This is a genomic window from Staphylococcus xylosus, assembly GCF_002732165.1.
GTDB lineage: Bacteria > Bacillota > Bacilli > Staphylococcales > Staphylococcaceae > Staphylococcus > Staphylococcus xylosus.
Window position 1 is genome coordinate 1 of sequence record NZ_MRZO01000005.1, and the last position, 216,441, is coordinate 216,441.

The window sequence follows — 216,441 nt, forward strand, 5'->3', positions numbered from 1 at the left end:
CAAATAAAGCAGAAGCAGAAAAAGCAGAAGAAGCTCCAAATAAAGCAGAAGCAGAAAAAGTAGAAGAAGCTCCAAATAAAGCAGAAGCAGAAAAAGTAGAAAAAGCCTCGAATAAAGCAGAAGCAGAAAAAGCAAAAGAAGCTCCAAATAAAGCAGAAGCAGAAAAAGTAGAAGAAGCTCCAAATAAAGCAGAAGCAGAAAAAGCAGAAGAAACTCCGAATAAAACAGAAACAGCTCAAACAGACATTGAAAATAAAAATGAAGAAAACAGCAATGAACAAAAGGTAAAAAATTTAAAAACAAAAAATGGTTTTAATCCAAATAAAAATGAAGTGAAACAAGAATCTAAAAATAATCCGACAAAAGTAAAAGATTTAGAAGGCAATAAACAAGCTACAACACGTAATCGTTCTAAAGTGCAACAAACTGAGGTCGAAACTTTATTAAATACAGCTAAAAAAGCAGAACAAGGTGTACATGTAAATAAATATCCAATTATATTGGTACATGGTTTCTTAGGGTTAATGGATGGTAATAAACCAGATTTGTATCCAACTTATTGGGGTGGAAAGAAATATAAAGTGAAGGAAGCATTAGAAAAAGCAGGTTATGAAGTATACGAAGCGAGCATAAGTGCAGTTGGTAGTAATTATGGTCGTGCTGTAGAGTTATATCACTTCATTAAAGGTGGTCAGGTAGATTATGGTGCGGCACATGCTGCAAAATACGGGCACAATAGATATGGTAAAACATATAAAGGCGTGATGCCTAATTGGGAACCAGGTCAGAAAGTACATTTAATTGGTCACAGTATGGGCGGACAAACAATTCGTTTACTTGAGCAATTTTTAAGATTTGGGAATCCAGAAGAAATTAAATATCATGAACAACATGGTGGTACAATATCTCCATTATTCGAAGGACAAAAAGATAACATGATTTCATCAATTACGACATTGGCAACGCCCCATAAAGGTTCTCAGGCTGCTGACAATTTAGCAAATAAAGATTTTATAAAAAATATATTAAACAATGTAGCAAAATTAGGTAATAATAAAATAACCAAAATTGATTTTGGACTTTCACAATGGGGTTTCGAACAACAGCCTAATGAAACGTATATAGAATATGTAAAGCGATTGAGAGATAGTCCAATTTGGAATACAGAAGATAACGCAGCTAGAGATTTAACAACATTTGGTGCTGAGGATTTGAACTTAAAGACATCAGTTAACCCTAATATTGTCTACACATCTTTTGCAGGACAAGCTACTCATAAAAATAGTTTAGGTCATCACGCACCTAACATTGGTTTGTTTGGACTGTTGAATTTAACAAGTAACTTGATAGGCAAAGATTCTAGAGAGGATTGGCAAGAAAATGATGGTGTGGTAGCAGTAACTTCTGCTTTAAGTCCAACTGGACAACCCGCTAAAAAAGTACAAGATTTAACGCAAGCTACTGAAAAAGGAGTTTGGCAGGTTATGCCAATTAAAAATGATTGGGACCATGTCGATTTCTTGGGGTTAGATAATCTCGATAGAAAACGTACAGGACAAGAACTTGAAGCATTTTATACTGGAATTATTGATCATTTGATGCGCATAGAGTCACGTGAAAAACAAGTAGTTGCCGTATAAAAAAGAAAATTGACGTTCAAATTTTAATTAAAGCTTTCTTTACTTGTAATGATGGTAATCATTATGACGAGTAGAGGGAGCTTTTTTATGCTCAAAATTTATTAGGGGATTCTTTTAGCTAAATAGGTAAATCCCTAATGTTTAGACTTTGTGAAAAAATGTACAATGATTATAAGAATTAAAGAAATACAAAATTTGTGAATGCTATATAAATTATACATGAATGATGTGAGAGGATGTATAAAATGAAAAAATTTGGATTGCAATTCTTTAAACCAACAGAAAAATTTAATGGTGATTGGTCAATCTTAGAAAGTAAAAGTCGTGAATGGGAAAAAATGTATAGAGAACGTTGGAGTCATGACAAAGTAATAAGAACGACACATGGTGTGAACTGTACAGGATCTTGTTCTTGGAAAGTATTTGTGAAAAATGGTGTGATCACTTGGGAAAACCAACAAACAGATTACCCTAGTTGTGGACCAGACTTACCTGAATTTGAGCCACGTGGGTGTCCTCGAGGCGCGTCGTTTTCTTGGTATGAATACAGTCCTTTACGCATCCGATATCCTTATATTCGTGGTAAGTTATGGGAGTTGTGGACAGAAGCATTAGAAACGCATCAAAACAATACGATAGCTGCTTGGGCGTCGATTGTTGAAAATGATGAAAAAGCTAAAATATATAAACAAGCAAGAGGTAAGGGTGGATTAGTAAGAACGAATTGGAAAGATGTTTCAAAACTCATTTCAGCTCAAATTATATATACAATTAAGAAATATGGTCCAGACAGATTGGCTGGTTTTACGCCGATCCCAGCTATGTCGATGCTAAGTTATGCTTCTGGTGCACGTTTTATGAGTTTATTAGGTGGAGAAATGTTGAGCTTTTATGATTGGTATGCTGATTTACCACCTGCTTCTCCACAAATATGGGGTGAACAAACTGATGTACCAGAATCTAGTGATTGGTACAACGCATCTTATATTATGATGTGGGGATCTAATGTTCCATTAACAAGGACACCAGATGCGCATTTTATGACAGAAGTTCGCTATAAAGGCACAAAGGTAGTATCAGTTGCCCCTGATTATGCAGAAAATGTTAAATTTGCTGATAATTGGTTAGCTCCGCATCCAGGCACAGATGCTGCAGTCGCACAGGCGATGACGCATGTTATTTTACAAGAACATTATGTAAATCAACCAAATGACTATTTTATTAATTATGCAAAACAATATACTGACATGCCATTTGTCCTAATGTTAGATGAAGATAATAACGGCTTGAAAGCTGGGCGTTTCTTACGTGCGCAGGATTTAGGTCAACACACTGAAAATGGCGACTGGAAACCTGTGATTTTTGATAAATTAGCAAAACAATTAACAGTTCCAAATGGCACGATGGGTCAGCGTTGGGAAGATGGCAAACAATGGAACCTAAAATTAGAAAATGAAGAAGGTCAGCAAATTGACCCAGCAATGAGTTTTGCGGAAGATGACTATGAATTAAAGCATATACAATTTCCATTCTTTAACAATGAAGGTAACGGTATATTTGAGCGTCCTATTGCTGTACAAAAGGTTAAATTAGCAAATGGTGAAGAGAAATATATTACCACTGTATTTGACCTAATGACGAGCCAGTATGGTGTGAAACGTTTCAATCATGAACTTGAGGCATCAGGATATGATGATGCAGCATCATATTACACACCGGCATGGCAAGAAAAAATAACTGGAGTTAAACAAAATGTTGTGACCCAAGTTGGTAGAGAGTTTGCGCAAAATGCAATTGATACCAATGGTCGTTCAATGATTATCATGGGAGCTGGTATTAATCATTGGTTTAATTCCGACACGATTTATCGCTCTATTTTGAATCTAGTATTATTATGTGGATGTCAAGGTGTAAACGGCGGTGGATGGGCACACTATGTTGGACAAGAAAAATGTCGCCCTATCGAAGGATGGAATACGATTGCCTTTGCTAAAGACTGGCAAGCACCACCTCGATTACAAAATGGAACAAGTTGGTTTTACTTCGCAACAGACCAATGGAAATATGAAGAATCAAATATCGATAGCTTGAAATCTCCATTGGCAGAAAATATTAAACATCAACATCCTGCTGATTACAATGTCTTAGCTGCTAGATGTGGTTGGTTACCATCTTATCCTCAATTTGATAGAAACAGTTTATCTTTTGGTGAAGAAGCCAAAGACGCTGGAGAATTTAATAATGAAGCAATCATGAAACGTGCGATTGAGTCCGTGAAGTCTAGAGAAACGAAATTTGCAATTGAAGATCCAGATTCAAAACAGAATCATCCAAAAACATTATTCCTTTGGCGCTCTAATTTAATATCAAGTTCTGCTAAAGGACAAGAATACTTTATGAAACACTTACTTGGTGCTAAATCAGGGTTATTAGCTGAGCCAAACGAAGAGGTGAAGCCAGAGGAAATTAAATGGAGAGAAGATACAGAAGGTAAACTGGATTTACTTGTATCCCTAGATTTTAGAATGACATCCACACCATTGTATTCAGATATTGTTTTACCTGCTGCAACTTGGTATGAAAAGCACGATTTGTCATCGACAGATATGCACCCATTTGTACATCCGTTTAATCCGGCGATAGATCCATTATGGGAATCACGTTCAGATTGGGATATTTTTAAAACATTGAGTAAAGAAATATCAGAAATGGCAAAAATACATCTAAAAGGTGTTTATAAAGATGTTGTTACAGCACCACTTGCACACGATTCAAAACAAGAAATCTCTAATGTTAATGGCATAATTAAAGACTGGACGAAAGGTGAAATTGAAGCAATACCTGGGAAAACAATGCCAGGTTTTGCAGTAGTCGATAGAGATTATACTAAAATATTTGATAAATACGTTACGGTAGGACCTTTATTAGAAAAAGCTAAAATAGGGGCTCATGGCGTAAGTTTCTCAGTAGCAGAACAATATGAAGAGTTAAAAAGCATGGTTGGAACATGGAATGAAGAGGTCGAGGATTCCATAAAAAATGATAGACCGAGATTAGATACTGCAAGACGAGCTGCAGACGTTGTATTAAATCTGTCTTCAGCTACAAATGGTAAGTTATCGCAAAAATCTTATGAAGATTTAGAACAACAAACAGGTATGCCGTTGAAAGATATTTCAAGTGAACGCGCATCAGAAAAAATTTCATTTTTAAATATAACTGCTCAACCCCGAGAAGTCATTCCAACAGCTGTGTTCCCGGGATCAAATAAGAATGGTAAACGTTATTCACCATTTACTACTAATATAGAACGTTTAGTTCCATTTAGAACATTAACGGGACGACAAAGTTATTATGTTGACCATGAAGTGTTCCAACAATTCGGTGAAAGTTTACCCGTGTATAAACCAACTTTACCGCCAATGGTATTCGGTACGAGAGACAAGAAGGTAACAGGAGATGAAAGTACGCTTGTCTTGCGCTATTTAACACCACATGGCAAATGGAATATCCACTCAACTTATCAAGATAATCAACACATGTTGACTTTATTTAGAGGTGGTCCAACTGTATGGCTTTCCAATGAGGATGCAGAGAGACACGAAATCAAAGATAATGACTGGTTAGAAATATATAACCGCAATGGTGTTGTAACAGCAAGAGCAGTAGTATCTCATAGAATGCCAAGAGGAACGATGTTTATGTATCACGCTCAAGATAAACATATTGAAACACCAGGATCACAAATTACAGACACAAGAGGTGGTTCACATAATGCGCCAACACGTATTCATTTAAAACCAACACAACTTGTTGGAGGTTATGCACAAATTAGTTATCACTTTAACTACTATGGTCCAATAGGGAATCAAAGAGATGTTTATGTAGCAGTGAGAAAGCTGAAGGAGGTTGACTGGCTTGAAGATTAAAGCGCAAATTGCAATGGTGTTAAATTTAGACAAATGTATAGGTTGCCACACATGTAGTGTTACTTGTAAGAGTACGTGGACTAACCGTCCTGGTGCAGAATATATGTGGTTTAACAACGTAGAAACAAAGCCTGGTATTGGTTATCCGAAACAATGGGAAGATCAAGAGCAATATAAGGGCGGTTGGTATTTAAATAAAAAAGGTAAATTAGAACTGAAATCAGGCAGTAAGTTATCGAAAATTGCTTTAGGGAAAATATTTTACAATCCTAATATGCCAGTGATTAAAGATTACTATGAGCCGTGGACATATAATTATGAAAATCTTACAACTGCTAAAGCGGGGAATCATTCCCCGGTAGCTACAGCACATTCATTGATTTCAGGTGATAAATTAAATTTAGAATGGGGACCAAACTGGGAAGATGATTTGGCAGGTGGTCATGTTACTGGACCAGAAGATCCAAATATTAAACGTATTGAAGAAGATATTAAATTTCAATTTGATCAAACATTTATGATGTATTTACCAAGATTATGTGAACATTGTTTGAATCCAAGTTGTGTAGCATCATGTCCATCTGGAGCAATGTATAAACGTGACGAAGATGGTATTGTACTTGTAGACCAGGAGGCTTGTCGTGGTTGGAGATATTGTATGACAGGTTGCCCTTACAAAAAAGTTTATTTTAACTGGAAAACAAATAAAGCAGAGAAATGTACATTCTGCTTCCCTCGTATTGAGGCGGGGATGCCGACAGTATGTTCAGAAACGTGCACGGGCAGAATGCGTTATTTAGGCGTATTACTTTATGACGCTGATAGAGTAGAAGAAGCTGCTACAGCTGAAAATGAGCAAGAATTATATGAAAAACAATTGAATTTATTTTTGAATCCTTATGATGAAGCTATTATAGAGCAAGCGCAAAAAGATGGCGTCTCATTAGAATGGATAGAAGCTGCTCAAAATTCTCCAGTTTATAAATTAGCCATTGAATATAAATTGGCATTCCCTTTACATCCAGAATATCGCACGATGCCAATGGTATGGTATTGTCCACCACTCAGTCCAATTATGAGTTATTTTGAAGGGCAAACTGCAGCAAAGGCGAATAGAAATCCTGATATGATTTTTCCAGCAATCGAAGAAATGAGGTTACCAATTCAATATTTGGCTAACTTATTCACAGCAGGTGATACTGAACCAGTGAAATCTGCATTACAACGCATGGCAATGATGAGAAGTTACATGCGCTCACAAGTAACAAATAAAGCATTTGATGTAGATAGATTATCAAGACTTGGGTTATCAGAAAGACAAACTAAAGATATGTATCGATTATTGGCAATTGCTAAACATGAGGACCGTTTTGTAATACCTACATCACACAAAGAAGTATATATGGACACATATCGTGCACAAGGTAGCGAAGGATATGGAGGAGAATACTTCGGCTCAAATTGTGAAGGATGCGGTGTACCTGTAACTACTTCTTCTGGAAAATCAGGACAAGAAATCTATAATGATAATTTCTATGGAGGGATTTTCCGTGATTAATTTAGTGCAGTTTAATAAACATCAAGAGGTACTTGGATACTTTGCCCAGCAATTATTATTTCCAGATAAGCTGACATTGCACCCTAAAACGTTTGAAGAAGTTATTCATATGGAACACCCGGCGTACCAAGATTTAATTCAGTACCGTGAACAAATGTATGAATTAAGTTTATTGCAAATAAAGCAATTGTATTCCGATACATTTGATTTTAATAAAACTGCGCCACTCTATATGACATATAATAAGTTTGATACTCAAAAGGAACGAGGGCAATTATTAGCTAAATTAAAAGTATTATACGAAATGTTTGGATTGAAAATGGCAGATAATGAACTATCTGATTTTCTTCCATTAATGCTTGAATTTTTATATATTGCACAGTGGAAAAACGATCCACGAGCAAAAGGGAACATTGAATTTGTTATTATGATTATTGAAGATGGTACGTATGCGATGGCAAATCAATTGGCAGAGCAAAATAGTCCTTATTATTTCTTGATAAAAGGGCTAAGAGAGACATTAAAAGCTTGTATAGAGCCTGTAAATGAGGTGAAGCAACATGTTTAATCAATTCTTATGGGTGATTATGCCCTATTTATGTATAGCTATATTTTTTCTTGGACATCTTGTTAGATTTAAGTTTGATGAATTTTCTTGGACTGCAAAATCTAGTGAATTTATAGAAAAGAAACAACTTAAATGGGGCAGTTTGATGTTTCATTTGGGTATTATACCTGTAGCGATGGGACATATAGTAGGCTTGCTTATTCCTGCTTCTTGGCTAACAGCAGTAGGTGTAAGTGATCATTTATACCACATTGGCGCTGTTTATATTGGAAGTGTTTTTGGTATAATAACACTGATTGGTATGTTGTTATTAACTGCACGACGAGTAACTAAAAAAAATATTAGAAGACTAAGTTCAGCATCTGATATTATTGTTAATTTCTTATTATTAGCAATTGTTTTTATGGGATGCTATGCAACGCTTGTAACTAACGCAATGACACCATCATTTGATTACAGAGAGACAATATCAGTTTGGTTTAGACAATTATTTATATTTTCTCCAGATGCTAATTTGATGTTACAAGTGCCACTAGCTTTTAAAACACATATACTTTTAGGTTTTATTATTATGGCATTCTGGCCGTTTACTAGACTCGTTCATGTATGGAGTGTACCACTCACATATGCAAGTCGCAGTTATATTATTTATCGTAAACATAAAGTTTGAATGGAGGCGGTAAGTTGAATGCATTATCGTTAAGAGAAAGTATTAATTACCAATCAATATTAGACTCAATTCGAATCGAAGAAGGATTTGATTTTGCTGCAATAGCATTTTATGAGCAAGAAAGTGATATTTCACCAATTAAATGGTGTTATGCCTCTGGAAATTTGAATAATCGTTATAAATTGATCGTACTTCGCAAAGGAAAAGGATTAGCAGGTAATGTAATGAAGACGGGGAAACGTATGGTGATAGAAAATGTAGCACAATTATTATCCTCACAGGAACAACACAAATATCCTATAGTTCTTTGTGAGTTATTAACGGCGATGGTTGCAATACCATTATGGTATGAAAAGAAAGTTTATGGTGTTTTACTATTAGGTCAGCGCAATCAACAACCCTTGCCCAAAACATATAAAAACATATCACTTAAAAATAAATTGGGCATATTTAATGAAGAAGACTAGGTGATTATAATGGAAAGCAATCAACAACTAGATATGGAATCATTGTTAATGCAATATTTTAATAAAACGAGTGAAAAAATTGTATTTGTTGATAATCATGGTCAAGTGATTGCAATGAACCAAGCAGCAAGTGATATTATCTCATTGGATAATGATTATGAGGTCATGACTAATGTCATATGTAACCATTGCGATGGTTATACTAATGAATTTGATTTACAATCTTGTAGACATTGCTTTTTAGAAGTAGAAAATGTTGGGAATACAAGCTTTCAGGTGTTTATGAAAACGACACGTGGTACAGTTGAGCCTTTTGCAGCTACTTATCAAACAATCGATGAATCCAAAGGAATTAAAGCGTTCACGTTACAAAATGTGTCGCCTCAAATAGAAAGACATGACAAGATGTATCAACGAAAAATGATGCAAAAAACAATCTCTGCTCAAGAAAACGAAAGAAAACGGATATCTAGAGAATTACATGACAGTGTAGTACAAGAAATGTTAAATATAGATGTTGAATTAAGACTTTTAAAATATCAACAAGACATAGAGCAGTTAGTTAATGGTTCTAAGCGCATAGAAGGATTGATGTCTAAATTAATTGATGATATACGTAATTTATCTGTAGAACTCAGACCATCTTCATTAGATGACTTAGGATTAGATGCAGCCTTTAAGACATATTTTAAACAGGTAGAAGTGAATTATGGTATCAATATAATCTATCAATCTAATTTAACGATGCGTAGGTTTGATAATGAAATTGAAACGGTAGTCTATAGAATAGTACAAGAAGCTTTGTTTAACGCTATTAAATATGCGAACGTAGATACAATTGAAGTTGAAGTACAAGTTAGCCACGGTAAACTAATTGCAGAAATTATAGACAGAGGCAATGGATTTATAAAGACAGACCAGCCAAAGGGAACTGGCTTGGGACTTTATGGTATGAACGAGCGTGCAGAACTTGTAAATGCTGAGATAAATATAGATACTCAAATTGGTAGAGGCACAATTGTTACATTAGAAGTTCCAATATAGGGGATAAGGAGACATTAATTTTGAGAATAGTTATCGCGGATGATCATGCAGTTGTGCGTACTGGATTTACAATGATATTAAATTATCAAGAAGATATGGAAGTCGTCGGGACTGCAGCCGATGGTGTGGAAGCGTATCAAAAAGTGATGAAATACAAGCCAGATGTACTTATTATGGACTTAAGTATGCCGCCTGGTGAGTCAGGGCTTATAGCAACAAGTAAAATTACAGAAAGTTTTCCAGATACCAAAATACTAATACTAACAATGTATGATGACGAAGAATATTTATTTCACGTATTAAGAAATGGTGCTAAAGGATATATTTTGAAAAATGCCCCAGATGAACAATTGATACTGGCAATTAGAACAGTATTTAAAGGTGAAACATATGTTGATATGAAATTGACGACATCGCTAGTCAATGAATTCGTGAATAATTCAGGTAATGATAAGCAAACCACAACGGATCCTTATAAAATTTTATCAAAGCGTGAAATAGAGATATTACCTTTAATAGCAAAAGGTTATGGGAATAAAGATATCGCTGAGAAATTATTTGTTTCTGTAAAAACAGTAGAGGCACATAAAACACATATCATGCAAAAATTAGAATTAAAATCAAAGCCGGAATTAGTAGAATATGCCATGAAGAAAAAATTGATTGATTTTTAAAGTAGTACTTATACAAAAGAGCTAACTTAATTGCCTAAAATGAGCAGGCTTAAGTTAGCTCTTTTTTTGTTGTTTAGAATTTATTAAATTAAAGGTGAAACTGGAGAAGAGCTAAACTTCAAATTATGTTTCTTGTGTAAGCTTCATTAAATGAAGTAGGGAAATTCCACTATTTGTTAAGGGATAATCCTTATGTTCATTTTTTCACAAAGATTTTATAATTAGATTGTGGCCGGTATTCTGCTAATAGAAACGTTTATACTTACTCATACTACACTGGTGCTGATGTTTATGATTACTACATAGAAATACAGCACTTCAACTATATGCAAATACTGGCCTGAATTATCAAAATAATTATAAAATTGAAGGTGAAATGAATGAACAAAGCAAGTGGTAGTTTTCAACTAACATTGCAGTCTTTAAGCCTTGTTGTAGGGTTCATGGCATGGAGCATTATTGCGCCGCTAATGCCTTTTATCTCTCAGGATGTACATATAACAAGCAGTCAACTTTCTATTATTTTAGCTATTCCTGTTATATTAGGTTCTATTTTAAGAGTACCGTTTGGTTATTTAACAAATATTATTGGTGCGAAATGGGTATTCTTTTGTAGTTTTATTATATTATTATTTCCGATTTATTTTTTAAGTCATGCACAATCACCTAAGATGTTAATGATATCAGGTTTCTTTCTTGGCGTAGGTGGTGCTGTATTTTCAGTAGGTGTAACATCTATTCCTAAGTATTTTCCAAAAGATCGCGTAGGATTAGCAAACGGTATATATGGGATGGGGAATATAGGAACTGCAATTTCTTCATTCTTAGCACCTCCGATAGCTGGTATCATAGGTTGGCAATCAACAGTTAGAGGTTATCTAATCGTCATAGTACTTTTTGCAATTTTTATGTTTTTGTTAGGGGACAGTAAAGAACCTAAAATTAAAGTACCATTAGTAAAACAATATAAAATATTGATAAAAGATTTAAGGTTATATTATTTATCACTTTGGTATTTTATTACATTTGGTTCATTCGTAGCTTTTGGATTATTTTTGCCTAATTTCTTAGTACAAAATTTCGGTATTAATGAAGTTGATGCGGGTATAAGAGCAGGGGTGTTTATCGCATTAGCTACTTTCCTAAGACCGTTAGGTGGTGTATTAGGAGATAAGTTTAATGCTGTAACTTTACTAATCTGTGATTTTTTATTAATGATTACAGGTGCGATTACGTTAGGTCTATCAAGTCATATTTTATTATTTACAATAGGATGTTTACTAATTAGCATGTGCGCTGGCCTCGGTAATGGTTTAATATTTAAGCTTGTACCAACTTATTTTGGAAAAGAGGCTGGATCAGCTAACGGCATTGTTTCGATGATGGGCGGCTTAGGTGGTTTCTTCCCTCCATTAGTCATAGCATTTATAACGAGTCTTACTGGAACAAGCCATTTCTCTTTTATCTTATTAGCTATATTTGGCGTGATTGCTTTAATTACTATGATTCATATTATGAAACGTGAAAAATTAAATCCGACATTATAAAAAAAACTGTAGTTAGATAACCAATCTAACTACAGCTTTTTTTAATTTATCTTATAAAGATTATCAGTAGTCAATAAAGTGACTATATTAATCTATTTGAATATTTGATGCTGAGTGTTCTTCTTGTTCTTTTTTAGGTAGTGTTACGTTTAACACACCATTTTCAAACGATGCTTTAATAGCAGTTTCATCTATATTATCAAAAGGATATTGACGTTTAACATCGCTATAAGTTCGTTCTTGATGAAGGATGCGACCATCTTCATCTTGTTCTTTAGTGTCGTTTGATTGCTTACCTTCAATTGTTAGAGTGTCGTTTTCAAATTGTAAACTAATATTTTCTTTTTTTAAACCAGGGAGTTCAGCTTCAATTATGAAGGCATGATCGAACTCTCTTACATCTGATTTAATGCTTGAAGTTTCAGGAAAATTTCCAAAAAATTGACGTCCAAAATCTCTGAACAACTCAGTTGGATCACCTTCAAAAAATGGATTGTTATACGGTTTTTTATCAAAAGCCATTATACATCTCTCCTTAAATTTTCAAATTTAGTCGATTGAAATTTGTGTTTTTGTTTGCTTGATTGGTAATTTTATCGTTAAGATGCCGTCATTCATAGTTGCTTTTATTTTATTTGTATCTATATGTTTAAAGATAAACTGTCTGCTTTGCTGATTAGAATTGCGTTCATTAATTAAATAAGAACCTTGTTGTTCTAAATTAGATGCACGTTTTGCTAGTATAGTTAATGTTTTATGTTCAAAATTAATAGTAATATCATCTTTTTGATAACCAGGAAGTTCAGCTTCAACTGTATAACTATCTTGTGCTTGGTATACAGTTACTTTGAAATCGTGATGGTCTGAGACTAAACTTTCTAATAAATCTTTAGTAAGATTGTTAGTACTTTGTATCATCTCTATTCACCTCTCCTTGTATCTTACAAATATAGTATAATATATTAGTCAAAGAAAGTCAAAGTCAAACTAAATAGAAATAAAAAGTCTAACCATTAGTTTAATTGAGTTAGTGTCATTGGTGGGGTGGGGACATAGTGAAAAAAAGATTTAAGTAAGAGGAAAGTAAAGTCAAAAATTAAAACATGAAAACTAGAACTTCTAACTTTAACTTTACCTCTAACAGATTAAATATCTTTAGAAAAATGTTTGTTAACGAAGTGTTGTAATGTTTCTTTTAGATTAATAGCTTCATCCATATCCATATCGAATTCGCTAAATACACGTTTTGATACTTTAGAGAGTGGCTCTTTAACATTTGCACCTTTTTCAGTAAGTGCAATTTGTAGATTACGCTCATCATCAATTTCACGTGTTCTAGTTACATAGCCTTTTTTCTCAAGTTTTTTAAGTAAAGGTGTAAGTGTCCCTGAATCTAAATAAACACGTTCGCCAAGTGTTTTAATATTGAGTTTTTCATCTACTTTAATCGCTAGTAGCACAATATAGCCTGTGTATGTTAAATCAAATTCTTTTAAGTAAGACGTATACTTCTTAATGATCTCTTTAGAAGACACATAAAAAAGAAAGCATAGTTGTCTTTCTAAGTAGCTGTCTTTTTCCTCCATTTAATCACCCCTTTTGAAATTTAACCTTATTATGAACTATGGTTGTTGTCAAGGAACAGTTGTGCACCTCTTTCTACTATGGAAATAATATTTGTCGATGTTTAGTTAACTAGAAACTATATAGTGAAAAAGTACTGTAATTTATAGTGCCTTTTAAACTAATGAAGTGTGCTTTTAGAAAATGGAAAATGATGTTATATGAGAAATTAATTTAAGGAGATTTTGTTACAAAAAGTCTATATGACTTTATAAATTATTTGTAATCAGTCATACTAATAATATTATGTATTTTATTATATGATAACAGTGTAATAAAGGGTTAATGAGCGGCATAACAACACATCTATCAGTTAGAAAGTTATCGTTTTAACTAAAGGAGATTAATGATGAAAACATTTTTGAAAATCATGGGTCTATTAGTGTTGTCTCTGATTATTGCTATTGTATTTTTCTTTGGCATGAGAACATATCAGGGGCACAAAAATTTAGAATTAGTAGATCATTATATGGATGAACAAAATTTAACTGAAAAAATTGAATCTGAGAAAACATTGTATAGTGCTAAAAAAGGTTTATATTATAAGCAAGTTAAATTTAAAGATGATTCAGAACATACGTATACAGTGCAACCAATTAGTACATTTAAAGGTATTTTAGTACAAGGTTTTGATAGTGAAACTAATAAAAATATCAAAGATGCTAAACATAACGAATTTAAGCAAGATTATAAGCCAAAAGAGAAGTAGGCATACTTTATTAATAAATGAGGAGAGGCTAAGACAATTAATTTGTCCTTGCCTCTCCTCATTTTTATATTATATATTATCATGTAATTAGAGAAGTGCATGTTTGAGTTTTTGCATAGTGACTATTGTACAAATATTACATACCTTTCATTTCGCCCATGTCGTGGATTTTCATCATTAAACCATGAGGAATATCATCATGATCAACAACTTCCATTTTACTAAAGGAACCATCGCCTTCAGCTTTAATCAACTTAACAAAATCTCCTTTTTTAGGTGAAAACCCTGATTCAGCCGGTAACTTAACATCTTTTTCTATTTTATGATCTTTTTCACTGATAATTTTATCGGCAGTTGTTTCATTTTTCATATAGCCATAATAAGTTTCTTTTTGACCACTAGACAACATCATAATAATCAATACAATAGCAACAATTAACATTATTGCACTTATAGTAATTGCGAACGCTTTACTGTTTTTCAAAGTATCATACTCCTTTATATCTATTTTCTTCTGTTATATCTAAAATATTTAATTTATGCAATTGAAAGTACCAATCATCATTTAGTTAAAGTATCTTAATACAATTTAAAACTTGTTAAGTTTGTCGCAATTGCAATTTTAAATTATGAAGATTTAAGACGGTAATATTCGAATATATTTTAGTTCATCATGATGCAATATAAAGTCTAAGCTATTTTTAAATTGCGTAAACTGTCTAATTTCTGCTTTTGGTATAGTGGATTGTTCAATATATCGTAATAAGGATCTTTCAATATATATGTCGTTGAATGAAGGTGGTAAAGCATAGTCAATAAATCCGTGTTCTCGGTTCAATGTCTGTATAAACAATGTGATTTTTGAATTTAATATAGGTTGTTTTAATGAAAGATTAAGTACTTCTTTTGGAGAAGTACGATGATTTACAGAATTAAATAAGAGTAAATGAATTTCTTCTTTTTCTTTTAGCATAATAAAGTTTTTATGAATAGAAATTGGCTTGCCAATAAAAGGTCTAATGAATTGATATATATACATTAAGGGTTCATAAATTCCATGGCTATTCATCAGAGCTACATCAGCTTTCTCTTTACGTATTAATTCGTAGCCAACACCACAACCTCTCTCTAACAAGATAAGAATATGACACATTAAATCAGATATTTCCAAAGGATGGCTTTCTTCATAAAACTTGAAGCAGTGCTTAGTAAGTTTTGTATATACAAACTTTGATGTATCAATATGTGATGCTTTGATTACTTTATTAAAGTAATCATAATAACTCATCGAATTATTAAAACCTTCACCTTTTTTATTTAATAGATTTCGGACTTGTACTTGTTCTATATCAATAAAATGATAATTAAAATTAAACCTTTGGAGTAATGTAAAAGCATTTTTTAAAGAATTAACCTGATTAATTACACCTTCGATGGTAATAGCCATTTTTATATTAAAGTTCAGATTTTTTATTTTAATATATAAACGATTAACATCGTTTAATGATAAATGAGATGTATCAAAGAGAATTAGGAAATTATAATTGTGTTGATGTTTTACATACTTTGGTTTGAATTTTAAAAATTGTAAGATCAAGCTTTCAATAAAATCAAACTGTGATATAGACTTTATTCTGATTGCAATGCCGATATAATCAGAGAATAGCGAATCAATAAAATCAATCATACCAGTAAGACTTAAATTTTCTAAAGAGAGATTCCTAAGATTATTAATCAATACGTAGGCATCAGTTAAATCTTTAAAACTAAATTTAGAATTAAAGTCAGACTGAATAATATCCATTAGATTATCTATGTGAATAAAGATAGTAGTGGGTTTTGCCAAATCCTTAAAATCTAATTGCTTGGCATCAATTCGTAATTGATTCGATGAAACAGGCTTTTCTTTAGTTATCAGATCAATTTGAGGTTTGAATCGATTCAAATTATTATTGATAAGTACGATGTTGTTTTGTTGTGAAGCATGTACTGATTTTCTGAATTCATTAGGTGTCATATTTAAGAAATATTTAAACTGATGAATATAATTTGAATAATGATTGAATCCATAATACTCGGATATATGGTAAATAGCGTGTTTCGTTTGAATAAGATCAGCGAGTGACAAAGCGATTTTTAGACTGGTGATATAATGTTTAAAACTAATACCTAAATATTTCTTAAACAATATAGAAATATAAGGCGCAGAAATATAAAATGTACTCGAAACATCTTTGGATGAAAGTGGTTGAGTAACATGAGCTTTTATAAACTCAGTTATATCATTTAGTAAGGTGTTTTCTGTGCATATAGATGGGATATAAGTATAGTCATGTACTATTTTTGCTTCCTTATTAATTATCGTTATAATTTCATCAAGTAAAGGTGATTCAATAGGTCCGCATTTGCTCAACTGTTGAATCATCGTTAAAATTTGAAATTTAAGATATTCATTTGAATTTAACAATTTATAATTATAGTAAAAATTGAAGAAACTTTTGATTGTTTTTGTGAATTGTTGAATGGGGATACTCAATTCTACTACTTGTTCAGCATCTGAAATATGATATAAATCATTGTGGTTTATGATAATAATATGATTTTCTGCAGATAATTGATATCCATTTAGGGTAACATCTAGCTTATTATTTAATGAAAATAAAAGTATGACTTGATGTATACACCGTTGTGTATGAGTATTTAGAAATTCATGAATACACAAAGTTGTACTTTTCATAGTAAAGGCAACTCCTGATAATAATTTAAAGTGGTATATTGTTTAAAATACATTATATTACAAAAAGTTATGAATTTTAATGCTTTAAATATAAATAATTTTTAATATTATAAAGAGGTTAGGTGTTAAAAATTAAATTTTGGGCAATGTATTTTGAGTAAAAGATAATTTTTTCTGAGAAATCAACTTAAAATTTCATATTGTTCGGTTTGTCGCGGAGGTTTTAAAATGCAACATATTTATTCTGAATTTTACAATCAAGAATCTAAAATCACGAAATTAAAACCAGAAGTATTAGGTATCGTGTTACATGACGATGCAGAAAATAATAGTGCAGAGGATTATATTGTCTGGCTACAGCAAAGGATAGATAATAATGAATTGGAAAAAGGATGGGCGTGTGTGTATGTTAATAAGCAAACATGTTATTGGTTTCATCCATCTCAATATGTAGAATGGCACTGTGGTAATGCTTTTGCGAATGATCATTATATTGGTATAGAACGTTGCCAATCAAAAATTAACGGGATATTGACTGATGAACAATTTGGGGAGAATGAAGAAGCAAGTTATTGGATTGCAGCCTTACTATTGAAAAAGTACCAGTTACCTGTAAATAGAGAGACAGTGAAACTACATAAAATGTTTTTTGATACGGAATGTCCTGCAAGGGCGTGGTCAATTCATTTGAATAATGCACCTACAAATGAAGAAAATATAAAAATGTTACAAGACTATTTTATCGACAAGATTAAGTATCATTACTTCAATATAAAAGAAAGTGATATGTTAGCAGTTGACTAAATCTTAAAACTTTAAATATAGTCACAAAGAATATACAAAAAGAGGATTGCGTTATTTATTGGAACCGATTACAATATGATTATAGAGTTTTTGGTACCGGTTCCATTAATTGAAGGAGGTTATATAATGAATTATAAAAAGTCTGCAGAAAATATATTGCAAGCGCTTGGTGGGGAAGATAATGTTGAAGCAATGACACATTGTGCAACGCGCTTGAGACTTGTATTAAAGGATGAAGGCTTGGTTGATGAAAAAGCGTTAGGGGACATGGATGTTGTAAAAGGAACGTTTTCAACTGGGGGACAATACCAGGTTATCATTGGTTCTGGTACGGTAAATAAAGTATTTAGTGAATTAGAAAATATTACCGGCAAAGAAGCATCTTCGGTGTCAGAGGTGAAAACGCAAGGCACTAAAAACATGAATCCTTTTCAAAGGTTTGTGAAAATGCTCTCAGATATTTTTGTTCCAATCATACCAGCAATTGTAGCTGGTGGTTTGCTCATGGGTATCAATAATATATTAACTGCACCAGGTATTTTTTATGATAATCAATCATTAATAGAAGTACAAAATCAGTTTAGTGGCTTAGCTGAAATGATTAATATTTTTGCTAATGCCCCATTTACATTATTGCCTATACTAATTGGTTTTAGTGCTGCAAAACGATTTGGAGGCAATGCATACCTTGGAGCGGCGCTTGGAATGATATTGGTTCATCCAGAATTGATGAGTGCTTATGATTATCCTAAAGCATTAGAAGCGGGAAAAGAGATTCCTCATTGGAACTTATTCGGTCTCGAAATTAATCAAGTAGGGTACCAAGGTCAAGTCTTACCAATGCTAGTAGCTACATATATTCTTGCAACAATTGAAAAAGGACTAAGGAAAGTTATACCAACAGTATTAGATAATTTATTAACACCTTTATTAGCAATATTATCAACTGGCTTTATAACATTTTCATTTGTTGGTCCATTAACACGTACTTTAGGGTATTGGCTATCAGACGGTTTAACGTGGCTATATGAATTTGGTGGTGCTATCGGTGGGCTTATATTTGGTTTGTTATATGCGCCAATCGTTATTACAGGTATGCATCATAGTTTTATTGCTATTGAAACGCAACTTATCGCTGACAGTTCATCAACGGGTGGTTCATTTATATTCCCTATTGCAACAATGTCTAATATTGCACAAGGAGCGGCTGCCCTTGCAGCGTTCTTTATTATAAAAGAAAATAAAAAATTAAAAGGCGTAGCCTCTGCTGCAGGTGTATCAGCTCTATTAGGTATTACAGAACCAGCAATGTTTGGCGTGAACTTGAAGCTAAGATATCCATTTATAGGGGCAATCGTAGGTTCAGGTATTGGTTCTGCCTATATAGCATTCTTTAAGGTTAAAGCTATTGCATTAGGTACTGCAGGTATACCAGGATTTATATCTATTAGTGGTCAAAATAATGGTTGGTTACATTATGGTATAGCAATGATTATTGCATTTATCGTAGCTTTTGGCGTAACATACGCTTTGTCATATAGAAAGAAATATAGAAGCATAGTAGTATAAAAGTATATTAAGGTTGAGGGTATTACAAAATTTATATTCTCAAAATAAAAGACTAATCCTTATGAGAATGGATTAGTCTTTTTTATATTTATGCATACTTCTAGTGAGATAAGTCGATCCTATAGTCTTTCATTCACACTATTTTCACGAGTTTAAGTACGTTTTTAAAAAATTATAGAGATTTTGTACGAGTTAATAAGCGTTTTTAATCTAATTCACAACTTTTGTTTGCGCCATAAAAATGCGCCTACGATGGTCACGATAATTAGAGAAATGCCAATCACAATGAGCCATGAAATATAACTATGGTCATCAATAGGTAAGGGGACATTCATACCGAAAAAACTAAATACTAACGTTGGCAAAGTTAAAAATACAGTGAAAAGCGTTAATGTTTTCATCGTATTATTCATCTCATTTGATAGTAATGATGCGTATGAAGTAGTAATACTTTCTAATATATCTGTATAAAGTCTCGTCGTTTCTAAGGCTTGATTATTTTCGATTAATAAGTCCTCTAAAATGTCTTCATCTTCATCAAAGCGTTTCATAGCAGGTAAACGGAATAATTTTTTTACTATGCTTTCATTACCTTTAAGTGCAGCTAAAAAATAAACTAAACTTTTTTCTACTTCCATTAAATTATAAAGTTGTTTATTTGTGACGTTATTCTTTAAGTCACGTTCAATACGTACACGTGTTTTATTCAGCAATCTCAAATTTCTGTTGTAATGATTTGTAATTGTTAACAATATGTTTAATGCAAAACGACTATGAAAGCGTAAGTTTATATTCTGACGCGCAAAGTTTTCTAAGAATTCATTTTCAACATTACATATAGTAATGATTTTTTTATTTCCAATAATAATTCCTAAAGGAATAGTAATAAATGACAATACTTTTGAATTAGTGTCATTAATAATAGGCAAATCTAATATAATTAATGAATAATGCGAATCTTCATCATATTCAACACGCGCACTTTCTTCTCTATCTAGTGGATCGCGTATGAAATCTTCAGGAACGTCATAGCGATCTATAAGCATTTCGATTTCCTCCCAGTTGGGATCAACGACATTAACCCATGAAGCTGTGTGATCCAGTTCAGATTCGATTACTTTATCTGTTTGTGAATGTTTATATGCAGTTATCATGATAATTTGGGGTCCTTTCTTCAGAAGTGTTATTTATATTGTTCTTTTGCCATTAGACGTAATGGACCGTTAAATATAATTTTGAATAAATGATCGGCAACAATATTGGGTTCCATTCTATTATTATCTTGTACCCAATGTTTGATAAAAGAAATCGTCGCACCTGAAACATAACTATGAAAATAATCTATTGGAATGCCTGAAATTTTTTGCTTATTGCTAATAATTTTAACCATATTAGCGTACATAAGCTCTGAAATTTTATCTTCAAGCTGACTCTTTCTATCTAACTTAAAAATAACTAAGTAAAAATCGATATCTTTTTGTATATGAAGAATGATATTTTTAAGAATTTTTTTCGAAAAATTTTTAGCGAAATCTTCTAAATTTGAGTCTTGCATAACTAATTTAGAAGTACCTATTTCATCAGCTAAACTAGCGAGAATCTCATCTTCCAGGTCTGAAAGTAAAATATATTTATCTTCGTAGTGTAAATAGAAAGTCCCTCGGTTAACATCTGCAAGCGTTGTTATATCTTGTATCGTTATCCGTTCTAGTTCTTTTTCTGCTAATAATTTTATAAAAGCTTGTTTTATTGCATTTTTAGTTTTTCTGACACGACGATCTTCTACCATTTTGTTCAACTCCTTAATCTTTAATAGACAAACCATGTTTATTTGTTGATAAACAAACAAAATGAGGTTTATTGCATATTGCTTATTGAATTATGCTTATTATAATAAACAAAGTGGTTATTAATCAACACGGTGTTCAAAAAGAGGGTCAATCATATGAATATATTTAAAAATAAATTACTTTGGATAGCACCCATAGTAATTCTAATCATCTTGGCCATATTTTCAATAGCATTTTATCCAGCTTATAATCCTAAACCAAAAGCTTTACCAATTGCTATAGTTAATCAAGATGAAGGTACATCTATTCAAAATAATGACATTAACATTGGTGAAAAATTAGAAGATAAACTATTAAACAGTGATTCTGATACTATAAAATGGGGTGAAGTAGATAATGAAAAAGATGCTCGAAAAGGATTAGATGAGCAAAAATATTTTGGTGCAGCTATTTTTGAAAAAGATTTTTCAAAACATGCAATGAGTAAAACTCAAAAAGTAGTAATGGATAGTAAAAAGCAAGAAATGCAAGAGAAAATACAATCAGGTGAAATACCGCCAGATCAGGCTAAAAAAATGCAAAGTCAAATGGCTAAGTCTGGTGCTTCACAAGACATAACTGCCAGTCGAGCAGAATTTAAAACATTGACTAATAGTGGTGCGAATATGCAAGCATCACAAATTTCTTCAAATGTATTAAAAGGTATCGGTGATAATTTAAATGAACAAATAACACAACAAGGTTTAGATACTTTAGAAAAACAGGATGTTAAAGTTAACCCTAGTGATATTCAAGGACTTACAAATCCTGTAAAGGTATCAGATCAAAAGCTTCATAAAGTTAAAGGTCACCAAGGTAATGGAAATGCATCATTCTTAATGTTTATGCCAGTGTGGATTAGTTCAATCGTTGCATCTATTTTGCTATTCTTTGCATTTAGAACTTCAGATAACATTATAATTTCTCACCGTATTATTGCGTCGTTAGGTCAATTGGCTATTGCAGTTGTTACTGCCTTTGTAGGTGGATTTGGTTATGTATACTTTATGTCTAGTGTTCAAGGATTTGACTTCCCTGACATTAATAAAATAGGCCTTTTTGTTTCTATTGCATTATTAGGCTTTATTGGACTTATTTTAGGCGTTATGAGTTGGTTAGGTATGAAATCTATTCCAATATTCTTTATAGCAATGTTCTTTAGTATGCAACTTGTAATGTTCCCTAAACAAATGCTTCCTCAATTTTATCAAGATTATGTTGTGAGTTGGAATCCATTTACTCACTATGGTGAATATTTGAGAGAATTACTTTATATGAATCAACCACTAGAAATGAATACGACTATGTGGATGTTTGTCGGTTTTATTATTTTTGGAGTTATTTCTTCAATAAGTGCCGCAATCATTAGAAAACATAGTGAAAAACGTACAGAAGTTCCTTCATAAGCATATAAAATATAGCACTATTTCTTGTATTGTTATTGATTAAAAGAAAAGATTTTTATTAGCGGGGTTAGCTATCAATTTGATAGCTAACCCCTTTTAATATAAGAAATTTATTAAAATGCTTATATTAAAAGGGGCGTATAAATCATAAATAGTCATTTGTTTGAAAGTTAATTGTTATAAAATAGAATGCTTTTGTTTTTATTAAACTCTGTCATTGCACTGTTTATAAGCATATTGAAAACTAAATGAAATATGATTACATAATTGTTTAGCACATTTTCTATAATTTTAATAAAGAATTAACATTTGCTTAACAAAAATAAGTTATAATTCACATAGTTTACAAATAATTTAAAGAGGTGTGACGATGGATTCTTCTGTAATGGAGATAATTTTCACTTTTATCGGTGGTTTAGGTATATTCTTATACGGAATTAAACAGATGGGCGATGGTTTACAAGCAACTGCTGGCGATCGACTGAGAAGTATATTAAATAAATTTACGAGTAATCCAATCATGGGTGTTTTGGCAGGTATGATTGTTACAATTTTAATTCAAAGTAGTTCAGGGACTACTGTCATTACGATTGGTCTTGTAAGTGCAGGATTTATGACAATGCGACAAGCAATCGGAGTTGTTATGGGAGCGAATATAGGTACCACGGTTACAGCATTTATAATAGGTATTGATATTGGTGCTTATTCACTACCCATCCTAGCTATTGGCGCGTTTTTAATTTTCTTTATTCAGAAAAGAAAAGTTAAAAATATAGGTATGATTTTATTTGGGTTTGGTTCTCTTTTTTATGGTTTAGAGTTGATGAGTGGTGCAGTGAAGCCACTCGCTAATTTAGATGGGTTTAAACAAATCATGTTAGATATGTCATCAAATCCAATATATGGTGTTTTAGCTGGTACATTCTTAACAGTTATCATCCAAAGCTCAAGTGCAACTATTGGTATCTTACAAGGGTTCTTTGCTAATGATTTAATCAGTTTACATGGCGCGCTACCAGTATTACTAGGTGATAATATCGGTACAACGATTACTGCAATACTTGCAAGTTTAGCAGGGTCTCTCGCAGCAAAACGTGTTGCAGCAGTTCATGTCATGTTTAACGTGATAGGTGCAGCAATATTCTTGCTCATCTTACCGTTGTATCAATTAGTTATTGAGTGGATGCAAGGCGCATTGAATTTAAAGCCAGAAATGGTTATTGCATTTGCACACGGTACATTTAATGTAACAAATACTTTAATTCAATTACCATTTATTTTTGTACTGGCTTGGATAGTTACAAAAATTATTCCAGGTGAAGATATCAATGAAAAATACAAACCAAGACATCTTGATAAGAACTTAATTAATAGAGCACCTAACATTGCTCTACAAGAAGCTCAAGATGAAATTCAAAACATTGGTAGAATGACGTTATCCATGTTACAAAAAGTCAATCACTATGATGAAAAAACCGAAAAGGATATTATTCAGAAACATGCAGCAATTGACAATATGTATGATAATGTTAGGCAGTATCTTACTAAAATTTCTGAGAAGAAGTTGTCACAAGATGATGCCGAAAGGATGTCCGTGTTATTCGACGTTAATCGCACGATGTTGAAAGTAGCTGGCTTATCAGAAGCTTATTTATTAGATTTGAAGAAAAAAGATACAGATCCTATCAAAATATCTGATAAAGCTGAACAAAGTATTGAAAAGCTTTACAATCATGTTAATATGTCATTTGAAAAGACAGTTGAAATGTTCAACGTTTATGACAGAGTTAAACGTGATGAAATTGTTAAAATAAGTAATGACTCTTACAAACTAGAACATGATTTAAGGAAGAAACATATTAAGCGTTTAAGTTCAGGTGAGTGTTCACCAGAAGGCGGCTTATTATATCTAGATATGATTGCAATATTAGAGCGAATTGGTTACCATTCTAGAAATATATCAGAATCAATGGTTGATATTGATGAAATAGAATTAGAAGAACATGTGGAAAATCCATTAGGTTGGTCTTACTAAATAATATGTAATCGTAAAAATTAGCATTTAAGTAATTATAAAATGGCGACAGCGACATTAGACGAGACAGAAATCGAATTTTGATTTCTGTCTCGTCTTTTATATATAAATTATTAAAATAACTATTACTGATGTTAGTTACAGATTTATTAAGTTATGCAGTTTTTTATATTTTAAAGATTACTTTAGTAGCAATGCTAAAGCAGATGCCAAAGTTCATATATACTATTTAGTAATTGAATTGTTTAGAGTGAATATACAGGAATTATATTCAGAATTAAATATAGAAAACGAATTCAGTAAGCGTTTACACTATCTTTGAATATCAATTTATTTTACAATTATAAATAATAGACGAAATAAATGGAGGCTACATATATGAGTGTTTTAGACAAATTTAAATTAGATGGTCAAGTCGCAATCGTGACAGGAGGTGCTTCAGGACTAGGAAAAGCAATGGGGAAAGGATTGGCTGAAGCTGGTGCAAACTTAGTTATTGCCGATATTAATTTAGATTTAGCAAAAGAAACAGCAAATGAATTTGAAACTGAAACAGGAAATCAAGCTTTGGCATGTAAAGTAGATGTAACAAATGTGTCAGACGTTGAGCAAATGGTTTCAGATGTAATGGATAAGTTTGGACGTATTGATATTCTATTCAACAATGCTGGAATCAATGAACATGTTAAATTTGAAGATATGCCTTACGATCGTTGGGTTAAAAATATGGATGTCAATATTAACAGTATGGTTTTAGTGTCACAAGCTGTAGGTAAAGTGATGATCGAACAACAAAAAGGTACTATTGTAAATACTTCTTCTATGTCAGGTATCATTGTAAATACGCCACAACCACAGGCGGCATATAATACTTCTAAAGGTGCAGTAATTATGTTTACTAAAAGCTTAGCAAATGAATGGGCAGAACATGGTATACGTGTAAATACGATTGCTCCAGGTTATATGGAAACAGAACTAACTAGAGACTATTTTGCTCAAGGTGGAGAAATGATTGATACATGGATGAATTTCACACCATTAGGTCGACCTGGTGTACCAGAAGAATTACAAGGTGCAGCATTATATTTAGCTTCTGATGCGTCATCATTTGTTACTGGTAGTGTTGTTACAATTGATGGGGGATATACAGCATTATAAATAATTAGTGCTTAACTCTGATAATAGTGTACAACTCTTGGAATTTAAGCGCGCGGCTTAAATTATGTTTCACAACTTTCAAAGCAACAAACGATGATAAAAAGCTTTTCATAACAGATTGTGACTATTTTAAAATTATATAAGAATATTGAAATAGGGGTTGAGGCAAAATAATACTCAATCCCTATTTTTTATGATGGTTTTTAAATTTCTTATATTAAATGACTCTTAGGTGTCTAATATTATTTAATCCTTACTAAAACGATAAGAATACTTGACAAAAATGTTTGAGGAGCATAATATTACTAGTAATCTAATATTCAGAAAACTGATTTGGGGGGATTACATATGACATCTATGAGTATTCTAGATCAAAGTCCAATTGATATTAATGAAACTGTAAATGATGGTATACAACGAACTGTTGAATTAGCACAACTAGCAGATAAATTAAAATATACGAGATATTTTGTTTCAGAGCACCATAATATTCCAGAAGTTGCGGGTACAAGCCCAGAAATATTAGTGACACATCTACTCAACAAGACTAACGAAATTCGTATTGGCTCAGGAGGAGTCATGTTACAGCACTATAGTCCTTTTAAAGTAATAGAACAATTCCATTTTATTAGCCACCTTGCACCAGGTAGAGTAGATTTAGGTATTGGTAAAGCACCTGGTGGATTTCCATTATCTACTCAAGCATTGCAGTCAGAATTCAAATCGCCACAAGTTACATTCAATGATAAATTCCAACTGTTAAACAATTTCAATAATCGCAGTTTTAAAGAAGATGACGCATATAATCAATTACAAACTTCTATAAGAGATGGTGATATCCCAGCACCTGAGCTCTTTTTATTAGGAGGTAGCGACCATTCCGCACAATTTGCAGCAAAAGAAAATGTCGGCTTTGTATATGCTTTCTTTATAAATTCTAACGTCGATATATTACGAAGTGCAGTAAAATCTTATAAACAACAATACCCAGAAGGACGTTTTATTGTTGCTGTAGCAGCAGTAGTAACAGAAAATGAAGATGAAAAAGCATTAGTTGAAGAGGGTCGTACAAATTATGCTTTGCATTTTAAAGATGGTAGAAAAATTACTGTAAATACTAAGGAGCAATTAGAAGAATTTAGTAAACAAAGCGCAGAACATTTTGAAGTAGAAGAAAAGCAAATAGACGTTTTAGAAGGATCAGCTGCTGAAGTTCAACATCAATTATCTCAGTTGAACAATGAAGGGCTCATCGATGAGTTTATGTTGCATATGCCAATACAGAATCACAAATTAAGAGTGAAAACAGTGGAGCAACTTGCTCCATCATATACAATTGCTAACCAGAAAGAAGGGGTATTATGAGTCAGAAAAAAATAGATTTCGGTATTATGTTAAATGGTCCGGGTAGTCATATGCATGCTTGGAAATCTAATGAGGTTCCTAGTGATGCAAGTACTAACTTTGAATACCAACTAGATATTGCTAAGAGAGCAGAGCGAGCAGGTTTTAGTTTTGTTTTTGTAGCAGATGGACTTTATATTCATGAGAAATCTATTCCTCATTTCTTAGACAGGCATGAACCTTTAACACTACTTGCTGCACTTGCGCCGATTACTCAAAAAATTGGTTTAGTTGGTACAATTTCAACTTCCTATAGTGAACCTTTCACTGTTGCGAGACAGCTAGCTACGATCGATAATATCAGTCATGGACGTGCAGGTTGGAACGTTGTTACATCACCACTTGAGGGTAGTGCTGATAACTATAGCAAAGGTGCTCATCCAGAGCATGATACGAGATATGATATCGCTGAAGAGCATATTCAAGTTGTACAAGGACTTTGGGATTCATATGAAGATGATGCCTTTAAATTTGATAGTGACAAAGGCGAATATTTAGACAAAAACAAAATGCACACATTAGATTATAAAGGTGAATATTTCCAAGTAAAAGGGCCGTTAAATGCAAGTCGTTCTGAACAAGGTCAACCAGTTATTTTTCAGGCAGGCGCTTCACCTAAAGGACAAGACTATGCTGCCAAATATGCAGATGCAGTTTTCACATTAGGAGAATCAAAAGAAAGTGCACAACGGAATTATGAAAGTATTAAAGATCAAGCCAAGGCTTATGGACGTAACCCCGATGAGGTAAGAGTATACCCGATTTTAGCACCAGTCATAGCTAAGACTGAATGTGAAGTAGAAGCACGTTTTGAAAATATTAAGACTTTAGCAAATATTGATGAAGCGTTAGATTATTTAGGGCGTTATTATGATCATCATGATTTTAGTCAATATGACTTAGATGCACCTTTTCCAGATTTAGGCGAAGTTGGTCAAAATAGTTTTCGAGCTACAGCAGATGCAATAGCTGATCGTGCAAAAACAAATCACTTAACGTTAAGAGAAGTCGCGCTAGAAGAAACAGTCAGACGCTCTCCATTTATGGGAACATACGAAGATGTAGCAGATTTAATTATTGAATGGGTAGAAGACGGCGCAGCAGATGGTTTTATTTTTGGTCCTCATATATACGGCGCGGTTTATGATGAATTCTTAGAAAATGTATTACCTATTTTAGAGGAAAAAGGCTATTATGATAAAGCGTTTCATGGTGAAACATTAAGAGATCATCTTGGTCTTCCTTTTAAAGAAAATAGATATACACAATCTAAACAATCTCGTGTTACAAATTAAAGCTTTGCAAGCATTGAAATTGATGGGCACAACTAAAATATAAAAGTTGTGCCTGTTTTTATTATAAGGAGTGAACGACTATGTCAGAATCTAGTACAACATCTTATCAAAATACTGTTAATCAAACAGCAAATAAAAACACTATAAAGACAAAAAGTAAATTAGAGTTACCACATGTGTTATTAATGATGTTAATAATGATGATGTTTGCTTGTTTTTTGACATATATCATTCCTGCTGGCGCGTTTAGTACCGAGAAAGATGGGTCGATGATACAAGGGACTTACCACGCAATTGCTCAACATCCTGTGAATCCATTTTATGCAATAACTCTGATTCTAAATGGGGGTATACAATCTGCTCAAACAGTCACTTTACTATTATTTATAGGTGGTTCGATGGGGGGCATTCTGCAGTTGAATTCAGTTACGAAAATAACCAATTTCATGATTTATCGGTTTGAACATGCAGGTGCATTACCTTTAATCATAGGTTTATTCTCATTGATGGCATTTATCGGATTCTTTGTTGGTGGGGACCAAATGATTGTGTTTGTAACCTTGGGCGTCATTTTAGTAAGACGTTTAAAATTGGATCCCATTATGGCTTTAGCGATTACATTTTTACCTTTGTATATGGCATTTTCAGTTTCACCATCAGGCATGGCTAAAATCGGACAAATTGTATATCCTGATGTCGCACTTTATTCAGGTTACGGTGGTAGGGCAATTATGTATCTTGTATTTTTAGTTGTGACCTTATTATATGTAATTTGGTATGCGCGAAGAGTAATTAAAAATCCAGATAATAGTATGATGACAACAAAAGTTTGGCAACAGCAAAATGATTCTCCATCAAATAGTGAAGTGAATTTGGAAGGTAGCACAGTAAGTTGGAGAGATATTATTGTCGTTAGTTTAGTTGTCGTGACACCAATCATTTTAGCTTTAGGGAATGGTTTGCTCAATTGGACTGAACGGTATGGTAATGGTGTTTTTATTACAGTATTTGGTTTGAGTTTTGTGTTAGCCTATGTTGTTAAAGGGCAACGGCCATCTGAAATGGTGGATGGATTTTTAGAAGGAGCGAAACCAATGCTTGTAGTTGCTTTTGCAATCATTATGGCAAATACTATTAGTGTGATATTGGAAAAAGGTCAAATATTAAGTACTATAGTGCATGGACTGACGACGCAACTTGATGGTGCCTCATCGGGTGTTGTTTCAGTGTTAGTGTTTTTCATAGCTACAATATTTAATTTCTTAGTGCCTTCTGGTTCTGGATTGATGAGCGTGATGGTGCCTATATTACAGCCTGTTACCACAGCATTAGGAGTTAATGATCAAATATTATTAACTTCATTATCTTTTGGTGGTGGATTAGGTAATCTCATCACTCCGACACTAGGTGCTACAATTGGTGCTATAGCTATAGCTAAAGCTAATTTTGGTTCATGGTTTAAATTTATGGCACCGCTATTTGTCATATGGATGATAATTGGTGGTGTGATACTTTATATATTTACGGCAATTGGCTGGAGCGGTGGTATATAATTGATATTCAAAATAAAAGGAACAATGATGACTTTATCTAAAAGTAATTTTACGTTTAGAACATTAAAGTCCATCATTGTTCCTTTTTTTGTTTTTTATTTTTTCATGGTGCTACTGTTAATGAAAATGGTACATTCTGTTTCCATTTATTTGATGGTGTTTCATCAGTTATAACTTCTGTAATGTCACTGATTTTTGCAAATGAAAGTGTAGAGGAGATATCGAATTTACTTTTATCAATAAGCGCAATGACATTTTCACTCTCTTTTACCATTTGTTTTTTTAATTGAACTTCAGGTAAAGAGAAATCAGTCAAGCCATTTTCAAGTGTAAAGCCGTTCGCAGATAAAAAGAAATAATCTATGTGATACATTTCAAGTATTTGTGAATCGATATTACCTGTAATCGCATTTGAATCTTGTGAAACAAAACCTCCAACTACAAGAACTGTTAAGTGTGGATTCTCTTTTAGTAATACTGCGTTTTCTAACCCGTTTGTGATAATAGTTAGTTCCATTGTTGTTTCCGTTAATAGTTTAGCCAATTCATAAGTTGTAGAACTTGCATCAATCATAATACATTGTTGTGGTTGAATTTTTTTCAAAGCATGTCTACTAATTTTATGTTTTTCTGAATGTTTTTGAGTTAAGCGATAAGAAAAATTCAAATTAGAACCAAGATTATCAATTATTTTTGCACCGCCGTGCGTACGGATTAGTTTATTTTCACCTTCAAGACGTCTTAAATCACTTCTTACAGTTGCTTCTGTAACATTTAAGTAATCAGAGAGCTGTTTTACCGTTGCGCGTTTATGAGATTTTATATAAGTATAAATATGTTCTCGGCGCTCATCAGCATACATTTTCATATGAATCACATCCTCCTTTATATCATTATACATTTTAACATAAATAGTGCACAAGAAAACTAAAACAAATCGAAATGAAAATAAACGAAAGAATATTTGAAAGAAACGAAAAAATATATTAAAATGATAATTGTTAATGAAAACGTTTTCTAAAAAGAAAAAGGGGAGCTTTTAATTATGACTAAGAAAAATTATCCAGAACAAATGAATGCTGTTGTAGCTTATGCACCTGGTGAATATAAATATGAAACAGTTGAAACTCCGAAAATAGAAAATTCAAAAGAAATTATCGTAAAGGTAGAAGCATGTGGCATCTGCGCAGGTGATATTAAAGCGTATGATGGTGCGCCAAGCTTTTGGGGTGATGAAACACAGCCATCATACATTAAATCACCGATGATTCCAGGGCATGAATTTATTGCTCGTATTGTTGAAAAGGGCAATGATGTTATAGATTTTGAAATTGGTGATCGTGTAATTTCTGAACAAATCGTACCTTGTTGGGAATGTAGATTCTGTAATCGTGGAGAATATTGGATGTGTGAAAAACATGACTTATATGGCTTCCAAAACAATGTGAACGGTGGTATGGCAGAGTATATGAAATTCACAAAAGAAGCAATCAATTACAAAGTGCCTGAGGATATGCCCATAGAAAAAGCAATTTTAATTGAACCATACGCCTGTAGTTTACATGCGGTACAACGTGCCAACATTAAATTAGGAGATTTTGTTGTACTTTCAGGTGCCGGAACATTAGGTTTAGGCATGGTAGGTGCAGCTAAAAAAGCAGGTGCTGAGACATTGGTTGTCTTAGACATGAAAGATGAAAGATTAGAACTAGCTAAGGAATTTGGTGCTGATATCGTAATGAATCCAGCTAAAGTTGATGTTGTGAAAGAAATCAAGTCAATGACGGAAGGATATGGCTGTGACACATATATTGAAGCTACGGGTCATCCTAAATCCGTTGAGCAAGGTTTGAGTGCAATCAGAAAGTTAGGTCGTTTTGTAGAATTCTCTGTATTTGCTGATCCAGTAACAGTAGATTGGAGTATTATTTCGGATCGTAAAGAATTAGATTTGATGGGTAGCCACTTAGGACCTTATTGCTATCCACTAGTCATTGATGGAATTCAAAAAGATGACTTTCCAACTGATGGTGTAGTCACACATCAATTATCTTTAAAAGATTTTGAACAAGGATTTGATTTGATGAAAAAAGGAGACAAATCATTAAAAATTGTTCTTGTACCTTAAAGCCAATGGCTAAAGAATTTATGTTATAAAAGGAGCGCATTGAAATGAAAAAAATGGTTAATAATCCAGACCATGTTATTGATGAATTAATGACTGGTTATTTAGCGGCTTACCCTGAATACTTAAGACGTTCAGAACTTCATAAAAGGGCTTTAATAGGTAACAAAAGAAATCAAAAACGCAAAGTAAGTGTCTTGATTGGTGGAGGATCTGGTCATGAACCAGGGTTTTTAGGATATGTAGGTCAAGGTATGGCGGATGGCGTGGCTGTCGGTAATATATTTGCCTCACCTTCACCGATACCAATTCAAGCTGTAACAAAAGAAATTAATCAGGATCACGGCGTGTTGTATATATACGGTAATTACGCTGGTGACTTAATGAACTTTGAGATGGCTAGCGAAATGACAGAAATAGAAGATGATATCCAAACGGCTGCTGTTATCGGTAACGACGATGTCGCTTCATCTAAAGATATTGACGACCGTAGAGGTATAGCCGGTGAATTACTTGTGTATAAAGCTGCTGGAGCGGCGGCAGATTTTGGATATAATTTGGAAGAAGTAAGACGTATTGCTCAATTTGCTAATGATCAAACACGTTCTATGGGGATTGGTTTAAGCCCATGTTATCTACCTCAAACTGGAAAACCAAGTTTTGATTTAGAAGATAATGAAATGGAAATAGGGTTAGGACATCACGGCGAGCCAGGCATAGAAAAAACAACGGTAAGAACAGCTAAAGAAACAGTAAACGTGATTATGCAGAACATTTTAAAAGAAGCAATTTACCATGAAGGTGATGAAGTGGTTGTCTTAGTTAATGGTCTGGGCGCTACATCTCAAATGGAACTTTATATAATTAATAAAGAAGTAAGTGAAATATTAGAAGATAAAAATATTAGTGTTTATAAAACATTTGTCGGTAATTTTATTACTTCGATGGAGATGGGTGGTTTTTCAGTGACATTAATGAAAGTAGATGAAACGCTGAAAGCATGTGTAGATCATCCAGTAGATTGTCCGAACTTCAAGGTAGTTTAGGGGGGCGTGAATATGGTATTAACAAGTCAAGCATTTAAAGATTATATATTAGCGTTAACAACGTTATTTGAACAGAAAAAAGATGAGCTTTGTGAGCTAGACAGAAAAATTGGTGATGGTGACCACGGCGTCACAATGGATATTGGTTATCAAGCTGTAAAGGAAACGATTCATAATGAGTTAGCATCACAAAGTGATATTGCGAAAATTAGTGTAGCTGTGGGGAAAAGTTTTTTAGATGCTGTGGGTTCATCAGTTGGTCCATTATATGCGTCTGGTTATTTAAAAGGCGCAGTAGCAATTAAAAATCAAACAGAGCTTGATGATGAAGGGTTATATCAATTTTGGATTGCATTTAGTAAAGGAATTAAAGATAGAGGCAAAGCCGAAATTGGTGATAAAACAATGATAGATACTTTAGAGCCGTTTTATAAATCATTAATAGAATCGATGGACCAAGATGTGGCTTTTACAGAAGGTTATAATAAAGCATTAAAAGAAGCACATTTAGGCATGGAAAGTACAAAAGATATTATTTCCAATAAAGGGCGCTCTAAGAGATTAGGATATAGATCACAGGGACATGTGGATCCTGGTGCGATGTCTGCTTATCTAATGCTACAGACATTTGGAAGTTTTATAGAGGATTAATAGACAATATTAAGGAGGAAATGAAATGAAAATAGCAATTGGTGCAGATCATAACGGATACGATTTAAAAGAAGCGGTAAAAGAACATGTTGAAACATTAGGTCATGAAGTTGAAGATTTTGGTTGTCATCAATGTGCAGAAACAGATTATCCAGATGTGGCAGCTGAAGTTGGTAAAAGCATACAACAAGGGCAAAATGCCCGTGGTATTTTAATATGCGGTACAGGTATCGGTGTAGCTATAACAGCTAATAAATTAACAGGGATACGTGCTGCGTTAGCACATGATTATTATTCTGCAGAGCGCGCTCAACTTAGTAATAATGCACAAATTTTAACAATGGGTGCACAAATAATTGGTATAGAAGTCGCTAAAAAAAATGTAGAAGCCTATCTCAATGTGAGTTGGGAAGGTGGCTCTCAACGAAAAGTTGATAAAATTGATGAAGTTGAAAGAAACGAGTCTAACTAAATAATAAAAATAATAGCTATAAAGAAATTTATCTTCATGAATTCTTTATAGCTATTTTTATTGTTTTGATATCTATGTCTAAAATAAATACGCCTAATCCTTTTTAAGAAGTTTGTAGAATTGTCACTGTAATTTTTAAAATATTATCCTATAATATGCTTAAGGAGGATTATCTATGCGTAGAGTACTGTATGCTTTTTTAGTTTATACAATATTAGGTTTATTAAGTGGATTTTATTATCGTGAATTAACGCTCGCTCATAACTTTACTGGAGATACACAACTCGTAGTTGTACATACACACACGTTAATATTAGGTATGTTTATGCACCTTATTTTATTACCTGTTGTGAAAATATTTAAATTAGATAGTTATTATTTATTTAACTGGTTCTTTATTATTTATAATGTTGGTGTACTGACTACGATAGGTATGATGTTTACGAAGGGAACTTATCAAGTTATTGGGCTTACTGTTCCAGATTCGTTTGCTGGCTTTGCGGGTATGGGTCATACTATTTTAACTGCAGGCTTTATATTGCTGTTTTTCGTATTAAGAAACGCAATTATTAAAGATCCTAGAGATTAATAAAAATAGTGGATAGCAATTTATAATAATGTTAAATCGCTGTCCAGTTGTAGAGAGAAATAAGAAATTCCAAAATTTTGGATTTCCTATTTCTCTTTTTTAATTACAGATTTTATCTTAAATTATATTTTCTTAATTATGATTCTTACATGTTATATCAATATAATGATAATTAAATAGAGTAATCTAAGATGATAAGTAAATGTATAAAAATGGAAGTTATAAAGGCTTTTCATTGATAATGGTTATCAATTATAGCATAATGTATGTAAGATACATGTTAAATTTGGGAGGAAGCTTTATGGATGACGTTATAATAATTGGTGGCGGACCAGCAGGATTGTTTGCTAGTTTCTATTCAGGATTACGAGGGATGAACGCTCGAATCATAGATATTCAAGATAAACTTGGGGGCAAAATGCATGTCTATCCAGAAAAAATTATATGGGATATTGGCGGATTAGCGCCGAAACCATGTTTTGAAGTTATTCAAGATACAGTTAGACAAGGCCTGCATTTTAATCCCGCAGTAAATTTAGAAGAACGTGTAATTGATATTAGAAAAATTGCGGAACAACATTTTGAGGTTGAAACGGATAAAGGGAAAATATTTTCAGGGAAGTCGGTAATTATAGCGATTGGTGGAGGTATCATTAATCCTAAACAACTAGACATTAAAGACGCAGAAAGATATAAATTGACTAACTTACATTATGTCGTACAGTCTTTGAAGAAATTTAAAGATAAAAATGTATTAATTTCTGGTGCAGGTAATTCAGCTCTGGATTGGGCTAACGATTTAAGTGGTTACGCTAAAAGTGTTACGCTCATTTATAGAAAAGCTGATATTAAAGGTTACGAAGCAATGAGAGAGAAAATGGAACAATTGAATGTTGAAAAAATACCGAATACACATATATATCAACTTATAGGTGACCAAGGACAAAATCAAATTGAAAAAGTGATATTAGAGCATATTGAAACAGGAGAACAAACGGTTAAAGCATTTGATGATGTGATTATCAGCCATGGTTTTGATAGAGAAAATACATTGCTAGAGGCTTCTTCAACTCAAGTAGACATGTTTAACGAGTACAGTATTAAAGGCTTTGGCAATACTGCTACGAGTATTGATGGGCTGTATGCATGTGGTGATATTATATATCATGAAGCAAAGGCACATCTTATTGCAAGTGCTTTTAGTGACGCGGCTAATGCTGCAAATTTGGCTAAGCTTTATATTGAGCCCAAAGCAGATGCAGAAGGGTATGTATCAAGTCATAATGATGTCTTTAAGGAATCAAATAAAGTAGTTATGAAAAAATATTTATAATATGATTTTTAGGAGAAAATAATAAATGATTGAGTTAAAGCATGAACCACCAACCGTTGAAGACTATAGAAATTTACGTAAAGTAGCTGGACTGAGTGAAAAATCTCGAAAAGCTGCAGAAAAAGGTATACCTAATGCATGTTTTAATGTCACAATCTATGATCAACAGGCATTAATAGGTATGGGAAGAGTGATTGGCGATGGTGGAACGGCATTTCAAATCATTGATATAGCAGTTAATCCAGCATATCAAGGCCATGGCTATGGAAAAGAAATAATGACAAATATTATGGAATATATTGACACTAAGTCCGAATCAGGAACCTATGTCAGTTTAATAGCTGATTATCCTGCAGATCAGTTGTATGCACAATTTGGATTTATTACTACAGAACCTAACTCGTGTGGTATGTATTTCAAATATTAATAGTTAAGCATTAATTTATAGTTTGTAATCTGAATATAACAAATGAGGAGGCTGGGACAAATTAATTGTCTCAGCCTCCTAGCTAATTGCTATTTAGTTTCTTCTATATTTGCATTTGCAGCGTTTGTTCTAGAACGTAAGTCTGCTTCAATTTCTTCTAAACTACGACCACGTGTTTCTGGTAAGTATTTGATTACAAAGATTAAGGCACAAATACCAATCGCAGCAAAGATTAAGAATACTTGTTCAACCGGCAATACATCCGTCAAAATCGGGAAGAATTGCGCAACTAGTAAGCTACCGATTGATAGCACAAGTGCTGCGACACCAGTTGCCGCACCACGTGCACGCATTGGGAATAATTCAGGTAACATAACCCAAAGTACTGGTCCCCATGTAAAGCCAAAGAATATAATGAATAAAGTTAAACAAGCTACGATAATCCATGCGGATGATTGAATACCGATTGTCCAAATTAAGACAGCCATAATCAGTAGTGAAGCTACCATACCAATGTTACCAATGACTAATAGACGCTTACGATCTACTTTATCAATAATCATGATAGCAACAATTGTAATTAAGACATTCACGGTACCAATTCCTACTGTACCTAAAATAGAAGTAGCATTACCTAAACCAGCTTTATTGAAAATAGTAGGTGCGTAATAAATGATTGCATTAATTCCTATTATTTGTTGAAGTAATGCAAAGATACTTCCGATAATCAGTGTTGGTCGTAACCATGGTGATTTTAAAACATTCCATGTGCTTTCAGAAATGCTATTAATTTCTTTCATATCCGCAATTTCTTTGTCTATTTCACTATCTTTAAATGTTAATTTCATCACATCACGAGCTGCTTTTTCACTTCTGTGCTCAAGTAACCATCTTGGACTTTCAGGCATAAATGCCACACCTATTAATAAGATAACTGAAGGTACTATTGCAAGTCCAAGCATCCATCTCCAACCCTCGATTGGTGTGAATGCATAGTTGATTAAGTATGATGATAAAATACCAATTGTAATCATTAATTGGTTTAAAGAACTTAATGAACCACGTTGTTCTGTAGGTGCCATTTCTGATAAATAAACTGGTACGATAGCAGTAGAACCACCTACAGCTAAACCAATGATTAGACGACCGAGAACTAGTATAGGCATGGAAGGTGCTAAGGCTAATATTAAAGCACCTACTATGTAAATAATTGCTATAATAAATACAACACGTCTGCGGCCTAACCTATCAGACATCGGTCCACTAGCACCTGAACCAAATATTGCCCCAACTAACATAGACGAAACTACAAGACCTTCAGTAAAACTATTTAAAGGTATATCATCTCTTATAAATAATAAGGCGCCAGATATTACTCCCATGTCATAACCATAGAGTAAACCTCCCAATGCACCAAGGAAAAAGATGAGCTTTTTATTTACTTTTATTCCCATAAAAACCCTCCTGAATGTTTTCGATAAAGATAAGTATACGCTTTCATATTTTGCTTGTAAATATTAAAGTATAAGATTTTTATTTATTCATATCTATTTATATGATATGTAATTTTTATTCATATGCATAAAAATGTGGGTTTATATTAATAGAAATGAATCGAAAAAGAGCGTAAATATGAAAACAAATTTTAAAGTTTGCTTTCATATTTACGCTCTATTCAAGAGTGACAATTTATGAATTGTTTATAATTTGAAACATTATTTTGTATTCATTTTATGCTTCAAAGTCGATGACAATACGGCCAGAATTTTCATGTTCAAGTACTTGTTTAATACTTGCTTCAATATCATCAAATTTAATAACTTGTTTTATGTCATGTAATTGATCTGGTTTTAAGTCTTTTGCTAAACGACGCCATATATGTTTGCGCTGTTTCATTTCAGTATAAACTGAATCGATACCTATAATACTAGTACCTCTTAATATAAATGGAAATACAGAACTATCAAAGTTTGTTCCACCGGTCATACCTATTAAAGCAACGCTGCCATCATAATCTAATTGTTTAATGATTTGTGATAAACTCTCGCCACCGACTGGATCAATAGCGCCTTGCCAAGTACGTTTACCAAGTGGTTTGTTTTCACTTTCAGAAATACGAGGTATTACTTCTTTCGCACCTAAAGATTTAAGCTTAGCTTCAGCGTTTTGTTTACCGGTACTTGCAACAACATCAAAGCCGATAGAGTCCAACATCATTACTGCAAGGGTACCTACACCGCCTGTTGCACCACGTACAAGTACATCTTCTTTTTCTACAGATAAACCATTATGTTCTAACTTTTCGATAGCTAAACCTGCTGTATAGCCAGCTGTTCCATAAATCATAGCTTCTTCAAGGGTTAAATCTTTTGGTAAAGGCACAATCCATTCTTCTCTAACACGTGCGTATTCACTAAAACCACCAAAGTGGCTGATACCTAAGTCATAACCAGTAACAATAACTTCGTCACCAGCTTCAAAAGCATGAGTATCAGAATGTTCTACTACGCCAGCTAAATCAATACCTGGAACCATTGGGTAGGATTTTACGATTTTTGAATTTTTCACTGTTGCCAGTGCATCTTTATAATTGATACCAGAATACTTAACTTTTATAAGTACTTCGCCCTCTGGTAAATCATTTATTGATAAATCTTTATATTGGTTAATTACTTTGCCGTCTTGTTCATCGACTACAAAAGCTTTAAATGTTTCAGTCATTGCCAAATGGCACTCCCTTATGTATATATTTAAGAACAATTAAAAAACTAGAACTACTTTATCATGTAATTGAATATTACACAATAAGGCTAAACTATACGTTTTTTAGGTAAGCGCTTTAAATTAAAAACAATTTGATTTTTGTAAAGAAAAGTAAATAATTATAAAAGTATTATTGTTCAATAGTAAGATAAGCAGTGTTTTAGTATAATTGATTTTAAAGAGAGAACAAAGTAGGGGGGAGTAATATGACGACTCATATTGAATTGGTAAAATCTAATGAGCTAGAACAATTGCGTCAACTTAGTATCACTACATTTAAGACAACATTTGAAGACGGTGGTTACACTGATGAAGATTTCGAGAAATACTTTAATGAAGCTTATAATTTAGAACAACTAAATAAAGAGTTAGAAAATAAATCATCCTTCACTTATTTTTATAAAGAAAATAAAGAGATAGTAGGATATTTTAAATTAAATATTAATCAAGCCCAATCGGAAGAAAAAGGCAATGAATACCTCGAAATACAACGTATTTATTTTTTACCAAAGGCTCAAGGGGGCGGACGAGGAAAACACGTTTTTGAATTCGCAATTGAAAAAGCGCGAGAATTAAAGAAAACTAAAATTTGGTTAGGTGTTTGGGAGCATAATAAGCAAGCGCTTAATTTTTACGAAAAACAAGGACTGCGTGTTACAGGAGAACATCACTTTTATACTGGTAATGTAGTCGATATAGATTTAATTATGGAAAAAGAAATTTAGCAACAAAGTTTCGTTGAATGATTTGTGACATAATTTAAATATGTTATGGAACTGTAATAAAGTTGAGAAATATTTTGACTTTGTTAAATTTATATAATTTTTTTAAGGATTTTTCATTAAAGATGTTTAGTGTTAATTTTATAGTGAATAATAAACTAATTCTCATTCAACCTCTTGGGGAATGATATACATAGATACTGACCATTAGGTTGTGAGTATTAAAAAATAAGGAGGTTTTTCTATATGAAAAAACTATTAGCAGGTTTTCTTACTTTATCTTTAGCACTCGCGGCTTGTTCAAATGGTAGCGATGAAGACAGTAGCAAAAAGGACGATAATTCAAAAGACAGTCAATCATCTGATGACAAATCAAAAGATTCTAAAAATGATGACAAGAAGAGCAATGATAGCTCTGACAAAGATTCAGACAAAAACAAAGATTCAGATAGTAAATCTAACAAAGATGGTTCTTCAAATGATGATGCTAACAGTAATGGAAATAATTCTGACAGTACATCAAATGATAGTAACAGTTCTTCTGATGACAATGGTAATACCACAGGTAATAGTTCTGATTCAGATGGTAACAACGGATCTAGTGATGCGAATAGTGGAAATAGCGCATCAAATTCAGAAAATGGTGACAATACAAATAACAACAATGCGAATAGTGATAATACAAATGGTAGTAACAGTGCTAGCAATAATGCCAATTCAAATAATAATGCATCAAACTCAAGCACATCACAATATGTAGTTCCTTATCAAGGACAAAATGCTGTACCAGTAGCGCAAAATATTACATCTGGTAACGTAGATCCACAAACTGCATTACAAAGTTTACCTAATTTCCAAAATTCATTGGACAACGCCACTGCTGAAGTTAACTCATTAAATGGTCAATCTAATCCATTCAATGATTATGCTATTGAAGGTAGCGAAGGGAACTATAGTTATATCTTTAGTTTCCAAAATCAAGCACAACCAGGGACTTATACAATCGCTACAGTAGACCAACAAGGTACAGTTAGAGTAGTAGACCCAGCGTATCAACAATAAAAATAATATTATGAAGTAAGTAACAGGGGAATAAGGGCCAATTATTCAAAATAAGAGAGCTAATCGATTTAGATTAGTTCTCTTTTATATTTAAAGTGCTAGGATTTTTGAACATGTAAAATTTAAGGACTATAAGAATATATGGTGCAAGCCTGTTGCCTCTCACTCATATTATTCTCTTGAATATCACCACATAACAAAATTAAATAAAACAACGAAAACGTCAATTTCTATTGAAATTGACGTTTATTTTTAAGTTAGAAAGCTTTATGACTGATACATTTTGAACATGTATTAATAATTGTACACGTAATTAAAAAGCTGAATATTATATTTTACTTAGACTTAGTGCATTTATGAATGACGTGAGAAATAGTTTCAAAAGCATGGTTATCTTTATTTACAAAAGAATTATCGTGTATATCTTTCATTTGATGACTTATTAGATCGTTGAGTAATGCTTTAGCATCACTGTAGCGTACTGTAGATAGCGCGTGCATTACTTCTTCATAAACACCACGTTCAGAAACATATTTTTCGTGATTTGGCGTGTATTGACAGACCGTTTTATCAATAGTTAGTGCATCAAAAATAATCGATGAATAGTCAGTTAAGACTATATCTGAAATCAATAGTAAATCTTGAACTTCTATATGTGAAGGCGCAATAATTGCGTTCTCCGGAACATAGTTAGAATTATCTTCAACATGTCCTTTGAAAATAACATTGTATTTATTTAGAAGGCCATCGCTTATTGGTAATAAATCAGACTCATCATAATCGGTGCGCCAAGTAGGTGCATAAAGTAATGTCTCTTTTTCTGGATTTAATTTCAATTCTTTTTTGATAAATGAAATATAGTGATGATCAGATTGTTTATCTAATAAGTACCGAACTCTTGGATAACCACAATTTAATATATGTGTTTGTTGTTGTGGGAAAGCAGTTTTAAAATAATCAATGATCGCTGAACAATCACTGACGAAATAGTCTTGTTGCAACCATTTGTTATATTTGCGTGCACGATAATTATAAATATTAAGGTTTTGAGTTGGTTCAGGACTATCTAAAAATAATTTTTTTATAGGGGTGCCATGCCAAAGTTGTATAATGGTTCCGTTTGGTTTTAGTGAGTCTGGTATATAACTTTCTAATATAACAACTTGTGCAGTTTCGATAAGTAATTTAGCTTTTGGATCATCTGGTTTAATAAAATTAGGGCCGTTTACATCGTTAGTAATAAAATAAATAGGTAATTTAGTAAAATGTTTTGCAAAGTGATTAAATAAGTAACGAGAATTACCACGGAAACCATAATCAAAACCTAAGAAAACGATGTGATTTTTAACTTTAGATTTGTCTTTTTCATAAATATAACTTGCTTCACGATGTTTTTTGTCAAAATGTTGTTGAAGCATATGATAAAACCAATGAGGCAATTTAAAACCGGTATTTTTTAAGCATTTATCTGTAAAGCGCAATTGCTCTGGTGCGAGTGTTTCACTATTTTTAAATGGCACAGCATGTTTATGTTCATAAGCCAATTTATTCAGGCTAAATTTAGTCGTGTTTAATGGCGTTAATTTATAAATTTCATTCCAAATATGGTCGCTTGTAATAAATGTAGATTCAAAATTAAAGACCACATGGCTATCTGTACAAACATCATCTTGTAATAGTGAAACTAGCGATAAGTCAAAAATATTGTTGACTTCAAAATTTTTTAAGTTATTTTGTGTTGTTTCTATATGGAAAATAACATTTGGAAAGTGGTTAATATTTTCAATCCAATCATTAAAAGTTATTTCTGATTTTCCAAAATAGCGACAGTCGTTGACGTATTGTTGCTGAACTGTATAGTCTGCTACAATCGGGCATGGTTTTAATTCAACCGCTTCAAGCATATTTTGATATATTTCAATATGGTCATTAATTAATACAAAGTGTGAATAACCCTCTAATATTGCTTTTTCCAATTCAGACTCTAAAAGGTGCAACGCTGTAATTTCAATTTGTTTTATCATTTGTATACCTCTACTTAATAGTTGTTTATACTATTTTATCATGTAAAGAACCTATGACAAAAGGTTCCCTTGTAAACTTAAATGCATCAAACTAATTATTTTTTAAGCTTTAAATTATTGGAAAATGACTTTTAAAATTTATAAAATAGGGGAAACATTAACGGGGGGAAATTAATTCTCAAAAATTTATTGTAATTAGAAAGAAAAATGTTATAATTTAATTGTGAAAAAAATCACAATGTTAGGTTCTTCAATATCAAATAAAAATAGAAAATGGAAGTGAGTCAAAATGTTTGTAGAATCTTTTAACCCCTTTGGTAACATTTTTTTATCAACATTAGTAGCAGCAATACCTATAGTTTTGTTTCTTTTATGTCTAACTCTTTTTAAGATGAAAGGTATTTATGCTTCATTAACAACTGTAGTTGTTACACTTATTATAGCAATGCTATTCTTCAAACTACCTGTGATGATAGCATCAGGAGCAGTGGTTGAAGGATTTTTCCAAGGTATTATACCAATTGGATATATTGTAGTTATGGCAGTTTTACTTTATAAGATTACGAATGAAACTGGCCAGTTTAATACAATACAAGATAGTATTTCTAGTATTTCACAAGATCAGCGTATCCAATTATTGTTAATTGGTTTTGCTTTTAATGGCTTTTTAGAAGGTGCAGCAGGTTTTGGCGTACCAATTGCGATTTGTGCATTATTACTAACACAGTTAGGGTTTGGGCCGTTACAAGCAGCGATGCTTTGTTTAATAGCTAATGCGTCTGCAGGTGCATTTGGGGCAATTGGTCTACCTGTCACTGTTATTGATACATTAGGTTTGCCAGATAATATTTCAGGGATGGCAGTCTCACAAATGTCAGCATTAACTTTAGTATTTATGAATCTGTTAATACCATTTTTATTAATATGGATTATTGATGGTTTTAAAGGTATTAAAGAAACGTTACCAGCTATTTTAATTGTCGGTGGGACTTTCGCAGTCTTACAAGGTTTAATTACTGTATTTATTGGACCTGAATTGGCGGACATTATACCACCATTAGTTTCAATGTTAGCTTTAGCTTTATTCTCGAAAAAATTCCAACCGAAAAATATTTTTAGATTGAATAAAGATGAAAAGCCACAAATAATTACAAAACATAAACCTAAAGAAATTATTTATGCTTGGAGCCCATTTGTGATTTTAACTGTGATTGTAATGATTTGGAGTGCGCAAAGCTTTAAATCACTTTTCGCTCCAGATGGTGCATTATCTGCACTTGTCTTTAACATAACGTTACCAGGAACTTATAGTGACATTGCAAATAAAGCAATCACGTTACCACTGAATATAGTAGGCCAAACAGGAACAGCTATTTTACTTGTAATTATTATCACAATTTTAATGTCAAAAAATGTAGAATTTAAGGATGGCGTACGACTATTTAAAGAGGCATTTAAAGAATTGTGGTTACCAATTATAACGATTTGTTTTATCTTGGTAATTTCTAAATTAATGACATACGCTGGTCTAAGTAGCGCAGTAGGTGAGGGTATTGCGAAAACAGGAAGTATCTTCCCATTGTTATCTCCAATATTGGGTTGGATTGGGGTATTCTTAACAGGTTCTGTTACAAATAACAACTCATTATTTGCACCAATTCAAGCAGCAGTAGCAAATAATATTGGTGCTAGTGGCGCTTTACTAGTATCAGCAAATACTGTTGGTGGTGTGGCGGCTAAGTTGATATCACCACAATCTATTGCAATTGCGACAGCTTCTGTACAACAAGTCGGAAAAGAATCTGAATTGTTGAAAATGACATTACGTTATAGCATTGCTTTACTTATATTTGTATGTGTTTGGACATTCTTATTACATTTATTCTTGTAATAATCAAATTTGTTAAACTATAAATAAAAAGTCGTCTTAATTAAGTAAATGCATCTTATTTATGAAGAAAAATTAAAAACACGCTCGTATAAATTCATTTTGCTATGAATTAAACGAGCGTGTTTTTTATGCATTATTATATTGGATGCGCCTTAAGTACATATCTTGATTCTTGAATTTGTTAATAAGGTATTTAGCAAATTTTATACTAATTCGTTTTTGCAATTATTCAACATTAATCTAATCAAGCGTTTAGCATAGTTAAAAAGTCTTGATAAATCGCTTTTGGTGCATAAGATGCAACGGTTTTATAACCATTTTGAATGACAACCTCGTCTTTAAACTCTTGGTTTATGAGACGGCGTAATTGATCAGATAATGCATCTACGTTTTCATGTTCAATTAAATAGCCATTTATATTGTTTTGGATGATTGCATCAGGTCCAGCATTGCCATCAAAACTGACTACTACGCTACTTTGGTTCATAGCTTCTAATATCACCATACCGAAACCTTCATTACGCGAAGGGATAACCGTAATTTCACTTATTGCTAGTTTTTCGTTTAATTGCTGCGTGGAGCCATATAATTTTATAATGTCTGATAGATTATATTGATTAATCAGTTGTTGTAAATTCGCTTGTTCTTTGCCTTCACCATATATATGGACTTGATAATTAAATTTCCTAACAGCTTGTTGAATATGATTAATACTTTCAATTAATAAATCAAACCCTTTTTCATATTCTAAACGACCAGCCGCACAGATGATTTTTTCTTTCGGCTCGTGGAGACGAACTTCATTGATAATATTAGGAACTACGAATATAGGTGTATCGATATGTGATTGGTATTTATGTTTATCTGCAGTAGTTAATGTTGTTACTTTATCTAAATCTTTGTAGCTTTTAATAATTTCTTGTTGATATGGTTCAGAATGTGCGTCAAAGTTCATATGCTCCATACCAATTTTTTCAATTTGAGTACTACCGTATTTAGCAATTAATATATTAAAACTTGCACGTGTACCTACAATCACATCTGTAGAAACATTGCTTATAGCTTTAATCATTTTCTTCTCTATATAGTGAGAAAATTGATCAATGCCTGGTTCAAATTGCGAAATATATTTTGGTCTGGAAAATGATGTGAATTTAGCGATTCTATTTATAACAATATCTTTTAGATTAAGTGGATGAAATTGATAGTTAATTAAAGGTTTAATTTTAATGGATTCATGAATATCAAAGTAAGGCGAATCAGCCCCTTTAAAAATAGTTATGATTTCTACATGATGTCCTTTTTCAGCTAATATATTTGCCATTTGAGAAATAGATTTGACGGTGCCTCCCATTGCATAAACATTATGCATGAAAAATGTTATTGATTTCATTAAAAAAACCTCCAAAAGAACTTTACTTAAATTGAAACTCATTATAGCATGAAATGAATTTTGTATAGGTATAATAGCTAAATAATTTTAAACTAGCAATTAATATAGCGTTATATTAGCCTTTTCACTAAGAAAGTGTAAGAATTTCTGTGTGAGCTAGTTAACACATATTAACAAAATTTGTGTAGAATTTCTGAAAGCCCTTTTTTCATGAGCTGATTATGTATATAATTAGAGAGGTATGGAAATATATTGTGTTGTTGCTTAATTACATAGCGATAATACGTGCTTTATTATTTTAATCTATAGAAAACGCTTTATTTTTATTGATGTGATTAATAACATTAAAGACAACGTTTCTATTTAACACATATAAAAGGGGGACTGTATTTGTTATGAGCACACAACATAGCAAAACAGATGTCATCTTAATTGGTGGCGGTATCATGAGCGCAACGTTAGGAACATTATTAAAAGAACTCGCACCTGAGAAAGAAATTAAGATGTTTGAAAGGTTAGCTACACCTGCGGAAGAAAGTTCCAATGCATGGAATAATGCAGGTACAGGTCATTCTGCGTTATGTGAATTAAACTATACTAGTGAAAATAAAGATGGAACAATAGATATCAATAAAGCAGTTAAAATTAATGAACAATTCCAAGTTTCAAAACAATTTTGGAGTTATCTGATTAAAAAAGGACAACTTGAAAATCCAGAGAAATTTATCAAACCAGTACCACATATGAGCTTTGTTCAAGGTGTTAAAAATGTTGATTTCTTGAAAAGACGTGTAGACAGACTAAACAAAAACATTTTATTTAGTAATATGGAAATCACAGATGATAAAGATAAAATCGCTGAATGGACACCACTTATTATGGAGGGCCGTACGTCCAATATACCAATGGCGATTAGTTATGATAAAACAGGAACAGACGTTAACTTCAGTGGATTAACTAGAAAGTTATTCGAAAATTTAGAAGATAAGCAAGTAGAGTTGAATTATGAACATGAAGTAAGAGATATTCAGCAACGTAAAGATGGCGTGTGGGAAGTGAAAGTTAAAGACTTGCAAACGAACGATGAGACGATTGTTGAAAGTGACTTTGTATTTATTGGCGCTGGTGGTGCTAGTTTACAGTTGTTGCAAAAAACAGGAATTAAAGAGTCTAAACATATTGGTGGTTTCCCAGTAAGTGGATTGTTCTTAGTATGTAAAGATGAAGCTATTGCCCAAAAGCATTTAGCTAAAGTTTATGGTAAAGCTCCAGTAGGTGCTCCACCAATGTCAGTACCACATTTAGATACACGCTATATAGATGGCAAACGAACTATTTTATTTGGTCCATTTGCAGGTTTTTCACCAAAATTCTTAAAAACGGGTTCTAATATGGATTTAATCAAGTCTGTTAAGCCAAACAACCTTATTACGATGTTATCTGCAGGAATTAAAGAGATGAATTTAACGAAATATCTTATCTCGCAATTAACGTTATCAAATGAAGAACGTATGGAAGATTTACGTCAATTTGTACCTAATGCTAAAAGTGAAGATTGGGAAATTGTCGTTGCTGGTCAACGTGTGCAAGTAATCAAGGATACGGATCAAGGTAAAGGAACATTACAATTTGGTACGGAAGTTATTACGTCAGAAGATGGTTCATTATCTGCACTTTTAGGTGCTTCTCCAGGGGCGTCTACGGCAGTCGACATTATGCTTGATTTGCTCAAGCGTTGTTACAAAGACGAATTCGTTACTTGGGAAGATAAAGTCAAAGAAATCATACCTTCGTATGGCATGAAACTATCAGAAAATGAAGCGTTATATACTCAATTAAATAAAGAAATAACGGAAAATTTAAAAATTAATTAATCACTTAATACACTAAAGCTTGATTATATATCTAAGTCTATTGTTTATATTAATAGAGACAAACTAATCGCTCTTATAGCGTGCAGTTTGTCTTTTTATATTGTTTTTTAATTATAAAGAAAATGCTGAGAGAGCACGTAAATATATGTGCAACTCCCAGCATTTTGTACTGTCACTAGAAATATTTATCTTAGTCTCAATGAACAAGACTCACTTTTTTAATCTGAATTATAAAGGTAGTGCCTTCATTCTTTTTACTTTGGACTGAGATAGTGCCGTCATGTAGTTCAAATATTGTTTTTGCTATAGCTAGACCTAAGCCATTACTATTATCATGACTACTTGCTTTATAAAAACGTTCGAATAAACGTGCTTGTGTTTCTTTAGACATACCTTCTCCGTCATCTGTGATTTTACAAGTGATTGTCTCGAAATCTTGATTAAGCGTGATATCGATGATACCGCCTTGTTGCGAATATTTTATGGCATTGGTAATTATGTTTTGGAAAGCTTGATGTAAAAGGCGCTCATTACCAACAATAGTAATTTCAGCTAAGTCAGACATGATAATTAAATCTTTTTCATTAGCAGAAAATTGTTCGTGACGAATGATTTGTTTGAGCAATTGGTTTAATTCAATATGGTCTTCAAAGACTAAATGTTCTCCGTTATCAATTTCTGATAATAATAACAATGCTTTAGTTAAATCACTTAGTTGACTTGTAATTTGGTATATATCATCAATATATTGTGTGCGTGCTTCAGCATTTTCAGCAAATTTTAACTGGTCCAATAAATGGTGAATATGTGTTAATGGTGTTTTAATTTCATGTGATACGTTTTGAACAAAATGTTGTCGCATATCGTCTAATTGTTTAAGTGAAAGACGCATACGATCGAAGCGAAATTGCAATGTCCCAAACTCATCTTTTCTGGTAACATGAATTGGCGTATCGAAATTACCTTTCATAAGTCTTTCAGTTGCATGTTTTAATTGTTGAATAGGTTTGATAATAGTATAGGTTGATAAAATGACTAATATAATAGAAAACAAAAGTAATAATGAGATTAATATAACTAAAAATACTCTGAATTCACTAAATGTTTTCCCGATATCAGGTCTCATGAATACTGCGTACTTTTTGCCTTTATCTTCAAAGGACATACCTACAGTATTTTGCGTAGTATTTTCAAAGAAACCAGTAACAATTGGATTATATGGTAGGTTTCGAATACCATGGTAGTCTTTGCCCTTTAATACGGTTTGGATGACATTGTTATCTACGTTATCTTTTCTAAATTTAGCACCATAAAAAGAACGTTGACCATTTTCAGAAACTGTCATTACTTGGTAATTCATTTCACCTAAATGGTTGAAAAAAGGATCTAAAGATTTAATATTTGTTTGTTTTTGATAACTGATAGCATCTTCTAAAGTACGCATGATTTTTGCATCGTTATTTGCTTTTAAATGGTTATGATAAATGATATTTGTGCATAAAAAACTTACAATAGCACTAAATAACATGACGGCAATTGTGTATATCGCAATTCTTGAATATAGTGATTTAAACATGGTCATCCACCTTATAACCTAATCCGCGTACTGTAAAAATCGTCACGTTAGCATTTAATTTTTCAAGGCGTTTCCTTAGGCGTTTGATATGGACATCGACTGTACGTTCGTCGCCTTCATAATCAAATCCCCATATTTTTTCTATTAATACATCACGATTAAATACCTGCCTAGGGTGAGATGCGAGTAAAAAAAGTAATTGAAATTCTTTATTAGGTAAATTCATTGATTTTGTATCAGATTGAAGTTCTAAATATGCTTGATTTAAAGTAATATTACCGATAGTGATTTCATTATATGCATTAATATTATAACGTTTAAGTACTGCTTTGATCCTAAACATTAACTCTTTAACTTCGAAGGGTTTCGTCACATAATCATCAGTACCAGTTAAATAGGCTTGCTCTTTATCACTTAATGCATCACGAGCAGTTAGCATAATGACAGGAAGTTCATAATCATCTTTTAATATTTTGCAAAGTTCAAAACCACTCATGCCTCCCATCATGACATCAATAATTACAATATCCACTTGATTTGTTTCAAGGTAAGTTAAGGCATCTTCAGCGCTAGATTGCGTAATTGTATTTAAACCTTCACGCTGTGTGTAATTAGAAACGTACTCTAGTATTTTTTTGTCGTCATCAACAATTAAACAAGTTGTCATGCCCAAAATCTCCTTATTCAGTATTATTGCCATTATAAACATAACCAAATAACTTCACAAATAGTAAAAAATTAACAATTGTTCATATTGAGTTCACATAATGATATTAGACTCTAAATATAAGTTTTAGAGAAGGAGTGGGAATTGATGAAGTTAGCATGGCAAGAGATTAAATATTATAAATTTCGTTATATTTTAATCATGTTAATTATATTATTGCTTGGCATTATGGTGTTATTTATTAGTGGGTTAGCACAAGGTTTAGCCAGAGAAAACATATCAATGTTAGATAACATGAAAACTGAAAAATACGTTTTACAGGATAATAAACAACCAGATATTACAAAGTCTATTATTAGCCCTGAACAGCAAAAGAAAATTGAAGATATTACGGACCAAGAACCATTAAAGTTAGCATCGCAAACGTTAAAAATAAATAAAGACGAAGAAGACGTTATCACGACGAATACAGTGAAAAATGAAAAGCCAGAATTGAAAGATGGTAACTATCCAACAAAAGACAATGAAGTAGCCATCAATACTAAGCTTACAGCTGATGGTATTAATATTGGTGATACTATAAAAGTGAAAGATGGAAAAAAACTTAAAGTATCAGGTATTCTAGACGATACAATGTACTCTCATAGTTCAGCAGTAATGATGAGTAATGACGGCTTTGATAACTTGAATAAAGAGAGTAGTACTGTTTACCCTGTAAAAGAGTTATCTCAAGCACAGCAAGATAAAATTAAAGACATTTCAGGGGTGAAAGTATTTAGTGAGGATGATATTACAAGTGAAATTGCCAGTTATCAAGCAGAGCAAGCACCATTAAATATGATGATTATAAGTTTATTTGTAATTTCAGCAATTGTATTAAGTGCATTTTTCTATGTAATGACAATCCAAAAAATTCCAGAAATCGGTATTTTAAAAGCAATTGGTATTAAGACAAGACATCTAATTAGCGCACTTATAATCCAAATATTAATTACAACTATGATAGGTGTATTGATTTCTGTAGGTATTATTAGTGGTTTATCACTAGTTATGCCAGTATCTATGCCATTCCACGTAACACCATCTAATTTACTGCTCGTGGTCGGAGTATTTATCGTGGTAGCTATTATTGGTGCTGCCTTATCACTAATTAAATTATTTAAAGTTGATCCTATTGAAGCAATTGGAGGTGGAGAATAATGAGTTTACAAGTTAAAGATATTAAAAAATCATTCGGTAAAGGTCAATCAGAAACTACTGTATTAAAAGGTATTAACTTTGAAGTGAACGATGGTGAGTTCGTTATACTCAACGGTGCTTCAGGTTCAGGTAAAACGACATTATTAACTATTTTAGGTGGTTTATTATCACAAAATAGTGGTGAGATCTTATATAATGATGCACCTTTATATGATAGTAACAAGAAAGCATCAGAATTAAGGTTGAATGAAATTGGGTTTATCTTTCAATCATCTCATTTAGTACCTTATTTAAAGGTAAAAGCGCAATTAACAACAATCGGTAGAGAAGCGGGTATGTCTAAAAAAGATGCAGACCAAAGAGCTGAAATGTTGCTAAACCAAATCGGTTTGTCACATAGATTAAGTGTATTTCCTCATATGTTGTCAGGCGGTGAAAAACAGCGTGTAGCAATTATGAGAGCTTTAATGAATAATCCTAAAATAATTTTAGCAGACGAACCAACTGCAAGTTTAGATGCAGAAAGAGCAACTGAAGTTATAGAGATGATTAAAAATCAAATCCAAAGTAAAAAAATGATTGGTATTATGATTACTCATGATAAAAGATTATTTGAATACGCAGATAGAGTTATAGAACTCGATGATGGCGTTATTGTAAATAACTAATAGAAACTATAAGAGCCAAGGGCGTTGATTTATGCCCTTGGCTTTATTTTATACTTTTATATTTACAAATTAAGTAATGCAATTAGGTTACAGATGAGGAATATGCCAAAATGCAATAATACATATAAAAAAGAGAGTAGCAAAATAAATAGTTAACATCATTTTATATTGATACATTAATGCTAAAAAATCTCGTATTAATGCGATTTCAAAAAAATGATAAGGTGTATGACTACCAACGCCAGATAACTTTAACTTAAATTTTTCTCCAAAACGTAATGCACGCATTATATGAAATTGACTAGTTACACAGACAATTTTAGGCTTATAAGAAAAAGCATCTTGAATAAGTTGCGTAGTGTACATAATATTTTCTAAAGTGCTTGTCGATTGATCTTCTAATATAATGTTATGAGGAGCAACGCCGTTATGAATTAAATAGTGTTGCATCGCGCGTGCTTCTGAAATAGGTTCGTCAGGCCCTTGACCACCACTCACAATAAATGTTGCATTTGGATTTATTTCAAACAAACGCAAAGCCTTATCAAGTCGGCATGCTAACATTGGTGTGACTTGTTCCGTGAAAATACCAGCCCCTAAAACAAGAATAGTATCAAATTCGCGAGGCGCTTTTTTATTTAAAAAAGCAGACGAACATAGCACATAACAAATAAAGGTGAATATAGAACTAAAAGCAATTGCTGCAATCCATAAGAAAATCACATTAAGGGCAATAGGGATAAAACTAATATAATAGCAGGCAAGCATAAAGACGACGATTCTAAAAACAACAAAGTATAGTCGTTTTAAAAATAATGTACTCTTTTGATGGTGTAATAAGTGCTTGTGTTTCACGTGTAATAGTATAACGCCTATCAACATAGTGACTGTTAAATCTATCGGTAAAGTATGTTGACCGATATGTAAAATGATTACAGCATATCCAACTATTACCTGGGAAATATAACTGATGAGATTTGTAGAAAAGTTAAAATTTAAGAACATACTTATGAATGCGATTAATATTAAAATACATAAAAACAATGACAACATGTTAATGCTTCACTCCAGATTGTTTAGTATATTAAATGTAGTTTAATATTCTAAAATAAGCAACTCTAACAATGCTTAAGTTTGCTGAAATATAGCTATTGTTTTAAGTGAAATAAACTTATCAAATTTTACTTTTATACAGCTGTAAATATTGATATTATTAACATAATATAAAAATATAAATGAAATGTTTTATACTTAGAAGATATAGGGGTGTAACTGATGGTGAAAAATTTAGGCAACCACATTGTATTCATGGGAGAATTCATTGATGATGTCAACACATTATTAGCTAAGTTATTGAAAGAGTTAAGAGAAGAATATAATATATCTAAAGAGCAAGCTAACGTTATTTTAATGCTTGAGAATGAAAAAACAATGACTTTAACTGAGATAACTGAAAGACAAGGGGTTAATAAAGCAGCAGTTAGTAGAAGAATCAAGAAATTAATTCAAGCTGAAGTAGTGGAATGGGTTAAAACAGAAGAAAGCACAGATCAAAGATTAAAATACATAACATTGAGTGAGAAGGGGAAACAATTTAATCGTGAAAGTAAATCGATTATAAATGATATTGTCAGTGACATGTTACATGATTTGTCTGATGATGAAATAGAACAAGCGCGTTATGTTCTAGAAATCATTGGACAAAGATTAAAAAACTTCAATATTAAAAATCATTCATAAAATATTAGAGTATAGCTTATGACATAAGAATATATTCGATTCGAAAATGGGTACCTTTTATTTAGTTAAAGTTATTGAACAGTTTGTTACAAGATCAAAGTAATACTAGACTAAATATGTATATCAATTTAGATTTAGATTAAATATAATATAAATGATGCAATAGCGTTTTGTGTTGTTTAAAACTATCCTTCATACTATAAAGAACCATGAAGAACATACATATAGTTTCAACTTATAATATGTTAAAATAACGGGATAGTGCAAAAATTCAGGTATAAAGTTGGTGAGAAAATGCAAAAATGTCCTAAGTGTGGGGGAAATACAAGAGATGGACAACGAAAATGTGGCCATTGTGGACGGTTACTACGTCAAGATGATTCAGCAAAAATGACGCGTTCATCCAAAGAAACTAAAAAAATAACAAATATTAAAGCGCGTAAAATTATACCCTTGGGAATTGCATTTTTTATCGTAATTTTACTTATCATAATTTTTATCTTATTAAAAAATTTCAATTCACCTGAGGCACAGTCAGAAATCTTAATCAATGCAATTGATAATAATGATACTCAAAAACTTTCTACTATTTTAAGTACACAAAATAATAGTGTAGATGAAAACGAAGCAGAAGCTTATATAAGATATATCAAAGAAGAAGTAGGTATGGATAACTTTGTAAAAGATGTAAACCAAAAAATAGAGAAGTTAAACAAGAGTGATACGAAAGAAGCTGATTCTGTAACAGCTAAAAATGGTGAGAATGTATTACGTGTTAGTAAAAATGGCAGACGCTATTTAATATTTGATAATATGAACTTTACCGCACCGACAAAAGAAGCGATTATAAAACCTAAATATGAGACTACTTACAAATTTAAATCTGGTGATAAACAAAAAACTGTTGTAGCAGAGAAAAACAAAGCAACCTCATTAGGTAAATTTATCCCAGGTGATTATGCTTTAGAAACTAAAAAAGAGATGGAGAATGGACAGTTTGATGGTCATCTCAGATTTGATTTTAATAACAGTAATAACGAAACCGTAGATGTACATGAAGATTTTGATGAGGCATACATTCAAGTGGAGTTAAGCGGTGCATCAGAGATAGATAAAGACTCGGTTAAAGTGAAAATTAATGATAAAACTTATGATTATGCTAAAGCAAAAGAAATTGGACCATACCCTAAAACAAAAGATTTAACAATATCTGCTGAAGGGGAAGCCAAGAAGAAAATGTTTAAATCAGCAGAAACAACTGTGAAAACAGATAATCTTAAAGATAAAACGAAAGTTACTATGAACTTTGATAGTGATAAAATCAAGGAATATGTAGAAAAGAAAGAAAAAGAAGAAAATAGTTTCAGAAATAAGGTGGCTAATTTTTTCGGTAATTACACAGCTGCAATGAATAGTGCACATAGTCAAAGCAACTTTTCATTAGTTTCTAATTATTTGAAGAAAGATACTGATAATTATAAAGCAACTAAAGGTGGGGTAAAAGGAAACAATTTATTATATTTACAACAACCTCAAATTACTGAAATCGTAAAACAAGGTAAAACTTATTATGTAACTGCCAATACATTGAAAGAAAATGGTCAATATGGCTCGGTTGATTATCAATTAGAGGGCGATGATGATGCAGGTAATTTAAAAATAGTTAAATATTCTGAGTGATTTAAACAGTTTATGCTTTGATTAGTGTTAAATATGTTGAGTAGAGGTCTAGGACATCAGTTGTTGTCTTAGACCTTTTTTAAAAACCACTTCTCTAAAGAACCACTTCTCTAAAGAACCACTTCTCAATTTATTGAGTTAGTGGTTCTTACACATGAGTTTTACTCAGGTGTTCCGCTTTTGAAATTGAAGCGGTTCTTACACATGAGCAATAGCTCATGAGGATCAAAACACGTCACTTATAAATCTACATTATTTAGAAAGAACATTCAGCTTATATGAGTTATAAGTAACTATTTAAATATCTCATTATTAAAGCTATAATAGTAGCAATGAACTTTAAAAATAACTTGTAAAAGAATGTTTATAATTTTAAGAAATTAATAAAATATAAACCTTTTCATCAACGAAATCACACATCATTGTGAGGAGAATAAATATGTCTAATTATCAAGAACAAAGTAAGCAGCCTTTATTGTTCGTAGTTATACTCGGGGCACTTACTGCAATTGGTGCATTATCTATTGATATGTTCCTACCTGGTTTGCCACAGATTCAATCTGATTTTAATACTACAACCTCAAATTCACAATTAACTTTATCACTCTTTATGATTGGGCTAGCACTAGGTAACTTATTTGTTGGGCCGATATCTGATGCTATAGGTCGTAAAACACCGCTTATAGTCGCAATGTTACTATTTACTTTAGCGAGCATTGGGATTATTTTTGTAGAAAATATTTGGATAATGATTGCTTTAAGATTTGTTCAAGGCTTTTGTGGTGGGGCTGGTGCTGTTGTTTCAAGAGCTATTTCCAGCGATTTATATAGCGGTAAACAATTAACGAAGTTTTTAGCATTGCTTATGTTAGTTAATGGAGTGGCTCCAGTTATTGCGCCAGCACTTGGTGGCGTCATACTATCATTTGCTACTTGGCGAATGGTCTTTGTTATATTAACAGTTTTTGGAATTTTGATGCTATTGGGAACTCTGCTAAAAGTTCCGGAATCTTTAGCAGAGGAACGCAGAGATAGCCCGCATATTTTAAGCATATTTAAAAATTTCAAATTACTATTGATGACACCTAAATTTGTATTACCTATGTTAATTCAAGGCGTAACGTTTATACTGCTATTTAGTTATATTTCAGCATCGCCTTTTGTCACGCAAAATATTTATCATATGTCTGCTCAACAATTTAGTATTATGTTTGCATTGATTGGCATAAGCTTGATTTTCTCTAGTCAACTAACAGGAAAATTGATTGATTATATAGATAAACAATCATTATTACGGATATTAACAATGATTCAATTAATAGGTATTGCAGTTGTATCAGTTACGTTAATTACACATTTACCAATTTGGATTTTATTTATTGGTTTTATTGTACTCGTTGCACCAGTTACTGGAGTAGCAACCTTGGGCTTTTCTATTGCAATGGAAGAACGTACTGGGGGAAATGGCAGTGCATCAAGTTTATTAGGGCTTGTACAATTCTTATTAGGGGGCTTAATATCCCCATTAGTAGGTATGATGGGAGAATTGAGTTTCGTACCTTACGTTTCAATAATTATCATAGCTGGTATCTTACTAATTATCTTACAGGTAATAAATTATTTTGTTTTTAAACCTCAATCATTTTAAAATTAACAAAAGACGCTATATTTTAAGATAGCGTCTTTTTTATGCTTAAGAAAATTCGTGGTGATAGCAATTCAAATATGTTGTTATCGTCTTAGTTTAATTACATTTGCAAGGAGAATTTGAGCAAGTTCGTCAGCTGATTCAGGGCAGCCTTCACGTATCCATAAATATACAATACCAATTTGTCCGCCCAACGCGTAAGTAACAAATTGCTTTTTCTTTTTTATATTTGTATAGTCTATAATAATTTTTGTATATGTTTCCTTAGTAAGCGTTACATAATCGGAAAATAAATCGCGATTAGGGTGTGAAACAAATATCGCATGGAAGAACCCATAATGTCGTTCAATATAAGTTAAGATACTTTTGAAAAATTTATATAGTTTATAATGATTTATCTCTTCTTTATTTTGACTGTCATATAACGAATTTAATAACTTTGAATATTTTTGTAGGTGATACATCTGTATTGTAGATAACAGATCATATTTATCTACAAAATAATCGTAAAATGTTGTTCGATTTATTCCACTATACGCACATAACATTTTTATCGTGATGTTTTCAAAAGGGTATTCTTCTAATAGTAAAATCATACTTTTAATTATTTTATCTTTTGCTCTTTGTCTCATTTTTACTCCTTCAAAAACACGGTAGATACAAACCCAACACATTTTATAGAAGTGTTGGTGTTTTTTTATTGTACATGTATCTATAATATATAAAGTGAATTTTAAAAGCAAATAGGAGGAAAGAGTAATGAAAAAAATGGTATTAATTAACATCATTACCATTGTAGTTCTTGTGATTATTGGTGTAGTCGGTTTCCACTTTTATAATCAAGCTACAGGATTTGTAAGTACAGAGAATGCCAAAGTTGACGGAGAACAAATTAAAGTGTCTGCGCCAGCATCAGGCGAAATCAAATCATTTGATGTTAAAAATAATGAAAAATTAAGTAAAGGCGACAAAGTTGCTGAAATAGCAGCTAAAGGTGAAGATGGCCAATCACAAAATATGGATATTAAAATGCCACAAGACGGAACAATTGTAAAAACTGATGGCATGGAAGGTTCAATCGCGCAAGCAGGATCTCCAATTGCTTATGCTTATAATTTAGATGATTCTTATATTACTGCAAATGTTGATGAAAAAGACATTTCAGATGTTGAAGAAGGTAAAGATGTAAATGTAAAACTTGACGGCGAAAAAGCTGAACTTAAAGGTAAAGTTGAAGAAATTGGTAAAGCTACAGCTTCAAGCTTTTCAATGATGCCTTCATCAAATACTGATGGTAACTATACTAAAGTTTCTCAAGTAGTACCTGTGAAAATCTCACTTGATTCAAAACCATCTAAAAACGTTGTTCCAGGAATGAACGCTGAAGTTAAAATTCATAAAAATTAAGGGGGGTCTATAAATGACAATGACCTTCATTATTATTTACGTAGTCATAGCGCTCATTTTTGTTGGATTGATTAATCTTTTTATGGCAAAGAGTAAGAAAAAACGATCAAAAAGACAAATGGAACAAATGAAGCAAGAAGATAACGCTTCTGATGAAAATTATCAATCTAAATTTAATATAAGTGACAAAGAAGGTTCTAACGAATCAACTATGGAGTCAGAAACAGCAACAACAGAAGAGAATTTGGAAGATGACGATACTTTAAGTAGTGAAGTTACAGATCAATCAATTGATAACTCAGATGAGACAACAGATGCTGATCATCAAAATATCAATCCAAATTCTGAAGAAGCAAAAGTAAACGAAAAATTAAAGGAAAAACATAGTTCCTTTATGTTTGGTAAAGGAACGTCACAAGGTAAAGTGCTATTAGCAATGATATTCGGTATGTTTATAGCAATCTTAAACCAAACGTTATTAAACGTTGCCTTGCCTAAGATCAATACAGATTTTAATATTTCAGCGAACACGGGTCAGTGGTTAATGACAGGGTTTATGTTAGTAAATGGTATTTTAATTCCGATTAGTGCTTATTTATTTAACAAATATTCTTATAGAAAACTATTTTTAGTAGCGATGACGCTATTTACAATTGGTTCCCTTGTCTGTGGTATGTCAGGTTCATTCACAGTAATGATGGCAGGACGTGTATTACAAGCGATTGGTGCTGGTATACTGATGCCGTTAGGTACGAATGTATTTATGACTATCTTCCCTCCAGAAAGACGTGGAGCTGCGATGGGTACACTTGGTATAGCGATGATTTTAGCGCCAGCTATTGGTCCTACTTTATCAGGTTATATCGTTGAGAACTATCACTGGAATGTTATGTTTTATGGCATGTTCATTATTGGATTAGTTTCACTAGCAATTTCATATATTTGGTTTAGAGTTTATCAAGTTACAACCAATCCAAAAGCGGATATACCGGGTATAATCTTCAGTACAATCGGTTTTGGTGCATTATTATATGGATTCAGTGAAGCTGGTAATAATACATGGAGTTCACCTATAGTAGTGATTTCATTAATTGTAGGAGTCATCTTTATCATTGCCTTTGTGATTAGAGAGCTCACAATGCGTGTACCGATGTTAAGTATGGAAGTATTAAAATACTCTGGATTTACTTTGACTACAGTAATCAATATGATTGTAACGATGAGCTTATTCGGAGGTATGATTTTACTACCATTATATCTTCAAAACTTAAGAGGATTTACACCGATTCAATCTGGTTTATTATTGCTACCAGGTGCATTAATCATGGGTGTTATGGGTCCTATTGCAGGTAAATTGTTAGATACAATTGGTATTAAACCATTAGCTTTAGTAGGTACGGGTATCATGACTTACGCAACATGGGAATTGACAAAATTAAATATGAATACGACGTATGGACATTTAATGCTTATTTATATTATTCGTTCGTTTGGTATGAGTTTTATTATGATGCCTATTATGACGGCAGGTATGAATTCATTACCTCAAAGACTTATTTCACATGGTAATGCTTTATCAAATACTTTAAGACAATTGGCTGGTTCAATTGGTACAGCACTATTGGTGACAGTAATGTCAACACAAAGTACACAATACGCTGCTGGTTACGCACAAGATTTAGATAAAACAAATCCATTTTTAAAAGACCGTTTACAAGAAATGGCACAAGCAATGGGTGGAGAGCAAATGGCTACTTCACAAATATTAGAATTTGTACAAAAACTTGCTTCTATTAATGGTGTGAATAGCGCATTCTTAATTGCAACAGCATTAAGCGCGCTTGCATTTATCTTAAGCCTATTCTTAAAAGGAAAAGCACACTACATTTCAAATGAAAAGTAAGTTGGTATTAAAATAAGCTAATATATATTGTATAAAAGACATGAATTTCATAAACTAGAATATAATATCTTCTAGTTAAAAATAAACGTCAATTTCTATTCGAGTAATATAGAAATTGACGTTTTTTAATTTTATAAACTTATGTGGTTTGTTGAACTACTATTACTTATCATTATCCCATATCCAAAATTTAGTATAAGCATAATAAAAACCATACAATTTAGTTATTACTCGAATTGTATGGTTACTTTAATAATATAATTTAAACAATTACTTTTTTATTATTTTTGCGATTTCTAAAAAATAGGCTAATTAAAATAAGTGCAATGCTACAACCTAGTAATATAAATGCATTATGAAGCGCATCTGCTTCAGTTAAGATTTGTGATGGTTTGATTGAAACGTAGTATTGACTCATGGAATCAGCAATATGTGTAGCAATATTTTTAATAAGGTATGAAAAACCAAAAGTAATAATCAACATAATAGCAATAACAAGTAAATTTACAATCTTTAATGCAGTTCTATTAAACACGAGTGTAAAAATAGTTAAAACTAAACTAACGATACAAGCCATAAAGAATACATAAAAGACTAATATTAATCGATCTATACTTGTTTGAAGATCATCAATGCTTTCGATATTAATGTTAAGGTTCGAAAAATCATTGATTGAATCTTGGAAATTAGTGAGTTGATGGAAATTAATAGTTTCTTGAACAAAAACTAAATTGAAAATAGGTTCTTTAAACATACTATAGCCTGTAATCGCTATTAATATTAGAACGATGATATGAATGATAATACTAACCCACGATTTTTTCTTTTTTTCATATTGTAAACCACGTTGCATAGGTTCACTAGTTAAGGTGTGTTCAAAGTCCTTGAATTGTTTGTGTTTATCGGCCATAAGTACTCCTTTCACTGCATATTGCTAGCATTTATTTATTTTGTAACTTTTGTTTTGTTATAATGTTTAATAGCTGATACATTTTAAGTATTACTAACATGACTTTTAAATATAATAATAATCAAATTGTTAGTTTTTAAATTACCCACATTATATTATAACTATGATTTTTGATCATTATATTAATTTTACCATAACATTTATTTTTTTTAATAAGTAAAACAAAGAATATTGGACGATAGCATAATAAATATAGATTGGATGGATTATGGAATGAAATCAAGACTAACAACTAAATTTATAAATAAATACTTATTACCTCATAGATCTATTATTTTTAATACAGATCAAGATTTTGAGTCATTCATGGAAAAGCGTGAAAAGATTAATGATAAAAAACATAAACAGCCAGAAACACTAAATGTTAAATCTGATTTGGATAAGCAAACACTAGATGACTTACAAGTATTTAGATTCAGATTTAGACATAGTAAAGAAAAAAAGATTTTATATATTCATGGTGGTTATAATACTTTACAACCATCAGCTTTTCACTGGAGATACATGGATAAACTGGCATTAAGTACTTTATATGAAGTTGTTATGCCTATCTATCCAAAAGCACCGAAATATAATATTGATGATACATTCGATGCTATTTTTAAAGTATATAATGAATTGTTAAAAGAGGTTGATAGTAAAGACATTATCGTTATGGGTGACGGCACTGGTGGCGCTTTAGCACTTAGTCTAGTTCAACAGTTGCAAGAGCAAGGACAACCAATGCCTAGAAAACTATATCTATTTTCTCCATTATTAGATGCACAATTAGATAATACAGAAATTACTGAAGCACTAGATCGAAAAGATGTACTCGTAGATAAAGACGGTGTTCAAAAAATATTGAAACGTTGGTCGAACAACTTGCCATTAAATGATTCAAGACTCTCTCCTATAAATGGTAATTTGATTGATTTACCACCAATTTATATGTTTGGTGGTACTCATGAAATTTATCTAGCAGATATGTTGAAATTTACTGAAATTTTAGCTTCAGCACAACAAGAAATTCACTTTTATGAGTATAAACGTATGGTTCACGCTTTCCCTTTATTACCAATAAGAGAATCTCATAAAGTAATTAAACAAATTGTTGGAACAATTAATGAGTAAATAAAGTCATAAATTTTAATATATAAAGGTGATTAACTTTAACGGACAGGATTGGAAACCAAAGTTGACTGGACTTCCAATCTTGTTTTTTGATTAGTAACAAACTTAATAAAGGATAAAACAACTGCCAATTAAGTTAACTTGATTGGCAGTAGAATTTCAATAAAAGGCAGAATATAGTTATTGATTTATAATTTTCGTATTAATAGAATCGATGATAAACTTTTGCCCCATTAAAGTGTAATGATAGGCCAATATCTCTTCGTAATCAGCCGTCGGTTGTGCGAGCATTTTAAATTTTTGTGAGGAAGTGTCATAATCATTTAAAACACTTGTTGCATACTCATTAAAATTTGAAATAAAAGCCTGATTATCTGGATAAGACTTCAAAATGAAATCAATGTAATCAATAGCTCTTTTTTGTCCTTGTAAATAACTAATATCTAAGCCACGTTTAATCAATTGACTATCAGGTCCATTGATAACAAGGCTCTTACTTTGATTAAGCTCGCTAAGTTCAAATTTAGTTTGGTCAAATAAATCATATAAATGTGATTCAACACTTGTATGGATGTTCTTTGTCATTTTTTTCTCAACTCCTTATCTAGTAATTCCTATACGGTGACCCAATTGCTTTGGCCAGTCGATGCGCCGTTGATTATTATAATAGGAAATAATTTCATTTGCATATTGTTCAGGGAAAGGGGATGTTTTATTAGTTTTGCGATTGATACCTAACATCAAAGCTTCATTAGTTGCAACAGTTGTACCATCTGTTTTTGTCATGATTGAGAAGAAGTGTACGCTTTTCTCATTATAATCGTATAAGTAAATAGTGATTTGATATTCATCATTTTCTACTAATTCAGATAAATAAGCGGTTTGTTCTTCAACAGTAAATAAGGTATAGCTTAATGTTTCTCTTTCCTCTAAAGATAATCCCTTTTGGTAATTAAACTGGTTAATAGCGTCACTGAAAATCATATTATATTGCGCATCATGTACATGATTATTGTGGTCAATCATATCTTGTGTTACGTAGTGATTAATAGTAAATGGATTTTGCATCAAAACACTCCTTGATAGTCGAAAGTTAATAATCAAATGGTAACAAGTTTTTCTTGTCTACAATGTTAGTTTACTAAAAATAACATAAACTTACACTTGAACGGTTTCATGGTAAAATAAGGTAAATGATTTAGGGAGGGGAAATATGACAATTACAGTTAAATATCAAGTTCCTGGACAAGCATTAACAGAAGCTTCGTGCTTTGATGATGTACCTGAATCAGCAACATTCGTTTGGTACGATTTTCACAAGCCTTCAGCACCAGAAAATGAGATTTTTAGGTCGTATTTTAGCTTTAATAAACTTGAAATCGATGATACAGTTAATGGAACACCTAGGGCAAAATATAAATCATATGATACATATCAATATATCGTATTGCATAGTATTGACACGAATAACAGTGGTGACAAAGCGTTGAATTTATTTATAAAAGATGAAGTGCTTATTACGTACCATCATCAGCCTTTTTCAATTTTAAATAACTTTACAGATGTATTGATGAAAGAAAATAAAAATGTTTTGCAAACATCTGATGTTGCATTGCACATCATAGATAAAATGGTGGATAGTTACTTTGATTTGATCTATGAAATTGAAGATAAAGTATACGAATTTGAGGATTATCACCTAAAGGATGCTTCAGTTAAAAATATTATGGAAGAAGTATTTAAAATAAGATCTAATATTATAAAAATGAAGCGCATTGTTTATCCAATTCAAGAATTAGTTGATAACATCAAAGAAAGCGGCCTATTACTTGTAGATAAGAAGAATCATATGTATATTCAACATATAGAGGACCATATTATAAAACAACAAAATATTTTGAAAATGTCTCAAGAGATGACTGATGAAATTAAAGATAATTATTCGTCATATAACTCTTTCAAAATGAATAGTATAATGCAAGTACTGACTCTGGTATCGGTAGTATTTCTACCTTTGACATTGATTACAGGTATATACGGCATGAATTTTACAAATATGCCTGAGCTGAAATGGCATTATGGTTATTATATTGTCTTAACAATTATGTTAGCGATAAGTATTAGCTGTATAGTCTACTTTAAAAAAGAAAAATGGTTTTAATGGTTATAGCAATATAAGGATAGTTCGATATAATGAATTTAATATAAAAATGTGTTGAAAGTAGGAGCGGAAAATGAGCGATATAAAAAGAGAACAACGTAAAAATGAACACGTAGAAATAGCAATGGCGCAGAAAGATGCAACAATTTCAGATTTTGATGAAATAAGGTTTGTACATCATTCTATTCCTAATATTGATGTTGATGATGTTGATTTAACAAGTAATTTAAAAGACTTTACGTTAAATCAACCATTGTATATTAATGCGATGACTGGTGGTAGTGAATGGACGAAACAAATTAATGAAAAATTAGCTGTTATCGCACGTGAGACTGGAATTGCGATGGCTGTCGGTTCAACGCATGCTGCATTGAGAAACAGCAAGATGGCTTCTTCCTTTAGTGTCGTACGTGAAACAAATCCAGAAGGTATTATTTTTAGTAATGTAGGAGCAGATGTACCTGTAGATAAAGCCGTAGAATCAGTGAAATTACTTGATGCTCAAGCTTTACAAGTTCATGTTAATGCGCCACAAGAATTAGTTATGCCAGAAGGTAATAGAACTTTTTCTACATGGATGGAAAATTTAGCACAAATTGTAGCACGAGTAGATGTGCCAGTTATAGTTAAAGAAGTTGGCTTTGGTATGAGTAAAGAAACGATTAAAAGTCTTAACGAAATCGGTATTAAGTACGTAGATGTAAGTGGTAGAGGTGGTACTAATTTTGTCGATATTGAAAATGAAAGACGTACATATAAAGATATGGATTACTTAGGCTTATGGGGGCAAACGACTGTAGAGTCTTTATTAGAAAGCACCGCATATCAACAAGATATGGATATTTTAGCAAGTGGTGGTGTCAGAACCCCTTTAGATGCAGTGAAATGTCTTGCACTTGGCGCTAGTGCAGTAGGAATGTCACGTCCATTTTTAAATCATGTTGAAAATTATGGCATCACTGAAACACTAAATTACACAGAACAATTTACGGAGCACATGAAAAAAATTATGACGATGCTTGATGCAAAATCAATTAAAGATTTACAACATGCACAAATGGTATTTAGTCCAAAATTACAATCATGGATTGAACAAAGAGGTTTAGATATTAAATAAACAAGTCAATGCTATAAAACAGTATATATGGGGAACAAAATTAAAACAAGGCCGGTGCAGTTTATCCAAACTGTTTCGGCCTTGTTTTTAAATGCATGATTTAGTGATACGAGTTTCATTCGTGTTAAAGCCACGTAATGATTGATTGAATTCATATGAAGTTAGCTGAAAATATTAATGAAAGTTGTAACTATAGGCACACCTAGTAAATCAATTAAAAATGCACCTACAATTGGTACAACTAAATAGGCTTTTGGAGACGCACCATATTTCTTTGTTATGACATCTAAGTTAGCCATAGCATTTGGCGTTGCACCAAGTCCGTGTCCAATAAACCCACCAATCATAACTGCTGCATCATAATCTTTACCTAATCCTCGGAATAAAATTAGTACAGAGAATAAGACAATAAATACAACTTGAACTAATACAATAATGATTAACGGAATTGCCAATTGATAAATTTCAGTTAGTTGAATACTCATTAATGCAATAGATAAAAAGAGGCTAAGTGAGACGTCACTAATACTGTTAATGAGCTTCATATCAATAATATTTAAATTACTGTATTCGGATATATTACGTATAATGACTGCAATAAACATTGCGCCAACATATATAGGAATATTTATACCTGTTAAATCAGAAAATTGAGTCCCTAAATATGAACCGATAGCCATACAAATGGCAACAATTGCAAATTGCATTAGAAATATAGTAGTGGGTGCCATACGCTTATGTAGATATTGATTAGCGGTTACATCGCTATAATCTTTCATCGTTTCTTCAGCATTTTCAGGTTTTAAGTTATATTTATTAATTAAAAATTTTACAACTGGGCCGCCTACTAAACCACCAGCAACTAAACCTAAGGTCGCTGCAGCTAAGGCTGCTGTTACTGCAGAATCAATACCTAGGCTCTGGACTGTTTTACCATAGGCAGCTGCATTACCGTGTCCGCCTTCCATTGACATAGAACCGGCTGTTAAACCTAATAAAGGCGGTATATTTAATAATCTTGCCAGTGATACACCAATGATGTTTTGAAAGAATGCTAGGACACCACAAAAAATAAAATATAATATTAAGACTTTACCACCTAAACGAAGAAGTTTAAATGATGCTCCTAGTCCAATCGTTGTGAAAAATGCAAGCATAAAGAAATCTTGAATAAAGTCAGAATCTAACTTTATAGTTAATAAACCTGTTGTTTCTAAAATTGCTACAATAATAGCAAAGAGTAAACCACCAATTACTGGCGCAGGTATACATAATCTTTTTAAAATACCAACATGATTAATAATATAGATACCTACAAGGTATAATACACTTGCCAAGGCTAAAGTAGTAATTGCATCTAACTCTAGCATGTTCATTCCTCCCTTAATACTAATATACAAAACTAATAAGTTAACCATTTATAAACGTCTTATAAGTTAGCGCTTACAACACCCGTAATTTCGATTATACATTTTTGGAAAATATAATGATAGTCATAGAAATGATTATCGAAAAATTTAATTGAAAAGCATAGTGAAATTACTTAATTGAATAAAAAATTAATTGATATTGGGAATTTAAATATTGAAAATAGCAAATTAAAAAATAAAAAAATTGGTGACGGTGAAAACTTAATTAAGATTGTAACTGATACAGGTGATGTGACAATTAAATAGTAAGTGTCGAAAGAGGAGATAATGTATATAAAATGACATTATCTCTTTTTTGATTTACCATATATATCATATAAAATACCTAGGTAATAAGGAGCTCATTTATGGAACAAACTATGCGAAGTGAAAAACAATATGGCGCCTTAGCGCTATTGCCTTTGGCAATATTTTTAGTGTTATATATAGGCGTAGGTATTACTTTTACCATTCTAGGTAAAGAAGATGCTTTCGATCAATTGCCACGTCATGTCGCAATATTAATAGGTATTGTTATAGCTTGGACTTGCTATGACAGAAAAACAGCTTTTACTAAAAAAGTACAAATATTCACTGAAAATGCAGGTAATTCAGGCATAGTGAATTTAGGTTTGATTCTACTACTTGCAGGTGCATTTTCGGCTGTTACGTCTGAAATGGGCGGTAAAACCGCAATGGTGAATATGGGACTTTCTGTTATTCCGCCAAGTTTACTTATTCCTGGAATATTTATTATGAGTGGTTTTGCTGCATTAACATTAGGTACTTCAACTGGTGCACAGGCGGCTTTTATTCCAGTAGGTGTTGCAGTAGCACAAGCCGCTGATTTAAGTGTCGCAGCAGCTGGTGCAGCTGTTATAGCTGGCGCTTACTTTGGCGATAACTTATCTATAATTTCTGATACTACAATTGCTGCAACTAATGGTGTTGGCGCTAAGATGAGAGATAAATTCAAAATGAATGTCCTTATTGCATTACCTGCTGCCATAATTACAGCTATTTTCTACACTATTGTAGGTGGAACGGGTAAAGTGGATGGCGACTTAAGTTATAATTTTATCAATATTTTACCTTACTTATTTGTATTAATTGCTGCAATAGCAGGTTTAGATGTCATTCTGGTGCTTATTATTGGAATAATTATGGCGGGGCTACTTGGTATCGTTCAGGGACAATTAGGTATATTTCAGTTCACAAGAGCTATCGGTGATGGAATGGAAAGTATGTTTACTATCTTTTTAGTAGCCTTTTTAGTTTCAGGACTTGTCGCTTTAATTCGATATTATGGTGGTATAGATTGGATTATTAAGGCAATGAAAGCCAAAGCTAAAGGGCGTAAGAGTGCAGAATATGTAATTAGCTTAATGTCTGGTGTGCTCTCTGCAGCATTATCGCATAACACATTAGCAATTATTATTTCTGCGCCAATTGCAAAAGAAATTGGTGATGAATACAACGTACCACCAAAACGTATGGCAAGTTTATTAGATATATTTGCTTGTTGTGCATTAATGGTTTTGCCACATGATAGTGGTATGTTAATGGTAGAACAATATGGAGATGTGTCTTACTTAGAAGTATTAAAATATTCATTTTATCCAGTAATATTTGTGATCTGTACTATAATAACAATTCAATTTGGATTATTAGATCGTGATATAAAGCATTAAAATAAAATTTTATCTATGCTATTAAACGGCAATGATGATGTTTATTTAGCAAAAAATAAGAGGTTGAGATATATAATTGTCTCAACCTCTTATTCAAGTTAAAGATAAAGTTATTATCGTTAATATTAATTACGCCAAGTTACATCTGGATGTTTCATATCAGATTTGCGCATTCTTGAAACATATGGGTTACCTTGTACAGTAAAACGTAAAGGTTTATTTGTCCATTCACCTTTATTGGGTATTCCTATACGGCCACTTGATTCAATTATTTTAGGATGTTTTCTATTTTTAGTATCTATTTGTAAGCGTCCTTCATTGATTTTAGAGCCATCTAAATGTCTTGGAATATTGAATGCTTTAGTCCATTTTCCAGGACCATTTGTTAAGTCAAAACCTAATTTGCCTCGATTGAGTGACATCGCCTCAATACCTTCTTCAGGTTCTACCGCTCTGATTAATACACCTTCAGGTTGACCTTCTAATTGGGTTACAAAATTAATAAGCAAGTGTGTATGCATCACGTGTGCGTAAATAGTACCACCGGTTTTATATAATGATTCAACTTTGGGCGTTCGCTTGCCATTAAATCCGTGTGCTGCACGATCTTTTTTGCCTACATAGGCCTCTGTTTCTACTATATAGCCAGTGTATGTTTGTAATTCATCGTGATAGATGACACGCACCCCTAATAAGTCTTTGGCAATTGTAACAGTATCTCGTTGTATAAAATCCATAAATTGCCCTCCAATATATAGTTTGTAAATTTAAATTTTTTTCGATATTTTTTAAAAAATTGTAAAATTGTGTTACCACTAAGATTAAATTTTGTTACACTATTTGTATGATAGGGTTAGTAAGTTTTTTACATACGACCTATTAAAATCTAGTATAAAATAAATCTTATCCTAAACAAATGAAAATGAAAAGAGGGAGATTATGGAAAGGAAAATTGGCTTTGGACAAGCGCTTAAATTATATTGGAAAAACTATGTTAACTTTACTGGTCGGTCACGTAGAAGTGAATATTGGTTTATGGTATTGTGGCATATTATCTTCTTGTCACCTGCAATTATAGTAGGATTCATAGGTTTATGTATGCTTATAGCGAGCGTTTCTGAGACTACTGGTTCTGCAATAGGGCTAAGCGCGATTTTATTACTGTTAAGTATAATATATATGTGTATTTATTCTATAGCAACGTTTATTCCAAACTGGGCCATATTAATAAGAAGGTTCCATGATACAGGTAGAACAATGGTCATGCCGTTAGTTTATCTAGGGATCTCATTGATTGCTAATGTGGTGAATTTTGTCTTTGAGCAGAATGATTCGAGTGAAACAAATATAATCACTAGTATTATTTTGCTTGTCTTTGGATTGCTTAACTTAGGATTAGGTATTTATATTATTGTCATTGCTTGTTTGGATAGTGAAAGAAAAACAAATAAATATGGCAGTAGTCATAAATATGGGCAACATATTCAATCTTCAGATCACACACAAAATAATCACTCAAATTCATTCAATACTGAGTCTGTTCAAAATGATGAGCGTCATTCACAACAATTTAAACATGATGTTGAGTCATTTGATGAAAGTAAAAATCCAGAGAACAAACAAGATGATTTTAAATATTAAGGTCTAATTAGTTATGCATTTGATTATAAAAATAAACATAGGAGTTTGAGACATCAATTGGTGTCTCAGACTCCTATGTTTGTTTTATAATACTAAAATTACTAATCAATATATGAAAGTTCAGGATGTGTTTTCCCTAATAAATCATGTAATGACTTGTATCTTTGGAATAGTAGTTCATATTGTTTTACTTTTTCCGGTTCTGGCTGTTTACGATAATATATAGGTTGCTTCATTTGTTGCACAGTTTCTTTTAATGATGCATAGGCACCACCTACATTTGCACCTAACATTGCAGCGCCCAAAGCAGTAGCATTGCTTGAATCGATAACTACAATTTCTTTATTAAGTACGTTTGCATAAATATCAACTAAGAGTTCGCTTTTAATTGGAATGCCACCAGCAGCATATACCGTGTGCACTGGTATATTATTATTTTCGAATTGTTGCATAATCATTTTAGTACCGAATGCAGTTGATTCGATGTGAGCACGATAGATCATTTCGTATGGTGTCTGTAATGTTAAGCCGAAAATACTTCCAGTTAAATGACTGTCGCTCAAAATACTACGATTACCGTTATGCCAATCAAGCACTGTAACATGTTGCTCGTCAATGGCTATTTCGCTAGCAATCTTTTCTAAGTGTTCAAAAAGGGAAAGTCCTCGTTGTTCAGCTTGATCTACAATTGCTTTTGGCGCAAGGTCTGCAGCATAATTGAATAAATCACCCACGGCAGCTTGTCCAGCTTCATAAGCATATAAGCCAGGGATAATTGCATCTTTTACAGAGCCAGTTATAGCAGGAATAGGTTGCTGTTTAGGGTCTAACATAAGATGACAAGTGCTTGTCCCAATTACTGGTGTAAATTCACCTTGCTCGATTGCGCCTACCCCTAATACACCTGAATGAGCATCAATGATATAGGGGGATATTTCAACCGTATCAGAGAGACCCCACAATTGTTGGTAATATTGACTCAGATTACCGGCGCTTTCACCGATATGTACCACAGGGGCTTCGCATTTATTTTTTACAATGTCAGGCAACTCTGGGTCTACAGCTTCAAAAAATTCATAATTAAAGCCATCATTTTCATTATAAAAACCTTTAAAGCCGATACCACAATTAGAGCGAATATTTTTATTGGTAAGTAAACTTACGAGGTAATCGCCTGCTTCCATGATATAAGAAGTTTGTTTTAATATTTCGGGTGCTTTATGTTTAACTTCTAATATTTTTGGTATCATCCACTCACTATTGACACTGTGCCCATAATAATTTAACCATGATGGATTTATTTCATCACTGACTTCTTTCATTTGTGTAGCTTCGTCTTGTGCACCATGATGTTTCCATAATTTCACATAAGCATGTGGGTTATCCGTTAATTCAGGATTAAGATGTAATGGTTTGAAGTCTTCATCTAAGAACACTATCGTGCAACTTGTAAAATCAATGCCAATACCAATAACAGAATCTAGTTTAATATTACTATCATCCAACACATGTCTAACGCCTTCTTCTAATATTGAAGTGTAGTCTTCAGCATGTTGTAAAAAATAATTGTGTGGTAGATGTTTACCATTTAAAGATTTAGAGATAGTGCCATGCGGATATTCCTTTATATAGGTAGAGATAATTTCTCCATTAGATGTATCTACTAAAAAGACTCTACCTGAAGCGGTGCCATAATCGATGCCGATACTATAAGTCATGTTGCCATGCCTCCCATTTGTTATTGGTGAACAATAAGTATTAAGTTCTTATTTAATTTTATGATAGTGCTTACATTATTTAATGTAAAGCTAAGGACATTAATAGTTATATTGGATGATATATTTTGTTGAAAATAAATGCTATGATTTTATAAAAATTAATATTTAAAATGTATGTGTAATAGAATAAATGGTATGATATGACTAAAGTAATTTCAAAAGAGAGGGGCACACTTGCCATGTCATTACTTATTGAACATGTCACGAAAAAGTATAAAAATTTTACTGCTGTGAATGATATTTCACTTTCTCTAGAAAAAGGGAAAATGTTAGGTTTTTTAGGAAGAAACGGAGCAGGAAAGACGACAACTTTTAGAATGATTTTAGGGTTGACTCCGATTACAGAAGGAACGATAACATATAATGATAAAGTGATTGATAGGTCATTATATAATCGTATTGGTTATTTACCTGAAGAACGTGGTTTACATCCTAAGATGAAAGTAGAAGATGAATTGCGATATTTGGCTACATTAAAAGGCATGAAGTCAAAAGATATTACTAAAGCAATTGATTATTGGCTAAATCGATTTAACATTAAAGAAAATAGAGAAAAGAAAATTGAAGCCCTCTCTAAAGGGAATCAACAAAAAATTCAACTGTTAGCAAGTATGTTACACAAGCCTGAGTTACTGATTTTAGATGAACCCTTTAGTGGACTCGATCCTGTAAATGTGGAATTACTGAAATCTGCTGTTCAAGATTTGAATGATGAAGGAACAACAATTATTTACAGTTCGCACCGCATGGAGCATGTCGAAGAACTTTGTGATAACGTCTGTATTTTAAATAAAGGGGAACTTGTTGTTTCAGGACCTATTGATGAAGTGAAATCAAATCATGGTTATAAACGTGTAGTTATTGAGACAGAACATGAAATGCCTGAAATAGATGTTATTACAGGGGTGATAGCTGTAGAAAGAAATAAACGAGAAATTAAAGCGACTATTGAGTCAGAAATGATTGCGGAAAAAATTTACGATGTTGTTACACAATATGGCTTTGTTAAACGTTTCCAAGTTGTAGAACCATCACTTAATGAAATCTTTATAGCCAAAGTAGGTGATATCCATGAGTAAATTTTGGGCTACTTTTTCATTAACTTATAAAAATAAAGTGAAAGCTAAATCATTTATGATATTCACAACTGTAGTAATAATTCTAATGCTCGGCGCATCAAATATTAATAAAATTATTGATTTATTCGATGATGGTCCTGATAAAGTTGGGGTTGTATCGTCTAATAATGAAATTTATAAAGTTATTAAGTCTCAGGGAAACCAGCTGGATGAAGGCGCGAAATTTAGTAAGGTATCTGAAAAACAGGCTAGATCACAAGTAAAAAGTGAAAAATTAGATAAAGCTTATATCATTAAATTAAAAGATAACCAAAAGTTATCAGGTAAAATTTTAAGTAAAGATACTGTTTCAGAGCAAGATAAACAAAAATTAAAGGCGACCTTATCGACGATTCAAACTCAATTTGTAGCTAATAGTCTTGATTTATCTCAAGGAGAGTTAAAGCAACTACAAGCACAAAGTGATGTTTCCGCAGAGATAATTGCTAATAATGCTAAAAGTTCGAATCTAAGTGAAGCACAAAAAGGTTTTAATACTGCAATCGTTTATCTTGGTATTATGCTCATGTTCTTCATTATATTTAATTACGCAAGTCAAGTTGCAATGGAAATTGCAACTGAGAAAACGTCACGTGTCATTGAAATGATTATCACAAGTGTATCGCCGGTAACACATCTCTTTGCTAAAATGGCGGGGGTAATTGCAGTTGCGTTAACCCAAATTAGTATTTTTGTAGTAGTAGGTGTGATATGCTTCTTAACATTTGACATTAGCGATATGTTACAAGGATTTAAAGTAGAACCTAATGAATTAACACTTCAATTAGTTGTTGTAGGTTTTGTGTCATTGATTATAGGTATTTTTTCATATATAATTTTAGCCTCAATTCTTGGTTCAATTACGTCACGTATTGAAGATATCAACCAAGCATTAATGCCTATGACATTAGTTAGTATGATTGCCTTCTATATCTCATTATTTAGTGTAATGAATCCAGATACATTGCTTGTGAAAATTGTTAGTTTTATACCGCTTATGTCACCCTTTGTTATGTTTGTTAGAGCATCGACACCAGATGTTGCGACATGGGAAATTATGGTTAGCGTAGCCTTGTCAATTATAACAATATTTGTATTATTATGGATTGCAGTGCGCAGTTATAAAGATACAATTTTGAGTTTTGATAAAGGTTTTGTGAGCTCGATGAAACGTATTTTCAATAAAAAAAGTTAATAAACTAAAATAAGAGGCTAGAGCATAAAATTGTTTTAGCTTCTTAACTTTATTTATTAGTAATCTTTAGCTAGTCGTTTTAACTCAAATAATATTGAAATAAACGAAAACACATGAAAAAATAGTGAAAAATAGAAAAAACTATAACAATTTTCAATATTGTTTGATAAAATGCAACAATAGTATAGCTTATTATTTGTATAAATTGTTACAATATAAGAGAGTTATATTATAGATAGGGAATTTTTATATACATACCAATTGATAACTTATTATATTTAGCTGATTGTTTAAATCATAATTTATGGTTGAGGGAAGCGTGAATTATGAAAGTAGGCATACAGTCAAATAGTTCAATGATTAAAGTGTGTAACAGTATAGTTTGAATATGAGCGATTTTAGTTATTTAGTTACTAATTTCGTAATAGTTCGATATATAATGAAGTCTTTAAATTGCCCAATAATATACTTGAGCTTCTCAAGTTTTGCAGTTTTTAGCTTGCATTTGAAATTGATGTTTTATTCATGACAACACCTATCGCTATTAAATAAACGGCGACGGGTTTGAAAGGGAGTAATTGAGGATGTTTGCAAAAGTAGAAAGTCAAAGTAATGGTATTGATTTAATTAAAATTGATAATGAAGATACGAAAATAGTTTTCACAAACTATGGTGCTAGAATTGTTTCATGGAAGTATGACGATAACAATATTGTACTAGGTAATGTAGTTGAAGCAGATGAGTTTTATATTGAAAACCCTTATAACTTTGGTGCTACTGTTGGAAGATACGGCGGTAGGATTGCAAATGCAACATTTGAACTAGATGGTGAAAAATACAACCTTGAAGCCAATAACGGTCCACATAATATTCATGGTGGACCTAAGGGTTTAGATAAACGTTTTTTTGATTATAAAATTGAAGAACAAGTTGGCCAAGTTAAAGTGATTTTTACTACGGTTATAAAAAGTGAAGACGACTACTTTCCAGGAGATATAGATTTAGAAGTTATACACACATATGACGTTGACCATAAATGGACAATTGAATACAAAGCTACATCTAATAAGAAAACGTTGTTTAATCCAATGAATCATGTATATTTCAATCTTAATAGAGACAATAATGTTATCGATAACCACAGTATTTCAAGTTCTAAATTAGATATGTATACATTGGATGAAGATAATATTGTAGAGAAGAAAGAACCGATTGATCTAGTAGATATATTTAATGAACAAAACATCCAATTTAAGGATATTTTTAATAGTGAAGATGCAATAGTTAAAGAACAAATGGAACGTTTTGGTGGCGTGGATCATCCGTTCGATATAGGTGGCAATGAGATGGCTGTAGAAAATAAACATTTTTTACTAACAGTTAAAACAGACATGCCGAATATTGTTATATTCACATTTAATGATACAACAGGTTGGCAAAGTGACTTTAACATTTATAAAGCGCACTCTGGTTTTACCTTAGAAACGCAATGTATACCGAATGATATCAATTTATTTGGAGAAAAAGCACCATCTATATTAGAGGCGAATCAGCCATATTACTCTAAAACATCATATAAAATTTCAGAGAAATGATATAGTTTATGCTAAGTGGATTTTGCTATATAAAGCTATTTAACCTTAATCTATAAAACAGAAATAGGGAGTGGGTTTAAGAAATCAAATGTAACATTTGATTTCTGACCCACTCCCTTAATTATTGTTTGCTTTTTTAGCTCGTGTTAAAAATCTTTCTAGTTTTGATATTCTTTCTTCTGTTAAGTATGGATTTTTTATAGCGTATGCTAAGCGCTCAATATTTTTATTATCAGTATAATAGATTTCGTTTAAATCAAAAACTGAAAGTAATGTTTCATTATCGGCATATTTAAGTAACTCCAAATTTGAATCTTCTTGAACATAACCTTCTTTTAAAACCCTAAGATAAAAACCAGTTTTACCAGAATCGGACATACGTTTAATTAAATTGGGAATTTTATACTTTTCTTGAATTTTCCAACATGGCTCTCTAATTTCTGAAACTTCTAATACTGCATCGCCTAATTTGAATTGATCCCCAAAATGTACGTCTTGTTCATCCAAATCAGAGACGGTGATATTTTCGCCAAACATCGCATATTCTGGAAGTACTGTCACATCTTGTTCCCAAAGAGAATAATTTTTCTTACTATAAAGACAAACAGCTTTATCTGGACCACCGTGTCCTTTATATTCTTGTTCATCTTCAACAAATCCAGTCTTTGATAGCCACATACTGCCGGCAAATCTTTTTTTATTTAAAGCTGAGCGCATTGGTCGTTTAGTACTATAAGGTAAATCTTCGACTTTACCTGTTGAGATAGCTTCTAAAGTATAAATCATCATTTTGTACCTCCAGATAGTTGATAATTATAATTTTAAAACAATATAATGAATATGCAAGTAAAGGTATAATTTACTACAGAAAATGATTTTTCAACTATGTATTTTAATGAATCTCATGTACAATAAGGATAAAAGTACAGTATAAAAGGGGAAGCATTATGGATAAGAAACAGTTGAAAATAAGTACATTTAATGATGCATTAGACCAAATCAAAGACGGTATGATTGTAGGAATTGGCTCTGGATCAACAATTGAATTGCTTGTCCCAAAAATTGCAGAGAAACTGGAACAAGAACAAATTAATATAACTGGTGTTTGTACCTCCAATAAAACTGCATTAATTGCAAAAGAATTGGGGATAAGTGTGGTCGATGTTAATGATGTCGAAGCAATCAATATTGCTATTGATGGTGCTGATGAGATTGATAACAATTTAAATTTGATCAAAGGTGGCGGTGGCGCATTATTTAGGGAAAAGGTCATTGATGCCATGGCTGATAGATTTATCGTTTTAGCGGATGATAGTAAATGTGTAGATTATCTAGGCCAAACGTTTAAATTACCTGTTGAAGTTGATAAATTTAATTGGTTACTCGTGTCTAAAAAAATAGAAGCATATGATAATTTAAATGTCATACGTCGTGTTGTAGATGATGTACCATTTATTACAGATAACGGTAATTATATATTGGATGTTGAATTAAATGAAAATATAAAACCTGCCGAAATGCACGAATATTTAATACATCTCGTAGGCGTCTTAGAAACAGGGTATTTCTTAGATGTTGTAGATCAAGCAATTATTGGTACAGAAGCTGGAGTTAAAATAGTTAATAAATAATTTTTGTGTCTCATTTCACTTAATTTTAATAATAGTAAAGATTAAAATTGTTTATGTACTTAATGCTTGATAAAAGATAATCATAATATAAAAACAAGAGCTAGGACATTTATGTCCTAGCTCTTGTTTTTATATATTAACGACGGTGACCACGTTTACTCTTTAAATCAAATGGTGAACGTTCATTACTGTTGTCATTGTCGCTAGCGTAGTCATCTTGTGCTTTCGACTCTTGCACATTCGCGTCATGTTGACTTGATGATACATCTCTTGAGTTTGGATGTGCTTTTTCTGTTGATGCTTCGACAGCGCTATTAGTATTACGGTTTACTTTAGTGTTATCTTCTTGTGGTTTGTCATGATGCGCCATTGTATCAGATTCTGTTGAATCGGTAGAAGGTGTATTTTCCTTAATGATATTAGCACGGCTATTATCTTCTTCTGTATCAATTGTGTTGTCTTCTTCATAGTTATAATCTGCTGTTGTGTCATCATTAGTGTGATTTTGTCCTGCCGTTGTCGAACCGTATGCCACGGAATCATCTGAGTTTGATTGTTGCTGATGATTCTCATTTTGATTGATCTCATCTTCGGTAGTAGAATCATCGTTTGGATGTTCTCGATTCATAACGTTATTAGTATGGTTTTGAGGATAATCTGATGTTATATCATTTTGGTCATCTTCATTAATATGATCAAGATAGTTGTTTTCTTCAACTTCATCCAAGTTGCGTTTCGTAAAGAAATAAAGTATTACACGGATAATTAGATTAATTAAAATGTATACAACTGCTACCGCAACTGTAGATAACGCGATTACTTTCATAGCAAAAACTTCACCTAATTCTTCATTAAACAAGAAGACAAGGCCAAATGACATGGACGCATGAAAAATTGTTGCGATATAAACTGTACGTCCTTTTGTAGCACGAATCAATTCTCCAGCAATCATTGAAAAGGCAAATGAGTATAGGAAACTGTATATTGCATAGTCAAAACTAAACGCAATATTAACGTTCCATATAGAATACATAAAACCAACGATAATAGAGGCGAAAAATGTATTCATTTTATTTTCAACGATATTTTGTAAATATGAACGGAAACCAAGTTCCACAAAGAATGCCATTACAATTTGTCCAATTATAATAGAAAAAATTGAAACAGATAAGTCTTCTGTTTGTAAAAGAACAAAACTATCAGCAAAGATGTTAAAACTTACCATAGCAATGATAAAAATAAGCAATGGTAACACAATTGCTAAAATGACACGTTCAATTACCTTTAAGCTAATAGAGAGTTTTAAGCTTGCTAATTGCGTACGCTTTTGTTTAAAAACGATAAGACAGATTATAGTAGCAATTAGTGGCGCTAAGGTACTCATGTCAAAGACAAAACTCTTAAATGGTACTGCACTTTGAAAATCTTTAAGTATAATCGGTAATGTATAGGCTATAATGAAGAAAATAAATATCATCATTGCCCATTGAAAACCAGGTATACGTTTTGTATTCATTATGTAACCTCCAATAGGGTTTCAGAAAAATCATTCGTTCTTAATTATACATATATATGATGCAGAAATAAATTAAATTAAGGATTTATCATTGAAATGTAATAGTTTTACATTATCTAACATCTAATTGAAATATTTTTTAGTAACTTTTTAAAATTAAGATGTGGGCAATTGGGTAAAGATAATTATAAATTGAATTGGTTTAAATGTAAGCGTATACTTTTAGGTGGTATTTAATGATTAAAGGAGGAGAATTATGTATAAACTGGCACAACGTGATCTTTGGACAGGCAGAATAGATAGTGAAACAGATGAATCGCAATTTAGACATTTTCAAACGATACAGTTTCGCAATATTGAGGATGACTACAATGAAACACGTCAAGGTGTAGGTTTATTAGGTTATGCAGTAGATAAAGGGGTCGAACTCAATAAAGGGAGAACAGGTGCTAAAGAAGGTCCTGACGCAATTAAAAAAGTGTTTGCTAATTTACCTGTAACTAGGAAGTGTAACGTATATGATTATGGTAATGTAGAGCATGACCATCAAACGTTAGAAGAAACACAGCAAGAATATGCCCATTATGTAGCTAAATCGATTAAAAGACATAAGCAAACATTCCTGTTAGGGGGTGGGCATGATATTGCATATGCACAGTACTTAGGCACACGTGAAGCTTATCCAGATGCATCGATTGGCGTTATCAATATAGACGCTCATTTTGATACAAGAGAGGCAGAAGGTTCCACATCTGGTACAAGTTTTAGACAAATATTAGAGCAAGACGACAATGCAGATTATCTTGTATTAGGTGTCCAACAAGGTGGTAATACACAAGCATTATTTGATTATGCTGAAACTAAAGATATCGGTTATGTTTATGCGGAAGAATTACTGCATCAAATTTCTCCTCCAATTAAGGATAAAGTAGAACGTTTTATTCATGATCATGATGTCATCATGTTTACGATATGTATGGACGTTATTGATAGTGCATTTGCACCAGGTGTAAGTGCCAACGGTGTGCTTGGTTTATTTCCGCATGTTGTACTCGAACTATCAAAACGTATTATACCGAATGAAAAAGTTTCAACAATCAGTATTGCTGAAACTAATCCCAAATATGATGTCGATAATAGAACGGCTAAATTATCAGCTAATTTCTTCCACCATTTCATTCTTTAAAATTCCAATAGTTTATACATTGATCAATGAAAGAAAGCACGCGTTCAGAGTGCTTTCTTTTTTTTAGGTAATTGATGTAAATAGAACGACCTAACGTAGGTCGGATATCTATTGCATCTAAGTCTCGCGCGTTAAAAGATTGATAATAAACACGTGGAATAATTGCATACCCTAATCCTCTATGGACAAAGTTAGTTGCCGCTTCGAAGCGGTCAGCTTCGATAACAATATTTGGGTGCATATTCATTCTATTAAAATAGTCATCAAGATGCTTACGTACTTGGGAACCTTTCGTTGGTAAAATAAGTGGTAAAGACGCAATTGATGTTGTTCGTTTATATGGAAATGCTTTTTTAGGTGTAATTAAAACATAAGACTCTTCATATAATGGTATGGAAGTTATATCTTCATGAATAATTTGTTCGTTTGTGAAAGCGAGATGATTTTCAAAATTAATAAGTAATTCTATTATTTTAGTCTGATCATGAATTTCTGAAATTAGATAAGTTTGGTCTGCGTTCTGCTTTTTATGTGTTGCCAACACTTGAGAAATCCATTGATTTGTAGATTCTAAAATAGAGATTTTGATTTTGGGCACATGCCCCATATTGAGATCATACATTTTCTCGATTGTTTGATGATAATTCTGTATGAGTTGTAGAGCGTAGTTATAGAAATGGATACCTTTTTCGGTAATTTTAATATCTTTAGTAGTTCGCGTAAATAAATCATAACCTAAGTCTGATTCCATCTTTTTTATCGTAGTAGTCAGTGATGGTTGACTAATATGTAAAAAATTAGCTGCTTTCGTAAAGCTGTTGTATTTTACAACTGCCACAAAATATTCTAATTGAATAACCTTCATATCTCATACACCTCTTAAAATTTTATTTATAGTTTTAAGTTATCAATAATTAGTTTATTTATATTGGTAGTCTATATAATAACATACTATACTGTGAAATATAGAGGGAGGCGTACTTTCATGTAAGGGGCGTGAAGTACATGTGGAAATTTTTCATTTATAGTCTTATTGGTATTATATTCTTCTTTGTACCAATTACTATTAGCGGTCAATCGACGATTATGATTGATCATATCGTACAGTGGATATCAAAATTGCTTAATCCGATATTACCGTACTATGTATTGATTTTAATATTGATTGGCGCAGCACATCCATTTATCAATAAGAAATGGAATAAGTCTAAAACAGATATAGTCTTTAGTTTATTTAAAGTCATAGGGGTATTTATTGCTTTTATGGTGGTATTTGATTTTGGACCTGGTTTTGTATTAACCGAGAGTATTGGACCTTTTTTATATGAAAAATTGGCAATACCTTTAAGCGTATTAATTCCTATAGGTGCAATATTCTTATCCTTTTTAATAGGATTTGGATTACTGGAATTTATTGGTGTTATTTGTAGACCAATAATGAGACCTATTTTTAAAACGCCAGGAAAATCAGCTGTAGATGCTGTTGCTTCGTTTGTAGGTAGCTATTCAATAGGCTTATTAATTACAAATAAAGTATATAAAGATGGAGGATATACGCACAAAGAGGCAGTAGTAGTTGCAACTGGGTTTTCAACGGTATCTGCTACTTTTATGATTATCGTAGCAAATACATTAGGTATTATAGAATATTGGAATCTTTATTTTTGGTTTACTTTAGTAGTGACATTTATCGTGACTGCAATAACGGTACAAATCCCACCTATAAGAACAGAGAAAACAAGCACATATCAAGACCAACCGTATAAAGAAGAAATTCGTAGAGATATGCCATTATTAAAAGAATCATGGCTTGAAGCTAAGATAGCCGTCAAAAATTCGAAAACTTTGATAGAAAATATAACAGAGAATTTGCGTGACGGTGTAGTAATGACGATTGCTATTTTACCATCTATCATGTCGATAGGATTTTTAGGATTAATCATTGCGGAATATACACCAATTATTGAATATATTTCTTATATTTTTTATCCGATTATAAGTATTTTTCCTGTAAGTGACGTAGCAGTCTTAGCACAAGCTTCAACAATCTCTATAGTAGAGATGTTGTTGCCAGCAGCGATAGCTCAAAGTGCAGATTTAGCGACAAGATTTATAGTAGCAGTTATGAGTGTTTCAGCCATTATTTTCTTTTCGAGTGTAGTGCCAGTGATTTTATCGACGGAAGTTAAAATATCAGTCGGTAAACTAGTCATAATATGGTTTGAAAGAGTGGTATTCACTTTACTTATTACTATTCCATTTGCATTATGGATATTTTAAATAAAGGAAAATTTTATTAAATTAAGGAGTGATTTTTCATGAGAAAAATAGTAGCGAAAAAAGGTTTAGATATTGAATGTAAAGGTTGGGAACAAGAAGCGGTTTTAAGAATGTTATATAACAACCTAGATCCTGAAGTAGCAGAACGTCCAGAAGACTTGGTAGTTTATGGAGGTATTGGAAAAGCAGCTAGAAATTGGGAAGCATTTGAAGCGATTGAAGACACATTACGTTCGTTAGAAGCAGATGAAACAATGCTAGTACAATCAGGTAAACCAGTTGCTGTATTTAAAACACATGAAGAAGCTCCACGTGTATTAATTTCTAACTCAGTATTAGTTCCGGAATGGGCAAACTGGGATCATTTTAATGAATTAGATAAAAAAGGATTAATGATGTATGGACAAATGACCGCAGGTAGTTGGATTTACATCGGTTCTCAAGGTATTGTTCAAGGTACTTATGAAACATTTGGTGAACTTGCCAATCAACATTTTGATGGTAAATTGAACGGTACAGTAACATTAACTGCTGGACTAGGTGGTATGGGTGGTGCGCAACCACTTGCCGTTACTATGAACGGCGGTGTTGTAATTGGTGTGGATGTGGATGAAACACGGATTGATAAACGTATAGAAACACGCTATTGTGACGTCAAAACACATGATTTAGATGAAGCATTACGTTTAGCTAAGGAAGCACGAGATAAAGGTGAACCGCTTTCTATTGGTTTAGTAGGTAATGCTGTCGATACACATAAAGCCATTTTAGATAAAGGTTTTAAAATTGATATCGTAACTGACCAAACCAGTGCCCATGATCCATTAAATGGTTATGTACCAGAAGGATATTCATTGGAAGAGGCGAAAGCAGTTCGTGATAAAGACCCAAAACAATATGTTAAAGAATCACAAGCTTCTATGAGAAAACATGTTGAATATATGCTTGAATTTCAAAAAAATGGTGCTGTCGCATTTGACTACGGTAATAATATTAGACAAGTTGCATTTAATGACGGTTTAGAAAATGCATTTGATTTCCCTGGATTTGTACCTGCATATATTCGACCATTATTCTGCGAAGGGAAAGGTCCTTTCCGTTTTGCAGCTTTAAGTGGAGATCCAAAGGATATTGAGCGCGCTGATGAAGAAATGAGAAAAATCTTCCCAGACAATGAAAAATTAATTCGTTGGTTAGACTTAGCGCAAGAAAAAATTGCGTTTCAAGGTTTACCATCTCGTATTGCTTGGTTAGGGTATGAAGAGCGCGCCAAAATGGGCTTAGCATTGAATAAATTAGTACGTGACGGTGAAATTTCTGCACCAATTGTTATTGGACGTGACCATTTAGATTCTGGATCTGTAGCAAGCCCAAATAGAGAAACTGAAGGAATGAAAGACGGTTCTGATGCTGTTGGTGATTGGGCTATCTTAAATGCCTTAATCAATACTGCAGCAGGTGGTTCGTGGATTTCATTCCATCACGGTGGTGGCGTTGGTATGGGTTATTCGTTACATGCTGGTATGGTTGTTGTTGCAGATGGTTCAGAACGTGCAGACAAACGTTTAGGACGTGTACTTACTACGGATCCGGGTATGGGTGTAGTGAGACATGCTGATGCTGGATATGAGTCTGCAATTGAAGTAGCAAAAGAAAAAGGCATAAAAATCCCAATGATTACAGGTAAAGGAGACAAAAAATGAACGATTTAATTATTCAAAACATAAAAGAACTTATTTTACCAAAATCAACTGAACGTCCATTAAAAGGAAAAGAATTAGATGAGCTAAATATCATTGAGAATGGAACTGTCGTTGTAAAAGATGGCAAAATAGTTTATGCAGGTAATCATTCTAATGATTATGAAGCTAATGAAGTTATTGATGCAACAGGCAAAGTAGTTTCACCCGCACTTGTTGAAGCACATACACATCTTGTACATGGCGGGTCTCGCGAACATGAAATGTCACTCAAAAGACAAGGTGTTTCATATTTAGAAATTCTGGAACAAGGTGGAGGTATTTTATCTACTGTCGAAGCGACTCGTAAAGCGACTGAAGATGAATTGTTTGAAAAAGCAGAAAAGAATCTCTTAACTATGATTGAACATGGTGTGTTAGCTGTAGAAAGTAAGAGTGGCTATGGTTTAGATAAAGAAAACGAACTGAAACAGTTACGTGTATCTAATCGTTTAGCAGACAAATACAATTTAGATATGAAGCATACTTTTCTAGGACCTCACGCAGTTCCTAAAGATGCACAATCAAATCAAGCATTCTTGCAAGAAATGATTGACCTATTACCTGAAGTTAAACCATATGCAGATTTTGCAGATATATTTTGTGAGACAGGTGTATTTACCATTGAGGAATCACGAAAATATATGCAAGCTGCTAAAGCGTTAGGGTTTGATGTGAAAATTCATGCTGACGAAATCGATCCATTAGGTGGACTTGAATTAGCCATTGATGAAGGTGCGATTTCTGCAGACCACCTTGTTGCTTCTAGTACAGAAGGTAAAGCAAAACTAAAACAAAGTGACACTGTAGCTGTATTACTTCCAGGCACAACATTTTATTTAGGCAAAGAAACATATGCAGATGCGAGAGGCATGCTAGATAATGATGGTGCGATTGCAATTGCAACAGATTTTAACCCTGGTAGTTGCGTTACCAATAATTTACAACTTGTAATGTCTATTGCTGCGCTAAAATTAAAATTATCCCCAAATGAAATTTGGAATGCGGTAACGGTAAATGCTGCAAAAGCAATAGACGTAGCTGCTGGAACAATTAATGAAGGAGATAAAGCAAATATTGTAATTTGGGATGCACCTAACCATGAATATATTCCATATCATTACGGTATTAACCATGCAGAGACAGTGATTAAAGATGGCAAAGTATTGGTAGATAATAAAATTCAATTAAAAGGTTAATATAATTATACTGTCAGTCTGGGGCATCAAGTGATGCCCAAGATTATTTAGAGCCACTTCTCAATTTATTGAGTTAGTGGCTCTTACACATGAGCAAGGTCTCAGGTGGCCCAAGTCCACTTCTCTAAAGAACCACTTCTTAATTTTGTTAAGATAGTGGCTCTTACACATGAGCAAGGTCTCAGGTGGCCCAAGTCCACTTCTCTAGAGAACCACTTCTTAATTTTGTTAAGATAGTGGTTCTTACACATGAGTTTTACTCAGGTGCTTCGCTTTTGAAATTGAAGTGTTTCTTACACATGAGCAAGGGCTGTGGTGCTAAGCTTTTTATATTTTGATAAACAGAATTGATAAAATATTTTGACAATTATGATACCATATGACATGAGGAAGATATGGGGGTGACATTCGGCGTGACAAGCAACGGATATATAAAACAATGGCAAGGTAATATCATTCCGAATGTACTATCCGGTGTATTAATAGCATTCGCACTTTTGCCAGGTGCTATTGCATTTTCTTTTATCGCAGGCGTTAGCCCAACAATAGGTATGTTGAGTACTGGGTTAATGATGATTGTCATTAGTTTTACAGGCAATAGGAATTTAATGGTCTCAGCGCCAAGTAGTGGTGTCTCTTTAGTTGTAGCACCACTTATGGCTAGTCAAGGGATGCAAGCAGTGATTCTAGCTACAATTATTATGGGATTAATACAAATTATATTTGGTTATTGTCATACAAATAAACTATTAGATTATATTCCTACAGGCGTTGTCATAGGATTTATGAATGCGCTTGGAGTACTACTATTCTCATCCCAACTTGATAATATATTTCAAATTTCTAATGCTACTTATGTTCTTGTATTAATTTCATTTTTAATTATTTGGTTGTCACAAAGGTATATAAAATTCATACCAGCACCTTTGGTTTCTATTATTGTATTAACCTTTGCCACTTGGTTAATTAAGCCAGATATACTATATGTTCATAATTTAGCTTCCATACATGTACGTTTTCCCAATATTACTTTACCTAAAATGATGTATGATTTAGAAAATATATTTATTATCTTTATGTATGGATTAACAATGGCAATTGTAGCTGTAGTACAAACAACTTTAACCGCTCGAATGATTGATGTTGTTACGGATACGACTAGTAATAAAAATAAAGAGTCAATTGGTCAAGGTATTGCAAACTTTATTGTAGGATTGTTTGGTGGATATGGTGGTAGTGCATTAGTGGGACAATCAAAATTCAATTTGAGTATGGGAGCAACATCAAGAGTTTCAACTTTGATCACAGGAAGTTTTTTAATTTTTAGTTTGTTTGTATTTGCTAGTTTTATTGGTCAGATACCTATGGCGGTATTAGCGACCGTACTAATTACGATATCATTAAATACATTTGATAGAAGAACTGTTTCGTTTGTTAAAAAAGCACCTATTTTTAATGGGGTTATAGTAATACTAACGATGGCGATTATATTAATAACGAATAATTTAGCTGCAGGTGTAGTGATTGTAACAATTGGTTACTACCTCATTTTGCGCTTGAAAAATAAGAAAGGGCGTGACATATAATGCCACAATATGAAGATTACATAAATTGGAGAAGAACTTTTCATCAATATCCAGAATTATCAGATGCAGAATATGAAACAACAAAAAGATTAAGAAGAATTTTAGAATCGTATGATATTACAATTCTAGATTTACCTTTAGAAACTGGCTTAGTAGCAGAGGTTGGTCAAGGTGAGCAATTTGTTGCAGTGCGAACAGATATAGATGCTTTGCCTATCAAAGAACAAGTTGTACATGAATTTACATCTACGAATGAAGGTATGATGCATGCTTGTGGACATGATATTCATATGGCAAGCATACTTGCAGTAGCAACAAAATTAAAAGAAATAGAAGCGCAATTAACTGGACGCGTACGTATTATCTTCCAACCTGCAGAAGAACTAGGTTATGGAGCGTATCATATTACTGATACAGGCGCGATAGAAGGTGCTAAAGCGGTGTTAGGTTATCATAATTATCCTACATTAGACATTGGTGAATTTGCAGTGAAACCAGGAGTGATTACATCTTCTGTAGATCGATTTGAATTTAAAATTAAAGGTGTAGGCGCTCATGCTGCGAAACCTGAACAAGGTAATGATCCAGTTATTGTGTTAGGACAATTAATTAATAGCGTGCAGTCTATTGTTAGTAGGAATTTATCAGCATTTGATAATGGTGTTGTTACTATTGGTGAAGTATCTAGTGGTAATACATGGAACGTTATTGCAGATGAGGCTTATGTTCAAGGTACAGTGAGAAGTTTTGATGAAGAGAAACGTAATTACATCGAAAAACGCTTGCGTGCAATCGGAAGCGGTCTTGCAGAGGCATTTGATGTTGAAATTGAAACGTTATATCACCGTTTACCAGGTGCGGTTGTTAACGACGAAAAATTAACAGAAGACGCTAAAGAGGTTGCTAAATCAGTAGGTTATAATGTGAGTGTTATGGACCAACCATTAACTATTGGAGAAGATTTTTCTGGTTTCTCAAATAAATATCCAAGTGTATTTGTATTTATTGGTTCTAATAGTGAATATGACCTGCATCATCCTAAATATGATCCAGACGAACGTATATTAGAAAAAGTACCAGAGTATTTCGTAAGTTTTGTACAAAAACTTTTAAATGAGCAATATCAATAGAATCTTCGAATGATGTATTAAACATTGAAAAATCAGGGTAATGCATAAACATATTGATTAAATAAGGAGTGTTTGCATATGCCAGGTCAAGATCCTAGAACAAAATTTTCAAGTGAAGATTTCCCAAAACAAGAGCAAGACGTTCCAGGTTTACAAAATAAATTAGACCCTAAGTCTGATTGTGGTGAAACAACTTATATCGGTTACGGACGTTTGAAAGATTACAAAATGTTAGTGACTGGTGGAGATTCTGCTATCGGTAGAGCCGCTGCAATTGCGTATGCTAAGGAAGGTGCAGATGTGGCGATTAATTACTTACCAGCTGAGCAAGCGGACGCTGAAGAAGTACAACAAGTGATTGAATCAGCAGGACGTAAAGCTGTATTAATCCCAGGTGATATACGTGATGAGCAATTTAACTACGATTTAGTTGAAACAGCTTATAACAAACTTGGTGGTTTAGATAATGTAACGATTGTAGCAGGACATCAGCAATATAGAAATAATATTAAAGGCTTTGATACGGAATCATTTACTGAGACATTCGAAACAAATGTTTATCCTATTTTCTGGTCAGTTCAAAAAGCAATTGATTATTTAAAACCAGGTGCAACGATTACACTGACTTCATCCGTGCAAGGTTATAACCCAAGCCCAATCTTGCATGATTATGCTGCTTCCAAAGCGGCTATTATTTCACTTACCAAGAGCTTATCTGAAGAATTAGGTAGTAAAGGAATCCGAGTGAACTGTGTAGCACCAGGACCATTCTGGTCACCACTCCAAATTTCTGGTGGACAGCCTCAATCTAAGATTCCAACTTTTGGCCAAAAAGAAGTGTTAGGTAGAGCAGGTCAACCGGTTGAACTTTCAGGTGTGTATGTACATTTAGCAGCTGAGGAATCAAGTTATACTACAGGACAAGTTTATGGCGTGACAGGTGGTACTCAATTAGATTAGAATTGATGAAGTAACGATACAGTAATTTGAAAATTAGTGTTATAATGTTTCGGCGATACTAAGTATAAGGAGGAAAGGATAGTTTAATATCCTACCTCCTTATTTTTGAAAGGAAAGGTAATCATTTATGAAAAAATTTAAAGCAGACGCTTTAACAAAAAAACAAAATTATAAATTATTAAGTGGAAGTGTGATACCTAGACCCATCGCATTTGTTACTTCTCAAGATAAAGATGGGCATTTAAATGCAGCGCCGTTTAGCTTTTTTAATGTTGTTAATAGTGCACCTCCAATGATTATGATTTCTACAGGGCGTTCTGAAGGAAAGCGAAAAGACACTTCTTTAAATATTGAGGAAACGGAAGCGTTTGTAGTACATATTACAGATGAAGCTACAGTCGAACAAATCAACAATACTGCAGCACCGTTGTCCCGTAACCAAAATGAATTAGAAAGAACAAGTTTGAAATGTGTTGACTCTGAATTAATTTCAGTACCTGGTATCGAACAAGCTAAAATTCGAATGGAATGTAAGTTAGATAGAATTATTCCACTAGGTGATCCACAAGAAGGGTCCGATTTAATTATAGGCGAAGTAGTCATGTTTCATATTGATGAATCAGTTTATTTTGAAGATAGTAAAATAGATGCTGATGCGCTTAGTGCGGTAGCTCGTTTAGCTGGTAATGATTACGCTTCTTTAGGTAATAAGTTCACTATCGAACGTCCGATGAAGTAAATATAAAGCAATTAAATGAATTGTATAAGCTATATAAAAATAGTAGATGTTGAAGGGATTAGACAATGAAAGCATTAATAAAAATTGTTTTCTGTTTAATCCCTATTTGACGAATTACAATTAATACTGTACTGTAATAAAATAAAATAATAACTTATCAAGAGAAGTTTAGGGACTGGCCCGGTGATACTTCGGCAACATGATAATGCGTGTGCCAAATCCAGTAGCATAATTTATGCTAGAAGATAAGAATGAATCGCAGTTTACTCTTTCTTCTTAATTTAGAAAGAGTTTTTTTATTTTTAAGGCTTAAAAATAACAGAAGGTTGGATTCTGTTCTAATATTTAGGAAAGTTGGTTATGTATGGAGGAAACGAAAAAAGGTAACGCTTGGGCTTTGATACCTTTAATCATATTTGTTGGTATGTTTTTAGGTGTTGGTATAAGTACAGGTGACTTTACAACAATGCCACTCAATGTAGCTATATTAGTTGCTTCTATTGTTGGCTTAGTGTTAAACAGAAAAGAATCATTTCATAAAAAAGTTGAAGTTTTTACAAAAGGTGCAGGACATTCCAATATTATTTTAATGATGCTAATTTTCTTATTAGCAGGTGCCTTTTCTCAAACGACAGAAGATATGGGTGGCGTGCAGTCGACGGTTAATTTAGGGTTATCATTAATACCAGAAAATTTAATTATCGTTGGACTATTTATAATATGTATGTTTGTATCATTATCAATGGGGACGTCTGTTGGGACGGTAGCTGCTATAGCGCCAGTTGGTTTTGGTTTAAGTCAGGCTACAGATGTTTCAGCGGCAATCACAATGGCTACTGTTGTTGGTGGAGCTATGTTTGGCGATAACTTATCGATGATTTCTGATACTACTATAGCTGCAGTACGTACTCAGAAAACGAAAATGAGTGATAAATTTAAGGTGAACATAAAGATTGTTTTGCCTGGTGCGATATTTACTATTATTGTGCTTTGGTTTTTAACAAATGGTGCACATATAGATGTAAATAAAAGTTATGATTATGATCTTGTTAAAGTAATTCCGTACTTATTTGTGCTTATCTTAGCATTAATAGGTATAAATGTAGTTATTGTATTAATCGGAGGTATTGTACTTTCTGCAATAATCGGTTTAATCTATGGTTCATTTGGATGGACAGGTTTATTAAATTCTATATCAAAAGGTATAATCGGTATGGAAGATATAGCGATTATTGCATTGCTCATTGGTGGTTTAGTTGCGCTGATTCAACATAATGGTGGTATTACTTGGTTATTAAATTTTGTGCGCAGTAAAGTGAAATCTAAACGTGGTGCAGAACTAGGTATTGCTGGATTAGTCAGTGTTGCAGATATATCAACAGCAAATAATACTATTTCTATATTAATGGCAGGGCCGTTAGCAAAAGATATTTCAGAAGAATATGATGTAGATCCACGTAAATCGGCTAGTATTTTAGATATGTTCGCAAGTTGTTTTCAAGGGATGTTGCCATATAGCCCTCAATTGATTGCTGCTGCAGGTGTGGCGTCTATATCTCCATTTGAATTAGTTCCTTACGCAATCTATCCGATGATACTAGGTGTTTGCGGACTTATAGCGATTTTCTTCAGATTACCTAGGTTAGATAAAAAGTAATTAAGATATATTAAAACATTAAGATCAAATTGCGAATTGATTTTTAAGCTCTAATTAGAGTGTTGAAATTACATGCTAATAAATATGAGGTAGAAGGTATTTGGAAATTGTTGTTGTTCATTGTGTTATTTAATACTAAGTAATTATAATAGAGATTAAATGAGTCCGGGATATAAAGGTTTCCCGGGCTCATTCGCTATTTTAAATAAACAGTATGTTAATAGAATATGCTAAGATAAATATAAAGTTTATTTAGTAAAATATTCAATATAAATGAAAGTTTTGACGTTTACTGACTAATAGCGATAAAATAAGGTTGTTAAAGCTTTATAAATATGAAAGAACATCACTATATTTACTTTATAATTGTTTAGAAGTATAGTGTAATGCGTTAGAATAGTAATAAGAGTGAAAGTAGGTGAACAATCGATCGTGGGTAAATACAATGTAGAAAATGAAAATGTTGAAATTCGTCTTGAAAGATTATTTAAGGTAGAACCTGAATTATTATACCAAGCTTGGACAGACCAACGTTTTCTTAAACAATGGTTTATGACAACTGAAAGAACAAATAAAACTATTGAAGTAACTGCTGAACAAAATGGAAAGTATAAAATTGTTGATGTTCGTAAGGGTAAGGAGAATATAGTGCAAGGTACATTCGCTTCATTAACACCTTATGAATATATCGTCATGACAATTGGTATGCCCGAATTAAGTGATTCAGAAGATACGATAGAAGTTGAAATATTCGAGAGAGAACCAGGCATTACGCAAATGATTTTCAATTATAATGCTTTTGTACCAAGAGAAAGAAGATTAACATCTTTAGAATATAAACAGAAGAAGAAAGAATATCATGATTCGACGGCACATGGATTTGAAATGTTATTCGACAAACTACAATTAACGCTTGAAGAGTTTGAAGCGGATTTATAAAATAGTTCGCTAATATAACAATCATATTGTTATATATGGTTTTGTTATACTATTCCAACGCTGATATCATTGTTTGAGTATGAATAAGCTTCGTCCCGTATCAAAGTTAATACTTTATATGGTTTGCTCGGTCGGCACTTAAAATAATCATGCTCCCTTTAAAGTAAACACTAAATGTGTAAAGGCTTTAGAGGGAGCATTTTTGTAATTAATAAATTTAACATAATTCTTAAACTTCAAAATCGTTATTTAAACATGTCGCATAAGACAATAATTAGAAATTTATTTTAGTGCAATTCACCTATTACTTTACGTTCATTATATTTTCGTAATAAGGTTTCGAAGAAAATATGGTAACTAATAAAACTTGAATAATCTATACCATCTGCTAAGTAAAATGTATTACTAGATACATAAATATTATAACTCGCTTTTTGAGCAAGGGTATTATCTTTTAAAGTGGTTACAGAGAAAAAATATTTTTGACGCAACTGTAATAAATTGCTGATATCTGTCAATTGCTCTGATTCACCAGAAAGGGAAATGATAAAAAAGATGTCTTTTGGTGTTGTTTTATTCAAAACCATTTTAAATTCGTGTACGTCATGAAGTACTATAATACTTTTATGTATCGTTAGTAAGATACGCTGTGCTTCTTGAGCAACATTCATTTGAGCTAATCCTGTTCCATATAAATAAATCGTTTCTGCTTGATAAATTTTATCTGTAATAAGATTATAGTCGATTCTTTCTAAATAAGTAAAAGTATTTTCAATTTCTTGTTTAAAGCCTTCGATTGAATCTGAAGGTAATTGATGTGCTTGTTCAGTTTCAAATTTTAAATAAGATTTGAAATCACTATAACCATCAAAGCCTAACTTGCGAGTGAAACGATGAATGGTGGCGTTAGACGCGTGGGTGTGTTCGGCTAATTCTTGTATTTTCATCGTTTTACATTGTAGGATATGTGTATTAATAAAATGTGCAATATATAAGTCGTTTTCATTTAGTTTATTAAAGTTAGTGTTAACACGTTCATCTAAAAACAATTTTATCACCTCACATTTCATGAAAATATTTTCATGTTTTGAAAATATAATCTGATTATACAAAATTGTTCCGAATGGCGTCAAACTATTGTTTGAATGTAAGCGTTTCCTTTAATATTGAATTAATCACATACAACACATATTCAATGAATTATATTTATCGATTTATTATGAATGATGTATAAATAAATCTTATATATATAAATAGGGGGTTATACGGCTATGAATGCAATTAAGAGATTTGGAAGTGCAATGATTGTTCCTGTATTAATGTTTGCATTTTTCGGTATTGTTTTAGGATTTGCGACTTTATTTAAAAATCCGTCAATCATGGGAAGCATTGCTAATGATGGAACAACTTGGTTTAAAATTTGGTCAGTAATCGAAGCTGGCGGTTGGACAATTTTTAATCATATGGAAGTTGTGTTTGTGGTTGGTCTGCCACTATCTTTGGCTAAAAAGGCTCCTGGACATGCAGCTTTAGCAGCATTGATGGGCTACCTCATGTTCAATACTTTTATAAATGCAATACTTACGCAATGGCCGCATACATTTGGAGCGAATTTGGAAAAAGGCGTTGAAAATGTAACAGGACTTAAAGCGATTGCTGGGATTGAAACGCTAGATACGAATATACTTGGTGGTATTATCATTTCAAGTATCATAACTTGGATACATAATCGATACTACAGTAAACGATTACCAGAGATGTTAGGGGTTTTCCAAGGCCTAACATTTGTGGTGACGATATCATTCTTTGTTATGTTACCAATAGCATTACTTACGTGTGTTATTTGGCCGACTGTTCAAGGTGGTATTACTTCATTACAAGGATTTATTATTGGATCAGGCTATATAGGTGTTTGGTTGTATCACTTCTTAGAACGAGTACTAATTCCAACAGGATTACACCATTTTATCTATGCGCCAATTGAAGTTGGTCCTGTTGTAGTTAATCATGGCTTAAAAGCAGAATGGTTTGAACACGTTAATGAATTTGCTAAAAGTACAGAACCATTAAAAGAACAATTTCCATATGGATTTATGTTACAAGGCAACGGTAAAGTATTCGGTGCTATAGGTATTGCTCTGGCTATGTATTCAACTACACCTAAAGAAAATAAAAAGAAAATTGCAGCATTACTTATTCCAGCAACTTTAACTGCAGTAGTAGTCGGTATAACAGAACCATTAGAATTTACGTTCTTATTCATAGCGCCATATTTATTTGTATTGCATGCTTTATTAGCTGCAACAATGGATACAATGATGTATGGATTTGGTTTAGTAGGTAACTTTGGAGGGGGACTATTAGACTTCTTTGCAACAAACTGGATACCGTTAGCACAAAATCATTGGTTAACATATGTGATACAAATCATCATAGGCTTAGGATTTACAGCAATTTATTATTTCTTATTTAGATTTTTAATTCTGAAATTTGATATTCCACTTCCTGGTCGTAAAAAAGATGAAGAAGATATGAAATTATATAACAAAAATGATTATAAAGGTAAAAAGAACGAAGATAATAATAGAGTATCAACAGGAAATGATTATGAAGATAAGGCGATTTATTATTTAGAAGGTTTAGGTGGTAAGGAAAATATTAAGGATGTAACAAATTGCACAACACGCTTAAGACTTACAGTGAAAGATGTTGAGAAGGTCGAAGATAGTGCTTACTTTACACATAATCAAATGGCACATGGATTAGTAAAAAGTGGTAAAAATGTCCAAGTAGTTGTAGGTATGTCAGTGCCTCAAGTAAGAGAAGCATTTGAAAATTTAGTGAATAATGATGATGTAATAAAATAATATATTAGTTTTATATGATGAATGACGCAAGGATGAAAGACTTGTATAAGAACTAGTTAATAATTTCGTTTTAGGAAACAATTACCTATAAGATTAAGAGGAACCAAAACACAAATGTCTTGGTTCCTCTTTTTTATTATTTATTGTATATTGGTGATTTTTATAAGCAGGCTGTTTATATTACGAAATTCTAGCTTTATTCATCCAACGAGGTTGGTATACAGCGCCAAGGATATCGATATTATGCGTAGCCATTATATATATGAGTTTTGCAAAGACTGAGGGTGACGTAGATACGTTTATCTTATTGCGATTAAAAGTATATGTAATGTACTCAGTTTGATTTATTAAATTCAAAATATCGATGACCTTGTCTTTAATAAATGCGTCACGAAGTCCATCTACAACTAGTTCAAAACGTCTGGAAGATAATAATAAATGATCTAAATCTAGAAGGTCATTAGTATCTGTACCTTGTAGTATTTGATAAATGGAATAGTTATGAAAACTAAGGAAACTAATCATATATGGTAATTGCTGCTTTGGTAAATTAATCTCTAAAGCATACAAATTATTTTGTTTGAAAATAGTAAATTTAAATGAATTACAAAATTGTATTTGTTTACAAAGTTTGGTTAAATTTTTTCGTGTGGCACGATTGTTTAATCCACCAATATTTAACACAAAAGTTTCAGTTTTATCTAAAAACATATGATACCCCCAATATCTATGGAAAGTGTTTTATCTCTATTAATCATAATATTCAATTACACTTAAATTTTCACAAGTTATTATTTCTATTAGATTGTACCACTCTTTTTTATTGGAATCACTAGGTCTTAAGAACGAAGTTAAAATTTTTAAGAGAAGTTACGTACAGATATTATATTTAGAATATTTAGAAAATTAAGTTGTTTGTAAGTTTAAAGTATGATACATTCTTCTTTGTTAATACATAAAGGGAAGTGTTTATAGATGTTATCAAAGGTAAGTAGATTTGCAACCAACACATTCTTATTATGGATGTTAGTTGCTGCAATTATAGGTTTTATTTTTCCTGCTCAATTAGCAACACTAAGTGGATGGGTTCCTTATTTATTAGGTATTGTAATGCTGGGGATGGGGCTAACGATAGACCCTAAAGATTTTAAAATTGTATTTCAAGCGCCACGCTCAGTGATAATTGGTGTTATCTTACAATATACAATCATGCCATTAACAGCTTTTTTAATTGCTAAATTATTTAATCTGCCACCAGAAGTAGCTATAGGTGTTATTTTAGTGGGATGTTGTCCTGGCGGAACATCAAGTAATGTAATGAGCTATCTTGCTAATGCAAATGTCGCTTTATCAGTTGCAATTACAAGTGTGTCCACACTATTAGCGCCAATTCTAACGCCAGCCTTAATATATTTATTTGCTAATCAATGGTTAGAAGTATCGTTTATGAGTATGTTTTGGTCGGTTATCCAAGTAATTTTAATTCCAATTATTATTGGTTTTATCTTACAAAAATTATTTAAAAACTTTGCCGCTAAGTCAGCGACAGCTTTACCAATTGTTTCAGTTGTTGCTATATCGCTTATCCTAGCGTCGGTAGTAGGTGGAAGTAAATCACAAATACTTGAAACAGGCTTATTGATTTTTGCTGTTGTTATCTTACACAATATTGTAGGTTACACACTTGGATATACTTTGGCTAAAATATTCCATTTGGAAAGAGCCGATAAAAAAGCTGTTTCTATAGAAGTAGGTATGCAAAATTCAGGTCTAGCAGTATCACTAGCCACCGTTCATTTTAGTCCATTAGCTGCAGTTCCGGGAGCTGTATTTAGTCTGGTTCACAATATTACTGGACCAATATTAGCTAAATATTGGAATAAGCGATAAAAATAAGAAGAAGCTAGGCTAATTTATGAACTGTATTTAGTCAAGTAGACAAATAAATAATTAAAATAACCTAATGGTCTAATTCATAGCTATGTTATGGATTGGGCCATTTTTAATGCGATTCACTTATGTCATAAAAATGGTTACAATTAGTTAATTCAAATCTGAAATATGATAAGCTATCATTAAACGAATGTGATCTCATATTAAATAGGAGGCGTAATTATGTACAAAGCAGTTGTATTTGATTTTGATGGCACGATTATAGATACAGAAAAACATCTGTTTGAAATTATTAATAAACATTTAATTCAACATAATTCAGAAGAAATATCATTAGACTTTTATCGTCAGTCCATTGGAGGCGCTGCAACGGAATTACATAGATATTTGGAAGCACAACTCGGTAAGGATAATAAGGAAAAGGTTTATTTAGAACACAATGAAACGAGTGTTACATTACCGATTGTTGATGCAATGCATCAGCTTATGCAATATTGTAAAAAACGTCATATCCCTATGGCAATTGCCACAAGTAGTTACCGTGAAGATATTCAGCCAACGTTTGACAGTTTGGGATTGGATGAATATATAGATGTAATTGTAGGGCGTGAAGATGTAGAGGCGATTAAACCAAACCCAGACCCATATCTCACTGCTGTCCAAAGATTAAATTATAATCCAGCAAATTGCCTAGCGATTGAGGACTCAGTAAATGGTGCTACAGCGGCTATTACTGCTGGTCTTGATGTTATTGTTAATACTAATGACATGACCGAATTACAAGACTTTAGTCAAATTGCATATACAGGGAAAGATTTGTCTGCTGATGAAATCATAGCGTTATGTTTTGAAGCTGATAGGAGTTAGTTTTATGAATATTTATTTGTTAATATTTTTCCTAGGTGGTCCTATCGTATTAGCTATAGGTAATTTAGTTTTAGGACCTATATTTAATAAAAAGATTCCTTTTAATATACAATTTCGTTCATTTATGGTTGGTTCGATGGTTTATTTATTAGGTGCTGTAGCTTTATATTATTTTGTACTACAATATAGGTTTTAATTATATATTAAAAACAGATGACGCTTTACGAGACAAGCGCCATCTGTTTTATAGAAATTGAAATATTAATGTTACACATACTAGGACAAGTAGCATAGCATCTATACCTATCATGATAGCAAACCGGGGATTCTTTTCTCCGGTTTCTTTTGTTTTTTTATAGGCTTTCAAATTTGGTATTAAGCTCACAATTAATAAAATAATTACTACGATTCCTAAAATTACACTCATGATTTGTCACCACCATTTTGATTTTTTGCTAGAAACTCCCATACGTAGCCGGCAATAATACCTAAGATTAATCCAATAATAATTCCGGCTTTTATTGCTGAAAAGAGAGCGCTTATGATAATCGCAATTAATAATGCAATAGGAATGGTTATACCAAATTTATATTTTCGTTCTGGAGAATTTACAATAGAAAACAAAGTATAATATAAAATACCAAAAACAAAAATCACCATTATACTTTTTAATATTAAAGGACCAACTGAACTATCAGATCCACTAAAATAATTTAAAAAGAAAAATAACACACCAAATATAATGGAAATCGTAAGCGTACGTTTCATTAAGTGTTTATTCATATATAACTCCTTTGTAATAAATCTACTGAAAATTATACCATATAACACAGATGAATTATTGTATTAGCAGTTATCTTGGTATATTACGTTCATATTGGTGATGATCATTTAAATATGCATAAAACAAACCTATTATTAATCCTCCTCCGATATAATTACCAATGCCTGCACCTAATAAATTAATAATTGCAGGTATAAGTGCTAATTCACTGCTTTGATATACTAAACCACCACCAAATAGTACAGAGTTATAAACCACATGCTCATAACCCATAAAGGCAAATATAGATACACCAAACATCATAACGAACATTTTAGCTAAAATATCGTCTATTTGCATCGCTATAACTAAAGAGATATTAATGAAAAAATTAGCGAAGATACCCTTAATCAATATTGATGTAAAACTAGCAGTTAATGTCTTATGTTCAATAGTATGCTCTAATTGTATTAACATGTCAGTAGTCATCACATCAGAATGACGTAATAATAAGAAAAATAAAAAGCCACCTAATGCATTACCGATAAAGCATAATGTGAAAATTTTCAAAACTCTGGTAGGGTTGATGACACGATAATATAAACCAACTGTAAAATACATAAAGTTACTTGTCAGCAATTCTGAATTAGTAAATAAGATGAGTACTAGAGCAAAACTAAATGCTATAGATGCAATAATATTGATGATGCCAGAAGGTAGATGAGTTTCTAGGGATGCTTTAATAAGTAAGACAAATACAGTAATAACACCTAGAATAAAACCAGCCATTATAGCTCGTAGTAAATAGCGCTTAAAATAAAAACTTTGTAAGATGTCTTTAGTTTTAATAGTATCAACTACGTGATCAATCCAAGCTTTGCCATAAAATACTTTATCCCATTTAATGTTTTTTTCGCTCAATTTTTTATCCCCGCTTTCTGTAATTAATTATAAGTATACTATGTCATGTAGAATTTGTGATATTTTTCACAAATTCTACATGAATTCATGTTCACTTAAATTTTTATAGTTGATTTTCAAGAAAAATAATTTTTAAAAAAAGCTTTACTTTCCAATGTAAAATCGCATACAATTGATAAACGGTAATGTAAGCCCTTACATTATTCGAAAATAATTGTTTAAATTTTTTGAATTTATAGTATAATAACGACATAATAAGTGAATTTAGTTCCACTTATATTTGAAAGAGATGGGGTTTGAATGATGAAAGATAATAATGAATTACAGAGGGGGCTAGGTGCACGTCAAATGCGTATGATTGCACTTGGTGGAACGATTGGTGTAGGACTATTTATGGGAGCTACAAGTACTATAAAATGGACAGGTCCTTCTGTTATATTTGCATATTTAATAGCAGGTATATTTTTATTCTTAGTAATGAGAGCAATGGGAGAAATGGTTTATTTACATCCAACTTCTGGTTCTTTTGCTAACTTTGCGAGTGATTACATACATCCAGTAGCAGGGTATCTAACAGCTTGGAGTAACGTTTTTCAATGGGTAGTTGTAGGTATGAGTGAGGTTATTGCAGTCGGAGAATATATGAACTATTGGTTCCCTGACTTACCACAATGGATACCGGGCGTTATTGTTGTAGTTTTATTAGCTGGAGCTAACCTTGTATCTGTTAAAGCGTTTGGTGAATTTGAGTTCTGGTTTGCAATGATTAAAGTAGTTACAATTATTTTAATGATAGTAGCTGGTTTTGGTCTTATCTTCTTTGGTCTAGGAAATGGTGGAGAAGCAATTGGTCTATCAAATCTATGGGATCATGGCGGATTTATGCCTAACGGTTGGATTGGCTTTTTCTTTGCACTTTCAATTGTTATCGGATCATACCAAGGTGTTGAATTAATTGGTATTACCGCTGGTGAAACAAAAGATCCACAAAAAAATATCAAGAGCGCGGTTAACGGTGTTATCTGGCGTATATTGATTTTCTATATTGGTGCAATTTTTGTAATTGTTACAGTTTATCCTTGGAATGAACTAGGCAATATTGGTAGTCCATTTGTAGCTACATTTGCTAAAGTAGGTATCACTTTTGCAGCAGGATTAATCAACTTTGTTGTACTTACTGCAGCGATGTCAGGCTGTAACTCAGGTATATTTAGTGCTAGCCGTATGTCATTAAATTTATCTCAAAAAGGTATGTTACCTAAATTCTTTGGTAAAGTTATGAAAAATGGTGTCCCTGTTTGGACTGTACTTGCCATTGCAACAGGCATTTTAATTGGTGCTTTGCTTAACGTAATCTTACCGTTATTTATCAAAGGTGCCGATAGTGTATTCGTATATGTTTATAGTGCTTCGATTTTACCAGGGATGGTACCATGGTTCATGATTTTAATTAGTCATTTAAGATTTAGAAAAAATCATCCTGAAGAAATGGAAGGCCACCCATTTAAGATGCCAGGTGGTGCATTTACAAACTACATTACAATGGCGTTCTTTATCATGGTATTAATCGGTATGTTATTTAATAAGGAAACTGTGGTTTCTGTAGTTATCGGTATTGTATTTCTATTGTTTATGACAATGTTCTTCTTCTTGAAGGGCTACCATAAATTAAGTAAAGATCAACAACTCTAAAGTGTAATAGGGTAATTATATTTATATAAATTATTTTAATATTTAAAGTATTTTGTGAGAGGCTGGGACAATTTTAATTGTCCCAGCCTTAATGATTATAAAGAACCACTTCTCAATGTAATGAGTTAGTGGTTCTTATGCATGAGCAATAGCTTAGGTAAACCTTTTTTATCAAATAAGTCATTTTAATAAGACGAGACGATGAAACCTTTGTAAATGAATTAGCTTTCTGTCTCGTTACCATTTTTTAATTATTATCAGAATGTACTTTTTAATCCGTTATACACATAACTTTATTAATTAATTTACATAAAATTTACTGCAATAAAATAATTACTCAAAACTTGTAGACTACACTTAAAGTGTAGATTGATAATACATATTTAAAGGAGTTATTACTTTATGAAAATTTTTAACAAATTAGCAACTGTTTCTGTGGCAAGTGCAATCGTTATGGGTTCTGTGTTGGGGAGTGTGCAGTCAACCTATGCCTCGGCTGGAGGACATGCGCCAAAAGAAAATGGTGTTTCATATATGGGTAATACAAAAAATGCAAAGAATGTAATATTTTTAGTTGGGGATGGTATGGGTCCTTCGTACAATTCTGCTTATCGTTACTTTGCTGATAATCCAGAAACAAAAGAAATGGAAAAGACTGCTTTTGATAAATATCTAGTAGGTAATCAACGTACAAATCCGAGCGATCCAAAAGAAAATGTAACTGATTCTGCGGCTGGTGCGACAGCGTTTAGTTCTGGTCATAAAACTTACAACGGGGCTATTGGTTTAGATGATAATAAGAAAAAAGTGAAAACTGTGTTAGAGCAAGCAAAAGAGAATGGTAAGTCAACTGGATTAGTTTCTACTGCAGAATTAACTGATGCAACGCCAGCAGCATACGCAGCGCATGTTGATAGCCGAGACAAAAAAGATGAAATTGCTAAACAATTTTATAACGATAAAATTAAAGGTGAGCATAAAGTAGACGTTTTACTTGGTGGCGGGGCAGAATATTTTGGTAAAGAAAATGGTAATTTAGCAGATAAGTTTAAAAAAGACGGCTATGATGTTGTCGACAATAAAACAGATATGAAACAGACTACGAACAAAAAAATCTTAGGGTTGTTTGCTGATAATGATATGCCATTACAAATTGACGCACCAGATAAAAATCCAAGACTGCTAGATATGGCAGATACAGCAGTAAATAAATTACAAGAAAATGATAAAGGTTTCTTCTTAATGGTAGAAGGCGCATCTATAGATAAAGCAGGTCACCCAAATGATGTAACGGGTGTAATGTCTGAAATGAATGGTTTCGAAAAAACGTTTGAATTTGCTACAAATTATGCAAAATCAAATCCTGATACACTAGTCGTTGCAACAGCAGATCATTCAACTGGTGGTTTGTCTATTGCTAAAGGTAAAGATTATGTTTGGAATCCAGAGGCAATTCAGTCTATGAAACACTCAGGTATGCATATGACTAAAGAAATTGCTGAAGGCAAAGATCCACAAAAAGTAATTCAAGACGGTTATGGTTTTGAAGTTGAGCAATCACAAATTGATAAAGTTAAAGACGAAGCAACAAAACTCAATAAATTAGATAAAGATTCCGATGAATATAAAGAACAAATGCAAAAAGTTCAAGATGCCATACAAAAACCAATAAATGACAAATCTAATACTGGCTGGACAACATATGGTCATACTGGTGAAGATGTAAACACATATGCATATGGGCCTGGTAGTGAGCAATTTAGAGGAAATATAGATAACACAGATAATGCGAACAATATCTTTGATTTCTTCAAAAATGAACAAAACTAATTGAATCAAATGGTATTAGTATAATGTTAGTGAGAAAGATAATAAATAATGACAAATAAATAGGAAGTGAGCTTGATAAATCACATGAAATATTGGTTTATCTCTCACTTCTTTATTTCATTGGCGATTAAAAATGATATGAACTAAAATTTTTGATTCAAAAAACTAGTATAAAAAGATAAAACCAACCTACTCAACTTAAAGAAACAGTTGTTAGGTTGGTTTTTTATATTAATGTTTAAAATATATATTAGATAAATGCTTTCGATAATTATCTAAAGCCATTTTAGATTGAGTAATAGCGTCTAATGATTTGTCGTAATTTAATGCGATGTAGCGGTAATATAAAATATCGACTGTGAACAATTGAGCAAATAAAGAGGTTGTTGCAGCCATACGTAATTCATTTTCATCTGTTTGACCATATATCAGTGTATAATCTGATATTTTTGCAATAGGATTATCGTTCGAACTTGAAATAGTTATGATAGGAATTTGATAATCTGTTGCTACCTTTGCCATGGATTGCAATTCACTGTGACTACCTTGATTTGTCACGAATATAATACAATCACGTTCATCATGTGTAGCAAGTGTAGACATAAACAAATGAGTTTCTTGCAAAAGTCTTACATTTAATCCAATTCTAGATAGTTTTTGAAATAGGTCTGTAACAATAACAAGTGAAGCCCCGTAACCAAATAGAAAAATCGTGCGAGCACTTTGCATCTTTGCACATATCATATCTATATTTTCATTTTCAATATGGTCTGACACGAAGTTCATCGTGTTTGTAACACGTGATAACATTTTAGACTTTAATACATCTACAGATTCATTATCCATTAATTCAAGGTGATTGTTGTTTAATGTTTCTTCGGGTAAATAGCGAGAAATGGCTATTTTAAGCTCTTGAAATCCTTTTTCGGTCATTTTCTTACTGAATCTAACGATAGACGCAGTACTTGTGTTTATTTCATCAGATAAATCTTGAACAGACATATTGATAATCTTATGTGGTGTATTTAAGATATAATCAGCAATTTTTTTCTCACTTTTAGTTAATTTCGGGTATTGTCGATCAATTTTATATAGTACGTTGGTCATAGTTAATCACCTAGAGTATCAGTTTCTCGCATAGCCTTTGTCGTGCCGAAGAAATAAGTGAATAAGAAACCACCGGCATATGCTGCGAGTAATCCGGCTATATAGCCTAAGTACATGTGGTCCGAAATCAATGGCAATAATGATATGCCACTTGGGCCAATTGCGGTTGCACCAATATGGCCAATGCCTCCAATGACAGCGCCACCGATACCACCACCAATACAAGCCGTTATAAATGGTTTGCCTAAAGGTAAGGTAACACCATAAATTAGAGGCTCACCAATCCCTAAAAATCCAACCGGTAGGGCACCTTTAAGTGTATCCCTTAGTGTTGTGTTTTTACTACATCTTACCCATAATGCTAAAGCAGCTCCGACCTGTCCAGCACCAGCCATAGCAGCAATTGGTAATAAATAAGTTGCGCCAGTTTGATTGATCATCTCAATGTGAATAGGTGTGAACATATGATGCAAGCCTAACATAACTAATGGTAAGAAAAAGGCTCCAATAATAAACCCACTAAAGACACCACCAACGTCGATAATTGCATTGATAACTGAGACAAGTCCATCTGAAACGAAGCCAGCTAATGGCATAAAAATAAAGATTGTTAGAAGTCCTATAATAAACAGAGTGATTGTAGGCGTAACGATAATATCTACGGCGTTTGGAACAATTTTATGTAATCGTTTCTCAACGATACTAAGAAGCCATACTGCAAAAATTACGCCAATTATACCACCTTGACCAGCTTGTAGCGGTTCGCCTGTAAAAATGTTGGTAATCATATTTTCATCAGTTAAACCCGTTAATAATGTTGTACCACCAATAACACCACCTAAACCTGGTGTAGCGCCAAATTCTTTAGCTGCATTGATACCAGTAAAGATTGCCAAATATGCGAGCATACCATCTTTAATGACATTGAAGACTGTGACCAGTTGTGTTACCCACTCGCCGGAAATTTGACCAGCTGCTAAAAGGTTACTTAATACAGCTGCGATACCACCAATTAAACCTGCCCCAATAAATGCGGGGATAAGAGGTATAAAGATATTAGCAATTGTTTTTAGTAATTTATTAAATTTACCGCGATGTTGCTTACTTTGAATAGAAGTTTTATTTTCTTTAGCTTTCGCTTCAGCATCTTCGCGGTAATTTTTAGTGTTATGGGGGATAGTTTCACCTAAGCGTACACCGCTTAAGTCAGACATATGAGTAGCAACTTTATTGACTGTTCCTGGTCCAACAACGACCTGTACGCGATCGTCTTTTACGACACCCATCACGCCTTTAATTGCTTTTAGTTTCTCATAGTCAATTTTATCTTCATCGAGTACTTTTATTCTAACTCGAGTCATACAATTAATAACGTTATCCATATTATCAATTCCACCAACAGCATCTATGATACTTTCAGCAAGTATTTGCTCTTTTGTCATAAAATGACCTCCTTTTATGTCATTGAAGATTTATGAAATGTATAAAAAAATGAAAATTATAGTTAAAAATATTTAGTCTTTAATGGCTTGTTTGATAATATTGTCGTTTTCCTGTAAACGTCTTAAAGCTTCCTCTTTGGATATATTGCATAAGTGCATAACAACAGCAACTTTTAAATTTTGCTCTGCTTCTTCATATAATATTTGAGATTGTTCGTATGAAGTATCACAAATATCTTGAATTATACGGATAGAGCGATCAATTAACTTTTGATTTGTTGCTTTAACATCGACCATAAGGTTGTCATATACTTTACCAACACCAACCATTGTGATAGTAGATATCATATTCAGTATTAATTTTTGAGCAGTTCCTGATTTTAATCTAGTAGAACCAGTTAATACTTCTGGCCCAACATTAACTTCAATAGGGAATTGGGCTAATTTGCTAATTTGAGTATCTACATTACAGGAAATTGCTACGGTATATGCACCAACTTTGTTTGCGAATTTTAATCCTCCTTTGACGTAAGGGGTACTACCGCTTGCAGCTATACCAATAACAACATCTTTTTCACAAAGGTGGATGTGTTTTAAATCTTCATGCGCAAGTATTTCATCATCTTCAGCACCTTCAACAGCGACAGTCATCGCGCGTTGTCCACCAGCGATTAAGCCAATGACCTCATTTGTACTCGTATTAAATGTCGGTACGCATTCGGCGGCATCGAGTACGCCTAATCGACCACTTGTACCTGCACCCATATAGATAATACGGCCACCTTGCTTAAACTGATGTGTGGTAATTTCAATTACTTTCGTTAATTCAGGCAAGATGACTTTTATTTGTTCGGGGACTTTTTGATCTTCTGCATTCATTGTTTCTAAAGCTTGTTGAATAGTCATTTCATCTAAATGCATTGTTGCTTCATTTCTTGATTCAGTTATTGATTTATTCATGATTTCAACTCCTTAGCATTTATTGTGAATTCAAATGAATCATTAGGTCGCATACAGTTGATGATTGGTATGTCCTCGGTGTCAATTTGCGCTACAACATTTACATTTTTATGCGGTGGTAATACTTTATTAATGATTTGTAATTCACCTTGATAACGTCCATTAAGTTTATTGTCTAAAGTTATTGCGCCGAGTGTCCTTTCAGTTACTAATAATGGTTGTATATCAGCTTTACAATAATGGCGTGCTTCTTGAGATCTAATTAAAGTGCCGGGATTGTCAGGGCGCACTGTGTGAGATTTTAGTAAAATATCTTCCGCCTGTTTATCAAGTAATGTTATGGATAAGTTAAAATGTCTTTTTTCTAAAAATGAAATAAGTTGGTGCGCATTGTGACGCTTTAAATACGGATCACCAATCATAATATGTTGTGTATTTAAGTCTTGAAGTAATTGTGCGCTCTCAATTGTATGCATATATCTTGCGGTTTCTATTGTTGGTAAGCCTTTGAAAAGCGGGCCACGAAGTGTTGTTCCTACAATAAATCCATAAATATTAGCCTTGGGATTATACGATAGAATTAATTCATTTTGTGATTTAACAAATTGCGCTTCTAACCCTGTGTCAGGTCGAGGATAATAGTTATGACAATAGCATAAGTAATTAAAATGATTTAGGTTTTGATATAAATGTTGTAGTAACTGATCTGAAATAATACTAGCGTTTAAACAGCATTGGAAATCATTACTTATAATTTCATTTACAATTTCAATGGAAGTACTATGATCAATTCGAATAATAAATTGCGCAGAGTCATATTGCTTTAAAAATTCATAAAAATGATGATCCAGCAATGAAGGATTGATATCAATCATAAAATTCAGTTGGTCATTTGATAAAAAATCTAAAAGTTCTCCCAAATAACGATATTTAGTGTCATCATTCTCTTCGGGTATTTGAACTGAAGTAAAAATTGTCTTGTACCCTAGATCGACCATGCGTCGTATATACGACTTATCGATGGGTTGACCAAGATAAATGGAAAAGCCGTGCATCAGTTATCACTCCTCAATTACTGTAATCGTTTTCATTGTACAATAAATGAAAAACTATTACAATTTCATTTTCAATAAAACCTTAAAGTGAAATTTTATTACAAAATGAAGGAGAGTGATTTTAGTATTTTGAGTAATTGTCCTTGAATAATTTCAATATGTTTAAGTGTATTGCCAATTGTGAACTCATCCATTGGATCTGCTATTTGATTGGATAAAAAATTGAAATAGTTATAATGAAAAAGGGAATTATGTTGTAAGTTATTTTGAATGAAGTCATTGTAGTCATGTTCGATATAAGTATGTAATTCTTTCTGGAATTTTAATTTGTCTCTATGCTCGGTCATAATACCATATTTGTATAATTCGATTAAGTTTAATAATTTCATTATACGCTGTTCTAAGTTGTGTAATTCTAGGTGATACATAAAAGACATCCTTTCGTAAATTATGATATTAATTTGGTTAGGTTTTTAATCGTAGCTAAATATTTATAATAAATGGGCGTTACTAAGTAGCATATAGTAGAGGTTGTTATATTGTCTTAGTTTCAATTGGCTTAGTGGCAAGTTTAATTTTGGAGTGAAAATAGAAAATAAAAAATCCAACTGACACATTATGACTCAGTTGGATTTAAAAATTGCTGATAATTATTTATATTTATATCTTGCGTTTTAATCGTTTTTTCAAATGAATACGAAATATCATGAATATCAATAATCGGAATTTCATTTGTTTTACCGAGTCCAATTTCAAAGATAATTGCTTTCCATAATCCTTCTTCACATAAAAGGCCTATAAAAATGACATTTTCTGTTACAACTTGATTGTTGTTATAAAATTCCATCGCCATTACATTTCTTTCCGTACTATAAATGAGTACATCAGAAAATATAGGGGGTAAATTCGTGTGTTGCTGTTTGTCGAATTTAATATAACGATCTAGTTTTTTTAGTGCTCTTCTCATTTTAGTATAGGGCAAGTTGAGACATTTTTTAATAATAGCATTAATTTCTTCTCTGTATGGAAGTGTTGTATATGATTGACTTTCATTGAGTACCAAGAATAAAGCGGATAATTGATTCTCAGTTAGCTCAATTTCATAACTGTTTGGCGTTTCTTGCAGTTGATAACCGCCAAGTTTGCCGTGTTTTGCTAGTATTTTAACACCTTGATCTTCTAAATCTTGAATATCTCTTAAAATAGTACGCTTTGACACATTTAAATTTGAAGCTAACTCTGATGCTGTAATTTGTTTATTCTCTTGAATGGCTAGAACAAGTTTATTTTGTCTTTCGCGTTTATTCATTAGAAAGTCACCTCCCGAATGATTACATATTACATTTATTATAGCATAAAAGTGACAATGACGACATTTAGAAAATAAATTTTTAAAAAATTAAAGAAAACGCTTACATATTCTGAAAGGTTATGTTATTATGAATTTAGTAACAAGGGGATAGCGAGTAGATGACAAAGGGGTAGGCTATTACATAATAGTTTTGTTAACATCTATTCGTACGAGTTACTAATCAAACATCTTCAATATTTATTACTTACTTTCCTTTCTATTTAACCGACTAGCATCGCTAGTCGGTTTTATTTATGTTATGAGCGTGGCTTTAAAAAAGACTTATATTTAGTTATAGGAGTTTTCAAAGTTAGTTTCTATCATATATTTCTTTGATAATTCTATGATAGAATATAACAAATTATACATAGCGATTATTTTCTTAACATATTATTTAAAAGAGGTGTACTACAAATGGAAAAAACACAATTAAATTACATAGATGAGTCAGTAATAGCCTGGTTAGAAACTTTGGACGAGATTATTCCTAGTCTTATAAAAGAAATGGTAACAAGCACAAAACAGAATAGATTTGATTTAGTGACAAATGTTGATAAATCGATTCAACAAAAATTTGAACAGTTTTTAGCTGAAAATTATCCAGAGCATCAATTATTTGCAGAAGAAAAGTCTAATACCGATATCAATGCCAAGGAGGGGCATGTATGGGTAATGGATCCTATAGACGGTACGACAAATTTAGTTAAACAACAAGAAGATTATTGTATTATCTTAGGTTATTTCGTTGATGGAGTACCTGTCTTATCTTATATCTATGATTATCCACATAGGAAACTATATAAAGCAATTAAAGGTTATGGTGCATATTTAAATGGAGAGCGACTCATAGAACCAGAACCTATAGATTTACAAGAAGCGATTATTTCATTTAATTCATTAGTGATTAATGATGAAACTATTCATGATTTACAGGATGCATCATTTGGATATCGTTGTATTGGCTCATGTGGGTTAGATTCAATTCGTGTTATTAAAGGGCAATTTGGTGCTCATATAAATACAAACCCTAAACCGTGGGATATTGCAGCCCAATTTTTATTTGCAAGTGAACTTGGCTTGGAAATGACAACTTTGGATAATACAGCGTTAGATTTTGCTAAAGCCGGTCCATTTATAATTAGTAATCCAGCTTGTCATGAAAAAGTATTATCAATTTTAAATTCTGGTAATGGATATAAGAAATAAAACATTATTTACTATATTAATATTTTATTTAATAAATAATAGGTCTTAAGAACTATGTCATCTTAAAAGTAATACTATATAATGTATTATTAAATAGAATAGAAAATTGAATACGGAAATGGAGTATGATAAGAGTGAATCGTTCTGAGAAGAATAGAAAAATGGGCTTACCTGCTAAAATATTTTTATGGTTTTTGGGGATATTAGTTTTATTTGCTTTACTAGCAGTGATTTACCTTGGTTTCAAAATATTTTCTGTTGGAGGATCAATACACAATCCTTTAGATAGAGATAAATCGGCATTAAGAGATAAAAATGTGAATTTAGATAATGGTGATCCATTTACTATAGCCTTATTTGGTGTAGATTCAGATGCTAAAAGAGATGCAGCTGGAGGTGGGCAACGTAGTGATACGGTGATGGTATTATCGATAAATCCACAAAAGAAAACAACTGAAATTGTAAGTATCCCTAGAGATACACAAGCTGATATCGTAGGTAAAGGAACTACTGAAAAAATTAACCACGCTTATGCTTATGGTGGTCCAGATATGGCAGTAAAATCAGTTGAAAAATTATTAAATGTACCAATAGATCATTATGCAACGATAGATATGGATGGTATGAAAGATATGATAGATACGGTCGGCGGTATTTCAGTAACAAGTAACGCTACATTTTCTTATGATGGCTACCAGTTTAACGAAGGTGAAAACACAAAAATGGATGGCAAAGAAGCGATGGCATTTATTAGAAGTCGTAAAGAAGATGGCGCAGGTGGAGACTTTGGACGTCAGGAACGTCAACAATTAGTAATACAAGGCCTTGCGAACAAATTAACAAGTGTAAGTTCAGTAACGCACTTCAATTCTTTGATGAATCATGTCGAGGACAACGTTAAGACAGATCTTACAATTGGACAATTAAATAAAGTTAGAAGTAATTATAAAGACGCTAATGATAATGTTAATAGACATCAATTAGAAGGTCAAGGTGGCATACAAGATGATGGACTTTATTACTTTGTTCCAAGTGAAAGTTCGTTAAGTGAAATCGAATCAATAATTAAAAATAATTTAGGTATATAATTTTATAAAGCTATATGTTTACAAGATCATGTGAACATATAGTCTTTTTTTATTTATACTATGACAATTATTAAGATGTTTGTACCATTCTCTATACTTTTGATTTTGTGCTATATACTAAATAAAGAATAAAAAACAGTGAAATATAATAGAATACCTTAACATTTAATGTAAATACATATACAATATAAGTAACATTATCTTAAAAAAGTGTGGGGCTTTTTAGATGGAATGTTAATCAACATCTTATGAAGTTTTTACATGGGTAGAATTAAATAATAATAGGGGTGAAGATTATGCAAGAACATTTAATTGTCTCTTTAGATGGTAAAGACTATCTTGTAGAACCCGGAACAAATTTACTACAGTTTATTAAATCTCAAGATACTTTTGTTCCGTCGATATGCTATAACGAATCGTTAGGACCTATCCAAACTTGTGATACATGTACTGTGGAAATTGATGGCAAAATGCAACGAGCATGTAGTACGACGATAGACAAACCAATGATTGTTAATACGCAAAATGACAAGGTACAAACTAGTCAAAAAGAAGCACTTGATAGAATTTTAGAAAAGCATATGCTTTATTGTACTGTGTGTGATTATAACAATGGTGATTGTGAAATTCACAATACAATGGATCAATGGGGATTAGAACATCAAACCTATGAATATAAGGAAAAACCTTATGAAAAAGATTATGGTCCATTCTATCGTTATGACCCAAATCAATGTATTTTGTGTGGTCGTTGTGTTGAAGTTTGCCAAGACGTTCAAGTAAACGAAACACTTACAATTGATTGGGAACGTCAACAGCCACGAGTAATCTGGGACAATGATACAACGATAAATGATTCATCGTGTGTAGGCTGTGGACAATGTGCAACAGTATGTCCTTGTAACGCGATGATGGAAGTGAATATGGAAGGTAACGCAGGTTACATGACAGATTTAGAGCCAGGTTCACTTGCAGCGATGATTGATTTAACTAAAAAAGCAGAGCCAGGTTATGGCCCATTGTTTGCTGTTTCAGACTCAGAAGCGGCTATGCGCGAAGAACGTATCGAAAAAACTAAGACAGTGTGTACATACTGTGGTGTAGGTTGTTCTTTCGATGTGTGGACAAAAGATAGAGAAGTGTTAAAAGTTCAGCCACAACACGAATCACCAGCAAATAAAATTTCTTCTTGTGTTAAAGGGAAATTTGGTTGGGATTATGTTGATTCAGATGAACGTTTAACGAAGCCTTTAGTACGTAAAAATGGGCAGTTTGAAGAGGTTGAATGGGAAGAAGCATTGAAAGTTGTTGCGGATAACTTTAACAAGGTCAAAGCTTCTCACGGCTCTGATGGTTTAGCATTTATTTCTTCTTCTAAAGCTACAAATGAAGAATCTTATCTTATGCAAAAACTCGCTAGACAAGTTATTGGTACAAATAACGTAGATAATTGCTCACGTTATTGCCAAGCGCCAGCGACTAAAGGATTATTTAGAACTGTAGGGCATGGCGGTGACTCAGGTTCTATTGATGACCTTGAGATTGCAGATATGGTGGTATTGATAGGTACAAATACTGCAGAAGCACATCCAGTAATTGCATCTCGTATTAAACGAGGGCATAAACTATATAACAATACTTTAAATGTCTTTGATATTCGTAAACATGAAATGGCAGAACGTGCCGATAATTTCTATCAACCAAAACCAGGTACAGATTTAGTATGGCTATCTGCTGTAACTAAATATATTATTGATAATGAATTGCATGATAAATCATTTATTGATGAATGGGTTAACCATTTTGATGATTATTATAATTCATTAGCGCCATACACTATGGAGTTTGCAGAAGAAACTACAGGTATTTCTAAAGAAGAATTAATAGATTTTGCGCAACAAGTAGCAGACGCTAAGTCAGTATCTATTGCTTGGGCCATGGGAGTTACTCAACAAGATATAGGTAGTGATACATCAACTGCAATTTCTAATTTATTATTAGCAACAGGTAACTATAGAAAACCAGGTACAGGCGCTTATCCTCTGCGTGGACATAATAATGTTCAAGGATGTAGTGATATGGGAAGTATGCCTGATCAATTCCCAGGTTATCAAAAAGTTGTAGACGACGAAATTAGAGCTAAATTTGAACGTGAATATGGCGAAGCACTACCAAGCAAAGTTGGTAAAGATAATCACCAAATGATGGAAGGCATACACGAAGGTGAAATCGATTCCTTATATTTATATGGTGAAGATACAGGTATTGTCGATTCTAATATCAACTATGTACAAGCAGCATTAGAAAAAGTTGGTTTCTTAGTAGTACAAGATGAATTCTTTACATTTACAGCTACGTTTGCTGATGTTGTATTACCAGCAAGTCCTTCACTTGAAAAAACTGGAACATTTACTAATACAGAGCGTCGTATCCAACGTTTGTATCAAGCTTTAGATACTAAAGGCGATTCTAAACCTGACTGGGAAATTATCCAAGCAGTAGCTAAATCATTAGGATATGATTGGGGCTACACACATCCAAGCGAAATCATGGATGAAATTGCTAGAGTTACACCGCTTTATTCAGGTGTGAATTACGACAGACTTGAAGGATATAATAGTTTACAATGGCCAGTTGCTGAAGATGGTACAGATGAACCAACATTATATCTTAATGGATTTAATTTTGAAGATGGTAAGGCTAATTTCTATCCATTAACATTTGATAACTTCTTTAAAGTGAACGAAGAATATGACTTACATGTTAATAATGGACGTTTATTAGAACATTTCCATGAAGGTAACATGACTTATAAAGTACCGGGATTAGAATATAAAATGCCACATGCCTTCGTTGAAATATCTCCTGAGCTTGCTAAAGAAAGAGATATTCATGAAGGAGCAGAAATTAAATTGATTTCTGAAACTGGTGAAGCAGAATTAATTGCTCATGTTACAGATAGAGTAAAAGGAAAAGAAATTTACATTCCTTTAAATAATAATGCAATGGTTCATGGAGATAAGGGTGCTATCAACTTATTAACTAATAGTGATGTTGATAAAGACACAGATACACCATCATATAAACGCACAAGTTGTCGTATGGAAGTTAAAACGCGTAGAGGTAAATCACCACTGAATCCTACGAACTTCCGTGTTAATAAACAACGTCAACCACAATATAGTGTTCGAGTTCAAGACAAATGGAAACGTGAAGATTATACATTCCCAGGAAGTCAGGTGGATAAATAATGGCTGAAAGAATAACTAATATTAAACGTATGCAAAAGTCCGAAGAAGAATTAAAACAAGAGAGTTTGGCGGAAGTTACAGATGCAATTGTTGCCAATAAAGATAGCATCTTAAAAGCAATTAATATTATCAGTACATTAGATGATGCTAAATTATTAGATGCATTATCCGGCGCAGTCAAAAGTAGAGGTGTCATTGCTAATAAATTTTCAGTTGAATTAAACAAAGAACAATATACAGGGTTAATTTCAAATATGGCTTCACTTGTATTTTTACTTGGTGATTTAGATGTAAATGATTTATCGACAATGCTTAATAAAGTAAATAAAGGTTTGAGTGTTGCCAATAAAGCAAACCCTAATCAAAAGACATCCATTACTGGTTTGATGGGTATATTGAAAGATGAAGAAATGAATCGTAGTTTAACCTATATGCTAAACATGCTGAGAGGTATGTCTAGAGAATAGATAGATTATAATTACAAATTAATAAAAATAAACGAGGCTAGGATATTAATAAATATCCTAGCCTCGTTTATATTCACAGGTGAAATTTATCGACATCGATTGAATATTTAGTTGCTTGAAAATTAAACAACCATTTAGAAGTGTACTAAAAGCAATGAGTAATTTTAAATTTCTTTTGATTGTCTTGCTGTTATTGTTTTTAAAATGACATATTGAAAGATGATTAAATGTGATACAATTTCTATTATTAGTGTTTTATTTAACTTATTAATTAAAGCAAGGAGTGGAAGACGTATCAATCCAAAAATGATAAAAATATCAGCTATAATGTCTAATATATTTTTAGTTATTGGAATTGTATTTTTATTAACTTTTAATATTTTAATGGCGATAACGATGTTTGTATTGTCTTTAGTCATTAGTTTAACTATATTTAACACGTTATTTAGAGATCGTAAAGGTATGAGAATAGCAATTAATGTTTCCTTTATAATTGTTTTAATTGCTATTGTATTTGCTTATGTTACATTAACAAAATAAGTGTAGGATAAGGGGTTATTTCACATAATGAATGAAAAACTAAAGCGTAAATTACCGTTGATTTTGGTGGGAGTAATTGTATTAATATTTGTTGTGTTATTGATTATTAATGAAACAGATTTATTTGATAAAAGTAAAACTCACACTTTCGATGAAGCGGTTGATAAACAAGTTGGAGCAGGCACATTAAATATGACTGAAAAAGATGGTCAATTTGTTGTAGCTTCAAAAAATGATGTAAAGCAAGCAATGGATGTTAATAGTGACAAAGAAAATTTGAACCACATGGATATTTCTGAAAAAGTGTCAATGTCTGAAAAGGAATTGAACAATATTTTAAAAGATAAGGGCATTTTAAAAAATAAAGGCAAGGCGTTTTTAAAAGCACAAGATAAATATGAAGTGAACGTGCTATATTTAGTCAGTCATGCGTTAGTAGAAACGGGTAATGGACAGTCAGATTTAGCTAAAGGTATTGAAGATGATGGAGAGCACTACTATAACTTTTATGGCATAGGCGCATTTGATGAAGATGCTATTCACACTGGTAGTAGTTTTGCTAAAAAACAGAAATGGACTTCACCAGAAAAAGCAATTATGGGTGGGGCTGAATTTGTAAGAAACAATTATTTTGAAAATGATCAACTTTCATTATATCAAATGCGTTGGAATCCAGAATCTCCAGGTGAACATCAATACGCCAGTGATATTGAGTGGGATGAAAACATCGCAACCTTTATGCAACGTTACTATGATGATTTAGGTATAAAAAAAGATCATGTAAAAAAAGATTATTATTTATAAAAAATAGCAATAGAGTAGACTAGGGAAATATGGAGTGGTTTGAAAATGAAAATAGCTATAGTTGGAGCAGGCATTGGTGGTTTAACCGCAGCAGCTTTATTAAAGGAACAAGGACATGAAATAAAGGTGTTTGAGAAAAATAGTGAACTAGCTGAAGTTGGAGCTGGTATAGGTATCGGCGGTAACGTCATCGATAAATTAGGCAAACATGATTTAGCTAAAGGTATTAAAAATATTGGGCAAATTATAGATGTAATGGAAGTACTAGACGACAAAGGGAACGTGTTAAGTAAAGCAAAACTGAAAAAAAATACTGTGAATTTAACTATGACAAGACAAGGGTTATTAGATGTTATTAAATCGTATGTACCAGATTCTATCGTATATACAAATCATAAAGTAACACGCGTGGATAGTGGTGCTTTAAAAGTTGAATTGCATTTCTCAGAACAAGCATCAGAAGCATTTGATTTATGTATTGGTGCGGATGGTTTACATTCTCATATGCGTAATTCGGTAGCGCCTAATAGTAAAACATTATATCAAGGCTATACGGTGTTTAGAGGTTTAGTAGAGGATATAAATATCAAACCGGACAACATTGCTAAAGAATATTGGTCATCTAAAGGAAGAGTAGGCATTGTTCCGTTATTGAATAATAAAGCATATTGGTTTATTTCAATTAATGCTAAAGAACAAGATGCTACGTTGAAATCTTATGGTAAGCCTCACTTACAAGCTAGATTTAATCATTTTCCCAATGAAGTTAGGCAGATTTTAGACAAGCAAAGTGAAACGGAAATTTTATTACATGATATGCATGATTTACAACCATTGAAATCATTCGTATATCAACGTATGATACTCTTAGGTGATGCAGCTCATGCAACTACCCCAAACATGGGACAAGGTGCAGGACAAGCGATGGAAGATGCCATTGTACTTGCAAATTGTTTGGAGGCATATCCCTTTGAAGAAGCACTGCAAAGATATGATAAGTTACGCGTTAAACATACAAAGAAAGTAATCAAAAAGTCTAGAAAAATAGGCAAAGTAGCACAACTAAGTAATAGAATGTTGATTACTTTAAGAAATAAAGTTACTAAGTTAATACCAAATCAATTGGTTTCTAGAGAAACAAAATTTTTATACAAATCAAAAAGCAAATAAAATACTGTAATAAATAAGAACCTAGAAATACGTTTGAATTGTAAAACGTATCTCTAGGTTCTTAATTTATCGTTTAATATTTATAAAAAAATAAAACTTTAATTAACTACGAATTTAGGTTCATTATTAGTCAATTTACTAACTGTATCATTTGCAACAATCTTAGACATCATATCTCGAGATTCATATGTTGCGTTACCAATGTGTGGTGTGAGTACAACATTGTCCAATTTTTTAAGTTCATCATTAATCTCTGGTTCGAATTCAAAAACGTCTAACGCTGCGCCTTCAATTTCTTTATCTTTTAAAGCTTGCACTAAAGCTTGTTCATGGACGATAGGGCCTCTTGATGCATTGATAAGGTAACTTGTTGGTTTCATTATTTTGAATTGCTCAGTATCAATCTGATGATGCATATTTGGATTATATGCAGCATTTATTGTTATGAAGTCTGAATTTTTTAATAATGTTTCTAAATCTACATATTTGGCACCAATTTCACGTTCTCTATCAACTTTTTGATTAGGACCTGTATAGAGCACATTCATATCAAATGCCTTCGCACGTCTTGCTACTGCACTACCAATTTCTCCAAGCCCAATTATGCCAATAGTCTTACAAGAAACTTCTCTACCACGGAAAAATAATGGCGCCCATCCATCAAAACCCGTTGTACGGCATAATTTATCTCCTTCTACAATGCGTCTTGCAGCTGAGAGTACAAGGCCAAATGTTAATTCAGCTGTTGAGTTAGTGGATGCTTTAGGTGTATTGGTAACATCTATATTAAGTTGACGTGCATAATCGCCATCTATATTATTAAAACCTGCACCGTAATTTGCAATTATTTTTAAATTACTTGCTGCATCAATCACATCTTTATCTACATTTGTTGAAAGTAGACTAATTAATGCATCGGCATCTTTTACACCTTCTTTAAGTGTTTCTTTATCAATAATGCCTTTGCCCTCATACATTGCAACTTCAAAGCCTTGATCTTTTAATAAGTTGAGTCCTACCTCTGGAATTGGACCTGCTATATAAACTTTTACCATGTATAATCACTTCCTTTATATCAAAGTATAGTAAATTTCATTGAGTCAAACAAATAAAAGTAATGATTATATAGAAAAATATGAAAACGTTTTATAGTAGCTCTATATAGTATGAAGATATGAGGGCATCGTTTTTAAAATTTAGTTTATTATTTTTAATCCAACAATGGATAAGATAATAAGAGCAATAAAGAAAATGCGCTTTACACTTTTAGATTCATTATAGATGAGCATACCAACTAGAGTGCCGCCTCCAGTACCAATACCACTCCAAATGGCGTAAGCAGTTCCCATTGGTATATCGTTCATTGCTACTTTAAGTGTGCTAAAACTACAGATAAATGCGACAGCTAAGAGTACGACTAGCCATTTCTTTTTAGTTCGTGCAATTTCATTTAAAATAACAACACCGATGACTTCTAATAGTCCTGCAATAAATAATATAAACCAAGCCATCAGCTTTCAGCCTCCTCTGTTGATAATTTTAATCCAATAATACCAATAACTAATAAGATGATTAAGCCAACTTTTAAAAAGTTAAATGGGTCACCCAAAAAAATCATATCTACTGCTACAGTTCCAACTGCACCAATACCAACAAAAACAGCATAGACTGTTCCAACTGGAAGGTGTTTACAAGCGGAAATAACTAGGAAGAAACTAATTATTATCACGATAATTGTACAAGTCCAACTGAATAAAGAATCAGCAGCATTTAGTCCTGTTACCCACAATATTTCAATTAGTCCGGCTAAGATAACTTTAAACCACTGCATAAATTGTGCCTCCTTTTTTCACTAAACCATTCTATTTTCTCAAATAATATATAAGAATTCAATGTTATCAATTGTATAAAAGTTATAGTGAGTTGCGATTAATTTTAAATTATGAAACGAAACTTAACAGAAAAAGCGTGAGTAGGAAAAATTAAATGTAGATATTAAGGATGATGAGGTTAGAAAAGTTTAATAAGCGTTTAATTGAAGTTAATATGTAGAACACTGGTAATTTACATAAAAAGGAACACCTGAGCTAAGGCTCATGTGTAAGAGTCACTAGCTCAATAAAGGAACACCTGAGCTTAAGGCTTATGTGTAAAAACTACTAATTTTCATAAATGAAAAAAGTAGTTCTTTAAAAAAAAGTCCGAGACATATGTTTATGTCCCGGACTCAATAGGGTAATTTCTATAAATAAGTTGAATTAAAATTACTTATAGTAAATACCAATACTTATTAATTTGTAACTATAGATTAGTTTACGTGGATATAGTTATAAGAGCTTGCTTCACCAGCTGAAATTGTACGTTCACTTACTGAATAAGGTCCGCCATTATAGTTCATCTCTGATACTGTAACAGAACCGTCACTACCAACACTTTCAACGTAAGCTACGTGACCCATTGGACCTGAACCTGATTGTAAGATTGAACCAGCTTCTGGATTGTTATCTACTGCATATCCTGCAGCAGAAGCAGCAGAAGCCCAGTTATTAGCATTTCCCCAAGTTGAACCAATGCCTCCACCTACTTTGTCAAATACATACCAAGTACATTGTCCTGCTGTATATAAGTTAGCGCTTGAATGATTTGATTGTGTAGTTTCATTTGTTTGTTGTGTTTGTTCAGCTGCATCAGCTTCGCTTCCGTGATCTAATCCTACGATTGCTGCGCCAATACCTGCTGTTAATGTTGTTGCTGTAACTAATTTTTTCATAATTAATAAATCCTCCCAGAGATTTTTAAAAGTTTATATTTTAGCTTGAATGCTTATCTTTAAATTTATATTTTATTTTTCGCTTTGCTTTCAACGACAAGTAATACTCTAACAGATGAATCAAGCTTTGTGTGGAATGTTACGCTTTTGTAAAACAATTAAAAAAACCTCACACATCGTTGTAATAAACGAGATGTAAGGTTACAAAATCGTATCAAGCCGTAATATTTCACAAACGGTGATATTATAATGTTTTTGTTGTAAATTTAAAATAGACTCCGACTTTACTGTTACATTCATTGTAAAAAGTCACAAAATTGTGATTCAAATTATTTGAAGAATCTAATGGATAAAGGTGGTAAATAATCTTCACCATTATATGCTTTTACAGCTGCTACAATTGTGAAAATGAAATTTAAAAGTAAAAGGATAGGAAGAATGATAATTCCTATAATAATAAATATAGCGATTGAAGCCACTGTTATCCAAATTAAGTAAGAGAGTAAAAAGTTCAAGTAATTCTTGCCGGCTCTATCTACAAACGGTGATTCATCCCGTTTAATTAGCCAAATAATTAATGGTGCAATTAAAGATGTAAAGAAACTTAATACATAGATAAGTGTTGCCATTAATCTAGCATCCGCATCTGGATATTGATTACCATATGTGTTTGAAACCTGTTCATCAAACTGTGTTGTCATAAAAAATAAACCTCCTTTACTTTAAGTTAATTATATCAATTTTAAGTGGTCTTTAGTATGTAATTAAAATAATTCTAAAACTTTTAAAATATACCTATTTTGATATGGCTTTAGTTGTTAAAATATAGCAATGTCACTATAGGTACTTACTTATGTTATAGCCATAAAATTAAGTTGTAAACCAGTGTTTATACAATTTCTTATTAGGTTATAGTTCAAAGTAATGATTTAATATTGTACAGAATAATAAATTTGGAAAGAAGGTTGATTATGAAAATTGCTATCGTAGGCTCAGGAAATGGAGCGGTAACAGCAGCGTTAGATATGATTAATAAAGGACACGAAGTGAAGTTATATTGCCGAAACCAATCTATTAATAAATTTGATAAAGCATTAGAACAAGGTGGATTCACTTTTAACAATGAAGGTGAAGAAAGCTTTGTAGCTTTTACAGACATTAGTGACGATATGGAATATGTAATTAATGATGCAGAAGTCATTCAAGTAATCATACCATCATCATTTATTGAACATTATGCACATACTATGGCTCCTTTTGTGAAAAAAGATCAATTGATTTTCTTCAATATTGCAGCAGCTATGGGTTCAATACGCTTTATGAATGTTTTAGAAGATATGCACATAGATGTTATGCCTCATTTTGCGGAAGTCAATACATTAACATACGGTACTCGAGTGAATTTTGAAGAAGCTCGTGTAGATTTATCGTTAAATGTAAGAAAAGTACATTTTTCGACTTATGATAAGGATTATTTAAGTGATTGTTTCGATAAAATTGAAAAACTATATCCATATATTGTAAAAGAAGAAAGCTTATGGAAAACTAATTTAGAAAATGGTAACCCTGAAGTTCATCCAGGCCCAACATTATTAAATGTAGGTCGTATCGATTATTCAGATGAATTTGCTTTATATGAAGAGGGTATTACTAAACACACTGTTAGGTTGTTACATGCGGTTGAATTAGAACGTCTAACATTAGGTCGTAAATTAGGATTTGAGTTATCTTCGGCTAAGGAAGCACGTATTGAACGTGGTTATTTGGAAAGGCAGGATGAAGATGAACCACTAAATAGATTGTTTAACACAAGTCCAGTATTTTCACAAATTAAGGGACCGAATCATGTTAAAAATCGTTATTTAACAGAAGATATTGCTTATGGCCTCGTATTGTGGTCTAGTCTTGGACGTGAGATTGACGTTCCAACACCTAATATTGATGCAATCATAGTTATTGCTTCAACTATTTTAGAGCGTGATTTCTTTGAAGAAGGACTGACGATAGACGATTTAGGGAAAGATAAGTTAGGTCTAGATTAATTAAAATAATTGACTAGGGGGATTGCGTATGAAAAGACAACCAACATTTTTAGAATCAATCACAACCATATTAGTAATGATTGTAATCGTAATTACAGGTTTTGTTGTTTTTGAAATTCCCATACAAGCATTGTTAATTCTATCTTCTGCATATGCAGCTTTGATAGCAAGACGTGTAGGCTTAAAATGGCAAGATTTAGAGGAAGGTATAACGTATCGCTTAGCAACAGCGATGCCAGCAATTTTCATTATTTTATCAGTAGGTATTATCGTTGGAACATGGATGTTTTCAGGAACAGTTCCAGCATTAATTTACTATGGATTAGAATTTTTAAATCCTAACTTGTTTTTAGTATCAGCGTTTATTATTTGTGCTATTACATCTGTAGCAACTGGTACAGCATGGGGGTCAGCATCTACGGCAGGTATTGCATTAATGGCTATTGCTACACAATTACATATTCCAGCAGGTATGGCCGCAGGTGCAATTATTGCTGGAGCGGTATTTGGAGATAAAATGTCGCCGTTGTCTGATACAACAAATTTAGCAGCGTTAGTTACAAAAGTGAATATATTTTCACATATTCGAGCAATGATATGGACGACGGTTCCCGCTTCAATTATAGGACTTATAGTTTGGTATATTGCTGGAAGACAATTTGGTGGTAAAACGAATACATCAAATGTTAATACATTACTTAATGAACTATCTCAAATTTATAACATTAATATTTTTGTTTGGTTGCCATTAATCATCATTATCATATGTTTATTGATGAAAATATCTACTGTACCAGCAATGCTTATTTCGAGTTTAAGTGCCATTATTGTTGGCGTGTTTAACAATGGGTTTAATATGGTTGATGGATTTAAAGCAACCTTTGACGGCTTCAATAAAGATATGGTGTCATCAAGTAATGGACAATTAACCGATAGAGCGATTGGTTTAATTGAACAGGGCGGTATGATGAGCATGACTGAAATTGTCGTTACTATTTTTTGTGGTTATGCTTTTGCTGGTATTGTTGAAAAGGCTGGTTGTTTAGATGTAATACTTAATAAAATTTCTAAAAACATCAATTCCGTTGGTCAATTAATATTAGCTACAGTGCTTGGCGGTATTATGATGGTGCTTGCAGCGGGTGTAGCTTCCGTCGTAATTATTATGGTAGGTGTATTATTGATGGAAATGTATAATAAAATGGGACTAGATCGCTCAAATTTATCTAGAACACTTGAAGATTCTGGGACTATGATTATTCCATTAATTCCATGGGGTACTTCAGGCATTTATTATACACAACAGTTAGGCGTGACTGTAGATCAATTCTTCGTATGGACCGTTCCATGTTATTTATGTATAGTATTTGCAATATTTTATGGTTTTAGCGGTATTGGTATTAAAAAAGTAAAAACGACAGAATGAACATTTTTATAAAATAATCTAAAATAAAATGGTTAGAATTTTTAATATTTGAATAGTAAACTTTTTCTGCGCTTTTGATCCTAGCCATCTTTACAGAGGTAGAAAGGTGGAATCTTTTTAAATAAATTTTATTTCTGTCTTGCGATCTTATACTCACTCTTACTTCACTCTGAAGAATTAATCATTAATTAGATTACAACTTCGCTATATTAATAGGATAGAAATTTTAACTATTATTTTTATAGAAATTTCAGATTAGAAGTTTAAAAAAATATAAATGGGATATATATAACTATGAATGAGGTGGCTCTTTGTACTACATAGTAATAATTGTAGCGATATTACTATTAGACATTGAAACTCATCAATATGTCAGTATAGATAAAAATTGTTAAATATACTTCCGTTATCTATTTTACAATCGATTTTGTTTTGTATATTGTAGCGATATTACATGACAAAGTCGATTGATTAATGTAGAGAATAATTTTAGATGTTGTGAACAATTACAACATGACATTTAAACCCATGACCTAAGTAATAACTTTATATGATGATAGTGTAGTTTAAACTATTCCTTTACTTAATAGATAGTTTGAAATAGGAAGTTATAAATATAGATACAGTAATACATTGATTAGGATAATTTCTAAGTAGATATTGTTATTATAAATCAATACATGTAGTTACTATCTTAGTTGTAGATATAATAAAAAAGACCAAATGCTATTTTAGCATTTGGTCTTTTTTTAATCACTAATTAGTGAATGTAATTGTAACTTGAAGCTTCGCTTGCAGAGATAGTACGTGAAGTTACGACACCAGCACCTTGACCGTAGTTCATTTCAGAAACGTTAATTGAACCGTCGCTGTTAACATTTTCAACGTATGCAACATGTCCCATAGCACCAGTTGAAGATTGTAAGATTGAACCTTGTGAAGGGTTATTGTTTACTGTGTAACCTGAAGCTGCTGCTGCGCTAGCCCAGTTGTTAGCATTACCCCAAGTAGAACCAATTTTACCGCCAACTTTGTCGTATACATAGTATGTACATTGTCCAGCAGTGTATAGGTTATTTGAAGAACCTGAAGTACTTGAAATTGAGTTTGAAGAACTTGATGGTGCACTAGTTGTACTAACTTTAACATTGCTGCTTGAAGTTGAGTGTGAAACTGCGCCACTTCCACCAGTACCTTGGTTGTTTGCTGTATATGATTGAGTAGAGTTCGTGTTGCTTGTAGCGTATGAACTATTGTTATTGTAGTTGTTGTAGCTATTGTAGTTATTGTAGCTATAACCACTGTTTGAGTGACCTTGGTCTGCTTGACTTGGGTTCCAGTTACCTTGCCAAGTGTAGTTGTAATTACCTTGTTGATCTATTGTATAAGAATAGCTATATGAAGTAGGGTCATTTGGATTATACCCACCATTATTGTTTTCTGCTGCGTCTGCTTCATGTTGAGCTAAACCAAAAGTAGCGATTCCTGCAGTAGCGATTGTAGCTGTAGCGATTTTTTTCATTGTTAAATATCCTCCTAAGAATTGTAAATAAATATATCCCAGTCTCTAAACGACAATTTTTATAATTTTTTAATTCGCTGTTTTAACGACAAGCAATACTTTATCAGAAAAACTTACGTTTGTGTGCGTTGTTATCATTTTGTAATTTAGTTCTAATAATATATCGGTTTATGTAATAAAAGAAATATATAATTTATACGTTTTAACGCCGTTGTTATAGCTTTTATAATTTTTTTGGTGTAACATTGCACTACGCTTTATTACAACGATGTAAAATAACAGAAAATTTGAAACTCTAAAAAACAAGGGTATTTGATATTTAAAATATAAATAATTACTCTTACAAAATGTAGTGAATTATCAATTAAATTAAGCGTATTAATATATTGATTACTATCCAGGCAATGATATTGACACCTCATAAAGAAGATATTAATATAGTAGTATAAAAAATATACTTATATAGTGAGGTGAATAAATGAAGATTGAATTGGGTTTAACATCTTTTGCTGATAATAGTGACATATATATGGAAGACGGTTATCAACCTGCTATAAGTAATGCACAGAGAATTCGTAATATAATAGAAGAAATCGAAGTAGCGGATCAATATGGACTTGACGTTTATGGTCTAGGAGAACACCATAGACCTGATTATGCCGTGTCAGATCCAGTCACTGTATTAGCATCGGCAGCAAGGAATACTAAGCATATTAAACTGAGTAGTGCAGTAACTGTACTGTCTTCAGACGATCCCGTACGTGTCTACGAAAGATTTTCTACATTAGATGCAGTCTCAAATGGACGAGCTGAAATTATGGTGGGTAGAGGATCATTTATTGAATCATTTCCGTTGTTTGGTTATGACTTGAAAAATTATGAACAACTTTTCAATGAAAAGATTGAGCTATTAATGCAAATTAATCAGAAGGAAATTGTAAATTGGGAAGGTCATATGAGACCATCAATTCATAATCTAGGTGTTTATCCAAGAACAGAAAGAGGTTCAATACCGATTACTATTGCTACTGGAGGTACACCTGAATCTTCTTTAAAAGCAGGAGCATTAGGATTACCGATAACTTATGCTATAATAGGAGGCGATCCAAAAAGATTTAGAAGAAATATAGACATGTATAAATCTATTGCTGAATCATATGGGCATAATGTAAATGAACTATCAATAGGTACACATTCATGGGGATACATTGCTGAAACAGATGAACAAGCAAAACGAGAGTTCTTTCCGTCAGTTAAGGCAAGTCATGATATCTTGGCAAAAGAACGTGGATGGCCAATGTATGATGAGAATAGCTTTGAACGAGAAGCCGGACCAAAAGGTGCACTATATGTAGGTAGTCCTGAGACGGTTGCTCAAAAAATAATTGAAACGATTGAAGCTTTAGGTATTACACGCTTTATGTTGCATACCCCTGTTGGATCAATGCCACATGAAAACACAATTAACACAATTAAATTGTTGGCAGAGCGGGTAAAACCTATTGTAGATAAATATTTTGAAAACAAATAAAAGGAGATTTTGTAATGATATTACGTTATTTAACAAATTTAAAATTAGCTAAGGAATTATATGGTGCCGCAAAACCAAAACTTAAAGGTGACCAATCAATGAAAGATACATTTGTAGAGGTATTTAATTTACCTTCAAATGCAGTACCTTTAGCTGGTGCAGTAGAAGCATTAAGTGCAGTATTTTTCGTATTAAGTTTTGCTAGTAAAAGACTTTCTCGTGTAGCTTCACTATTAACGATTTCAGTTTTAGGTGTAGCTGCGTACAAACATTTTGAAGCTGGTCACGGTAAAGCAGGCGCTAAACATGCTTTAGATTTATCAGGTTTAGCAGCGTTAAGCTTCCTTGATACAATTGATTGTAAAAAAAAGTAAGTCATTAATTTAAATATATTAATAAATAAAGGGTGTCACTATTGAAGTGTCACTGTATAATATATTAAGAGCCGAGACATTTAGATATGTTTCGGCTTTTATTATTGTAGAGAAGAGAATTCATATACGAGTTGATTAGATTTGTAAGTTATTCAGCATTGATAATAATTTGAAAAGTTTGTGGAGATGTTGGGCGACATTTTACAAAGTCATCATTTGTTAAATGCAATGGATGGGCATATTCTTTTTTTAGTAATAAAAAGAATGAATATCCAATTAAAATTTGGATTTAAAAAGTAAACATTAAAAAAATAGTAGTATTTTTTAATATTTCTTATACTTGGAGATATTGAATTTACGTAATGTAATAGTATAGAATTATTATATTAATATTGTTAAAAATCGCTTTGACATATTAACATCATGAAGAAACAAAAGGAGTGGTTTTATGATTGAACAAAATTTTAAAACACTGAACGAACTAATTACAACTTATCAGAAGGGTAAATATTTTTTCAAAACAACTAAAAAACAACATAAGCTTAACTATGAAGAAATATTTATTTTAAACTACATCTTTAATTGTAAGGAAAATGAGATTACAGCAAAAGAAATAGCAAAGTATTCAGAATTACAGCCTTATTATTTAACGAAAGCTTTACAGAAATTGATTAAAATGGGTTATTTGAGTAAAAAGAGAAGTGAAATAGATGAACGAACAGTAGTTGTTCGTGTAAATGAAGCGCAACGTGATAAAATTAATGAGATAATTAGAACATTACAGCAAACGTTGTGATGATGGATGAAGATAATAGGGGGATGAATTGTACATAAGTAGAAATAAAAAGAATATTCTGAATAATGTAAAAAAATAATATTTATTATGTATTCAACTAATATTTATTTTTAGAAACAAATTAACTGTGTTATACTGATATTTGTTGGATGAAAGCGCATACAAAAACAGCTAAGAAAGGTGTTATTATGAATTTACTAATTGGAGTCATATTTTTAGGAATTGTTTTATGTTTGTTTACATTATTCACTAGTAAAGCGCCTAATGGTGGTAAAGCGATGGGGGCACTTGCTAATGCTGCAATTGCGTCATTTTTAGTTGAAGCATTTCATAAGTACGTAGGTGGAGATTTGATTGGCATACCATTTTTAGGAGATTTAGGAGAAGTTGCTGGTGGACTTGGTGGTGTTGCAGCTGCTGGTTTAGTTGCATTAGCAATGGGGGTATCTCCTGTCTATGCATTCGTAATTGCTGTTGCGTGTGGCAATATGGATTTACTACCAGGATTCATTGCAGCTTATATCGCTAGTTTTGGTATGAAGTGGATGGAAGAAAAATTACCAGACGGACTTGATTTAATCGCAGCAATCATTGTTATTGCACCAATTACAAGATTAATTGCAATTGGTACTACACCTTTGGTGGATGCAAGTCTGCTTCAAATCGGTAATATTATTAAAGAATCAACTACATCAAGTCCAATATTAATGGGGATAGTTCTAGGGGGGATTATTACAGTGGTTGCGACTGCACCATTAAGTTCAATGGCATTGACTGCATTACTAGGCTTAACTGGTACACCAATGGCTATAGGTGCATTAGCAGTATTTGGATCCTCATTTATGAATTTCGTACTATTTAAACGTATGAAGTTTGGAGATCGTAAAACAACGATTTCTGTAGCTATTGAACCGTTATCTCAAGCAGATATTGTAACTGCAAATCCAGTGCCAGTATACATAACTAACTTTATGGGTGGCGCAATTTCTGGTGTGATTATAGCTCTGTTTGGATTAGTTAATGATGCGACAGGAACTGCTACGCCAATAGCCGGACTTATGGTTATGTTTGGTTTTAATAATGCGTTAACTGTTATTACAGTTGCAGTTATGTGTGCTGTCAGTAGCGCAATTTGTGGGTATTTAGGTTCGCTTATATTTAAAAATTATCCAATCATCACTAAAGATGAACTACAAAATGGCACGATGTCTAAAAAGGTCAAAAAATATTATAAATTAAAAAAACAATATGCTGAAAGTTTGGCATTATAAAATTTAGTGAGTGCAACGTTAGCTGAATAGTTAGGCTAGAGGAAATAAAATCTTTTTGAAAATGATTTTTTTATCAAACTCTTACATATATTAAATGTATAAAGGATTATAAAACAATGGATACAATGTTCAAGTCGTAAAAACTTGAGATTGTATCCTGTTTTTTTAGGAGTTAAATTGCCTTTTAATTAAGATAAATCAAAAATTAAATGAAAGAATAAAGCTGCCCACAAAAATCAAAATTGTTGGCAGCTTTAATAGTAAAGGTGAATGCTATATTTCTTGCGTAGCTTCATAAACTATATTAAGTTGTGCGCGTATTTAAATAACGCGTTGTTCTGTATTCCATTTTCGAAAATAGGAACTCTAATAAAATCGCTAATAACCAATAAAAAGCTGCTGCAACTGAATAAACTGTTATAAATTTATATCCTTCATTAGCAATTACATGACTTACTGCCATAATTTCGGTGACTTGCACGGCGAATGCGAGTGAAGTACCTTTTATTAGCATAATAAATTGGTTTTCTATATTTGGTAAGGCATACGCAAAAGCTTGAGGCAAAACGATTTCTTTATAAATATGAAATGTTGAAAGACCTACACTTTGGGCTGCTTCTATTTGAGCAAATTCTACCGACTGTAATCCACTTTTTATTGATTCTGATAGATAAGCTATCGCATGTAATGAAAAAACAATGAAAGCAATAATTAAAGGTGGGAAAATATCGGGATTAATATGCCATTTGAATTGATCATTTAAAAATATTATAAATGCAGGTAATCCGTAATATAAAATAAATAGCTGAACGATTAATGGCGTACTTCTAAAAAATGAATTGTAGATAATGATAAATTGCGATAATACGGGAATGCGTTTTAAACGAATCAATGCAAAGCATAATCCTACAATTAGACCTATGATTATGGAAACAATAGAAATCATTATTGTATTAGGAACCCCTTTAAGCACTTCAATTATTGTATATAAAACAAAGTCCAAATGAATATCCTCCTTAAATGCGGTATGGTTTTTGTGCGCGTTTATCTATTAAAGTAAATGTTCCTTGGATTATTAAAGCAATGATCCAATAGATGATTGAAATGACAATATAAACTTCTAACATACCTAAACCATAATTATTACCGATAATCAATTTAACTTGTCCCATCATATCAATAATGCCTATAGTAAAAGCTAATGAAGTATCTTTAACCAGTTCGATAATTTGTGTTGTTAAATTTGGGATACTATTTCTTAAAGCTTGTGGAACAATTATTTCTTTTAATATTCTAGGATAGGAAAGACCAATTGATAAACCGGCTTCTATTTGATGATAGTCTACAGATTGATATCCAGCACGTATTATTTCTGATAAGTAAGCGCCAGTATGTAACGTGAAGGCTAAGATAACGAAAAATAATCTACTAAAATGATTAATATCTATATGAATCAATAACAATAGTTGTGGTAGTGCAAAGTAAACTAAAAATAGTTGTAAAAGTAATGGCGTGCTACGTATAAAAGATAAGTAAATTCTTACAATTGGTGAAATTACTTTGATTTGCTTAATACGAATAAGGGCTAATATAAAACCTAAAACCAACGCACATATCAATGATATGACAATTATTAAAAGAGTTAACGGCAATCGTTGTAATACTTGCCCAAATAAATCTAACCAATTTACAGATTGCATTATCACTGCACCTCCAATTGCGCTTTTTTGTCATTAATTGCATCTAAGTCATCAAAGACATTAATATCAAAATATTTTTCTGAAAGTGATTGTAATTTGCCTTCTTTTTTTAGTTCTAATGTCGCTTGATCAATGTCATCATGCAACTTTTGATGTTTCTTATTGTAAACGATATGTAAAGGCTCTTTTTTTACAATTCCGCCAATTTTAACATCTTCTTTGACTTGTGTTTGAATGGCTTTATAAGTATTCCAGTTTAATAACATAGCGTCACGTCGCTGATGACTAACCATTTTCAAGTTGTCTCCATTTGAGGGTTCTTGAATCGTGTTAATATTGATTTTTGATGAATTATTTTTGTTGTACTGAGATAAGATAGAATATAGTCCGCCACTGGGTGCCATAGGTGTGATTGATTTTCCTGGCAAATCATCTAAACTGTGTATATCCGTATTGCTACTATTGACTACTAGCATAGGCAACGCATAACTATAGGGCACATCTTGGTACAGAAATTGTTTTTCACGTTCAGGTGTTTTGAAAAACCAGTTAATTCCCATATCAAATTTACCAGCACCAATACCAACTAAATTTGATTCTTCTTCACCTACTTCGTATTTGAAGTCATATTGAGGTAACTTTTTTTCGATTAATTTCATGTAATCCATATCGAGACCTACAAACTCATTTTGCTTATTGGTATACAAGTAGGGTGGGTTAACTTCTGCTGACTGTGCTACTTTCACTTCTTTTTTATGAGAATCTTTATTTGAATTATCACTTTGAGTACAAGCAGTTAAAATGAAAATAGATGAGAGTAGGATGGCAGTAATAAATCTTTTTTTTAATATCATTGTTTATCACGCTCCGTACTCACTTTATTTAAAAAACGTTGTACTCTTTCTGAATTAGTATGATCTAAGACTTCTTGAGGTGTGCCTTGATGAATAATTTGGCCATCATCAATAAATATCATTTGATCGGCAATTGCTTTAGCAAATTCAATTTCATGTGTTACTAAAACCATCGTCATACCTTCTTGTGCAATGGATTTAATGAGAGATAGCACACTTTGTATAGATTCTGGATCTAATGCGGATGTCGGCTCATCCAACAGTAATACATCAGGGTTAAGCGCAAGGGCACGAATGATACCGATGCGTTGACTTTGACCACCAGACAACTGGATTGGATATTTGTCTTTTTGATTTGCTAAATTAATACGTTCTAAATATGATAACGCTATTTCTTTTGCTTCGTTTACGCTGTAATTTTTACCATGTATTAAACCAACAGTTATATTTTCTAAAATAGTTTTATTCTTAAATAAATTATAATTTTGAAAGACCATTGCAGATTTTTGGCGTAATTTTGTAATATCTTTTTTAGTATGTTTTGAAGTGTTAAATGTTTCATTGTCAATAGTAATAGTGCCAGATTCTGGTAGTGCTAATACATTTAAAGTTCTTAACAGTGTTGTTTTACCAGAACCACTTGGCCCGATAATTGCAGTGACGGTGCCTTGTTCTTGAGTAAAACTTACGTCGTTGAGTATCGTGTTTTCATTATATTTATGTATAAGATGTTTAACGTTAATCATTCAATTTTCCCCCAATATTTCATTAAGTATAAACTATCACAATAAATCTTATCGGTAAAGTAGGGTTTTTGTACTTGAAAAGCTTTATTTCAAGCATGGCGAGTGTTAAACTTGTAACTAATAAGGAAAAAGTGATGAACGAGGTGAAGGAAATGAATACGTCCGCATTAATACATACGGAGATTCAAGAAAAATGGATTGCTAAATTAGACACTGTAAAAGACGATTTTAGAGCGAAAGCGGAATATAATGATATACATTCACATTTTCCCTATGAAAATATTGAATGGCTTGTAAATGAAGGTTATACATTGTTAACGTTACCAAAAGCATACGGCGGTGAAGGTGCGACTATTGAAGATATGGTGATACTTCAAAGTTATTTGGGAGCAATTGATGGCGCAACTGCTTTATCGATAGGTTGGCATTTGAGTGTAATTGGACAATTATATGAACAACAAATGTGGGAACCCGATATGCTTGAGCAATTTGCTGAAGAAGTGAAGCAAGGGGCATTGGTGAATAGGGCTGTTAGTGAAGCGGAAACTGGTAGCCCAACACGTGGAGGTAGACCAGCAACAAACGCAGTAAAAGTAGATGACGGATTTGTACTTAATGGGGTGAAAACATTTACTTCTATGAGCAAAGGACTCACACATTTTGTAGTCAGTGCCTATTATGAAGCAATTGACCAAGTAGGTTTTTTCTTAGTGACAAAGGATACTCCAGGTGTGGAAATAGCAGATAATTGGAACATGGTAGGTATGCGTGCAACAGAAAGCCATGATCTCGTATTAAATGATGTACATTTACCAGAAGAAAACTTTGTTGAAATAAGGGGCGCTGGGGGTAAAAAGCCAAATGGTTGGATTTTACACATACCAAGTGTTTACTTGGGTATTGCTCAAGCAGCACGTGATTATGCAATAGATTTTGCCAAAACATACAGCCCTAATAGTATAGAAGGAACTATAGGTGACTTACCGACCGTTCAACAAAATATTGGGAAAATGGAAACACTTTTATTATCTGCGCGCCATTTTTTATGGAGCACAGCTGCTTTATATAATAATGAAGATTCTCAAAAAGTGAAATGGAATGAAACGTCTGCCAGTAAAGTAATGGTCATGAACCAAGGTTTAGAAGTTATAGACATTGCCATGCGTATTGTGGGTGCAAAAAGTCTTGAAATGGAACGTCCTTTACAACGTTATTATAGAGACATGCGCGCAGGTTTACACAATCCGCCTATGGAAGATATGGCATATACAAATATTGCACACAGTGTATTAGATCATTTTTAAATATTAAGGGCAATACAATAACTATGTATTTAGACAATTTGTCTAAATGCATTTTTTATTAATTAAAAAAATAAACAATCGACTTGTTTGCTATTGTAAAATTACTAGAGTCATTATATAATCAATTGGTACTGATAATCATTTTCATTGGAGGAGAATTATGAAAAAATTATTGTTTCCGTTACTTGTTTTAGTACTCATTTTAGCTGCATGTGGTAATAAATCAGATAGTGACAAAAAGGAAGAAACAAAATCTTATAAATTAGATAGTGGTAAAAGCATAGATATACCTAAAAAACCTCAAAGAATAGCGGTTGTAGCACCTACATATGCAGGTGGTATTAAATATCTTGGAGGGGATATTGTAGCTGTAAATGAACAAGTAGATAGTAGTAAATTATTGAAAGATAAGTTTAAAGGCGTAGAAAAAATTGGAGAAAATGATGTAGAGAAGGTAGCGAAAGCAAAACCTGACTTAATCGTTGTTTATTCTACGGATAAAAACATTAAAAAATACAATAAAATTGCACCAACTGTTGTTTATGACTACGGGAAGCATAAATATTTAGATCAACAAAGAGAATTAGGTAAGTTACTTGGTAAAGAAGATAAAGTAGCTTCTTGGGAAAAAGAATGGAAAGCTCAAACTAAGAAAGACGGACAAGAAATCAAAGAGAAAATTGGAGAAGATGCAACAGTCTCTATCTTTGATGAATTTGATAAAAAATTGTACAGCTACGGACCTAATTGGGGACGTGGTGGCGAAGTATTATATCAAGCATTTGATCTTAAAATGCCCGATAAATTAAATGACTTAGTTAAAAAAGAAGGTTGGGCAGAAGTGAAACAAGAGAAGATTGCAGATTATGCAGGTGATTACATTGTTTCAACAAGTGAAGGTAAATCAAAACCAGCTTATGAAAAAACAGATTTATGGCAAAATATACCAGCTGTTCAAAAAGATCAAGTGATCCAAGTTCAAGCAGAAACATATTGGTATAATGATCCTTATACATTAGAGTATATGAGAAAAGATTTAAAAGAAAAATTTTTAAATAAATAGGAATTCATGTTCTTTCAACGTATAAGATAGTAAATTTAATAACTCATTAGTCTCTGAGGAGCGAGCATATGAATTCAAAGGTAATCTTTTGACTTCTAACTCGCTCCTTAAATTGTAAGTTTATCAATGTAAACTAGTAGTTTTTATTGGTTAACATTTGTGGTATAATTTTTCTCATTGAAGGAGGAATCACTTTGACTACAAAATATTTAGTATATACAGCTTTGATGACAGCAATTATAGCCGTTCTAGGCTTTGTTCCAGCTATCCCTCTGCCTGTCATGCCTGTACCTATAGTATTACAGAATATTGGTATATTTTTAGCGGCAATTTTGCTCGGACGTAAATATGGTACGTTAAGTGTCATTGTCTTATTATTGCTTGTAGCTGCTGGATTACCTTTACTATCAGGTGGTAGAGGCGGTATCGGTGTATTTGCAGGGCCGTCAGCAGGATTTTTATTTATGTATCCAGTTGTTACATATCTTATCGGCTTGGTAAGGGACTTATATTTTAAAAAAATTAATTTTGTTGTACTATTAATTACAATGATAGTGTTTGGTGTCTTACTATTAGATATCACAGGTACAATTATAATGGGCTTAATAACCAATTTACCTATCACAAAATCTGTTACATTATCACTATTATTTATGCCTGCTGATATTCTTAAAGCGATCGTTGCAAGTTTAATTGGCAATATTATGTTAAATCATAGTCAATTTAAACAGTTAATTAAATAAACTTTTAGATATTCAAAAGATAAGAATTAATGAGGGTGAAAGAGATAGGGTGAAGGTTCATGACAATTTCTATGGCAAATATATTTCAAGATGGTAAAATTTTTGCTGAGGATCAAAATAAAACAATTTATTTAACAGCAGAAGCCCCTTTAGTATATGATGCGAATAAATGGGTGTATAAAGAAATGCCTTCAATCAAGGATTGGAAACAACATATGGAAATACAACAAGCTTTACATAGACAACAATCTTCCGATCATTTAGCATTTACTTTTCCTGAGAACACACCGCTAAGTCAAGCTTGGTTAGATGAAATTAAAGCTTACGGTTTTGAGTTAGGGTGTATGGAGCTTTACGCAATTGAATCGCAGAATATTTGTAGGAGCCAGAATAGTCAAGTTGAAGTGAAATTCGTCACGAATCATACCTTAGAAGACTATATTGCAATTTATCGACAGTTTTCAGAACCTTTTGGATTTGAATATACAGAAGAAAGTATACGAGTAATACGTGATCAATTTCAAAGTGAAAGCAAATCCCGTATTATTGCCTATGAGAATCACATTCCAGTGGGTATTTTAGATTTAATAATTACTGATAAAACAGTTGAAATAGATGGCTTTGGTGTATTGGAAGATTTTCAAAGACGAGGGATAGGTCAAACAATGCAATCATTTGTAGCTGATATTTCGGATGATAAAGTTATTATACTTATCGCTGATGGCGAGGATAGTGCCAAACACATGTATATCAAACAGGGATACATTTTCATCAGTTATTGCTATCAAATATTGAAAGAAAAGGCTTAAATATAAATTATAAAGCGATCCTAATACATTTAGCTATGTCCTAGGATCGCTTTTGTATAATAGTGACTCTTTATTACATATGCTCTAATTGTATGCGTTCAGGGTGACTATATATATTGAAATTGCCATCTCTAATAAAGCCGACTGCAGTAATGTTTAAATCTTGAGCTAGTGTAACAGCTAATGTGGTCGGAGCAGATTTCGAAAGTATAACACCTACTCCTATTTTAGCGGCTTTAATTAGTATTTCAGAGGAAATGCGACCACTGAAAATTAGCACCTTATTTCGCACAGGAATGTGTCTTTGGATACAATAACCATAAAGTTTATCGAGCGCATTATGACGGCCGATATCTTGACGATGTTCGAAGAACGTCTCTCCGTCACTAATAGCTGCATTATGAAGTCCCCCAGTTTGTTTGAAAACGGCACTCGCACTTTGTAAACGTGTCATCATGTTTAGAATTTGTTTTGGACTAATAACAATTTTGGACATAGAAGTTTTTGCTACAGCAGCATCATTTTGAAAATAAAATTCCCTACTCTTACCACAACATGATGCAATCATTCGTTTAGTTGAGTATTCAAAACGTTCCCCTAAAGCTCTTGTTAATTCAACGTGAGCAAACCCTTTACTATCATCTATTTGAATTGATTTTAAATCATCACTTTTTAGAATAGCCCCTTCAGACGCTAGAAAACCAAGGACAAGTTCCTCTATATGGTTTGGACTACAGATTATGGTAGCAAATTCTTCTCCATTGACCATAATTGTTAAAGGAAATTCGGTTACATAGTGATCTGTTTTATCAATAAGTTCACCATTTTCGTATCGTACGATTGGTTGGTTTGTTAAAACGTCTTCATTCATTCGTACACCTCTTTTCGTATTCACCTTATATTTTAGCGCATTTTTAATTATAAAAAAATAATTCGGTTTTACTCATGTAACTTAATATACGTCAACGTTGGCCTTAAATAAAAATTAGAAGCAGTAAAGATTGATTTACGAATATAATGGAAGTAAACTTGAGGTAAACAAACTAAAGAGGTGAATTTGACATGGTTAGTATAAGAGATATTGCACATATAGCAGAAGTTAGCCCAGGAACTGTATCCAGAGTATTGAATAATGACCCGACTATTTCGGTATCAAAAAATACTAGAGAACGTATCCATCAAATTGCGAAAGAGAAACAATATCATAAGTCAGCAAGAAAAAATAAGAGTATTCAAATCATTACTTATGCATCAAGAGCTAAAGAAATGTCAGATCCTTATTATAGAGAAATTCGATTGGCAATTGAAGCGGAAGTTAAACGTTTAAATCTATCGTTAAAGCGAACAATACGTATAGATGGTAACCAAAATGATAATGAGTTAAATACAATTGAAAAGGCAGGCGCGATAATCGTTATAGGTAATTTTTCAGTTGATGCTCTATACAAACTCCAATCTTATAATCCTAATATGGTAGTAATTAACAATCCTCATGTGCCTAAATCCATAGATGCTGTATATTCAGATCTACATTACTCTATGACTCACTTGCTAGATAAGATAAAGGGCTTAGGTTTAACACGCATTGCATATATAGGTGGGTATCATACAATAAGAGATTTAGATGGCACCCCAACTTCAAATGCAACTGATGTAAGGTATAAAGCTTATCAAGATTGGTGCGAAAGACAGCAATTAGAAACGATAGCATTGCTTAATGGATGGAAAAAAGAACATGGTGAGTTAGCGGTTAAAACATTTATAGAGAGCAAACAGGAGCTTCCACAAGTGTTTATTGCGGGAAATGACATGGTCGCAATAGGCGTTTTACAACAAATTCAAGAGAATAAAATTGCAATACCAGAGAACGTAAAGTTAATCAGTTTTAATGATTTAGAAGTTATCCAATATGCAGTGCCTTCTATTAGCAGTGTACATATTCCTGTAGATGAATTTGGGAGAACGGCAGTAAGGATGGCAGAAGAACGTATTAATCAAACGAGAAAACTTGCTATTCATATAGTAGTAGAGGCGCCGTTGAAGTCTCGTAATACATTTAAAGTCTAAGTGAAGTAGATTACGTTGACAAAACTTTTAGTAAACAAGTAAACTTAATATGTGTTTACTATGAAGAGAAAATAATCAATTACCTTGCGTTTAATGTAGAAAAAAGGAGTGGGAAACTTATGTTACAAGCAATGCGCGAAAAATTTGAATCGTTATATGATGTAGAAGCGGAAGTTAGTGCTTTTGCGCCTGGGAGAATCAATTTGATTGGAGAACATACTGATTATAATGGGGGTTATGTTTTTCCAGCGGCAATAGAATTAGGGACATATGGGTTAGCAGCTAAAAGAGATGATCGTAAAATACAACTTTATTCTAATAATTTTGAAGAAAAAGGCATTATAACTTTCACTTTAGATGATTTAGTATTTAATCAAGATGATGATTGGGCAAACTATCCTAAAGGCGTCGTAAAGTATCTAACTGAAAAATTCGACAAAATTGACCGAGGATTTAATATTTTAGTCGAAGGCAATATTCCAAATGGAGCCAGTTTGTCGTCGTCCGCTTCAATTGAAATACTTACAGGGTGGTTATTAAAAGATTTATTTGATTTAGAATTAGAACATCTGCAGCTTATTAAAATAGGTCAAGTTGTCGAAAATAAATTTATGGGTGTAAACTCAGGCATTATGGATCAATTTATTATTGGAATGGGTAAAGAAAATCATGCAATATTACTTGATACTGCGACACTGGATTTTGAATACGTACCAACCAAATTGGTGATTATGTGATTTCTATAATGAATACGAATAAACGTCGTTCATTGACTGAAAGTAAATATAATGAGCGCAGAGCAGAATGTGAATCTGCACTAGCTGACTTAAAAAAAGAATTGAATATAGAAGCACTAGGTGAACTGACACTAGCTCAATTTGATCAAAATAAGCATCTTATTAGAGATGAAGTGTCACGTAGAAGAGCTAAGCATGCTGTATCAGAAAATGAACGTACAAAACTTGCACGTAAAGTACTTGCTGAAAATGATTTTGAACAGTTTGGCAAACTACTTAATATGTCGCATGGTTCATTGAAAGAAGATTATGAAGTTACAGGGATTGAATTAGATACATTAGCTGAAACAGCTCAACAAGTTAATGGTGTATTGGGTGCAAGAATGACAGGCGCAGGGTTTGCAGGATGTGCGATTGCCTTAGTACATAAAGACAGTATCGAGCTATTAGAACATGAAGTATCACAAATGTATTTAGAAAAAATTGGTTATGCACCTTCGTTTTATCACGTTGGTATTAGCGGTGGCGTAACGTCTTTATAAGTGATACAAAATAAATGAAGGAAGGTTTTTATATGTCTGTATTAGTGTTAGGTGGGGCAGGTTATATAGGCAGCCATGCCGTAGATCAATTGATTGAGAAGGATTACAAAGTTGTAGTTGTAGATAATTTAGGGACAGGACATAGAGAGGCAGTACACCAAGATGCAAAGTTCTATGAAGGTGATATTCGTGACAAAGCATTTTTAAACTATGTTTTCACAAATGAACAAATTGAAGGCGTATTTCACTTTTGCGCATATTCTTTAGTTGGAGAATCTGTAGAAAAACCATTAGCTTATTTCAATAATAATGTATACGGCTTACAAGTGCTATTAGAGGTAATGTATGAGCACCAAGTAAAACATATTATATTCTCGTCAACGGCAGCAGTATACGGAGAACCCGATACAGTTCCAATAACTGAAGAAGATTCTAAAAAACCAACGAGCCCTTACGGTGAAAGTAAATTAATGATGGAGAAAATGATGCATTGGAGCCATAATGCTTATAATGTAAACTATGCTGCACTACGTTATTTTAATGTTGCTGGTGCCAAACAAGGTGGATGGATAGGTGAAGATCATCGTCCTGAAACGCATTTAATTCCTATCGTATTACAAGTAGCATTAGGACAACGTGATGCTTTAACTATTTTTGGTGACGATTATGATACTGAAGATGGTTCTTGTATACGTGATTATTTACATGTTGTAGATTTAATAGATGCACATATTCTAGCTTATCAGTATTTACAAAACGGAGGTGAATCGGGTGCGTTTAACTTAGGTAGTAGTCAAGGATACTCTGTTTTTGAAATTTTAGAAGCTGCGCGTAAGGTAACTAAAGAACCAATTAAGGCTGAGGTAGGCCCAAGAAGAGCTGGGGATCCGAGTAAATTAGTTGCGGCAAGTGACAAGGCACAATCTGTCTTAGGTTGGAAGCCACAACATGATAATATTCATGATATTATCGACTCAGCATGGCAATGGCATCATCAGCACCCTGATGGTTATCAACAAAGTACGGAGGGATAACGCATGTTATTAAACCAACAACTAGTGCAACAATTTATTGCACACGCAATTTCATTTGGCGATTATGAACAACAAGATAGTATCTATATTCAAAACCAATTATTGCGTATTTTAAATGCACGAGGCGTTATGGAAACGTCAGAATCACCTTTAGCTAAAAACGCTACAGCAAATGATATAACACAATATTGGATTAATGAAGCTGTAAATGAAAATTACATTGAAGATGCGTTATACAATAAAGAAATTGTTGAAGCACAACTTTTAGACATAATTACGCCAAGACCATCTGTTCTTAATAGAAAGTTTAAAGAAGCTTATGAACAATCACCAGAAATAGCGACAAAATATTTTTATGAAATTGCTAAACGTAATCATTACGTGAAAGAAGACGCGATAGCTAATAATATTAATTATGAAGTGGGCACTGAATATGGTGACATAGAAATTACTATTAATTTATCCAAACCTGAAAAAGATGCAAAGCAAATTGCTAAAGCTAAAGCCGCGCCGGCTACTGAGTACCCAAAATGTGCTTTATGTATTGAGAATGAAGGGTTTCAGGGGTCTGTTACGCAAGCAGCACGTACGAATCATCGTGTGGTACGTTTGAATTTAGATGGGGAATCATGGGGATTTCAATACTCTCCGTATGCTTATTTCTTAGAACATAGCATAGTATTTTCTGAACAACATGTGCCGATGGAAATTAACAAGCAAACTTTTGTTAATTTAATTGATTTTATAAAACAATTTCCCCACTATTTTATAGGATCTAATGCAGATATTCCGCTTGTAGGTGGGTCTATATTATCACATAATCACTATCAAACAGGGCAACATATATTCCCGATGGATAATGCAGCGGAAATTGAAAAATTTACTATAACGGGTTTTTCATCAGTAGAAGCAAGTACTTTAAAATGGCCAATGAGTGTGATTCGATTAAAAAGTGAAAATAGTAATGAGCTAATTCAAGCGGCAACACATGTGATGGTACAGTGGAATCAATATTCTGATAATAGTGTAGACATTAAGGCTTATAGTGAAGATGGAGAGAGACATCATACGATTACACCTATTGCAAGGTATAGAGATGGATTGTATGAATTGGATATTGTACTGAGAGATAATCAAACTTCTGCGGAGTTTCCAGATGGTATTTTTCATCCACACAAAGATGTGCAACACATCAAAAAAGAAAATATTGGATTAATCGAAGTGATGGGGATGGCAATATTGCCTGGCCGTTTAAAGGAAGAATTACAACAAGTGAAATCATATTTACTAGGTGCAGTTCATGTTGATTTAGGTATTCATCAACAATGGGCTGATGATATGAAACAATCTTATGATATCGATACTGATAATGTAGATGGCATTGTAGAGAAAGAAGTAGGTTACAAGTTCAAACGTGTATTAGAAGATGCAGGTGTCTTTAAAAATAATGAGGTTGGCCGAGCAGCGTTTAATCGCTTTATAGACATTTTATGATTAAAATAAATTATCAATTATAACTTGAAAAGGTAGATAAAGTAGCTTCAATGAAACTTTATCTACTTTTTTACTAATTAGGAGTTTGGTGAGGCTATCAAATAATAAAATTTGATTTCCATCTATCATGCTCCTATTTTCTTCCTTTTATTTTGTTATGTGCAAGCATATAATAAAGTGAAGGAGTGATATTTTGAAAATTAGATCTAAATACATACTTATTACATTTATTGTTCTAACATTCATTTTGACTGGCTGTTCAAACGATAATAAAGGTAATGAAAATGCTAAGACGAAAAAAGAAGAAAACCAAAAGCAAGTATTGCATGTTGCTGCAGCAGCAAGTCTTACAGATGCAACAAAAGATTTAGAAAAAGCGTTTAAAGAGCAACACAACAACGTAGATGTTACCTTTAATTACGGAGGTTCAGGCGCTTTAAGACAGCAAATAGAAAAGGGCGCTCCTGTTGATGTTTTCATGTCAGCAAATGAAAAAGATGTCGATGCACTTGTAGATAAAGATCAAGCACAAAATACATATGAATATGCCAAAAATAAGTTAGTGCTTATTGGTGGGAAAGATAGCGATTATAAATCTGTAACAGATATTAAAGAGGATGACAAATTAGCTATAGGCGAAACGAAATCAGTGCCAGCTGGTAAATATGCTGAAGAATATCTAAAAAATAATGACTTGTTTGAAAGCGTAAAGTCTAATCTCGTATACGCAAAAGATGTACGCCAAGTATTAAATTATGTTGAACAAGGTAATGCACAACTAGGGTATGTTTACCAGACTGACTTATATCAAAGTCAACAAAACGGTAATAGCCAAGTTAAAGCGATTAAGTCAGCAAATTTAAACAAGCCAATTGTTTATAAATCAGCAACGATTACAGATAATAAATTAGCTAAAGCATGGGTAGATTTCTTAAAAACAGATAAAGCGAAAGCTATTTTGAAAAAATATAAATTCGAAGCATAGGAGGTTTTAGCAATGCAAGATATGACACCATTTTGGATATCACTTAAAGTAGCACTAATTAGCACTATTATTGTTACTTTTATGGGAATTTTAATATCAAAATGGTTATATAAACGCCATGGTATCATTGCTAGAATCTTAGAAAGTGTCATTGTCTTACCCATTGTCTTACCGCCGACTGTAATGGGTTTTATATTGCTAATTGTCTTTTCACCACAAAGTTATGTAGGTGCATTTTTTAAGGATATATTAAATATGCCAGTAGTTTTCACTTTGACTGGTGCAGTTATTGCATCTGTAATTGTAAGTTTTCCATTAATGTATCAGCATACGGTACAAGGCTTTCGCAACATTGATCATAAAATGCTAAATACCGCTAGAACAATGGGGGCCAGTGAGAATAAAATATTTTTCAAACTAATCTTTCCTCTATCGAAACGACCAATACTTTCAGGCATTATGATGAGCTTTGCACGTGCTATTGGTGAATTTGGGGCGACGCTCATGGTTGCTGGTTATATTCCAAATAAAACGAACACCTTACCATTAGAAATTTATTTCTTAGTAGAACAAGGTAAAGAAAATCAAGCTTGGTTATGGGTGATTGTGTTAGTAGCATTTGCAATTACTGTGATTGGAACTATAAATATATTAAATAAAGATCGTTTTCGGGAGGTGGACTAATTGTTGAAGATATATTTAAATCATCTATTAAAAAATCAACAATTAAAAATCCACATTGAAGACAGTGAGCCTAAAATTTATGCGATTAAAGGTCCATCGGGAATTGGTAAAACGACATTATTAAACATGATAGCTGGTTTAAGGAAACCCAATAAAGCCTTTATTCAACTCAATGGCCATGTTATTTATGATACAAAGCAAGCTATAGACGTGAAAATTCAAAAACGAAATATTGGTTATTTATTCCAAGATTATCAATTATTTCCTAATATGAATGTTTATCAAAACATAACTTTTATGGCAAAACCGTCTCAACATATAGATAGTCTTATACAACAATTGAACATAGAGCATTTAAAGACTCAGTATCCCTTGAGACTTTCAGGCGGTGAATCACAGCGTGTGGCATTAGCAAGAACGCTAAGCACAAGGCCGGATTTGATTTTACTAGATGAGCCATTTTCAAGTTTAGATGACACTACTAAAGCAGAAAGCATGCAGCTTGTTAAACATATATTTGAACAGTGGCGAATACCTATTATATTTGTGACACATTCCGATTACGAAGCTACTACTCTAGCGCATGAAGTTATAAATATCAAATGAGTTTAACGTTGTATTGCATTTATACAAAATATTGAAGACGTTAAATAGTTTGGGGTTTTTAATGTTCAACACTGCCATGTTTATATGGTAATGGATGACGATAGGAAAGCATTTTAGAAGCCCAAATTAAAAAGGCATAAAGTTCCGATTGGAACTTTATGCCTTTTACTCGTTATGGATATTTGGAATAGGGAAATGTTCGAAAATTTCTCCATTATGAAGTGATTCAGATAATGTAGATAACCAAGCATAATATACTTTAGAATGATCTAATTGTTTTAACATTTCTTTAGCTTCTTCGATGACTTCTTTAGATGCACTTTCTGAATGAATAATGGGGTCCAATAATTTTTCTGCTCGTTGAATTGCTTCTAAATTTAATTTAATCTCTCTGTTCCATTTTTGTGAGAAAAAATTACCGAAGAAAGTAAAGAAATCTTTTTCAGCAACAAAATGTTGTTTTCTACTACCACGCGTAAATTGTTGTTTAACGCCGTCAAATTCTTGAAGCTTTTTAACTCCTGCACTCATACTTGGTTTACTCATTTGTAATTCGTAGCGCATTTCATCCAGTGTCATGCTTTTTTGTTCGAACACCATCGTTCCATATAAATTGCCAACGCTACGATTTACACCGTAAAGATCCATAGTCTCGCCTATAGAATTAATCACGATGTCTTTAGCTTGTGTTAATAGTTGTTCATAATCCTTTGAACGTGCCATTGATTCACCTCCGAATAATATTCAACTCATTGTACCACGAACATTTATGTATGGGGTATGATTAATTAATATATAGCGTATTGAGAATAATTTCAATATAGAAATAAACTTCCAATCATAAAGATTTAACATAGGGAAAACGCTACTTTTTATAATATTAATAGCAAAACATTGTTACATTGTAAACCAAGATTTATAATGGAAATAATGATGTATAGAAAGGGTAATGCCTGTGACTAAAGATCGCTATTCGAGACAAACGTTATTTAAACACATTGGTTCTATCGGCCAAGATAAAATTATAAACGCGCATGTCGTGATTATTGGGATGGGTGCTTTAGGGACGCATCTTGCTGAAAGTTTAGTTCGCGCTGGATTAGGTGAGCTTACAATTGTGGATAGAGATTATATTGAGTTCAGTAATTTACAAAGACAAACTTTATATACGGAAACTGATGCACATGAAGCATTACCTAAAGTCGTAGCAGCTGAACGGCATTTAATGGCAATTCGCCAAGATTTAAATTTAAGTTGTCATATTGCACATGTTGATCGACAGTTTATGGATGATCATTGTAAAAATGTACAGCTGATATTAGATGCGACAGATAATTTTGAAACGCGCCAATTAATCAACGATTTCGCATATCAGCAAAGGATTCCTTGGATTTATGGTGGTGTCGTAGAAAGTACATATATAGAAACCGCGTTTATTCCAGGTTTAACACCGTGTTTTAATTGTTTGATGCCACAATTACCTGTTATTAATAGAACTTGTGATACAGTTGGTGTCATTCAACCATCTGTAAGCATGACTACAAGTTTACAGATGAGAGATGCGTTAAAAGTGTTAACCCAGCAAGACATTACAACCAAAGTAACATATGGAGACTTATGGGAGGGGACACATTTTACGTTTGGTTATAGTAAATTACAGCGACCGCATTGTCCAACCTGTGGGGAATCACCTACATATCCATATTTAAACGAAACAAAGCGTCAATTTGTGAGTTTATGTGGGAGAGATACGGTACAGTATGAAAACCCTAACATTTCCCAGGAAATATTAGAAGCATTTTTAATAGAATATCAAATTCCGTTTAAGCGAAACGACTATCTGCTTCAATTTAAATACAAAGGGTATCGAATAGTAAGTTTCAAAAGTGGGAGAATACTGATACATGGTATGACCAAGCCTAACTCGGCTATTACACTAATGAATCAACTTTTTGGATAAAGGAGAATTAGATGCATACAAATGTTAAATTAGATAAAAATATTAATTGTGCGATACTAACTGTATCTGATACAAGAAACTACGATACAGATAAAGGCGGAAAATTAGCAATATCACTTTTGTCTGAATTAAACGTTCATATTTCTGATAATCATTACCGTATTGTAAAAGATGATATTGCTGTAATACAAACTCAGTTAAAGCAATGGTCGACTGAAGCAATTGACGTTATTATCACTACGGGTGGCACAGGAATTGCACAAAGAGATGTGACTATAGAAGCAGTTTCATCTCTTATCACAAAAGAAATTGAAGGATTTGGAGAGTTGTTTAGATATCTTAGTTATACTGAAGACGTTGGGAGTCGTGCATTATTATCAAGGGCGATTGCAGGTACAGTTGGTAAGCAGTTAATTTTTAGTTTGCCTGGTTCTACTGGCGCAGTTAAATTAGCATTGAACAAGCTCATCAAACCTGAATTAAATCATCTAGTTCAAGAAATAACAAAATAAATAGGATAGAAGACAAAAATCAAAAAATTTCAATTGATTTTGTATTCTATCCTAATAACTTAGCTCAATCGTCAGAACATTTGATATACATAGCGGTATCTATTTACCAAACACATTGTTAATTTTAAATTTATATAGTAGCTAAGTCATATTGTGAAATATAATATGGTGTGGCTGTGTCTAATAAGCGCGTAAAACCGAGTATTAATTGGGTCGTTGGAAGTCACCAGATTTACCACCAGTTTTGGATAGCAAATATGTTTCACCGATAATCATACTTTTATCTAAAGCTTTCGTCATGTCATAAACAGTTAACGCAACTACAGATGCTGCAGTAAGTGCTTCCATTTCAACACCAGTTTTTCCGGTTGTTGAAACGCTCGCTTGGATATTTAAAGTAAATGATGCTTCGTTTTCTTTCCAATTAAATGAAACATCAATCCCAGTAAGTGGTAATGGATGACACATAGGAATAATATCAGCAGTATTTTTAGCAGCCATGATACCTGCGATTTGTGCAGTATTGAGCACATTACCTTTTTTATTTGTATTATCGACAATTTGCTGATAAATTGCTTGATTAACTGTAATACTTGAATGCGCAATGGCTGTTCGTTTGGTAATATTTTTTTCTGAGACATCAACCATTTTAGCATTACCTTGTTCATTAATATGTGTGAATTCAGACAAAGATATCCCTCCTAATCGTTTCCTAGTATATCACGAAATCCATTTTTTTAAGGAGTAGATTTTAAATGCCAATTGAAAAAAGAAACCCAATCCCAGTAAGAGAAGCAATTAATCGCGTTGTAAGTCAAGATATATATACTAAACAAATCGAAGTGCCTTTAGAAAGCAGCGTAAATTATATATTAGCGGAAGATATTGTAGCAACATATGAAATTCCGAGATTTAATAAATCTCCTTACGATGGATTTGCGCTGAGAAGTAAAGATACTGAAGGTGCCAATGGAGAGCATAGAATCAATTTTACAGTGATTGATCATATTGGTGCAGGCTCAGTTTCAGAAAAAGAAGTAGGACCTTTTGAAGCGGTGCGTATTATGACAGGTGCTGAAATGCCCAAAGGTGCAGATGCAGTAGTAATGTTAGAACAAACTGTAGAAGATGAACAAAGCTTTACCATAAGAAAATCTTTTAATGTGAATGAAAACGTATCTTTAAAAGGTGAGGAAACGCAAATTGGTGATACAGTACTAAATAAAGGACAACAAATCAATCCGGGTGCTATAGCAGTGCTTGCAACGTATGGTTATACACAGGTTAAAGTTTTTGATAAGCCTAGTATCGGTGTTATTGCGACAGGAAGTGAGTTGTTAGAAGTTGGTGATGACATAGAACCAGGTAAAATTAGAAATTCAAATGGGCCCATGATTGCAGCTTTAAGTCAAAAGTTTAATTTAGATGTAGCATCATACCAAATTCAAGAAGATGATTTGAAAAGTAGTATTCAAGTTGTAAAAGAAGCTATGGCTAAACATGATATTGTTATCACAACAGGAGGTGTTTCTGTTGGTGATTTTGATTATTTACCACAAATTTATGACGAGATTAATGCAGAAGTGTTATTTAACAAAATTGCTATGCGACCTGGCAGTGTGACAACAGTTGCAGTGGCTGAAGGTAAATATTTATTCGGTCTATCTGGTAATCCGTCGGCATGTTTTACTGGTTTTGAACTATATGTCAAACCTGCTGTACTGCATATGATGGGGGCAACAGCGATTTATCCTCAAATGATACAGGCAACTTTAATGGAAGATTTAACTAAAGCCAATCCATTTACACGTTTTGTGCGAGCGACGGCTACTTTTAACGGAAAAGCGATGACAGTGGTGCCTTCGGGCTTTAATAAATCAGGTGCCGTCGTTGCTATCGCACACAGTAATGCGATGATCATGTTACCAGGCGGCACAAGGGGCTATCAAAAAGGTTATACAGTAGATGTTATTTTAACGGATTCACAAGCTTATGAAACGGATTGCTTTATATGATTCTACAAATAGTAGGTTTTAAAAACTCAGGAAAGACTACTTTGATGACACATACAATTAAACTTTTGAAAGCGCATGACTTAACTGTTGCTACTATAAAGCATCATGGACAACATCAACAAGATTTCCAAGATAATGATATTACGTTACAAAAAGACCATGTGGATCATATGAAACATTTTCATGCTGGTGCTGATCAAAGTATTGTACAAGGGAATTTATATCAACAAACAGTGACAAGAACTGAGAAACAAAGTCTTGATGAAATCATAAATGAATCTGTTACAATAGACAATAACATCATATTAGTAGAAGGTTTTAAAAATGCAGGTTTTGATAAAGTGGCTGTATACACTGATGAAAATGAGCGAAAGTCTTTAGGCAAGCTTTCCAATGTACAGTACTATATGAAAATGAATGATATTAATGCAATGGAGCAATACGACAATTGGTTATTAACTTATTTTAAGATAAAAGGAATGCATTAAATGAAGCAGTTTGAAGTAGTGAATGAACCCATACAAATAGAACAGTATAGGGAGTTTGTTTTAAATGAACACCAAGGTGCAATTGTTGTCTTTACAGGCCATGTAAGAGAATGGACAAAAGGGGTAAAAACAGAATATCTTGAATATGAAGCTTATATTCCTATGGCAGAGAAAAAACTTGCTCAAATAGGTGATGAAATTTCAGAAAAATGGCCAGGTACCTTAACGGCGATTGTCCATAGGATAGGACCATTAGATATATCAGATATTGCTGTACTTATAAGTGTTTCATCTCCCCATCGTAAAGATGCCTATCGTGCAAATGAATACGCAATAGAACGCATTAAAGAAATTGTGCCTATTTGGAAAAAAGAAATATGGGAAGATGGCGCACAATGGCAAGGTCATCAACATGGGAATTATAATGATGCTGTTATAGGAGATGATTCTAAATGAAGTTATTATACTTTGCAGAAATCAAAGATATATTAGAAAAAACGTCTGAAGAGATTGATTTGAGTTATGACATTACGGTAGATGAATTTTTAACAGATTTATTTGAGCGTTATCCACAGATCAAGGATAAACAATTTCAAATCGCAGTTAATGAAGAATTCGTTCAACATGATGATATAGTACATCCAAATGATACAGTGGCATTAATTCCACCAGTTAGCGGAGGGTAAATAAGACATGAAGGCTATTATACTTGCCGGAGGACAATCAGAGAGATTCGGCGAACCAAAAGCTTTTGCACAGATAGATTCCCAATATTTTTATAAACGGATTATTAGTGTGTTAGAAGCAACAAATATGTTTAACCAAATCATAATCAGTACAAACGAAGATTTAGCAACGCAGTTCGATTATGAAGATATTGTTATTGACGATAATCAAAATAAAGATAAAGGTCCTTTGGCAGGTATTCGTTCCGTGATGAACTTATATAAAAACGAAGAGCTCTTTTTTGTGATTTCGGTTGATACACCAATGATAACGCAAAAAGCCATTAGCAAATTATATCAATTTATGGTGGAACATCTTATAGAAGATCAATTAGATGTTGCAGGTTTTCATGAACAGGGAAGACCTATACCGACTCTGGCATTTTACAGCCCACATACATTAAATATGATGAACAAGGCGTTAGCTTCGGATGATTTCAGCTTAAAAAATGTATACAGTAAAGTTAAAAGTGACTGGTTAAATGTAGATACGATACAATCACCAGGATATTGGTATAAAAATATAAATTATCAACAAGATTTGGACTCTTTACAACAAGATATATTAAATAGATAAGGAGGCCTAACGTTATGGTAGAACAAATAACTGATAAACTCGGACGTCGATTCGTGATTTAAGATTGTCAGTTACCGATAGATGTAACTTCCGTTGCGATTATTGTATGCCAAAAGAAATTTTTGGCGATGATTTTGTGTTCTTACCTAAAGATGAACTACTTTCATTTGATGAAATGGTACGTATAGCTCATGTCTATACAAAGTTAGGTGTGAAAAAGATAAGAATAACAGGCGGAGAGCCGTTATTGAGACGTGATTTGGACAAACTTATTTACAAATTAAATCAAATTGATGGAATAGAAGATATTGGACTTACTACCAATGGTTTGTTATTAAAAAAACATGGCCAAAAGTTATATGATGCTGGTTTGAGACGTATCAACGTAAGTCTTGATGCTATTGAAGATGAAGTGTTTCAAAACATAAATAATAGAAATATTAAAGCTTCAACAATCTTGCAACAGATTGATTATGCTGTTGCTATTGGTTTTCATGTGAAAGTTAACGTTGTTGTGCAAAAGCATGTCAACGACAATCAAATCCTTCCCATGATTCAATATTTTAAAGAGAAGAGAATTGAAATACGATTTATCGAATTTATGGATGTTGGTAATGATAATGGTTGGGATTTTAGTAAAGTCGTTACGAAAGACGAAATGTTAGAAATGATTGAAAAAGATTTTGATATTGAAGCGGTCAAGCCTAAATACTACGGGGAAGTGGCCAAATATTATAAACATAAAGGTATTGCAGCGCAATTTGGATTAATTACAAGCGTTTCACAATCTTTTTGCTCTACATGTACTCGCGCTAGACTATCATCAGATGGTAAGTTCTATGGCTGTTTGTTTAGTACAGTAGATGGCTTTGATGTTAAATCATTTATGAGAAATGGTGCGACTGATGCTGAGTTATTTGAACAATTTAAGCTTCTTTGGAATATTAGAGACGATCGTTATTCAGATGAACGTACAGCTCAAACAGTTGAAAATAGAAAACGTAAAAAAATAAATATGAATTATATTGGTGGTTAATTCAATTCATACAGCCACATCCCTATTTAAGTAGCATTTAACATTTTGCATACTTTAATAGGGATTTTTTGTTTTGAAAATCAAATAAAATAAAAAAATTAGCGTAGTAAACACTATTATATATGTATCATATCATAAAGAGATTAAAGTATTATAAATTAATAATGTTAAATAAAGAGGTTAATCAAGGTTGAAACATTTTAGTTAATACAAATTTTTAAAGATATTCATTTTAAGTGATATAAATAATGTTCAATAGAAAAAAATATTTATCTTTTCGATTAAAAATAATAGATTAAAAGAAGAAAGTGTTATATAATACTTTTGAAGCTTATTCATTAAGTAAAGCCAAATATGAAGAATTAAAACAACTAGAGTAGTCAATAAGGAGGCCATTTTTATGGATAGTAAAGTATCATATTTTATAACATCTGAAAGAGATTTATGTCAGTTAAAGCATTGGTTGAAATCAAAGCATAAAATGTCGATTGAAGAATTTGTTGTATTGTTCAAAGTATATGAAGCTACAAGAATAAGTGGTAAAGAATTACGTGACGCCCTTCATTTTGAAATGCTTTGGGATACTAGTAAAATTGATGTAATTATAAGAAAGATTTATAAAAAAGAGTTGATTTCAAAAGTGCGTTCAGAGACAGATGAAAGACAAGTTTTCTATTATTACAATAGTGACCAGAAACAGTTGTTAGATGACATTATTAAAGAGGTTGAACAAATTAATGTTGCGCAACCAACAAAATAATACATAATTAATATAATTACAAAAGTAAAGATAAGGCTGGGACAAGTAATTTGTCCCAGCCTTAATCATTATATTGAATGAGTGTAACTTGTGCTTAAGATTCAAGTTAGGTAAACCTTTTATTAATATCAAAGCTAGGAAAATTTGCCTAGCTGCGACGAGGAAATCAATTTAAATAAATTATGGTTCTGTCGCAATACCACCTAACGCTATTTTGTCACTACATCAAGATAATAAAATAGTATTAGATATATAAATTTAGTTAGAAGCAATTTCTTTTGCTTTTCTACCATGTAAGAAATAATAAATAATTGCAGTTATTAATACTATGATTGCCATAATACCGTATAGCTGTGCATAACTTACAGAAGAAGTTATAAAGCCTAATACATAAGGACCAAAACCAAGTCCCAAATCAAGTCCTATGAAATAAGTTGAAGTAGCTATCCCATATTTTGCAGGGGGTGATACTTTTATAGCAATTGCTTGCATACAGGAAGAAATATTGCCATAACCTGCTCCTAAGAATAAACCTGCTAGAATAAGTAACCATCCATTATTTGTAATACTTAATGTTAAAAAAGTAATAATTAAGAAAAAGAATGCAGGATATGCAATTACATTTTCATTTTTTTGGTCCATTAAGCGACCTGCTATTGGCCGAGTAACTAATGATGCAATAGCATAAAATATAAAGAAGTAACTAGATATAGTTACGAGATTAATTTCTTGGGCGAAGAATTGTAAAAACGTAAGAATAGATGAATAAGTCAGCCCTGATATTAACATAATGATAGCGACAGGTACTGCTTCTTTTGCAATATAATGGTTAATATTAAATTTCTTATTTTTAACATGTTCAGGAGTCGTTTGTGCTTTTGTCTCTAATTTGAAATCTAAGTTTACAAAGAACGAGATAATAAAACTAACAATACCACAAACTAAACATATTAAAAATAATAATTTAATTGGAAAAGTATTGATTAGTAATAAACCAAAGAATGGACCAATTGCAGCACCAATAACAAGACTTAGCGAGAATAAGCTAATACCTTCACTTTTTCTATCATTTGGTGTTACGTATGCTGCAATTGTCCCAGTCGCAGTAGTAGTAATACCTGTAGCAATACCATTAATTAATCTAGTGAACATTAAGAGTGCCAATGACCCTTCTATAAAATAAAAGAGCTGTGTGATGATTAGGAATATTAAACCTATCAACAAGATGGTCTTTGGACCTACCTTATTTACATACTTACCTGTAGCGAATCGTCCAATTAGTGAGCCGATTATAAAGAGACCTGAAACGAGTCCAGCTATGCTATCAGATACATGATATTCTGATTTAGTATAACTCGCTATAATAACGATAAGTAAATACATACTAAGATATATCGCAAAGTTCGTTATAAAATTGATATTAAAGCTTTTAGTCCATATAGGTGATCGCATAGATGATGATTGATTCATATTAAATTCCCTCCATTTTTGTTATCTCTTCATGAATTTTTTGAATGACTTGAATTGTATGATCCAGGTCAGCTTCAGATAAATTAGCTTTTTGAAGTATTTCTTCTTGTACGATAGAAACACGTTCATTTATATTGTCATAAAGAGATTGTCCTTCTTCAGAAAAAGATAATAATTTTTCTCTTTTATCTTCTCCAGTTTCAACTTTTAACAAAGATTTTTCGGAAAGCACTTTTAATATTTTTCGAGTTGTAGGCTTTTCTATTGCACGACGCTTAGAAATTTGAACTAATGTTGTTGGTGCATTATGTGCGATGTCTTTCATTACTAACCATTGTGCAGGATATAAGTCATAGTCTTCAAATATAGGTGAAAATAACTTTGTATAAGGTCGATAAACTGCAATTAAATTATTGAATATGTTTGGTTTATTCATAATAGTCTCCTTAATTTAGTTAGCAAAGCTAACTTTTTATAACAGATAACATTCTAAGCCTTTTTACGAAATAAATCAATAGCACCGTTTTAAAATAATAATTAAACTGCTGCTTATAGGAAGTAAAGTAGTACGCAATTTGTTATGATAGGGTTAAAGATGAGAGTAGGGGAGAAAAGTTATGCAATATTTAAAATTAGATCATTTAGTACACTATATTCAGCATTTAGACAACTTTAAATACCCAGGACATTTGCTAACTTTACAACAAGGAGGACAACACGAGAGGTTAGGTACATACAATAAATTAGCTTATTTAAACAATGCATATATTGAATTGATAGATGTATACAAGCCAGACGTCTTACAAAAAATAATTAAAACTGATGAAGGCCGAGTGTCATTCCCTTCTAAAATAGTTCAAGATAATTATGCACAAGGTTTAAAAACATTGGCATTTCGTACACAAGATATTGAACAATTAAAGGCAGATTTAGAAGAAAAAGATGTAGAGGTCATTGGACCTGTAAACATGCAAAGAGAAAATATAAAAGGCGATAGAACAACGTGGAAATTATTATATATTGCAGACCCAGATTATAGAGTAAAGCCCCCATTTTTTATACAGTGGAATGAACAAGAAGATACGCGAAATGAAAAGTTGGCATCATTGCGTCAAAATGAATTTATAATTCAATCTGTAGAATTGACTAGCACAGAGCGTAAACACACAGTTGATAAGTGGCAACGCTGGTTTGATATGGAAATCATAGATGAAGCAGCAAGTGTCACGACATTAAAATTAAAAGGGGATGAAACATTATTTAACATTAGTGATGGCACAGATTCAGGTTATAAATCAGTCACTATAAAAGATAATAAAACAACGTCCCCTTACACATTAATTATACGTGGCTTAAGTTACAAATTTATAGCAGATTAATAAATATATAAGTATGCACTATGTGCGATTATGAATATGTGTATCAAAGAAGTGATAAGTGTTAAAATAGCTAAGTAAGTAGAAATTTTTTGAGTACGCAATAATAGTAAATAAACAGTTATTATAAATGTAAACGCTGCTAAAATAATTCTTAAACTTAAATATGAAATTGTAAGTGGTTCATTGATAGCTTGAAAAATGAAAATTAAATTAATTAATAATAGTAAGCTAATAATTAAAATCCGCATAAAAAAACCTCGTTTCTATATTTATTATAGTATAGCAAATGATGGTTTGTATGTGAAAATTAGAATAAAACAATATATAATATCATAGAATTGAATTGATAAAGGAGACATCAGTTTTTATGGAAAAGATGAATATCACTAATCAAGCGCATGATGCATTTGTTAAAGCTCATCCGCAAGGTGACTTATTACAATTAACTAAATGGGCTGAAACTAAAACACTAACTGGCTGGTATTCAAGACGTATCGCAGTCGGAGAAGATGGAGAAATTGTTGGGGTAGGTCAACTACTATTTAAAAAAGTGCCTAAGCTACCTTATACACTTTGCTACATTTCGCGTGGGTTTGTTACTGACTATAGTAATAAATTAGCTTTAGAGACACTGTTGGAAGCTGCAATGCAAATCGCTAAAGAAGAAAAAGCATATGCCATTAAGATTGATCCAGATGTAGAGGTGGATAAAGGTGCGGAAGCTCTAACAAATCTACGTGCATTAGGCTTTAAACATAAAGGATTTAAAGAAGGGCTTTCTAAGGACTATATACAACCAAGAATGACAATGATTACACCTATCGACAAAACAGATGAAGAATTGATTCAAAGTTTTGAACGCCGTAATCGTTCGAAAGTAAGATTAGCATTAAAACGTGGCACTACAGTTGAACGTTCAGATAGAGACGGTTTAAAGACATTTGCTAATTTAATGCAAATCACGGGTGAACGTGATGGGTTCTTAACAAGAGATATCAGCTATTTCCAGAATATATATGATGCCTTGCATCCAGACGGTGATGCAGAATTATTCCTAGTTAAATTAGAACCAAAACCAGTTTTACAAGAGTTAAGAAAAGAGTTAGAAGAAATTGAAGCTGAAAAAGTAAAATTAGCTAATAAGAAACAAGATAAAAAGACACTTAATAAAATTAACGATGCAGATAATAAAATAAGCAAAACACAAGAACTCATTGATGAAATGGTTACATTAGAATCTAAACATCCAGAAGGAATATATTTATCGGGTGCATTGTTAATGTTTGCAGGCAATAAGTCGTACTATTTATATGGTGCTTCTTCAAATGAATATCGTAATTTCTTACCAAACCATCATATGCAATTTGCAATGATGCAGTATGCTAGAGAACATGGTGCAACGACTTATGATTTCGGTGGTACAGATAATGATCCAGATAAATCTTCTGACCATTATGGTTTATGGACATTCAAAAAAGTTTGGGGTACTTATTTGAGTGAAAAAATTGGTGAATTTGATTATGTATTAAATAAACCACTATATCAAGTTATTGAAAACTTTAAACCTAAACTTACTAAAGCAAAAATTAAATTATCACGTAAATTCAAAAAATAAAATAAGTAATCTAAATTCAAATGAATGCACGTTATAAAGTTTTAGAATTAATTTAATAAACTATATAACGTGCGCTATTTATGTATACATATTTTACTGTTATTTATATTAATTAATGTTAATGCGGCAAAAAGGGAAATGTTTGTTATTACAATGAAATATACGATATTTAAGAAGTGAGAGTGGGGAAACAATATGATAAAAAAACTGTTACAGTTTTCACTAGGGAACAAATTTGCCATATTTCTAATGGTGCTATTAGTTATTCTAGGCGGCTTATATGCTAGTACCAAAATGAAACTAGAATTATTACCAGATGTAGAATCTCCAATGATTACAGTACAAACTTCTATGCCTGGTGCCACACCAGAAACAGTTAAAGAGGACGTTAGTGACAAAATTGATGATCAAGTTAGATCGATGGCTAATGTAAAAAATGTCACAGCACAATCTATACAAAATGCTTCTATGGTTACAGTAGAATATGAAGAAAGTGTAGACCTGGATAAAGCAGAAAATGATTTAAAAAAAGAAATTGATAAAATTAAATTTGCTGAGGGTGTTGAAGAACCTGAACTTTCAAGAAATTCTATGGATGCCTTTCCAATCGTAGCATATTCATTTACGACTAAAGATAATAACTTAAAAGATACAACTAATAAAATTAATCATCAATTAATACCGAAACTACAAACAATAGATGGTGTACAGAATGCACAACTAAATGGACAAACATCTCGTGAAGTTTCTATTAAATTTAATCAAGATAAACTTGAGAGCAGTGGTTTAACAAAAGATAGTGTCGAACAATATTTAAAAAGTGCTACAAGTGAAACACCACTGGGATTATTCCAATTTAATAACACAGAAAAATCCGTGGTTATTGATGGTGAATTCACATCTGTAGACGCACTTAAAAACTTAAATATACCACTTTCTGCAGGTGCAAACTCAGGCGCTCAGTCGCAATCTAACGGTGAATCAAGCGATGCAATGATGCAAGAATCTAAAGGACAAAGTGAGTCGCAAGGTTCGCTTGACGCTCAGTCGCAATCTGGCGATTCGTCAACAAGTAGCCAAACTGATGGGGCCGAGATACCTTCAGTTAAATTAAAAGATATCGCTGATGTAACAGCTGGGGATGAACGCGAGTCTATATCTAAAACTAATGGTAAAGATGCTGTAAATGTTCAGATAACAAAAGCGCAAGATGCAAATACAGTTCAAGTAGCAAAAGATACGAAGAAAGAAATTGATAAACTTATTAAAGACAACCCAGATATGGTTGCTACAAAAGTAATGGATACAGCAAAACCTATTGAAGACGCACTGTATACAATGATTGAAAAAGCGATATTAGGTACGATTGTGGCAATTATCGTCATACTATTATTCTTAAGGAATATTAGAACAACTGCAATAGCTGTTGTTTCAATACCGATGTCTATTTTAATAGCGATGATTGCTTTGAAATTATCTGATGTATCACTAAATATTTTAACATTAGGTGCATTGACGGTTGCAATTGGGCGTGTCATAGATGATTCAATTGTAGTAGTAGAAAATATCTATCGGAGATTATCAGATCGAAATGAATCATTGACAGGAGATCGATTAATTGTAAGCGCAACGAGTGAAGTGTTTAAGCCAATCATGTCATCTACAATCGTAACGATTATTGTATTCTTACCTTTAGCGTTCGTTACTGGATCTGTTGGTGAAATGTTTAGGCCCTTCGCATTAGCGATAGCATTTAGTCTATTAGCATCATTACTTGTTTCTATTACAATCGTGCCTGCTTTAAGTGCTACACTTTTTAAAAAGGGCGTAAAACATCATAAAGAAGAGTCTTTAGGATTTATCGGTGAAAAATACAAAGTAATTTTAAAATGGTCTTTAAATCACAAATGGATTGTCATCCTAGTTAGTACAATCATTTTAATATCAAGTATAGGGTTAGGCGCAGCTAAATTAGGAACTAGCTTTATTTCTACAGGTGAAGATAAGTTCATGGCATTAACCTACACGCCTAAGCCAGGGGAAACAGAAAAAGGTGTGTTAAATCACGCGGAACAAGTCCAAAAATATCTAAATAAAAAAGATAAAGTGAAAACTGTACAATACTCTGTTGGCGGTGCATCACCAACTGATCCAACCGGAAGCTCAAACAGTATGGCTATTATGGTAGAATACGATTCAGATACACCAAATTTTGAGGAAGAGCCCGATAAAGTATTACAACACCTAGAAAAATATAAGCATCCAGGTGATTGGGCAAATCAAGACATGGGTACAGGTGGTAGTAATAATAAGTTAGAAGTTTCAGTTACAGGACCAACACTTGAAGCTATAAAAGGCACAGTTAATAAAGTTGAAGATGAGATGAAAGGCGTTAAAGGTATGGCGAATGTCAAATCTGATTTAACGCAGACGTATGACCAATACAATATTAAAGTTGATCAAAATGAAGCAGCTAAATATGGCTTGTCAGCGGCGCAATTGGCGATGATCCTCAATCAAAATACACCTGAACAAAGTGTGACTACCGTCAAAGAAAAAGGTAAATCTATTGATGTGAAGATTAAGGAAGATAAAAAAACAGATTGGTCGAAAGAGAAGTTAGAAAGTACAGAATTACAAACACCGATGGGGCAAGCTATAGAGTTAAGTGATATTGCAACATTAGAACAAACTAAAACGCCGAATAAGATCGAAACAAAAGCAGGTGATTATACTGCTACCGTTTCAGCTAAAGTAACGAATGACGATGTGGGCGGTACATCTCAAAAGGTATTATCTAAAGTGAACAACCTTGATACGCCTACGAATGTGAAAATAAACGTTGGAGGCGCGAATGAAGATATTGGAAATGCCATTACTCAATTAGCCTTCGCAATGTTAGCAGCTATTATCGTAGTTTATTTAGTACTTGTATTGACATTTAAAGGGGCGCTTGCACCCTTCACTATATTATTCTCTTTACCATATACAGTAATTGGCGTAGTTCTCGCGTTAGTGATTACAGGAGAAACAATCTCTGTACCAAGCATGATTGGTATGTTGATGTTGATAGGTATCGTAGTTACTAATGCTATTGTGTTAATAGATAGAGTGATTAATAAACAAAAGCAAGGACTAGAAATGAAAGATGCACTATTAGAGGCTGGTGGAACACGTATAAGACCAATTTTAATGACAGCATTAGCTACAATAGGTGCACTCGTGCCAATGCTATTTGGTGAAGGTAGTTCAATCATTATTTCTAAAGGCATGGCAGCAACTGTTGTTGGAGGATTGATATCTTCTACACTATTAACACTGATAGTCGTTCCAGTTATTTACGAAATATTATTTACATTAAAAGATAAAGTAACACGCAAAAAGAAATAGCTTGAATAAATATAGGGACAGTCCGAGGCATAAATATGTGTCTCGGATTTTTATAAATATAAGTATATTTAATAACGATCAGCTAATAGTATAAAATCATCTTAATAGAAGTTGTTTCTGCTCATAATTATTTAATTCATATAAAAAAGACGAGACCACAATCAATACTGTTGCATTGATTGTGGTCTCGCGTTTGTATAAGTATTCCAGTATTATATTAATATAATACTAAAGTTAAAATAACGTATATTACAAATATGATAATTGTAATAATATTTAAAATTTGAACCGCCTTTTGGTCTTTTTTACCACTTTTGAAACTTGTAATTTCCACGTTACCAACTAAAAGTAAGAGTAAGATAAATACCCACCAGTTGATTGCAGGGAAGGAAAGTGTTGTAATTGCTACTACAAATAGTAATAATAGAGCCATAATTATACGTAAAATACGAGTGATGATTGTATTCATTTTAAATATGCTTATGTAACTCACAATTAGATAAAGTATTGGTAATAAGATAAGATATAGTTGCATAGGTTAACATCCTTTCTATATTCGCTATTAATCTTAGCATGTAAAAAATAAATTGACTAGGATGTTATTTATGATCTTTTCGACTAATTTCTGAACGCACAGATGCAATTTCTTCTTCTATATCTTCAAGTTGTCTAACCAATGGATCAACATCTTGATTGACGGATTCTCTTTTTTCTAAATCGCCTTGTAATCTGACATAATCATATTTTAGTTCTGCTAATTTATCATTTAAATTCATTGCTAGTCACTCCTTATTATTATAGCATTAGGCTACATGAGATTGACTAGAATTATAACATGAAATCGAAAGCTTCTAAAATAGCTGACATTTATGTTAAAGTATGAAAATGGATTGAAAACGAAATAATGTAATGAAAGAAGGATTATTGTGACTCAACAATTTATCATAATTATTATACTGATTGCATTGGGTTATACATTAAAGAGGATTAATTATTTTAAGGCGAACGATAGCCAAGTATTCTCTACCTTAGTATTAAATGTCACATTGCCTTCGCTAGTAATAGTTAATTTGAATGGTGCAGAACTTGATTTATCACTTTCAATTTTACCAATAATGATGATTATTTATGGTATTCTTGCCAAAATTATTGTTGTCTGGTTATTTATAAAATATGATAACCAGATTCGTGGTGCGACTGGTATGATGATGGCTTCATTGAATATAGGCTTGTTTGCGTATCCGCTTGTTGAAGCGATATGGCCACAAACGGGAATGATATATTTTGGTATGGCTGATATAGGTGGGGCAATTATCATGTTTGGTGTAACTTATTTTGTCGGCAGCTATTTTAGTAGCGCCGGAGATAGTTTCGACTTTAAATATTTAGGAAAAAACTTGCTCAAATCAGTGCCACTTATGACTTATATCATAATGTTTATTTTAAATATGCTTGATATTCATTTTCCAGATCCAGTAATTGATTTTTTCTCTGTGTTATCAGGGGCTAATATGCCATTATCAATGATCTTACTAGGTCTGATGTTAAATTTCAGTATTGATAAGAGATTTTTACCTATTGCACTCAAATATTTAGCTATACATTATGGTTTAGGTATAATTGCTGGTTTATTAGTACATTTCTTTTTACCAGTAGACGATGAGATGATCAAAACAACTTTACAAGTTGCCTGGTTATTACCTGTTGGTGTAGCTATCATACCTTACTCAATACAATTCAAGTATAAAACTTTACCGTTGGTAGGCATGGTTACGAATTTAACAATTGTAATTAGTATTGTCATTCTGTATATTTATCAAGCGTTATTTGTATAAACGTTTGTAATGAATAATTTAATAACAAAGTATAGATTAAGGCTGGGGCAAATTGATTGTCTCAGCCTTAATCTATAAATAAGTATTATCTCAGGTGAACATTTTCACCTATAACAATCTAGTCATCTTTGTTGGAAGGGATGATTAACTATTTTACATAAATTGCTTTTTTATTCCATTTCTTATTTGGCTAATTAATTGAAAAGGGGGAGAGGAAAGGTACAGTTAAGATTAATTTAACAATCCATATCTGTATAAAGAAAAAAGTACTCAGGACATTCCACAAATGTCTTAAGCACTTTAATCATGATAGTAAATTTAATGGCCCGCAAGAACATATAAGCTTTAGCTCAAATATTCTTGTAGGCATAGTATTGGGACACAAATATATGTCTCAATTAATTTAGATATTACTATCAGGGTATGACAGCAATATCGTTTGTAAAACATTCTCTGCGTAAATGAGCGTAACAAATGATTTATCATTAAACAGGGATAAGTCTAATTAATAAATATAAGTTATCCTTTACCGCCCATAAACGCTGGATAGTTTGTCATGCCGCCGTCTACATAGATTGTAGTACCGTGAATGTAGTCAGCTAAATCTGAACATAAGAAGCGTGCAACATTTGCAACTTGATCAGCTTCACCAATTTCTTTTGCTGGAATCATTTCTAATGTCTCAGCACGTGTTTCTGGGTCAGAGAATTTCTCTCTTGTATGTTCAGTTACGATAGCACCAGGTGAGATATTGTTAATGCGGATGCCATGTTGAGCGTACTCCATTGACATTGTTTCCATCATTAATTTTAAGCCACCTTTACTAGCAGCGTAGTTTACATAGTTTGGCCAAGGGATTCTATCATGTACACTTGATGTATTAAGAATGATACCTTTTTTATCTTCTTTAAGGAATTGATTAACTGCAGCTTTTGAACCAATGAATGCACCAGTTAAGTTGATATCAATAACTTTTTGCCATTCTTCTAAAGGCATCTCATGAGTTGGAATTGGTTTTTCAAAACCAGCATTATTTATAAGAATATCTAATGTTCCAAATGTGTCAACTGCAGCTTTAATTAAATTATTTACGTCTTCTTCTTTTGATACGTCTGCATGCACTTTAATTGCTTGTCCGCCTGCATCCTCAATTAATTTGATAGATTCAGCTACATCGTCTAATGAACTTTCTGAAAGATAGTTAATAACAACTTTAGCTTTTTCTTTACCAAATTGTTCAACCATTGCTTTACCAATGCCGCTACTACCACCTGTGATAACTACTACTTTACCTTCTAAATCTGTGAACATATTCAAACTCCTCCTTAATTAGTAACAATTTAAAGCATGGTCATATCTCTTAATTATAATTATGCTTTAATATTTCCGAGTACAAAGGCTGCAATAACGATAAGTACGATACCAGCCCAAATACCAATCATCTGACGTTTGTCTTTTTTCTCGCCTAATAGGAAAATACCGCCGAGTGTAGATACAATAACTAATAGTTGTGAAAATGAGAAACTAGTCGCTACACCAACTTTTGGTTGTGAGTAGAACATAAATAAGTTACCGATACCCCAAACAACACCTGGTATTAAATTCCATAGTGTACTTTTAACTGATGTTTCATGTTTAGCTGATAGTATTAAACCACCAATAGCCATACCTATAGATTGGAAGAATAAAGCATTCATTCCATCTACGCCGAATATTTGTGCTACTACTACGTAGACAACATAACCTACAGTAGATATTAAAAGGATAGGCATCGCTTTACCAAAGTTTTTAGTACTTTCTGATGCTTCATTTTTACCTTTAATAGATGTTAACGCAATACCAATAACAAGTAATACCATAGCGACAAGACCTAATGTAACTTGCACGCCTGTGCTCCATTCACCTAAGAAAATGGCACTAAATAACGTTGTACCAACTAACTGTAATCCTGTTGAAATAGGCATTGTTTTTGAAACACCTATAAGACTTACAGATTTTAATTGATATCCTTGGCCTAATGCCCAGAATGCACCAGAAATTAAACCGACAATAATGATAGTAAGATCATCAAATTTAGCATTACCTGTAAGTAATAAGATAATACCGATGATTAATGCACCAAAAGTTGTCCCTCTAATCTGATTATAAGGACCTCCACCTACAAGAACATTAATTAAAACTACACTACCCCAGAATAACGCAGGTAATAAAGCAATTAATAAATCCATACTTTTACTCACTCACTCTCTATTTGTTTTTCTCCCCTTAAAACAATCACCAACAATTGTTTACAAACATTCATTCTAAAGCAAACTATTATTTTAGTAAAAGTATTAGTTTATAATTTGCAATATTTTTTTATAATTAAAATGTAAAAAGAGAGTAATAGTGGTTTATTACCCTCTTTTTTCGAAATCAAAATGTCTTAATATAATTTTAAGTAATATATTTTAGAGATGAGCAGCAACGTATTTGAATTTCTTATATTCATAATTAATATAAAAACCTAATTCATTAAATCGTTCTACTAGTGTGTGGTTTTTATTTCTGATTTTGAAATATGTTTTATTTATATCGTAATTAGAAAATGCAAAGTTTAATGCGTGTGATAATAAATCAAATGCGATTCCCATAAATCTATAGTCTGTATGAGAAGAAAAATACTTAATTTCAGCATTTTTAGTATTTTCATATATTTGTAAGTATAAGTAGCCTTTTAGAAGACCTTCAGACATAAAAACAAAAAGTTTATGTTGCTCATCCAATGAATTAACAATTTCGTCAGCGGTCATTACATCGTGTTTAAATGTGTGCTCATGTAACTTTTTGAAGGTACGATAATAAGCTGGATGATAGTCTGTTATGTTTTGGATATTATCGACAGTACCAATGTCCTGTGTTGATATTAAATGATAGTCTGTGAAACTATATGATGATTGGATTGATTTCATAAAAGATGAATAATTTTGTTCGTTTTCTTCAAAGGAAAAATTAAAGGTCGCTGTGTCAGGTTTGCTTTGCGCCATAGCTTCAAATAAAACTTTAAATGACTCAGTAGTTAATTTTTTATCTTTATCAATGAAAGGTCCAATAACTTTATACTTATTATCTTCATATTTAAATGCGAAGATAAGCATGACGATTTCATTTTCTTCATTGATTTGAGCAAATACACCAGGATCGTCTATAGCTTGTTTTATGGTAGCTTCAACATTTTCGTGTGCTTGTGGTAATTTATATAGATAAGATGCGATATGGTAATCAGCGTTATTAATAAACTTTACAATTTGATCATAATTATTTAACTGAATAATTTTCATAACAATACCTCCATAGAATGATCGCTTAAGTTAATTATAAGAACTTTTTTGAATAAATGGAAGTTTTGATGTGCTACAGACATGTTACAATGTATATTATATTGAATTTGAAAGGGCGAAATTATGAAATCATTAATTATAGCTGAGAAACCTTCAGTAGGTAGAGACATTGCAAATACGCTTAATATCAACGAAAAACGTAATGGCTACTTTGAAAATAATCAATATATTGTCACATGGGCATTAGGTCACCTTGTAACTAATGCAACACCAGAACAATATGATAAGAATTATAAAGAATGGAGACTTAATGATTTACCAATCATACCAAATAAAATGAAGACAGTTGTGATTAGTAAGACTAGAAAACAATTCTCGACTGTTCAGTCATTGATTAATAATAAAAATGTGAAGGATATTATTATTGCAACCGATGCTGGAAGAGAGGGCGAACTAGTAGCGCGTTTGATTTTAGATAAATCTCACAATAAAAAGCCGATAAAGCGTTTATGGATTAGTTCAGTAACTCAAAAAGCAATTAGAGACGGTTTTAGCAAACTTCAAGATGGACGGAAGTTCAATAATTTATACTATGCTGCGTTAGCGAGAAGTGAAGCAGATTGGATTGTAGGTATTAATGCTACTAGAGCATTAACTACTAAGTATGATGCGCAATTGTCACTAGGACGAGTTCAAACACCAACAATACAGTTAGTCCAAATGAGACAGAATGAGATTAAACAGTTTGAACCGAAGACATACTATACAATGTCAATTGATGCAGGAGGATTAACTTTTCAATGTACTAAGCCACAGTCTCATGAAGATAAATCAGTTTTTGAAAGCATAGAAGATAAAATTAAAGACTGTACAGCTCAAATAGAAACAATAAATAAATCACATAAAAAAGCTTACCCTCAACAATTATATAGTCTGACTGATCTTCAGCAAGATGCATATAAACGTTTCCACTTAGGACCTAAAGAGACATTGAATACGCTACAAACATTATATGAACGTCATAAATTGGTTACGTACCCGCGTACTGATTCTAATTATCTAACCGATGATATGGTAGATACTTTGAAAGATAGACTGCAAGCAATTATGGCAACTTCATTAAAAGATCTTGCCAAGAGGCAAATGTCGCAAACTTTCTCAGCTAAGCAAAAGTTTGTGAATAATAGCAAGGTTTCAGATCATCACGCGATCATTCCTACTGAAGTACGACCAGACATGAGTCAATTAAGTCAGAGAGAATCGAAAATATATATGATGATTGCACAAAGGTATCTAGAAAATCTTATGTCTCCACACGAATACGAGGCTGTTTCAATAGAATTGTATATTAATGGCTATGCATTTACTTTTAAAGACAAAGTAACTACTAAATTAGGTTTTAAAGAAATATTTGAAGACAAAGACAAAGTAAATGATCAAATGGAGCAATTGCAAAAAGGTGCAAAACTAAACATTAGTAAAGTACAAATCAATCAACATGAGACGACACCACCACCATACTTTAATGAAGGTACATTGCTTAAAGCGATGGAAAGTCCTCAAAAATTCTTTAATTTAACAGATAAAAAACATAATCAGACATTAAAAGAAACAGGTGGTATTGGTACAGTTGCTACAAGAGCGGATATCATAGATAAACTCTTTAATATGAACGCGATTGAATCTAGAGATGGTAAAATAAAAATCACATCAAAAGGAAAGCAAATATTAGAATTAGCACCACAGAAACTAACTTCGCCATTGTTAACTGCAGAATGGGAAGAAAAGTTAACGCTTATAGAACAAGGTAAATATGATGCAAGTAAATTTATAACTGAAATGAAGTCATTTACGAAAGATGTTGTATCTGAAATTAAAGAGAGTGACCAGAATTATAAACATGATAATTTAACAACAACAGAATGTCCAACATGTGGCAAGTTTATGATTAAAGTGAAAACAAAAAATGGTCAAATGTTAGTCTGTCAAGATCCGCAATGTAAGACAAAGAAAAATGTACAAAGAAAAACAAATGCCCGTTGTCCAAATTGTCACAAGAAAATGACGCTATTTGGGAGAGGTAAAGATGCCGTATATCGTTGTGTATGTGGCCATACAGAAACACAAGCCCAAATGGATAAGCGACATAAAAATAAAAAGTCAGACAAAGTGAATAAAAAAGATTTGAAAAAATACATGGGTAATAATGAAGGATTAGAAAATAACCCATTCCAAGACGCATTAAAGGGACTAAAGTTCTAGATTAATCGAACAAATAGTATAAAAAATAAAGTAAGGTTCGTGTTTGCTATTGTAAAAAAGTTCGTTTGGTATTAGAATATGTAGGTATTTTAAAAAAAGGAGAACTAACCGTGAAAAAGTATTTCAAGTTTGATAAACACGAAACAAACTATAAGAGAGAGATACTTGGTGGGCTTACAACTTTCTTGTCGATGGCATATATATTAGCTGTTAACCCTCAAGTACTAAGTTTAGCAGGCGTTGATGGCGTGTCTGAGAATATGAAAATGGATCAAGGTGCAATCTTTGTAGCTACAGCTCTGGCGGCATTTGTAGGTTCATTATTCATGGGCTTAATAGCAAGGTATCCAATTGGACTAGCGCCAGGTATGGGCTTAAATGCATTCTTTGCATTTACAGTTGTACTAACTATGGGTATACCATGGCAAATTGGTTTGACAGGCGTTCTATTTTCTGGAATAGTCTTTGCATTTCTAACAATGACCGGGCTCAGGGAAATAATTATAAATGCTATTCCTTATCAGATGAAAATGGCTGTATCTGCAGGGATCGGTCTTTTCATAACTTTTGTAGGTTTGCAGAGTTCTGGAATAATTGTAAATAACGATTCAACATTAGTAACGTTAGGACATATTACTGATGGACCAGTCTTATTAACGATATTTGGTATTATAGCTACTGTTATATTGTATGCTTTAAGAGTACCTGGAGCGATATTTATTGGTATGGCACTAACAGCTATTGTAGGTATGATTACAGGCCTTATACATACGCCAAGTGCTATTGTAGGGCATGTACCAAGCATAGAGCCGACTTTTGGTGCAGCATTTGAAGCATTTAAAGATCCAAGTCAATTACTTACAGTGCAATTCTTAATTGTAATATTAACGTTCCTGTTTATTGATTTCTTTGATACTGCAGGTACACTTGTCGCTGTCGCTACACAAGCAGGCATAATGAAAGATAATAAGCTTCCAAGAGCAGGACGTGCACTGTTCTCAGATTCACTAGCAACAATTGTTGGTGCAATATTCGGTACAACGACAACAACATCTTATATTGAATCAAGTTCAGGAGTTGCAGTTGGAGCTAGAACAGGTTTTGCAAGTGTCATAACCGGGTTCTGTTTCTTACTAGCGATATTCTTTAGTCCTTTAATGGAAGTAGTAACAAGTGCTGTTACCACGCCAGCATTAGTTGTAGTTGGTGTATTAATGGCAGCAAACTTTGCAGAAATAGATTGGAAGAAATTTGAAGTAGCAGTACCTGCTTTTGTAACAATTATAATGATGCCTTTATCATATTCAATTGCTACTGGTATTGCATGTGGATTTATTTTCTATCCAATTACGATGCTTATTTCAAAACGTCATAAAGAAGTGCATCCAATCATGTATGCACTAATGATATTATTCATCCTGTATTTCATATTTGTTCACGGGTAATAAAAATATAAAGAAGCGCACATTGTCTTTGTCGTCTGACTTAGTTCAATGTGCGCTTTTAAATTACATATAGTAAAAAATAAAGGTAATATTAGAAATTAATTTGTAGTAGTTAACAAGTAGCGAAATTAGGTTTCTTCATTATATAGAATAAAAAACTATCTATATTAATACTTGCTATTTATAATGACTAACTATTTCGTCTGTCTTCAGTATAAATAACTTTAGCATTCTTATTAGGAACATAAAGTGGTGTGGATAATAAGATGAAGACAAAAAATACCATTAAGAAGAATAATATCCAATGTACTACCATACCGACAACAGGTACAAAGGCAATAATGTTACCTACAATACCCAATAAAGGGATAAACATCATCGGTTTAATTGCGTTTTGCTTATCTACAATTAAAATAACCATCATTATAAAATAGAGCAACATACTTATCAGTAACGGTTGCCAACCTAAACTAAGAATGATACTGCCTCCAAGAAAAGGAATACCGTAAACTAACTCGCTAATTATCAAAATAATACTTAATATTAAAAGAGTAGTGCGAATTGCACTTTTCATTTCATTTCACCACCTAACTTAAATCTTTATATCTATCTATTATATAGGAAATAATTAAAATAGAATAACAATAAGAAAATGTAAAATTATAGAAATTTAAATATTACAATAGAAATATTAGGAAATAGGTTGAAGTGAAATACTTAATCAAGTACAATAACAAAGTATGTGTTAGACAAAAGTTTTAAAAACTTTTATAGAAAAGCTTGATAAATCACTGTTTATCATGTATCATATCTAATGTTGGACTTTAAGAACACGCGATGAAGCGAAAGGTTACTGACACACCCGGCCGCTTTGCCATGGCGCTGTGTGAGATAGTTTTCGTGGAGAAGTCTATCACTTAAATGTAGACGAATAAGGAGGGAAAATTATGGCAAAACAAAAAATCAGAATCAGATTAAAAGCTTATGACCATCGAGTAATCGATCAATCAGCAGAAAAAATTGTTGAAACAGCAAAACGTTCTGGTGCAGATGTTTCTGGACCAATTCCGTTACCGACTGAAAGATCAGTTTACACTGTAATTCGTGCCGTGCATAAGTACAAAGATTCACGTGAGCAGTTCGAACAACGTACTCATAAACGTTTAATCGATATTGTTAACCCTACACCAAAAACAGTTGATGCTCTTATGGGCTTAAACTTACCATCTGGCGTAGACATCGAAATCAAATTATAATAGAAAAAATTAGGAGGTGGACTTTCGATGACCAAAGGAATCTTAGGAAGAAAAATCGGGATGACACAAGTTTTCGGAGAAAACGGTGATTTAATCCCTGTAACAGTAGTAGAAGCAAGCCAAAACGTTGTATTACAAAAGAAATCTGAAGAGATCGATGGATACAACGCTATTCAAGTAGGCTACGAAGATAAACAAGCTTACAAAAAAGATAGCAAAAGTAATAAATATGCAAATAAACCAGCTGAAGGCCATGCTAAAAAAGCAGGCACAGCACCTAAGCGCTTCATTCGTGAATTCAGAAACGTTAACGTTGATGAATACGAAGTAGGTCAAGAAGTCTCAGTTGATACATTTGAAGCTGGAGACGTAATTGATGTAACAGGCGTATCTAAAGGTAAAGGTTTCCAAGGTGCCATTAAACGTCATAATCAAGCACGTGGTCCAATGTCACATGGTTCTCATTTCCACAGAGCCCCAGGTTCTGTAGGTATGGCATCAGACGCTTCAAGAGTCTTTAAAGGACAAAAAATGCCTGGACGTATGGGCGGTAACACTGTAACAGTTCAAAACTTAGAAGTAGTTCAAATTGATGCTGAAAACAATGTTATTTTAGTAAAAGGTAATGTACCTGGTCCTAAAAAAGGTTTTGTAGAAATCACAACATCAATCAAAGGTAATAAATAATATAATACGAAAGGAGGAATTGCATAATGGCTAATTATGATGTATTAAAAGTAGATGGATCTAAATCAGGTTCAGTTGAACTAAGCGATGCAGTATTTGCAATCGAACCAAACAACAATGTTCTTTTTGAAGCGATTAACTTACAACGTGCTTCATTACGCCAAGGTACACATGCTGTTAAGAATCGTTCAGCAGTACGTGGTGGTGGACGTAAACCATGGAGACAAAAAGGTACAGGACGTGCGCGTCAAGGTACAATCCGTGCTCCACAATGGCGTGGTGGTGGTGTCGTATTCGGACCAACACCAAGAAGTTACTCATACAAAATGCCTAAGAAAATGCGTCGTTTAGCATTACGCTCAGCATTATCTTTCAAAGTACAAGAAAAAGGTTTAACTGTTGTAGATGCATTAAACTTAGATGCTCCAAAAACAAAAGAGTTCAAAACTGTACTTTCTAATTTAGAACAACCTAAAAAAGTATTAGTAGTTACAGAATCAGAAGATGTAAACGTTGCTTTATCAGCACGTAACATTCCTGGTGTACAAGTTACTACAGCTCAAGGTTTAAACGTTCTAGATATCACAAGCGCTGACAGTGTAGTAATTACAGAAGCAGCTGCTAAAAAAGTTGAGGAGGTGCTCGGATAATGGAAGCAAGAGACGTTCTTAAGCGCCCCGTAATCACTGAAAAATCTTCTGCTGCAATGGCTGAAGATAAATACACATTCGACGTTGATACTCGTGCTAATAAAACACAAGTTAAAATCGCTGTTGAAGAAATCTTTGACGTTAAAGTTGATAATGTAAACATCATTAACTACAAACCAAAGAAAAAACGTATGGGCCGTTACCAAGGCTATACAAACAAGAGACGTGTAGCAATCGTTAAATTAAAAGAAGGATCAATCGATCTATTCAACTAAAAAAAGATTACCAATAAGGAGGTAAACGACAATGGCTCTAAAAAAATATAAGCCAATTACTAATGGTCGTCGTAATATGACTAGTTTAGATTTCGCTGAAATTACGAAAACTACACCTGAAAAGTCATTATTACAACCGCTACCGAAAAAAGCGGGACGAAATAACCAAGGTAAATTGACAGTTCGCCATCATGGTGGAGGACATAAACGTCAATACCGTGTTATTGATTTCAAACGTAATAAAGATGGTATCAACGCTAAAGTTGATTCAATCCAATATGATCCAAACCGTTCAGCTAACATTGCATTATTAGTTTATGCTGATGGTGAAAAACGCTATATCATCGCTCCAAAAAACCTAAAAGTAGGTCAAGTTCTTGAAAGCGGTGAAGAAGCAGACATTAAATTAGGTAATGCATTACCATTACAATTCATTCCAGTAGGTACTGTAATCCACAACATCGAGTTAAAACCTGGTAAAGGTGGACAAATTGCTCGTTCAGCTGGTGCTAGTGCACAAGTACTTGGTAAAGAAGGTAAATATGTATTAATCAGATTAAGATCTGGCGAAGTACGTATGATTCTTTCAACTTGCCGTGCTACAATTGGACAAGTTGGTAACATCCAACATGAACTTGTAAACGTTGGTAAAGCAGGACGTTCTAGATGGAAAGGCATTCGCCCAACAGTTCGTGGTTCTGTAATGAACCCTAACGATCACCCACACGGTGGTGGTGAAGGTCGTGCACCTATCGGTAGACCATCTCCAATGTCACCTTGGGGTAAACCTACGCTTGGTAAGAAAACTCGTCGTGGTAAAAAATCATCTGACAAACTTATCGTTCGTGGACGTAAGAAAAAATAAAAATGACTTATTTGCGTGTGTGGCTTAAAAGCCGCACGCACACAATAAGAAGGGAGGCGCCACTATGGCTCGTAGTATTAAAAAAGGACCTTTCGCTGACGATCATCTAAAGAAAAAAGTTGAGGCTCAAAGCGGAAGCGAGAAAAAACAAGTAATCAAAACTTGGTCACGTCGTTCAACTATATTCCCTGAATTTATCGGACATACATTCGCTGTATATGACGGACGTAAACACGTACCTGTATTCGTAACTGAAGATATGGTTGGTCATAAATTAGGAGAATTCGCACCAACTCGTACATTCAAAGGACACGTTGCAGACGACAAAAAAACTAGAAGATAATTTCTAACAGGTAGAGGAGGAAATTCCAATGGAAGCAAAAGCGGTTGCTAAAACAATAAGAATCGCACCTCGTAAAGTTAGATTAGTATTAGATCTAATAAGAGGCAAAAATGCTGGAGAAGCTATTGCGATTTTAAAATTAAAGAACAAAGCTTCATCACCAGTAGTTGAAAAATTATTAATGTCCGCTTTAGCAAATGCTGAACATAACTACGACATGAACACTGATGAATTAGTAGTTAAAGAAGCTTATGCTAATGAAGGACCAACATTAAAACGTTTCCGTCCACGTGCACAAGGCCGTGCAAGTGCGATCAACAAACGTACAAGCCATATTACAATCGTCGTAAGTGACGGTAAAGAAGAAGCTAAAGAAGCTTAATACATTTTTTAAGGAGGGAACACTTTGGGTCAAAAAATTAATCCAATCGGACTTCGTGTTGGTGTAATCCGTGATTGGGAAGCTAAATGGTATGCAGAAAAAGACTTCGCTTCACTATTACACGAAGATTTAAAAATCCGTAAGTATATTGATAACGCGTTAACAGAAGCATCAGTTTCTCACGTTGAAATCGAACGTGCTGCGAATCGTATCAACATCGCTATTCATACTGGTAAACCAGGTATGGTAATCGGTAAAGGCGGTTCAGAAATTGAAAAATTACGTAATAAATTAAATTCATTAACTAACAAAAAAGTACACATCAATGTTATCGAAATCAAAAAAGTTGATTTAGATGCTAAACTTGTTGCAGAAAACATTGCACGTCAATTAGAAAACCGTGCTTCATTCCGTCGTGTACAAAAACAAGCAATTACAAGAGCAATGAAACTTGGTGCTAAAGGTATCAAAACACAAGTTTCAGGTCGTCTAGCTGGAGCTGACATCGCTCGTGCTGAACAATATTCAGAAGGAACTGTTCCACTTCATACTCTACGTGCTGACATTGGTTACGCACATGCAGAAGCAGACACTACTTACGGTAAGTTAGGTGTCAAAGTATGGATCTATCGTGGAGAAGTTCTTCCTACTAAGAACACTAGTGAAGGAGGAAAATAATAATGTTACTACCAAAACGTGTAAAATATCGTCGTCAACATCGTCCTAAAACAACTGGTCGTTCAAAAGGCGGTAATTATGTAACATTTGGTGAGTATGGTTTACAAGCAACTACAACTTCTTGGATCACATCTCGTCAAATTGAATCAGCTCGTATTGCAATGACACGTTATATGAAACGTGGCGGGAAAGTTTGGATTAAAATCTTCCCACATACACCTTACACTAAAAAACCTTTAGAAGTACGTATGGGTGCTGGTAAAGGTGCAGTAGAAGGTTGGATTGCAGTAGCAAAACCAGGTAGAATTTTATTTGAAATCGCAGGCGTTAACGAAGAAGTTGCGCGTGAAGCATTACGTTTAGCAAGTCACAAACTTCCAGTTAAAACTAAGTTTGTAAAACGTGAAGAATTGGGTGGTGAAACAAATGAAAGCTAAGGAAATTAGAGACTTAACCACTTCAGAAATCGAAGAGCAAATTAAATCTTCAAAAGAAGAGCTTTTTAACCTACGCTTTCAGTTAGCTACAGGTCAATTAGAGGAAACTGCACGTATTCGCACAGTAAGAAAAACGATTGCACGTCTAAAAACTGTTGCTCGTGAAAGAGAAATTGAACAAGGTAAAGCGAATCAATAATTCAATTGAAAGAGGAGGTTACTAAAGTGAGCGAAAGAAATGATCGTAAAGTTTATGTAGGTAGAGTCGTTTCCGATAAAATGGATAAAACGATAACTGTACTTGTTGAAACATACAAAACGCACAAGTTATATGGTAAACGAGTAAAATACTCTAAAAAATACAAAACTCATGATGAAAACAACTCAGCTAAATTAGGGGACACAGTTAAGATACAAGAGACTCGTCCTTTATCAGCAACTAAACGTTTCCGTTTGGTAGAAATTGTTGAAGAATCAGTAATTATTTAATTAAATAGTGAAGATAAAGGAGGTTTAACTCATGATCCAACAAGAAACACGATTAAAAGTAGCAGATAACTCTGGTGCACGTGAAGTTCTTACAATTAAAGTATTAGGTGGATCTGGTCGTAAAACAGCTAATATTGGTGATGTTATCGTAGTAAGTGTTAAAAATGCTACACCAGGTGGCGTTGTCAAAAAAGGTGAAGTAGTAAAAGCTGTTGTTGTACGTACTAAATCAGGCGTACGCCGTAATGATGGTTCATATATTAAGTTCGATGAAAATGCATGTGTTATCATTCGTGATGACAAAGGCCCACGTGGTACTCGTATTTTTGGACCTGTTGCTCGTGAATTACGTGAAGGAAACTTCATGAAAATTGTATCATTAGCTCCAGAAGTACTTTAATAAAAACATTTATAAATATATAAATTTAAGGAGGTGCCACACATGCATATCAAAAAAGGTGACAACGTTAAAGTTATCGCAGGTAAAGACAAAGGTAAAGAAGGTAAAGTTGTTTCAACTGAACCTAAAAAAGACCGTGTCGTTGTGGAAGGTGTCAATATTATCAAAAAGCACCAAAAACCAACTCAATTTAACCCTGAAGGTGGAATCTTAGAAACAGAGGCAGCAATCCATGTTTCTAACGTACAATTATTAGACCCTAAAACGAATGAACCAACTCGAGTAGGTTATAAATTCGAAGATGGAAAAAAAGTTCGTGTAGCTAAAAAATCTGGCGAAGAAATCAAATCTAATAATTAATAACTAATTGAAAGGAGGATCCACTGTGAACCGTTTAAAAGAAAAATATAACTCTGAAGTTACTCAAAACTTAGTGAAACAATTTGACTATAGTTCAGTAATGGAAGTTCCAAAAATAGAAAAAATCGTAGTAAATATGGGTGTCGGTGACGCTGTTCAAAATACGAAAGTATTAGATGACGCTGTAGAAGAATTACAGTCAATCACTGGTCAAAAACCATTAATTACAAAAGCTAAAAAATCAGTAGCAACTTTCCGTTTACGTGAAGGTATGCCTATCGGAGCTAAAGTGACACTTCGTGGAGAAAGAATGTATGACTTTTTAGATAAATTAATCGCTGTATCACTTCCACGTGTACGTGACTTCCGTGGTGTATCAAAAACTGCATTCGACGGTAGAGGTAACTACACTCTAGGTGTTAAAGAACAATTAATTTTCCCTGAAATCGACTATGATCGCGTAAGTAAAATACGAGGAATGGATATCGTTATCGTAACTACTGCTAACACTGACGAGGAAGCTCGTGAATTGTTAACACAATTCGGTATGCCATTTCAAAAATAATCTCTAAAGGAGGCTAATTAAGTGGCTAAAACTTCAATGGTTGCTAAGCAACAAAAAAAACAAAAGTTCCAAGTACGTGAATATACTCGTTGTGAACGCTGTGGTCGTCCACATTCTGTATATCGTAAATTTAAATTATGCCGTATTTGTTTCCGTGAATTAGCTTATAAAGGCCAAATCCCTGGCGTTCGTAAAGCTAGCTGGTAATAGAAAATAGTCTGAAAGGAGGCAACAATCAATGACAATCAACGATCCAATTGCAGATATGCTAACTCGTGTAAGAAACGCAAACATGGTGCGTCACGATAAATTAGAATTACCTGCTTCTAACATTAAAAAAGAAATTGCTGAAATATTAAAAAGTGAAGGTTTCATTAAAAACGTAGAATACGTTGAAGACGATAAACAAGGGGTAATCCGTTTATTCCTTAAATATGGTCAAAATAATGAGCGTGTTATCACTGGATTAAAACGTATCTCAAAACCAGGTTTACGTGTATATGCTAAAGCTAACGAAGTACCTAAAGTACTTAACGGTTTAGGTATTGCATTAGTTTCTACTTCAGAAGGTGTTATCACTGACAAAGAAGCTAGAAAACGTAACATCGGTGGAGAAATCTTAGGTTACATTTGGTAATAATAAATAATAAGGAGGTGCGATAACATGAGTCGTGTTGGTAAAAAAATTATTGACATCCCTAGCGACGTAACAGTAAGTGTTGAAGGTAACACAGTTACTGTTAAAGGTCCTAAAGGTGAATTATCAAGAACAATGAATGAAAGAATGACATATAAACAAGACGAAAGCACTTTAGAAGTTGTAAGACCAACTGATTCTAAAGAAGATAGAACAGTACATGGTACAACTCGTGCTTTAATCAGTAATATGATACAAGGTGTTAAAGAAGGATACCAAAAAACACTTGAATTAGTTGGTGTTGGTTACCGTGCTCAAATGCAAGGTAATGACTTAATCTTAAACGTTGGTTACTCTCACCCAGTTGAAATTAAAGCTGATGACGGTATTACTTTCGGTGTAGAAAAAAATACAACAGTTACAGTTGCTGGTATTTCTAAAGAACAAGTTGGAGCTATCGCTTCAAACATTCGTTCAGTAAGACCTCCAGAACCTTATAAAGGTAAAGGAATTCGTTACCAAGGTGAATACGTTCGCCGTAAAGAAGGTAAAACTGGTAAATAATAAATAACTTTCTATAGAAAGGAGAATTAAGATGATCAGCAAAATTGACAAAAATAAAGTGCGTTTAAAAAGACATTCACGTGTACGTAGTAAATTAGCTGGCACAGCTGAAAAACCACGTTTGAATATCTATCGTTCAAACAAGCATATCTATGCACAAGTTATAGATGATGTTAATGGTAAAACAATCGCGCAAGCATCAACTCAAGAAAAAGATTTAGCTAACGAATCAGGTTCAAAAGTTGACTTATCAGCTAAAGTTGGCGAAACTGTAGCTAAAAGAGCTAGCGAAAAAGGCGTAAAAACAATTGTATTTGACCGTGGAGGATATTTATACCATGGCCGTGTTAAAGCCTTAGCAGATGCAGCTCGTGAAAATGGTTTAGAATTTTAATTTAAAGGAGGGACATTTACATGGCTCGTAGAGAAGAAGCGAAAGAATTTGAAGAACGCGTTGTTACAATTAACCGTGTTGCGAAAGTTGTAAAAGGTGGTCGTCGTTTCCGTTTTACTGCTTTAGTTGTAGTAGGAGATAAAAACGGTCGCGTTGGTTTCGGTACTGGTAAAGCGCAAGAGGTACCAGAAGCAATCAAAAAAGCAGTTGAAGCAGCTAAAAAAGATTTAGTTGTTGTTCCACGTGTTGAAGGTACTACACCTCACACAATTACTGGACGTTTCAGTTCAGGCAGTGTATTTATGAAACCAGCTGCACCTGGTACTGGTGTTATTGCAGGTGGCCCTGTTCGTGCAGTATTAGAATTAGCAGGTATCACTGATATCTTAAGTAAATCTTTAGGTTCAAATACACCAATTAACATGGTTCGTGCAACAATCAATGGATTAAAAAACCTTAAAAATGCTGAAGAAGTTGCGAAATTACGTGGCAAATCAGTAGAAGAATTATACAATTAAGGAGGGAAAATAAGTTATGGCTAAATTACAAATTACCCTCACTCGTAGTGTTATAGGTCGTCCAGAAACACAACGTAAAACTGTTGAAGCTTTAGGTTTGAAAAAAACAAACTCTTCAGTAGTTGTTGAAGATAACCCTGCTATTCGTGGGCAAATCAACAAAGTAAGTCACTTAGTGACAGTAGAAGAAAAATAATTTTAAGGAGGTGCCGAAATGAAATTACATGAGTTAAAACCGGCAGAAGGTTCTCGTAAAGTTCGTAACCGCGTTGGACGTGGTGCAGCTACTGGTAACGGTAAAACTAGTGGTCGTGGACAAAAAGGTCAAAAAGCACGTTCAGGTGGTAGTGTAAGACCAGGCTTCGAAGGTGGTCAATTACCATTATTCCGTCGCTTACCAAAACGAGGTTTTACTAACATTAACCGTAAAGAATATGCTATTGTTAACTTAGACCAACTTAATAAATTTGAAGATGGTACTGAAGTAACTCCTGCTTTATTAGTAGAATCTGGTGTAGTTAAGAGTGAAAAATCTGGTATTAAAGTACTAGGTAACGGTTCACTTGATAAGAAATTAACTGTTAAAGCTAACAAATTCTCTGCATCTGCAGCAGAAGCTATTGATGCAAAAGGCGGAGCACACGAGGTGATCTAATGTTTGAAACGCTTGTGAATTTCTTTAAAACTAAAGAAGTTCGTAACAAGATCTTTTTTACTCTCGCAATGTTAGTTATTTTTAAAATAGGTACTTATATTCCAGCACCTGGTGTAAATCCAGCTGCTTTTGACAGTCAACAAGGTTCTCAAGGTGTCACTGACTTGTTAAACACATTTGGTGGCGGAGCCTTGAAGAACTTTTCTATCTTTGCCATGGGTATAATGCCTTATATAACTGCATCAATTGTTATGCAGTTATTACAAATGGATATTATTCCGAAGTTTTCAGAGTGGGCAAAACAAGGTGAGGCAGGTAGAAAGAAACTTAATAACGTAACTCGTTATTTTGCGATTGTACTTGCTTTTATCCAATCAATTGGAATGGCATTCCAATTTAATAATTATCTTAAAGGTCAATTGATCATGGATCAGTCAATCTTAAGCTATTTATTAATTGCTGTTGTATTAACAGCTGGTACTGCGTTCCTAATTTGGTTAGGTGAACAAATCACTCAATTCGGTGTTGGTAATGGTATATCCATTATTATCTTCGCAGGTATTTTGTCTTCATTACCTTCATCATTAATACAGTTTTATCAACAGGCCTTTGTTGGTCAAGATGATACTTCTATGGCATGGTTGAAAGTAATTGGATTAATTATTGGCATGATATTATTGACGGTTGGCGCAATATTTGTATTACAAGCTATTCGTAAAATTCCAATTCAATATGCGAAGAAACAATCAACACAACGATTAGGTTCACAAGCAACATATTTACCTTTGAAAGTTAACTCTGCAGGGGTTATTCCTGTTATCTTTGCAATGGCGTTCTTCTTGTTACCAAGAACTTTAACATTGTTCTTCCCTGACGCTAGTTGGGCGCAACGGATATCTGACGTGGCAAATCCATCGAATAACATCGGTATGATTGTATATGTGGTGCTTATTATTGCATTCGCATATTTCTATGCATTTGTTCAAGTCAATCCTGAAAAGATGGCTGATAACCTTAAGAAACAAGGAAGCTATGTCCCAGGTATTAGACCTGGCGAACAAACAAAACTATATATTACTAGAGTTCTCTATCGTTTAACATTTGTAGGATCGATATTCTTAGCTGTAATTGCGATTCTTCCAATAATTGCAACTAAAGTTATGAGTTTACCTCAATCTATTCAGGTTGGTGGTACTAGCTTACTAATTGTAATTGGTGTAGCGATTGAAACAATGAAGAGTCTAGAAGCTCAAGTGAGCCAAAAAGACTATAGAGGCTTTGGTGGTAGATAAATTGTAGGAGGGCACTTATGAATATCATTTTAATGGGTTTACCTGGTGCAGGTAAAGGAACTCAAGCGAGTGAAATTGTTAAGAAATTCCCAATTCCACACATATCTACTGGCGACATGTTCAGAAAAGCGATTAAAGATGAAACTGATTTAGGTAAAGAAGCTAAATCATACATGGATCGTGGAGAATTAGTCCCTGATGAAGTTACTGTGGGTATCGTAAAAGATAGAATATCTGAAGACGATGCAAAAAAAGGATTCTTACTTGACGGCTTTCCTCGTACTATTGAACAAGCTGAAGCATTAAGTAATATTATGCAAGAATTAGATAGAAAAATTGATGCTGTTATCAATATAGAGGTACCTGAAGAAGAATTAATGAACCGCCTTACTGGTCGTAGGATCTGTGAAAAATGCGGAACAACTTATCATCTTGTATTCAATCCTCCAAAAGTTGATGGTATTTGTGATCTTGACGGTGGTAAATTGTATCAACGTGAAGATGACAACCCAGAAACAGTTGCAAATCGTTTAAATGTCAATGTTAAACAATCTAAACCTATCTTAGAATTCTATGATGATAAAAATGTTTTGAAAAACATTGATGGTTCTAGAGATATTAACGTAGTAACTAAAGACGTAATTGATATCTTAGAGAACTTAAAATAAAGTCAACTTTGTACGGTCTATGTAATGCTAAAGGTATAATTAAATAAGAGTGACCATGCGTTAACGTAATTCATTTAATTTTGTTAAACTGATTAACAACACTTATAGACTCGTATGGTTAGAGTTGATTTTTTGACGATAACCAACTATTTCAAAAAGGGGGAAGTTAATTAATGGCTAAACAAGATGTAATTGAATTAGAAGGTACTGTATTAGATACTTTACCAAATGCAATGTTTAAAGTAGAATTAGAAAATGGTCATGAGATTTTAGCTCATGTAAGTGGTAAGATCAGAATGAATTATATTCGTATTCTACCTGGCGACAAAGTAACAGTTGAAATGTCTCCGTATGATTTAACACGCGGAAGAATTACGTATCGTTATAAATGATCGTCACTCCATAATATAGGGAGGTATTAAAATGAAAGTAAGACCATCAGTAAAACCAATTTGCGAAAAATGTAAAGTCATTAAACGTAAAGGTAAAGTAATGGTAATTTGTAGCAACCCAAAACATAAACAAAAACAAGGCTAATAAAGAGAGGTGTAATTAATTATGGCACGTATTGCAGGAGTAGATATTCCACGTGAAAAACGTATTGTTATTTCATTAACTTATGTGTATGGTATCGGTACTACTACAGCAAATAAAATTGCTGAAGAAGCTAACGTATCACCTGAAACACGCGTTAAAGATTTAACTGATGATGAATTAGGTCGTATCCGTGAAGTAGTTGACAGCTATAAAGTAGAAGGTGACTTACGTCGTGAGCAAAACTTAAACATTAAACGTTTAATGGAAATCTCATCATACCGTGGTATCCGTCACCGTCGTGGATTACCAGTTCGCGGACAAAAAACAAAAAACAATGCTCGTACTCGTAAAGGCCCAGTTAAAACTGTAGCTAACAAGAAAAAATAATAGGTAAAGGAGGCAAAATTTAAATGGCACGTAAACAAGTATCTCGTAAACGTAGAGTGAAAAAGAATATTGAAAATGGTGTGGCTCACATCCGTTCAACATTCAATAATACAATAGTAACTATTACTGATGAATTTGGTAACGCATTATCATGGTCATCAGCAGGTGCACTAGGCTTTAAAGGATCAAAAAAATCAACACCATTCGCAGCTCAAATGGCAGCTGAAACAGCTTCAAAAACAGCAATGGAACACGGTTTGAAATCTGTTGAAGTTACTGTAAAAGGTCCTGGTCCTGGTCGTGAATCAGCTATTCGTGCGTTACAATCAGCTGGATTAGAAGTAACTGCAATTCGTGACGTTACTCCAGTACCACATAATGGTTGTCGTCCACCAAAACGTCGTCGCGTATAATTTTATTGTTATTGTCGCAGGTCACTGAGAAATACAGTATATATCAAGTCGACGTAATCAAGGAGGATATTGTAAATGATTGAAATCGAAAAACCTAGAATTGAAACAATTGAAATTAGTGATGATGCTAAATTCGGTAAGTTCGTTGTTGAACCACTAGAACGTGGCTACGGTACTACACTAGGAAACTCCTTACGTCGTATCCTACTATCTTCATTACCAGGTGCAGCCGTTAAGTACATTGAAATCGAAGGCGTGTTACACGAATTTTCAGCAATAGATAATGTCGTTGAAGATGTTTCTACAATTATTATGAACATCAAAAAACTTGCATTAAAAATCTATTCTGAAGAAGACAAAACTTTAGAAATTGATGTTAAAGATGAGGGCGATGTAACTGCAAGTGACATTACTCATGATAGTGATGTTGAAATTCTGAATCCTGAGATTAAGATTGCAACAGTATCAAAAGGTGGACATTTAAAAATCCGTCTTGTTGCTAATAAGGGTAGAGGTTACGCATTAGCAGAACAAAACAAAACTAGTGATTTACCAATTGGTGTAATTCCAGTGGACTCACTTTATTCACCAGTTGAACGTGTTAACTATACTGTAGAAAATACGCGTGTGGGTCAAAGCAGTGATTTTGATAAGTTAACTTTGGATGTTTGGACAAATGGTTCAATCACACCACAAGAATCTGTTTCATTAGCTGCAAAAATCCTAACTGAACATTTGAATATCTTCGTTGGATTAACTGATGAAGCGCAAAACGCTGAAATCATGATTGAAAAAGAAGAAGATCAAAAAGAAAAAGTACTTGAAATGTCTATTGAAGAATTAGACTTATCAGTGCGTTCTTACAACTGTTTAAAACGTGCAGGCATTAACTCTGTTCAAGAATTAGCAGATAAATCTGAAGCAGATATGATGAAAGTACGTAATTTAGGTCGTAAATCTTTAGAAGAAGTTAAATACAAACTCGAAGATTTAGGTTTAGGTTTAAGAAAAGAAGATTAATATAAAGGAGGTTAACTCATGGGTTACAGAAAATTAGGTCGTACTTCTGATCAACGTAAAGCGATGTTACGCGATTTAGCTACTTCACTTATCGTTAGCGAACGCATTGAAACTACAGAAGCGCGTGCAAAAGAATTACGCAGTGTGGTTGAAAAACTAATCACTTTAGGTAAAAAAGGAGATTTAGCTTCTCGTCGTCAAGCAGCTAAAACTTTACGCAATGTTGAAGTCTTAAATGAAGATGAATCAACACAAACAGCATTACAAAAATTATTTGGTGAAGTTGCTGAACGTTATACAGAACGTCAAGGCGGTTACACTCGTATTCTTAAAGCAGGTCCTCGTCGCGGCGATGGCGCTGAATCAGTAATTATTGAATTAGTTTAATTTAAATATACGTAGCTACTATGTATAAAGCAAATGAGTGCAACGATAATGTTTGCCACATACAAATATTGTCTAGCTCAGAGTACCCCATCAAAACTTAATAAAATTTAAAGCGTGAACTCAAAATATGATGGGGTGCGCGCTTTTTTTGTTTAGTCCCCCTTAATTCTTTAGAATTTAGGGGGACTTATGCAATTGCGGAGCAATAGCGAACCTAAGAACCTTAATTCTTTAGAAAATTAAAGGAATACATTCGATAAGCGAATGCATAAGCAAAACTAGCTAAACGAAGTTTAGAGGACTGCTTTAGACTTATGCATGAAACTACTGATAAAATGGATATTGAGTCATTCTTTAATGGTAGTATATCTTCTTATTTTCATGTAAAATAGATAAGGTATATAAAAATAGACTTATTAAATATTGGAGGCAATCGATATGGATACGCAAGAGCATATTATTACATTTAATCATGTATCATTTAAATATAATAGTGATGAACCGCTTGCGTTGAATGATGTATCATTTAGTATTCCAAAAGGAACGTGGACTTCTATAGTTGGACACAATGGTTCAGGAAAATCGACGATTGCTAAATTAATGGTAGGTATTGAAAAGCCGTTTGATGGTAATATTTATTTTAGAAATGAAGCTATCAGTCAGCAGAATTTAGATTATTTAAGACAACATATTGGTATTGTATTTCAAAATCCAGAGAATCAATTTGTAGGATCAACTGTTGAATTTGATGTAGCCTTTGGTTTAGAAAACCACAGCGTCTCTTATGATGATATGAGAGCGATAGTGCCCAAAGCATTAAATGATGTAGATATGTTAGATAGAGCGAATTATGAACCTCAATCGCTTTCTGGTGGCCAGAAACAGCGTGTTGCTATTGCAGGTGTACTTGCATTAGATACCGATATCATTATTTTAGATGAAGCGACATCTATGTTAGACCCTGCTGGTAGAAAAGACTTAATTGCTTTAATTCATCGTTTAAAAGAAGAAAAAGATGTAACTATTATTTCTATTACACATGATTTATCAGAAGCTGCAGAGGCTGATTACCTCGTTGTTTTAAATGAAGGCGAGGTTTATCAAACGGGGCGACCGAACGAAATTTTTAGTGATGGCGATAAACTAACTCAAATTGGTTTAGACTTACCCTTCTCTATACGAATGCATAATCAATTATTAGGTAGTATTGATTTCATAACATATGAAGGGTTGGTAAAAAAATTATGACTGTTAATTTTAACCAAGTAAGTTATGTTTATCAAAAAGGGACACCATTTGAGCATCAAGCCTTAAGTGAAATAGTAACGACTTTTGAGCAAGGGAAATATTATGCAATCATTGGACAAACTGGTTCAGGAAAGTCTACATTAATTCAGCATTTTAATGGTCTACTTAAACCATCAGAAGGTTTACTTCAAATTGATGATGTAGTAATTAGTCATAAGACAAAAGATAAGCATTTGAAAGATATTCGTAAGCGTGTAGGGGTAGTATTTCAATTTCCAGAATCACAGTTGTTCGAAGATTCAGTAGAACGCGAGATATTATTTGGACCAAAGAACTTCAACATGCCATTAAACGAAGTAAAAGAAAGAGCATTTCGTTTGCTCATAGAATTTGGCTTTAATAGAGATATATTACAGCAGTCTCCATTTCAAATGTCTGGTGGACAAATGAGGAAAATAGCTCTCACATCAATATTAGCGATGGATCCAGATATTGTTATACTTGATGAACCAACAGCGGGGCTTGATCCTAAAAGTAGAAAACAGATAATGGAAGCGATAAAGAAACTCCAAGTTGAACAGCAAAAGACGATCATACTTGTGACGCATGAAATGAATGATGTGGCAAAGTATGTGGATGAAATAAAAATTATGCAACACGGTCAATTGATAGAATCATGTTCACCTCGCAAGCTATTTAGTGATACGAATTATGTTAATCAAATGCATCTTGATGTACCAGACATTGTAAAATTGCAACGTGATTTAGAAGATAAACATCAATATTATTTTAATAAAATTGCTTTGACAGAAGAAGAATTTGTTGAGATGTATAAGGGGTGGCAACAAGATGAAAGATAAATTTATTATAGGACGCTACCTTCCACTAGATACGATCATACATCGATTAGATCCACGTGCGAAATTAATTTTTGTCTTTGTGTTTATTATCTTAATTTTCTTTGCGCATTCTTTTGCAACGTATTTATGGTTATTTATTTCAATCATCGCGTTTATGAAACTAGCACAAATTAAGCTTTGGTTCTTAGCCAAAGGTTTAACGCCCATTTGGATTTTTCTAATATTTACTTTTTTAATGCATTTGTTCTTAACAAAAGGTGGTACAAGGTTATTTGAATTAGGCTTTGTCTCAATTGATATAGATGGTATTTTAGAAGGTGTTTATATTGTTTTGCGTCTCATGTTTATTATTATGATTTCAACCATTATGACGTTAAGTACAAGTCCAATTGATTTAACGGATGCTTTTGAAAAACTACTATCGCCATTGAAATTAGTTAAAATACCTGTACACCAATTAAGTATGATGATGTCTATTGCATTAAGGTTTATCCCCACGTTGATGAATGAGTTAGATAAAATTATATTAGCTCAAAAATCAAGGGGTTCTGAAATTAGTTCTGGTAGTATAATCAATAGAGTGAAGGCATTTGTTCCTCTGCTGATTCCTTTATTTATATCTGCATTCCAACGCGCTGAAGATTTGGCAATCGCGATGGAAGTGAGAGGATACGATACGAAGAAGCAACGGACAAATTATCGTAAATTACAGTGGCAAACGAAGGACAGTCTAACGCTGTTAATATTATTGCCACTATCCGTAGTATTATTTGTGTTAAAATTTATGGGAGTGTAGTAAATCATGCGTGTTTTAGTTAATATTTCTTATCAAGGAAGTCAATTTCTAGGTTTTCAAATACAACAAAATGGACGAACCGTACAACAACAATTCGAAAAGATTTTAAAGCGCATGCATAAGCATGATGTGAGAATACACCCAAGTAGTAGAACAGATAGAGGTGTACATGCAATTGAGCAATATTTTCATTTTGACACTGAGTTAAACATTCCCGAGCAACAATGGCAATATGCGATGAATCGTGCATTACCAGGTGATATATATGTCAATCATGTCAGTTTTGTTAGTGACGATTTTCATTGCAGATATGATTGCGTAGGCAAATCTTACCGTTATAAAATTTATCAATCTAAACACAAAGATCCGTTTCTTAATGGCTTAAAAACACATATCACTGAAACGTTAGATATTGAAAGAATGAATATAGCTGCACAGTATTTTATTGGTACACATGATTTTACAGGGTTCTGTTCACAAAAAACAGAAGTTGTTAGCAAAGTAAGAACACTTTACGAAAGTCGTATAGAAAAAACAGAAAATGGCTTTGACTATATTGTCACAGGCTCCGGTTTCCTATATAATATGGTGCGTGTGTTAGTAGCCTTTTTAATTGAAGTAGGCAAAGGAAAACGACAACCAGAAGAAATACCTAAATTATTAGAGGATAAAGATCGTAACAAAGTGCCTTTTACTGCTCCGGCAGAAGGGTTATATTTAGAGAAGATTTATCTAACACCAAGCGAATTAATCACTGATTTTGGTAATGATATAAAATTACATCAAAAAAAATCGATATGATATTGTTAAATGTCGTTGACAAAATGACAAAAAAATTATACGATTACTAACGGTATTGTTTTATATCACCCACGATAAGCCCCGGAATCTTATTGTGTTACAAGATATAGAAGCACGTAGAAACAAACTATTAAAAAAAATAGATGAAATTTAAGATTTAGTAAGTATAAACTATTAATTTAAGAGACATTTATTTATTCTAGGAGGACAATTATATGCGTCAAACATTTATGGCTAATGAATCAAACATTGAGCGCAAATGGTATGTTATTGATGCTGAAGGTAAAACACTTGGTCGTTTATCATCAGAAGTAGCAGCTATTTTACGCGGTAAAAATAAAGTAACTTATACACCACACGTTGATACAGGTGATTATGTAATCATCGTTAACGCTTCAAAAATCCACTTCACTGGTAACAAAGAGCGCGATAAAATGTACTATCGTCACTCAAATCACCCAGGTGGTATCAAATCAGTTTCAGCTGGTGAGTTAAAAGCTAACAACCCAGAACGTTTACTTGAAAACTCAATTAAAGGTATGCTTCCAAGCACACGTTTAGGCGAAAAACAAGGTAAAAAATTATTTGTATATGGTGGCGCTGAACATCCACACGCTGCACAACAACCAGAAAACTACGAGTTACGTGGTTAATTAAAAGGAGGAAATTACATTGGCACAAGTTGAATATAAAGGCACAGGCCGTCGTAAAAACTCAGTAGCACGTGTCCGTTTAGTACCAGGTGAAGGTAACATTACTGTTAACGGCCGTGATGTACGTAGTTATTTACCATTCGAATCATTAATTTTAGACATTAACCAAGCATTTGATGTAACAGAAACTAAAGGTAACTATGATGTATTAGTTAACGTTCATGGTGGAGGATTTACTGGACAAGCTCAAGCAATCCGTCACGGAATTTCACGTGCATTATTAGAAGCTGATCCTGAATACAGAGGTTCTTTAAAACGCGCTGGATTACTTACTCGTGATCCTCGTATGAAAGAACGTAAAAAACCAGGTCTTAAAAAAGCTCGTCGTTCACCACAATTCTCAAAACGTTAATATTGTCGAAGCTGTTGCGAATTCAATTCGCTTACAGATTTATTACACAAGTTCTATAGCAATTTGTGTTCAATCAAACAAACGTTTCAAACTTCCCAAGAAATTGGGAAGTTTTTTTGTTTTATTTAATATTATTTATTTGTATCAAAATGAATGACTAATCATGTAAAGTGTCATAATATAAATAATAATAGGACACAATTTTAAATTTGAGGTATTTATATGAATATTAATAAACGGAATACGAATATATATCTGACAATTGTATTGATCGCATTTATTTTATTTGTCATTATTTTGATTGCAGCTTTTAAAACATATAGTCAATATAAAGAAAATAATTATAAGTACGTTAATATACCTACATTTTATTTACATGGCTATGGTGGAACAGAGAATTCTATAAAATACATGATTAATTCAGCAGTACAAAAAGATATAACCGAAGAAGTAATCAAAGCAAAAGTTTCTAAAGAGGGAATGGTGACATTCGACGGAGAATTATCACCTGATGCAAAGAATCCAGTCATTGAGATTATATTAGAAGATAATAGAAATAAAGATTTAAATAAAAATGCGCAATGGATTCAACAAGTTATCATTGCTACGATGAGCCAACATCACTTTGACCAATTTAATTTTGTCGCACATTCTATGGGTAATCAATCTTTCAGCTATTATATGTTGAATTATGGTGATAATCAGAACTTACCCAAACTAAATAAGCAAGTAAGTTTAGCAGGTAACTTTAACGGTGAAGTTGACATAGATGGCCTTGATTTAGATGTTAAATTAGATGAAAATGGTAAACCAAGTAAAATGCTAAAAGCATATAAAGATTTGTTGCCTATGAAAAAGTCATATCCAGAAACTACAAAAGTGCTAAATATTTATGGTGATATAGAGGATGGCACACATTCTGATAATCGAGTTACCAATGTTTCATCTAAATCACTAAGGTATTTAGTTGATGATAAAGTAAGTAGTTATGAAGAATTTAAAGTAACCGGAAAGAAAGCTGATCATAGTGAACTTCATGATAATACTTATGTCACCAATAAAATGAATCAATTTTTATGGGGGAAATAAATTTTAAAAGTACTACCTAATATGTTTGTATAGTAATATATATACAAGATATTAAATGTTTGTATTCTATAATAAGCAAATGACACTTAGACATCTGATTTATAGATGTGTAAGTGTCATTTATTTATGCTTAAAGTTCTCAGTTGCGAGTAATTGAATGATCTGTTTCCTGTTATGTTCGCCATAAACATGTGGTTGTATCATAATTTCATCAACATCGAAGTCAGTCATCATTACTTTTAATTTGGAGATGACTTTACTAGGTGAACCTACTATAACTCGACTATTGTGTTGATTCATTTTTTCAATCTCTCTAGAAGAAAATGATTTTTGTTTTGCGAAGTTCACAGAGGGATAGAATTTTGGTTGGTCTAAATAACCAATGCGGAGTAACCACAAATGAAACGCATTAGCTAAATCTTGGCGCTGGTATTTATTATCTGCCGTAATTACAAAAGACGTCATGATGACATATGGTTGATGTAAAGGATGAAGTGCTTTGAATTTAGAACGGTAATGAGTTATTACAGATTTTATTAGATCTTCATCTTGTCCCATATTGGCGATAACAAAAGGTAATCCTCTAATAGCAGCAAGTGATGCACTTTTTTTACTTGTACCTAAAATAAACATATCTGGTTTAGAGTCGATAATTGGCATAGCATATAAGTCTTTATAGCGCTGTTTTGTATTGTTGTCGCTGTCACTATTAAAATAAGCTATCAAATCATCAATTTGATTTTCATAATCAACAGGTATTGTTTTGTGTTCGTTCAAAGCTTTATTTACATTCTGATAACTCTTAGAATGACCAGTACCTAAATTGACTCTGCCAGGGTGTCTAGCTTCCATAGTTTTAAATACTTCAGCCACTTTATAAGCACTATAATGTGGCAACATAACACCGCCGCTTCCAATTTCAATTGAGTTAGTATTTTCTAATAATGACATCATAATCATTTCAGGTGCACTGGATGCTACTGAAAAAACTTGGTGATGTTCAGCAACCCAATAACGTGAGTAATTTAACTTTTCAGCTAATTGAGCTAATTCAACAGCATGATTTATTGCTTGATTAGCGTTACGGCCTTCAAATATTGGCACATAATCTAAAATACTAAGTTTCAATGTACAATCTCCTATCGTAATAAAATGAAAAATGTTTTATAAATTAGAAATAGCATAACACGTTATTAAAGTATTAAATAAGCGATTTGATTGATTGATGAAAAGTATCCCTTTAGAATAAAGTCAAACAATGAATGGAGGTAATATAATGAACACAGAAAGAATTGTATTGGCAAAAAGACCTGAAGGCATTCCATCCGATGATGTATTTAGATATGAAACTGTTGAGATAGATAGACCGAAGCAAGATGAAATACAAATAGAATCGTTATATATATCAGTAGATCCATACATGCGTGGTCGTATGGATGATAGTGAATCATATATAGCCCCATTCGAATTAGACAAACCAATGAATGGTCATGTAGTGGGGAGAGTTGTCGAATCAAATATAGATGGATTTGTAAAAGATGACATTGTTACTGGTACATTTCCTTGGCAAAAAATAGTGAACATAAAGGCAAAGCATGCTATTAAAGTAAGTCAAACTGATATTCCTTTATATTTATATCTTAGTGTTTTAGGCATGACTGGACAAACAGCTTATCATGGTTTACTAAAAATCGGACAACCACAAGAAGGTGAGACTGTTGTAGTATCAGCTGCTTCTGGTGCGGTTGGCTCAGTTGTAGGTCAGATAGCAAAATTAAAAGGTGCATATGTAGTTGGTATTGCAGGTGGTAGTGAAAAAACCAATTATTTAACTGAAGAACTAGGATTTGATGTAGGAGTAGACTATCAAGCCAATGATTTTGCTGAACAATTAGAGAAAGCAGTACCAAATGGCGTTGATGTCTATTTTGAAAATGTAGGTGGCACGATTGCGGATGAAGTCATGAAACACCTCAATCAATTTGCTAGAATTCCAGTTTGCGGTGCTATTTCTGGTTATAACAATACAGAAGTTGAATATGGCCCTCGTATCCAACCAATTATTATTAAATCTCAAGCATTGATGCAAGGATTTATTGTTGCCAATTATGCAGATGACTTCCCAAATGCTAGTAAGGCACTTGCACAGTGGGTTCAAGAAGATAAAATTAAGACAAAAACATCTGTTAAAAAAGGTTTTGAGAGTTTACCTAATGCCTTTAGAAACTTATTTACAGGAGATAATTTCGGAAAACAAGTTGTTCAAGTTTCAGATGATGTTTAATTAAGAAAGGAGTGCATACGATGAAAGCGATAGGTGCAGATCAAAGTTTTAATCTAGAAGATGGAAATTTATTTTATGAGTTTGCTATTGATACTCCCGAACCTGAACAATATGAATTATTAGTACGTGTTGAAACAATTAGTGTTAACCCTGTAGATACAAAGATTAGAAAGACAGAGGTTGAACAAGCGCCGAGAATTTTAGGCTTTGATGCTGTAGGTGTGGTAGAAGCAGTGGGTGATGGTGTTAACCACTTTAGCGTTGGCGATGAAGTTTTTTATTCTGGTTCTCCAAAATATCAAGGTTCCAACCAATCTTATCAAATTGTCGATGAGCGTTTAGTAGCGAAAAAGCCTAAAAACATATCTAATGTGGATGCAGCAAGCCTACCACTAACTGGTTTAACGGCTTACGAAACGCTGTTTGATGTATTTAAAATTTCCTTTAATTCAGAAGAAAATAAGGGGAAATCTATTTTAATTATAAATGGTGCTGGTGGTGTAGGAAGCATAGCAACGCAAATAGCTAAACACTATGGCTTACATGTTATAACGACAGCATCTCGTAAAGAAACATACCAATGGTCTAAAGATATGGGCGCAGATATTGTGTTAAATCATAAGAATGATTTAGCTGAAGAGTTTAAGAAATATGAAATTAGTGAAGTAGATTATATTTTCTGTACGTTTGATACGGATATGTATTATGAAAAAATGATTGAATTAGTAAAACCAAGAGGGACGATTGCAACGATCGTGGCTTTCAAAAATAATCAAGATTTAAACTTGCTTAAACCAAAGAGTATTACATTTACACATGAATTTATGTCATCAAGACCCATTCATGAAACCGAAGATATGCAAATACATCGTGATTATCTCACTGATATTTCTGAAAAAATAGAAGCGGGTATCTACAAACCAACCGTGAATGAAGTAATAGATGGTCTAACTGTTGAAAACTTGTATGATGCACATGTTAAGTTAGAAAATCAAAGTATGATAGGTAAGCTAGTGATTAAACTTTGAAATTAAGGTTAACAAAATAATTAATTAATTATTTAAATAAAAGTGAACATAAAGAGAAGCGTCTTCTGTAGTTCATCATGATATGGTGACTAGGAGGATGCTTTTTATTTTGAATAATATATATAAAATTTATAATATATTTAATTGTATGAATTTTATGAATATATGCAATAAGTTAGGGTATGTAAGTTACATAAAACTATAGGGAGTGTGTGATTTTGACATGCGTTTAAACAGATTAACGATTGTATTTTGGGTAGCATTATCAATTTGTACATTGTTTGTTGTATACGGTGCAATATTGCCTAAACAACTAGAAACAGTTACACAAAGCATTACAAATTTTATTGCATTAAATTTTGGTTGGTACTATTTATTACTTGTACTTCTCATATTAATAGTATGTGTTTATCTATTATTCTCTAGATATTCATCAATCACATTAGGAGAAGATGGAGAGGATCCAGAATTCTCATTGAAATCTTGGTTTGCTATGTTATTTAGTGCTGGTATGGGGATAGGATTAGTCTTTTGGACTACAGCAGAGCCAATTAGTCATGCCTTTACGTTAACACCTTTACATAAAGCAGGTACGCAAACTGCAATTAATGATGCCATGCAATTTTCATTCTTTCATTGGGGTGTCCATGCTTGGGCTGTATACGGCATCGTTGGATTAGTCTTTGCATATTTTAATTTTCACAAAGGTTATCCAGGATTAGTAAGTGCGACGTTAACACCGATATTAGGTTCAAAAATGATGAGAGGACCCATCGGTGGTTCAATCGATGTGTTAGCGATTATCGCTACTGTAACAGGCGTAGCAGCAACACTTGGATTTGGTGCATTACAGATTAATGAAGGATTGAATTTTTTATTTGATATACCTTCAAACTTTATAACTCAGGTCATTATTATTGTTATAGCAACGCTTTTATTCAGTTGGTCAGCGTGGTCAGGTATTAATAAAGGAATCAAAACATTAAGTAATATTAATATGATACTCGCTTTTCTAGTACTCATCGTATTATTTTGTGTAGGTCCCACTTTAACTATATTAAATACCTTTACCAATTCACTTGGTGATTACATTGCAAATTTCTTTAATATGAGTTTACGTATTCCGCAAGCTGATGGCGAAAAATTCCAATGGTTACAACAATGGACGATATTCTATTGGGCCTGGTGGATTTCATGGGCACCATTTGTTGGAATATTTATTGCTCGTGTTTCAAGAGGTAGAACGATTAAAGAATTTATTTTGGGTGTCTTATTTGTACCAGCGCTTGTTTGTTTCTTATTCTTTGCAGTATTTGGAGCATCTGCTATTTACTTACAGCAAAATGGTATCGCAAATATTGCGAAAGAGGCAACGGAGACTGCAACATTTGCAACTTTAGAACATTTCCCACTAGGGTTCTTGCTAAGCATAGTGACTTTAATTGTGATTATGATTTTCTTTGTAACTTCAGCAGACTCAGCGACATACGTTTTAGGTATGTTAAGTTCTAAAGGTAGTATCAATCCTAAAGGTGTTGTAAAAGTGAGCTGGGGTATCATATTAGCTTTATTTGCAATGATTATGATATACACTGGTGGTACACAATCTATACAGAACTTATTAATTATTGCTGCTTTACCATTTTCGATTGTCATTATATTTATGATATGGTCACTTTTTAAATCATTAGCGATTGAAAAGCCAAGACCAAGTAATAAGTTGCTTGTATCAGACGACAAACTATTACAATATCGTATTGCAAACCATCCAGAACTATCTGATCAAGAAACAAAGGACAATCAATAAAATGGACTAAAAAAATTGTTTTGCAGTAAAAGCTAAAAATAAAATTCAATAAAAATGTTTCTAAGAATTTTTTTAAGGGTAGTAGTTCTGTATGACAAGTACATATTAACAAAGCATAGGAGGTGTCATACGAGGTGAAACGACTTAAGAATTTTATCCTAGGCATATTAATTGTAGTAATCGTTGGATTTTTACTCTTTATGTATATTCAAGATTCTAGAATTAGCCAGTATCAAGACTATTTTAATCAGTTTAACTGGTTTGAACCAACACTTATTGGTTTAGCAGCGTTACTCATTATTATTGGTCTCATATTAGTATTCAGCTTGTTTAAACCTACGTATAGAAAACCCGGACTATATAAAGATTTTGAAGATGGTCATATTTATGTATCGAGAAAAGCAGTCGAAAAATCTGCATACGACACACTTACGCAATATGATCAAATACGTCAACCAAACGTGATTGCAAAACTTTATAACAAGAAAAAGAAATCACATATCGCTTTAAAAGCAGATTTCTTTGTTCCTGGTGATGTTCAGGTTAATTCTTTAACAGAAGAGATTAGAAATGACATCAAGCAAAATGTCGAGCATTTTACAGAATTACCAGTATCAAAATTAGAGGTTAATGTTAGAGATCAAAAAACCTCAGGCAAACGTGTGTTGTAAGGGAGGGTTATCATGGCTAACAATAATAACCAAAATGGACAAGATTCTACGCAAGAAGTTGTTGAATTTTTCAAAACGTTTAAATGGAGAATCATTGGCTTCTTAGCATTTCTAATCATAGCAATATTATTTTTAACTTTAGGTTTCTGGAGTACAATTTTAATTCTAGTATTATGTTTGATTGGAATTGGAGTTGGGTATACTAAAGACCGTAAGCAAGACTTTTTAAATTTCCTCAATCGATGGAGTTAATCGATTAAATTTTATGAATTCTAATGTAATAAAAAATTTAAAACAAATTATATAAGGTAAAGGAGAATGCAATATGGCAGTAGACAACAATAAAGCTAAACAAGCTTATGACAACCAAACAGGAGTTCAAGAAAAAGAACAAGAAAAAAGACAAGAGCAACAAAACCAAGAACCTGAGTTCACTAATAAATTATCATTCTCAGATGAAGTAATCGAAAAAATTGCAGGTATTGCTGCACGAGAAGTTAGCGGTATCTTAGAAATGAAAGGCGGATTCGTCGACAATATTTCTAGTTCATTTGGTAGCAGCAACAATGTTACACAAGGTGTTAGCGTTGAAGTTGGAGAAAAACAAGCTGCTGTTGATTTAAAAGTAGTATTAGAATATGGTGAATCAGCACCAAAAATCTTCCGTAAAGTAACTGACTTAGTTAAAGAACAAGTTAAATATATTACTGGTCTAGACGTAGTTGAAGTTAACATGCGCGTTGAAGATGTTATGACTAAAAAAGAATGGTCTCAAAAAAATGAAAAAAACCAAAGCTCAAACAATGAGGAAAAAGGTTTACAATAATTAAGAACTATTCAATTCAATTAAAAGGTCCGAAACATTTAATGTTTCGGACCTTTTTTATTTATGAAAATTATTAAAATATATACTTCGTTTTATTGTTGCTTATCCATGTTTCTGTATAAAGGATTATTCACTTTAATGTAAGTATAATAATCCGCTTCATCTTCTAATCTCATTGTAGTAACACATTTATAATCGATTTGCGGTGCAAATAGCACGGATTTTATTTCGGTAATTCTGTCATTATTAGTCATTGTAGATGCAATATCTTGTAATTTTTTAAATATGATATCACTTATGATTGACCAAATCTGTTGTTCTAATTCATTACTTTCACTTGATTGGGCAATGGTTACAATGAGTTCACCAAGATGATTTTGAATACTAGAATAAAACACTTTGTTGAAAACGGTTTGCGACTGATCTGTAAGGATTAATGATTTTTCATGAAAGTCTGATGTACTATAACCAGCTTGATTTAAGTAAGTTTTATCAATACGCAGTCCTTCAAAATCACGAATATATAATGTGTGGATTGAACCGTCTTCATTGAAGGTAACTATAGAGTTTTGTAAATGTGCTTCTAATGCAATACCGTATTTTACATATAAAGGTAATGTTATATCAATCAAAGCTTTACTATATTCCACAATCCACTTGTTACATGCTTCCTCATAACTGCCGATATTAAATTTATTAGCATATGTTTTGATTAATGTTACGATAGGTGACTCATTATTATTACTATAATTGGCAACTAAGCTAGAAGGAATAAGCGGTATTGTATCTGCTTTCTTAATATTATAAATATTTTCTCTAAATAGTGTACCCAATTGTTCGCTCTTTATTGTTTGCTGTGATGGTGTGTCTTGTGGATTATAAAAATGAATACCAGCAACTTCGTCAATCGTATCTGCCTGAATATCATTAAACAATGAATCATGCTGCTTAATATGGTTCAATATGCGTGTGACCTGTGGTCCATTATATGTTGTTTGTTCAGATAGAGTGCGTATTTCACCTGTAATATGCACATTTGTTGATAATTTGATGTGCGGTTCAATATTTGGACTTTGTGGCATTAATGTTCTAAATGACAGACCAGCGTAATAATTTAAATCAAAGTCTAAAGGTATAAGCTGCTGTTTATTTAACTCATTAGTATAATCTTTTTCTAAAACAGCATTATATTGCCATGGGTGAACTGCCATAACATAATAATCATCAATTTGATCATCAGTTAGTAATTTGGCCACAGCTTCGTAAAGGCCATTAAATAATGTGAAGACAGTTTCGTTATAAGGTCTCGCTAATGATTGTACTTTCGCAATATCATGATGAATCAATATAAATTTCATAGGGATGGTATTTCCAAACTCAGAAGAATAATCAATAGTCATTTCTGGTGACATACCTTTACGTAGTTTCGCACCTGGATGTAATGGATGACCTTCAACAACAGCTTGTTCAGATCTTAAATAGCTATCCTTCGCATTAATGATTAATTCTAAAAGTGGTTCATTATTTTGAGACAATGTTATAGATTGATAACTTAACGAAATAGCCATATTTGCGACACTATTATTCATATCGTCCTTAAATTGGTTACTAGCTTCGTTATCAAGGTTAGGTGCTTCTATTAAAATAGCGTTTAAAATTTCATTTGGATGCAATATACGTTCTAAATGGTTGTCGTATTCAAAATAAAAGGGTCCTTCAACATCGATTCTGTCAAAGGCATGTTGTCCTGAAATAGGTGCATACAAAGTTTTTTTCGCTTCTGGAAAGGTTATTTTTAAAACGAAAGGTTGCGTGATCGCAATACCCAAGTTTAAGTTTTGTGTTTTGATAATCTCACTATGATGACGACTCTGAACTAAATTCTCTCTATGTAAAGAAGTAATTAACCTTTGTGAGATTTTATCACGGCTTTCTAATAATATATCTTCGAAAGCATTTGCCCATCTTCTATCTGTTGAACGTAAATATGATAAAGCGTGTTGTTCGTCATTAGTGAGTTTTTCAATTGAATTGCTGTCGTTTATTTTGTGATTCATAATGCACCTCTAAAAAAATTATTTTACAAATGTATAAGATATTTGTATAATCCATAATATCGATAATGATAATTATTATCAATTAAAAAACAGGAGGAATTTTATGGCAAAGTATTTTTTTCCTAGTTCATTCCTACTGTTCTTAGGGAATTGGATTGGTCAAATTACGTTAAATTGGTATGTATTTACTCTATATCATAACGCAATTTATCTAGGACTGATTAATTTTTTCCGACTCGTACCTATTTTACTCATAAGTGTATGGGCTGGAAGTTTGGCTGATAGATGTGATAGGGGAAAATTATTAAGAGTAACAATAACCTCCTCATTTTTATTAACAATGATACTATGTATTTTAACATTTCAAAATCCACAATTACCGATAATTGTATTTTTGTTATATTCTCTAGGTCGTGGCATTATGAGTGCAATAGAAACACCAGTACGTCAAGCGGTATTACCAGATTTGACACAACGATTAACAACAACACAAACAGTATCGTATCACTCATTTATAATAAATATATGTCGTTCGATTGGACCTGCGTTAGCTGGTTTTATTATGGCAGCTTATAATGCGCAAATTAGTTTTGGAGTACAAACGTTATGTTATTTCTTATCGTTAATACTTTGCTTACCGTTATCATTCAGTCATAACGAACTATCAAAGGTAAATCCTGAAGTGAGTTTTAAGTATGTAATCAATTACTTTAAAGACAATCAAATAGGGGCTAGAATATTTGTGACATCGTTACTTATTATGGCAACTGGTTTTACATATACTACACTTTTGCCAGTATTGACAGACAAAACATTTCCTAATCAAGTAACAATATTTGGTAGTGCTATGACTTGTTGTGCAATAGGCGGTATTTTAGCAACCATAGTTTTACCTAATATCTTAGAAAAAATATCTATGGTCAAAATGTATTACATAAGCTCTGTGCTTTTTGGTGTTTCACTATTGTGTACGATTAGTAGCAATACTTATTTACTATTTATTGCATTATTCTTTATTGGTTTGTTCAGTCAATGGGCAAGAACTACAAATAGAATATATTTTCAACATAGAGTGGAACCTGAACATAGAGGGAAAATACTTAGTGTCATTATGATGGATAGAGGTATGATTCCTTTAGGGGCCATGTTAATGAGTTTCTTAGCAGAACTTATTGGTATTGTTGAAACCTTTATTATTATGGGAACGAGTACATTTGTTATTGCATTGTTATTCAGTACAATAACTAGAAGGCAAAGAAAAAATGGAGGCAGTATTGTATGATGCATGAAACATGGCAATTGGCAGATAGAAATGTGCAGTATCGTATTTTCAACTCAATTATTAAAGAGCAAATATTTCCACAGGGTATGTTATTTAATGAATTTAATCACTGTGTCGAAATACAATATAAAGGACAAGTGCTGCAATTAAATAAAATTAGAAAAAGTGCTATGCAACGTTATGAATTTTATGGTGCGATTTACTATATCAAGGGTAAGACACAAGTAGAGATGGATACTTTAGAACAACTATTAGAAGTGCTAGAAGTACATTTTAATATGCCTATTAGCCAGCGATTAACAGATGAGTTGATTTCTAGCAGGGAAGGTTTTGCACTGACTTATGAGCATTTTCAACATAGAAAGTCATTGATACATGCAACGCTAAAATTTTCAAAAATGCCTGAAACAATAAACTTCTTTTCTTGGCTACAGCATATGGTTGGGTCAAAGCAAATAAATGATTTGAATTATTCTGAAAGTCTTGTTATTGAAGGACATCCTACACACCCATTATCTAAGACTAAGCTTCCATTAACATCTGACGAAGTAAGAAAATACGCGCCGGAATTTGAAAAGATTATTCCATTAAAAGTTATGCTCATTCATAAAGATAATTGTGTAGTTACTTCTATGGAAGATGATCCAAACTATATGATAGATGAAGTTATTCCGGAATATCGTTATAAATTAAAAGGGTTTTTAGCACCACATGATTTAGAATTAAAAGATTATAGTGTTGTACTTGTTCACCCATGGCAATATGAAAATGTTATCATTCACAAATTTGCAGACTGGATTTTAGAAAAACGATTATTACCTACGTCTTTTGAAGTTGAGTCTAAAGCGACTTTATCATTTAGAACTATGCAACTTGTTCATAAACCGTTTCATATTAAATTACCAGTGAATATACAAGCAACAAGTGCTATAAGAACTGTGTCTAGTGTGACAACGGTAGATGGGCCTAAATTAAGCTATGAATTACAGGACATGTTAGCAATCTATCCGCAGCTACAAGTTGCTATGGAACCATTTGGTATACATGCTAAAACTGAACCAGATGATGCAAGGCATTTGGCTTGTATAGTTCGACATCAACCTTATGTCTCAGATAACGGCACTACTATAGTGACTGCAAGTTTAGTTAATAAAAATCCTGTTGATAACCAAATAACCGTAGATAGTTATATTAATTGGGTGAACGATGATTTAACGGTAGATGCGATTAAGCAATTTCTATTGCATTATAGTAAAGCATTAATTGATCCATTAATAGCCTATATTCAAGATTATGGTATTGCTTTGGAAGCGCACATGCAAAATACAATCGTGAATCTAGGACCAAATTATCAAATGAAGTTTATCGTTAGAGATTTAGGTGGTTCAAGGATAGATTTAACGACATTAAAATATAAAATTCCTAATATTGATGTTACTAACACGAGTTTAATTGCAGAGAGTATAGAAGAGGTTATAGCTAAGTTTCAACATGCAGTTATTCAAAATCAAATTGCAGAACTCATTCATCATTTTTCACAATATGAATTTGTAAAAGCATCCGAATTATTTGAATTAGTAGGAGAGATAGTTGAGCACGCAATAGATCCTAGTAAACCACATGCAAATAAATTAAAACAAGTATTGTTCGGTGAAACGATAACGGTAAAAGCGCTCTTACGCATGAGAATGGAAAGTAAGGTAAAACAATATGTGACCATTGATTTAAGGAATCCTATATATAAAGAGGTGTAATAGATGGCTGAAATAAAGATAAATTTGTCCAAAATACAATATAATGCACAAGTATTGTTGTCTATTTTTCAACAGAATCATATGCAATTTACACCAGTTATTAAATGCGTAGGTGGCGATAGAAAAATCGTGGAGACGTTAAAAAATATTGGTATAACGCATTTTGCTGATGCACGTATTGACAATATTAATAAAACTAAAGATCAAAATTTATCTTATATGATGATTAGAACGGCTAGTCAACATGAACTGGAAGATGTTGTTAGATATAGTGATATAAGTATACAAACTGAAATAGAGACGATTCGTAAGTTAAATGAAATTGCCCAAAAACATCAAATAAAACATCGCATATTACTAATGGTCGATTGGAAAGATTCAAGAGAAGGTATATTAACATATGATATTGTAGATTATATTAATGAAATACTTTCGATGCATCATGTAAGTGTAATTGGATTAGCATTTAATTTTATGTGCTTTCAGTCAATTATTCCAACAGAAGAAGATGTATCATTAATTAATCAATTCGTAGAATCAGTTGAATTAGAAACGCATATGAGATTTAAAATAATCTCAGGCGGCAATTCCAGTATGATATCACAAATGTTATACCAAGATATGGGCAAGATTAATGAGTTACGCGTGGGAGAAACACTTTTTAGAGGTGTCGAAACAACAACAAACCAACCAATAGCTTCACTATATCAAGATGCTATTATTTTAGAAGCGGAGATTGTTGAAATTAAACCACGCATTGATATTTCATCAGGGCAGCAATATTTACAGGCAATTGTTGATATTGGTAACTTAGATACATTTATCGAAGATATTAAGCCGCGTCATCATCATGTTAAAATAATAGGAGCGACTAGTGATCATGTAATGATTGATTTATTAAATCAAGACCATTATCAAATCGGTGATAAAATTCAATTTAGTTTAGGTTATAAGGCGTTGGCGCAAAGTATGTATATGACAAACTTAAGTAAAAATTATGTTCATGATAGCGTTATTGAAAAATTATGCCACAACTTTAATATTCAGAAATCTAATCGCATTTAAACTTCATTAAATTTTCTAAAAATTTTTGTTGACACCGATAATCATTATCAATAGAATTGAATATGTAATTATACATATTCTAAGGAGTGAAAACGATGAAACATAGTTATAAAATTATGGCTATCCTGTTTTTAACTTTAACCGTAGTAGTGTTGTCTGCATGTGGCAGTGTCAGCGATAAAGGTTCTGACAAATCCAGTAAAGGTGATGACAGCAAAGATGGCGTAACAATTAAGCATGATGGAGGTACGACAAAAATTGCTAAAGATCCTAAACGTGTCGTAGCATTAGAATTCTCATTTGTCGATGCACTTGCAGCATTAGATGTTAAGCCAGTTGGCGTTGCTGATGATGGTAAAAAAGATAGAATTCTTAAACCTATTCGCGAAAAAATTGGAGACTATAAATCAGTAGGTGCACGTAAGCAACCTAACTTAGAAGAAATAAGTAACCAAAAACCAGATGTTATTATCGCAGATAGCAATAGACATAAAGGAATTCAAAAAGATTTAGAAAAAATTGCACCAACAATTATGCTTCCTAGCTTTGATAGCGATTATAAAGACAACTTAGAGGCGTTTAAAACAATTGCAAAAGCAGTAGGTAAAGAAGATAAAGGTAAAGATAGATTAAAAGAGCATAATGAGCTAATGGATAAATATAGTAAAGAAATTACTATGGATAAATCACAACCTGTATTAGCATCAGTAGTTGCAAAATCAGGACTATTAGCGCATCCTGAAAATACATATGTTGGAGAACTTTTAAAAGAGTTAGGTTTTGATAATGCGTTAAATAAAACGAAAACTGATAACTTATCCAAGTATCTTAAAGGACCTTATTTACAATTAAATCCAGAAGTACTTTCTGATATTAATCCTGGTCGTATGTTTATTATGGCTGATAAAGGTGAAAATGATCCAAACCTTAAAAAACAAGAAGAGGATCCAGTTTGGCAAGATTTAGATGCGGTTAAAAATAATCGCGTATCTGTAGTTGATAGAAATACATGGGCACGTGCAAGAGGTATTATATCTTCAGAAGAAATTGCAAAACAACTTGCTGAAATTTCTAAAAATGAGCAAAAAGACTCACAACAAAAGTAGGATGAACGGTAATGATTAAATCACATAGCGTGAACCGAACTAAATCAAATGAAAAGAAAGCTCAAAAACGTACTACACTCACATTTATTGTGAGTGTATGTGCGCTTTTTGTCATTATATACTTCAATCTTAGCGTTGGAGCTTCACATATTACTTTTCAAGATTTTATTGATTACAGCGTAAAACATATTGATACAAAAGAGACATTTTTGATACATAATGTACGTATGCCAAGAATGTTTGCTGGCCTCTTAATAGGGGCTGCACTTGGCGTTTCAGGATTGCTGATGCAAGCGATGACTCGTAATCCTTTGGCATCACCACAAATATTTGGTGTTAACTCAGGAGCCTCATTTGTAATTGTATTTATTTCAATGATTGTACCAGCTTTAACCGCGTACTCAACGATATTAGCTTTTATTGGTGCATTTATTGGCGGACTGACAGTTTATACACTATCAGGTTCGACTAAAGGAATGACTCCCGTAAAGCTAGCATTAGCCGGTATGGCTATTCATTTATTCTTTTCTAGTATGACGCAAGGAATTATATTATTAAATGAAGATGCAACTTCAACTGTTATGTTTTGGTTGGTAGGTTCTTTATCAAGTATTCAATGGCCACAAGTCATTGGTATATTGCCTTGGTTAGTAATGGCTTTTATTGGAGCAATTTTCATATCTAAACAATTAACAATTATGGAATTAGGTGAAGATTTAGCAACATCACTAGGGCAAAATGTCAAAGTCGTACGAATCACTGTTGGGCTACTTGTCATTGTTTTAGCTGGTGCATCTGTTTCTATAGCTGGACCTATCGGTTTTGTAGGGTTAATTGTGCCACATATTGTAAAGCATTATATTCGAACGGATTACAGGCTAATGGTGCCATTGACGATGATTATCGGGGCAGATTTATTGTTATTATCCGATGTCTTAAGCCGTTTGATAGCATTTCCATTTGAATCACCTGTAGGAATTGTTACCTCATTTGTAGGGGCGATATACTTTCTATTCATTACAGTTAGGGGAGTTGATAGACTATGATCGGGAGATTAACTTTTCGTTATGGTATCGTTGTAGTATTAATTCTAATCTCAGCAGTTGCATCATTGTCTATCGGAGCAGTTTGGATTAATCCATTTGAAGCGGTTAAAAGTTTGTTTACACAAGATAACTTTATATTAAATGAATATCGTATACCAAGGATGATTCTCGCAATTATTGTAGGAAGTAGTCTTGCGATTTCTGGTGCACTTATTCAAGGGGTAGTAAGAAATGCATTAGCATCGCCAGATGTTATTGGTATAACTAAAGGTGCAAGTTTATCAGCAGTTTCAATAATTATGCTATTCCCTTCTGCACCACTTTTCATCTTACCGTTTGGATCATTTGCTGGCGCCTTATGTGTGAGTTTGATTTTGACGTTATTAATTGCAAAATTTAACGTAAAAGGATCTAAGTTAGCATTGATAGGTTTAGCGATAGGCGCAATATGTACAGCGGTAGTGCAATATTTATTAATACGTAATCCCCAAGATGCCAATACAGCTTTAGTGTGGTTAACAGGTAGTTTATATGGGCATAGTATGTCGCACGTGCTGGTTATTTTACCTTGGTTCATCGTTGCGTTACCTATTATCTTTTATTATTGTCATCAACTCGATATTTTAACTTTGGGTGATGATATTGCAATCGCATTAGGTACAAAAGTGAAAAAAATTAAAATGATATTGTTGCTATTAGCTGTTATTTTAGCGGGCGCATCTATTTCAGTAGTGGGTGGATTAAGTTTTTTAGGACTTATCTCTCCACATATAGCTAGAAGGATTGTTGGCCATAAACATATACATATTACTATTATGTCAGGATTGATAGGAGCACTAATATTATCCATAAGTGATTGTTTAGCGCGAGGAATACATCCACCTATCGATATTCCTGTAGGTGTTGTTGTTGCAATCGTCGGCGTACCTTACTTTTTATTCTTATTGAGAAAAATTTAATAATAAATTGCAATAGTAAACGCTTTCATTTAAAGTAGAGTTAATTCTAACTATTAGGATTAACTCTACTTTTTTATGTGAAAATAACAATAAATAGACACAATTTATAGATTTACATATTTATACATCATAAGTTATAATTATTGGTGTTGTTTTTTTAAGTATATATCAAATAATACACCTAAGGGGTGAATGTAGTGACTCAGTATAATAAATCACAGCGTACACGTGGGCAACTTAAATTCATTATCATGTCATTGATTGGTATCATTTTATTCTTAATACCAATTACTGTGACTGAAGATGGTGAAAAACAAACAACACTTCCTGTTGCATTTCTGGCAGGATTGCTAAAAGATTTAATTGGAAATGCTATGCCATTGGTTATTGTAATTATTATTACGATATCAGGTATTTTATCTATTTTATGTTCGACAGTATGGAAAAATAAATTTAAACCAGAAGGTCTAATGAACAATGCATTTAATGTAAAGTTCGTCTGGTTAATTTTAAGAATATTAGCAGTAGTGTTTGTTTGGATGACATATTTAAAAGTAGGTACTAGCGTTATTTATTCAGAAGACACGGGTGGACTTGTATTTGAAAGTCTATTACCTACATTAGTAACTGTCTTCTTCTTTGCAGCGTTGTTTTTACCATTACTTATGGAATACGGATTATTAGAATTATTAGGACCAATTTTTAGGCCGATAATGAGACCTTTATTTACATTACCTGGACGATCAACTGTTGATAATCTAGCATCATTCATTGGAGATGGAACAGTAGGGGTTTTAATCACTAGTAGACAATATCAAGAAGGATTTTATTCTAGAAGAGAAGCGACAGTCATTGCTACTACGTTTAGTGTTGTTTCACTAACATTTGCAATTGTTGTTGCCGAAACTGTGCATATGAAAAATCATTTCTTCTATTTTTATTTAACTGTAATCATTTCTTGTATAGTATGCGCGGTTATATTGCCAAGAATTTGGCCACTTAGATCTATTAAAGATGAATACTCAAAAGAAGTGTCTGAAGAAATGAGAACAGAAAAGTTACCTGACAATAAAACTGCTCTAGGCCACGGTTTTGATATGGCGACTGAAACAGGTATCAATGCACCAGGATTTAAAGCGTTTTTCAAATCAGGATTCAAGACTGTGATAGACATGTGGTTTGTAATTTTGCCGGTAGTGATGAGTGTAGGTACACTTGCAACCATTATAGCAACCTATACGCCAGTATTTACGATTATTGGGAAGCCGTTTGTTCCATATTTAGAATTGCTGCAAATACCTGAAGCAGCTCAAGCATCAGAAACAGTATTGATTGGATTTGCAGATATGTTCTTACCGTCAATTTTAATTGAAGGTGTCGGTAACAATATTACATTATTTGTTGTCGGCGCATTGAGTATCACACAATTGATTTACTTATCAGAAGTTGGTGGAGTAATCTTAGGTTCTAAAATACCAGTAAGTATCTTTAAGCTCTTTATCATATTCTTGATAAGAACAATTATTGCGTTACCTATTATAGCGTTAATGGCTCATTTGTATTTCAATTAAATTGTCCGGCATAGAAACTTGAATCTAAAAGAAATAGTAACTCTCCTGAGTTGAGAGCAAAAATAAGCACCTTAGACATTGATTTGTGTACTGAACCCCAAAGGTTAGATTTTTAGTCCAACTTTTAGGGTGCACATCAGTATCTAAGGCGCTTATTTTATTTATACGATATAGAACTTATAATTAGTTAAACGTTATTATTAGTTATTAAGTACGGATATTACATTAGCTTTGACAACTTTATTGCCTAAAACAGGTGACTCTTCACTGTTAGATTTTGATCTTCCTTCATGAGCTTCCTTAAATGCATCGCTTTGGACCCATGCTTTAAAGTCATTTTCAGTTTCCCACCACGTATTGATATACATTTGGTCGTAATCTTGCTCATCATCAATTAACCAAACTTCTACTTTATGAAAGCCGTCTAATTCTTGTATTTTTCCACCTTGAGTAAATTTTGGAGCCATTTTTTCAGCGAATCCTTTTTTTACATAAATTCTGTTCGTAACTACATACATGAAACGCACCTACTTTCTGTAATATATTCACATTATACCATTGATAATTTATTAATATCATTGAGAACCCTTATTAGTTAGCAGGGCATTGATAACTAGATAACCTTATAACAAAGGTACATTAAGACTAAGGTATATTATAAACTGTTCCAACTTCTCTATAATAATAAAAAATAGCTATGATGAAATCTGTCGTCATAGATTTCATCATAGCTAGTCTTAGTATATTGTTAAATTAATTATTTAGTTAATTCGTTATAAACTTTTTGATCATTTTGAGTGTATATAATGTATTCATGGTCATCAGTGTCGATGATAACACGGTTTGTTTTTCCAAATGTAGAACCGATTCTTGAAACTTTATTTCTATCAAGTTTAGGAACTTCATGAATATTTTGATCCTGCGAAATATTTTTAATTTCATTTGTTGGGATCTTAATATCTGCAACTCTCCATTGAATTCTTACTTCACTGTTATCTTTTTTTACTGTCATTGCCATATATCGAACACATCCTTTAATTAATTTATAGCTATAGCATACAATAAACTGCAAACGTTTTCAAGTGATTGTGTGATACTTTTTGAAAATAGGTTATACTCATATTTTTAACGAAAGTATGTTCGCATTTAACGCGTAAATGTGCTAAAATATAATCCGATAAGGAGTAGTGAAAATGACAGGTAAAACCCACGCATCATGCGGCTTATTAGTCGGAGCTTTAACATTAGAATATTTTCATACTGATTTGTTTACATCTGTTACAGTTATAACGCTTGCAGTTATTTCGAGTTTGGTACCTGATATTTGTCACGCACAAAGTAAAATTGGTAGACGATTTAAACTTATTAGTTACTTAATCAGAATGGTATTTGGACACAGGACATTTACACATTCACTTTTATTTATAGGGATTATTATATTTTTATTGTATTTGATACAAACCCCGGATTATTATTTGAGTAGTATTGTTTTCGGTTTGCTTTCACATGTTATACTAGATATGTTAACCCCAAGAGGTGTTAAATTATTTTATCCTGTTCCAATAAGTGTAAAATTCCCGGTGGTTTTTAAAACAGGCGGTCTAGTTGATTTGTCTTTAGCCAGCGCGTTAACTATTGGAGCAACGTATGTAATTTTTCAACCGTCTATACATAAGTTATTATTGACTTGGTTATAATTATGGTTGTACTGAGCATCATAATAATATAAAGTACATACAGTGAAATTATATATCCGTAATGTGAATAAGATATATTTTTTATTTAAATATTTGGATATTAAGGAGAGAGAGCATGCTAGATAAGAAAGCTTTAGAAAAGTTTAATCAAGAACATCTCATTGAGTTTGAAAAATTAATGAGCACTAATGAGAAAGAACAACTATCTGAAAAACTAGATGCACTAAATTTAACGGATATTCAAGATTTATACGAGGATTTATATGTAAATAAAAAAGAAATTGATGATGTTACTTCTATCAATGAAGTTAAGTATGATATAAAAAATGAATTTACAGACGAAGTGATAGAGCAATATGAAAAAGTTGGACTTGAAGCTATTCGTAAAGGTAAATTTGCAGTATTACTTATGGCTGGTGGCCAAGGTACTCGTTTAGGATATAAAGGTCCTAAAGGTTCTTTCGAAATAGAAGGCGTAAGTTTGTTTGAGATTCAGGCAAAACAATTATTAGCATTAAAAGAGCAAACAGGCGAATTTGTTGATTGGTACATTATGACCAGTAAAATCAATGATCAAGAAACACAGTTATTCTTCGAATCAAATAATTACTTTGGTTATGATAGATCACATGTGCATTTCTTTATGCAAGATAATATTGTAGCTTTATCTGAGGAAGGTAAATTAGTATTAGATGTAGATAATAATATTTTAGAAACGCCAAATGGTAATGGTGGTGTGTTTAAAGCACTTAAAAAAGCTGGATATTTACAAGAGATGCTAGATAATGGTGTCGAATACATTTTCTTAAATAACATCGATAACGTACTAGTTAAAGTACTTGATCCATTGTTTGCTGGCTATACATTCCAAAATAGTATGGATATTACTACAAAATCTATACAACCTAAAGATGGCGAAAGCGTTGGTCGTTTAGTTCATACAAAACACAAAGATACGGTACTTGAATATTCAGAACTAAGTCCCGATGTAGCAAATGAATTTAATAATGCTAATATAGGAATTCATTCTTTCAAACTCTTATTTATTAGTAATGTCGTTGACAATGAATTGCCATACCACTTAGCAATCAAAAAATTAAAGCAGTTAGATGAGGATTTTGGTGTGATTGAGCAATCAACTTTGAAATTTGAATTGTTTTATTTTGATATATTTCAGTATGCAAATAGCTTTATTACTTTACAAGTTTCGAGAGATGAAGAATTTTCACCTCTTAAAAACAAAGAAGGTAAAGATAGCGTAGAAACAGCTAGAGCAGATTTAAAACGTATGAATATGATATAAAAAAGGTGGTTACACTGTTGTCTCAATCAATAAAAGCTGATGATAATAAAGTAGTTAAAACATTTAAAGATATTGTACCTTTAACATTTGGAGAAGAAATAGGCAATGCAGTATCTCACGGTGTAGCAGCTTTTATAGCGTTATGTGCGCTACCTTATGCTGCCATCTTAAGTTTTCTAAACTTCGGTATAATGGGTGCTTTTAGTGTTTCTGTTTATGTTATAAGTATATTTTTAATGTTTATTTCATCAACGGTTTATCATTCAATGCCAAATAAATCATCGCATAAATTCATTTTGCGCATAATTGATCATAGTATGATTTATGTTGCAATCGCTGGTACATATACTCCTATTTGCTTGGCTTTAGTCGGAGGTTGGATTGGCTGGTCAGCAATGATTGTACTGTGGGGAATAACGATTTGGGGCATTTTATACAAATCACTAGCTAAAAATGTTAATCATAGATTAAGTTTAATTATGTATCTTGTAATGGGGTGGGTTGGAGTATTGTTCTTGCCTAGAATTATTTTTGATACATCACTTGCATTTATGTTATTTATACTGTTTGGTGGAATTGCATATACAATAGGTGCTTGGTTTTACGCACAAAAGGATAGACCATATTTCCATATGATTTGGCACTTCTTTATTGTGATTGCTTCAGTATTCCATTTTATAGCGATTATATATTTTATGTAGATTTATTTTATACCGACAATATCAAATGATATTGTCGGTATTTCTGTGTATTTAGTTGTTTTAACAAAATAAATGATTATGCAATTAAGCAAAGAATGTAATAGTATTATTAATTGGAAAAAGACATCAAATTTGTTTAACTTATAGTAAAGTAAAGATATATAACTTAGAAATAAATGAGAATTAAGTAGAATTTAATATAAATTTTAATAAGGCGAGAGAGGTGAGAATAATACATGAATATAAAATCATTAGGCATTATAGTTGCACTTATTCTAATAATGTTTATGTCTGCAATTGAAACATCTATAGTTTCTTTAGCTTTACCAACAATTAAAATGGATTTAAGTGTAGAATCATCCATTTCACTCATATTTGCAGTTTATTTTATTGCTATAGTTATTGCCAATCCGATTGTAGGCGAACTGTTAGAGCGCACTAAAATTATATACATAACATTATTAGGACTTTTATTATTCACAGTAGGGAGTCTGCTGTCGGGACTAAGTGACACTTTTACTCTATTAATTGTGTCTCGCTTTATCCAAGGATTAGGTGCTGGGGTTATGATGGCTTTAAGTCAAATTGTTCCAAAGTTAGCGTTTGAAATTCCATTACGTTATAAAATTATGGGCATAGTAGGAAGTGTATGGGGAATATCGAGTATTATTGGACCAGTGCTTGGAGGAGGTATTTTAGAATTCGCAACCTGGCATTGGCTATTTTTTGTGAATATTCCTATTGCAATAGTAGCGATGATTCTTGTTATATTTACTTTTCATTTTGAGAATGAAAGCACAACTGCTACAAATAAGTTAGATATAAAAGGTTTAACTTTATTTTATGTTTTTGTATTTTTCATAATGTTTACAGTTATGAATAAGTCGAACTTATATTTAAATATAGGTTCAATGATTATAGCAATAGTAGTAGCAATTATACTATTTAAAAATCAGAAGAAAGTAAAAGCGCCATTCGTACCAGTTAACGAATTTAATAAAATGATTGTTTTAATATTCTTTACTGATTTTGCTTATGCGATTATATTGATGGGCTACAATTTATATATGCCAATCTATTTACAAGAAGATATAGGATTATCCCCGTTGCAAAGTGGATTTGTTATTTTCCCAATATCGTTTGCATGGCTAATTTTAAATTTCTCATTGGATAAAATAGAAGCAAAAATGTCTAGAAAAGCATTATACATCAGTGCATTTACCTCATTAATAATTTGTGGGATATTAGTATTTGTTGGAACAGAATCACCAATTTTTATTGGATTTAGCTTATTATTGGCTGGTATTAGTTTCGGGACCGTTTATACTAAAGATAGTGTGATTACCCAAGAGGAAACATCTCCAGCAAATATGAAACGTATGATGTCACTCTATACATTAACGAAAAGCTTAGGAAATTCCATAGGATCTACAATTATGGGCTACGTGTATGCCTTGTCATTTACTTTTATTAGCGTTCACATACATAACGTCATTATTTTAAGTTTGGTAATACTTGTAATGCTCGTTTTATTATGGTTATTAGTATATAAAGAGAAAACAGTAACAACTAAGTAGTAATGTATATACATTAAGCTAACTTTGATATTAAGTGAAAGTTACCACATATATATATGTTTTTTGTACAAGGTGGGTATAATGGTAATATAAATAATGAGTCGGAATATACCAGTTACACATATTGTAGATAAATCGAGAAAGGGAGGACAGTAAGCAATGAAATATATTAGATATTTATTTACAACGCTTATTGTACTTTCTGTATTTATAATATCTGGCGCCATCTTCTTAACATTTCTAGGTTTTGGCTTATATGGATTAAGTAGAATTTTAATATATTTTCATTTGGCGTACTTTGGTTATAATAAAAGTTTTTACGATAACTTAATTTACTATGGTAGTTATATCGTATTAGGTTATTTTAATTTATTTATTATAGAAAACTTAATGGATTACTTTAGGAAAAAAATACCTGAGAATCCGTATTTTCAAGGAACAACATATCATTTGATTACATTTACGGTAACGACATTACTATTTTACTTTATAGTGCATATCCATTATGCATATATCAATATTGATTTTTGGGTGATTGTCCTAATCATTGGCATCTTATTTATATGTAAGGAAATCTTTTATCCAGATAGTAAAAATCTAAACGATAAACACAAATAGCACTGTTTGTTATATATAAGGTGGAGACAGTTGCCTTTGGAGAATGAAATAAAATGTGTTGTAGGATATAAGCAATATTAAATCAAAGCAGCTAGTTCATTATTCTTATTTGTAAGAATGATTTGAGCTAACTGCTTTTTTATTCAACATATTAAATTTATACTAAGTATAAACAATTTAAAGCATAGTCAAAGTTTATTTGTTAGAATATAAATGATAACGAAATAAGAGGGGGACGCTTTGTGTTAACGATAGAGCAAGTTAAAGAACTTGTTGGAGAATTAAAAGATCCAATAATTGATGTACCATTAAAAGAAACAGATGGAATTATCGAAGTAAGTATTAAAGAAGAAAAAGAGCATGTAAGTGTTAAAGTAGCAATGGCTCAATTAGGTGGCCAACCACAACTAGACTTACAAATGGCAATTGTAGAAGTGCTTAAAGAAAATGGCGCGAATACAGTTGGGATTCGATTTGAAGAATTACCATCAGATGTTGTAGAACAATATCGTGGTTCAGGGGAAGAACAAAATCAAACAATAGAAGGATTACTTTCAAAAGATAATCCGGTTGAATTTATTGCAATTGCCTCAGGTAAAGGTGGCGTTGGTAAATCAACAGTAGCAGTTAACTTAGCAGTATCTTTAGCAAGAGAAGGTAAAAAGGTTGGACTTGTAGATGCTGACATTTACGGTTTCAGTGTTCCTGATATGATGGGTATTGATGAAAAACCAGGTGTCCAAGGTAAAGAAATTATACCTGTAGAACGTCATGGTGTTAAAGTAATATCTATGGCATTCTTTGTTGAAGAAAATGCACCAGTTATATGGAGAGGTCCAATGCTTGGCAAAATGCTGACAAACTTCTTCGTTGAAGTAAGATGGGGAGATTTAGACTACCTTATTCTAGATTTACCACCTGGTACGGGAGATATCGCATTAGACGTTCATACTATGTTACCTTCTAGTAAAGAGATTATTGTAACTACACCACACCCAACAGCAGCGTTTGTTGCTGCAAGAGCTGGAGCAATGGCAAAACATACTGAACATTCTATTTTAGGAGTAATTGAAAATATGTCTTATTTCCAAAGTAAAGAAACTGGAAATAAGGAATATGTATTTGGTACTGGTGGTGGAGAGAAACTTGCAGAAGAACTTCAAACCGATTTATTAGGGCAACTTCCATTAGAACAACCATCATGGAACCCTAAAGACTTTGCACCTTCTATATATCAAATAGATGATAGACTTGGTGAAATATACCAATCTATGGCGCAACAAATTATTGAAAAGACTAGTAAATAAGTGATTTTTGTTAGTGGGTAGAATTTATTTTAATTTCTATCCACTTTTCTATTGCTTTTTTTCTTAATGATGGTAGAATTGTTTCTTGTGACAAACATTTGATTTCGCTAATGTGAATTCAAAAATAATTAAATTAAAATTGTTGTTGACTTTCCTAGATAGAATTGATATCATATAAAAGTCGTCAAAAACGGCAAACAAATTATTTAAATTAATTATAAAAAGTGTAAAAAATATACTTGCATTAATAAGAAAAATAATTTAATATTGTTAGAGTAATGTTAATTGATTGTTAAAAAAATAATATTTTCTTATTGACAAAACATCGAATGAAATGTTAACATTGTAATGCAACTATTAATTAAATGAAGAAATGAACATTGAAAACTGAATTGCAATATGTCAACGTTAATTCCGAACGCAACATTAAATTGTTGGTTCAAAACAAGTGTTAGAGATAACACAAATTAG

At 32.7% G+C, this 216,441-nt stretch carries 215 protein-coding genes, 2 pseudogenes and 1 riboswitch; of the genes and pseudogenes, 155 read left to right on the forward strand and 62 right to left on the reverse strand.

The annotated features are described in order from the left end of the window. The 9 genes from lip to BTM19_RS08605 all read left to right on the forward strand — a co-directional run. Nucleotides 1-1,640: YSIRK-targeted triacylglycerol lipase (gene lip / locus BTM19_RS12965; protein WP_099265831.1), on the forward strand; the 1,640-nt coding region annotated here is incomplete at its 5' end. 245 nt (nt 1,641-1,885) lie between these two features. Next, nucleotides 1,886-5,569 (forward strand): nitrate reductase subunit alpha, encoded by a 3,684-nt coding sequence (locus tag BTM19_RS08570; protein WP_029378365.1) that lies wholly within the window; start codon nt 1,886-1,888, stop codon nt 5,567-5,569. Further along, nucleotides 5,559-7,127 carry a nitrate reductase subunit beta gene (gene narH / locus BTM19_RS08575; RefSeq protein ID WP_029378366.1) on the forward strand — a complete coding sequence of 523 codons (1,569 nt, stop codon included), beginning with the start codon at nt 5,559-5,561 and terminating at the stop codon, nt 7,125-7,127. Before BTM19_RS08570 ends, narH begins: the two co-directional genes overlap by 11 nt. Continuing rightward, nucleotides 7,120-7,695, forward strand: coding sequence for a nitrate reductase molybdenum cofactor assembly chaperone (gene narJ / locus BTM19_RS08580; protein WP_038679068.1), 576 nt, complete (start codon nt 7,120-7,122; stop codon nt 7,693-7,695). Before narH ends, narJ begins: the two co-directional genes overlap by 8 nt. Continuing rightward, a complete protein-coding gene (gene narI, locus BTM19_RS08585) occupies nt 7,688-8,365 on the forward strand; it encodes a respiratory nitrate reductase subunit gamma (protein ID WP_042362134.1) in 678 nt (225 codons plus the stop codon). Before narJ ends, narI begins: the two co-directional genes overlap by 8 nt. Nucleotides 8,366-8,379: 14 nt before the next feature. After that, complete coding sequence (gene nreA, locus BTM19_RS08590) at nt 8,380-8,832, forward strand: nitrate respiration regulation accessory nitrate sensor NreA (protein ID WP_029378369.1); 453 nt, start codon at nt 8,380-8,382, stop codon at nt 8,830-8,832. A 9-nt stretch (nt 8,833-8,841) separates the two neighbouring features. Further along, on the forward strand, nt 8,842-9,876 hold the full coding sequence (locus BTM19_RS08595) for a sensor histidine kinase (RefSeq protein ID WP_029378370.1): 1,035 nt from the start codon (nt 8,842-8,844) through the stop codon (nt 9,874-9,876). Between the two features lie 20 nt (nt 9,877-9,896). Then, the gene (gene nreC / locus BTM19_RS08600; protein ID WP_029378371.1) at nt 9,897-10,550 is read left to right on the forward strand and encodes a nitrate respiration regulation response regulator NreC; all 654 of its coding nucleotides are present in this window, start codon (nt 9,897-9,899) and stop codon (nt 10,548-10,550) included. Between the two features lie 380 nt (nt 10,551-10,930). Continuing rightward, nucleotides 10,931-12,097, forward strand: a complete 1,167-nt coding sequence (locus BTM19_RS08605) for a nitrate/nitrite transporter (protein WP_038679065.1) — start codon at nt 10,931-10,933, stop codon at nt 12,095-12,097. Nucleotides 12,098-12,184: 87 nt separating this feature from the next. Here BTM19_RS08605 and BTM19_RS08610 read toward each other — a convergent pair whose 3' ends face one another. The 3 genes from BTM19_RS08610 to BTM19_RS08620 form a co-directional block, all read right to left on the reverse strand. Then, entirely contained in the window at nt 12,185-12,619 is a 435-nt protein-coding gene (locus tag BTM19_RS08610) for an Hsp20/alpha crystallin family protein (protein ID WP_058625535.1), read from the reverse strand. A gap of 27 nt (nt 12,620-12,646) precedes the next feature. Beyond that, nucleotides 12,647-13,015 carry an Hsp20 family protein gene (locus BTM19_RS08615; RefSeq protein ID WP_029378374.1) on the reverse strand — a complete coding sequence of 123 codons (369 nt, stop codon included), beginning with the start codon at nt 13,013-13,015 and terminating at the stop codon, nt 12,647-12,649. Nucleotides 13,016-13,242: 227 nt separating this feature from the next. Continuing rightward, nucleotides 13,243-13,683 (reverse strand): MarR family winged helix-turn-helix transcriptional regulator, encoded by a 441-nt coding sequence (locus BTM19_RS08620; RefSeq protein WP_029378375.1) that lies wholly within the window; start codon nt 13,681-13,683, stop codon nt 13,243-13,245. 386 nt (nt 13,684-14,069) lie between these two features. On the opposite strand from BTM19_RS08620, the gene BTM19_RS08625 reads away from it, so the two are divergent. Next, entirely contained in the window at nt 14,070-14,429 is a 360-nt protein-coding gene (locus BTM19_RS08625; protein ID WP_080661267.1) for a DUF3139 domain-containing protein, read from the forward strand. A 136-nt stretch (nt 14,430-14,565) separates the two neighbouring features. Here the strand turns inward: BTM19_RS08625 and BTM19_RS08630 are convergent, their stop codons facing one another. Continuing rightward, entirely contained in the window at nt 14,566-14,913 is a 348-nt protein-coding gene (locus BTM19_RS08630; RefSeq protein ID WP_058625534.1) for a DUF4889 domain-containing protein, read from the reverse strand. A 153-nt stretch (nt 14,914-15,066) separates the two neighbouring features. Continuing rightward, on the reverse strand, nt 15,067-17,166 hold the full coding sequence (gene rsp / locus BTM19_RS08635; protein WP_029378378.1) for an AraC family transcriptional regulator Rsp: 2,100 nt from the start codon (nt 17,164-17,166) through the stop codon (nt 15,067-15,069). A 228-nt stretch (nt 17,167-17,394) separates the two neighbouring features. Between rsp and BTM19_RS08640 the strand changes: the two genes are divergently transcribed. After that, the gene (locus BTM19_RS08640) at nt 17,395-17,970 is read left to right on the forward strand and encodes a peptidoglycan recognition protein family protein (RefSeq protein WP_058625533.1); all 576 of its coding nucleotides are present in this window, start codon (nt 17,395-17,397) and stop codon (nt 17,968-17,970) included. Between the two features lie 126 nt (nt 17,971-18,096). Continuing rightward, on the forward strand, nt 18,097-19,539 hold the full coding sequence (locus BTM19_RS08645) for a sucrose-specific PTS transporter subunit IIBC (RefSeq protein ID WP_058625532.1): 1,443 nt from the start codon (nt 18,097-18,099) through the stop codon (nt 19,537-19,539). A 215-nt stretch (nt 19,540-19,754) separates the two neighbouring features. Here the strand turns inward: BTM19_RS08645 and BTM19_RS08650 are convergent, their stop codons facing one another. Together BTM19_RS08650 and BTM19_RS08655 are read right to left on the reverse strand one after the other, a co-directional pair. Then, on the reverse strand, nt 19,755-20,693 hold the full coding sequence (locus BTM19_RS08650; protein ID WP_058625531.1) for a magnesium transporter CorA family protein: 939 nt from the start codon (nt 20,691-20,693) through the stop codon (nt 19,755-19,757). Nucleotides 20,694-20,722: 29 nt separating this feature from the next. Beyond that, nucleotides 20,723-21,328, reverse strand: coding sequence for a TetR/AcrR family transcriptional regulator (locus BTM19_RS08655; RefSeq protein ID WP_029378382.1), 606 nt, complete (start codon nt 21,326-21,328; stop codon nt 20,723-20,725). 156 nt (nt 21,329-21,484) lie between these two features. On the opposite strand from BTM19_RS08655, the gene BTM19_RS08660 reads away from it, so the two are divergent. The 6 genes from BTM19_RS08660 (at nt 21,485) to BTM19_RS08685 (ending at nt 30,219) form a co-directional block, all read left to right on the forward strand. After that, entirely contained in the window at nt 21,485-22,774 is a 1,290-nt protein-coding gene (locus BTM19_RS08660) for a YhgE/Pip domain-containing protein (RefSeq protein ID WP_058625530.1), read from the forward strand. Nucleotides 22,775-23,144: 370 nt separating this feature from the next. Continuing rightward, on the forward strand, nt 23,145-24,809 hold the full coding sequence (locus BTM19_RS08665; protein ID WP_029378384.1) for a Na/Pi cotransporter family protein: 1,665 nt from the start codon (nt 23,145-23,147) through the stop codon (nt 24,807-24,809). A 378-nt stretch (nt 24,810-25,187) separates the two neighbouring features. Continuing rightward, on the forward strand, nt 25,188-25,967 hold the full coding sequence (locus BTM19_RS08670; protein ID WP_029378385.1) for a glucose 1-dehydrogenase: 780 nt from the start codon (nt 25,188-25,190) through the stop codon (nt 25,965-25,967). Between the two features lie 348 nt (nt 25,968-26,315). Continuing rightward, nucleotides 26,316-27,332: an MsnO8 family LLM class oxidoreductase gene (locus tag BTM19_RS08675; RefSeq protein ID WP_058625529.1), complete on the forward strand. Its 1,017-nt coding sequence runs from the start codon at nt 26,316-26,318 to the stop codon at nt 27,330-27,332. Further along, a complete protein-coding gene (locus BTM19_RS08680; protein ID WP_058625528.1) occupies nt 27,329-28,666 on the forward strand; it encodes an LLM class flavin-dependent oxidoreductase in 1,338 nt (445 codons plus the stop codon). The genes BTM19_RS08675 and BTM19_RS08680 overlap by 4 nt, the downstream gene beginning before the upstream one ends. 80 nt (nt 28,667-28,746) lie before the next feature. After that, nucleotides 28,747-30,219: a Na+/H+ antiporter NhaC family protein gene (locus BTM19_RS08685; RefSeq protein WP_038679052.1), complete on the forward strand. Its 1,473-nt coding sequence runs from the start codon at nt 28,747-28,749 to the stop codon at nt 30,217-30,219. A gap of 103 nt (nt 30,220-30,322) precedes the next feature. Here BTM19_RS08685 and BTM19_RS08690 read toward each other — a convergent pair whose 3' ends face one another. Continuing rightward, on the reverse strand, nt 30,323-31,087 hold the full coding sequence (locus BTM19_RS08690; protein WP_029378389.1) for a DeoR/GlpR family DNA-binding transcription regulator: 765 nt from the start codon (nt 31,085-31,087) through the stop codon (nt 30,323-30,325). A 177-nt stretch (nt 31,088-31,264) separates the two neighbouring features. Between BTM19_RS08690 and BTM19_RS08695 the strand changes: the two genes are divergently transcribed. The 7 genes from BTM19_RS08695 (at nt 31,265) to BTM19_RS08725 (ending at nt 36,862) form a co-directional block, all read left to right on the forward strand. Continuing rightward, nucleotides 31,265-32,347, forward strand: coding sequence for an MDR/zinc-dependent alcohol dehydrogenase-like family protein (locus BTM19_RS08695; protein WP_058625527.1), 1,083 nt, complete (start codon nt 31,265-31,267; stop codon nt 32,345-32,347). A gap of 44 nt (nt 32,348-32,391) precedes the next feature. Continuing rightward, nucleotides 32,392-33,390 carry a dihydroxyacetone kinase subunit DhaK gene (locus BTM19_RS08700; RefSeq protein WP_029378391.1) on the forward strand — a complete coding sequence of 333 codons (999 nt, stop codon included), beginning with the start codon at nt 32,392-32,394 and terminating at the stop codon, nt 33,388-33,390. A gap of 12 nt (nt 33,391-33,402) precedes the next feature. Next, the gene (gene dhaL / locus BTM19_RS08705) at nt 33,403-34,041 is read left to right on the forward strand and encodes a dihydroxyacetone kinase subunit DhaL (RefSeq protein ID WP_029378392.1); all 639 of its coding nucleotides are present in this window, start codon (nt 33,403-33,405) and stop codon (nt 34,039-34,041) included. A 25-nt stretch (nt 34,042-34,066) separates the two neighbouring features. Then, entirely contained in the window at nt 34,067-34,513 is a 447-nt protein-coding gene (gene rpiB / locus BTM19_RS08710; protein WP_029378393.1) for a ribose 5-phosphate isomerase B, read from the forward strand. A gap of 175 nt (nt 34,514-34,688) precedes the next feature. Then, a complete protein-coding gene (locus BTM19_RS08715; protein ID WP_017723240.1) occupies nt 34,689-35,102 on the forward strand; it encodes a DUF2871 domain-containing protein in 414 nt (137 codons plus the stop codon). A gap of 301 nt (nt 35,103-35,403) precedes the next feature. Next, a complete protein-coding gene (locus tag BTM19_RS08720; protein ID WP_029378394.1) occupies nt 35,404-36,435 on the forward strand; it encodes an NAD(P)/FAD-dependent oxidoreductase in 1,032 nt (343 codons plus the stop codon). Between the two features lie 25 nt (nt 36,436-36,460). Beyond that, nucleotides 36,461-36,862, forward strand: coding sequence for a GNAT family N-acetyltransferase (locus BTM19_RS08725; RefSeq protein WP_058625526.1), 402 nt, complete (start codon nt 36,461-36,463; stop codon nt 36,860-36,862). Between the two features lie 89 nt (nt 36,863-36,951). On the opposite strand, the gene glcP is transcribed toward BTM19_RS08725, so the two are convergent. Further along, a complete protein-coding gene (gene glcP, locus BTM19_RS08730) occupies nt 36,952-38,316 on the reverse strand; it encodes a glucose transporter GlcP (protein WP_029378396.1) in 1,365 nt (454 codons plus the stop codon). 277 nt (nt 38,317-38,593) lie between these two features. Further along, nucleotides 38,594-39,583 (reverse strand): acrylyl-CoA reductase family protein, encoded by a 990-nt coding sequence (locus tag BTM19_RS08735; RefSeq protein WP_029378397.1) that lies wholly within the window; start codon nt 39,581-39,583, stop codon nt 38,594-38,596. A 248-nt stretch (nt 39,584-39,831) separates the two neighbouring features. Here BTM19_RS08735 and BTM19_RS08740 point away from each other — a divergent pair, with 248 nt between their 5' ends. Both BTM19_RS08740 and BTM19_RS08745 read left to right on the forward strand, forming a co-directional pair. Further along, a complete protein-coding gene (locus BTM19_RS08740) occupies nt 39,832-40,350 on the forward strand; it encodes a GNAT family N-acetyltransferase (protein WP_029378398.1) in 519 nt (172 codons plus the stop codon). Nucleotides 40,351-40,593: 243 nt separating this feature from the next. Then, the gene (locus BTM19_RS08745) at nt 40,594-41,409 is read left to right on the forward strand and encodes a hypothetical protein (protein ID WP_099265832.1); all 816 of its coding nucleotides are present in this window, start codon (nt 40,594-40,596) and stop codon (nt 41,407-41,409) included. A 335-nt stretch (nt 41,410-41,744) separates the two neighbouring features. Here BTM19_RS08745 and BTM19_RS08750 read toward each other — a convergent pair whose 3' ends face one another. Beyond that, nucleotides 41,745-43,433, reverse strand: a complete 1,689-nt coding sequence (locus BTM19_RS08750) for a CDP-glycerol glycerophosphotransferase family protein (protein WP_029378400.1) — start codon at nt 43,431-43,433, stop codon at nt 41,745-41,747. Between the two features lie 289 nt (nt 43,434-43,722). On the opposite strand from BTM19_RS08750, the gene BTM19_RS08755 reads away from it, so the two are divergent. Continuing rightward, nucleotides 43,723-45,324 (forward strand): L-lactate permease, encoded by a 1,602-nt coding sequence (locus BTM19_RS08755; RefSeq protein ID WP_038679045.1) that lies wholly within the window; start codon nt 43,723-43,725, stop codon nt 45,322-45,324. A 244-nt stretch (nt 45,325-45,568) separates the two neighbouring features. Here BTM19_RS08755 and BTM19_RS08760 read toward each other — a convergent pair whose 3' ends face one another. After that, nucleotides 45,569-46,717 carry a glycosyltransferase family 4 protein gene (locus tag BTM19_RS08760; RefSeq protein ID WP_038679043.1) on the reverse strand — a complete coding sequence of 383 codons (1,149 nt, stop codon included), beginning with the start codon at nt 46,715-46,717 and terminating at the stop codon, nt 45,569-45,571. A 395-nt stretch (nt 46,718-47,112) separates the two neighbouring features. On the opposite strand from BTM19_RS08760, the gene mqo reads away from it, so the two are divergent. Next, nucleotides 47,113-48,591, forward strand: coding sequence for a malate dehydrogenase (quinone) (gene mqo, locus BTM19_RS08765; protein ID WP_029378403.1), 1,479 nt, complete (start codon nt 47,113-47,115; stop codon nt 48,589-48,591). A 196-nt stretch (nt 48,592-48,787) separates the two neighbouring features. Here mqo and BTM19_RS08770 read toward each other — a convergent pair whose 3' ends face one another. Further along, entirely contained in the window at nt 48,788-50,167 is a 1,380-nt protein-coding gene (locus BTM19_RS08770; RefSeq protein WP_029378404.1) for a sensor histidine kinase, read from the reverse strand. Continuing rightward, nucleotides 50,160-50,834: a response regulator transcription factor gene (locus BTM19_RS08775; RefSeq protein ID WP_029378405.1), complete on the reverse strand. Its 675-nt coding sequence runs from the start codon at nt 50,832-50,834 to the stop codon at nt 50,160-50,162. The genes BTM19_RS08770 and BTM19_RS08775 overlap by 8 nt, the downstream gene beginning before the upstream one ends. A gap of 147 nt (nt 50,835-50,981) precedes the next feature. Between BTM19_RS08775 and BTM19_RS08780 the strand changes: the two genes are divergently transcribed. Next, nucleotides 50,982-52,034, forward strand: a complete 1,053-nt coding sequence (locus tag BTM19_RS08780; protein WP_038679041.1) for an ABC transporter permease — start codon at nt 50,982-50,984, stop codon at nt 52,032-52,034. Further along, complete coding sequence (locus BTM19_RS08785) at nt 52,034-52,702, forward strand: ABC transporter ATP-binding protein (RefSeq protein ID WP_029378407.1); 669 nt, start codon at nt 52,034-52,036, stop codon at nt 52,700-52,702. Before BTM19_RS08780 ends, BTM19_RS08785 begins: the two co-directional genes overlap by 1 nt. An 87-nt stretch (nt 52,703-52,789) precedes the next feature. On the opposite strand, the gene BTM19_RS08790 is transcribed toward BTM19_RS08785, so the two are convergent. Next, a complete protein-coding gene (locus BTM19_RS08790; RefSeq protein ID WP_029378408.1) occupies nt 52,790-53,755 on the reverse strand; it encodes a YdcF family protein in 966 nt (321 codons plus the stop codon). A 222-nt stretch (nt 53,756-53,977) separates the two neighbouring features. Here BTM19_RS08790 and BTM19_RS08795 point away from each other — a divergent pair, with 222 nt between their 5' ends. The 3 genes from BTM19_RS08795 to BTM19_RS08805 all read left to right on the forward strand — a co-directional run bounded on the left by BTM19_RS08795 (nt 53,978) and on the right by BTM19_RS08805 (nt 57,770). Beyond that, nucleotides 53,978-54,442 carry a MarR family winged helix-turn-helix transcriptional regulator gene (locus BTM19_RS08795; RefSeq protein WP_029378409.1) on the forward strand — a complete coding sequence of 155 codons (465 nt, stop codon included), beginning with the start codon at nt 53,978-53,980 and terminating at the stop codon, nt 54,440-54,442. A 294-nt stretch (nt 54,443-54,736) separates the two neighbouring features. After that, nucleotides 54,737-56,122: a TcaA NTF2-like domain-containing protein gene (locus BTM19_RS08800; protein WP_029378410.1), complete on the forward strand. Its 1,386-nt coding sequence runs from the start codon at nt 54,737-54,739 to the stop codon at nt 56,120-56,122. Nucleotides 56,123-56,561: 439 nt separating this feature from the next. Beyond that, entirely contained in the window at nt 56,562-57,770 is a 1,209-nt protein-coding gene (locus BTM19_RS08805) for a multidrug effflux MFS transporter (RefSeq protein ID WP_029378411.1), read from the forward strand. 83 nt (nt 57,771-57,853) lie between these two features. On the opposite strand, the gene BTM19_RS08810 is transcribed toward BTM19_RS08805, so the two are convergent. Continuing rightward, nucleotides 57,854-58,402 (reverse strand): TetR/AcrR family transcriptional regulator, encoded by a 549-nt coding sequence (locus BTM19_RS08810; protein WP_029378412.1) that lies wholly within the window; start codon nt 58,400-58,402, stop codon nt 57,854-57,856. A gap of 127 nt (nt 58,403-58,529) precedes the next feature. Between BTM19_RS08810 and BTM19_RS08815 the strand changes: the two genes are divergently transcribed. Both BTM19_RS08815 and BTM19_RS08820 read left to right on the forward strand, forming a co-directional pair. Next, nucleotides 58,530-59,177: an HlyD family secretion protein gene (locus tag BTM19_RS08815; RefSeq protein ID WP_017723219.1), complete on the forward strand. Its 648-nt coding sequence runs from the start codon at nt 58,530-58,532 to the stop codon at nt 59,175-59,177. Between the two features lie 13 nt (nt 59,178-59,190). Beyond that, a complete protein-coding gene (locus BTM19_RS08820) occupies nt 59,191-61,080 on the forward strand; it encodes a DHA2 family efflux MFS transporter permease subunit (protein ID WP_029378413.1) in 1,890 nt (629 codons plus the stop codon). Between the two features lie 262 nt (nt 61,081-61,342). Here the strand turns inward: BTM19_RS08820 and BTM19_RS08825 are convergent, their stop codons facing one another. Beyond that, on the reverse strand, nt 61,343-61,990 hold the full coding sequence (locus BTM19_RS08825; protein WP_029378414.1) for a hypothetical protein: 648 nt from the start codon (nt 61,988-61,990) through the stop codon (nt 61,343-61,345). A gap of 273 nt (nt 61,991-62,263) precedes the next feature. Between BTM19_RS08825 and BTM19_RS08830 the strand changes: the two genes are divergently transcribed. After that, nucleotides 62,264-63,163, forward strand: coding sequence for an alpha/beta hydrolase fold domain-containing protein (locus BTM19_RS08830; protein ID WP_029378415.1), 900 nt, complete (start codon nt 62,264-62,266; stop codon nt 63,161-63,163). A 180-nt stretch (nt 63,164-63,343) separates the two neighbouring features. On the opposite strand, the gene BTM19_RS08835 is transcribed toward BTM19_RS08830, so the two are convergent. Then, nucleotides 63,344-63,748: a hypothetical protein gene (locus tag BTM19_RS08835; RefSeq protein WP_058625525.1), complete on the reverse strand. Its 405-nt coding sequence runs from the start codon at nt 63,746-63,748 to the stop codon at nt 63,344-63,346. A 15-nt stretch (nt 63,749-63,763) separates the two neighbouring features. Next, nucleotides 63,764-64,231, reverse strand: a complete 468-nt coding sequence (locus BTM19_RS08840) for a thioesterase family protein (RefSeq protein ID WP_029378417.1) — start codon at nt 64,229-64,231, stop codon at nt 63,764-63,766. Nucleotides 64,232-64,376: 145 nt separating this feature from the next. Here BTM19_RS08840 and corA point away from each other — a divergent pair, with 145 nt between their 5' ends. Both corA and fni read left to right on the forward strand, forming a co-directional pair. Further along, nucleotides 64,377-65,324, forward strand: coding sequence for a magnesium/cobalt transporter CorA (gene corA / locus BTM19_RS08845; protein ID WP_038679038.1), 948 nt, complete (start codon nt 64,377-64,379; stop codon nt 65,322-65,324). Nucleotides 65,325-65,397: 73 nt separating this feature from the next. Next, nucleotides 65,398-66,441: a type 2 isopentenyl-diphosphate Delta-isomerase gene (fni, locus tag BTM19_RS08850; protein WP_029378419.1), complete on the forward strand. Its 1,044-nt coding sequence runs from the start codon at nt 65,398-65,400 to the stop codon at nt 66,439-66,441. Between the two features lie 161 nt (nt 66,442-66,602). Here the strand turns inward: fni and gltS are convergent, their stop codons facing one another. Further along, on the reverse strand, nt 66,603-67,811 hold the full coding sequence (gltS, locus tag BTM19_RS08855) for a sodium/glutamate symporter (RefSeq protein ID WP_058625524.1): 1,209 nt from the start codon (nt 67,809-67,811) through the stop codon (nt 66,603-66,605). Nucleotides 67,812-68,218: 407 nt separating this feature from the next. Between gltS and BTM19_RS08860 the strand changes: the two genes are divergently transcribed. Then, the gene (locus tag BTM19_RS08860) at nt 68,219-69,541 is read left to right on the forward strand and encodes a Na+/H+ antiporter NhaC family protein (protein WP_099265833.1); all 1,323 of its coding nucleotides are present in this window, start codon (nt 68,219-68,221) and stop codon (nt 69,539-69,541) included. A gap of 125 nt (nt 69,542-69,666) precedes the next feature. On the opposite strand, the gene BTM19_RS08865 is transcribed toward BTM19_RS08860, so the two are convergent. Further along, the gene (locus BTM19_RS08865; RefSeq protein ID WP_029378422.1) at nt 69,667-70,278 is read right to left on the reverse strand and encodes a DNA-3-methyladenine glycosylase; all 612 of its coding nucleotides are present in this window, start codon (nt 70,276-70,278) and stop codon (nt 69,667-69,669) included. 202 nt (nt 70,279-70,480) lie between these two features. Here BTM19_RS08865 and BTM19_RS08870 point away from each other — a divergent pair, with 202 nt between their 5' ends. Beyond that, nucleotides 70,481-71,182, forward strand: a complete 702-nt coding sequence (locus tag BTM19_RS08870; protein WP_058625523.1) for a DUF805 domain-containing protein — start codon at nt 70,481-70,483, stop codon at nt 71,180-71,182. A 101-nt stretch (nt 71,183-71,283) separates the two neighbouring features. Here the strand turns inward: BTM19_RS08870 and BTM19_RS08875 are convergent, their stop codons facing one another. After that, a complete protein-coding gene (locus BTM19_RS08875; RefSeq protein WP_029378424.1) occupies nt 71,284-72,900 on the reverse strand; it encodes a ribulokinase in 1,617 nt (538 codons plus the stop codon). Nucleotides 72,901-73,139: 239 nt separating this feature from the next. Here BTM19_RS08875 and BTM19_RS08880 point away from each other — a divergent pair, with 239 nt between their 5' ends. From BTM19_RS08880 to BTM19_RS08890, 3 genes are all read left to right on the forward strand, one after another. Next, a complete protein-coding gene (locus BTM19_RS08880) occupies nt 73,140-74,039 on the forward strand; it encodes an ABC transporter ATP-binding protein (RefSeq protein ID WP_038679033.1) in 900 nt (299 codons plus the stop codon). Further along, complete coding sequence (locus BTM19_RS08885) at nt 74,032-75,273, forward strand: ABC transporter permease (protein ID WP_029378426.1); 1,242 nt, start codon at nt 74,032-74,034, stop codon at nt 75,271-75,273. The genes BTM19_RS08880 and BTM19_RS08885 overlap by 8 nt, the downstream gene beginning before the upstream one ends. A gap of 584 nt (nt 75,274-75,857) precedes the next feature. Further along, complete coding sequence (locus BTM19_RS08890; protein WP_029378427.1) at nt 75,858-76,868, forward strand: aldose epimerase family protein; 1,011 nt, start codon at nt 75,858-75,860, stop codon at nt 76,866-76,868. Nucleotides 76,869-76,985: 117 nt separating this feature from the next. Here the strand turns inward: BTM19_RS08890 and BTM19_RS08895 are convergent, their stop codons facing one another. Beyond that, nucleotides 76,986-77,654 (reverse strand): MOSC domain-containing protein, encoded by a 669-nt coding sequence (locus tag BTM19_RS08895; protein ID WP_029378428.1) that lies wholly within the window; start codon nt 77,652-77,654, stop codon nt 76,986-76,988. 158 nt (nt 77,655-77,812) lie between these two features. On the opposite strand from BTM19_RS08895, the gene BTM19_RS08900 reads away from it, so the two are divergent. Continuing rightward, the gene (locus BTM19_RS08900) at nt 77,813-78,499 is read left to right on the forward strand and encodes a ribose 5-phosphate isomerase A (RefSeq protein ID WP_038679031.1); all 687 of its coding nucleotides are present in this window, start codon (nt 77,813-77,815) and stop codon (nt 78,497-78,499) included. Nucleotides 78,500-78,635: 136 nt separating this feature from the next. On the opposite strand, the gene sdpC is transcribed toward BTM19_RS08900, so the two are convergent. Further along, nucleotides 78,636-80,015 (reverse strand): peptidoglycan release complex CPBP-like subunit SdpC, encoded by a 1,380-nt coding sequence (sdpC, locus tag BTM19_RS08905; protein ID WP_029378430.1) that lies wholly within the window; start codon nt 80,013-80,015, stop codon nt 78,636-78,638. A gap of 256 nt (nt 80,016-80,271) precedes the next feature. On the opposite strand from sdpC, the gene hutG reads away from it, so the two are divergent. Further along, on the forward strand, nt 80,272-81,201 hold the full coding sequence (gene hutG / locus BTM19_RS08910; protein WP_029378431.1) for a formimidoylglutamase: 930 nt from the start codon (nt 80,272-80,274) through the stop codon (nt 81,199-81,201). Here the strand turns inward: hutG and BTM19_RS08915 are convergent. Continuing rightward, nucleotides 81,191-82,066, reverse strand: coding sequence for a LysR family transcriptional regulator (locus BTM19_RS08915; RefSeq protein WP_058626028.1), 876 nt, complete (start codon nt 82,064-82,066; stop codon nt 81,191-81,193). The two genes, hutG and BTM19_RS08915, sit on opposite strands and share 11 nt — an antisense overlap. A gap of 140 nt (nt 82,067-82,206) precedes the next feature. Here BTM19_RS08915 and BTM19_RS08920 point away from each other — a divergent pair, with 140 nt between their 5' ends. From BTM19_RS08920 to BTM19_RS08960, 9 genes are all read left to right on the forward strand, one after another. Beyond that, entirely contained in the window at nt 82,207-83,481 is a 1,275-nt protein-coding gene (locus BTM19_RS08920; protein ID WP_038679027.1) for a YjiH family protein, read from the forward strand. A gap of 38 nt (nt 83,482-83,519) precedes the next feature. Then, nucleotides 83,520-85,184 carry a urocanate hydratase gene (gene hutU / locus BTM19_RS08925; RefSeq protein WP_038679025.1) on the forward strand — a complete coding sequence of 555 codons (1,665 nt, stop codon included), beginning with the start codon at nt 83,520-83,522 and terminating at the stop codon, nt 85,182-85,184. Next, a complete protein-coding gene (gene hutI / locus BTM19_RS08930) occupies nt 85,181-86,419 on the forward strand; it encodes an imidazolonepropionase (RefSeq protein ID WP_029378435.1) in 1,239 nt (412 codons plus the stop codon). The genes hutU and hutI overlap by 4 nt, the downstream gene beginning before the upstream one ends. 395 nt (nt 86,420-86,814) lie before the next feature. Further along, complete coding sequence (locus tag BTM19_RS08935; protein WP_099265834.1) at nt 86,815-88,005, forward strand: SulP family inorganic anion transporter; 1,191 nt, start codon at nt 86,815-86,817, stop codon at nt 88,003-88,005. After that, nucleotides 88,005-89,135 (forward strand): amidohydrolase, encoded by a 1,131-nt coding sequence (locus BTM19_RS08940; protein WP_029378437.1) that lies wholly within the window; start codon nt 88,005-88,007, stop codon nt 89,133-89,135. The genes BTM19_RS08935 and BTM19_RS08940 overlap by 1 nt, the downstream gene beginning before the upstream one ends. 78 nt (nt 89,136-89,213) lie before the next feature. After that, nucleotides 89,214-90,095 carry an SDR family oxidoreductase gene (locus tag BTM19_RS08945; protein WP_099265835.1) on the forward strand — a complete coding sequence of 294 codons (882 nt, stop codon included), beginning with the start codon at nt 89,214-89,216 and terminating at the stop codon, nt 90,093-90,095. A 127-nt stretch (nt 90,096-90,222) separates the two neighbouring features. After that, entirely contained in the window at nt 90,223-90,834 is a 612-nt protein-coding gene (locus tag BTM19_RS08950; RefSeq protein ID WP_029378439.1) for a flavin reductase family protein, read from the forward strand. A 151-nt stretch (nt 90,835-90,985) separates the two neighbouring features. Then, nucleotides 90,986-91,086: riboswitch (SAM riboswitch) on the forward strand. A 112-nt stretch (nt 91,087-91,198) separates the two neighbouring features. Next, nucleotides 91,199-92,491 (forward strand): Na+/H+ antiporter NhaC family protein, encoded by a 1,293-nt coding sequence (locus BTM19_RS08955; RefSeq protein WP_029378440.1) that lies wholly within the window; start codon nt 91,199-91,201, stop codon nt 92,489-92,491. Nucleotides 92,492-92,923: 432 nt separating this feature from the next. Next, complete coding sequence (locus BTM19_RS08960; RefSeq protein WP_029378441.1) at nt 92,924-93,430, forward strand: SRPBCC family protein; 507 nt, start codon at nt 92,924-92,926, stop codon at nt 93,428-93,430. 287 nt (nt 93,431-93,717) lie between these two features. Here the strand turns inward: BTM19_RS08960 and BTM19_RS08965 are convergent, their stop codons facing one another. Beyond that, on the reverse strand, nt 93,718-94,479 hold the full coding sequence (locus BTM19_RS08965; protein ID WP_029378442.1) for a MurR/RpiR family transcriptional regulator: 762 nt from the start codon (nt 94,477-94,479) through the stop codon (nt 93,718-93,720). 222 nt (nt 94,480-94,701) lie between these two features. On the opposite strand from BTM19_RS08965, the gene BTM19_RS08970 reads away from it, so the two are divergent. Next, entirely contained in the window at nt 94,702-96,297 is a 1,596-nt protein-coding gene (locus tag BTM19_RS08970) for an alpha-glucoside-specific PTS transporter subunit IIBC (RefSeq protein WP_029378443.1), read from the forward strand. A 180-nt stretch (nt 96,298-96,477) separates the two neighbouring features. On the opposite strand, the gene BTM19_RS08975 is transcribed toward BTM19_RS08970, so the two are convergent. Then, nucleotides 96,478-97,008: a hypothetical protein gene (locus BTM19_RS08975; protein ID WP_029378444.1), complete on the reverse strand. Its 531-nt coding sequence runs from the start codon at nt 97,006-97,008 to the stop codon at nt 96,478-96,480. A gap of 264 nt (nt 97,009-97,272) precedes the next feature. Between BTM19_RS08975 and BTM19_RS08980 the strand changes: the two genes are divergently transcribed. The 3 genes from BTM19_RS08980 (at nt 97,273) to BTM19_RS08990 (ending at nt 99,253) form a co-directional block, all read left to right on the forward strand. Next, nucleotides 97,273-98,187: a bile acid:sodium symporter family protein gene (locus BTM19_RS08980; protein WP_029378445.1), complete on the forward strand. Its 915-nt coding sequence runs from the start codon at nt 97,273-97,275 to the stop codon at nt 98,185-98,187. Nucleotides 98,188-98,412: 225 nt separating this feature from the next. Further along, nucleotides 98,413-99,057 (forward strand): HAD family hydrolase, encoded by a 645-nt coding sequence (locus tag BTM19_RS08985; protein ID WP_029378446.1) that lies wholly within the window; start codon nt 98,413-98,415, stop codon nt 99,055-99,057. 4 nt (nt 99,058-99,061) lie between these two features. Then, nucleotides 99,062-99,253: a hypothetical protein gene (locus BTM19_RS08990; RefSeq protein ID WP_029378447.1), complete on the forward strand. Its 192-nt coding sequence runs from the start codon at nt 99,062-99,064 to the stop codon at nt 99,251-99,253. Nucleotides 99,254-99,301: 48 nt separating this feature from the next. Here the strand turns inward: BTM19_RS08990 and BTM19_RS13140 are convergent, their stop codons facing one another. The 3 genes from BTM19_RS13140 to BTM19_RS09005 form a co-directional block, all read right to left on the reverse strand. Beyond that, complete coding sequence (locus BTM19_RS13140) at nt 99,302-99,484, reverse strand: hypothetical protein (RefSeq protein ID WP_029378448.1); 183 nt, start codon at nt 99,482-99,484, stop codon at nt 99,302-99,304. After that, nucleotides 99,481-99,840, reverse strand: coding sequence for a hypothetical protein (locus BTM19_RS09000; RefSeq protein ID WP_029378449.1), 360 nt, complete (start codon nt 99,838-99,840; stop codon nt 99,481-99,483). The genes BTM19_RS13140 and BTM19_RS09000 overlap by 4 nt, the downstream gene beginning before the upstream one ends. A gap of 70 nt (nt 99,841-99,910) precedes the next feature. Then, nucleotides 99,911-100,741: a formate/nitrite transporter family protein gene (locus tag BTM19_RS09005; protein ID WP_029378450.1), complete on the reverse strand. Its 831-nt coding sequence runs from the start codon at nt 100,739-100,741 to the stop codon at nt 99,911-99,913. A gap of 303 nt (nt 100,742-101,044) precedes the next feature. On the opposite strand from BTM19_RS09005, the gene BTM19_RS09010 reads away from it, so the two are divergent. Further along, entirely contained in the window at nt 101,045-102,433 is a 1,389-nt protein-coding gene (locus BTM19_RS09010; RefSeq protein WP_029378451.1) for an amino acid permease, read from the forward strand. A 402-nt stretch (nt 102,434-102,835) separates the two neighbouring features. Further along, nucleotides 102,836-104,263: an alkaline phosphatase gene (locus BTM19_RS09015; protein WP_058625916.1), complete on the forward strand. Its 1,428-nt coding sequence runs from the start codon at nt 102,836-102,838 to the stop codon at nt 104,261-104,263. Between the two features lie 231 nt (nt 104,264-104,494). Here the strand turns inward: BTM19_RS09015 and BTM19_RS09020 are convergent, their stop codons facing one another. From BTM19_RS09020 to BTM19_RS09045, 6 genes are all read right to left on the reverse strand, one after another. Further along, on the reverse strand, nt 104,495-105,370 hold the full coding sequence (locus tag BTM19_RS09020) for a MurR/RpiR family transcriptional regulator (protein WP_029378453.1): 876 nt from the start codon (nt 105,368-105,370) through the stop codon (nt 104,495-104,497). Between the two features lie 2 nt (nt 105,371-105,372). Then, the gene (locus BTM19_RS09025) at nt 105,373-106,812 is read right to left on the reverse strand and encodes a PTS transporter subunit EIIC (protein WP_029378454.1); all 1,440 of its coding nucleotides are present in this window, start codon (nt 106,810-106,812) and stop codon (nt 105,373-105,375) included. 72 nt (nt 106,813-106,884) lie between these two features. After that, nucleotides 106,885-107,772 (reverse strand): N-acetylmuramic acid 6-phosphate etherase, encoded by an 888-nt coding sequence (gene murQ, locus BTM19_RS09030; protein WP_029378455.1) that lies wholly within the window; start codon nt 107,770-107,772, stop codon nt 106,885-106,887. Continuing rightward, nucleotides 107,769-108,827 carry a MupG family TIM beta-alpha barrel fold protein gene (locus tag BTM19_RS09035; RefSeq protein WP_058625596.1) on the reverse strand — a complete coding sequence of 353 codons (1,059 nt, stop codon included), beginning with the start codon at nt 108,825-108,827 and terminating at the stop codon, nt 107,769-107,771. The genes murQ and BTM19_RS09035 overlap by 4 nt, the downstream gene beginning before the upstream one ends. Nucleotides 108,828-108,925: 98 nt before the next feature. Further along, a complete protein-coding gene (locus tag BTM19_RS09040) occupies nt 108,926-109,255 on the reverse strand; it encodes a hypothetical protein (RefSeq protein WP_029378457.1) in 330 nt (109 codons plus the stop codon). Between the two features lie 188 nt (nt 109,256-109,443). Continuing rightward, nucleotides 109,444-110,136: a helix-turn-helix transcriptional regulator gene (locus BTM19_RS09045; protein ID WP_029378458.1), complete on the reverse strand. Its 693-nt coding sequence runs from the start codon at nt 110,134-110,136 to the stop codon at nt 109,444-109,446. A gap of 456 nt (nt 110,137-110,592) precedes the next feature. Between BTM19_RS09045 and BTM19_RS09050 the strand changes: the two genes are divergently transcribed. The 4 genes from BTM19_RS09050 to BTM19_RS09065 all read left to right on the forward strand — a co-directional run bounded on the left by BTM19_RS09050 (nt 110,593) and on the right by BTM19_RS09065 (nt 116,190). Continuing rightward, nucleotides 110,593-111,384, forward strand: coding sequence for an inositol monophosphatase family protein (locus tag BTM19_RS09050; protein WP_029378459.1), 792 nt, complete (start codon nt 110,593-110,595; stop codon nt 111,382-111,384). 125 nt (nt 111,385-111,509) lie between these two features. After that, nucleotides 111,510-112,472, forward strand: coding sequence for an LCP family glycopolymer transferase (locus BTM19_RS09055; RefSeq protein ID WP_167330437.1), 963 nt, complete (start codon nt 111,510-111,512; stop codon nt 112,470-112,472). 296 nt (nt 112,473-112,768) lie between these two features. Next, complete coding sequence (fdhF, locus tag BTM19_RS09060; RefSeq protein ID WP_029378461.1) at nt 112,769-115,723, forward strand: formate dehydrogenase subunit alpha; 2,955 nt, start codon at nt 112,769-112,771, stop codon at nt 115,721-115,723. Further along, complete coding sequence (locus tag BTM19_RS09065) at nt 115,723-116,190, forward strand: helical membrane plugin domain-containing protein (RefSeq protein ID WP_029378462.1); 468 nt, start codon at nt 115,723-115,725, stop codon at nt 116,188-116,190. Before fdhF ends, BTM19_RS09065 begins: the two co-directional genes overlap by 1 nt. Nucleotides 116,191-116,354: 164 nt before the next feature. On the opposite strand, the gene BTM19_RS12970 is transcribed toward BTM19_RS09065, so the two are convergent. Continuing rightward, the gene (locus BTM19_RS12970) at nt 116,355-116,609 is read right to left on the reverse strand and encodes a hypothetical protein (RefSeq protein ID WP_155238581.1); all 255 of its coding nucleotides are present in this window, start codon (nt 116,607-116,609) and stop codon (nt 116,355-116,357) included. On the opposite strand from BTM19_RS12970, the gene BTM19_RS13145 reads away from it, so the two are divergent. Genes BTM19_RS13145 through BTM19_RS09080 form a run of 3 tightly spaced genes read left to right on the forward strand, consistent with a single transcriptional unit; the run spans nt 116,497 to nt 118,704 of the window. Continuing rightward, nucleotides 116,497-116,730 carry a hypothetical protein gene (locus BTM19_RS13145; protein ID WP_029378463.1) on the forward strand — a complete coding sequence of 78 codons (234 nt, stop codon included), beginning with the start codon at nt 116,497-116,499 and terminating at the stop codon, nt 116,728-116,730. The genes BTM19_RS12970 and BTM19_RS13145 overlap by 113 nt on opposite strands. 27 nt (nt 116,731-116,757) lie before the next feature. Beyond that, the gene (locus BTM19_RS09075; protein WP_038679006.1) at nt 116,758-117,534 is read left to right on the forward strand and encodes an N-acetylglucosaminidase; all 777 of its coding nucleotides are present in this window, start codon (nt 116,758-116,760) and stop codon (nt 117,532-117,534) included. A gap of 45 nt (nt 117,535-117,579) precedes the next feature. Beyond that, nucleotides 117,580-118,704 carry an FAD-dependent monooxygenase gene (locus tag BTM19_RS09080; RefSeq protein WP_038679004.1) on the forward strand — a complete coding sequence of 375 codons (1,125 nt, stop codon included), beginning with the start codon at nt 117,580-117,582 and terminating at the stop codon, nt 118,702-118,704. A 98-nt stretch (nt 118,705-118,802) separates the two neighbouring features. Here BTM19_RS09080 and BTM19_RS09085 read toward each other — a convergent pair whose 3' ends face one another. From BTM19_RS09085 to BTM19_RS09105, 5 genes are all read right to left on the reverse strand, one after another. Further along, nucleotides 118,803-119,759: a 2-hydroxyacid dehydrogenase family protein gene (locus BTM19_RS09085; protein WP_029378466.1), complete on the reverse strand. Its 957-nt coding sequence runs from the start codon at nt 119,757-119,759 to the stop codon at nt 118,803-118,805. 141 nt (nt 119,760-119,900) lie between these two features. Further along, nucleotides 119,901-120,215 (reverse strand): DMT family transporter, encoded by a 315-nt coding sequence (locus BTM19_RS09090; RefSeq protein ID WP_029378467.1) that lies wholly within the window; start codon nt 120,213-120,215, stop codon nt 119,901-119,903. Next, a complete protein-coding gene (locus tag BTM19_RS09095; RefSeq protein WP_029378468.1) occupies nt 120,215-120,535 on the reverse strand; it encodes a DMT family transporter in 321 nt (106 codons plus the stop codon). The genes BTM19_RS09090 and BTM19_RS09095 overlap by 1 nt, the downstream gene beginning before the upstream one ends. A gap of 477 nt (nt 120,536-121,012) precedes the next feature. Then, nucleotides 121,013-121,474 carry a CHAP domain-containing protein gene (locus BTM19_RS09100; protein ID WP_029378469.1) on the reverse strand — a complete coding sequence of 154 codons (462 nt, stop codon included), beginning with the start codon at nt 121,472-121,474 and terminating at the stop codon, nt 121,013-121,015. Nucleotides 121,475-121,803: 329 nt separating this feature from the next. Beyond that, the gene (locus tag BTM19_RS09105) at nt 121,804-122,175 is read right to left on the reverse strand and encodes a DUF4870 domain-containing protein (protein ID WP_029378470.1); all 372 of its coding nucleotides are present in this window, start codon (nt 122,173-122,175) and stop codon (nt 121,804-121,806) included. Between the two features lie 270 nt (nt 122,176-122,445). Here BTM19_RS09105 and BTM19_RS09110 point away from each other — a divergent pair, with 270 nt between their 5' ends. Continuing rightward, nucleotides 122,446-123,516, forward strand: coding sequence for an NAD/NADP-dependent octopine/nopaline dehydrogenase family protein (locus BTM19_RS09110; RefSeq protein WP_029378471.1), 1,071 nt, complete (start codon nt 122,446-122,448; stop codon nt 123,514-123,516). Between the two features lie 28 nt (nt 123,517-123,544). Next, a complete protein-coding gene (nhaC, locus tag BTM19_RS09115) occupies nt 123,545-124,942 on the forward strand; it encodes a Na+/H+ antiporter NhaC (protein WP_038679000.1) in 1,398 nt (465 codons plus the stop codon). 760 nt (nt 124,943-125,702) lie between these two features. On the opposite strand, the gene BTM19_RS09120 is transcribed toward nhaC, so the two are convergent. Further along, nucleotides 125,703-126,464 (reverse strand): CHAP domain-containing protein, encoded by a 762-nt coding sequence (locus tag BTM19_RS09120; protein WP_029378473.1) that lies wholly within the window; start codon nt 126,462-126,464, stop codon nt 125,703-125,705. 478 nt (nt 126,465-126,942) lie between these two features. Between BTM19_RS09120 and BTM19_RS09125 the strand changes: the two genes are divergently transcribed. The 4 genes from BTM19_RS09125 to BTM19_RS09140 all read left to right on the forward strand — a co-directional run bounded on the left by BTM19_RS09125 (nt 126,943) and on the right by BTM19_RS09140 (nt 130,436). Further along, entirely contained in the window at nt 126,943-127,995 is a 1,053-nt protein-coding gene (locus BTM19_RS09125) for an LLM class flavin-dependent oxidoreductase (protein ID WP_029378474.1), read from the forward strand. 14 nt (nt 127,996-128,009) lie between these two features. Continuing rightward, nucleotides 128,010-128,369, forward strand: a complete 360-nt coding sequence (locus BTM19_RS09130; protein WP_029378475.1) for a DoxX family protein — start codon at nt 128,010-128,012, stop codon at nt 128,367-128,369. Nucleotides 128,370-128,817: 448 nt separating this feature from the next. Continuing rightward, a complete protein-coding gene (locus BTM19_RS09135; protein WP_029378476.1) occupies nt 128,818-129,165 on the forward strand; it encodes a transcriptional regulator, SarA/Rot family in 348 nt (115 codons plus the stop codon). Between the two features lie 188 nt (nt 129,166-129,353). Next, nucleotides 129,354-130,436, forward strand: a complete 1,083-nt coding sequence (locus tag BTM19_RS09140) for a PTS sugar transporter subunit IIC (RefSeq protein WP_029378477.1) — start codon at nt 129,354-129,356, stop codon at nt 130,434-130,436. 304 nt (nt 130,437-130,740) lie between these two features. On the opposite strand, the gene BTM19_RS09145 is transcribed toward BTM19_RS09140, so the two are convergent. The 4 genes from BTM19_RS09145 to BTM19_RS09160 are packed head-to-tail and all read right to left on the reverse strand — an operon-like array spanning nt 130,741 to nt 133,736. After that, nucleotides 130,741-131,439, reverse strand: a complete 699-nt coding sequence (locus BTM19_RS09145; protein ID WP_029378478.1) for an amino acid ABC transporter permease — start codon at nt 131,437-131,439, stop codon at nt 130,741-130,743. 13 nt (nt 131,440-131,452) lie between these two features. Beyond that, nucleotides 131,453-132,136 (reverse strand): amino acid ABC transporter permease, encoded by a 684-nt coding sequence (locus BTM19_RS09150; protein ID WP_038678996.1) that lies wholly within the window; start codon nt 132,134-132,136, stop codon nt 131,453-131,455. 2 nt (nt 132,137-132,138) lie between these two features. After that, the gene (locus BTM19_RS09155) at nt 132,139-132,990 is read right to left on the reverse strand and encodes an amino acid ABC transporter substrate-binding protein (RefSeq protein ID WP_099265836.1); all 852 of its coding nucleotides are present in this window, start codon (nt 132,988-132,990) and stop codon (nt 132,139-132,141) included. Further along, nucleotides 132,987-133,736: an amino acid ABC transporter ATP-binding protein gene (locus BTM19_RS09160; RefSeq protein WP_029378481.1), complete on the reverse strand. Its 750-nt coding sequence runs from the start codon at nt 133,734-133,736 to the stop codon at nt 132,987-132,989. Before BTM19_RS09160 ends, BTM19_RS09155 begins: the two co-directional genes overlap by 4 nt. Nucleotides 133,737-133,888: 152 nt before the next feature. Between BTM19_RS09160 and BTM19_RS09165 the strand changes: the two genes are divergently transcribed. The 4 genes from BTM19_RS09165 to BTM19_RS09180 all read left to right on the forward strand — a co-directional run bounded on the left by BTM19_RS09165 (nt 133,889) and on the right by BTM19_RS09180 (nt 137,655). Beyond that, nucleotides 133,889-135,040, forward strand: coding sequence for an acyl-CoA dehydrogenase family protein (locus tag BTM19_RS09165; RefSeq protein ID WP_029378482.1), 1,152 nt, complete (start codon nt 133,889-133,891; stop codon nt 135,038-135,040). Between the two features lie 160 nt (nt 135,041-135,200). Further along, nucleotides 135,201-136,103, forward strand: a complete 903-nt coding sequence (locus BTM19_RS09170) for an ABC transporter substrate-binding protein (RefSeq protein ID WP_029378483.1) — start codon at nt 135,201-135,203, stop codon at nt 136,101-136,103. 194 nt (nt 136,104-136,297) lie between these two features. Continuing rightward, complete coding sequence (locus BTM19_RS09175; RefSeq protein WP_029378484.1) at nt 136,298-136,846, forward strand: biotin transporter BioY; 549 nt, start codon at nt 136,298-136,300, stop codon at nt 136,844-136,846. Between the two features lie 59 nt (nt 136,847-136,905). Beyond that, the gene (locus tag BTM19_RS09180; protein ID WP_029378485.1) at nt 136,906-137,655 is read left to right on the forward strand and encodes a GNAT family N-acetyltransferase; all 750 of its coding nucleotides are present in this window, start codon (nt 136,906-136,908) and stop codon (nt 137,653-137,655) included. Nucleotides 137,656-137,728: 73 nt separating this feature from the next. Here the strand turns inward: BTM19_RS09180 and fdhD are convergent, their stop codons facing one another. Beyond that, nucleotides 137,729-138,526, reverse strand: coding sequence for a formate dehydrogenase accessory sulfurtransferase FdhD (gene fdhD / locus BTM19_RS09185; RefSeq protein ID WP_029378486.1), 798 nt, complete (start codon nt 138,524-138,526; stop codon nt 137,729-137,731). Nucleotides 138,527-138,717: 191 nt separating this feature from the next. On the opposite strand from fdhD, the gene BTM19_RS09190 reads away from it, so the two are divergent. From BTM19_RS09190 to BTM19_RS09220, 7 genes and pseudogenes are all read left to right on the forward strand, one after another. Beyond that, nucleotides 138,718-139,722, forward strand: coding sequence for a LacI family DNA-binding transcriptional regulator (locus BTM19_RS09190; protein ID WP_029378487.1), 1,005 nt, complete (start codon nt 138,718-138,720; stop codon nt 139,720-139,722). A 119-nt stretch (nt 139,723-139,841) separates the two neighbouring features. Beyond that, nucleotides 139,842-141,001: pseudogene (locus BTM19_RS09195) on the forward strand (galactokinase). A gap of 32 nt (nt 141,002-141,033) precedes the next feature. After that, nucleotides 141,034-142,035, forward strand: a complete 1,002-nt coding sequence (galE, locus tag BTM19_RS09200) for a UDP-glucose 4-epimerase GalE (RefSeq protein ID WP_029378489.1) — start codon at nt 141,034-141,036, stop codon at nt 142,033-142,035. A gap of 3 nt (nt 142,036-142,038) precedes the next feature. Further along, nucleotides 142,039-143,529 carry a UDP-glucose--hexose-1-phosphate uridylyltransferase gene (galT, locus tag BTM19_RS09205; RefSeq protein ID WP_058625598.1) on the forward strand — a complete coding sequence of 497 codons (1,491 nt, stop codon included), beginning with the start codon at nt 142,039-142,041 and terminating at the stop codon, nt 143,527-143,529. Nucleotides 143,530-143,722: 193 nt separating this feature from the next. Further along, nucleotides 143,723-144,514 (forward strand): molybdate ABC transporter substrate-binding protein, encoded by a 792-nt coding sequence (gene modA / locus BTM19_RS09210; protein ID WP_172606468.1) that lies wholly within the window; start codon nt 143,723-143,725, stop codon nt 144,512-144,514. Between the two features lie 12 nt (nt 144,515-144,526). Next, nucleotides 144,527-145,198 carry a molybdate ABC transporter permease subunit gene (gene modB / locus BTM19_RS09215; RefSeq protein ID WP_029378492.1) on the forward strand — a complete coding sequence of 224 codons (672 nt, stop codon included), beginning with the start codon at nt 144,527-144,529 and terminating at the stop codon, nt 145,196-145,198. Further along, nucleotides 145,199-145,804 carry an ATP-binding cassette domain-containing protein gene (locus BTM19_RS09220; RefSeq protein ID WP_029378493.1) on the forward strand — a complete coding sequence of 202 codons (606 nt, stop codon included), beginning with the start codon at nt 145,199-145,201 and terminating at the stop codon, nt 145,802-145,804. 165 nt (nt 145,805-145,969) lie between these two features. Here the strand turns inward: BTM19_RS09220 and cudC are convergent, their stop codons facing one another. Then, on the reverse strand, nt 145,970-146,527 hold the full coding sequence (gene cudC / locus BTM19_RS09225) for a choline uptake/conversion transcriptional regulator CudC (RefSeq protein ID WP_029378494.1): 558 nt from the start codon (nt 146,525-146,527) through the stop codon (nt 145,970-145,972). Nucleotides 146,528-146,759: 232 nt separating this feature from the next. Here cudC and BTM19_RS09230 point away from each other — a divergent pair, with 232 nt between their 5' ends. Both BTM19_RS09230 and BTM19_RS09235 read left to right on the forward strand, forming a co-directional pair. Then, entirely contained in the window at nt 146,760-147,764 is a 1,005-nt protein-coding gene (locus BTM19_RS09230) for a ThiF family adenylyltransferase (RefSeq protein ID WP_029378495.1), read from the forward strand. 11 nt (nt 147,765-147,775) lie between these two features. Continuing rightward, a complete protein-coding gene (locus BTM19_RS09235) occupies nt 147,776-148,276 on the forward strand; it encodes a MogA/MoaB family molybdenum cofactor biosynthesis protein (protein WP_099265837.1) in 501 nt (166 codons plus the stop codon). A gap of 204 nt (nt 148,277-148,480) precedes the next feature. Here BTM19_RS09235 and moaC read toward each other — a convergent pair whose 3' ends face one another. Further along, nucleotides 148,481-148,966 carry a cyclic pyranopterin monophosphate synthase MoaC gene (gene moaC / locus BTM19_RS09240; protein WP_029378497.1) on the reverse strand — a complete coding sequence of 162 codons (486 nt, stop codon included), beginning with the start codon at nt 148,964-148,966 and terminating at the stop codon, nt 148,481-148,483. A gap of 65 nt (nt 148,967-149,031) precedes the next feature. On the opposite strand from moaC, the gene BTM19_RS09245 reads away from it, so the two are divergent. The 7 genes and pseudogenes from BTM19_RS09245 (at nt 149,032) to BTM19_RS09275 (ending at nt 153,877) form a co-directional block, all read left to right on the forward strand. Then, the gene (locus BTM19_RS09245) at nt 149,032-150,291 is read left to right on the forward strand and encodes a molybdopterin molybdotransferase MoeA (protein ID WP_099265838.1); all 1,260 of its coding nucleotides are present in this window, start codon (nt 149,032-149,034) and stop codon (nt 150,289-150,291) included. Continuing rightward, a complete protein-coding gene (gene mobB / locus BTM19_RS09250) occupies nt 150,288-150,779 on the forward strand; it encodes a molybdopterin-guanine dinucleotide biosynthesis protein B (RefSeq protein WP_029378499.1) in 492 nt (163 codons plus the stop codon). The genes BTM19_RS09245 and mobB overlap by 4 nt, the downstream gene beginning before the upstream one ends. Beyond that, nucleotides 150,780-151,235 carry a molybdenum cofactor biosynthesis protein MoaE gene (locus tag BTM19_RS09255; protein ID WP_099265839.1) on the forward strand — a complete coding sequence of 152 codons (456 nt, stop codon included), beginning with the start codon at nt 150,780-150,782 and terminating at the stop codon, nt 151,233-151,235. Continuing rightward, a complete protein-coding gene (moaD, locus tag BTM19_RS09260; protein WP_029378501.1) occupies nt 151,232-151,465 on the forward strand; it encodes a molybdopterin converting factor subunit 1 in 234 nt (77 codons plus the stop codon). Before BTM19_RS09255 ends, moaD begins: the two co-directional genes overlap by 4 nt. Before the next feature lie 7 nt (nt 151,466-151,472). Next, on the forward strand, nt 151,473-152,081 hold the full coding sequence (gene mobA, locus BTM19_RS09265; RefSeq protein WP_029378502.1) for a molybdenum cofactor guanylyltransferase MobA: 609 nt from the start codon (nt 151,473-151,475) through the stop codon (nt 152,079-152,081). A gap of 14 nt (nt 152,082-152,095) precedes the next feature. Further along, nucleotides 152,096-153,117, forward strand: a pseudogene (moaA, locus tag BTM19_RS09270) (GTP 3',8-cyclase MoaA). 400 nt (nt 153,118-153,517) lie between these two features. Continuing rightward, nucleotides 153,518-153,877 (forward strand): transcriptional regulator, SarA/Rot family, encoded by a 360-nt coding sequence (locus BTM19_RS09275; RefSeq protein WP_029378504.1) that lies wholly within the window; start codon nt 153,518-153,520, stop codon nt 153,875-153,877. A 258-nt stretch (nt 153,878-154,135) separates the two neighbouring features. Here BTM19_RS09275 and BTM19_RS09280 read toward each other — a convergent pair whose 3' ends face one another. Next, nucleotides 154,136-155,347, reverse strand: a complete 1,212-nt coding sequence (locus BTM19_RS09280) for an MFS transporter (RefSeq protein WP_029378505.1) — start codon at nt 155,345-155,347, stop codon at nt 154,136-154,138. A 1-nt stretch (nt 155,348) separates the two neighbouring features. After that, nucleotides 155,349-155,783 (reverse strand): MarR family winged helix-turn-helix transcriptional regulator, encoded by a 435-nt coding sequence (locus tag BTM19_RS09285; RefSeq protein WP_038678980.1) that lies wholly within the window; start codon nt 155,781-155,783, stop codon nt 155,349-155,351. A gap of 181 nt (nt 155,784-155,964) precedes the next feature. Here BTM19_RS09285 and BTM19_RS09290 point away from each other — a divergent pair, with 181 nt between their 5' ends. The 3 genes from BTM19_RS09290 to BTM19_RS09305 all read left to right on the forward strand — a co-directional run bounded on the left by BTM19_RS09290 (nt 155,965) and on the right by BTM19_RS09305 (nt 161,731). After that, nucleotides 155,965-156,726, forward strand: a complete 762-nt coding sequence (locus tag BTM19_RS09290) for a VOC family protein (protein WP_029378507.1) — start codon at nt 155,965-155,967, stop codon at nt 156,724-156,726. A 367-nt stretch (nt 156,727-157,093) separates the two neighbouring features. Continuing rightward, complete coding sequence (locus BTM19_RS09300; protein WP_029378509.1) at nt 157,094-158,341, forward strand: lipid II:glycine glycyltransferase FemX; 1,248 nt, start codon at nt 157,094-157,096, stop codon at nt 158,339-158,341. A 195-nt stretch (nt 158,342-158,536) separates the two neighbouring features. Further along, nucleotides 158,537-161,731 carry an efflux RND transporter permease subunit gene (locus BTM19_RS09305; protein ID WP_099265841.1) on the forward strand — a complete coding sequence of 1,065 codons (3,195 nt, stop codon included), beginning with the start codon at nt 158,537-158,539 and terminating at the stop codon, nt 161,729-161,731. A gap of 217 nt (nt 161,732-161,948) precedes the next feature. On the opposite strand, the gene mspA is transcribed toward BTM19_RS09305, so the two are convergent. Together mspA and BTM19_RS13095 are read right to left on the reverse strand one after the other, a co-directional pair. Next, a complete protein-coding gene (gene mspA / locus BTM19_RS09310) occupies nt 161,949-162,266 on the reverse strand; it encodes a membrane stabilizing protein MspA (RefSeq protein ID WP_017722914.1) in 318 nt (105 codons plus the stop codon). 64 nt (nt 162,267-162,330) lie between these two features. Further along, the gene (locus BTM19_RS13095) at nt 162,331-162,507 is read right to left on the reverse strand and encodes an SE1832 family protein (protein WP_099265842.1); all 177 of its coding nucleotides are present in this window, start codon (nt 162,505-162,507) and stop codon (nt 162,331-162,333) included. A gap of 150 nt (nt 162,508-162,657) precedes the next feature. Here BTM19_RS13095 and BTM19_RS09320 point away from each other — a divergent pair, with 150 nt between their 5' ends. Continuing rightward, nucleotides 162,658-163,566 carry an AEC family transporter gene (locus tag BTM19_RS09320; RefSeq protein ID WP_029378511.1) on the forward strand — a complete coding sequence of 303 codons (909 nt, stop codon included), beginning with the start codon at nt 162,658-162,660 and terminating at the stop codon, nt 163,564-163,566. A 519-nt stretch (nt 163,567-164,085) separates the two neighbouring features. Here the strand turns inward: BTM19_RS09320 and BTM19_RS09325 are convergent. The 3 genes from BTM19_RS09325 to BTM19_RS09335 all read right to left on the reverse strand — a co-directional run bounded on the left by BTM19_RS09325 (nt 164,086) and on the right by BTM19_RS09335 (nt 166,886). Beyond that, nucleotides 164,086-164,877 (reverse strand): glucose 1-dehydrogenase, encoded by a 792-nt coding sequence (locus BTM19_RS09325; protein WP_029378512.1) that lies wholly within the window; start codon nt 164,875-164,877, stop codon nt 164,086-164,088. Between the two features lie 59 nt (nt 164,878-164,936). Continuing rightward, nucleotides 164,937-165,794, reverse strand: coding sequence for a RhaT/GlcU family sugar-proton symporter (locus BTM19_RS09330; protein WP_029378513.1), 858 nt, complete (start codon nt 165,792-165,794; stop codon nt 164,937-164,939). Nucleotides 165,795-166,016: 222 nt separating this feature from the next. Then, on the reverse strand, nt 166,017-166,886 hold the full coding sequence (locus tag BTM19_RS09335; protein WP_029378514.1) for a GNAT family N-acetyltransferase: 870 nt from the start codon (nt 166,884-166,886) through the stop codon (nt 166,017-166,019). A gap of 123 nt (nt 166,887-167,009) precedes the next feature. On the opposite strand from BTM19_RS09335, the gene BTM19_RS09340 reads away from it, so the two are divergent. After that, entirely contained in the window at nt 167,010-169,148 is a 2,139-nt protein-coding gene (locus tag BTM19_RS09340) for a DNA topoisomerase III (RefSeq protein ID WP_029378515.1), read from the forward strand. 110 nt (nt 169,149-169,258) lie between these two features. Then, a complete protein-coding gene (locus BTM19_RS09345) occupies nt 169,259-170,593 on the forward strand; it encodes an NCS2 family permease (RefSeq protein ID WP_029378516.1) in 1,335 nt (444 codons plus the stop codon). A gap of 190 nt (nt 170,594-170,783) precedes the next feature. Here the strand turns inward: BTM19_RS09345 and BTM19_RS09350 are convergent, their stop codons facing one another. Beyond that, complete coding sequence (locus BTM19_RS09350) at nt 170,784-171,167, reverse strand: hypothetical protein (RefSeq protein ID WP_029378517.1); 384 nt, start codon at nt 171,165-171,167, stop codon at nt 170,784-170,786. Between the two features lie 373 nt (nt 171,168-171,540). Between BTM19_RS09350 and rpsJ the strand changes: the two genes are divergently transcribed. From rpsJ to BTM19_RS09530, 36 genes are all read left to right on the forward strand, one after another. Beyond that, complete coding sequence (gene rpsJ, locus BTM19_RS09355; RefSeq protein WP_002482611.1) at nt 171,541-171,849, forward strand: 30S ribosomal protein S10; 309 nt, start codon at nt 171,541-171,543, stop codon at nt 171,847-171,849. A 27-nt stretch (nt 171,850-171,876) separates the two neighbouring features. Then, nucleotides 171,877-172,536, forward strand: coding sequence for a 50S ribosomal protein L3 (rplC, locus tag BTM19_RS09360; protein WP_017722923.1), 660 nt, complete (start codon nt 171,877-171,879; stop codon nt 172,534-172,536). A 26-nt stretch (nt 172,537-172,562) separates the two neighbouring features. Further along, a complete protein-coding gene (gene rplD / locus BTM19_RS09365) occupies nt 172,563-173,186 on the forward strand; it encodes a 50S ribosomal protein L4 (RefSeq protein ID WP_029378518.1) in 624 nt (207 codons plus the stop codon). Then, entirely contained in the window at nt 173,186-173,461 is a 276-nt protein-coding gene (rplW, locus tag BTM19_RS09370) for a 50S ribosomal protein L23 (protein WP_002482614.1), read from the forward strand. Before rplD ends, rplW begins: the two co-directional genes overlap by 1 nt. A 31-nt stretch (nt 173,462-173,492) precedes the next feature. Continuing rightward, entirely contained in the window at nt 173,493-174,326 is an 834-nt protein-coding gene (gene rplB, locus BTM19_RS09375; RefSeq protein WP_017722925.1) for a 50S ribosomal protein L2, read from the forward strand. 64 nt (nt 174,327-174,390) lie between these two features. After that, nucleotides 174,391-174,669, forward strand: coding sequence for a 30S ribosomal protein S19 (rpsS, locus tag BTM19_RS09380; protein ID WP_017722926.1), 279 nt, complete (start codon nt 174,391-174,393; stop codon nt 174,667-174,669). 28 nt (nt 174,670-174,697) lie between these two features. Further along, nucleotides 174,698-175,051: a 50S ribosomal protein L22 gene (gene rplV / locus BTM19_RS09385; protein WP_017722927.1), complete on the forward strand. Its 354-nt coding sequence runs from the start codon at nt 174,698-174,700 to the stop codon at nt 175,049-175,051. A gap of 24 nt (nt 175,052-175,075) precedes the next feature. After that, nucleotides 175,076-175,729 carry a 30S ribosomal protein S3 gene (rpsC, locus tag BTM19_RS09390; RefSeq protein ID WP_017722928.1) on the forward strand — a complete coding sequence of 218 codons (654 nt, stop codon included), beginning with the start codon at nt 175,076-175,078 and terminating at the stop codon, nt 175,727-175,729. Between the two features lie 2 nt (nt 175,730-175,731). Then, a complete protein-coding gene (gene rplP / locus BTM19_RS09395) occupies nt 175,732-176,166 on the forward strand; it encodes a 50S ribosomal protein L16 (RefSeq protein ID WP_017722929.1) in 435 nt (144 codons plus the stop codon). Beyond that, a complete protein-coding gene (gene rpmC / locus BTM19_RS09400) occupies nt 176,156-176,365 on the forward strand; it encodes a 50S ribosomal protein L29 (protein ID WP_002482620.1) in 210 nt (69 codons plus the stop codon). The genes rplP and rpmC overlap by 11 nt, the downstream gene beginning before the upstream one ends. A gap of 26 nt (nt 176,366-176,391) precedes the next feature. Continuing rightward, nucleotides 176,392-176,655, forward strand: a complete 264-nt coding sequence (rpsQ, locus tag BTM19_RS09405; protein ID WP_002482621.1) for a 30S ribosomal protein S17 — start codon at nt 176,392-176,394, stop codon at nt 176,653-176,655. Nucleotides 176,656-176,686: 31 nt separating this feature from the next. Further along, on the forward strand, nt 176,687-177,055 hold the full coding sequence (gene rplN, locus BTM19_RS09410; RefSeq protein WP_002482622.1) for a 50S ribosomal protein L14: 369 nt from the start codon (nt 176,687-176,689) through the stop codon (nt 177,053-177,055). A 42-nt stretch (nt 177,056-177,097) separates the two neighbouring features. Next, on the forward strand, nt 177,098-177,415 hold the full coding sequence (gene rplX / locus BTM19_RS09415; RefSeq protein ID WP_017722930.1) for a 50S ribosomal protein L24: 318 nt from the start codon (nt 177,098-177,100) through the stop codon (nt 177,413-177,415). Between the two features lie 25 nt (nt 177,416-177,440). Continuing rightward, the gene (rplE, locus tag BTM19_RS09420) at nt 177,441-177,980 is read left to right on the forward strand and encodes a 50S ribosomal protein L5 (protein ID WP_017722931.1); all 540 of its coding nucleotides are present in this window, start codon (nt 177,441-177,443) and stop codon (nt 177,978-177,980) included. Nucleotides 177,981-178,001: 21 nt separating this feature from the next. After that, entirely contained in the window at nt 178,002-178,187 is a 186-nt protein-coding gene (locus BTM19_RS09425) for a type Z 30S ribosomal protein S14 (protein WP_002482625.1), read from the forward strand. A 31-nt stretch (nt 178,188-178,218) separates the two neighbouring features. Further along, the gene (gene rpsH, locus BTM19_RS09430; RefSeq protein ID WP_017722932.1) at nt 178,219-178,617 is read left to right on the forward strand and encodes a 30S ribosomal protein S8; all 399 of its coding nucleotides are present in this window, start codon (nt 178,219-178,221) and stop codon (nt 178,615-178,617) included. Between the two features lie 27 nt (nt 178,618-178,644). Next, complete coding sequence (gene rplF, locus BTM19_RS09435; RefSeq protein ID WP_029378519.1) at nt 178,645-179,181, forward strand: 50S ribosomal protein L6; 537 nt, start codon at nt 178,645-178,647, stop codon at nt 179,179-179,181. A 31-nt stretch (nt 179,182-179,212) separates the two neighbouring features. Continuing rightward, a complete protein-coding gene (gene rplR, locus BTM19_RS09440; RefSeq protein WP_017722934.1) occupies nt 179,213-179,575 on the forward strand; it encodes a 50S ribosomal protein L18 in 363 nt (120 codons plus the stop codon). Nucleotides 179,576-179,595: 20 nt separating this feature from the next. Next, nucleotides 179,596-180,093 carry a 30S ribosomal protein S5 gene (gene rpsE, locus BTM19_RS09445; RefSeq protein ID WP_029378520.1) on the forward strand — a complete coding sequence of 166 codons (498 nt, stop codon included), beginning with the start codon at nt 179,596-179,598 and terminating at the stop codon, nt 180,091-180,093. 16 nt (nt 180,094-180,109) lie between these two features. After that, nucleotides 180,110-180,289: a 50S ribosomal protein L30 gene (gene rpmD, locus BTM19_RS09450; RefSeq protein WP_002482630.1), complete on the forward strand. Its 180-nt coding sequence runs from the start codon at nt 180,110-180,112 to the stop codon at nt 180,287-180,289. 18 nt (nt 180,290-180,307) lie between these two features. Then, complete coding sequence (rplO, locus tag BTM19_RS09455; protein ID WP_017722936.1) at nt 180,308-180,748, forward strand: 50S ribosomal protein L15; 441 nt, start codon at nt 180,308-180,310, stop codon at nt 180,746-180,748. Further along, nucleotides 180,748-182,040: a preprotein translocase subunit SecY gene (secY, locus tag BTM19_RS09460; RefSeq protein ID WP_029378521.1), complete on the forward strand. Its 1,293-nt coding sequence runs from the start codon at nt 180,748-180,750 to the stop codon at nt 182,038-182,040. Before rplO ends, secY begins: the two co-directional genes overlap by 1 nt. A 17-nt stretch (nt 182,041-182,057) precedes the next feature. Further along, nucleotides 182,058-182,708 carry an adenylate kinase gene (locus BTM19_RS09465; protein WP_029378522.1) on the forward strand — a complete coding sequence of 217 codons (651 nt, stop codon included), beginning with the start codon at nt 182,058-182,060 and terminating at the stop codon, nt 182,706-182,708. Between the two features lie 173 nt (nt 182,709-182,881). Beyond that, complete coding sequence (gene infA / locus BTM19_RS09470; protein ID WP_001118443.1) at nt 182,882-183,100, forward strand: translation initiation factor IF-1; 219 nt, start codon at nt 182,882-182,884, stop codon at nt 183,098-183,100. A gap of 31 nt (nt 183,101-183,131) precedes the next feature. Beyond that, complete coding sequence (rpmJ, locus tag BTM19_RS09475) at nt 183,132-183,245, forward strand: 50S ribosomal protein L36 (protein WP_002471372.1); 114 nt, start codon at nt 183,132-183,134, stop codon at nt 183,243-183,245. 21 nt (nt 183,246-183,266) lie between these two features. Then, complete coding sequence (gene rpsM, locus BTM19_RS09480; protein WP_029378523.1) at nt 183,267-183,632, forward strand: 30S ribosomal protein S13; 366 nt, start codon at nt 183,267-183,269, stop codon at nt 183,630-183,632. A gap of 23 nt (nt 183,633-183,655) precedes the next feature. After that, nucleotides 183,656-184,045, forward strand: coding sequence for a 30S ribosomal protein S11 (rpsK, locus tag BTM19_RS09485; RefSeq protein ID WP_029378524.1), 390 nt, complete (start codon nt 183,656-183,658; stop codon nt 184,043-184,045). 75 nt (nt 184,046-184,120) lie between these two features. Further along, entirely contained in the window at nt 184,121-185,065 is a 945-nt protein-coding gene (locus tag BTM19_RS09490) for a DNA-directed RNA polymerase subunit alpha (RefSeq protein ID WP_017722939.1), read from the forward strand. An 18-nt stretch (nt 185,066-185,083) separates the two neighbouring features. Further along, entirely contained in the window at nt 185,084-185,452 is a 369-nt protein-coding gene (gene rplQ, locus BTM19_RS09495; protein ID WP_029378525.1) for a 50S ribosomal protein L17, read from the forward strand. A gap of 438 nt (nt 185,453-185,890) precedes the next feature. Further along, nucleotides 185,891-186,700, forward strand: coding sequence for an energy-coupling factor transporter ATPase (locus BTM19_RS09500; RefSeq protein WP_038678967.1), 810 nt, complete (start codon nt 185,891-185,893; stop codon nt 186,698-186,700). Continuing rightward, nucleotides 186,697-187,560, forward strand: a complete 864-nt coding sequence (locus BTM19_RS09505) for an energy-coupling factor transporter ATPase (RefSeq protein WP_029378527.1) — start codon at nt 186,697-186,699, stop codon at nt 187,558-187,560. Before BTM19_RS09500 ends, BTM19_RS09505 begins: the two co-directional genes overlap by 4 nt. Beyond that, nucleotides 187,550-188,356 (forward strand): energy-coupling factor transporter transmembrane component T family protein, encoded by an 807-nt coding sequence (locus BTM19_RS09510; protein ID WP_029378528.1) that lies wholly within the window; start codon nt 187,550-187,552, stop codon nt 188,354-188,356. Before BTM19_RS09505 ends, BTM19_RS09510 begins: the two co-directional genes overlap by 11 nt. 6 nt (nt 188,357-188,362) lie before the next feature. Next, nucleotides 188,363-189,157: a tRNA pseudouridine(38-40) synthase TruA gene (truA, locus tag BTM19_RS09515; RefSeq protein ID WP_029378529.1), complete on the forward strand. Its 795-nt coding sequence runs from the start codon at nt 188,363-188,365 to the stop codon at nt 189,155-189,157. A gap of 215 nt (nt 189,158-189,372) precedes the next feature. Continuing rightward, on the forward strand, nt 189,373-189,810 hold the full coding sequence (gene rplM / locus BTM19_RS09520; RefSeq protein ID WP_099265843.1) for a 50S ribosomal protein L13: 438 nt from the start codon (nt 189,373-189,375) through the stop codon (nt 189,808-189,810). A 19-nt stretch (nt 189,811-189,829) separates the two neighbouring features. Then, the gene (gene rpsI / locus BTM19_RS09525; RefSeq protein ID WP_017722946.1) at nt 189,830-190,222 is read left to right on the forward strand and encodes a 30S ribosomal protein S9; all 393 of its coding nucleotides are present in this window, start codon (nt 189,830-189,832) and stop codon (nt 190,220-190,222) included. Nucleotides 190,223-190,444: 222 nt separating this feature from the next. Next, nucleotides 190,445-191,311 carry an alpha/beta hydrolase gene (locus tag BTM19_RS09530; RefSeq protein ID WP_099265845.1) on the forward strand — a complete coding sequence of 289 codons (867 nt, stop codon included), beginning with the start codon at nt 190,445-190,447 and terminating at the stop codon, nt 191,309-191,311. Nucleotides 191,312-191,431: 120 nt separating this feature from the next. On the opposite strand, the gene BTM19_RS09535 is transcribed toward BTM19_RS09530, so the two are convergent. Next, nucleotides 191,432-192,439, reverse strand: coding sequence for an LLM class flavin-dependent oxidoreductase (locus BTM19_RS09535; RefSeq protein ID WP_029378532.1), 1,008 nt, complete (start codon nt 192,437-192,439; stop codon nt 191,432-191,434). A gap of 148 nt (nt 192,440-192,587) precedes the next feature. Between BTM19_RS09535 and BTM19_RS09540 the strand changes: the two genes are divergently transcribed. From BTM19_RS09540 to BTM19_RS09565, 6 genes are all read left to right on the forward strand, one after another. After that, nucleotides 192,588-193,595 carry an NADP-dependent oxidoreductase gene (locus BTM19_RS09540; protein ID WP_029378533.1) on the forward strand — a complete coding sequence of 336 codons (1,008 nt, stop codon included), beginning with the start codon at nt 192,588-192,590 and terminating at the stop codon, nt 193,593-193,595. Nucleotides 193,596-193,615: 20 nt separating this feature from the next. Further along, nucleotides 193,616-194,623 (forward strand): zinc-binding alcohol dehydrogenase family protein, encoded by a 1,008-nt coding sequence (locus BTM19_RS09545; RefSeq protein ID WP_029378534.1) that lies wholly within the window; start codon nt 193,616-193,618, stop codon nt 194,621-194,623. Between the two features lie 223 nt (nt 194,624-194,846). After that, nucleotides 194,847-196,430, forward strand: a complete 1,584-nt coding sequence (locus BTM19_RS09550; protein WP_029378535.1) for a BCCT family transporter — start codon at nt 194,847-194,849, stop codon at nt 196,428-196,430. A 134-nt stretch (nt 196,431-196,564) separates the two neighbouring features. Then, the gene (gene amaP / locus BTM19_RS09555; protein ID WP_017722952.1) at nt 196,565-197,101 is read left to right on the forward strand and encodes an alkaline shock response membrane anchor protein AmaP; all 537 of its coding nucleotides are present in this window, start codon (nt 196,565-196,567) and stop codon (nt 197,099-197,101) included. A 12-nt stretch (nt 197,102-197,113) separates the two neighbouring features. Then, complete coding sequence (locus BTM19_RS09560) at nt 197,114-197,353, forward strand: DUF2273 domain-containing protein (RefSeq protein WP_029378536.1); 240 nt, start codon at nt 197,114-197,116, stop codon at nt 197,351-197,353. A gap of 73 nt (nt 197,354-197,426) precedes the next feature. After that, nucleotides 197,427-197,927: an Asp23/Gls24 family envelope stress response protein gene (locus tag BTM19_RS09565; RefSeq protein ID WP_029378537.1), complete on the forward strand. Its 501-nt coding sequence runs from the start codon at nt 197,427-197,429 to the stop codon at nt 197,925-197,927. A 92-nt stretch (nt 197,928-198,019) separates the two neighbouring features. On the opposite strand, the gene BTM19_RS09570 is transcribed toward BTM19_RS09565, so the two are convergent. Then, nucleotides 198,020-199,984: an IucA/IucC family protein gene (locus tag BTM19_RS09570; protein WP_038678957.1), complete on the reverse strand. Its 1,965-nt coding sequence runs from the start codon at nt 199,982-199,984 to the stop codon at nt 198,020-198,022. A gap of 103 nt (nt 199,985-200,087) precedes the next feature. Here BTM19_RS09570 and BTM19_RS09575 point away from each other — a divergent pair, with 103 nt between their 5' ends. From BTM19_RS09575 to BTM19_RS09605, 7 genes are all read left to right on the forward strand, one after another. Then, nucleotides 200,088-201,266: an MFS transporter gene (locus tag BTM19_RS09575; protein ID WP_029378539.1), complete on the forward strand. Its 1,179-nt coding sequence runs from the start codon at nt 200,088-200,090 to the stop codon at nt 201,264-201,266. Then, the gene (locus BTM19_RS09580) at nt 201,263-203,020 is read left to right on the forward strand and encodes an IucA/IucC family protein (RefSeq protein ID WP_029378540.1); all 1,758 of its coding nucleotides are present in this window, start codon (nt 201,263-201,265) and stop codon (nt 203,018-203,020) included. The genes BTM19_RS09575 and BTM19_RS09580 overlap by 4 nt, the downstream gene beginning before the upstream one ends. Nucleotides 203,021-203,023: 3 nt before the next feature. Next, on the forward strand, nt 203,024-204,085 hold the full coding sequence (locus tag BTM19_RS09585) for an alanine/ornithine racemase family PLP-dependent enzyme (RefSeq protein ID WP_029378541.1): 1,062 nt from the start codon (nt 203,024-203,026) through the stop codon (nt 204,083-204,085). Nucleotides 204,086-204,180: 95 nt separating this feature from the next. Next, nucleotides 204,181-205,191 (forward strand): ABC transporter substrate-binding protein, encoded by a 1,011-nt coding sequence (locus BTM19_RS09590; protein WP_029378542.1) that lies wholly within the window; start codon nt 204,181-204,183, stop codon nt 205,189-205,191. A gap of 11 nt (nt 205,192-205,202) precedes the next feature. Beyond that, entirely contained in the window at nt 205,203-206,237 is a 1,035-nt protein-coding gene (locus tag BTM19_RS09595) for a FecCD family ABC transporter permease (RefSeq protein ID WP_029378543.1), read from the forward strand. Beyond that, on the forward strand, nt 206,234-207,196 hold the full coding sequence (locus tag BTM19_RS09600) for an iron chelate uptake ABC transporter family permease subunit (RefSeq protein ID WP_029378544.1): 963 nt from the start codon (nt 206,234-206,236) through the stop codon (nt 207,194-207,196). Before BTM19_RS09595 ends, BTM19_RS09600 begins: the two co-directional genes overlap by 4 nt. A gap of 251 nt (nt 207,197-207,447) precedes the next feature. Beyond that, the gene (locus tag BTM19_RS09605) at nt 207,448-208,767 is read left to right on the forward strand and encodes a YjiH family protein (protein ID WP_172606476.1); all 1,320 of its coding nucleotides are present in this window, start codon (nt 207,448-207,450) and stop codon (nt 208,765-208,767) included. A gap of 200 nt (nt 208,768-208,967) precedes the next feature. On the opposite strand, the gene BTM19_RS09610 is transcribed toward BTM19_RS09605, so the two are convergent. Together BTM19_RS09610 and BTM19_RS09615 are read right to left on the reverse strand one after the other, a co-directional pair. After that, a complete protein-coding gene (locus BTM19_RS09610) occupies nt 208,968-209,285 on the reverse strand; it encodes a heme oxygenase (RefSeq protein ID WP_038678952.1) in 318 nt (105 codons plus the stop codon). A 239-nt stretch (nt 209,286-209,524) separates the two neighbouring features. Beyond that, complete coding sequence (locus BTM19_RS09615; protein ID WP_017722958.1) at nt 209,525-209,785, reverse strand: SunI/YnzG family protein; 261 nt, start codon at nt 209,783-209,785, stop codon at nt 209,525-209,527. A 175-nt stretch (nt 209,786-209,960) separates the two neighbouring features. Between BTM19_RS09615 and BTM19_RS09620 the strand changes: the two genes are divergently transcribed. From BTM19_RS09620 to BTM19_RS09645, 6 genes are all read left to right on the forward strand, one after another. Then, complete coding sequence (locus BTM19_RS09620; RefSeq protein WP_029378547.1) at nt 209,961-210,464, forward strand: metal-dependent hydrolase; 504 nt, start codon at nt 209,961-209,963, stop codon at nt 210,462-210,464. A 115-nt stretch (nt 210,465-210,579) separates the two neighbouring features. Further along, complete coding sequence (locus BTM19_RS09625; protein WP_029378548.1) at nt 210,580-211,767, forward strand: UTP--glucose-1-phosphate uridylyltransferase; 1,188 nt, start codon at nt 210,580-210,582, stop codon at nt 211,765-211,767. A 17-nt stretch (nt 211,768-211,784) separates the two neighbouring features. Further along, complete coding sequence (gene trhA, locus BTM19_RS09630) at nt 211,785-212,468, forward strand: PAQR family membrane homeostasis protein TrhA (protein WP_037557200.1); 684 nt, start codon at nt 211,785-211,787, stop codon at nt 212,466-212,468. 236 nt (nt 212,469-212,704) lie between these two features. After that, nucleotides 212,705-214,045: a multidrug efflux MFS transporter SdrM gene (sdrM, locus tag BTM19_RS09635; RefSeq protein WP_069796684.1), complete on the forward strand. Its 1,341-nt coding sequence runs from the start codon at nt 212,705-212,707 to the stop codon at nt 214,043-214,045. Between the two features lie 159 nt (nt 214,046-214,204). Further along, nucleotides 214,205-214,663 (forward strand): SepA family multidrug efflux transporter, encoded by a 459-nt coding sequence (locus BTM19_RS09640; protein WP_029378551.1) that lies wholly within the window; start codon nt 214,205-214,207, stop codon nt 214,661-214,663. Nucleotides 214,664-214,905: 242 nt separating this feature from the next. Continuing rightward, on the forward strand, nt 214,906-215,970 hold the full coding sequence (locus BTM19_RS09645; protein WP_029378552.1) for a P-loop NTPase: 1,065 nt from the start codon (nt 214,906-214,908) through the stop codon (nt 215,968-215,970). Nucleotides 215,971-216,441 lie beyond the last annotated feature (471 nt).

Bases quoted from the DNA above. Each gene is read 5' to 3' on its own strand.
- BTM19_RS08985 (WP_029378446.1), top strand. From the start codon at position 98,413: ATGTACAAAGCAGTTGTATTTGATTTTGATGGCACGATTATAGATACA.
- BTM19_RS09000 (WP_029378449.1), bottom strand. From the start codon at position 99,840: ATGAATAAACACTTAATGAAACGTACGCTTACGATTTCCATTATATTT.
- BTM19_RS09025 (WP_029378454.1), bottom strand. From the start codon at position 106,812: ATGACAAAAGAGCAAATACTTGCTGAAAGTATCATAGATGCTGTTGGT.
- sdpC (WP_029378430.1), bottom strand. From the start codon at position 80,015: ATGAATACAAAACGTATACCTGGTTTTCAATGGGCAATGATGATATTT.
- BTM19_RS09500 (WP_038678967.1), top strand. From the start codon at position 185,891: ATGGATACGCAAGAGCATATTATTACATTTAATCATGTATCATTTAAA.
- nhaC (WP_038679000.1), top strand. From the start codon at position 123,545: ATGAAAAGACAACCAACATTTTTAGAATCAATCACAACCATATTAGTA.
- BTM19_RS09160 (WP_029378481.1), bottom strand. From the start codon at position 133,736: ATGATTAACGTTAAACATCTTATACATAAATATAATGAAAACACGATA.
- galT (WP_058625598.1), top strand. From the start codon at position 142,039: ATGTTATTAAACCAACAACTAGTGCAACAATTTATTGCACACGCAATT.
- truA (WP_029378529.1), top strand. From the start codon at position 188,363: ATGCGTGTTTTAGTTAATATTTCTTATCAAGGAAGTCAATTTCTAGGT.
- BTM19_RS08820 (WP_029378413.1), top strand. From the start codon at position 59,191: ATGACAATGACCTTCATTATTATTTACGTAGTCATAGCGCTCATTTTT.
- rplF (WP_029378519.1), top strand. From the start codon at position 178,645: ATGAGTCGTGTTGGTAAAAAAATTATTGACATCCCTAGCGACGTAACA.
- BTM19_RS09155 (WP_099265836.1), bottom strand. From the start codon at position 132,990: ATGATATTAAAAAAAAGATTTATTACTGCCATCCTACTCTCATCTATT.
- BTM19_RS09105 (WP_029378470.1), bottom strand. From the start codon at position 122,175: ATGACAACACAGTTTGATGAACAGGTTTCAAACACATATGGTAATCAA.
- gltS (WP_058625524.1), bottom strand. From the start codon at position 67,811: ATGCTAGAGTTAGATGCAATTACTACTTTAGCCTTGGCAAGTGTATTA.
- fni (WP_029378419.1), top strand. From the start codon at position 65,398: ATGAGCGATATAAAAAGAGAACAACGTAAAAATGAACACGTAGAAATA.
- BTM19_RS09170 (WP_029378483.1), top strand. From the start codon at position 135,201: ATGAAAAAATTATTGTTTCCGTTACTTGTTTTAGTACTCATTTTAGCT.
- BTM19_RS08735 (WP_029378397.1), bottom strand. From the start codon at position 39,583: ATGACTGAAACATTTAAAGCTTTTGTAGTCGATGAACAAGACGGCAAA.
- mqo (WP_029378403.1), top strand. From the start codon at position 47,113: ATGAGCACACAACATAGCAAAACAGATGTCATCTTAATTGGTGGCGGT.
- BTM19_RS09510 (WP_029378528.1), top strand. From the start codon at position 187,550: ATGAAAGATAAATTTATTATAGGACGCTACCTTCCACTAGATACGATC.
- BTM19_RS08755 (WP_038679045.1), top strand. From the start codon at position 43,723: ATGTTTGTAGAATCTTTTAACCCCTTTGGTAACATTTTTTTATCAACA.
- BTM19_RS09110 (WP_029378471.1), top strand. From the start codon at position 122,446: ATGAAAATTGCTATCGTAGGCTCAGGAAATGGAGCGGTAACAGCAGCG.
- BTM19_RS08935 (WP_099265834.1), top strand. From the start codon at position 86,815: ATGGGGGTGACATTCGGCGTGACAAGCAACGGATATATAAAACAATGG.
- BTM19_RS13145 (WP_029378463.1), top strand. From the start codon at position 116,497: ATGATAAAAATATCAGCTATAATGTCTAATATATTTTTAGTTATTGGA.
- BTM19_RS08880 (WP_038679033.1), top strand. From the start codon at position 73,140: ATGTCATTACTTATTGAACATGTCACGAAAAAGTATAAAAATTTTACT.
- BTM19_RS09020 (WP_029378453.1), bottom strand. From the start codon at position 105,370: ATGACCAACGTACTATATAAAATTGATCGACAATACCCGAAATTAACT.
- rplV (WP_017722927.1), top strand. From the start codon at position 174,698: ATGGAAGCAAAAGCGGTTGCTAAAACAATAAGAATCGCACCTCGTAAA.
- mobA (WP_029378502.1), top strand. From the start codon at position 151,473: ATGAAGGCTATTATACTTGCCGGAGGACAATCAGAGAGATTCGGCGAA.
- BTM19_RS09035 (WP_058625596.1), bottom strand. From the start codon at position 108,827: ATGCACGGCTTTTCCATTTATCTTGGTCAACCCATCGATAAGTCGTAT.
- BTM19_RS08830 (WP_029378415.1), top strand. From the start codon at position 62,264: ATGAAATCAAGACTAACAACTAAATTTATAAATAAATACTTATTACCT.
- rpiB (WP_029378393.1), top strand. From the start codon at position 34,067: ATGAAAATAGCAATTGGTGCAGATCATAACGGATACGATTTAAAAGAA.
- BTM19_RS09585 (WP_029378541.1), top strand. From the start codon at position 203,024: ATGGCTGAAATAAAGATAAATTTGTCCAAAATACAATATAATGCACAA.
- rplQ (WP_029378525.1), top strand. From the start codon at position 185,084: ATGGGTTACAGAAAATTAGGTCGTACTTCTGATCAACGTAAAGCGATG.
- BTM19_RS09625 (WP_029378548.1), top strand. From the start codon at position 210,580: ATGCTAGATAAGAAAGCTTTAGAAAAGTTTAATCAAGAACATCTCATT.
- fdhF (WP_029378461.1), top strand. From the start codon at position 112,769: ATGCAAGAACATTTAATTGTCTCTTTAGATGGTAAAGACTATCTTGTA.
- BTM19_RS08790 (WP_029378408.1), bottom strand. From the start codon at position 53,755: ATGTTGTCATTGTTTTTATGTATTTTAATATTAATCGCATTCATAAGT.
- BTM19_RS08655 (WP_029378382.1), bottom strand. From the start codon at position 21,328: ATGGTAGAAGATCGTCGTGTCAGAAAAACTAAAAATGCAATAAAACAA.
- rplM (WP_099265843.1), top strand. From the start codon at position 189,373: ATGCGTCAAACATTTATGGCTAATGAATCAAACATTGAGCGCAAATGG.
- BTM19_RS08950 (WP_029378439.1), top strand. From the start codon at position 90,223: ATGAAAAAATTTAAAGCAGACGCTTTAACAAAAAAACAAAATTATAAA.
- BTM19_RS08640 (WP_058625533.1), top strand. From the start codon at position 17,395: ATGCAACATATTTATTCTGAATTTTACAATCAAGAATCTAAAATCACG.
- rplB (WP_017722925.1), top strand. From the start codon at position 173,493: ATGGCTCTAAAAAAATATAAGCCAATTACTAATGGTCGTCGTAATATG.
- rplO (WP_017722936.1), top strand. From the start codon at position 180,308: ATGAAATTACATGAGTTAAAACCGGCAGAAGGTTCTCGTAAAGTTCGT.
- BTM19_RS09130 (WP_029378475.1), top strand. From the start codon at position 128,010: ATGATATTACGTTATTTAACAAATTTAAAATTAGCTAAGGAATTATAT.
- BTM19_RS08720 (WP_029378394.1), top strand. From the start codon at position 35,404: ATGGATGACGTTATAATAATTGGTGGCGGACCAGCAGGATTGTTTGCT.
- BTM19_RS09010 (WP_029378451.1), top strand. From the start codon at position 101,045: ATGAAAGATAATAATGAATTACAGAGGGGGCTAGGTGCACGTCAAATG.
- BTM19_RS08745 (WP_099265832.1), top strand. From the start codon at position 40,594: ATGAAAAAACTATTAGCAGGTTTTCTTACTTTATCTTTAGCACTCGCG.
- BTM19_RS08675 (WP_058625529.1), top strand. From the start codon at position 26,316: ATGACATCTATGAGTATTCTAGATCAAAGTCCAATTGATATTAATGAA.
- BTM19_RS08920 (WP_038679027.1), top strand. From the start codon at position 82,207: ATGTGGAAATTTTTCATTTATAGTCTTATTGGTATTATATTCTTCTTT.
- BTM19_RS08665 (WP_029378384.1), top strand. From the start codon at position 23,145: ATGGATTCTTCTGTAATGGAGATAATTTTCACTTTTATCGGTGGTTTA.
- BTM19_RS08660 (WP_058625530.1), top strand. From the start codon at position 21,485: ATGAATATATTTAAAAATAAATTACTTTGGATAGCACCCATAGTAATT.
- rplP (WP_017722929.1), top strand. From the start codon at position 175,732: ATGTTACTACCAAAACGTGTAAAATATCGTCGTCAACATCGTCCTAAA.
- BTM19_RS09275 (WP_029378504.1), top strand. From the start codon at position 153,518: ATGGATAGTAAAGTATCATATTTTATAACATCTGAAAGAGATTTATGT.
- moaD (WP_029378501.1), top strand. From the start codon at position 151,232: ATGAAGTTATTATACTTTGCAGAAATCAAAGATATATTAGAAAAAACG.
- BTM19_RS09590 (WP_029378542.1), top strand. From the start codon at position 204,181: ATGAAACATAGTTATAAAATTATGGCTATCCTGTTTTTAACTTTAACC.
- BTM19_RS09235 (WP_099265837.1), top strand. From the start codon at position 147,776: ATGCATACAAATGTTAAATTAGATAAAAATATTAATTGTGCGATACTA.
- cudC (WP_029378494.1), bottom strand. From the start codon at position 146,527: ATGGCACGTTCAAAGGATTATGAACAACTATTAACACAAGCTAAAGAC.
- BTM19_RS08865 (WP_029378422.1), bottom strand. From the start codon at position 70,278: ATGGATTTTATACAACGAGATACTGTTACAATTGCCAAAGACTTATTA.
- BTM19_RS09305 (WP_099265841.1), top strand. From the start codon at position 158,537: ATGATAAAAAAACTGTTACAGTTTTCACTAGGGAACAAATTTGCCATA.
- BTM19_RS09080 (WP_038679004.1), top strand. From the start codon at position 117,580: ATGAAAATAGCTATAGTTGGAGCAGGCATTGGTGGTTTAACCGCAGCA.
- BTM19_RS08780 (WP_038679041.1), top strand. From the start codon at position 50,982: ATGAAGTTAGCATGGCAAGAGATTAAATATTATAAATTTCGTTATATT.
- BTM19_RS08620 (WP_029378375.1), bottom strand. From the start codon at position 13,683: ATGGAGGAAAAAGACAGCTACTTAGAAAGACAACTATGCTTTCTTTTT.
- BTM19_RS08610 (WP_058625535.1), bottom strand. From the start codon at position 12,619: ATGGCTTTTGATAAAAAACCGTATAACAATCCATTTTTTGAAGGTGAT.
- rsp (WP_029378378.1), bottom strand. From the start codon at position 17,166: ATGAAAAGTACAACTTTGTGTATTCATGAATTTCTAAATACTCATACA.
- BTM19_RS09560 (WP_029378536.1), top strand. From the start codon at position 197,114: ATGGCTAACAATAATAACCAAAATGGACAAGATTCTACGCAAGAAGTT.
- BTM19_RS08700 (WP_029378391.1), top strand. From the start codon at position 32,392: ATGAAAAAAATGGTTAATAATCCAGACCATGTTATTGATGAATTAATG.
- BTM19_RS08955 (WP_029378440.1), top strand. From the start codon at position 91,199: ATGGAGGAAACGAAAAAAGGTAACGCTTGGGCTTTGATACCTTTAATC.
- BTM19_RS08715 (WP_017723240.1), top strand. From the start codon at position 34,689: ATGCGTAGAGTACTGTATGCTTTTTTAGTTTATACAATATTAGGTTTA.
- BTM19_RS09570 (WP_038678957.1), bottom strand. From the start codon at position 199,984: ATGAATCACAAAATAAACGACAGCAATTCAATTGAAAAACTCACTAAT.
- BTM19_RS09330 (WP_029378513.1), bottom strand. From the start codon at position 165,794: ATGGATTTATTAATTGCTTTATTACCTGCGTTATTCTGGGGTAGTGTA.
- BTM19_RS13140 (WP_029378448.1), bottom strand. From the start codon at position 99,484: ATGAGTGTAATTTTAGGAATCGTAGTAATTATTTTATTAATTGTGAGC.
- BTM19_RS08670 (WP_029378385.1), top strand. From the start codon at position 25,188: ATGAGTGTTTTAGACAAATTTAAATTAGATGGTCAAGTCGCAATCGTG.
- BTM19_RS09085 (WP_029378466.1), bottom strand. From the start codon at position 119,759: ATGGTAAAAGTTTATATAGCAGGTCCAATTCCAGAGGTAGGACTCAAC.
- BTM19_RS09065 (WP_029378462.1), top strand. From the start codon at position 115,723: ATGGCTGAAAGAATAACTAATATTAAACGTATGCAAAAGTCCGAAGAA.
- BTM19_RS08875 (WP_029378424.1), bottom strand. From the start codon at position 72,900: ATGACTTATAGTATCGGCATCGATTATGGCACCGCTTCAGGTAGAGTC.
- BTM19_RS09165 (WP_029378482.1), top strand. From the start codon at position 133,889: ATGAATACGTCCGCATTAATACATACGGAGATTCAAGAAAAATGGATT.
- infA (WP_001118443.1), top strand. From the start codon at position 182,882: ATGGCTAAACAAGATGTAATTGAATTAGAAGGTACTGTATTAGATACT.
- BTM19_RS09595 (WP_029378543.1), top strand. From the start codon at position 205,203: ATGATTAAATCACATAGCGTGAACCGAACTAAATCAAATGAAAAGAAA.
- BTM19_RS08680 (WP_058625528.1), top strand. From the start codon at position 27,329: ATGAGTCAGAAAAAAATAGATTTCGGTATTATGTTAAATGGTCCGGGT.
- BTM19_RS08770 (WP_029378404.1), bottom strand. From the start codon at position 50,167: ATGTTTAAATCACTATATTCAAGAATTGCGATATACACAATTGCCGTC.
- BTM19_RS09100 (WP_029378469.1), bottom strand. From the start codon at position 121,474: ATGAAAAAATTAGTTACAGCAACAACATTAACAGCAGGTATTGGCGCA.
- BTM19_RS09565 (WP_029378537.1), top strand. From the start codon at position 197,427: ATGGCAGTAGACAACAATAAAGCTAAACAAGCTTATGACAACCAAACA.
- BTM19_RS09600 (WP_029378544.1), top strand. From the start codon at position 206,234: ATGATCGGGAGATTAACTTTTCGTTATGGTATCGTTGTAGTATTAATT.
- BTM19_RS09125 (WP_029378474.1), top strand. From the start codon at position 126,943: ATGAAGATTGAATTGGGTTTAACATCTTTTGCTGATAATAGTGACATA.
- BTM19_RS08695 (WP_058625527.1), top strand. From the start codon at position 31,265: ATGACTAAGAAAAATTATCCAGAACAAATGAATGCTGTTGTAGCTTAT.
- rpsE (WP_029378520.1), top strand. From the start codon at position 179,596: ATGGCTCGTAGAGAAGAAGCGAAAGAATTTGAAGAACGCGTTGTTACA.
- BTM19_RS08915 (WP_058626028.1), bottom strand. From the start codon at position 82,066: ATGAAGGTTATTCAATTAGAATATTTTGTGGCAGTTGTAAAATACAAC.
- BTM19_RS08940 (WP_029378437.1), top strand. From the start codon at position 88,005: ATGCCACAATATGAAGATTACATAAATTGGAGAAGAACTTTTCATCAA.
- BTM19_RS09620 (WP_029378547.1), top strand. From the start codon at position 209,961: ATGACAGGTAAAACCCACGCATCATGCGGCTTATTAGTCGGAGCTTTA.
- mobB (WP_029378499.1), top strand. From the start codon at position 150,288: ATGATTCTACAAATAGTAGGTTTTAAAAACTCAGGAAAGACTACTTTG.
- BTM19_RS09545 (WP_029378534.1), top strand. From the start codon at position 193,616: ATGAAAGCGATAGGTGCAGATCAAAGTTTTAATCTAGAAGATGGAAAT.
- rpsS (WP_017722926.1), top strand. From the start codon at position 174,391: ATGGCTCGTAGTATTAAAAAAGGACCTTTCGCTGACGATCATCTAAAG.
- BTM19_RS08775 (WP_029378405.1), bottom strand. From the start codon at position 50,834: ATGACAACTTGTTTAATTGTTGATGACGACAAAAAAATACTAGAGTAC.
- galE (WP_029378489.1), top strand. From the start codon at position 141,034: ATGTCTGTATTAGTGTTAGGTGGGGCAGGTTATATAGGCAGCCATGCC.
- BTM19_RS08945 (WP_099265835.1), top strand. From the start codon at position 89,214: ATGCCAGGTCAAGATCCTAGAACAAAATTTTCAAGTGAAGATTTCCCA.
- BTM19_RS09300 (WP_029378509.1), top strand. From the start codon at position 157,094: ATGGAAAAGATGAATATCACTAATCAAGCGCATGATGCATTTGTTAAA.
- BTM19_RS09050 (WP_029378459.1), top strand. From the start codon at position 110,593: ATGGAAAAAACACAATTAAATTACATAGATGAGTCAGTAATAGCCTGG.
- rplC (WP_017722923.1), top strand. From the start codon at position 171,877: ATGACCAAAGGAATCTTAGGAAGAAAAATCGGGATGACACAAGTTTTC.
- hutU (WP_038679025.1), top strand. From the start codon at position 83,520: ATGAGAAAAATAGTAGCGAAAAAAGGTTTAGATATTGAATGTAAAGGT.
- rpmJ (WP_002471372.1), top strand. From the start codon at position 183,132: ATGAAAGTAAGACCATCAGTAAAACCAATTTGCGAAAAATGTAAAGTC.
- BTM19_RS08725 (WP_058625526.1), top strand. From the start codon at position 36,461: ATGATTGAGTTAAAGCATGAACCACCAACCGTTGAAGACTATAGAAAT.
- rplX (WP_017722930.1), top strand. From the start codon at position 177,098: ATGCATATCAAAAAAGGTGACAACGTTAAAGTTATCGCAGGTAAAGAC.
- BTM19_RS13095 (WP_099265842.1), bottom strand. From the start codon at position 162,507: ATGAATTTAAATGATAAATTAGCAGAACTAAAATATGATTATGTCAGA.
- BTM19_RS09640 (WP_029378551.1), top strand. From the start codon at position 214,205: ATGAAATATATTAGATATTTATTTACAACGCTTATTGTACTTTCTGTA.
- BTM19_RS08835 (WP_058625525.1), bottom strand. From the start codon at position 63,748: ATGACAAAGAACATCCATACAAGTGTTGAATCACATTTATATGATTTA.
- BTM19_RS09150 (WP_038678996.1), bottom strand. From the start codon at position 132,136: ATGCAATCTGTAAATTGGTTAGATTTATTTGGGCAAGTATTACAACGA.
- BTM19_RS09135 (WP_029378476.1), top strand. From the start codon at position 128,818: ATGATTGAACAAAATTTTAAAACACTGAACGAACTAATTACAACTTAT.
- BTM19_RS09605 (WP_172606476.1), top strand. From the start codon at position 207,448: ATGTCATTGATTGGTATCATTTTATTCTTAATACCAATTACTGTGACT.
- BTM19_RS08615 (WP_029378374.1), bottom strand. From the start codon at position 13,015: ATGATACAAAGTACTAACAATCTTACTAAAGATTTATTAGAAAGTTTA.
- BTM19_RS08690 (WP_029378389.1), bottom strand. From the start codon at position 31,087: ATGAAAATGTATGCTGATGAGCGCCGAGAACATATTTATACTTATATA.
- BTM19_RS09140 (WP_029378477.1), top strand. From the start codon at position 129,354: ATGAATTTACTAATTGGAGTCATATTTTTAGGAATTGTTTTATGTTTG.
- BTM19_RS09045 (WP_029378458.1), bottom strand. From the start codon at position 110,136: ATGAATAAACGCGAAAGACAAAATAAACTTGTTCTAGCCATTCAAGAG.
- BTM19_RS09610 (WP_038678952.1), bottom strand. From the start codon at position 209,285: ATGTATGTAGTTACGAACAGAATTTATGTAAAAAAAGGATTCGCTGAA.
- BTM19_RS09530 (WP_099265845.1), top strand. From the start codon at position 190,445: ATGAATATTAATAAACGGAATACGAATATATATCTGACAATTGTATTG.
- BTM19_RS08815 (WP_017723219.1), top strand. From the start codon at position 58,530: ATGAAAAAAATGGTATTAATTAACATCATTACCATTGTAGTTCTTGTG.
- BTM19_RS08810 (WP_029378412.1), bottom strand. From the start codon at position 58,402: ATGAGACAAAGAGCAAAAGATAAAATAATTAAAAGTATGATTTTACTA.
- corA (WP_038679038.1), top strand. From the start codon at position 64,377: ATGACAATTACAGTTAAATATCAAGTTCCTGGACAAGCATTAACAGAA.
- BTM19_RS09550 (WP_029378535.1), top strand. From the start codon at position 194,847: ATGCGTTTAAACAGATTAACGATTGTATTTTGGGTAGCATTATCAATT.
- BTM19_RS08595 (WP_029378370.1), top strand. From the start codon at position 8,842: ATGGAAAGCAATCAACAACTAGATATGGAATCATTGTTAATGCAATAT.
- rpsM (WP_029378523.1), top strand. From the start codon at position 183,267: ATGGCACGTATTGCAGGAGTAGATATTCCACGTGAAAAACGTATTGTT.
- BTM19_RS09350 (WP_029378517.1), bottom strand. From the start codon at position 171,167: ATGAAAAGTGCAATTCGCACTACTCTTTTAATATTAAGTATTATTTTG.
- rplN (WP_002482622.1), top strand. From the start codon at position 176,687: ATGATCCAACAAGAAACACGATTAAAAGTAGCAGATAACTCTGGTGCA.
- BTM19_RS08890 (WP_029378427.1), top strand. From the start codon at position 75,858: ATGTTTGCAAAAGTAGAAAGTCAAAGTAATGGTATTGATTTAATTAAA.
- BTM19_RS09490 (WP_017722939.1), top strand. From the start codon at position 184,121: ATGATTGAAATCGAAAAACCTAGAATTGAAACAATTGAAATTAGTGAT.
- glcP (WP_029378396.1), bottom strand. From the start codon at position 38,316: ATGGGAATAAAAGTAAATAAAAAGCTCATCTTTTTCCTTGGTGCATTG.
- BTM19_RS09290 (WP_029378507.1), top strand. From the start codon at position 155,965: ATGCAATATTTAAAATTAGATCATTTAGTACACTATATTCAGCATTTA.
- BTM19_RS09615 (WP_017722958.1), bottom strand. From the start codon at position 209,785: ATGGCAATGACAGTAAAAAAAGATAACAGTGAAGTAAGAATTCAATGG.
- rpmD (WP_002482630.1), top strand. From the start codon at position 180,110: ATGGCTAAATTACAAATTACCCTCACTCGTAGTGTTATAGGTCGTCCA.
- rpsK (WP_029378524.1), top strand. From the start codon at position 183,656: ATGGCACGTAAACAAGTATCTCGTAAACGTAGAGTGAAAAAGAATATT.
- BTM19_RS09465 (WP_029378522.1), top strand. From the start codon at position 182,058: ATGAATATCATTTTAATGGGTTTACCTGGTGCAGGTAAAGGAACTCAA.
- BTM19_RS09245 (WP_099265838.1), top strand. From the start codon at position 149,032: ATGCCAATTGAAAAAAGAAACCCAATCCCAGTAAGAGAAGCAATTAAT.
- BTM19_RS08650 (WP_058625531.1), bottom strand. From the start codon at position 20,693: ATGATAACTGCATATAAACATTCACAAACAGATAAAGTAATCGAATCT.
- mspA (WP_017722914.1), bottom strand. From the start codon at position 162,266: ATGCAACTATATCTTATCTTATTACCAATACTTTATCTAATTGTGAGT.
- BTM19_RS09335 (WP_029378514.1), bottom strand. From the start codon at position 166,886: ATGAAAATTATTCAGTTAAATAATTATGATCAAATTGTAAAGTTTATT.
- BTM19_RS08870 (WP_058625523.1), top strand. From the start codon at position 70,481: ATGGAAAGGAAAATTGGCTTTGGACAAGCGCTTAAATTATATTGGAAA.
- BTM19_RS09075 (WP_038679006.1), top strand. From the start codon at position 116,758: ATGAATGAAAAACTAAAGCGTAAATTACCGTTGATTTTGGTGGGAGTA.
- BTM19_RS09120 (WP_029378473.1), bottom strand. From the start codon at position 126,464: ATGAAAAAAATCGCTACAGCTACAATCGCTACTGCAGGAATCGCTACT.
- dhaL (WP_029378392.1), top strand. From the start codon at position 33,403: ATGGTATTAACAAGTCAAGCATTTAAAGATTATATATTAGCGTTAACA.
- BTM19_RS08885 (WP_029378426.1), top strand. From the start codon at position 74,032: ATGAGTAAATTTTGGGCTACTTTTTCATTAACTTATAAAAATAAAGTG.
- BTM19_RS08980 (WP_029378445.1), top strand. From the start codon at position 97,273: ATGTTATCAAAGGTAAGTAGATTTGCAACCAACACATTCTTATTATGG.
- BTM19_RS12970 (WP_155238581.1), bottom strand. From the start codon at position 116,609: ATGACTAAAGACAATACAAACATCGTTATCGCCATTAAAATATTAAAA.
- BTM19_RS08795 (WP_029378409.1), top strand. From the start codon at position 53,978: ATGGTGAAAAATTTAGGCAACCACATTGTATTCATGGGAGAATTCATT.
- BTM19_RS09040 (WP_029378457.1), bottom strand. From the start codon at position 109,255: ATGTATCACCTAGAATTACACAACTTAGAACAGCGTATAATGAAATTA.
- BTM19_RS09055 (WP_167330437.1), top strand. From the start codon at position 111,510: ATGATAAGAGTGAATCGTTCTGAGAAGAATAGAAAAATGGGCTTACCT.
- narI (WP_042362134.1), top strand. From the start codon at position 7,688: ATGTTTAATCAATTCTTATGGGTGATTATGCCCTATTTATGTATAGCT.
- BTM19_RS09505 (WP_029378527.1), top strand. From the start codon at position 186,697: ATGACTGTTAATTTTAACCAAGTAAGTTATGTTTATCAAAAAGGGACA.
- BTM19_RS09190 (WP_029378487.1), top strand. From the start codon at position 138,718: ATGGTTAGTATAAGAGATATTGCACATATAGCAGAAGTTAGCCCAGGA.
- BTM19_RS09575 (WP_029378539.1), top strand. From the start codon at position 200,088: ATGGCAAAGTATTTTTTTCCTAGTTCATTCCTACTGTTCTTAGGGAAT.
- BTM19_RS09095 (WP_029378468.1), bottom strand. From the start codon at position 120,535: ATGCAGTGGTTTAAAGTTATCTTAGCCGGACTAATTGAAATATTGTGG.
- BTM19_RS08760 (WP_038679043.1), bottom strand. From the start codon at position 46,717: ATGAAATCAATAACATTTTTCATGCATAATGTTTATGCAATGGGAGGC.
- rplD (WP_029378518.1), top strand. From the start codon at position 172,563: ATGGCTAATTATGATGTATTAAAAGTAGATGGATCTAAATCAGGTTCA.
- secY (WP_029378521.1), top strand. From the start codon at position 180,748: ATGTTTGAAACGCTTGTGAATTTCTTTAAAACTAAAGAAGTTCGTAAC.
- BTM19_RS08645 (WP_058625532.1), top strand. From the start codon at position 18,097: ATGAATTATAAAAAGTCTGCAGAAAATATATTGCAAGCGCTTGGTGGG.
- hutG (WP_029378431.1), top strand. From the start codon at position 80,272: ATGTATAAACTGGCACAACGTGATCTTTGGACAGGCAGAATAGATAGT.
- hutI (WP_029378435.1), top strand. From the start codon at position 85,181: ATGAACGATTTAATTATTCAAAACATAAAAGAACTTATTTTACCAAAA.
- BTM19_RS09090 (WP_029378467.1), bottom strand. From the start codon at position 120,215: ATGGCTTGGTTTATATTATTTATTGCAGGACTATTAGAAGTCATCGGT.
- rpsJ (WP_002482611.1), top strand. From the start codon at position 171,541: ATGGCAAAACAAAAAATCAGAATCAGATTAAAAGCTTATGACCATCGA.
- BTM19_RS09285 (WP_038678980.1), bottom strand. From the start codon at position 155,783: ATGAATAAACCAAACATATTCAATAATTTAATTGCAGTTTATCGACCT.
- BTM19_RS08975 (WP_029378444.1), bottom strand. From the start codon at position 97,008: ATGTTTTTAGATAAAACTGAAACTTTTGTGTTAAATATTGGTGGATTA.
- BTM19_RS08970 (WP_029378443.1), top strand. From the start codon at position 94,702: ATGAATGCAATTAAGAGATTTGGAAGTGCAATGATTGTTCCTGTATTA.
- BTM19_RS09015 (WP_058625916.1), top strand. From the start codon at position 102,836: ATGAAAATTTTTAACAAATTAGCAACTGTTTCTGTGGCAAGTGCAATC.
- BTM19_RS09340 (WP_029378515.1), top strand. From the start codon at position 167,010: ATGAAATCATTAATTATAGCTGAGAAACCTTCAGTAGGTAGAGACATT.
- BTM19_RS08570 (WP_029378365.1), top strand. From the start codon at position 1,886: ATGAAAAAATTTGGATTGCAATTCTTTAAACCAACAGAAAAATTTAAT.
- BTM19_RS08800 (WP_029378410.1), top strand. From the start codon at position 54,737: ATGCAAAAATGTCCTAAGTGTGGGGGAAATACAAGAGATGGACAACGA.
- rplR (WP_017722934.1), top strand. From the start codon at position 179,213: ATGATCAGCAAAATTGACAAAAATAAAGTGCGTTTAAAAAGACATTCA.
- BTM19_RS08750 (WP_029378400.1), bottom strand. From the start codon at position 43,433: ATGATAAAACAAATTGAAATTACAGCGTTGCACCTTTTAGAGTCTGAA.
- rpmC (WP_002482620.1), top strand. From the start codon at position 176,156: ATGAAAGCTAAGGAAATTAGAGACTTAACCACTTCAGAAATCGAAGAG.
- modB (WP_029378492.1), top strand. From the start codon at position 144,527: ATGCAAGATATGACACCATTTTGGATATCACTTAAAGTAGCACTAATT.
- BTM19_RS09280 (WP_029378505.1), bottom strand. From the start codon at position 155,347: ATGAATCAATCATCATCTATGCGATCACCTATATGGACTAAAAGCTTT.
- BTM19_RS08860 (WP_099265833.1), top strand. From the start codon at position 68,219: ATGGAACAAACTATGCGAAGTGAAAAACAATATGGCGCCTTAGCGCTA.
- BTM19_RS09255 (WP_099265839.1), top strand. From the start codon at position 150,780: ATGAAGCAGTTTGAAGTAGTGAATGAACCCATACAAATAGAACAGTAT.
- BTM19_RS08740 (WP_029378398.1), top strand. From the start codon at position 39,832: ATGACGACTCATATTGAATTGGTAAAATCTAATGAGCTAGAACAATTG.
- BTM19_RS08785 (WP_029378407.1), top strand. From the start codon at position 52,034: ATGAGTTTACAAGTTAAAGATATTAAAAAATCATTCGGTAAAGGTCAA.
- BTM19_RS08805 (WP_029378411.1), top strand. From the start codon at position 56,562: ATGTCTAATTATCAAGAACAAAGTAAGCAGCCTTTATTGTTCGTAGTT.
- sdrM (WP_069796684.1), top strand. From the start codon at position 212,705: ATGAATATAAAATCATTAGGCATTATAGTTGCACTTATTCTAATAATG.
- BTM19_RS08895 (WP_029378428.1), bottom strand. From the start codon at position 77,654: ATGATTTATACTTTAGAAGCTATCTCAACAGGTAAAGTCGAAGATTTA.
- BTM19_RS08990 (WP_029378447.1), top strand. From the start codon at position 99,062: ATGAATATTTATTTGTTAATATTTTTCCTAGGTGGTCCTATCGTATTA.
- BTM19_RS09325 (WP_029378512.1), bottom strand. From the start codon at position 164,877: ATGTTCACAGATTTAGAAGGTAAAGTAGTAGTTATCACAGGTGGTAGT.
- BTM19_RS09540 (WP_029378533.1), top strand. From the start codon at position 192,588: ATGAACACAGAAAGAATTGTATTGGCAAAAAGACCTGAAGGCATTCCA.
- BTM19_RS08825 (WP_029378414.1), bottom strand. From the start codon at position 61,990: ATGGCCGATAAACACAAACAATTCAAGGACTTTGAACACACCTTAACT.
- BTM19_RS09180 (WP_029378485.1), top strand. From the start codon at position 136,906: ATGACAATTTCTATGGCAAATATATTTCAAGATGGTAAAATTTTTGCT.
- BTM19_RS08625 (WP_080661267.1), top strand. From the start codon at position 14,070: ATGAAAACATTTTTGAAAATCATGGGTCTATTAGTGTTGTCTCTGATT.
- rplW (WP_002482614.1), top strand. From the start codon at position 173,186: ATGGAAGCAAGAGACGTTCTTAAGCGCCCCGTAATCACTGAAAAATCT.
- fdhD (WP_029378486.1), bottom strand. From the start codon at position 138,526: ATGAATGAAGACGTTTTAACAAACCAACCAATCGTACGATACGAAAAT.
- BTM19_RS09580 (WP_029378540.1), top strand. From the start codon at position 201,263: ATGATGCATGAAACATGGCAATTGGCAGATAGAAATGTGCAGTATCGT.
- BTM19_RS08685 (WP_038679052.1), top strand. From the start codon at position 28,747: ATGTCAGAATCTAGTACAACATCTTATCAAAATACTGTTAATCAAACA.
- rpsH (WP_017722932.1), top strand. From the start codon at position 178,219: ATGACAATCAACGATCCAATTGCAGATATGCTAACTCGTGTAAGAAAC.
- BTM19_RS08840 (WP_029378417.1), bottom strand. From the start codon at position 64,231: ATGCAAAATCCATTTACTATTAATCACTACGTAACACAAGATATGATT.
- murQ (WP_029378455.1), bottom strand. From the start codon at position 107,772: ATGAATAAATCAATAACTGAATCAAGAAATGAAGCAACAATGCATTTA.
- BTM19_RS08605 (WP_038679065.1), top strand. From the start codon at position 10,931: ATGAACAAAGCAAGTGGTAGTTTTCAACTAACATTGCAGTCTTTAAGC.